Annotated in this window: 203 protein-coding genes, 4 tRNA genes and 1 pseudogene (2 of these 208 cut by a window edge); 120 read left to right on the top strand and 88 right to left on the bottom strand. The window is 69.9% G+C overall.

Translation table 11 applies throughout. The features are described from left to right. The 8 genes in view from AB0C03_RS05080 to amcA (AB0C03_RS05045) are tightly spaced (at most 51 nt apart) and all read right to left on the bottom strand, a layout consistent with a single transcriptional unit that may run on beyond the window. Positions 1-699 carry the 5' portion of a phosphotransferase gene (locus AB0C03_RS05080; RefSeq protein WP_357634397.1) on the bottom strand. Its footprint begins 45 nt before the window's first position, so only the first 699 of its 744 coding nucleotides appear in the window; its start codon is at positions 697-699; its stop codon lies beyond the left edge, outside the window. Further along, positions 696-1,511: a class I SAM-dependent methyltransferase gene (locus AB0C03_RS05075; RefSeq protein ID WP_357634394.1), complete on the bottom strand. Its 816-nt coding sequence runs from the start codon at positions 1,509-1,511 to the stop codon at positions 696-698. Before AB0C03_RS05075 ends, AB0C03_RS05080 begins: the two co-directional genes overlap by 4 nt. Positions 1,512-1,535: 24 nt before the next feature. Further along, a complete protein-coding gene (locus tag AB0C03_RS05070) occupies positions 1,536-2,057 on the bottom strand; it encodes a P-loop NTPase family protein (RefSeq protein WP_357634391.1) in 522 nt (173 codons plus the stop codon). 51 nt (positions 2,058-2,108) lie between these two features. Beyond that, a complete protein-coding gene (locus AB0C03_RS05065; protein ID WP_357634388.1) occupies positions 2,109-3,143 on the bottom strand; it encodes a CgeB family protein in 1,035 nt (344 codons plus the stop codon). Beyond that, on the bottom strand, positions 3,140-4,849 hold the full coding sequence (locus AB0C03_RS05060) for a carbamoyltransferase family protein (protein WP_357634385.1): 1,710 nt from the start codon (positions 4,847-4,849) through the stop codon (positions 3,140-3,142). Before AB0C03_RS05060 ends, AB0C03_RS05065 begins: the two co-directional genes overlap by 4 nt. Further along, positions 4,846-5,799: a thymidylate synthase gene (locus tag AB0C03_RS05055; protein ID WP_357634383.1), complete on the bottom strand. Its 954-nt coding sequence runs from the start codon at positions 5,797-5,799 to the stop codon at positions 4,846-4,848. Before AB0C03_RS05055 ends, AB0C03_RS05060 begins: the two co-directional genes overlap by 4 nt. Before the next feature lie 18 nt (positions 5,800-5,817). Beyond that, positions 5,818-6,789 carry an NAD-dependent epimerase/dehydratase family protein gene (locus tag AB0C03_RS05050; protein ID WP_357634380.1) on the bottom strand — a complete coding sequence of 324 codons (972 nt, stop codon included), beginning with the start codon at positions 6,787-6,789 and terminating at the stop codon, positions 5,818-5,820. Beyond that, a complete protein-coding gene (gene amcA, locus AB0C03_RS05045; protein WP_357634521.1) occupies positions 6,786-6,959 on the bottom strand; it encodes a multiple cyclophane-containing RiPP AmcA in 174 nt (57 codons plus the stop codon). Before amcA (AB0C03_RS05045) ends, AB0C03_RS05050 begins: the two co-directional genes overlap by 4 nt. Before the next feature lie 454 nt (positions 6,960-7,413). Between amcA (AB0C03_RS05045) and AB0C03_RS05040 the strand changes: the two genes are divergently transcribed. Further along, a complete protein-coding gene (locus AB0C03_RS05040; protein WP_357634377.1) occupies positions 7,414-8,745 on the top strand; it encodes a helix-turn-helix domain-containing protein in 1,332 nt (443 codons plus the stop codon). Here AB0C03_RS05040 and AB0C03_RS05035 read toward each other — a convergent pair. Both AB0C03_RS05035 and AB0C03_RS05030 read right to left on the bottom strand, forming a co-directional pair. Continuing rightward, the gene (locus AB0C03_RS05035; RefSeq protein ID WP_357634374.1) at positions 8,742-9,398 is read right to left on the bottom strand and encodes an HAD family hydrolase; all 657 of its coding nucleotides are present in this window, start codon (positions 9,396-9,398) and stop codon (positions 8,742-8,744) included. The genes AB0C03_RS05040 and AB0C03_RS05035 overlap by 4 nt on opposite strands. A gap of 142 nt (positions 9,399-9,540) precedes the next feature. Next, entirely contained in the window at positions 9,541-10,029 is a 489-nt protein-coding gene (locus AB0C03_RS05030; RefSeq protein ID WP_357634518.1) for an NUDIX domain-containing protein, read from the bottom strand. 478 nt (positions 10,030-10,507) lie between these two features. Between AB0C03_RS05030 and AB0C03_RS05025 the strand changes: the two genes are divergently transcribed. Further along, a complete protein-coding gene (locus AB0C03_RS05025) occupies positions 10,508-11,305 on the top strand; it encodes a DeoR family transcriptional regulator (protein WP_357634371.1) in 798 nt (265 codons plus the stop codon). Positions 11,306-11,441: 136 nt separating this feature from the next. Here the strand turns inward: AB0C03_RS05025 and AB0C03_RS05020 are convergent, their stop codons facing one another. Continuing rightward, the gene (locus AB0C03_RS05020; protein WP_357634369.1) at positions 11,442-11,954 is read right to left on the bottom strand and encodes an HAD domain-containing protein; all 513 of its coding nucleotides are present in this window, start codon (positions 11,952-11,954) and stop codon (positions 11,442-11,444) included. 487 nt (positions 11,955-12,441) lie between these two features. Here AB0C03_RS05020 and AB0C03_RS05015 point away from each other — a divergent pair, with 487 nt between their 5' ends. The 4 genes from AB0C03_RS05015 (at position 12,442) to AB0C03_RS05000 (ending at position 16,488) form a co-directional block, all read left to right on the top strand. Beyond that, the gene (locus AB0C03_RS05015) at positions 12,442-13,329 is read left to right on the top strand and encodes a replication-relaxation family protein (protein WP_357634366.1); all 888 of its coding nucleotides are present in this window, start codon (positions 12,442-12,444) and stop codon (positions 13,327-13,329) included. A gap of 381 nt (positions 13,330-13,710) precedes the next feature. Beyond that, positions 13,711-14,643, top strand: coding sequence for a DUF2637 domain-containing protein (locus AB0C03_RS05010; RefSeq protein WP_435823356.1), 933 nt, complete (start codon positions 13,711-13,713; stop codon positions 14,641-14,643). Then, a complete protein-coding gene (locus tag AB0C03_RS05005) occupies positions 14,618-15,019 on the top strand; it encodes a helix-turn-helix transcriptional regulator (protein ID WP_357634363.1) in 402 nt (133 codons plus the stop codon). Before AB0C03_RS05010 ends, AB0C03_RS05005 begins: the two co-directional genes overlap by 26 nt. After that, on the top strand, positions 15,016-16,488 hold the full coding sequence (locus AB0C03_RS05000) for a tyrosine-type recombinase/integrase (RefSeq protein WP_357634360.1): 1,473 nt from the start codon (positions 15,016-15,018) through the stop codon (positions 16,486-16,488). Before AB0C03_RS05005 ends, AB0C03_RS05000 begins: the two co-directional genes overlap by 4 nt. A gap of 343 nt (positions 16,489-16,831) precedes the next feature. On the opposite strand, the gene AB0C03_RS04995 is transcribed toward AB0C03_RS05000, so the two are convergent. The 8 genes from AB0C03_RS04995 to AB0C03_RS04960 form a co-directional block, all read right to left on the bottom strand. Continuing rightward, positions 16,832-17,626, bottom strand: coding sequence for an HNH endonuclease family protein (locus AB0C03_RS04995; protein ID WP_357634357.1), 795 nt, complete (start codon positions 17,624-17,626; stop codon positions 16,832-16,834). An 11-nt stretch (positions 17,627-17,637) separates the two neighbouring features. Further along, the gene (locus tag AB0C03_RS04990) at positions 17,638-19,209 is read right to left on the bottom strand and encodes an AAA family ATPase (protein WP_357634354.1); all 1,572 of its coding nucleotides are present in this window, start codon (positions 19,207-19,209) and stop codon (positions 17,638-17,640) included. Further along, the gene (locus tag AB0C03_RS04985) at positions 19,206-20,729 is read right to left on the bottom strand and encodes a restriction endonuclease subunit S (protein WP_357634351.1); all 1,524 of its coding nucleotides are present in this window, start codon (positions 20,727-20,729) and stop codon (positions 19,206-19,208) included. The genes AB0C03_RS04990 and AB0C03_RS04985 overlap by 4 nt, the downstream gene beginning before the upstream one ends. Then, positions 20,726-22,159 (bottom strand): HsdM family class I SAM-dependent methyltransferase, encoded by a 1,434-nt coding sequence (locus tag AB0C03_RS04980; RefSeq protein WP_357634348.1) that lies wholly within the window; start codon positions 22,157-22,159, stop codon positions 20,726-20,728. Before AB0C03_RS04980 ends, AB0C03_RS04985 begins: the two co-directional genes overlap by 4 nt. An 898-nt stretch (positions 22,160-23,057) precedes the next feature. Continuing rightward, entirely contained in the window at positions 23,058-24,275 is a 1,218-nt protein-coding gene (locus tag AB0C03_RS04975) for a tyrosine-type recombinase/integrase (protein ID WP_357634345.1), read from the bottom strand. Positions 24,276-24,278: 3 nt separating this feature from the next. Further along, positions 24,279-24,488, bottom strand: coding sequence for a helix-turn-helix transcriptional regulator (locus AB0C03_RS04970; RefSeq protein ID WP_357418159.1), 210 nt, complete (start codon positions 24,486-24,488; stop codon positions 24,279-24,281). After that, on the bottom strand, positions 24,488-25,714 hold the full coding sequence (locus tag AB0C03_RS04965) for a TRM11 family SAM-dependent methyltransferase (protein ID WP_435823355.1): 1,227 nt from the start codon (positions 25,712-25,714) through the stop codon (positions 24,488-24,490). Before AB0C03_RS04965 ends, AB0C03_RS04970 begins: the two co-directional genes overlap by 1 nt. Then, complete coding sequence (locus AB0C03_RS04960; protein ID WP_357634509.1) at positions 25,707-26,429, bottom strand: hypothetical protein; 723 nt, start codon at positions 26,427-26,429, stop codon at positions 25,707-25,709. Before AB0C03_RS04960 ends, AB0C03_RS04965 begins: the two co-directional genes overlap by 8 nt. A gap of 648 nt (positions 26,430-27,077) precedes the next feature. Between AB0C03_RS04960 and AB0C03_RS04955 the strand changes: the two genes are divergently transcribed. The 21 genes from AB0C03_RS04955 (at position 27,078) to AB0C03_RS04855 (ending at position 48,053) form a co-directional block, all read left to right on the top strand. Next, positions 27,078-27,899 (top strand): hypothetical protein, encoded by an 822-nt coding sequence (locus AB0C03_RS04955; RefSeq protein ID WP_357634342.1) that lies wholly within the window; start codon positions 27,078-27,080, stop codon positions 27,897-27,899. A gap of 285 nt (positions 27,900-28,184) precedes the next feature. Beyond that, positions 28,185-28,631: a pilin gene (locus AB0C03_RS04950; RefSeq protein ID WP_357634339.1), complete on the top strand. Its 447-nt coding sequence runs from the start codon at positions 28,185-28,187 to the stop codon at positions 28,629-28,631. Beyond that, a complete protein-coding gene (locus AB0C03_RS04945; protein WP_357634337.1) occupies positions 28,631-30,694 on the top strand; it encodes a hypothetical protein in 2,064 nt (687 codons plus the stop codon). Before AB0C03_RS04950 ends, AB0C03_RS04945 begins: the two co-directional genes overlap by 1 nt. Beyond that, positions 30,691-31,617: a PrgI family protein gene (locus AB0C03_RS04940; protein ID WP_357634335.1), complete on the top strand. Its 927-nt coding sequence runs from the start codon at positions 30,691-30,693 to the stop codon at positions 31,615-31,617. The genes AB0C03_RS04945 and AB0C03_RS04940 overlap by 4 nt, the downstream gene beginning before the upstream one ends. Then, a complete protein-coding gene (locus AB0C03_RS04935) occupies positions 31,614-33,407 on the top strand; it encodes a VirB4 family type IV secretion system protein (RefSeq protein WP_357634332.1) in 1,794 nt (597 codons plus the stop codon). The genes AB0C03_RS04940 and AB0C03_RS04935 overlap by 4 nt, the downstream gene beginning before the upstream one ends. Before the next feature lie 114 nt (positions 33,408-33,521). Next, entirely contained in the window at positions 33,522-34,793 is a 1,272-nt protein-coding gene (locus tag AB0C03_RS04930) for a hypothetical protein (RefSeq protein ID WP_357634328.1), read from the top strand. Then, positions 34,790-36,388, top strand: a complete 1,599-nt coding sequence (locus AB0C03_RS04925) for a type IV secretory system conjugative DNA transfer family protein (protein ID WP_357634325.1) — start codon at positions 34,790-34,792, stop codon at positions 36,386-36,388. Before AB0C03_RS04930 ends, AB0C03_RS04925 begins: the two co-directional genes overlap by 4 nt. Positions 36,389-36,450: 62 nt before the next feature. Continuing rightward, positions 36,451-37,269 carry a replication-relaxation family protein gene (locus AB0C03_RS04920; RefSeq protein ID WP_357634322.1) on the top strand — a complete coding sequence of 273 codons (819 nt, stop codon included), beginning with the start codon at positions 36,451-36,453 and terminating at the stop codon, positions 37,267-37,269. Next, positions 37,257-38,297, top strand: coding sequence for a M23 family metallopeptidase (locus tag AB0C03_RS04915; protein ID WP_357634319.1), 1,041 nt, complete (start codon positions 37,257-37,259; stop codon positions 38,295-38,297). Before AB0C03_RS04920 ends, AB0C03_RS04915 begins: the two co-directional genes overlap by 13 nt. Positions 38,298-38,727: 430 nt before the next feature. Beyond that, the gene (locus AB0C03_RS04910; protein WP_357634316.1) at positions 38,728-39,870 is read left to right on the top strand and encodes a MarR family transcriptional regulator; all 1,143 of its coding nucleotides are present in this window, start codon (positions 38,728-38,730) and stop codon (positions 39,868-39,870) included. Positions 39,871-39,952: 82 nt separating this feature from the next. Continuing rightward, positions 39,953-40,594, top strand: a complete 642-nt coding sequence (locus AB0C03_RS04905) for a hypothetical protein (protein WP_357634313.1) — start codon at positions 39,953-39,955, stop codon at positions 40,592-40,594. After that, positions 40,591-41,163, top strand: a complete 573-nt coding sequence (locus AB0C03_RS04900; RefSeq protein ID WP_357634310.1) for a hypothetical protein — start codon at positions 40,591-40,593, stop codon at positions 41,161-41,163. The genes AB0C03_RS04905 and AB0C03_RS04900 overlap by 4 nt, the downstream gene beginning before the upstream one ends. Before the next feature lie 174 nt (positions 41,164-41,337). Beyond that, positions 41,338-42,324, top strand: a complete 987-nt coding sequence (locus AB0C03_RS04895; protein WP_357634307.1) for a DUF932 domain-containing protein — start codon at positions 41,338-41,340, stop codon at positions 42,322-42,324. A gap of 100 nt (positions 42,325-42,424) precedes the next feature. Further along, positions 42,425-42,934: a hypothetical protein gene (locus AB0C03_RS04890; protein ID WP_357634304.1), complete on the top strand. Its 510-nt coding sequence runs from the start codon at positions 42,425-42,427 to the stop codon at positions 42,932-42,934. Between the two features lie 87 nt (positions 42,935-43,021). Further along, positions 43,022-43,492 carry a hypothetical protein gene (locus tag AB0C03_RS04885; protein ID WP_357634301.1) on the top strand — a complete coding sequence of 157 codons (471 nt, stop codon included), beginning with the start codon at positions 43,022-43,024 and terminating at the stop codon, positions 43,490-43,492. Further along, a complete protein-coding gene (locus AB0C03_RS04880; RefSeq protein ID WP_357634298.1) occupies positions 43,489-43,839 on the top strand; it encodes a hypothetical protein in 351 nt (116 codons plus the stop codon). Before AB0C03_RS04885 ends, AB0C03_RS04880 begins: the two co-directional genes overlap by 4 nt. A 12-nt stretch (positions 43,840-43,851) precedes the next feature. Continuing rightward, positions 43,852-44,286, top strand: coding sequence for a hypothetical protein (locus tag AB0C03_RS04875; protein ID WP_357634295.1), 435 nt, complete (start codon positions 43,852-43,854; stop codon positions 44,284-44,286). A gap of 137 nt (positions 44,287-44,423) precedes the next feature. Further along, on the top strand, positions 44,424-44,936 hold the full coding sequence (locus AB0C03_RS04870; protein ID WP_357634292.1) for a hypothetical protein: 513 nt from the start codon (positions 44,424-44,426) through the stop codon (positions 44,934-44,936). Beyond that, on the top strand, positions 44,933-45,325 hold the full coding sequence (locus tag AB0C03_RS04865; protein ID WP_357634289.1) for a hypothetical protein: 393 nt from the start codon (positions 44,933-44,935) through the stop codon (positions 45,323-45,325). The genes AB0C03_RS04870 and AB0C03_RS04865 overlap by 4 nt, the downstream gene beginning before the upstream one ends. A gap of 191 nt (positions 45,326-45,516) precedes the next feature. Further along, complete coding sequence (locus AB0C03_RS04860; RefSeq protein ID WP_357634286.1) at positions 45,517-46,188, top strand: hypothetical protein; 672 nt, start codon at positions 45,517-45,519, stop codon at positions 46,186-46,188. A gap of 155 nt (positions 46,189-46,343) precedes the next feature. Next, positions 46,344-48,053, top strand: a complete 1,710-nt coding sequence (locus AB0C03_RS04855) for an AIPR family protein (protein ID WP_357634284.1) — start codon at positions 46,344-46,346, stop codon at positions 48,051-48,053. 100 nt (positions 48,054-48,153) lie between these two features. Here the strand turns inward: AB0C03_RS04855 and AB0C03_RS04850 are convergent, their stop codons facing one another. The 3 genes from AB0C03_RS04850 to AB0C03_RS04840 form a co-directional block, all read right to left on the bottom strand. After that, a complete protein-coding gene (locus AB0C03_RS04850; RefSeq protein ID WP_357634281.1) occupies positions 48,154-48,318 on the bottom strand; it encodes a hypothetical protein in 165 nt (54 codons plus the stop codon). Between the two features lie 606 nt (positions 48,319-48,924). After that, positions 48,925-49,848: a DUF2637 domain-containing protein gene (locus AB0C03_RS04845; protein ID WP_357634278.1), complete on the bottom strand. Its 924-nt coding sequence runs from the start codon at positions 49,846-49,848 to the stop codon at positions 48,925-48,927. After that, a complete protein-coding gene (locus AB0C03_RS04840; RefSeq protein WP_357634275.1) occupies positions 49,845-52,631 on the bottom strand; it encodes an AfsR/SARP family transcriptional regulator in 2,787 nt (928 codons plus the stop codon). The genes AB0C03_RS04845 and AB0C03_RS04840 overlap by 4 nt, the downstream gene beginning before the upstream one ends. A 401-nt stretch (positions 52,632-53,032) precedes the next feature. On the opposite strand from AB0C03_RS04840, the gene AB0C03_RS04835 reads away from it, so the two are divergent. Next, entirely contained in the window at positions 53,033-53,191 is a 159-nt protein-coding gene (locus tag AB0C03_RS04835) for a hypothetical protein (protein WP_357634273.1), read from the top strand. Between the two features lie 177 nt (positions 53,192-53,368). Here AB0C03_RS04835 and AB0C03_RS04830 read toward each other — a convergent pair whose 3' ends face one another. Next, positions 53,369-53,926, bottom strand: coding sequence for a hypothetical protein (locus AB0C03_RS04830; protein WP_357634270.1), 558 nt, complete (start codon positions 53,924-53,926; stop codon positions 53,369-53,371). A gap of 792 nt (positions 53,927-54,718) precedes the next feature. On the opposite strand from AB0C03_RS04830, the gene AB0C03_RS04825 reads away from it, so the two are divergent. Together AB0C03_RS04825 and AB0C03_RS04820 are read left to right on the top strand one after the other, a co-directional pair. Next, positions 54,719-55,369 (top strand): hypothetical protein, encoded by a 651-nt coding sequence (locus AB0C03_RS04825; protein WP_357634267.1) that lies wholly within the window; start codon positions 54,719-54,721, stop codon positions 55,367-55,369. Between the two features lie 1,259 nt (positions 55,370-56,628). After that, positions 56,629-57,303 carry an HNH endonuclease family protein gene (locus tag AB0C03_RS04820; protein WP_357634506.1) on the top strand — a complete coding sequence of 225 codons (675 nt, stop codon included), beginning with the start codon at positions 56,629-56,631 and terminating at the stop codon, positions 57,301-57,303. Positions 57,304-58,215: 912 nt separating this feature from the next. Here the strand turns inward: AB0C03_RS04820 and AB0C03_RS04815 are convergent. From AB0C03_RS04815 to AB0C03_RS04800, 4 genes are all read right to left on the bottom strand, one after another. Next, on the bottom strand, positions 58,216-60,231 hold the full coding sequence (locus AB0C03_RS04815) for an AfsR/SARP family transcriptional regulator (RefSeq protein ID WP_357634264.1): 2,016 nt from the start codon (positions 60,229-60,231) through the stop codon (positions 58,216-58,218). A 22-nt stretch (positions 60,232-60,253) separates the two neighbouring features. After that, on the bottom strand, positions 60,254-62,152 hold the full coding sequence (locus tag AB0C03_RS04810; RefSeq protein ID WP_357634261.1) for an Hsp70 family protein: 1,899 nt from the start codon (positions 62,150-62,152) through the stop codon (positions 60,254-60,256). Between the two features lie 89 nt (positions 62,153-62,241). Then, complete coding sequence (locus tag AB0C03_RS04805; RefSeq protein ID WP_357634258.1) at positions 62,242-62,949, bottom strand: SDR family oxidoreductase; 708 nt, start codon at positions 62,947-62,949, stop codon at positions 62,242-62,244. Continuing rightward, positions 62,946-64,253, bottom strand: a complete 1,308-nt coding sequence (locus AB0C03_RS04800) for an NsdA family TPR-like regulatory protein (protein ID WP_357634503.1) — start codon at positions 64,251-64,253, stop codon at positions 62,946-62,948. The genes AB0C03_RS04805 and AB0C03_RS04800 overlap by 4 nt, the downstream gene beginning before the upstream one ends. 520 nt (positions 64,254-64,773) lie before the next feature. On the opposite strand from AB0C03_RS04800, the gene AB0C03_RS04795 reads away from it, so the two are divergent. The 12 genes from AB0C03_RS04795 to AB0C03_RS04740 all read left to right on the top strand — a co-directional run bounded on the left by AB0C03_RS04795 (position 64,774) and on the right by AB0C03_RS04740 (position 80,287). Then, positions 64,774-65,982, top strand: coding sequence for an FAD-binding oxidoreductase (locus tag AB0C03_RS04795; RefSeq protein ID WP_357634255.1), 1,209 nt, complete (start codon positions 64,774-64,776; stop codon positions 65,980-65,982). Then, positions 65,979-66,686 carry an N-acetyltransferase gene (locus AB0C03_RS04790; protein ID WP_357634252.1) on the top strand — a complete coding sequence of 236 codons (708 nt, stop codon included), beginning with the start codon at positions 65,979-65,981 and terminating at the stop codon, positions 66,684-66,686. Before AB0C03_RS04795 ends, AB0C03_RS04790 begins: the two co-directional genes overlap by 4 nt. Positions 66,687-67,184: 498 nt before the next feature. Further along, positions 67,185-68,630 (top strand): APC family permease, encoded by a 1,446-nt coding sequence (locus tag AB0C03_RS04785; RefSeq protein ID WP_357634501.1) that lies wholly within the window; start codon positions 67,185-67,187, stop codon positions 68,628-68,630. Between the two features lie 259 nt (positions 68,631-68,889). Continuing rightward, complete coding sequence (locus tag AB0C03_RS04780; protein WP_357634249.1) at positions 68,890-69,612, top strand: hypothetical protein; 723 nt, start codon at positions 68,890-68,892, stop codon at positions 69,610-69,612. Further along, a complete protein-coding gene (locus AB0C03_RS04775; protein WP_357634246.1) occupies positions 69,609-70,823 on the top strand; it encodes a histidine decarboxylase in 1,215 nt (404 codons plus the stop codon). Before AB0C03_RS04780 ends, AB0C03_RS04775 begins: the two co-directional genes overlap by 4 nt. Positions 70,824-70,833: 10 nt before the next feature. Beyond that, positions 70,834-71,604 carry a class I SAM-dependent methyltransferase gene (locus tag AB0C03_RS04770; protein WP_357634243.1) on the top strand — a complete coding sequence of 257 codons (771 nt, stop codon included), beginning with the start codon at positions 70,834-70,836 and terminating at the stop codon, positions 71,602-71,604. A gap of 523 nt (positions 71,605-72,127) precedes the next feature. Continuing rightward, positions 72,128-72,379 carry a DUF397 domain-containing protein gene (locus AB0C03_RS04765; protein WP_357634240.1) on the top strand — a complete coding sequence of 84 codons (252 nt, stop codon included), beginning with the start codon at positions 72,128-72,130 and terminating at the stop codon, positions 72,377-72,379. 27 nt (positions 72,380-72,406) lie between these two features. Continuing rightward, positions 72,407-72,985: a hypothetical protein gene (locus tag AB0C03_RS04760; protein ID WP_357634237.1), complete on the top strand. Its 579-nt coding sequence runs from the start codon at positions 72,407-72,409 to the stop codon at positions 72,983-72,985. A gap of 13 nt (positions 72,986-72,998) precedes the next feature. Further along, a complete protein-coding gene (locus AB0C03_RS04755; RefSeq protein ID WP_357634234.1) occupies positions 72,999-73,901 on the top strand; it encodes a JmjC domain-containing protein in 903 nt (300 codons plus the stop codon). Between the two features lie 220 nt (positions 73,902-74,121). Then, complete coding sequence (locus tag AB0C03_RS04750; protein WP_357634230.1) at positions 74,122-75,954, top strand: type I restriction-modification system subunit M; 1,833 nt, start codon at positions 74,122-74,124, stop codon at positions 75,952-75,954. Then, positions 75,951-77,153, top strand: coding sequence for a restriction endonuclease subunit S (locus AB0C03_RS04745; protein ID WP_357634227.1), 1,203 nt, complete (start codon positions 75,951-75,953; stop codon positions 77,151-77,153). The genes AB0C03_RS04750 and AB0C03_RS04745 overlap by 4 nt, the downstream gene beginning before the upstream one ends. Then, the gene (locus tag AB0C03_RS04740) at positions 77,153-80,287 is read left to right on the top strand and encodes a type I restriction endonuclease subunit R (RefSeq protein WP_357634224.1); all 3,135 of its coding nucleotides are present in this window, start codon (positions 77,153-77,155) and stop codon (positions 80,285-80,287) included. The genes AB0C03_RS04745 and AB0C03_RS04740 overlap by 1 nt, the downstream gene beginning before the upstream one ends. A gap of 74 nt (positions 80,288-80,361) precedes the next feature. Here AB0C03_RS04740 and AB0C03_RS04735 read toward each other — a convergent pair whose 3' ends face one another. Genes AB0C03_RS04735 through AB0C03_RS04715 form a run of 5 tightly spaced genes read right to left on the bottom strand, consistent with a single transcriptional unit; the run spans position 80,362 to position 84,029 of the window. Continuing rightward, positions 80,362-81,300, bottom strand: a complete 939-nt coding sequence (locus AB0C03_RS04735) for an S-4TM family putative pore-forming effector (protein ID WP_357634221.1) — start codon at positions 81,298-81,300, stop codon at positions 80,362-80,364. After that, positions 81,297-82,193 carry a CBASS oligonucleotide cyclase gene (locus AB0C03_RS04730; RefSeq protein ID WP_357634218.1) on the bottom strand — a complete coding sequence of 299 codons (897 nt, stop codon included), beginning with the start codon at positions 82,191-82,193 and terminating at the stop codon, positions 81,297-81,299. Before AB0C03_RS04730 ends, AB0C03_RS04735 begins: the two co-directional genes overlap by 4 nt. After that, positions 82,190-82,711, bottom strand: coding sequence for an HORMA domain containing protein (locus AB0C03_RS04725; RefSeq protein WP_357634215.1), 522 nt, complete (start codon positions 82,709-82,711; stop codon positions 82,190-82,192). Before AB0C03_RS04725 ends, AB0C03_RS04730 begins: the two co-directional genes overlap by 4 nt. After that, complete coding sequence (locus AB0C03_RS04720; protein ID WP_357634212.1) at positions 82,708-83,178, bottom strand: CBASS system Cap8 protein; 471 nt, start codon at positions 83,176-83,178, stop codon at positions 82,708-82,710. The genes AB0C03_RS04725 and AB0C03_RS04720 overlap by 4 nt, the downstream gene beginning before the upstream one ends. Next, complete coding sequence (locus AB0C03_RS04715; RefSeq protein ID WP_357634209.1) at positions 83,178-84,029, bottom strand: AAA family ATPase; 852 nt, start codon at positions 84,027-84,029, stop codon at positions 83,178-83,180. The genes AB0C03_RS04720 and AB0C03_RS04715 overlap by 1 nt, the downstream gene beginning before the upstream one ends. Before the next feature lie 315 nt (positions 84,030-84,344). Here AB0C03_RS04715 and AB0C03_RS04710 point away from each other — a divergent pair, with 315 nt between their 5' ends. Both AB0C03_RS04710 and AB0C03_RS04705 read left to right on the top strand, forming a co-directional pair. Then, positions 84,345-84,815 carry a helix-turn-helix transcriptional regulator gene (locus tag AB0C03_RS04710; RefSeq protein WP_328366509.1) on the top strand — a complete coding sequence of 157 codons (471 nt, stop codon included), beginning with the start codon at positions 84,345-84,347 and terminating at the stop codon, positions 84,813-84,815. A gap of 21 nt (positions 84,816-84,836) precedes the next feature. After that, entirely contained in the window at positions 84,837-85,409 is a 573-nt protein-coding gene (locus tag AB0C03_RS04705) for an ImmA/IrrE family metallo-endopeptidase (RefSeq protein ID WP_357634205.1), read from the top strand. A gap of 244 nt (positions 85,410-85,653) precedes the next feature. Here AB0C03_RS04705 and AB0C03_RS04700 read toward each other — a convergent pair whose 3' ends face one another. Next, a complete protein-coding gene (locus AB0C03_RS04700; protein ID WP_357634498.1) occupies positions 85,654-87,672 on the bottom strand; it encodes a sigma-70 family RNA polymerase sigma factor in 2,019 nt (672 codons plus the stop codon). Between the two features lie 1,025 nt (positions 87,673-88,697). Between AB0C03_RS04700 and AB0C03_RS04695 the strand changes: the two genes are divergently transcribed. Beyond that, positions 88,698-88,811, top strand: a tRNA-Ser gene (locus AB0C03_RS04695). Between the two features lie 104 nt (positions 88,812-88,915). On the opposite strand, the gene AB0C03_RS04690 is transcribed toward AB0C03_RS04695, so the two are convergent. Next, a complete protein-coding gene (locus AB0C03_RS04690; RefSeq protein ID WP_357634201.1) occupies positions 88,916-89,500 on the bottom strand; it encodes a transglutaminase-like domain-containing protein in 585 nt (194 codons plus the stop codon). Between the two features lie 191 nt (positions 89,501-89,691). Here AB0C03_RS04690 and AB0C03_RS04685 point away from each other — a divergent pair, with 191 nt between their 5' ends. Beyond that, positions 89,692-90,249, top strand: coding sequence for a hypothetical protein (locus tag AB0C03_RS04685; RefSeq protein ID WP_210857790.1), 558 nt, complete (start codon positions 89,692-89,694; stop codon positions 90,247-90,249). 41 nt (positions 90,250-90,290) lie between these two features. On the opposite strand, the gene AB0C03_RS04680 is transcribed toward AB0C03_RS04685, so the two are convergent. Together AB0C03_RS04680 and AB0C03_RS04675 are read right to left on the bottom strand one after the other, a co-directional pair. Next, entirely contained in the window at positions 90,291-91,826 is a 1,536-nt protein-coding gene (locus AB0C03_RS04680) for a sigma-70 family RNA polymerase sigma factor (RefSeq protein ID WP_357634198.1), read from the bottom strand. An 82-nt stretch (positions 91,827-91,908) separates the two neighbouring features. Then, the gene (locus AB0C03_RS04675; RefSeq protein WP_357593328.1) at positions 91,909-92,379 is read right to left on the bottom strand and encodes a TspO/MBR family protein; all 471 of its coding nucleotides are present in this window, start codon (positions 92,377-92,379) and stop codon (positions 91,909-91,911) included. A gap of 294 nt (positions 92,380-92,673) precedes the next feature. Between AB0C03_RS04675 and AB0C03_RS04670 the strand changes: the two genes are divergently transcribed. Both AB0C03_RS04670 and AB0C03_RS04665 read left to right on the top strand, forming a co-directional pair. Then, positions 92,674-95,157, top strand: coding sequence for a M14 family metallopeptidase (locus tag AB0C03_RS04670; RefSeq protein WP_357634195.1), 2,484 nt, complete (start codon positions 92,674-92,676; stop codon positions 95,155-95,157). 124 nt (positions 95,158-95,281) lie between these two features. Then, on the top strand, positions 95,282-96,496 hold the full coding sequence (locus AB0C03_RS04665; RefSeq protein WP_357634192.1) for an FUSC family protein: 1,215 nt from the start codon (positions 95,282-95,284) through the stop codon (positions 96,494-96,496). A gap of 16 nt (positions 96,497-96,512) precedes the next feature. Here the strand turns inward: AB0C03_RS04665 and AB0C03_RS04660 are convergent, their stop codons facing one another. Continuing rightward, a complete protein-coding gene (locus tag AB0C03_RS04660; protein WP_030331177.1) occupies positions 96,513-98,192 on the bottom strand; it encodes a Na+/H+ antiporter in 1,680 nt (559 codons plus the stop codon). A gap of 207 nt (positions 98,193-98,399) precedes the next feature. On the opposite strand from AB0C03_RS04660, the gene AB0C03_RS04655 reads away from it, so the two are divergent. From AB0C03_RS04655 to AB0C03_RS04645, 3 genes are all read left to right on the top strand, one after another. Beyond that, positions 98,400-98,708: a hypothetical protein gene (locus tag AB0C03_RS04655; protein WP_030331175.1), complete on the top strand. Its 309-nt coding sequence runs from the start codon at positions 98,400-98,402 to the stop codon at positions 98,706-98,708. Beyond that, positions 98,708-101,362 carry a DUF4132 domain-containing protein gene (locus AB0C03_RS04650; protein WP_357634189.1) on the top strand — a complete coding sequence of 885 codons (2,655 nt, stop codon included), beginning with the start codon at positions 98,708-98,710 and terminating at the stop codon, positions 101,360-101,362. The genes AB0C03_RS04655 and AB0C03_RS04650 overlap by 1 nt, the downstream gene beginning before the upstream one ends. A 155-nt stretch (positions 101,363-101,517) precedes the next feature. After that, positions 101,518-102,192, top strand: coding sequence for a YdcF family protein (locus AB0C03_RS04645; protein ID WP_030331171.1), 675 nt, complete (start codon positions 101,518-101,520; stop codon positions 102,190-102,192). A 6-nt stretch (positions 102,193-102,198) separates the two neighbouring features. Here the strand turns inward: AB0C03_RS04645 and AB0C03_RS04640 are convergent, their stop codons facing one another. Further along, positions 102,199-103,425, bottom strand: a complete 1,227-nt coding sequence (locus tag AB0C03_RS04640; RefSeq protein ID WP_030331169.1) for a helix-turn-helix domain-containing protein — start codon at positions 103,423-103,425, stop codon at positions 102,199-102,201. Between the two features lie 369 nt (positions 103,426-103,794). Between AB0C03_RS04640 and amcA (AB0C03_RS04635) the strand changes: the two genes are divergently transcribed. The 3 genes and pseudogenes from amcA (AB0C03_RS04635) to AB0C03_RS04625 form a co-directional block, all read left to right on the top strand. After that, entirely contained in the window at positions 103,795-103,959 is a 165-nt protein-coding gene (gene amcA / locus AB0C03_RS04635) for a multiple cyclophane-containing RiPP AmcA (RefSeq protein ID WP_167337295.1), read from the top strand. Then, positions 103,956-104,303 (top strand): hypothetical protein, encoded by a 348-nt coding sequence (locus AB0C03_RS04630; RefSeq protein WP_030331167.1) that lies wholly within the window; start codon positions 103,956-103,958, stop codon positions 104,301-104,303. The genes amcA (AB0C03_RS04635) and AB0C03_RS04630 overlap by 4 nt, the downstream gene beginning before the upstream one ends. Then, positions 104,300-104,493 (top strand): annotated as a pseudogene (locus tag AB0C03_RS04625) (cyclophane-forming radical SAM peptide maturase AmcB); the annotation flags it as partial. The gene AB0C03_RS04630 and the pseudogene AB0C03_RS04625, both read left to right, overlap by 4 nt. 75 nt (positions 104,494-104,568) lie before the next feature. Here AB0C03_RS04625 and AB0C03_RS04620 read toward each other — a convergent pair. From AB0C03_RS04620 to AB0C03_RS04605, 4 genes are all read right to left on the bottom strand, one after another. Then, complete coding sequence (locus tag AB0C03_RS04620; RefSeq protein ID WP_030331165.1) at positions 104,569-104,913, bottom strand: YnfA family protein; 345 nt, start codon at positions 104,911-104,913, stop codon at positions 104,569-104,571. A gap of 145 nt (positions 104,914-105,058) precedes the next feature. Continuing rightward, positions 105,059-105,391 (bottom strand): hypothetical protein, encoded by a 333-nt coding sequence (locus AB0C03_RS04615; protein ID WP_357634182.1) that lies wholly within the window; start codon positions 105,389-105,391, stop codon positions 105,059-105,061. 128 nt (positions 105,392-105,519) lie between these two features. Then, positions 105,520-108,642 carry a hypothetical protein gene (locus AB0C03_RS04610; protein ID WP_357634179.1) on the bottom strand — a complete coding sequence of 1,041 codons (3,123 nt, stop codon included), beginning with the start codon at positions 108,640-108,642 and terminating at the stop codon, positions 105,520-105,522. A gap of 65 nt (positions 108,643-108,707) precedes the next feature. Continuing rightward, positions 108,708-109,343 carry a TetR family transcriptional regulator gene (locus tag AB0C03_RS04605; protein ID WP_357634177.1) on the bottom strand — a complete coding sequence of 212 codons (636 nt, stop codon included), beginning with the start codon at positions 109,341-109,343 and terminating at the stop codon, positions 108,708-108,710. A 95-nt stretch (positions 109,344-109,438) separates the two neighbouring features. Between AB0C03_RS04605 and AB0C03_RS04600 the strand changes: the two genes are divergently transcribed. Further along, entirely contained in the window at positions 109,439-110,377 is a 939-nt protein-coding gene (locus tag AB0C03_RS04600; RefSeq protein WP_357634174.1) for an oxidoreductase, read from the top strand. A gap of 406 nt (positions 110,378-110,783) precedes the next feature. Continuing rightward, positions 110,784-113,768: a glycoside hydrolase family 3 protein gene (locus tag AB0C03_RS04595; protein WP_357634171.1), complete on the top strand. Its 2,985-nt coding sequence runs from the start codon at positions 110,784-110,786 to the stop codon at positions 113,766-113,768. Positions 113,769-113,820: 52 nt separating this feature from the next. Here AB0C03_RS04595 and AB0C03_RS04585 read toward each other — a convergent pair whose 3' ends face one another. Genes AB0C03_RS04585 through AB0C03_RS04570 form a run of 4 tightly spaced genes read right to left on the bottom strand, consistent with a single transcriptional unit; the run spans position 113,821 to position 117,309 of the window. Next, positions 113,821-115,896, bottom strand: coding sequence for a CotH kinase family protein (locus AB0C03_RS04585; protein ID WP_435823359.1), 2,076 nt, complete (start codon positions 115,894-115,896; stop codon positions 113,821-113,823). Beyond that, entirely contained in the window at positions 115,893-116,315 is a 423-nt protein-coding gene (locus AB0C03_RS04580; protein ID WP_357634168.1) for a VTC domain-containing protein, read from the bottom strand. The genes AB0C03_RS04585 and AB0C03_RS04580 overlap by 4 nt, the downstream gene beginning before the upstream one ends. Then, the gene (locus AB0C03_RS04575) at positions 116,312-116,716 is read right to left on the bottom strand and encodes a VTC domain-containing protein (RefSeq protein ID WP_357634165.1); all 405 of its coding nucleotides are present in this window, start codon (positions 116,714-116,716) and stop codon (positions 116,312-116,314) included. Before AB0C03_RS04575 ends, AB0C03_RS04580 begins: the two co-directional genes overlap by 4 nt. Continuing rightward, entirely contained in the window at positions 116,713-117,309 is a 597-nt protein-coding gene (locus AB0C03_RS04570) for a DUF4956 domain-containing protein (RefSeq protein WP_357634162.1), read from the bottom strand. The genes AB0C03_RS04575 and AB0C03_RS04570 overlap by 4 nt, the downstream gene beginning before the upstream one ends. Before the next feature lie 1,283 nt (positions 117,310-118,592). Between AB0C03_RS04570 and AB0C03_RS04565 the strand changes: the two genes are divergently transcribed. Then, complete coding sequence (locus tag AB0C03_RS04565; protein WP_357634159.1) at positions 118,593-121,289, top strand: RICIN domain-containing protein; 2,697 nt, start codon at positions 118,593-118,595, stop codon at positions 121,287-121,289. 105 nt (positions 121,290-121,394) lie between these two features. On the opposite strand, the gene AB0C03_RS04560 is transcribed toward AB0C03_RS04565, so the two are convergent. Continuing rightward, a complete protein-coding gene (locus AB0C03_RS04560; protein WP_210857979.1) occupies positions 121,395-121,697 on the bottom strand; it encodes an amphi-Trp domain-containing protein in 303 nt (100 codons plus the stop codon). Positions 121,698-121,850: 153 nt separating this feature from the next. On the opposite strand from AB0C03_RS04560, the gene AB0C03_RS04555 reads away from it, so the two are divergent. Further along, positions 121,851-122,147 (top strand): DUF6582 domain-containing protein, encoded by a 297-nt coding sequence (locus tag AB0C03_RS04555; RefSeq protein WP_210857980.1) that lies wholly within the window; start codon positions 121,851-121,853, stop codon positions 122,145-122,147. Between the two features lie 3 nt (positions 122,148-122,150). On the opposite strand, the gene AB0C03_RS04550 is transcribed toward AB0C03_RS04555, so the two are convergent. Next, a complete protein-coding gene (locus AB0C03_RS04550) occupies positions 122,151-122,576 on the bottom strand; it encodes a VOC family protein (protein WP_210857981.1) in 426 nt (141 codons plus the stop codon). Positions 122,577-122,727: 151 nt separating this feature from the next. On the opposite strand from AB0C03_RS04550, the gene AB0C03_RS04545 reads away from it, so the two are divergent. Next, positions 122,728-124,560: a glycoside hydrolase family 15 protein gene (locus AB0C03_RS04545; RefSeq protein ID WP_357634494.1), complete on the top strand. Its 1,833-nt coding sequence runs from the start codon at positions 122,728-122,730 to the stop codon at positions 124,558-124,560. Between the two features lie 10 nt (positions 124,561-124,570). Here the strand turns inward: AB0C03_RS04545 and AB0C03_RS04540 are convergent, their stop codons facing one another. Continuing rightward, the gene (locus tag AB0C03_RS04540; protein ID WP_494407749.1) at positions 124,571-125,410 is read right to left on the bottom strand and encodes a DUF72 domain-containing protein; all 840 of its coding nucleotides are present in this window, start codon (positions 125,408-125,410) and stop codon (positions 124,571-124,573) included. A gap of 94 nt (positions 125,411-125,504) precedes the next feature. Here AB0C03_RS04540 and AB0C03_RS04535 point away from each other — a divergent pair, with 94 nt between their 5' ends. Further along, positions 125,505-126,524 carry a glycosyltransferase gene (locus AB0C03_RS04535; protein ID WP_357634157.1) on the top strand — a complete coding sequence of 340 codons (1,020 nt, stop codon included), beginning with the start codon at positions 125,505-125,507 and terminating at the stop codon, positions 126,522-126,524. 61 nt (positions 126,525-126,585) lie between these two features. After that, positions 126,586-127,353, top strand: a complete 768-nt coding sequence (locus AB0C03_RS04530) for a Clp protease N-terminal domain-containing protein (protein WP_357634153.1) — start codon at positions 126,586-126,588, stop codon at positions 127,351-127,353. Between the two features lie 52 nt (positions 127,354-127,405). On the opposite strand, the gene AB0C03_RS04525 is transcribed toward AB0C03_RS04530, so the two are convergent. Together AB0C03_RS04525 and AB0C03_RS04520 are read right to left on the bottom strand one after the other, a co-directional pair. Beyond that, positions 127,406-127,924, bottom strand: a complete 519-nt coding sequence (locus AB0C03_RS04525) for a hypothetical protein (RefSeq protein ID WP_030331132.1) — start codon at positions 127,922-127,924, stop codon at positions 127,406-127,408. Positions 127,925-128,059: 135 nt separating this feature from the next. Continuing rightward, a complete protein-coding gene (locus AB0C03_RS04520) occupies positions 128,060-128,254 on the bottom strand; it encodes a hypothetical protein (RefSeq protein WP_030331130.1) in 195 nt (64 codons plus the stop codon). A 171-nt stretch (positions 128,255-128,425) separates the two neighbouring features. On the opposite strand from AB0C03_RS04520, the gene AB0C03_RS04515 reads away from it, so the two are divergent. Beyond that, positions 128,426-129,088 carry a GNAT family N-acetyltransferase gene (locus AB0C03_RS04515; RefSeq protein WP_210865181.1) on the top strand — a complete coding sequence of 221 codons (663 nt, stop codon included), beginning with the start codon at positions 128,426-128,428 and terminating at the stop codon, positions 129,086-129,088. A 391-nt stretch (positions 129,089-129,479) separates the two neighbouring features. Here the strand turns inward: AB0C03_RS04515 and AB0C03_RS04510 are convergent, their stop codons facing one another. Beyond that, complete coding sequence (locus tag AB0C03_RS04510) at positions 129,480-130,934, bottom strand: glycoside hydrolase family 3 protein (RefSeq protein WP_030331125.1); 1,455 nt, start codon at positions 130,932-130,934, stop codon at positions 129,480-129,482. Between the two features lie 169 nt (positions 130,935-131,103). On the opposite strand from AB0C03_RS04510, the gene AB0C03_RS04505 reads away from it, so the two are divergent. Beyond that, positions 131,104-132,279, top strand: a complete 1,176-nt coding sequence (locus AB0C03_RS04505; protein ID WP_030331123.1) for an ROK family transcriptional regulator — start codon at positions 131,104-131,106, stop codon at positions 132,277-132,279. A 126-nt stretch (positions 132,280-132,405) separates the two neighbouring features. On the opposite strand, the gene AB0C03_RS04500 is transcribed toward AB0C03_RS04505, so the two are convergent. Continuing rightward, entirely contained in the window at positions 132,406-133,416 is a 1,011-nt protein-coding gene (locus tag AB0C03_RS04500) for an ABC transporter permease subunit (protein WP_030331121.1), read from the bottom strand. Further along, a complete protein-coding gene (locus tag AB0C03_RS04495) occupies positions 133,413-134,411 on the bottom strand; it encodes an ABC transporter ATP-binding protein (RefSeq protein ID WP_210865183.1) in 999 nt (332 codons plus the stop codon). Before AB0C03_RS04495 ends, AB0C03_RS04500 begins: the two co-directional genes overlap by 4 nt. A gap of 131 nt (positions 134,412-134,542) precedes the next feature. On the opposite strand from AB0C03_RS04495, the gene AB0C03_RS04490 reads away from it, so the two are divergent. Together AB0C03_RS04490 and AB0C03_RS04485 are read left to right on the top strand one after the other, a co-directional pair. Continuing rightward, entirely contained in the window at positions 134,543-135,385 is an 843-nt protein-coding gene (locus AB0C03_RS04490; protein WP_030331116.1) for an ABC transporter ATP-binding protein, read from the top strand. A 23-nt stretch (positions 135,386-135,408) separates the two neighbouring features. Next, entirely contained in the window at positions 135,409-136,305 is an 897-nt protein-coding gene (locus AB0C03_RS04485; protein WP_357634145.1) for a ribokinase, read from the top strand. A 44-nt stretch (positions 136,306-136,349) separates the two neighbouring features. On the opposite strand, the gene ftrA is transcribed toward AB0C03_RS04485, so the two are convergent. Then, on the bottom strand, positions 136,350-137,378 hold the full coding sequence (gene ftrA / locus AB0C03_RS04480) for a transcriptional regulator FtrA (RefSeq protein WP_357634142.1): 1,029 nt from the start codon (positions 137,376-137,378) through the stop codon (positions 136,350-136,352). Positions 137,379-137,448: 70 nt separating this feature from the next. Here ftrA and AB0C03_RS04475 point away from each other — a divergent pair, with 70 nt between their 5' ends. Further along, on the top strand, positions 137,449-137,907 hold the full coding sequence (locus tag AB0C03_RS04475; protein WP_030331110.1) for a rhodanese-like domain-containing protein: 459 nt from the start codon (positions 137,449-137,451) through the stop codon (positions 137,905-137,907). Positions 137,908-137,931: 24 nt separating this feature from the next. Here AB0C03_RS04475 and AB0C03_RS04470 read toward each other — a convergent pair whose 3' ends face one another. From AB0C03_RS04470 to AB0C03_RS04460, 3 genes are all read right to left on the bottom strand, one after another. After that, positions 137,932-138,660, bottom strand: coding sequence for a hypothetical protein (locus AB0C03_RS04470; RefSeq protein ID WP_030331108.1), 729 nt, complete (start codon positions 138,658-138,660; stop codon positions 137,932-137,934). Between the two features lie 63 nt (positions 138,661-138,723). Further along, a complete protein-coding gene (locus AB0C03_RS04465) occupies positions 138,724-139,203 on the bottom strand; it encodes a DUF6232 family protein (protein ID WP_030331106.1) in 480 nt (159 codons plus the stop codon). A gap of 312 nt (positions 139,204-139,515) precedes the next feature. Further along, a complete protein-coding gene (locus AB0C03_RS04460; protein WP_051708379.1) occupies positions 139,516-139,995 on the bottom strand; it encodes a DUF6232 family protein in 480 nt (159 codons plus the stop codon). Between the two features lie 98 nt (positions 139,996-140,093). Here AB0C03_RS04460 and AB0C03_RS04455 point away from each other — a divergent pair, with 98 nt between their 5' ends. Further along, on the top strand, positions 140,094-140,867 hold the full coding sequence (locus AB0C03_RS04455; protein ID WP_210857847.1) for an enoyl-CoA hydratase/isomerase family protein: 774 nt from the start codon (positions 140,094-140,096) through the stop codon (positions 140,865-140,867). Positions 140,868-140,949: 82 nt separating this feature from the next. Beyond that, positions 140,950-142,572, top strand: coding sequence for an acetolactate synthase (locus tag AB0C03_RS04450; RefSeq protein ID WP_030331103.1), 1,623 nt, complete (start codon positions 140,950-140,952; stop codon positions 142,570-142,572). A 47-nt stretch (positions 142,573-142,619) separates the two neighbouring features. Here the strand turns inward: AB0C03_RS04450 and AB0C03_RS04445 are convergent, their stop codons facing one another. From AB0C03_RS04445 to AB0C03_RS04435, 3 genes are read right to left on the bottom strand one after another with little or no spacing between them, the layout of a single operon-like run. Then, on the bottom strand, positions 142,620-143,036 hold the full coding sequence (locus AB0C03_RS04445; protein WP_030331102.1) for a PLD nuclease N-terminal domain-containing protein: 417 nt from the start codon (positions 143,034-143,036) through the stop codon (positions 142,620-142,622). A 27-nt stretch (positions 143,037-143,063) separates the two neighbouring features. Beyond that, a complete protein-coding gene (locus AB0C03_RS04440; protein ID WP_030331101.1) occupies positions 143,064-143,369 on the bottom strand; it encodes a DUF202 domain-containing protein in 306 nt (101 codons plus the stop codon). Then, on the bottom strand, positions 143,366-143,758 hold the full coding sequence (locus AB0C03_RS04435) for a YidH family protein (RefSeq protein WP_030331099.1): 393 nt from the start codon (positions 143,756-143,758) through the stop codon (positions 143,366-143,368). Before AB0C03_RS04435 ends, AB0C03_RS04440 begins: the two co-directional genes overlap by 4 nt. Positions 143,759-143,800: 42 nt before the next feature. Between AB0C03_RS04435 and AB0C03_RS04430 the strand changes: the two genes are divergently transcribed. The 4 genes from AB0C03_RS04430 to AB0C03_RS04415 all read left to right on the top strand — a co-directional run bounded on the left by AB0C03_RS04430 (position 143,801) and on the right by AB0C03_RS04415 (position 146,950). Beyond that, positions 143,801-144,598 (top strand): GNAT family N-acetyltransferase, encoded by a 798-nt coding sequence (locus AB0C03_RS04430; protein ID WP_030331097.1) that lies wholly within the window; start codon positions 143,801-143,803, stop codon positions 144,596-144,598. Then, the gene (locus AB0C03_RS04425; protein WP_210857851.1) at positions 144,595-145,008 is read left to right on the top strand and encodes a hypothetical protein; all 414 of its coding nucleotides are present in this window, start codon (positions 144,595-144,597) and stop codon (positions 145,006-145,008) included. Before AB0C03_RS04430 ends, AB0C03_RS04425 begins: the two co-directional genes overlap by 4 nt. A gap of 187 nt (positions 145,009-145,195) precedes the next feature. Next, the gene (locus tag AB0C03_RS04420; protein ID WP_210865189.1) at positions 145,196-145,975 is read left to right on the top strand and encodes an electron transfer flavoprotein subunit beta/FixA family protein; all 780 of its coding nucleotides are present in this window, start codon (positions 145,196-145,198) and stop codon (positions 145,973-145,975) included. Positions 145,976-145,990: 15 nt separating this feature from the next. Then, positions 145,991-146,950, top strand: a complete 960-nt coding sequence (locus tag AB0C03_RS04415; RefSeq protein ID WP_030331091.1) for an electron transfer flavoprotein subunit alpha/FixB family protein — start codon at positions 145,991-145,993, stop codon at positions 146,948-146,950. Positions 146,951-147,045: 95 nt separating this feature from the next. Here the strand turns inward: AB0C03_RS04415 and AB0C03_RS04410 are convergent, their stop codons facing one another. Further along, positions 147,046-147,843 carry an anti-sigma factor gene (locus AB0C03_RS04410; RefSeq protein WP_357634132.1) on the bottom strand — a complete coding sequence of 266 codons (798 nt, stop codon included), beginning with the start codon at positions 147,841-147,843 and terminating at the stop codon, positions 147,046-147,048. Further along, positions 147,797-148,399, bottom strand: coding sequence for an RNA polymerase sigma factor (locus AB0C03_RS04405; RefSeq protein WP_210865191.1), 603 nt, complete (start codon positions 148,397-148,399; stop codon positions 147,797-147,799). Before AB0C03_RS04405 ends, AB0C03_RS04410 begins: the two co-directional genes overlap by 47 nt. Before the next feature lie 230 nt (positions 148,400-148,629). On the opposite strand from AB0C03_RS04405, the gene AB0C03_RS04400 reads away from it, so the two are divergent. From AB0C03_RS04400 to AB0C03_RS04370, 7 genes are all read left to right on the top strand, one after another. Then, positions 148,630-149,460: a DUF4397 domain-containing protein gene (locus AB0C03_RS04400; RefSeq protein WP_030331087.1), complete on the top strand. Its 831-nt coding sequence runs from the start codon at positions 148,630-148,632 to the stop codon at positions 149,458-149,460. Further along, positions 149,457-150,116, top strand: coding sequence for a class F sortase (locus AB0C03_RS04395; protein WP_030331086.1), 660 nt, complete (start codon positions 149,457-149,459; stop codon positions 150,114-150,116). The genes AB0C03_RS04400 and AB0C03_RS04395 overlap by 4 nt, the downstream gene beginning before the upstream one ends. Before the next feature lie 107 nt (positions 150,117-150,223). After that, positions 150,224-151,399, top strand: coding sequence for a cysteine desulfurase family protein (locus AB0C03_RS04390; protein ID WP_030331085.1), 1,176 nt, complete (start codon positions 150,224-150,226; stop codon positions 151,397-151,399). Between the two features lie 238 nt (positions 151,400-151,637). Beyond that, a complete protein-coding gene (gene mnmA, locus AB0C03_RS04385) occupies positions 151,638-152,711 on the top strand; it encodes a tRNA 2-thiouridine(34) synthase MnmA (RefSeq protein ID WP_036412479.1) in 1,074 nt (357 codons plus the stop codon). Between the two features lie 37 nt (positions 152,712-152,748). Further along, positions 152,749-153,753 (top strand): uroporphyrinogen decarboxylase/cobalamine-independent methonine synthase family protein, encoded by a 1,005-nt coding sequence (locus AB0C03_RS04380; protein WP_210865193.1) that lies wholly within the window; start codon positions 152,749-152,751, stop codon positions 153,751-153,753. A 36-nt stretch (positions 153,754-153,789) separates the two neighbouring features. Then, on the top strand, positions 153,790-154,155 hold the full coding sequence (locus AB0C03_RS04375; protein ID WP_357634124.1) for a VOC family protein: 366 nt from the start codon (positions 153,790-153,792) through the stop codon (positions 154,153-154,155). Positions 154,156-154,185: 30 nt separating this feature from the next. Further along, positions 154,186-155,196 (top strand): ADP-ribosylglycohydrolase family protein, encoded by a 1,011-nt coding sequence (locus AB0C03_RS04370; RefSeq protein ID WP_387223004.1) that lies wholly within the window; start codon positions 154,186-154,188, stop codon positions 155,194-155,196. A gap of 198 nt (positions 155,197-155,394) precedes the next feature. Here the strand turns inward: AB0C03_RS04370 and AB0C03_RS04365 are convergent, their stop codons facing one another. Beyond that, positions 155,395-155,931, bottom strand: coding sequence for a type II toxin-antitoxin system PemK/MazF family toxin (locus AB0C03_RS04365; RefSeq protein ID WP_030337170.1), 537 nt, complete (start codon positions 155,929-155,931; stop codon positions 155,395-155,397). 283 nt (positions 155,932-156,214) lie between these two features. Between AB0C03_RS04365 and ligA the strand changes: the two genes are divergently transcribed. The 7 genes from ligA (at position 156,215) to AB0C03_RS04330 (ending at position 168,555) form a co-directional block, all read left to right on the top strand. After that, positions 156,215-158,350 (top strand): NAD-dependent DNA ligase LigA, encoded by a 2,136-nt coding sequence (gene ligA, locus AB0C03_RS04360; RefSeq protein ID WP_030337172.1) that lies wholly within the window; start codon positions 156,215-156,217, stop codon positions 158,348-158,350. 157 nt (positions 158,351-158,507) lie between these two features. Beyond that, complete coding sequence (locus tag AB0C03_RS04355; protein WP_051708839.1) at positions 158,508-161,114, top strand: putative bifunctional diguanylate cyclase/phosphodiesterase; 2,607 nt, start codon at positions 158,508-158,510, stop codon at positions 161,112-161,114. A gap of 144 nt (positions 161,115-161,258) precedes the next feature. Then, complete coding sequence (gene gatC, locus AB0C03_RS04350; RefSeq protein WP_030337175.1) at positions 161,259-161,564, top strand: Asp-tRNA(Asn)/Glu-tRNA(Gln) amidotransferase subunit GatC; 306 nt, start codon at positions 161,259-161,261, stop codon at positions 161,562-161,564. A 94-nt stretch (positions 161,565-161,658) separates the two neighbouring features. Continuing rightward, positions 161,659-163,134, top strand: a complete 1,476-nt coding sequence (gatA, locus tag AB0C03_RS04345; protein WP_030337177.1) for an Asp-tRNA(Asn)/Glu-tRNA(Gln) amidotransferase subunit GatA — start codon at positions 161,659-161,661, stop codon at positions 163,132-163,134. Between the two features lie 231 nt (positions 163,135-163,365). After that, positions 163,366-164,502, top strand: coding sequence for an Ig domain-containing protein (locus AB0C03_RS04340; protein ID WP_030337179.1), 1,137 nt, complete (start codon positions 163,366-163,368; stop codon positions 164,500-164,502). A 73-nt stretch (positions 164,503-164,575) separates the two neighbouring features. Further along, on the top strand, positions 164,576-166,075 hold the full coding sequence (gene gatB, locus AB0C03_RS04335; protein WP_357634115.1) for an Asp-tRNA(Asn)/Glu-tRNA(Gln) amidotransferase subunit GatB: 1,500 nt from the start codon (positions 164,576-164,578) through the stop codon (positions 166,073-166,075). Between the two features lie 122 nt (positions 166,076-166,197). After that, positions 166,198-168,555, top strand: a complete 2,358-nt coding sequence (locus AB0C03_RS04330) for a thiamine pyrophosphate-binding protein (RefSeq protein ID WP_357634112.1) — start codon at positions 166,198-166,200, stop codon at positions 168,553-168,555. Positions 168,556-168,580: 25 nt separating this feature from the next. Here the strand turns inward: AB0C03_RS04330 and AB0C03_RS04325 are convergent, their stop codons facing one another. The 3 genes from AB0C03_RS04325 to AB0C03_RS04315 all read right to left on the bottom strand — a co-directional run bounded on the left by AB0C03_RS04325 (position 168,581) and on the right by AB0C03_RS04315 (position 173,326). Then, a complete protein-coding gene (locus AB0C03_RS04325; RefSeq protein ID WP_357634110.1) occupies positions 168,581-170,194 on the bottom strand; it encodes a metallophosphoesterase in 1,614 nt (537 codons plus the stop codon). A gap of 60 nt (positions 170,195-170,254) precedes the next feature. Then, positions 170,255-171,427 carry a PQQ-dependent sugar dehydrogenase gene (locus AB0C03_RS04320; protein WP_210865198.1) on the bottom strand — a complete coding sequence of 391 codons (1,173 nt, stop codon included), beginning with the start codon at positions 171,425-171,427 and terminating at the stop codon, positions 170,255-170,257. Between the two features lie 81 nt (positions 171,428-171,508). Then, entirely contained in the window at positions 171,509-173,326 is a 1,818-nt protein-coding gene (locus tag AB0C03_RS04315) for a SpoIIE family protein phosphatase (protein WP_051708835.1), read from the bottom strand. 183 nt (positions 173,327-173,509) lie between these two features. Here AB0C03_RS04315 and AB0C03_RS04310 point away from each other — a divergent pair, with 183 nt between their 5' ends. Then, complete coding sequence (locus AB0C03_RS04310) at positions 173,510-174,436, top strand: 2-hydroxyacid dehydrogenase (RefSeq protein WP_357634106.1); 927 nt, start codon at positions 173,510-173,512, stop codon at positions 174,434-174,436. Here the strand turns inward: AB0C03_RS04310 and AB0C03_RS04305 are convergent. Beyond that, a complete protein-coding gene (locus tag AB0C03_RS04305) occupies positions 174,430-174,822 on the bottom strand; it encodes a PH domain-containing protein (protein ID WP_030337191.1) in 393 nt (130 codons plus the stop codon). The two genes, AB0C03_RS04310 and AB0C03_RS04305, sit on opposite strands and share 7 nt — an antisense overlap. A 217-nt stretch (positions 174,823-175,039) precedes the next feature. On the opposite strand from AB0C03_RS04305, the gene AB0C03_RS04300 reads away from it, so the two are divergent. Further along, positions 175,040-177,415, top strand: coding sequence for an EAL domain-containing protein (locus AB0C03_RS04300; RefSeq protein ID WP_357634103.1), 2,376 nt, complete (start codon positions 175,040-175,042; stop codon positions 177,413-177,415). Positions 177,416-177,421: 6 nt separating this feature from the next. Here AB0C03_RS04300 and AB0C03_RS04295 read toward each other — a convergent pair whose 3' ends face one another. Beyond that, positions 177,422-178,441, bottom strand: coding sequence for a LacI family DNA-binding transcriptional regulator (locus tag AB0C03_RS04295; protein WP_030337195.1), 1,020 nt, complete (start codon positions 178,439-178,441; stop codon positions 177,422-177,424). 149 nt (positions 178,442-178,590) lie between these two features. On the opposite strand from AB0C03_RS04295, the gene AB0C03_RS04290 reads away from it, so the two are divergent. From AB0C03_RS04290 to AB0C03_RS04280, 3 genes are all read left to right on the top strand, one after another. Beyond that, the gene (locus AB0C03_RS04290) at positions 178,591-181,044 is read left to right on the top strand and encodes a glycoside hydrolase family 2 protein (RefSeq protein ID WP_358138024.1); all 2,454 of its coding nucleotides are present in this window, start codon (positions 178,591-178,593) and stop codon (positions 181,042-181,044) included. Positions 181,045-181,139: 95 nt separating this feature from the next. After that, positions 181,140-181,478 carry an ArsR/SmtB family transcription factor gene (locus tag AB0C03_RS04285; protein ID WP_030337198.1) on the top strand — a complete coding sequence of 113 codons (339 nt, stop codon included), beginning with the start codon at positions 181,140-181,142 and terminating at the stop codon, positions 181,476-181,478. After that, positions 181,475-183,226 carry a SulP family inorganic anion transporter gene (locus AB0C03_RS04280; protein ID WP_357634097.1) on the top strand — a complete coding sequence of 584 codons (1,752 nt, stop codon included), beginning with the start codon at positions 181,475-181,477 and terminating at the stop codon, positions 183,224-183,226. The genes AB0C03_RS04285 and AB0C03_RS04280 overlap by 4 nt, the downstream gene beginning before the upstream one ends. A gap of 84 nt (positions 183,227-183,310) precedes the next feature. Here the strand turns inward: AB0C03_RS04280 and AB0C03_RS04275 are convergent, their stop codons facing one another. Further along, entirely contained in the window at positions 183,311-184,150 is an 840-nt protein-coding gene (locus tag AB0C03_RS04275) for an NAD(P)H-binding protein (RefSeq protein ID WP_030337202.1), read from the bottom strand. Between the two features lie 72 nt (positions 184,151-184,222). On the opposite strand from AB0C03_RS04275, the gene AB0C03_RS04270 reads away from it, so the two are divergent. The 3 genes from AB0C03_RS04270 (at position 184,223) to AB0C03_RS04260 (ending at position 186,574) form a co-directional block, all read left to right on the top strand. Then, the gene (locus AB0C03_RS04270) at positions 184,223-185,161 is read left to right on the top strand and encodes an AraC family transcriptional regulator (RefSeq protein ID WP_030337204.1); all 939 of its coding nucleotides are present in this window, start codon (positions 184,223-184,225) and stop codon (positions 185,159-185,161) included. Between the two features lie 202 nt (positions 185,162-185,363). Continuing rightward, positions 185,364-185,900 carry a hypothetical protein gene (locus AB0C03_RS04265; RefSeq protein ID WP_030337206.1) on the top strand — a complete coding sequence of 179 codons (537 nt, stop codon included), beginning with the start codon at positions 185,364-185,366 and terminating at the stop codon, positions 185,898-185,900. Positions 185,901-186,031: 131 nt separating this feature from the next. Next, positions 186,032-186,574: a hypothetical protein gene (locus tag AB0C03_RS04260; RefSeq protein ID WP_210860092.1), complete on the top strand. Its 543-nt coding sequence runs from the start codon at positions 186,032-186,034 to the stop codon at positions 186,572-186,574. A 101-nt stretch (positions 186,575-186,675) separates the two neighbouring features. On the opposite strand, the gene AB0C03_RS04255 is transcribed toward AB0C03_RS04260, so the two are convergent. The 6 genes from AB0C03_RS04255 to AB0C03_RS04230 are packed head-to-tail and all read right to left on the bottom strand — an operon-like array spanning position 186,676 to position 191,675. Beyond that, positions 186,676-187,419: a copper homeostasis protein CutC gene (locus AB0C03_RS04255; RefSeq protein WP_357634092.1), complete on the bottom strand. Its 744-nt coding sequence runs from the start codon at positions 187,417-187,419 to the stop codon at positions 186,676-186,678. Continuing rightward, positions 187,416-188,435 carry an asparaginase gene (locus tag AB0C03_RS04250; RefSeq protein WP_357634088.1) on the bottom strand — a complete coding sequence of 340 codons (1,020 nt, stop codon included), beginning with the start codon at positions 188,433-188,435 and terminating at the stop codon, positions 187,416-187,418. The genes AB0C03_RS04255 and AB0C03_RS04250 overlap by 4 nt, the downstream gene beginning before the upstream one ends. Next, on the bottom strand, positions 188,432-189,301 hold the full coding sequence (locus AB0C03_RS04245; protein WP_051708836.1) for an amino acid ABC transporter permease: 870 nt from the start codon (positions 189,299-189,301) through the stop codon (positions 188,432-188,434). Before AB0C03_RS04245 ends, AB0C03_RS04250 begins: the two co-directional genes overlap by 4 nt. Continuing rightward, positions 189,298-189,942 (bottom strand): amino acid ABC transporter permease, encoded by a 645-nt coding sequence (locus AB0C03_RS04240; RefSeq protein WP_030337216.1) that lies wholly within the window; start codon positions 189,940-189,942, stop codon positions 189,298-189,300. The genes AB0C03_RS04245 and AB0C03_RS04240 overlap by 4 nt, the downstream gene beginning before the upstream one ends. Before the next feature lie 16 nt (positions 189,943-189,958). After that, on the bottom strand, positions 189,959-190,927 hold the full coding sequence (locus AB0C03_RS04235; protein WP_030337218.1) for a glutamate ABC transporter substrate-binding protein: 969 nt from the start codon (positions 190,925-190,927) through the stop codon (positions 189,959-189,961). A gap of 19 nt (positions 190,928-190,946) precedes the next feature. Continuing rightward, on the bottom strand, positions 190,947-191,675 hold the full coding sequence (locus tag AB0C03_RS04230; RefSeq protein WP_030337219.1) for an amino acid ABC transporter ATP-binding protein: 729 nt from the start codon (positions 191,673-191,675) through the stop codon (positions 190,947-190,949). A 163-nt stretch (positions 191,676-191,838) separates the two neighbouring features. On the opposite strand from AB0C03_RS04230, the gene AB0C03_RS04225 reads away from it, so the two are divergent. After that, positions 191,839-193,044 carry an ROK family transcriptional regulator gene (locus AB0C03_RS04225; protein ID WP_210858355.1) on the top strand — a complete coding sequence of 402 codons (1,206 nt, stop codon included), beginning with the start codon at positions 191,839-191,841 and terminating at the stop codon, positions 193,042-193,044. A gap of 125 nt (positions 193,045-193,169) precedes the next feature. Next, a complete protein-coding gene (locus AB0C03_RS04220) occupies positions 193,170-193,985 on the top strand; it encodes a DUF3152 domain-containing protein (RefSeq protein WP_156057945.1) in 816 nt (271 codons plus the stop codon). 134 nt (positions 193,986-194,119) lie between these two features. Here AB0C03_RS04220 and AB0C03_RS04215 read toward each other — a convergent pair whose 3' ends face one another. Beyond that, positions 194,120-194,953 (bottom strand): SCO4651 family lipoprotein, encoded by an 834-nt coding sequence (locus tag AB0C03_RS04215; protein ID WP_030337225.1) that lies wholly within the window; start codon positions 194,951-194,953, stop codon positions 194,120-194,122. A 286-nt stretch (positions 194,954-195,239) separates the two neighbouring features. Next, positions 195,240-197,087 (bottom strand): dihydroxy-acid dehydratase, encoded by a 1,848-nt coding sequence (ilvD, locus tag AB0C03_RS04210; RefSeq protein ID WP_030337227.1) that lies wholly within the window; start codon positions 197,085-197,087, stop codon positions 195,240-195,242. 129 nt (positions 197,088-197,216) lie between these two features. Here ilvD and AB0C03_RS04205 point away from each other — a divergent pair, with 129 nt between their 5' ends. From AB0C03_RS04205 to serA, 5 genes are all read left to right on the top strand, one after another. Continuing rightward, positions 197,217-199,571 carry a putative bifunctional diguanylate cyclase/phosphodiesterase gene (locus AB0C03_RS04205; protein ID WP_030337228.1) on the top strand — a complete coding sequence of 785 codons (2,355 nt, stop codon included), beginning with the start codon at positions 197,217-197,219 and terminating at the stop codon, positions 199,569-199,571. Positions 199,572-199,759: 188 nt separating this feature from the next. After that, positions 199,760-201,640: an acetolactate synthase large subunit gene (locus AB0C03_RS04200; RefSeq protein ID WP_030337230.1), complete on the top strand. Its 1,881-nt coding sequence runs from the start codon at positions 199,760-199,762 to the stop codon at positions 201,638-201,640. Positions 201,641-201,642: 2 nt separating this feature from the next. After that, positions 201,643-202,158, top strand: a complete 516-nt coding sequence (gene ilvN / locus AB0C03_RS04195; RefSeq protein WP_030337232.1) for an acetolactate synthase small subunit — start codon at positions 201,643-201,645, stop codon at positions 202,156-202,158. Positions 202,159-202,252: 94 nt separating this feature from the next. Further along, a complete protein-coding gene (gene ilvC / locus AB0C03_RS04190) occupies positions 202,253-203,266 on the top strand; it encodes a ketol-acid reductoisomerase (protein ID WP_030337234.1) in 1,014 nt (337 codons plus the stop codon). Positions 203,267-203,665: 399 nt separating this feature from the next. After that, positions 203,666-205,264, top strand: a complete 1,599-nt coding sequence (gene serA / locus AB0C03_RS04185) for a phosphoglycerate dehydrogenase (protein ID WP_030337236.1) — start codon at positions 203,666-203,668, stop codon at positions 205,262-205,264. Between the two features lie 76 nt (positions 205,265-205,340). Here the strand turns inward: serA and AB0C03_RS04180 are convergent, their stop codons facing one another. Beyond that, entirely contained in the window at positions 205,341-205,697 is a 357-nt protein-coding gene (locus tag AB0C03_RS04180; protein ID WP_030337238.1) for a hypothetical protein, read from the bottom strand. Between the two features lie 309 nt (positions 205,698-206,006). Then, positions 206,007-206,849: an FAD:protein FMN transferase gene (locus AB0C03_RS04175; protein WP_030337239.1), complete on the bottom strand. Its 843-nt coding sequence runs from the start codon at positions 206,847-206,849 to the stop codon at positions 206,007-206,009. A gap of 228 nt (positions 206,850-207,077) precedes the next feature. Here AB0C03_RS04175 and AB0C03_RS04170 point away from each other — a divergent pair, with 228 nt between their 5' ends. Together AB0C03_RS04170 and AB0C03_RS04165 are read left to right on the top strand one after the other, a co-directional pair. Continuing rightward, the gene (locus AB0C03_RS04170) at positions 207,078-208,109 is read left to right on the top strand and encodes a 3-isopropylmalate dehydrogenase (protein WP_030337240.1); all 1,032 of its coding nucleotides are present in this window, start codon (positions 207,078-207,080) and stop codon (positions 208,107-208,109) included. 163 nt (positions 208,110-208,272) lie between these two features. Further along, a complete protein-coding gene (locus tag AB0C03_RS04165) occupies positions 208,273-209,370 on the top strand; it encodes a branched-chain amino acid aminotransferase (RefSeq protein ID WP_030337242.1) in 1,098 nt (365 codons plus the stop codon). Positions 209,371-209,416: 46 nt separating this feature from the next. Here the strand turns inward: AB0C03_RS04165 and AB0C03_RS04160 are convergent, their stop codons facing one another. From AB0C03_RS04160 to AB0C03_RS04145, 4 genes are all read right to left on the bottom strand, one after another. Then, positions 209,417-210,211 (bottom strand): tyrosine-protein phosphatase, encoded by a 795-nt coding sequence (locus AB0C03_RS04160; protein ID WP_051708838.1) that lies wholly within the window; start codon positions 210,209-210,211, stop codon positions 209,417-209,419. Between the two features lie 55 nt (positions 210,212-210,266). Further along, positions 210,267-210,725 (bottom strand): hypothetical protein, encoded by a 459-nt coding sequence (locus AB0C03_RS04155; protein ID WP_030337245.1) that lies wholly within the window; start codon positions 210,723-210,725, stop codon positions 210,267-210,269. 84 nt (positions 210,726-210,809) lie between these two features. Continuing rightward, a complete protein-coding gene (gene ahpD, locus AB0C03_RS04150; RefSeq protein WP_030337247.1) occupies positions 210,810-211,340 on the bottom strand; it encodes an alkylhydroperoxidase, AhpD family in 531 nt (176 codons plus the stop codon). A gap of 2 nt (positions 211,341-211,342) precedes the next feature. Then, entirely contained in the window at positions 211,343-211,519 is a 177-nt protein-coding gene (locus tag AB0C03_RS04145) for a thioredoxin domain-containing protein (RefSeq protein WP_156057951.1), read from the bottom strand. A gap of 304 nt (positions 211,520-211,823) precedes the next feature. Between AB0C03_RS04145 and cimA the strand changes: the two genes are divergently transcribed. Then, positions 211,824-213,407, top strand: coding sequence for a citramalate synthase (cimA, locus tag AB0C03_RS04140; protein WP_030337249.1), 1,584 nt, complete (start codon positions 211,824-211,826; stop codon positions 213,405-213,407). A gap of 133 nt (positions 213,408-213,540) precedes the next feature. Here the strand turns inward: cimA and AB0C03_RS04135 are convergent, their stop codons facing one another. Beyond that, a complete protein-coding gene (locus AB0C03_RS04135) occupies positions 213,541-214,479 on the bottom strand; it encodes an endonuclease/exonuclease/phosphatase family protein (protein ID WP_030335360.1) in 939 nt (312 codons plus the stop codon). Positions 214,480-214,864: 385 nt separating this feature from the next. Between AB0C03_RS04135 and AB0C03_RS04130 the strand changes: the two genes are divergently transcribed. The 9 genes from AB0C03_RS04130 (at position 214,865) to AB0C03_RS04090 (ending at position 222,381) form a co-directional block, all read left to right on the top strand. Continuing rightward, positions 214,865-215,374 carry a hypothetical protein gene (locus tag AB0C03_RS04130; RefSeq protein WP_030335359.1) on the top strand — a complete coding sequence of 170 codons (510 nt, stop codon included), beginning with the start codon at positions 214,865-214,867 and terminating at the stop codon, positions 215,372-215,374. A 454-nt stretch (positions 215,375-215,828) separates the two neighbouring features. Further along, the gene (locus AB0C03_RS04125) at positions 215,829-216,878 is read left to right on the top strand and encodes an AAA family ATPase (RefSeq protein WP_030335357.1); all 1,050 of its coding nucleotides are present in this window, start codon (positions 215,829-215,831) and stop codon (positions 216,876-216,878) included. Further along, entirely contained in the window at positions 216,875-217,888 is a 1,014-nt protein-coding gene (locus AB0C03_RS04120; protein WP_357634074.1) for a DUF58 domain-containing protein, read from the top strand. Before AB0C03_RS04125 ends, AB0C03_RS04120 begins: the two co-directional genes overlap by 4 nt. Then, the gene (locus tag AB0C03_RS04115) at positions 217,885-218,844 is read left to right on the top strand and encodes a VWA domain-containing protein (protein WP_030335353.1); all 960 of its coding nucleotides are present in this window, start codon (positions 217,885-217,887) and stop codon (positions 218,842-218,844) included. Before AB0C03_RS04120 ends, AB0C03_RS04115 begins: the two co-directional genes overlap by 4 nt. Positions 218,845-218,882: 38 nt before the next feature. Continuing rightward, the gene (locus AB0C03_RS04110) at positions 218,883-219,737 is read left to right on the top strand and encodes a S1C family serine protease (protein WP_030335352.1); all 855 of its coding nucleotides are present in this window, start codon (positions 218,883-218,885) and stop codon (positions 219,735-219,737) included. Between the two features lie 99 nt (positions 219,738-219,836). Continuing rightward, positions 219,837-220,133 carry a hypothetical protein gene (locus tag AB0C03_RS04105; protein ID WP_030335350.1) on the top strand — a complete coding sequence of 99 codons (297 nt, stop codon included), beginning with the start codon at positions 219,837-219,839 and terminating at the stop codon, positions 220,131-220,133. A 34-nt stretch (positions 220,134-220,167) separates the two neighbouring features. After that, positions 220,168-220,593, top strand: a complete 426-nt coding sequence (gene arfB, locus AB0C03_RS04100; RefSeq protein WP_030335348.1) for an alternative ribosome rescue aminoacyl-tRNA hydrolase ArfB — start codon at positions 220,168-220,170, stop codon at positions 220,591-220,593. A 119-nt stretch (positions 220,594-220,712) separates the two neighbouring features. Then, a complete protein-coding gene (locus tag AB0C03_RS04095) occupies positions 220,713-221,711 on the top strand; it encodes an aldo/keto reductase (protein WP_030335346.1) in 999 nt (332 codons plus the stop codon). 73 nt (positions 221,712-221,784) lie between these two features. Continuing rightward, entirely contained in the window at positions 221,785-222,381 is a 597-nt protein-coding gene (locus AB0C03_RS04090) for a TetR/AcrR family transcriptional regulator (RefSeq protein ID WP_030335344.1), read from the top strand. 16 nt (positions 222,382-222,397) lie between these two features. On the opposite strand, the gene AB0C03_RS04085 is transcribed toward AB0C03_RS04090, so the two are convergent. Then, complete coding sequence (locus AB0C03_RS04085) at positions 222,398-223,264, bottom strand: 3-methyladenine DNA glycosylase (protein ID WP_210862652.1); 867 nt, start codon at positions 223,262-223,264, stop codon at positions 222,398-222,400. Positions 223,265-223,298: 34 nt separating this feature from the next. Beyond that, positions 223,299-224,783 (bottom strand): hypothetical protein, encoded by a 1,485-nt coding sequence (locus AB0C03_RS04080; RefSeq protein WP_435823354.1) that lies wholly within the window; start codon positions 224,781-224,783, stop codon positions 223,299-223,301. A 174-nt stretch (positions 224,784-224,957) separates the two neighbouring features. On the opposite strand from AB0C03_RS04080, the gene AB0C03_RS04075 reads away from it, so the two are divergent. From AB0C03_RS04075 to AB0C03_RS04060, 4 genes are all read left to right on the top strand, one after another. Then, a complete protein-coding gene (locus tag AB0C03_RS04075) occupies positions 224,958-225,761 on the top strand; it encodes a fumarylacetoacetate hydrolase family protein (protein WP_081883971.1) in 804 nt (267 codons plus the stop codon). Positions 225,762-225,869: 108 nt separating this feature from the next. Next, positions 225,870-225,941 (top strand) — tRNA-Gln (locus AB0C03_RS04070). A 134-nt stretch (positions 225,942-226,075) separates the two neighbouring features. Then, positions 226,076-226,148: transfer RNA gene (locus tag AB0C03_RS04065), tRNA-Glu, on the top strand. Positions 226,149-226,311: 163 nt separating this feature from the next. Then, a tRNA-Glu gene (locus AB0C03_RS04060) sits at positions 226,312-226,384 on the top strand. 211 nt (positions 226,385-226,595) lie between these two features. Here AB0C03_RS04060 and AB0C03_RS04055 read toward each other — a convergent pair. After that, positions 226,596-227,282 carry an IclR family transcriptional regulator gene (locus tag AB0C03_RS04055; protein ID WP_007456408.1) on the bottom strand — a complete coding sequence of 229 codons (687 nt, stop codon included), beginning with the start codon at positions 227,280-227,282 and terminating at the stop codon, positions 226,596-226,598. A 49-nt stretch (positions 227,283-227,331) separates the two neighbouring features. Between AB0C03_RS04055 and leuC the strand changes: the two genes are divergently transcribed. The 3 genes from leuC to AB0C03_RS04040 all read left to right on the top strand — a co-directional run. Further along, complete coding sequence (leuC, locus tag AB0C03_RS04050; protein ID WP_030335336.1) at positions 227,332-228,777, top strand: 3-isopropylmalate dehydratase large subunit; 1,446 nt, start codon at positions 227,332-227,334, stop codon at positions 228,775-228,777. Between the two features lie 14 nt (positions 228,778-228,791). Further along, positions 228,792-229,379 (top strand): 3-isopropylmalate dehydratase small subunit, encoded by a 588-nt coding sequence (gene leuD, locus AB0C03_RS04045; RefSeq protein WP_030335334.1) that lies wholly within the window; start codon positions 228,792-228,794, stop codon positions 229,377-229,379. 172 nt (positions 229,380-229,551) lie between these two features. Continuing rightward, positions 229,552-230,072 carry the 5' portion of an HU family DNA-binding protein gene (locus tag AB0C03_RS04040; RefSeq protein ID WP_030335333.1) on the top strand. Its footprint extends 148 nt past the window's final position, so 521 of the gene's 669 nt are visible here — the first part of the coding sequence; its start codon is at positions 229,552-229,554; the stop codon falls past the right edge of the window.

Genomic DNA, 230,072 nt, shown 5'->3' with positions numbered 1-230,072 from the left:
GGGCCAGGGATGCCGGTAGCCGTTGCGGCCGAGATATCGCAGAGTCAGCAGGTGGTGCAGCTCGGCGTACCGTTTCAAGTCGACCAAGCTGCAGATCTGGGGCGCGACAGCGACGAGGTAGGCGTGCAGACAGCGAGTGATCGATCGGTCGGCGAGGCGGCCGTAGGTCATGGATGCGGTGACCAGGAGGCCGGCCAGGTCGTAACCGAAGGGAGCGAGTGTCAGATCGTCGAAGTCGACGACGGCGACCTCGTTGCCGTTCGCAAGGTAGTTCCGAATGTTCGGGTCCTTGTAGAACGTCACTGGCTCCCCGGCTCTGTCGAGTGCGGCGTCGATGGCCGATCCGTGGATGCCCGCCGCGGCTGCGGCGTGGTGTAGCGCCGCCTGACGCGGGCTGGCGAAGTCGGGGATCACGAGTCTGGTCGAGGTGATGTGGGGTTGATCGAGACGGGCGGTCCGAAGTTCACCTCGGTGCGCGACAGCATGGAGCCGGCCGAGTGCTGCGGCGGCCTGCGGAAGATCATCCACTTTCGGTGTGTGCCCCGAGAGCCGCTCGAAGACCAGATGGCGGCGGCCCCGCGCGACCAGCGCAGGTAGGCGTACGCCGGAGCCCAAGCCGGCTAGCCAGGCGTGGTGGGTGGCAGCGGCGGTGCAGCGTTCCGTATCGTCGTACCGCTTGACGAAGGGGCCGCCACTCATGGCCGCACCGCCACGGCGTAGCTAACGGTGGATTGGGTCGTGTAGGGCGGTGGGGCCAGCCGCTGCTGAAGGGCAGATGCGAGGGCGGGGATCCCGCCGGTCAGGGCGATCCGGTATTTGGGTGTGGTGATGAGGTACCGGGCGAGGTGCGTGGCGTCCGCGAACTGGAGGACGTGTTCCTCGTGATGGACGTCGATGACGGTCAGGTTCTTGGCGACGACGGTGTGCAGGTTGCCGCTGTGGAAGCTCTCGTAGAGGCTCGGTCGGCTGGTGGCGTGTGGGTCGAGTCCGGCGGCGTGGACCAGATGGTCGAGTTCGCCGTAGCTGTCCAGCGACTTGGTGACCAGGACAGCTGTGCCGCCAGGGCATAGGCAGCGGGCGATCTCCGCTACGGCCAGACCCGGCGTTGGAGAGTGATAGAGGCAGAAGGCGGCAACCGCAGCGTCGGCCACGCTGCCCGGCAGTGGCAGGTGGTGGAAGTCAGCGCACACCACTGAGCCCAACGCGCCAGCGGCGCCGAGGCGGTCGCGGGTAGTGCGGAGAAGCGCGACCGAGGCGTCGACGGCAAAGAGCCGGCGGGGCCGGAGCCGGTCGGCCAGGCGCAGGGTTGTGGTGCCGCGCCCGCAACCGATGTCGAGCACGGCCGCCCCGCGTGGAACCCGGGCGGCGAGCATGTTGGCGATCGTGTCGGCGACGTCGCTTCCGCTGATCTTGGCGCGATGCAGCGCGTGGGTGCGGTCGGCGAGCCGGCCGTCGCCCCGGTAGAGGTCGCCCTTGACCAGGGCGGGGTCAAGGAACGGGTTGGCCGACATCTGTCGCCTCCCGTCCCGCTGCGGTCAGGTCACGGGCTGATGCTCGTCGCGGACGCGGTTGATCAGATGGGCGGCCTGGCGGCGGCTGGTGAGGGTGATCAAGCGGACGTGTGGTCCGTGCTCGCGGAGAAGGTCCTGGACTCGCGGGCGCATAGTGCGCCGGTAGCTGAGGACGTAGCGGACGAAGTTCCAGGTGATGCGGTCGTAGACGCCGTCCTTGTGGTGTTGTCCGCCGCGGTAGCGCCAGCGGCGTTGGGCGATGCCCCACAGGCAGGTCGAGGCGGGCAGGTCGAGAAAGATCACGGTGTCGGCGGCGGCAAGCCGGATGGGCAGAGTGCCGGCGTAGTTTCCTTCGATGAGCCAACGTTCGCCAGCGACGAGTTTCTCCTGCTGGGCGGCGAACTCGTCCTGCGGTAGCGGCTTCCAGTGCTCGTCGTAGTAGGTCGCGTCGAGGTGAGTCAGCGGCACGTCGAGGATCCGGGCCAACTGGCGCGCGACGGTGGACTTGCCGCTGCCGCCGCAGCCGATGATGGCGATCCTGTCCATGGTTCTCCAGGGTAGAGGTGCGGTGAGCTCGTTCGGTGGTGACACGGTGAGTCATGACCGCACCGGCTCCGGGTGGCGCAGCAGGTAGTCGAGCACTTCGAGTTGGGTTGAGAGCCGGAACGGGTCGAGGTGACGGAGGCATTCGGTGATGAGGCTGGCGTGCTCACCGGTGCCGGCGATCTCGGTGAGCCAACCGATGCGGTGTCGCACGTCTGCGGCGTCGCCAACGATCAGCGACGAGGGAACGAACGCATTGGCGCCTCGGACGTCGGCGGGCAGCAGCGGCACGCAGCCGGCGAGGATGGCCTCGAAGATTCGTTGGGTCATCTGCCCGGCGGCGGCGTATCGGGCGGGCAGCAGCAGGACGGTGGCGAGCGCGTCGGCGTAGATCGCGGAGACGCGGGGGAACGGGACTCGGCCGATGAAGTTCAGATTCGGCCAGCGCCTGGTGTCGGCCCACTTGCCGGCGATCAGGTGAGGGAGTTGCGCGGCGGTCGGCGCGAAGTAGGTGTCGAACGGGTGGTCGCGGTCGTACTGGTTGCCGATGTAGACCAGCGGGGTGCGACGGGGCAGGGCTACAAGCGTGGTGGGGTCGGCGGCGTCGATGGCCGTGTCGGCGACAGGAAAGAGCAGTGGTACCGCGCCCGGAGTCGGGTGCAGAGCGGGTTCGCAGACGGTGACGTTGCGGGTTCGGCGCAGGGGGTCCGCTGCGGGCAGCCGACGGTCCTTGTCCCACAGGATCGTTGGGGTGCCGAGCTGGTGGGTGTAGTGGTCGAGTAGATCGGCCTGCCGATGCAGGTCGCAGGTATGGCCGGGTCGCCCGCAGACGGTGGTGTTGCGGCCGGGAATGGGCCAGCGCCATTCGAGGAACAGTGCGTCGATATCGGGCAGGCCGACGTCCCAGCGGTAGTGGCCGGTGAGATCGTCGCCGGCCTCGCACAGGTCCCGGTTGGGTTGAAGGAAGACGATGTCACGGCCGGCTGCACGTAGCCCGTCGACCAAGGTCCGGCGGTGGCTGCGGCCTCCGTCCGGGGTGTCGGTGATGCCGGTTCCGAGGAATCCCCAAAAGCTGTAGCCAATCTTCACTTGGTCACCCACTGGTCTTCGATGAGCAGTGCGTCGAGGCCGGATTCGGTCAGGCACTCCAGGGCCATTTCTGGTGTGCCGCAGATCGGCTTGCCCTTGATGTTCAGTGAGGTGTTGATCAGCACGGGGTGGCCGGTGATCTCACCGAAGCGGGTGAGAACGTCGGCGAGGAAGGGGTGCTGCTCGCGCGTGACGGTCTGGACCCTGGCGGTGCCGTTGACGTGCACGATCGCGGGCAGCTTGTCGCGGGTCAGCTCGGTCACGGGAGCTGCGAGCGACATGTACGGCGACGGTTGGCGTAGCCGGAAGTAGTCGGTGGCCTTGTTGGCGAGTACGACAGGGGCGAAAGGTCGGAACGGTTCGCGGAACTTGACGGTGGCGTTGAGGCGCTCGACCACGCCGGCTTCCAGGGGAGAGGCGAGGATCGACCGGTGCCCCAGTGCCCGTGGGCCGGCCTCCAGCGCGCCGGTGAACAGGCCCACGATTGCCCCGTCGGCTAACTGCCGGGCCAGATGGTGGGCGGGTTCGGCGGGGCGGCTGGCGTGCAGTCCCGCTCGTGGTGCGGCCGGTAGTGCCAGGTCGGGATAGGCGGGGCCGAGGTAGCAGTGGTGGCGTATGCCGGTGGGTGGGCGGCCGGTCGCCTCGAGCCAGACGTGGGCGGCGGCGCCGATCGCGGTGCCCGCGTCGCCGGGGGCGGGTGGTACGTGTATCTCGTCAACGATGCCGGCTTGGGCGATGAGGCCGGCGGCTACGCAGTTCATCGCGACCCCACCGCCCAGGCAGAGCAGCCCGGAGCCGGTCAGCCGGCGGGCTCGCGCGGCGAGATGCAGCATTACTTGCTCGGTGCGTTCCTGCAGTGCAGCGGCCAGGTCGGCATGCACAGGTTCTACCGGTGCCGTCGGCGGGCGGGGCGGGCACGTTGCGGCGGTGAACGCGGGTGTGACCCGGCCGTAGCGGCTGGCGAGCACCCGCAGGGCGATCAGCGCTGGGTCGAGGGTGAACCCGTCGGTGGTGAGCCGGATCGCCCGGGATATCAGCTCTCGGAACCGGGCGGGGTCGCCGAGGGCGGCCAGCGCCATCACGGTGCCTTCCTCGTCACCGCGGCGCCAGCCGAGCTGTTCGGTGACGGCACCGTAGGCGTAACCGAGGGAGGCCGGGTCGTCGATCGCGTGTGCCAGGTCGAGGCGGAGTTGCGGGTTGCGCCAGCGGGCGTGCCAGGTGGTGGTGGTCTGCAACTCGCCGAGGCTGTCGACGATCAGGACCGCTGCGTCATCCACACCGGCGGCGGCGAAGGCGTACAGGGCATGCGCGCGATGGTGCGGCACTGGCTGGAGGTGTGCGCGTGGAAAACGCTCGGCCAGGTCTCGCATCCGGGCCTGGTAGCGGCGGTGGACCGTGGTGAAGCTGCGGGCCCGTGGTACGGCTCGGGCGCGGCTGACAGCCTGTCGCAGATGGGTCGGCAGTTGACCCAGCGCACGTAGGTAGCGGCGCCCGTCGAAGTTGTACGCGACCGTGGTCACGTTCGACGGCGACAGACCGGCCTTGCCGAGCAGCCAGGCGACACCCAATGCCGGGTATGCCTTGCTGTGCTTGACCCCGTCGAGCCGTTCCTCCTCGACGAAGCCGATCAGGTGGCCGTCAACCAGCAGCGCCGCCGCCGAGTCATGCGTATACGCGCACAGCCCAAGCACCACATCCGCGGTCATGCCAACTCCGGCGCTACGAGAGCCGGCCGGGTGAGGTGCTGGTACCAGGCGACGAGGGCAGCGCCGAGCGGCCCTGGGGCGTCGTGGGCGATCTTGCTAGCCAGGTCCCGCTCGCCGAGCTTCCATGTCCGGTAGCTGGTCAGCACCCGTCCGAACGTGTCCCACAGGGTGCCGTCGGGCAGGTCGCCGTCACCGGAGATGACCTGCGCGAGGACAACATCCAGGCTGGGCCAGTCCACGACGACCGGATCCATCTCGGTGACGGTCGGTTCGTGGCGGAGACATTCAGCGGCAGCCGGAGCATGGTCGGCGTAGAGGTGCAGTGAGTCGACGTGGTGGTGGTACTCGCCGACTTCGACACCAAGCCAGCCGGCCATCAGCTCCTGCAGTAGCGTCGTCGCGAAGATGTCGTATGGGAAGCCGAGCCAGAGGTCCTGGCTGCGCATGCTGGTGTGCATCTCGAGCCGGCCCTGCCGGATCAGGAACCGGTATCCGAGGGTGCACGGCACGTCCCGGTAGCCGCGGTGGTCGCGTGCCGGGTCGTAGATCTGGACGACGGCTTGTCGGGAGTCTCGGTCGGCCGTCAGTTTCCGGACGACCGCGTCGAGCTGGTCGAGGTCGCCGCCCCACCGGCGGATCCGTGGCCCGTACGCGCCCTGCAGGATCCCGTCGTCCGCGTAGCGCCGCAGGTTGTCGTTGAAGTCGAAGATCCACGGGTCATCCGAGCCAGAGAGGATCCACAGCGCCTCAGCGACGGCAAATGCCGGGTTGATGACGCGTACGGGTGGCACGGAGACCAGCCGGCGCCGAGGGTTGGTCAGGCACAGGTGCGCGCCGACGACCTCGGTGGTCATCATGTCGCGCGGGCAGGCGATACGGCCGTTGAGCAGCACCGCCTGACTGGCGGCGGCGAAGAGTTCGCTCGCAGAGTCCGCAGTCAAAACGATCATGAAAAGGGTTTCCTTCCGTCAGGAGGCGAACGCGGTGAGTCGGTCGCGGGAGAGGTTGACCAACCAGGCGGACTGCCGGGCCATGCCCTCGTGCAGGCCGACGGTGGGCCAGTAGCCCAGTAGCCGGCCGGCAAGGGTCAGGTCAGCGGCCGTCGAGGGAACGTCACCCGGCTGGACGTCGGCTACCTGGACCGGAATGTGCCGTCCAGTGACCGTGGACGCCTCCTGGATCGCGCCCCGCATGGAAACGCTCGCTCCGCCGCCGATGTTCACCACGGCGCACTGGGCATCTACCTGAGAGGCGGCGATCGTCGCGGCGACGACGTCGGTGATGTACGTGAACTCCCGCCGTTGGCTGCCGTCGCCGAAGAGGGTGACCGGCAGACCGGTATAGGCCGCGAACAGCAGTCGGCCGATGGCCATGTCAGGTCGCTGGCGCGGCCCGTACACGGTGAAGTAGCGCAGGGCCACGACGCTGAGCCGGTTGTCGGGGCGGCACGCGTAGGCCACGCAGAGCTGCTCGGCGGCGAGCTTGCTCACTCCGTACGGGGAGACCGGGCTGGTCCGGTCGTTCTCGCGGCTGGGTCGGTCTGCCGGCCCGTAGACGCTGGACGAGGAGGCGTAGACGAGCCTCCGAACGCCCGATCGCACACACGCGTCGAGCAGCCGTTGGGTGCCGAGGACGTTGGACTGGGCGTAGTCGTGAAACTCCGAACCCCAAGAGGGCCGGACGCCCGGCCGGGCAGCCAGGTGGAACACGACGTCGCAGCCGTCCATGGCGTCATCGAGGCAGTCGGTGGCCAGATCCCGGCAGAGTGGTGTGAACAGCGGATTGGCGGCTGCGGCTGCCAAATTCTCATCGGCGAGCGCATCCTGACCGAGCCGGCGGCGGTCCAGGCCGACCACCTGAATTCCTCTGGCCAGGAGCGCGTCGACGACATGCGAACCGATGAAGCCGGCGGCGCCGGTCACCAACACCCGCGCCGTCACCGGCGACCACCGCGCTGAGCCGATGGCGACAGCACGCGCTGCCACACGAAGGTCAGTAGAGGCGGGTCGCCCCGGAAGGTCGTCATCCGGTCCGTCGGTGGCACACCGGGCCGCGCCGCCGGACCGGGCGCACCCGTGGCGCCTGCGGAGGCGTGCCGCGAGATGTACACGGTCACGATGTCACCGTCCGACGGTCGGCCGATTCCCGCTGCTCGGCCCAGTCATGGCGGGCCCGCCGGTGTGACGGCGGGCCCGCCGAGGTGAGGCGGCGGCTGGGAGCACCCCGCCGGTCACCCGCCCGCGCAGCCTCGATGGCGGTACGCAGACGAGGAATCAACCTCACGACCGCACCTCCGGTCGCCACCACAACAAGCGGCTTCAGCTCTCCGGCCGCCTTGCCCGATCCGATCGATCTCTCCACCATGAATCCCCTGGCGTCGATGACAATGGGTTGGTGAGCTGGAGCTGCCCGGCAGCGTCCGTCGATGCTCGTCAACAGCGAACCGTCCGGCGGAGCCAAGCGGTACCGTCCACCACCCGTCCGCTCGCAACCAGGTAGTGACGGCCCGTAGCGGACATGGCTAACGTGGCCGTCGTCGACAGAGGACGTACGGAGGTGTCCGCATGACCGGACGGCGCTACCCCGCCAACCGGCGGCTAGCGTGGGAAAGGCTCCAGCGGGGCTGGTCCTACGAGGAGATCGCCGAGCGGATCCGTACGGAGATGAGTCACGCCGACGAGACCGATACCGGGCTGAACGCCAACACAGTGCGGCGGTGGGAAACCGGTGAGCGTTGGCCCGACCCGCGCTACCGCAAACATCTCGTGGCCATCCTCGACAAGCCAGCCGATCAGCTGGGACTGCTCACTCCGGACGAGCTGGCGATGCGTCCGCAGGCAGAGACACTGCACGAGTTCAGGAGGTTGTGGGACATGATCACTGGAGGCGACGAAACCGGCTGGGATCGGGCCAGCGTCCTGCGCGCGTTGTTCGGCGCCAGCATGCTTCCCCTGGTGGCGCCGCTGCTATCACTCGATCCGCAGGCTGCGTACGCCCAAGCCAAGGCCATAGATCCAAGGGCCTACGCCGAGATCGTGCGGTGCCAGCGGACGCTGTACTGGACCAGCCCCGCACGCCCGCTGTACGAGGCTGCGTATGCACACACACAGCTCGGCACCGGACTCGTCCGCGCGGCCACCGGCACCAGCCGGGCGACCCTCGCCAGCGCCCTCGCCGAGTCGGCGCTCCTCACCGCACGACTGGCATTCTTCGATCTCAACCAGCCTGCCGTCGCGCAACGCTGCTACGACGTAGCCCTCGCCGCCACCCGTGAGGCCGGAGACCACGCGCTGGCCGCCACCGTCCTCGGCCACATGGCTTTCATCCCGGCCTTCGGACATGATCCGACCGCTGCCCGATCACTTATCGACGCGGCGCTCCAGCACACCTGGCACGGCGTCAGCCCCGCCGTCCGCTCCTGGCTGCACTGCGTGGCCTCGGAAGTCGAAGCCCGCGCCGGGGCTGGGGCAGCAAGCCGCCATCAGATCGACCTTGCAGCGACCGCGATCACGACGCGACCCGAAATGCCCGAATGGTTCGACTACTACGACACAGACCGACTGCATTCCTTCGCTGGCTATGCAGTTCTCGCCGCTGGCGACCATGCCGAGGCCGCCCGCCACCTGGCCACGTCTCTCGCCGGCCTGACCGCGACGGGCGCCAAGCAGCGCAGCGTCGTCCTCGCCGACCTGGCCTCGGCGCACAGCAGCGACGGAGACCACGCCGCCGACTACCTCAACCAGGCCCTGGACGCCCTGCAGGCCGACTGGTACGGCACGGGGCTGGAGCGGGTCAGAGCCGTCCGGCAGGTACTCGGCGACAGCCGCGAGGGCAGCCAACTTGACGAACGCGTCGCCGCCCTCGCGGCCAGCCGGGCCGCTCTTCCGGGGAGCTAAGCCGCCGACTCGTTGTGCCTACGTACCAGCCCGGGCAACTCGGCCAGCGAGTCGAGGTGGAAGAGGCAGCGGTCGCTGATGGTCTTGTCGTCGAGGATGTATCCCCATGGGCCGCGTCGCACCAGGGCGGTCGCAAGCCCGGCCGCCTGCGCCGGCCGGATGTCGTTATCCAGCCTGTCTCCGACGTACAGCACCTGGTCGGCGGGGCAGCCAGCCTCCGTGACGACGCGGTCGAAGAACGCGGCCGACGGTTTCTCGACGTTCCAGCCGTCCGAGGTGCCGATCACGTCGACGGGCAGATCAAGGGCGCGCAGGATGGTCTCGGCTCGGGCGGTCTGGTTGCCGGCCAGGCCGACCTGCATGCCCAACTCTTGCAAAGCGGCCAGACATGGCCGGGCGTCCGGGTAGAGGTTCTCCTCGGCGAAGTGCTCCGGCTGCCCAGCGGCGGTCCGGCGCTGCCGTTCCTTGGCGAGGTCGAACCCCGGCCGGAACACCTGGAACGTCTCCCGGTAGTCCAGACCGCGAGCGATGACCGCGCCGAAGACGGCCGAAAAGGTGTGCCGTGGGACGCCGAGCCAATCGGCCCAGGTGCCGTACTCCCGGGACTCGTCGACAATCGTCTCACCCACGTCGAAGAACACGCTCGAGATCATTCTGGGATTGTGCCCCTCGGGCCCAGGCGGATCAACGTGTGCCGCAGGCGGGGCAGTCGCACGGGATCGGGGTACCTCATCGGTGGGAGGGGAACCACTTCGGCTGGGCATGCGTCCGTGGCCGACGATTCAATCCGGCTCGCTACCTGTTGGAAGGCGCGGCTCCGTCTTCGAGGTAGACACCGCCCTGCCCGATCGCGGCGACCGCTGCGGTGACCCGCCGAGCCAGTCGGGGGATCAACACCTCGCCCAGGCGCTCCGGCTCGACGAACTCGAAGCCGTCGAGCTCGTCCGGGCACAGCCGCATTGCCGCGATCTGGTCCGCCGTCAGCACCCCGCCGTCGAACACGAACATGAGCCCGCCGTCCCATGGCGGGCTCGCCAGCACCCAGTCGACGCACAGAAGCGCCCCTGCGGGTACCGACAGGCCCAGTTCTTCCCGGATCTCGCGTGTGCAGGCGTCCGCCGGGGACTCGTCCGGCTCCAGGGTTCCGCCGGGAATTTCCCACACGTCCTTGTAGGCCAGGTGGACCAGCAGTACCCGGCCGGCCCGGTCGCGGAGGAGCGCGCCGGCCGCCGCGCGGACCCGCGTCACGCTGGCGATGTAGGAGGGGTCCGGTTCGGTCTGCATCTCGGCCACCCGACCGACCCTACGGGCCTGCCCTTGGCGCTGAAGTCCGCTACAGAAGGATGACACATGACACGCTCCTAGCGTCATTACTTTCAGTAACCACCGTGTCGGTGCGTGGCGCGTCATCGCCGAATCGGGATGGGCTTGTCGCGCGCCTCTGAGAGATCAGTGCTGCAGTGCGGTGCCGATCATGGAGATCAACTAATGGTGGTCCGATTTGACTGTTACGCGTTTTCTGTCCTCAGCTCTTCGGCTGATTTGCTGAACAGTGATCTCCAAAATCGGCCCCGAAACCACGGTTTGGGTATGTGGGTGCTCGCACGTCCCGCCGATGTCTCGTCCAACGGCCCACCTCGAGCGCTGTCTCCGGTCACAGTGGTCCCATCTTTCGATCTCCGGGTTGGCGCGTCGACTACTCCCTGTTAGGGCTGCCGGGAACGGGATGTCGGACTGACGGCGCCCGGAGGATCATCGGGGGATGGGTGAACGGGGCGCCACGCGGCGGTTGTCTCCGCGGCGGTGGCGAATCCTGTCGTACCTGGCGCAGCATGGGTCCGCGTCGACGATGGACGTTGCGCTTGTCTGCGCGGCGTCGCGGCTGACGGCCCACCGAGACCTGGTGTGGCTGCACGAGTCGGGACTGGTGAACCGCGAGCGCTTGCCGGAAGACCGGACCCATACCTGGTGGTACGAGGTGACGGCCGAAGGGACGGAGGTGCTCCGGCGTGCGTTGACGGCGTCGGGGCGGCCGGTTCCGTTGCGGTTGGGTCAGCGGTCCTCCGGTCGGGCGGATGCTCTGCTGTTCCTGCCGTTAGTCGAGGTGTCGCGGCGCAACCCGGGGCTGCGCGAGCTGTTCCAGTGGCTGCCGACGACGGAGACTTCGTCGTGGTTGCGGCAGCACGACCTGGCGCGGCTGCGGGCCGACGGCTACGGCGTCTGGCTACAGGACGGGCGGTGCCTGCGGTTCCTGGTACACGTCGATCGTGGCCCGATCGGCGACGTTGTCGCCGAGCACGAGCGGCCGGCGTCGGGGCTGGGTGGATTGTTGGCCGGCTACCGGCGTGCGGACCGGCTGGTACCGGTCGGGGCGATTCTGGTGATCGCTCAGGATGCCGAGCGGGAGGAACGGTTGCGGGACGACCTGCTTTGTGGGCCGCTGCGGAACGTTGTCGCCACGACCACGCGGCAGCTGTTGTATCGCCACTGGCCGGACGAGCAGGTATGGCAGGTGCCGGGGAACATCGGCAGGTGTCGCCTCATCGAGGTCGTATCGTGACCGCACGACGTCACGACCCCCGGACACCGCCAACGCCAACGCCAACGCCAACGGCATGGTGCGGGATCTCACCAGCGGCGGTCCCGACTGGCAGACAGCCGTCAAGCGCGGCGCCCGCGACGGCTCGGAACTCGCTCTACCGCGCCTGCATGAGCCAGCTCTCGATGACTGTGAAGTCGTGCTCGGTCAGCCCGCGACGTGGGTCGACCCGATGCAGCAGGGCCGGGGCGTGGTGATGAGCCAATACCCACTGCTGATCGGCGTGAGAGATCTCGTCGTCGACCCAGACGAAGGGGCGTCCGTGCGCCCATTCGACCAGCCCACGGGTCTTCCAGTGCAGGACGCCAACCTCGTCAGAGTCGGGCCAGTCCACAACCGGCAGGGGCGGTAGCCCGAGCAGGGGCGCGAGCACGTCGTTCGCGTCGTTCATCCAGGTCGTCGCCCAAACCAGGTCACACGGTAGGGACTCCAGCCGGCGGCCGTGTTCCGGATCGACCCTGTCCAGCAGGGGATGGGCGTCGGCCGGTAGGACCGGTGCCTCGGTGTAGCCATGCGGCATGCCGGGCTGAGTCGCCGTGGGTGTTCCGAACGGGATGAGGGTGCCGTCGACGTCGAGGAACAGCAACGGATGCGGTGCAGGGGCGGACATGACCCAAAAGGCTAGCCCTCACCCCGCCACCAACCACCTCTGCGCGCTTACCCCAAGTCCAATCGTTTCGCTACCACTCCCGCCAGGCGTGCGCCGCTGGGGTGGCGACCACCGTCGGGCCGGCGCCGGGATGCATCTCACCGGCCCTTCTCGCTCCAACGGCGCTGTGGTGACCCGACCACGCCATCAGCACCACATTCCACACCCTCAACCAAGGAGTTTCCGTGCTCTCGCCGACACCTTCACCTACTGCCGTAGGCACTGGCAGTGACGAGTTCCGGCTTGATCCCCGTTTGGGGGTCGGGCTTGGCGTCAGCGTTGACGTCAGTCTTCAGCCGGACCCCCGAACCGACCCCCTCTTTCCTCTCACACCGCAGGCCAGCCCGGCTGTCAGCTCCGTCGGCTTGTCCTGCGACAGACCCCTGCCTGGTCTCGGGTCTCTCCCCCTGGGGCTGGCATCCCCTACCTGGAGAGGAGGTGGTAGCCCGTGGATGATCCCGTCCTTCGGGTCCAGTCCCAACTGACCGGCCGTGACCGGGTGCTGCTGGGCTGGATGTACGACCACGGCGTGTTGACGTCGTTCCAAATCGCGAACGCCTTATTCCCGTCGTTGGACTTCTGTCAACGGCGGCTGCGGACCCTGTACCGGTTGCGGTTGGTGGCCCGGTTCCGGCCACAGCGGGCCGACGGCGGCTCGTACCCGTACCACTACGTCATCGACCAGCTCGGCGCAGAGGTCGTCGCGGCCAGCCGGGACGAACGCCCACCGCGGCGCGACCACGCCCGGGTGGAGCGGCGGCGCTGGACGTCAACGCGCAGCCTCGCCCACCGCCTGGGGGTGAGCGGGTTCTTCACCGACCTGGCCGGGTACGCCCGCACCCGTCCGGGCACCGGTCTGGTGGAGTGGTTGCCGGAGGCGGTGTGCCAGCTCGCCGGTACGTTCACCAGCCGGCAGGATCCGGGGCTGGTGCGGGCGTATCAGCCGCGGGTGCGCCCGGACGGCTACGGCCGGTGGGTCGACAACGGTGTCGAGGTGCCGTTCTTCGTCGAGTACGACACCGGCGCAGAGCAGTTGTCGATTCTGGCCGGCAAGGTCAACGGCTATCAGGAGCTGTTCGGGACGCTCGGGCGGGCATGGCCGGTGCTGTTCTGGCTGCACTCGGCCGCCCGGGAGCGCAACCTGCGCCGCGTGCTGGCCGACGTGCCGCTGCCGTTGCCGGTGGCCACCGGTGCTCGCGACCACGCCGCGACGGCCGGCCTGGGCCCAGCGGAGGCGGTGTGGGCCGTGGCCGGCGGAGAAGGGCAGCGGCTGCGGCTGGCTGATCTGGCCGGTTACGTCGTTGACGTCTCTAGCCGGGCGGGTGAGGCCGCGTGATGGGCGACGACACGACGGCGGCGGACAGTACCTCCGCTGCGGATCGGACAGCAACGGCCGGCGTCTGTCACGGATCTGTCGTGACCAGCTCGGCCGGTGCTGACAGATCTGTGAGAGCACCGAACGTCCGCTCTCACAGCCGCGGGACCGCATCCCGGTCCAGCGGCTGCGGCGGGCGGTCCGCGGCCGACGTGCGGTCCCCGTCCCGATGGTTGTCCGACGCCGGGTCGGTCCGCCATCCGGTCCGGCCTCTTGTGACAGGCGGACGGCTCGTTGTTCCGGTCTGGGTCGAGGAGGTGATGGACCACGACGGCACCGGCCACTGACCCGAACGCGGGGCTGCGGGGTAGCCGCGTCGAGGGCGTCGTCCAGGTCGTCATCATGCTGGCCATTGGCGGCGCAGCCGGAGCGGCCAGCTTCACCCACGTGCACAACGTAGCCGCCGCGCACGGCCAACCCGGCTGGCTGGCTTGGGCCGACGCGATCGTCCTGGAGCTGATGTCCATCGCCTCCGGCCTGGAACTACGCCGCCGCAAACGCGCTCACACCTCCACCGTGTTCCCGGCGACCGTGCTGGCGTGTGCGGTCACCCTGTCCCTGGCAGCGCAGGTCGTCGAGGCCGAACCCTCGGTCATCGGGTGGATCACCGCCGCCGTACCCGCGCTCGGTTTCCTCGTCATGGTCAAGATCGCCCTCGGCCGCACCAGCACCGCCACGCCCGCCCCTGCCGTGGCGGTTGCGGACTGCCAACCGGATGAGGCCGGATGGACCCGTCCGGACAGCGGACCGGACGAGACCGTGCGGTCCGCCGTCACGGCGGGGGAGCGGTCCAGCAACCGGACCGTCCGCTCATCGGATGCTCGTCGTCACGGGGGCGGACGGGAACGGCGGCGGCGAGCGGACCGGGGACCGTCCCCGCAGCCGCCCCGCGCGGTGACCGAGCTGCTGCCAGCGGCGCGAAAAGTCCGAGACCGGCTCTCCGCAGACGGCCAGGCACTGACCCGCGCAGCACTCGCCGAAGCCCTCCGCGCAGACGGTCACACCGTGTCCAACACCCGAATATCCGAACTGCTCAAGACCCTCAAGGTCGAGTCGTCGGCACTACCCGGACTGATCGTGAGCCCGGTCATGCCGACCAACCCGACATCACCGCCTCTGTCACCGGAGCGACGCGTACCGGAGCGGCGCGATGGTGGCGGAGCAGCCACCCCTGCGCCGGTCGAGCCCGACAGGGCTACCCCGCTCCTACCGCACAGCTATTCATCTCACAACCAGGAGAAGCCTGATCATGAACAGCCCAACGAACCCCGCTGACCAGACAACCCGCACGACGACCGACAACACCACCGCGCCCAGCGTCGGGCGGGTGTGGACGATCGAGCGCATCCGTGCCCTCGGCGTGACTACCACCCTCGCCACCACCGCGTCCGTGCTCGGGATCAGCCGATCCCAGGCCTACCGGCTCGCCGCCACCAACCAGTTCCCCGTCCCGCTAATCCGGGCAGGCAGCCGCATCATCGTCCCGGTCGCCGCCCTTCTCTACCTCCTCCAACCCGAACCCAACGGGGCCAGCGGTGGGCGACTTGATGCCGACGCGAAGGTGAGCGTGGATGCGATGACCCCGCCGCCAGCGGATTCCACCCGGCACCGCTGGCGGCACCATACGAAGCATCCAGGAGACGATGAGTGAAGGGATCCACCTTCAAACGCTGCGGCTGCCGCGACAGCGTCACGGGCCGGCGACTGGGACGCTCCTGTCCCCAGCTACGCCGGCCCGGCGGCGGCTGGTCCCGCACCCACGGCCACTGGCACTGGCAAATCGAAGTGCCCGCCCGCGCCGACGGCACCCGCCGTCCACTCCGTCACGGCCCCTACGCCACCCAGGCCGACGCGGACGCCGTCCTGGACCGGATCCGGGCCGCGCTCGCCGTCCCCGATCCCACCGACGCGCACACCACCGTCAAGACCGGCGACCTGATCGAAACCGCCATCAAGACCGGCGCGCCGGTTCCCGCCCCGGACCAGGTTCGGCGGACGCTGCACCTGGACATCACCCCCACCGAACTCCCGACGATGCAGGCGTACCTGACCGACTGGCTCGCCGGACGCAAGAACATCAAGACCGGCACCCTGCGCTCCTACGAGGGGCACATCCGGCTGTACCTGATCCCGCACCTCGGCCACCTACGCATCGACCGGCTCCGCCCCGGCCACATCGACGCCATGTACGACGCCATCGCCGAACGCAACACCACCGTCGCCGCCCTGCGGGCCAGCCGCGACCCCGCCAAACGTGACCAGGTCAAGAACCGGCGGATCGTCGGCAACCGGACCCTGCACGTCATCCACGCGACCCTGCGCAAGGCCCTCAACGACGCGATACGCCGGCACCGCTACATCGACACTAACCCCGCCCTCATGGTCGAACTACCCACCGCCCGACCACCCAAGCCCACCATCTGGACCGACCAACGCATCCGCACCTGGCGCGACACCGGCAAGACCCCCAGCCCCGTCATGATCTGGACCCCCGAACACACCGGCAGATTCCTCGACCACACCCACGACGCCGGCGACCGGCTCTACGCCCTCTACCACCTCGTCACCTTTACCGGCCTCCGCCGCGGCGAAGCCTGCGGCCTGCACTGGGACGACCTCAACCTCGACGCAGCCACCCTCACCGTTCGCTGGCAACTCGTCCAACACGGCTGGGCCACCGCCATCGACACTCCGAAAACCACCGACAGCGAGGCCGCGGTCGCTCTCGACACTGAGACCGTCGCTGTGCTGCGCGCCCACCGCATTCGGCAACACCGCGAACGCCTCGCCGCCGGTGCTGCCTGGACCACCACCGGACTCGTGTTCACCACACCCACCGGTGGTCGACTCCACCCTGCCGACGTCACCGACCACTTCCACCACCTCGCCACGCAAGCCGGGCTACCACCCATCCGGCTCCACGACCTCCGCCACGGCACCGCCACCATGGGACTCGCCGCCGGCATCCAGATGAAAGTCATCTCCAACCGACTCCGACACTCCAGCCCCCACTTCACCGCCAAGTTCTACGGCGACGTTCTACCCGAGCTATCTCATGCCGCGGCAGAAGCAACCGCATCGGTCGTCCCGCGACGACGTGGCTCAACAAGGCCGGCATAGACCCGGAGGCTGCCATCCGTCGTTGCCAGCGCCCACCTCCTGGTCGACCCCGTGTTGGCGAGTGACCTAATGAAGGCAATCAGGACCCGTACGGCGGCATCCCTGGCGGCCGGCCCCGACAGGGAGAACGGCCGCAGTAGGCATCAGAAGACCAATTAGTTTGCAGCGCTGTCGTTGGGCAGGGGCTATTGCTTTCGCAGGCCTCGGCTCCTCTGTTGACGAAGCGGGTCCTGGAATCCGCGCTCCACGGCGAGGTAAGCGATCACCCCGGCTACGTTCAAGCGCGACCTGCGGATAAGGTGGCGGTATCGGCAGTAACGGCGGCTGGAGATCAGGTGCCGCTTCATTTGCTTTGCAAGAAGCCGAACAGACGAGGGTCATTGGCGCTGATAAGGCAAGCGCGTGCAACGGCCGACAACTCCTCGTCCTCTCCAAGCATTGCTCGGATCGTTCCGGCCAGTCGTTTAGCACGGTCGCGGGCAATCACCTTGCTCGAGTCTCGTTGGAAGGCCGTTAGTTCGTTCCGGTACTCGCAGATATAGCCCCAACACTCGGACCATCGCTGTTGCCGCTTCGTGCGAAGCGCCTCAAACGAATTGAGATTGTAACGCTCTATCGAGTATTTCACCCGATGCTGCTCCCATGAGTCTGTGACGTACGGGGCAACAATGGCATCACCGAAAACATTGAAGAACAGAAGGGCGGGATCTTCTTCGTCTGCAGGATCGAGGAGGTCGAACTGCTCGGCGCGTAAATCACTATCGCGGGTCGCGCGCTGGGTCAGTTCGCGGACAGGGAAGAACGTGCCCTTCTTCCGGTTTCCAGCCGTGCCACAGATTCGAAGGTTGCGCCAGTCGAAGGCCAGCCACCAGTATCCGTCGTCCGTTTCGCCGTTAATTCCGCGAGCGGACTTCTTCGGCCTGAAGTGCTCAACGTCCCAGTGGCTGAAGCAATCCTTGGCCTCTGAAAACCAGCACTTCTTATGGGACAGCTCAAGTAGCCAAGGCTTCAGTTGCCCCCAAAACGCGGCGTTGTCGTCGATGATCTTATGCCGCTCATCTGAGCTTGACGCCTCGTCCAGCTCAGCTAGAATATCCGCCGCCTTTTTGAGCCACTCCGGGTGGGGGGGAGCGGGCATCCTAATATATCTCAAGCCGACTCCCCATCCTCGGTCTCCTCCAGTTCGAGCTCACGAAGAATTTGGTCCGACAGAGCAGCTTGCTCGCCCATTTCCTCCTCAGTTAGCGTTACTGCATCCGATTGCCTTCGACGTGCCAATGCAGCCGCGAAGCTATTAAAGTAGGGGTTAGGATAGGTGTGCGCAATGCCAAGCTCGTTCAACTCACGGGACACTTGACTCAGGCGCGCTCTTCCTTGATCGGAAAGGTCCTCTCCCAGAAGCGAATATTGCTCGTCAAGAAGTGCGAGCACCTGCTTGCTAAGGGTTGATCGAAGGCCGTACATCTCCGAGCGGAGAACCCCCTCGATGCTCATGCTGACAGGATCGTATTCCGGCTCGGTCGCGACATGGCTCGTGCCTTGACGGTTGAAGCGACGCACCTGCTCGCGGACTAGACCACCGATCATAAGAGGATTATGAGTCGCGACAAGAAGCTGCCCCTTGTCTTGGCGAATAGTATCCTGCAACAGGCTTAGATACTCGTAGGTCCAGATTGGATTCAGATGCGTATCCGGCTCATCGAGCAGATACAACGACTCGTCGTTCCTCGTGAACAGCATCAGCCCTAGGACGGTTAGGAACTGCTGCTCACCTTCGCTCATCTGGACGAACTTAACTCGATGGCCATCGGTTCGACGAATTACGACCCGCACTTCATCGATTAGGTCACATAGAAACAGGCTCTCTAGGTGGCCGAATAGTTCTTTAACTTCGTCGCCTGAACGTTGGAGCCGGGCAAGGCTGTTCAAATCTCGTAGGAATAGATACTGACGCTCCGACTGCTCCGGCTGCTTCCGAATATCCCTTGCAACACGATCCTCGACCCGGATAGGGGCTAATGATTCGTTCCACAACTTTGCAAGGAAGGGCCGGAAGGCACCGCGCGCATACCAGAATCGCGGATCACCATCCTCAAGTTGGGCCCGATTGGGTTTGCCGCTAAACCACCAGGGGCGTTTGAGGACAAATAGCGCGGAGTCGAAGTCCGCAATCGCGAGGTACTTCTCGAGGACAACACGAGCGATGTCCGGCGGAGCCAGGAAGAAGGCGAGCAGGACTAGCTGACTATATTCCTTGCGGCAGAAGAACATACGCCTGAGCGGCAGGCCAACGCCCCCACTATCCATCACTGCTTCGTAATGGCGACGGGTCGGCTCGTCGAACTGCCTCTCCAAACGGTCGCTCCACCCAGAATAATAGGCGAACACGTAGCTGGGGAGGAGTTGCCCCGCCTGCTCGCGGAATCGCTTCTGAGTAAGCCGCTCGCCGTTGACGTTGATCGTTAGGGGTCGTGAGATCTTAGTTGGGTCGTTAGAAACCTCTATGGTTTGCCCTCGACACGTATACAGAATCGTGTAAGGAAAGGCTGACGCCTCTGCATTCTCTAGATCTCGGAAGATTTCTACAATCGCTTCGATGAGGTGTGACTTACCCGTGCCATTTCCACCAATAAGCGCAGTTGTCGATTGCTCCTCGTCAAAGTTGATTACAAAGTCTCGCAAGTTCCGGTAGCTAGGCAGGCTCAAGCTGAGGATTTTCACCGCCGCACCAACCTTCGTTCCGAGTCATCGTCGTCCGAGCGAAGTTCCACGATAAGGCCGGCAATGACTTCGTCACGAAGCTGATCGTAGAAGTCATCAATGCTGAGCCTCGACTCCTCCCATAGATCTATGGGTCTAAGGCCATTGTCGCTCTGGATCAGTTGGCTCAGATGGTCTCCGGAAATCTCTCCGCGACTTAGCAGCCGTCGATTTTCAACTTTCGGCCGGTTACGGCGTTCCCGAGCATCAACCACATCCCGCTGAGCCATCGAACGCACCCCCTCCTCGATCCCCTCGAGCAGCAATGAGTCCGCCTCATCGAACGCACTCCGTGATGACGGCAGCCCGGCAAAGGCCCGTCGTAAGGCAATATCGCGCACGCCGGGAAGGCCCTCGAGGATATCCATCCCAGCCTGCTGGAGGTGCCTGACGTGCTTCTTGGCCGCCATCAGCCCATTCACGACGGCCTCCTGCCTAGCGACGCTGGGCAGAGTAAAACGAAAATTGAGTAGGCTTTTCAGGTTGATGTTCGACTGACTCAGGCCATCGACTTTGACGCTGCGGCAATAGGCGCGCCCTAGGGGCGAGTTGAGCACAACGGAAAGGTACTCAGGAAGCACGTTTTCCGCGAGTTGGAGACGAATCAAATACCCGGCGAAGATCGCGCGACGGCCCCCACGATATACAGCCGTTTTTCCGACAAGCTCAGGACTATTTGTGCGATTGAAAAGCAGGTCGCCCTCATTGAGGCCGTACTTGTCGATTTCCGTATGGTCGGAACTGTAGGCCAAATCGGACCAGTCGATCTCGCCGTCCTGCAAGTTGCCCATTCTCAGGACCGGAACATGGCCCTCCCGAGAAGATTTCTTGCTAGTCCCGTAGTTCGCCCTTATTACGACGTCTTCTAGCCGTACCGTCGGTTCTCGTTCAGCAAGCTCACCTAGGGTCCGCTCAGCATGGTAGGCCCAAACCGCGTCTAGAGTATTCGGAACCTGTGCTACAGCGTCACGAATAGTTTCAATGCGGAGAAAGACGTCATCGAGGTAGTCGGCGATGGAGCGCTGCCGCGAGGCCGAGGCGAGTAGGAAAGGGGCGTCGCGAAGCTTCGCAGGACTAACCCTGGGCATGTTAGTTCCTTGACTAACAACATTCGCATAGTCTCGGAAAGTAGGATGTTGCATCCAGTAGTAGAGGTACTTACCTTCGAGGGCGTGGGGGACTCGAAGCGGAACAATCTCGGTAGAGCAATAACCGCTATCTGTCGCCTGGATGACCTTGTTCAGATATGGACGAAGCTTGCCATAAAGGATGTCGCCCGCCAAGAACCGCGTCTTTTCGCTTCTAGGCGCCCGTTCGGCTTTGGTCACGCGCTGCAAGAGTCGGCCGGTATCCCGCTCGATATCCTCCAGCTCCAGCAACCATGCCTCGCCAGGGATCTCCGAGGGTTCCGCCTTCGACCGGGTCGCGACGTACACGCATTCGCCGAGCTTGACGGGGTGCGGCGAAGGCAGATTGCTCACGCTGGTCCCCTTCGGACCATATCGCTGAGCTCTCTAAGCGCAGACATGCTACTTTCTAGGCTCTTTTCGAGGAGTAGTAGAGCCTCCTCGGGGTCCTCCTGCGACTCAACGGTGGGCTCTACCCCTATAGACAGTGCCAGGTTGTCCCCGCGCTCCCTGATCTCCGCACGCGAGAAAACCTGATATGAGTCGCTGAGGGACTCATATCTTGTGCGTCGGGCTCCAGGGGCAACGTTCGGGTCATGCCCATAGGCATGCTCGAACGCTCGCAGCATATCTTGGGTGAGACTCTCGGATTTGCTGCGCCCATTGCCCTGCCCTCTGAGGTCATACAACCAGAGGTCCTTGGTGCCTTGAACGCTGTGGCCATCGTTCTTAGTTATAAAAAGCACATGCGTCTTCACGGAAGCCGCGTAGAAGAGCCCTGGTGGCAGGCGGAGCATGGTGTGAAGGTCACACGCATCCATCATGTACCGGCGAACGTTGAGACCCACCGTCTCCTCGTATAAGACGTTGTCAGGTACTACGATCGCCGCCCGTCCACCGGGCGCAAGCGCTGAAATGATGTGTTGAACAAAGCAGAGTTGTTTATTGCTTGTGGGGAAGGGGAGGTCGTCGCGATCCGGAAGGCCACCTCCACGCTTGGTTCCGAAAGGAGGGTTGCTCAAGATGAGAGTTGCCGGCGGGAGGTCCTCACCTGCGCTTGACAGCGTGTCTCCGTATACCAATCCGACAGCATCATCATTCACGAGGCCATGCAAGAACAGGTTCATCAGGGCAAGTGAATACGTGTCGTCGACATGTTCGACTCCATGAAAAATGGCCGAAAGTTCTTTTTCTGAGACTTCGGACCATGTATCGCTGGTCGCTCGAATATAATTGCCGGCTGAAACGAGAAAGCCTGCAGTACCTGCAGCTGGGTCTTGAATTACGTCTCGCAGCGTTGGCTTCATCACCCGGACTATGCTGTCGATCAACAGTCTTGGCGTGAAATACTGTCCGGCACCCGACCGCTTCTCATTCGCATTCTTTTCGAGTAGGCCTTCGTAAAGGTCCCCTAGGCCTTCGCGAGAGATCTCGTACCAAGCGAAGCGGTCGATGCTCTGAACGAGGACTCTGAGGGTCTTGGCCTTCTTTATGGAGGTGCGACTCTGCGCAAAGATCCTGCTGACAACCGCGGAGTCTGATGTCGCAAGCGAGCGAAGCAATCCTCCATACCGCTCCAGGAGGACGTTCTCGGGGCATTCTGTGAGAGCGCTCCAGCTGCATCCTTGTGGAAGCTTGTGCTCGACCTTCAACTCGGCAGCAAGCTTCAGGAACAGGAGGTACGACAGCTCTACAAGATACTGGTGGAAAGTGACGCCGTCGTCCTTCAGCGCGTTACAGAGTGCCCACACCTTGTTGACGCTGTCTCTAGTCTCGGCTCGCAAGGTCGACGTCCTATCCTTCACCTGGCAGTTGCTCCCAGAGCCTACGCAAAGGCTGAGACTGTACGTAGCCTCAGGCGTCAGCCGCTGGGAGTGCGATCTGCCCGCCCTGGCTTGGTGCTTCTTGGTGGGGCGCTGGGGGTCTGCCACCTGGCGGCGGCACCCCTGTCGGCGGGCCGTGGCGACGGGCGTGGCATGGCGGCTACACCCGACGGATGATGGTAGACGAGGCACCGGAGACCGATCTGACCTAGCTGCCATCCGCCTGTTGATTGCGGCGATCAGCGCAGCTCTACGGCCACCTCGGTGCCGGCTGGGTGAGACGCTGGCTGGCCAGGTCGTCACGTGGCAGGACGACGTGGGGGCGTGCGCGAGGACGAGTTGCGGGGGCTGCTTGGGCGGAGCCCGTGGTTGACGGGGCGTTGGGCGTCGTCCGGGGGTGCCGGCTGCGGATACCTGGATCGGCGCGGACGTCCTTCGTCGCCCAGGCAGAGACTCGCCCGTCACCACCCCGCTAGACGCTGACCCGGCCTGCTTGACCAACTGTGGCGCTCATTGGTGCTCGACGGGTGCTCAGGCGCCATGGACGGACCCGTGGTCGGGTGGACTGGCTGGACGCCCGACCCGGCTGGTTCGGGCCACAACAGCGACCAGATGGACTCACTCGACCCCGCTTGGATCGGGTACCTCCCCCAAGATCAAGCTCTTAATCCGCGGGTTCGGGGTTCGAGTCCCTGGCGGCGCACCACATAAAGGCCCTGACCAGCAAAAAGCTGGCCAGGGCCTTTATGGTTGTCTATGTAGTTTCGAACCCTCCCCCGAAAACCCCTCACTAACGCCCGGGGCGATCAGGTTCGGCAGACCCGCGTGGCAGGCGTACTGGCCGCCACACATGGCCGGTCTATGCGGTCCGGGTCGGGCCAGGGTTGCGGGGTTCGGAATCGCCTGACTCCGACCTGCCCCCGAGCCGTTCGAGGATGGCAGAGCTGTCGGGGGCAAGGGCGGGCTTAACGATGTAGTGCTTCTTGGTGGTCTCCTTACTCCCGTGGCCGAGCTGTGCGGCGGCGCTTTCTGTGCTGGCCTCCTTGTCGATCAAGGTGGCAACGGTCTTGCGGAACGTGTGGGGAGTGACCCATTCAAGGCCGGTGTCAGCGCGGGCTGCGCGCCACTGGCGGCGAACGTTAGGTGGAGACAGCCAGGTGCCACGTCGGGAGGGGAAGATCGCGTCGTTGGGGTCGGCGGCGGCGGTGAGCTTGCGCCCCAAGAGCATCCCGACGGCGAATCGTGGCAGGACGACTGAGCGGTAGCCGGCATCGCTCTTTGTCCATTCCTGCCGGAAGAAGCCTTTGCCTTTGATGTAGATGATGGTGCCGCAGATCGTGAGGGTGGGATGTTCAGCGGCGAGGTCGGCGTCTTCCCACCGCACTGCCAGGATTTCGCCGATGCGGGCACCGGTGGCGAGCATGAGGTCAACGATGTCGGCCAGGTCGCTCGTGGGCCGAGGCCCCGACTTGCCCGGGGTGGGCTGCTGCCACTTCCGGATCGCCGAACGAACGTCGTCCAGTTGCTCCCGATCAAGCGCGACGACCTTCTTGCGGGGCTTTCGTAGTTGGCCGGTGTCGCGGATGGGGTTTGTCGTGAGCGCACCCCGGCGGACGGCCAGGGCGAACATCTGGCCGAGGACGACCTTGGCGCTCTTGGCGGCTGAGGGACGGTCCTCGGCTATCTTCCGCAGGAACTTGTCGAGGCGGCCTGCGCTGGCCTCTCGGATTCGTAGTTCACCCAAAGCCGGCACGATCGAGACGCGCACGCTGATCTCGTACCTGCTGATGCTTTGCGGCGATACCCGTTCCTCTGCGGCTATCTCCTCCAGCCACAGAGCGGCGAGCGTGCTGACGTGCGTCTCCCTGGTGATTTCGTCGTCGTTAGGGGCGACACGGTCGCGGACTTTGACTTTGAGCGCCCGTATGGCGGCGGGGGCGGTGGTGTCGGTGGCCTCGACGTCGCGGGTTTTGCCGTCGTGGTCGCGGTATCGGGCTCGGGCGCAGTACCGGTTGGGGCCGAGCTTCTCGGTACGGATCGTGCCCAAGGTGCCGATGGGTAGTGGGGGTCGGGCCATGGTTCAGCGCTCCGGGTCGGTGTGGTCGTCGAGCCAGCGTTCGACTTCGCTGCGCCGGTAGCGCAGGGTGTTGCCGACGCGGATGGCGCGTGGTCCCTTGCCTCGGCTGTGCCAGGCGTAGAGGGTGTTCTTCGGCTTGCCTAGCCAGGCGGCGACGTCATCGATGGTTAGGAGGGGGTCGGGCCGCCACTGGGCGGGAGTCGGGGCGGTCATCACTGATCCGCCGTGTCGGGCGATCCGGGCGGCGGGTATGGCCTGCCGGGATCGGTGGTTGCATTGGGCTGTATGACCCCGTGGGTGGGCTGTGAGTTGGGCGGGCACGGATCGGGTGTCCTTTCAACGTCCCGGCCCGCGTGGGACCGGGTGTCGGTGGCGCTGTCGTTGGGATTGCTGTTCGCTGGGCGCGCCGGGTGTGCACGTCGATCCATCCGGGACGGGGTGAAGGCATCAAGCCGATCAGCGTGCGCATGGACGCTGGCTGATCGGCTCTGGGTGAAGTCGTGCCGGGGTGGCCGCGGGGCGCGGAGGACCACGACGTCTTCGTGCTGGACGAGCCATTGCGGGTCGCCGGTGGCGATGGCGTCACGGGTGTTCTTCTGCTGGAAGAACGAGGCCCGGGGAATGATCACGCTGTCGCGGACGCCGCATATGAGGGCGATGCATTCCTCGACGAGTTCGAGGCCGGCGTTGATGCCGGCGGCGGCGACCATGCCGGGGATGTCGATGAGTTCGCCGTGGCGGCGGTAGGGGCGGGCGGTGACGACGACGTGTCCGCCGGGACGCAGGAGCTGGACGCAGCCGGCGAGGATCGCGGTGAACCCGTCAGCGAGTTCGCCGTGACTGCGGTAGGCGAGGTTGTCCGTGCCGCCGTACCTGTGGTGGATCTTGCGGACCTTGCCGCGCCTCGGGCCGGGGGTGCGGACGTGCCCGTGGGTGGACGGCCCGTACGGCGGTGAGGTGATCACCAAGGAGACTTGCCCGTGCAGGCTCGCCGGCAGCAGGGACGGCAGCGCGGTCGAGTCCCCGTGATAGATCTCGCCCCGGCCCGATGCCCCTGCCTGGAGGGTGTGGCGGATGTTGTCCGCCGCCTTGGCGACCCATTCAGCTTCGTACTCGACCCCGACACCGTGACGGCCGAGGCGCATGGCTTCGATGACGGTGGTACCGATGCCGGCCATGGGGTCGAGCACCACGTCACCGGGGTTGGTGTAGGTGCGGACGGCGTACCGGGGGATGGTCGGCAGCATCTTGCCGGGGTGCGTCAACGACTCCGGGGTGTACCGGCCGCGCCGAAGGTCGCGCGATGCGGTTTGACCGGTGAGCCAGACCGAGCCGAGGTAGCCCTCGGCGAGCAGGGCTGCCAGGTCAGACGCGCTGGGGTGCGGCGGTTCGGAGGCGTGGGGGCCGGCGGTGTGGAACGTCGGACGAGGCTCAGGCACGGGTGTTCTCCTCACCGGTGGCGGTGGTGCCGAACACGAGCAAGTCCCGGAACGCCGGAAGGTGACGGCCAGCGAGCAGGCGCCGGCCGTCGTCAGCCTCGTCGGGGTGTTCCGGGGCGGTGCGTGGCTCGTGCTCGGGCAGCGGGACGAGGACGGCGGGGATGTGCTGGTGGTAGAAGAGTCCGGCGGCGCGGGCGGCGGCGATGACTGTGGCTCGGTGGCTGAACTCGCCCGGCTGCGGCTGCGGGGTGGTGAGTCCGACGAGCAGGAACCCGCCGGGGCGCAGCAGAGGCCGCCAGGCGGTCATCGCTGTGGCCACGTCGTCTGGCGCGAGGCGCTTTGCCCCTCCCGGCAGCGTCGCCAGGATCAGGTCGACGCGCGCACCGGGCCAGCGCGCCACGCGGCGGTTCCGGCGTCCGGGCGCGGGCGGTAGGAGCCGCACGCGCAGACCGTGGCGACCGGTGACCAGCCGGGCCGGTACCCGACGCAGGTAGGCGGTCGCGGCGATGGCGGCGGGGTGCGCGTCGACATCGAGCACCACGTCACCAGCGTCGGTGTAGCGGCGGATGAGGTAGGCGAGGTGGTTCGGGGAGAGCCCGTGCCAGTCCGGCACTCCCGGACGGGGCGTGCGCGGGACGCGGGTGCGGGGAAGGAGCAGCCCGACTGGTACCGGCTGAGGCCGGTCACCGGGGGCGGTGGAGCTGGGCTTCGGCATGGGCGTGTGGGCCACGTCCGCCGACAAGCGCTGACACTAGGGGATTACAAATCCGGGCCTCGGATTGGAAGCCGCGCCCAGTGCCGATCCGGGTGCGTCGCTCGACGCCGCCCGGTTGAACAAGATCCTCAACGGGTTGAACACGCAGGTCACAGCCGTCGAGACACCGGGCTGTCGACATCACGCGAGCCACGCGGATTGCCGACGTATCGGTGACCGGTTGAACAAGATCCTCGCTGGTTTGAACAAGATCGTCATCTGCTTGAACACGAGGCGGCCGACCGCATCGGGACCTTGAACAAGATCGCGATGGGGCGTGAGCACGCCCGGCGAGAGTCGCTCGTGGCGTCCTGCTTCATCCCCGTGGGTGGTGCGTGTTCAAGGGTGCCGTTCCGACGTGGTTGCGCCCGGCATGAAGGGTCTTGAACAGCCTGGCGACGGGTTGAACACCCCGGCTCGGGGTGTCCGCCGGCTGACGTCGAGACGCATTGACGAGGGTCGGCGGCGGCTGGGTTGAACACGGGTCGAGGCACCTTGAACAAGATCAGGAGTGTTCATGATCTGTTCAAAGGCCCTGGTGGCGTGGTGGCACAGCGCTGACCGGCACTCCCGCCGGACGGCACACGGTCATCACGAGGGAGCACCACCATGGACCGTCGTACCCCCGCTACCGAGCCAGCCGTCTCCCGGCGCGGTGAGACGCTGCTCAACGACATCGAGTACCGATTCCGGCTGATGGGGCAGGGGTCGAGCCCGCTGTCGGTGGACGGCCGCAGCCTCGGCCACGGCCTGCCCCGCCGTCGCATCGCACTGCCCGAGCTGTCGGCGATCCTCATGCACCCGTCCTGCGGCTACGCCGCCCGGGACGCGGCGTGGCGGCTGCTGGCGCAGCGCGCCCGTACCGGAGACCCGGCGTGGCGTGCCGGCGCGGTCGGCGTCGCGCTGCCGGGCCTGCGGTTCAAGGCGTACCTGCTGGCCAAGCTTTTCACCGGCGACGTGCAGGCCGCCATCGTCGAGCACTTCCTCCGCGCCCTCGGCACGGTCGATGTAGCTAAGCCCGGCGTGGTCGGCAACCTGCTGACCGCCGCGTTCTCCAAGGCCCGCGCCGAGCTGCGCGAGCAGGAGCCGGCCTCGTCCGGGGCGCCGAACCACGCCCCGGGGGCGGTGTTGCCGCCGGCCCCATACGGCCATCCGGATCTCGTTCTCGCCCGCGCGGTCAACGCCGAGGTCATCACCGTCCAGGAGGCGGAGCTGATCGGCGCGACGTACCTGGAAGAGGTCAGTCTCACCGCCTACGCCGAGCGCACCGGCCAGCCCCGCTGGAACCTCTACAAGCGCCGGACGGCTGCCGTCGCCCGGCTGAAGGCCGCGATCGAGTCCGGGGAGCTGTCCGAGCCGTACGCCGACGTGATCAACGAGGCCACCGCGACCCTGGCCCTGGACGTGCCTTCCGTGCGGAAGCGTCTGTAAGCAGCCTGTCTGAGCTGCGGGTTTCCAATCCGAGGCTCGGATTTGTAATCCCCTAGTGCGGGACTCTTCCGCGCAGGTGACCTGTTCCGACCGGACCCGCTGACGGCGCTGACACCCCGCACGGTCCCCGGCCCATCGCCTTCCCGGTGAGGAGGACGGCCGCGCCGGTCGGCACCACAGGTCACCTCACCAAGCGCATCGTCCGGTCCCGCCTTCGTCGCCCACTCGCGCACCCATGCCCCGTTGCGGGCTGCTGAGGCGTGCGCACCGGAGGTGCCCAACCCCATGAACCACGTCCCCTTCCCGTGCCCCGAGGCGGCGGCCGGCCGCCGCCTCGGGGCCGGCAGGCGCGGACGGCCATTCGTCCGCCGCCTGCGTCGATACCGTCCTCGAACCGTCCGCGCCGCGCTGGTCCTCCTCAACACCGCCGCGGTGACCGCAGTCCTCGTCGCCGTGCCACAGATGGCGTACGCGGCCGAGCCCGCCCCGGTGGTGCTGGCCGTCGAGTCGATCCAGCAGGTCGCCAACAACATCCGTACCTGGCTGATCGGCATCCTCGTCGCCGTTGCCACGCTCTTCTTGACCGTCGGCGGGCTGCGCTACATGGCCGCGAATGGCGACCCCGGCGAGGTGGAGAAGGCCAAGCTCGCGCTGCGGTCCGCCGCGATCGGCTACGCCCTCGCGCTGCTCGCGCCGCTGTTCGTGACCATCGTCGGCGCCTGGGTGGCCTGATGACTGCCCTCGCGATCCGAATCCGCCGCCCGGTCCGACCGGTGGCGTTGCTGCTGCTCGGCCTGGTGATCCTCGCCGGCCTTGCCCTGACCTGGGCCGGGCCGGCGCACGCCGAGCCGAGCCCGGCACCCGGCCCGCGCGCTACCGCACCCGGTACGCCGCCAACGCCCGGCGTGCCTGACCCTGGCGTCCGCCCGCCGGGAGTGGACCCGCCTCCCTCCGCGCCGGCCACGCCGGCACCCACGCCCGGCCCGGCCCCGACTCCCGGCCAGCCATCCGTTGACGATGATCCGCCCTGGTACGACATCGGGGGCCAGATCCGCAAGGCCGTGGTCGACCTGGTCGTCTGGGCCGCCGAGCAGGCTCTTCAGCCGGTGATGGAAGCCCTCGGCGCGTCGTGGCTGTCCACCCCCGACCTCACCGACAACGAGCACGTCAAGGCAATCTGGACGACCAGTCTGATCACGGCCAATGGCGTCTTCGTGCTGTTCATCGTCGCCAACGGTTTCCTCATCACGACCAGGGAGACCCTGCAGAGCCAGCATGGGCTCAAGCAGGTGCTGCCCCGGATCGCGCTGGGCGCGGTGCTGGCTAACGGCAGTCTGCTCATCGGTCAGCAGGCCATCGTGCTTACCAACGCGCTCACCGTGGCCATCGCCGGGAACACGGTGGACGGCCCGGCCGCGGCCGCAGCCATTGGGCAGATCGCGGACAACGCCCTGCAGGGCAAGGGCTTCCTGATGGTGGTCCTGGCCGTCGCCGTGGTCGTGATGTGCCTGCTTGTGGAGTTCACTTTCATCCTGCGGCTGGCCGCGCTGGTCATCCTCGTCGGCGTGGCGCCAGCGGCATTGATCTGCCATGCCAGCCCGCTCACCGAAGGCATCGCCCATACCTGGTGGCGTGCCTTCGCCGCCTGCCTTGGCTTGCAGATCGGTCAGGCGATCGTCGTCATGGCCACGGTGAAGGTCTTCCTGACCCCCGCCGGGCCGACCGTGCTGGGCGTGCCCTCGACCGCAGACGGGCTCCTCGGCGTCCTGGTCTGCCTGACGATGCTCTGGCTGCTGATCAAACTGCCGGGCTGGATGCGGCAGTTCGTCCTCGGCCCGCTCGGACAGCGCAACGGCAGGGGACTGCTCGGCCAGCTCATGCACGCCTACCTGACCATCAAGACGCTCGGCGCGGCGGCCGGCATCCTGGGCGGCGCGAGCGCGGCCCGGACCGCCGGACGGACGGCACCTCGTCCGCCCGGTCCCCGTCCAGCGTCGGGCGGCCCCCGTCCGCCCCGTCCACCTCGTCCGCCCCGTCTCGGGCCGACTCCCGTCCCGCCGTCCCCGCCGGGACCGGCGGCCTTCAGCCACGCCCCGGTCACCCATACGCCGCTGTCCGCGCCGTCCGGGACGAACGCCGCCCCTACCTTCAGCCACCCGGCGGCCCCGTCCACTCCACCGCCAGCGCCGTCCGGTGGTGTCCCGGCCGCGCAGTTCTCTCACCCGTTCGCGCCTCAGCCGAGTCCACCGGCCCCGGCCGCACCGCCCGCCCGAGTCGCCTTCAGCGATGCCACGGCCACGACACCGAGAGCGACACCCAGTGGCGCGGCACCGGCGGTGGCGTTCTCCGCCGCACCAGCGCCACAGAGCGCGCCGCGCCGGCCACCTGCCCCGGTCACGCCGGTGTTCTCCACAGCTCCGGCCGCACCGGGAGCCGGCGGGTCACGACGAGCCTCGACCCCCGGGACACGGCCTACGGCGGCGCGGCGCGCCACCCCGAGTGGGCAACCCGCCGCCAACCCGAGCACCCCGTCCGCCGCCCGGCGAGCACCAGCCGCCAGCGCACCCCGGCCTCGTCCACCGGCCTCGTCCGTCCCGCCGTCCACGGACGGTCGGCGATCAGTGGCCCCGACCCCGCCGCCGCGCCCGTCCCCGTCCCCGGCGGCTGGTGCGACCCCGGCGGGTCCGACCGCCGTCCGTACCGGGCCGTCCCCGTCCCCGCCGTCCCCACCGCCGGCTCGATCGTCCGGTCCGGTGCCGCGCTCGTCATCGAAACCGAGGGGTGATCAGGGGTGAGCCGCCACAGCGACGAGGCTCCGATGCGGGCTCGGGTTCCCGCAGACATCGAGCGGCCGGACAGGCTCGCGTTCGGCATGTCGGGACGGCAGTTGGTGATCCTGGCCGTGACGGGTCTGCTGCTCTACGCGGTGTGGACGGCGGTGGCGACTCTCGTGCATCCGCTGGTGTTCCTCGCGGGTGCGATGCCGGTTGCCGCTGGGGCGTTCCTGCTCGCGGTCGGCCGCCGGGACGGCATCGGTCTCGACGCCTGGGTCCTCGCGGCGCTGCGGCACCGCCGCAGTCCGCGTCGGCTCGTGCCGGCCGACGGGCCGGTCATCCCGGCTCCGGCGTGGGTTGTCACCACCGCTGGTCCGGGTGAACGGCTACCGCTGCCCGCACCGCTGCGGCTGCCCGCGAGGGGCATTACCGGCGAGGGGCTGGTCGATCTCGGTTCGGACGGCACGACGGGCCTGGTCGCCGCCTCGACGGTGGCATTCGGGCTGCGGACACCTGGGGAGCAGAACGGCCTGGTGGCTGGGTTCGCGCGGTGGCTGCACAGCCTCGACGGCCCGGCGCAGATCGTGGTGCGGGCGCAACGGGTCGACCTGACCTACCTCGCCGACCGGTTCCTCGCCGCCGCCCCGGGGCTGGCGCACCCCGCGTTGGAGGAGGCAGCCCGCGCGCACGTGGCGTTCCTCGATGACCTGGCCGGGCAGCGCGAGCTGCTGCACCGGCAGGTCACCGTCGCCGTGCGCAGCCGACGCGGCCCGCACCACGCCGCGCACCACGCGGCCGAGGCGGTGCGTGCCCTCGCCGGCTGCGAGGTTCCCGCCCGGGTCCTCGATGGGCCGGATGCCACGGTGCGGCTCGCGGCCAGCCTCGACCCCACCGCCCCGGCCCTCACGCCCTACGCCACATCTGCCGGAGGTGACGACCTATGAGCCTGCTCTCTGCACTGCTGCCGACGCGGCGGCGTCCCGCGCCCGAGTCGACCACGATCCTGCCCGGTTCCCCGGACGCCGTAGAGGTCGACGGCCGACACGTCCGGGTCGGGGACGGCTACAGCGCAACCCTCGCCGTCGTCGGCTACCCGGCCGAGGTCGGCCCCGGGTGGGCCGAACCGATTCTGTCCTACCCGGGCCTTGTTGACGCCGCCTTCCACATCGAGCCGGTCCCGCCGGCGGTGGCCTCCGAGCGGCTGCGCAAGCAGCGCGGCCGGTTCGAGTCCTCCCGCCGCCACGACGCGGCCAAGGGCCGCCTCGACGATCCCGAACTCGACGCCGCCGCGGCCGACGCCGCCGAGCTGGCCACGCGTGTCGCCCGAGGCGAGGCCCGACTGTTCCGCCTCGGCTTGTACCTGACCGTCCACGGCACCAGCCCAGACGACCTCGCCGACCGGATAGCGGAGGTGCGGTCCCTGGCCGCCTCGCTGCTGCTCAACACCGCGCCCGTGACGTGGCGGCAGTTGCAGGGCTGGATCAGCGGCCTACCCCTGGCGTTCGACGCGCTCGGGTTGAAGCGGGTCTTCGACACTGACGCCCTCGCCGCGAGCTTTCCGTTCACCAGCCCCGACCTGCCGGACACCGCTGGGGACAGCGGCATGGGGGTGCTGTTCGGGCTCAACCTGCACTCGGCCGGGGTGGTCGTGTGGGACCGGTGGGCGCAGTCCAACTACAACGCCGTCATCCTCGCCCGCTCCGGGGAAGGGAAGTCCTACCTGGCCAAGCTCGACCTGCTGCGCAACCTGTGCCTCGGGGTGGAGGCGTTCGTCATCGACCCCGAAGACGAGTACCTCCGGCTGGCCGACGCGGTCGGCGGCACCGTCATCCGCCTCGGCGCGGCCGGCGTGAAGATCAACCCTCTCGACCTGCCGCCCGGTGACGGCGACGCGCTCAACGACCGGGCACGGTTCCTGCACACGCTCGTGACCGTGATGGGCAGCGGTGACACCGCCGTCAGCGCGCCCCTGCCCGGCGACGAAGCCCGGTCCCTCGATGTTGCCGTGCTCGCGGCGTACCGGGCCAAGGGAATCACCACCGACCCTCGCACCTGGAAGCGACCGGCGCCGCTACTGGCCGACGTGATGGCCGCCCTAGAAGACACTGACGACGCGGGCCGCCGAGTCGCCGCCCGCCTGCACCCCTACGTCGCCGGCAGCATGAAGGGCCTGTTCGACGGGCCGACCACCACCGCCGCGCAGGGGCACCTCGTGGTCTTCGCCATCAAGGACCTACCCGAGCAACTTCACCCGGTCGGCACGCTGCTCACCCTGGACACGATCTGGCTCACCGTACGCGGCGCGACCGCCTCCGGCGCTCGACCGGACGTGCTGCGGATGGTGCTGGTGGACGAGGCGTGGAAACTGCTCTCCGGCGGTCGCGGCGGCGTGTTCCTGGAGACCCTCGCCAAGTCCGCCCGCAAGCACGGCGTCGGTCTGACCGTCGTGACCCAGGACGCCGCCGACGTGCTCGCCACCAAGACCGGCCGCGCCGTCGTCTCCAACGCCGCCACGCAGATCCTTTTGCGGCAAGCGCCGCAGGCGATCGACGCCGTGGCGGACGCGTTCGGACTCACCGACGGCGAGCGGGCGTTCCTGCTGTCCTGCCAGCGCGGAGACGCGCTCCTCGCGGCGGGATCAGCCCGGGTGGCGTTCCACAGCCACGCCTCCGCGACCGAGCACGAGCTGATCGTCACCGGCCCGGTCACCGGCCCACCGGTCCGCCGCCGCTGACCCGGCCCGCGAACCTCTTCCTTCCGCCGATCGGAGTCCCCGATGGTTCCCACCCCTGTCCTGTCCTCACCATCGTCGCCGGAGCCTGCCGGATGTGTTCTTGGTCAGGGCGGCGTGCCCGACTCGGTTGTGGGCGAGGTGCTGTGCGGCTCCTGGGGCGACGACGCCACCGACGCCGTGTGGCACCTCGTCCGCGACCGGTGGCCGCTGCTCCTCGCCGCCGTGGCGGCACTCGTCGCCGTACGGGCCGGGTGGACCCTGTTGCGGCGGCGGATCTGGCGGCGGCACGCCGCCGGAGCGCGATGGCTGCAGATCACCCCGCCCGTGACCGCCACCCCGGCCGCGACGATCGGCCTGTGGCGGCTGCTCGCCACCGCGTTGCCCGCGCCGCGCCGCTGGGCGCTGCGCCCGGCACGGCTCGTCTGGGAAGTCGCCGCCGACCCGGACGGGATGCGCTGCGGACTGTGGCTGCCACCAGGGGTCAACCCGACCGCCGTCGTACGGCTGCTGCAACGCGGCTGGCCCGGCGCACGCGCTGAACAGACCACCCCACCGGCCGTCCGGACGACCGGGGCCGTGGCCGCTCTCGCGGTCTGGCCCACCCAGCCGGAATGGCTGCCCCTGGTTGAGGCCGCCACACCGGTCCCGCGCCGAGGCGTGGACGCGGGCGCCCCCGAGGAGGACCGGCTACGGGCCGTCTACGGTGGCCTTGCCTCGGCCGGACGCACCGGCGGCGCGCTCCTGCAAGTCCACCTCGGCCGGGCACCGGCCCACCGCCTGCGGCTGCTCCGCCGCGCGATGACCAACCCGCAGCGCGCACGCCGAGCCAGGGGAACGGCCCGCGCCGCGAATCTGCTCGCCGATGGGCTAAGAGCGCTGCTCATCGGTGTCCTGGACCTCTTCACCCCCGGCTCGTCAAGCACGAGGCGACGCCCCAGCCCGACCGACCCGTACACGGCCGAGCTGGCCCGGCAGGCGCGGGCGAAGTATGCCGACGCGCCGCATCTGCTCGTCGCCGTCTACGCCATCGCCGCCGGCCCGACCAAGCCGGCCGCCGTCGCCGCCGCCGCTGACGTCAGCTCCGGGTTCGGGCTGCTCTCGGCGCACTTCACCCGCCGCCGGCTCCGTTCCGGCGCGGTCGCGGCGGCTGACCGGTGGGTGCCCGAGGCCCGGATGAGCCTTGTTTCCGTCGCGGAAGCTGCCGCCTTCGCGGGATTGCCCGCCGAGCCGGCCGCCTACGGCCTGCCCGGCGCGGCGTCGCGGCGTCGGGCCGCCACCCGCGAGGTCTTCCGCGCCGCTCCGGCCCCGCGCCGCCGGCCGCTCGCCGATCCACCAGCCGAGTCGGAACAGCGCCACGATCCACCGACCGTTTGGAGCGCACCTTGAACAAGATCAAGACCAAGGCGGCCGGGTCGAACACCCGCGCCGAGGGTCGCAGGCTCAACCTGGTGCCGCTCGATCAGCGGCACGGCCTGGGCGGCAAGGTCATCGGCGTCGCCAACGCCGGGCAGCCAATGCGAGTCGGGATCTCGTTGGCCGATTGCCGGTACCACGTCCACGCGCTCGGGCCGACCGGCACGGGCAAGACGACCGTGCTGATGCGCATGATCCTGGACGACGTCGAAGCGGGTCGCGGCGTCGCCGCTTTTGACCCGGCCAAGGGCGACCTCATCCGCGACCTGCTGGCCCGGCTGCCCAAATCGTGTGGGGACCGGCTGGTCCTCATCGACCCGGACGAGCGGGCCGCGCCACCGGCGATCAACCTGCTCGACCCGAGTGTGCACGGCGGCAGCCCGCACGACGTGGCCGCGAATCTCACGGCGGTGATGGCGAAGGTGTGGTCGCGATGGTGGGGCCACCGCACCGCCGACATCTGCTACCACGGCCTGCTCACCCTCGCCCACCTCGACGGCGCCACCCTCGCCCAGCTACCGCGGCTGCTGTCGGACTCCGCATGGAGGGCCGCCCGGGTCAACGCCGTCACCAGCAGGTTGAACGCGTGGGAGGGCAACACCCTGGGCGAGTTCTGGGAAGGGTTCAACGAGTTGCCCGCCGCGCAGCGCTCCGGCCTCGTGGCCCCGCTGCTGTCCCGGCTACGCCTCGTGCTGGCGCACCCGATGGCGAACAGCCTGTTCGGGGTGCCGGCCACCACGTTCTCCTTCGCTGACATCCTCGACGGCGGCATCATGCTCGCGCGGCTACCCAAGGGCGTCATCGGCGAGGACGGCACCCGCCTGGTCGGCTCGCTGCTCCTCGCGGGGCTGTGGCAGGCCACCACCGCCCGCGCCCGCATCCCCGAGGACGAGCGTCCCGACGCGATGATCGTGTTGGACGAGTGCCATAACTTCCTGCACCTGCCGATCGGGATCGATGACGCGCTTGCCGAGGCCCGCGGCTTGCACACCTCGTTCGTCCTCGCCCATCAGTACCTCGGCCAACTGTCCGGGGACATGGTCGAGGCGATCGACGCCAACGCCCGGAACAAGGTGTACTTCGCCCTGGCCCCTAGCGATGCCATCGATCAGGCCCGGCACCTGCGCCCGTATCTCGATGACGGTGACCTGATTCGCCTCGGTGGCTACGAAGTTGTCCTGCGGCCCGTCGCCAACGGGCGGGTCGTGCCACCGGTTACCGCCGACACCGAGCCTCCACCACCGGCCGTGCCAGGACGAGCCGGCGAGCTGCGCCATGCAGCCCGTGATCGCACCGGCCTCGCGATGAAGGAACGTCACCGGTTGCTTGGCGAGACCGCAACCGCCGTCCCCAAGGCCGAACCTTCGGCACCCGCCGAAGACACGGCGGTGGAACTGGTGGGTCGCAACACCTTCGCTATTCAGGGCGAGGGTTCTAACGAGACCTCTAACGAGCGATCCAACGAGGAACCCAACGACCACGAACAGCCGGGTGAACACGCCCCCTTGAACACGTCATACGCGCACCTGGACGGCGGTGAGGAGGACCCGTGGACCGGAACCGACTGATAAGAGATATCCCTCCTACCCGCACATCTGCCACCGGCAGTCTTCGCCTCACGGCGTCCGTCGTGGCCGCCGAACTCGGCCGACTCACCCCCCGAGACTGGCACCTCCTGGACCTGCTCGACCAGCACCGGACCTTCACCACCGACCAGCTCGTCGACCTGGCCTTCGGCTCGGTCGGTCGTGCCCGCAACCGGCTCAACACCTTGCACAGCAGGGACATCCTCGACCGGTTCCGCCACTACCAGCGGCCCGGGTCGCAATCCTGGCGGTGGACCCTCGGGCCGGTCGGCGCGGCCATCATCGCGGCCGGACGAGACGAGGCGCTGCCCCGCCCGGCCGCCGTGCGCGACGCTACCGCCCGTCTGGCCATGTCCCCGACACTGGCGCACCTGGTGACCGTGAACGGGTTCTTCGTCGCGCTCACGGCTCATGCCCGCGAGCACCCTGGCGCACGGTTGGTGCGGTGGTGGAACGAGGCACGCTGTCGTGAGGCGTGCGGCAACCTGGTATGCCCGGACGGGCACGGTGTGTGGTCTGACAACGGGCGGGCGGTGCCGTTCTGGGTCGAGGCTGACCTCGGTACCGAAACGCTGGGCCGGGTGGTGGGCAAGCTGACCGGCTATGCCGCCCTACCGCCCCGGCGGGCGTACCCGGTGCTGTTCTGGCTACCTACCGCCGCCCGTGAGGCCAACCTGCACGCCCATTTGCGCCGGGTCGGGGTGCCGGACGGGGTGACCGTCGCCACCGCCGCCGCCGACCATGCCGCCGCGTCTGGCGGTCCGGCGGGGCCGGTCTGGCGCATCGTCGGGCATCCCGACCGGGTGAGCTTGGCCGGGCTGCCCGCACCGGGCGGGGACGGTGGCGCGCCGTGGGACGAGTAGCGGTCGGGGTCGCCGGGTTGCTGCTGTTGCTCACGGCCGCTACCGCCGGGGTCGTCTCGTCGGTGTTCGGCGGGGGCGGTGGCGGGGGTAGTTGCGTCGGCGCGGTCACCGCGCCGGGTGCCACCCCGGCGGGGTTGTCGGCTGAGCAGGCCCGTAACGCCGGGGTGATCGTGGCCGTGGGTGAGCGGTTGCGGGTACCGGTGCGCGGGTGGGTGGTCGCGGTTGCCACCGCGCTCCAAGAATCCTCGTTGATCAACCACGGTGACCTCGGCCCGGACAACGATCATGACTCGTTGGGGCTGTTCCAACAGCGGCCGTCGCAAGGATGGGGCACTCCGGAACAGATCATGAACCCCGAATACGCGGCCGGGAAGTTCTACGAGCGTCTCCTCACCGTCCCCGGGTGGGAACGGCTACCGCTCACCGAGGCCGCACAGAAGGTGCAACGGTCGGCGTACCCGGACGCCTACGCCAAACACGAGAAGCGGGCAACCGAGATCGTCGCGGCGTATACCGGCGGAACGCTGCCCGTCTGTGACGGTGCGCCGATCAGTGCCTCCGGGTGGACCCGTCCGGTGGCGGGCACGGCCGGTTCCGGCTTCCGTACCGGCGACCGGCCCGGCCATGACGGGGTCGACATCATGGCGGCGAAAGGCACCGTCATCCGTGCCGCGTCCGGGGGCGTGGTGGTGCGTGTGGGGTGCAACGTCGGGGGCGACTGGTGGGAGCCCACCGGCGGGCCGATGCCGTGCGACAGCGACGGCTACCCCGGGCTCGGTGGGTGCGGCTGGTATACGGAGGTCCGGCACGCGGGCGACATCGTTTCGCGGTACTGCCACATGGTGCGACAGCCGATGGTGCGCATAGGGCAAACGGTGATCGCGGGGCAGCCAATCGGCCACGTCGGCAGCTCCGGAAACTCGTCCGCCCCCCATTTGCACTACGAGATTCACGAAGGCTATACCGCCACCGAGAACAATGCCGTTGACCCGGTTCCTTTCATGCGACAAAAAGGCGTGGCCCTATAAATTCATGAAGTGATTTTCCGCACAATCCAAGATGGTCCCCACGGGCTGCGGTGAGCGCCGCGCGTCCGGTCCGCCGGGCGCGCGGCGTAGTCGTATCAATCCGGAAACCACGACCCCGCAAGACGGGTTGAGCGGTCCCCGCACCGCCGACCCTATGCAGCACCAGGGAGCCGTGCCGAACGTGTCACAGCGTCGGACACGGGGCCGTCAAATGGCGTTTCGGACGGCGGTAGCGGTTCCTGAATCGAGACCGGAAGCGACGCGGTGCGGCCCCTGTAAAGAGTCTTGCGCAACGGGGTTGACAATCGTCGCGTGCAGAGGGTCCATGGACGTGGGCAACAAAAACCGCCCCGGCGAACCGCAAAGAATGCGCACCACGCGCACACGGAATCGCTATTGCCGACCCCTATTGCACGGAGGTTTATTCGCCATGTCCACCAACGCCAACGCCGCGCCGACCACCGCCGCCACCGTCGCCCGGACCCTCGCCAACCACCCCGACGGCATCACCGTCCGCGACCTCGCGGCGGAGGCCGGTGTGGGTCAGTCCACCGCCTCCAAGGCCCTCGCCGCGATGGAGGCCGATGGCACCGCCACCCGCACCCCCGGCCCGACCAACGGCAACCGCAAGAGCGCCGACATCTGGCACCCCGCCATCACCGACGCGACCGACGCGACCGACGAGCCGACTCCGGCCGACGACGTGACCGATGAGGCGACCCCGGGCGACGACGCCACCGACGCGATCCCTGACGCCACCGACGAGGCGACCCCCGCTGACGACGCGAACGGGGACGGCGCGGCGGACGAGTCCGCCCTACCGGAGGCCCCCGTGTCCGGTGCGCCGGTGTCGGGGGTGCCGGTGTCGGGGGTGCCGGTGTCGGGGGTGCCGGTCGCCCCGCGTCAGCCTGACCTGAAGGTGTTGATCATGGCCGGCGTGTTGGGCGGGCACCCAGACGGCATCACCGCCGACAACGCGATCAACGAGAGCGGTCTGTCGGTCGTCATGGGCGACACGATCCTCGCCGCGATGGAGGTTGCCGGGGCCGCGCGTCGCCTGCCGGTTGACGACGACGGTAACGAGTTGTGGGTCATCGGGGACGGCGACCTCGCCACGGTGGACCCGGCGAACGCCCCGACGCACACCACGTGCCCGACGTGCGGGCACACCCGCAAGATCCGCCGCCCCTCGGCCCGGCGCACCACCGGCACCGGCCGCACGACCGGCGAGATCAACAGCGACGGGTCGGTGAAGCTGGCTAAGAACGAGTTGCGGCACCGGGTCGAGGCGTTCATGCGCGACCTCGGCACCGGCCACGACGTGACCCCCGGCACCGTCGCCCGTGAGATCGGCGGACGGAGCCCCGGTGCGGTCCGCAACGCCATGGAAAAGCTCGCCGGGGCCGGTGTGCTGATCCTGACCCGCGAGGCCCCGGAAACGTACGCCCTCGCGGACAACCCGCCCGCCCCGACCGCCGAGGTTCGCGCGTTCCTGGCTGCGCCGGAGACCGACGACACCACCGCCGACGAGGCCGGCACCGACGAGGCCGCCGCCGCGCCGGTAGCGGCCTGACCGACCGCCCCGCCGGGGCCGGGCACCACGCCCGGCCCCGGCACCCGCACGCCCACCCACAAGCGCACGGAAGGAACGGACCATGACCACCCCCCACGGCCACCCCGACCACGACCACGGCCCGACGTTCGCGCCGGGGTCGCTGCGCTGCCCCGAATGCGGGGAACCGGCCCGGCCAGTACCGCCGCGTGACTGGCCCCTCAACGGATTCACCCCGCGTCCGGCCGCGTCCCACCACGACGGCACCCCGCTATGCCCGGTGCCCGGCCCGAACGGCTCACAACCGGCGGACCCGATCGGCATTTCGCCACGCCTGACCATGTGGCAGGCCGTACGGCAATCGTGGCTCGTTCATCCTGATTGGACCGTTGCCGATCACCTCGATTGGCTCGATGGTGAGGGCTACGACACCGGCACCCTGACCGGCGACCCGGCCGAGGTTGTCGGCCGGTGGCTGGCCGATCACCGCCGTACCGCCCCGGTGGCCTCGTCCACCGATGACCCCCGCGTCTATGTGGTCGCCGGGGGCGACATGGTGGCCGTGTTCGACTCGGCGGAAGCGGCTGGCATCATGGCCGTGACGATGACCGGCGCGAACCTCGAACCGGTGACCCGGTGCCTGACCGAGGCGCAATGGGAACGGGCGCACGCCGTGTTGCGGTCACAGCTACCGCACATCACCGTGACCGACGCCCGGCCCACCCGTGCGGCCGGTGCCTCGTGACCGGCCCATCGGCTACCGGTCCGGCCGCCGACCGGCCCGACATCCCGCCCTCGCTGGCCGCGCGTCCCCACGACGCGCGGCGCGGCCTACCCATCCCGCCGGTCAACATCCACCCCGACCCGACCGGCGACGGGTCGCACGTGGACTTCACCACGATCAACACCACCACCTCGACCCGCCTCGCCATCGAGCGCCGGTGCTCGCTGTGCGGTGAGCCGATGGGGTACTGGGTGGCGTTCCTCGGTGGGCCTCGGGCCGCTGAGTTGATGCGCTACGCGGACCCGCCGGGGCATCCCGAGTGCATGAGCGCCGCACTGTCGTTGTGTCCCCATCTGTCGCTCGGGCGGCACCGCCGCGCCCGTGCCGACCGTCCCGGGGCGGGCATCATCCCGCCGGGGTCGTACGGCGACAAACCCGACCGGTACCTGTTGGGCATCACCCGTGACTACCGGACCCGGTTCATTCCCGAACACGGGTTCAGCGTGTACCTACCGGCCCCGTTCAAAACGGTTCACGTGTACCTGTACGGCCCGGACGGGCAGCTGCACCCGGCCACCAACAGCCGGTAGGCCCCGTCCTGCGGGGGTCGTCAGATTCGCCGCAGAAACCTCGATCGACTCCAACCGATCGTCTTGATGCGCCGGCGGAGGTAGGAAACATTGTTGTTGACGGCGCGGCCCGGGGACGCAACCCCCGGCCGCACCGCCGACCGAACCAACCACAACCCGGAAGGAGTGCCCCCGGTGGCACACGAACTCGAAACTTTCGCGAACGGCCAAACGGCGTTTGCCTCCGCGCGGTTGACCGCCTGGCACCAGCTCGGCACCGTGGCCGACGAGTGCATGACCGCCGAGGAAGTCATGAGCAAGGCGTGGCTCGGCGGGTGGGAGGTCCGCAAGATCGCCATCCAGGGCATCGAGGTCACCGAGCGCGGGGTGACGAAGGTCGACTGCCCCGACAAGTACATGACCGTCCGGACCAACCCCGCCACCGGCGAGACCGAGTACCTCGGGGTCGTCGGTGAGGACTACAGCGTGGTGCAGAACGAGCAGGTGGCCGAGACCCTCAACCTCCTGGTCGACGCCTCCGGCGCGCACTTCGAGACCGCCGGCTCGATGCGCAAGGGACGCTCGGTGTTCGTCACCATGAAGCTGCCCACCGCGATGCAGATCGCCGGGGTGGACGACATGGATCTCTACCTCGCGGCCACCACCTCCCACGACGGCACCGCCGCCCTACGCCTCGATGCGACCCCCGTGCGGATCGTTTGCAAGAACACGCAGAACCTGGCCTTCGCCCGGTCGGTCAGCTCGTACACGTTCCGGCACACCTCGAACGTCACCAGCAAGATCGCCGAGGCCCGGCAGGCCCTCGGCCTGATGTGGAAGGCGTTCGGCGACTTCGAGACCGAAGCCGAAAAAATGATCAACGAGTCGTTGACCATGGGTGAGTTCGAGAAGGTTGTCGCGCAGGTGTGGCCCGTCGCCGACGACACCTCGGACACCGCGAAGAACAACGCGAAGCAACGCACGGCCGCCTTGCGGTACTTGATCCGGGACGCGGACACGCAGAAGGCGATCAAGGGCACACGGTGGGCCGGCTTCCAGGCCATCACCGAGTACGTGGACCACTTCGCCCCCGCCAAGACCGACCTCGCCCGCGCCACGCGGGCGCTGACCGGTGCCGGTGCGGACCTCAAGGCCCGCGCGTTCGAGCTGCTGGCGGTCTGACGTGGCCCGGCACGGGGGCCGGGCCACCACGCCCGGCCCCGGTACCGGCGCGCACGCCGCCACCGGTACCGCATCCGTCCCTACGCCTGCCGTCGAGCCCATGCTCGCGCCGGAGCCCACCGCCGCCTCCATGATCGGGCTGGCCAACGAGGTGTCCCGCCACTTCGCGGCGGCCGAGGTCGCCCGCGCGATGGCCGAACACTCGACCAGCGAGGCCGAACACGCCCACCTGATCGCCCGCGCCGAGCAGTGGGAAGCCCTCGTCAACGAGCAGTGGAACGCACTCTGCTCCGCGATCTGGGCGACCGCACCCGGCGGGGCGACGGTCGAGCGGTTCCGACCGGTCCGGCCGCTGACCAACGGCCACGTCGAGCTGCACACCTACAGCACGGAAGGCAGCCGACTCGTCGTGCTGCTCACCGGCGAGCAGGCCCTCGCCGTCGGCGCGCACCTGACCGCGTACGGGGCGCTCAGCCTCGACCGCAGCGGCCAGAAACTCGACCCCGGCCTACCCCACGTCAAGGCCGCACCGCCGTTCGATGCGGACGGGACCGCCGGTGCACCGGCCACCCCGGACGGTGCCGCCGGGCCATCGCCCGTCCATCCCTGACCGCCCGTGACGTGCCGCGCGGCCACGGTCGCACCCCGGGCCGCGTGGCACGCCCCGGCGTCCCCTCGACATCATCGCGGAGCACCCATGAGACCCGAAAACCTGTTCAGCGTCGCCGCCGAATTCGCGGAGGCGACCGGCAAAGCCGAACGCTTCCGCGCCCTCGCGGCCAGCGCCACCGGCGACGAGCGCACCGTCCTCACGAACACGGCTGCACGCTACGAGGCGGTTGCCATGCGCCGGCGTGAGTTCCTCCGCGCCTCGCTGCGCGAGGCCATGCGCGGAACCGTCATCGCCGAGCCGGACACCGAGCAGCCCGCCGCGCTCTGGCGGCGGCGCCACGTCGAGGTCCGCGCCCTCACCGGCGACGGCTCCCGCGTCCGCGTGCGCTGCACCCCGACGCAAGCCGTCGCCCTCGGCACCGCCCTCATCGGCCTCGCGGCCCTGACCGATCAACTCGGCGGGGGCATCCTGGGCGAGACCATCGCCACCTTCCCACCCACCTCCCACTCCACCGCGGAGCCCGAGGCGAGTGGCGAGAACGGGGAGCTGGCATGACGACCTCGATCGACCCCGCCGAGAACATCGACGGCATGGGCGACGGCCAGCGCACCCTCGACGGTCAGCAGCTCGCGGAGGCGCTTGCCAAGCTCGGCACGGTCGACCCCGTCTGCGTCGAGGTGCTGACCCGGCTCAACCTGCGGGTCTACCCCGGCGAGCCCGGCGACCGCACCGCCTACGTCGTCCTCGACGTGCACGGCGTCTCCATCGGCGTCAAACGCCGCGCCGACGACCTCTACCTGCACGCCGACACCACCGAGACCGACGACCGGCTCATCGCCTTCGAGATCAACGGCTACGGCGAGACCGACCACACCACCAACCCCTCCCACCCCGGCCTCTGAAACGGAGCACCGATGTACCGCTCCTTGGAATACGGCGACACCGCCCGCGTCATCACCCCCGCCGACGCCACCGAACGCCGCCTCGGCACCGTCACTGACGTCACCTACTCCACGCCGCACACCACTCACGCACGCCGCTACACGCTGCGCTTCCCCGGCGGTATCGAGCGCAGCTTCCCGGCCGATCACGTCGTCAGGTGCACCCGCGCCGACGACCAGGCCGCCCTGGAGGCCGCCTTCACCAACGCGTGTGTGGCCCTGCGCGACGCCTGCCGCATCGCCCACGACTACGACCCCGACCTCAGCGTCGGAACCGTGAGCCTGATCCGGCGACTGGTCGACCTCAGCCGGCTACGTCTCGGGCTGACCCTCAACCCGTCCGGCACCGCTGGCGTCGCCGAGACCGGCTCGCCGAACACCCGCAACCAGGGCGCGGGTGATCGGTGATGCCGCACCGTCCGCAGACCGACCGGTCCGGGGAGCCAATTGGGCGAGCTGCGCTCGGCTCCACCACGGCGCCGCTGCTGGAGTCGCCATACTGCCGACGCTGCCGACGAGGCGTCAGCATCCATATCAACGACGGCGTGGTGACGTACCAGCACGCCAACAAGCGCGGCGACAATGGCGACCACGATCCCGAGCCGGTACCTGTCACCGAGATCCCGGACCCGATCATCGAGTGCGACTTCTGCTCCGCGTCTGACGCGGCTTGGATCTACCGATGCGCCAACCAATTCAGCGAGCACCGACGCGTCACCGCGCGAGTCATGAGCGTCAGCGACTACCGGTCTCGGCACGCAGCGGCCCGGGTGCGCCGCACCGACACCGAGCACGCTGTCACTCAGGCGTGGGGTGAACGGTGGCCGGCATGCCACGGCTGCGCCGACCTCATCGAGGCCCGCGACCTCTACGGGCTGATCCGCCGCGTGGTCGACGCGCTGCCCGCCAAGCTCACCCGAGGCAAACACCTCGTACGCGTTCGCGGGGAGCTGCACGCGACCTACTCCGAGGTATTCGACACCCTCGCGCCCGGACGAGGCCGCATCATTCCCGGCCATCCTCTCGGCATCTGGCCGGGCACGGAGACGACCTCATGACCGACACCTCACGACACCATCGGCCGACGTTCACCCACGCGAAGGCTCAACGCCGCCTCGGCGCGGTGTGCGCGGCTGACGACGGACCGCTGACCCGCATCACCGACGACCCGCACCTCGTCACCTGCCCGGACTGCGAAGGACTGGTCGAGTTCGACGCGCTACCCGACGACGCCACCGCAGGCGATCCGCGCCTCATCGAGGTACTACGCGAGGTCACACGCGGCAACTGTCGCAAGATCGACGGGGTCATAGTGGACATGACCACCGCAGCGGCAATCCTGACCGTCTACGACGCGCTCAAGCCCGCCACACGGGTGAAACTGGCCGCGCTGCGCATCGACCGGATGGCGCAGGTGGCGTGGCGGCTGCTACGCCCGCACGTCTAGACCGGGCGGGACGGTGGCCGGCGGGCACACCCGAGGGTGTGCGCAACCCCGCCGGCCACCTCGCCTGTCCCGGGCCGACCAGGCGGACCACAACAGCCGCCTTCACCCGGGCGGGCGTGCCGCCGATCCTACGGCGAGAGACACATCCGCCTCCGCTTGCGGCACCGCAAAGAGACACCTCCAAGGGGAGGATGGACACCGTGGCACGACGCGTGATCAGCGGACGGACCGCCCTCGACCGGGCCGAGGTCGCCGCGTTCACCGGTGCGGCCTACTCCACGGTCAACCACTGGCACCGCCACCGCGCCCGATTCGACTTCCCGCAAGGCTTCCAACACGACGGCCGCGATTGGTTCTGGCTCGACGACATCGAGGTATTCCACGTCACGCACCAGGCCGCGAAACGCGCCGAGCTGACGAAGGTCGACCGCCGCGGCGACTCCGAAGACCTCATCGGCTCGGGCGCAGCGGCGAGGGTCCTCGGCTACGCGTCGTACCGCAACCTGCCCGACACCCTGTACGACCACCCCGACCGAGTCGAGGCGCTGCCGGACGGGCGGCTGCGCCGTCTATGGTTCCGGCGCACCGTGTGGGCCGTGGCCGACGCCCGTACGGGCCGACAGTCCACCGGCCGCACCCCCGGCACGACCGGTGCCCGCAAACCACACCCATACGCCGACGACCCTCGATTCCCGGCCGCTGTCGCGCTGCTCGCCGAGGCCGACCGCACCGGGCTTGACCAGCGTGGACTCGGCGTGACGCTTGCGCGGAAGCTCGGCATCACCCAGCGCACCGCACAACGACTGCTTGCCGCTGCCTGTGAGGTGAGCCGGCACCCTTCTCAAGTAGACGGCCTGGCTTGATTTGTGGGAATAGCAGCCAGAGGCTCAGAGGGCTGATCGGTGGCTGTTGTGGGATTGGTGAGCGGACGTACCCGACCGGTCAATGCCAGGGCTGTGAATGCGCGGACCGAACCTGTACGCTCTCGGAGGCTTGAGCAGAAGATGATGGGAGCGTCGTGGATCCACTTATTAGGGGCCTCTTCAAGGAATTCCGGGAGACCCAGGAACTCCTCGGCATGGCTGAGTCGGACGCTTTTGAGCTATTTGTTGCTACCTTACTGCTCCGTGATGACGTATTGGATCAAGTGGACATGACGGATCTCTTGTTGGATCCGGCCACCATCGGCATCGACTTGGCGATCCTCGAGGTCAACGGTGAACTCGTAACCCAGCGTAGCGAAGTGCCGGGTGTATGTGAAAACAAGAGAAGCCTCGAAGTTGTGCTCACGTTGATGCAGGTCAAGGCGTCGACGAGTATCAGCAGCTCGGAGATTTTGAACTTTGGGGATGCGGCAAAGAAGGTTCTTTCAAATACGGTTCCTTCGCAGCATCCGAAGCTTGCGGCTGTCTCCGACGCGCTGTTCGGAATCTTTGATGGCTATGCGTCAAAACTGAAGGAGCGGCCTCGCGTAAACTTGGCGTTCGTCAGCACGGCCAACGATGCTTCGCTCGCTGATGGAAACGTGCTCGACAGGGCCGCGACAGTCCAGCGGGAAGTGCAGGCTCTCAGTTACGTTGGCGAGTTGGCGTTTGAACTTTACGGGGCGACCCGCATTTATGAGGCGTCGAGGAAAAAGACTCAGGCTAACGAGACGGACATCGTGCTCGAAAAAGCCGTCAACTTGCCCGGGATGCCTGGCATTAATCAGGCTATCCTCGGCGTTGTTTCCGTTCGAGAGCTTCTCAAACTTATTCAGACTGAAGACGGGACTCTGAATGAGAGGGTGTTCTACGACAACGTGCGAGGCTTCAAGGGTGAGGAAAACGACGTAAATCAGCAGATAATCGAAACTCTGGGATCACCGCAGCGTGCATTGCTGCCCGTCTTGAACAACGGTGTCACGGTGGTTGCTCGGTCGTATGCGCCCAAACCCGGCGACGCCGTGTCTTTGACAGGTTATCAGGTTGTCAACGGATGTCAGACGAGCCATTGTATTTACTTGGCGCAGGAGTCACTTGGTGATGCTGCGGACTCTGTTTACGTGCCCATTCGGCTCGTAGTCACGGATGATGAAGACGTGGCGACACGCATCATTCGCGCAACAAACTCGCAGACCGCTGTCAATGACAGCGACTTGGTCGCCCTTACCAAATTTCAGAAGCGCCTTGAGGATTTTTACTTGCAAGACCAGCTCGGGGCTGGTTTGACTTACGAGCGACGAGCTGGGCAGTTCTACTACCGTGACGTCACGCGTACGCGCATCGTTACTATTAGTGAGCAGATGCGAGCCGTCGCGGCTACGTTTCTTGACCTGCCGCATCTTGCTGCTCGATACCCCCAGCACCTTTACGCAGAGGTCGGGGACTCGATCTTTGACGACGATCACCGCCTTGCCCCGTACGTTGCCTCGGCCTTTGCCGCATATCGACTAGAAACGGCTTTTCGTACAAGTCTAGAGGCTGAATACAAGCCTATCCGCTACCACATACTGATGGCCTATAAATATGAGTTGTTTGAAGGGCGATCTGCTCGGCTGAATGAGCGAGCTATTGATCAACGAAGTCAACAGATGGTTGATTTGCTGCGTCAGGCCGACTACGTGTCGGCCTTCAGGGCAACCGCGCAAAGGATCGTTGAGGTGGCAGGTGGACAACTGCCGACGGCGGACCGACTGAAGCGCCCACCCTTCACACAGGAATTGATTAGCCGTCTTATCCGGGGTTAGGGGCAAGGCGAGGGCGAGCCCGGCAGCCCAAGCGCCGACAGGTGCCGTCGGCCGTCGCGTCCGCGAGGGTGGAACCGACGGCACCCGTCTGCGGGCTGTCTCAGTCCTCGTCGTCGTCCGTAGCGGCCCGAGGTGCCGGAACCTCGATCAGGTAGCGCAGTGCGCCGTTGATGTCGGTGTCTCGGCTGTCTGCGGTGCGCTTCAGCACGTCGTACACGTCGTCAGCGACCTCGATCGTGCGGAGGCCGGGCGTTTTGTCGGTCATGGGTGGTCCCTTCTGGCAGCGTTCGGCGTGGTGCCCGTTCGGGCAGCCGTGCCTATCCACGCTGACCTCGACGGTGCGATCAAGACCGCCGCTGGTCCCAGGCCGGGGTTACGACTCACGGCTCTGTTCGAGGGTGGAGCGTCGCCGTTCGCGTTTGGTGTGTGTCATTGAGGGGCGTCGCCTCGAATGGCAGCGTCGGCGGCGTCGGCGGCGCGAAGCAGGGCGGCGGCGAGGCCGCGAGCGTGCTCTGGGTTGAGGCTTAAGTTGTAGGCCGTCCTCGGCCGAAACGCTGAACTCGACGTAGGGGCGTTCCAGGTCGGCGGGATCGGTGCCGATCCAGCTCGGGGCCTTGTCCCAAAACGCGACGCGCACGTGTGCCTCAACCAGGAGGCACGCCTGGTCGTAGACGTGCACGGTGTTCGCCGCGCCTCGGTGTAGGAGTGCCCGGGGCGACAAAGGATCGGCGTCGTCGTGGCGGCACTCCGTACACCAGGGCGGGCAGTGCTGCGGGTGCGGTGGGCGGGCGGCGCTGGCCGCTCGGGCAAGCTCGCTCACGTGCGGCCTCCTCGCGCGTCTGATCGTGTGCGGTGAGCTGACGATGGCACGTTAGACCGATGCGGTGGGGCGAGAGCCGTCGACCGAACGCGCCTCCTGGCGCAGCGTGGCGAGAAGTTCCGACACGGCGCTGTTGCGGATCGAATGACCGTTCTGGCGTATGCGACGTGCGAGGGCATCTCGGCTGACGGTCTGGCCCTCGCGGATCAGCTCGTCACGGGCCGCGCGGGCGACGGGCAGCAGCGGCACGAGATCCGGGGCAAGGTCCACATCGGCATCGTCCGTGTCGTCGGACGAGTCGTCATCGTGAGACTCCGCGTCGAGGTCATGACCAGTCTCATTGGCATCTGATTCGTGGTCGTCCTCCGGGCGTTCGCCGGTGTCAGGAGCCTCATCGAGACGCGACCTGTCGACATCCACATCGACATCGACGTCGACAGGAGGGCGCTCGGGCAGCGGTCTCCGATCGGGTGGCGGGAATTCGCTGGTGCCGGGCGAGGGCTCGACAGGCGCCGCTGCGGCGCGCTCGGCCGGTGACGGTGCCGCTGGTGCCTCGGCTAGCACGGCGTGCGGTTGACGTTCGGCTTCGCGGCGGCGGGCGGCGAGTTCCACGAGCGATACCGACGCGACGATGATCAGCCCGTCCACAGAGAGCGGTAGGAGGTAGGGCACGGTGCCGGTCTCGCCGTATCGGGCGACGACTCCGACCATGTGGTGATAGCTGATCCACGCGGCGATGGCGGCGATAGCCGAGGCGGCGACGACCCGGATGACGCCGAGTGAACGCCGGTGCACGGGTACCCGGGTGACCAACTCGACGGTGATCAGCAATGCCAACGGTGGCCACGCCGCGATGGCCTGCGAGATCGGGTTCGCTTGCGCGTGCAGGATGTTCGCGGTGACCGAGGCGGCCACGCCAAGTGCCAACGTCGCCCGCACGGCCCATTGCATCCGCTGGAGCTGGCTGTCGTTCATGGCCTTCCTCCGCTGGCCGGGGCAACGGGTCGGAACTGCCGTTCGGCGACGCGGCGCGTGGCCTGGGACGGTTCGGCGTCGCCGAGGTCCGCGAGACGTTCCTCCAATCGGCACAGAGTGCGCCGCACGGCGTCGGGCCGCTGTTGCCGGCCGTGGATGCGCATGATCCGCTGGTACAGCTCCTCGTTCACCGGGTCCAGGTCGGCGGCGCGTTCGAGGGCGGCGATGGCCTGGTCGGGGTGGTCGGGTTCGAGGATCTCGGCGATGCGGGCGTAGATGGTGAGGATCTGGTGGCGGTAGCTGGTGGCGTAGTCGGTGGCCCAGGTGTGGTCGTGGCCTTCGGCGAAGTCACCCCCGTACAGCTCGGTCGCCCGGCGCAGCGCGGCCAGCATCGTCGCCTCGTCGTCGGTGGTGGTGGCCCGTTCGATGGCGGTGAGCATCTGCCAGAGGTCCACGGTGACGGTCTCGGGGTCGAGCTGGTACCGGCTGGTGGCGGGGTCGTAGACGATGAACATGGGCTCCTCGTGGCCGGTGGCGGAGCGCAGCACCCGCCGGGCGGAGGTGATGTCCGTTCGGACGCGTTTGACGGCGGCGGCCGGGTCGATGTCGGGGTGCAGGTCGGCGGCGAGCTGATCGAGGGTTCGGCCGGCGGGGTGGGCGGCGAGGACGGCGAGCGCGGTATAGGAGCCGCTACGCATACCGGTGGCGATCGGACCGGCGTCGGTGGCGACGGTGACCGGACCGAGCACGCGGAGTCGGACCAGGGCCGCCGCGTCCTCGGGCTGGACTGGTACCGGCTCGTTTGTCTCGACGGTCACCGCGGCCGGCGAGATTTCGGCGGGCGGGTCGTCGACGTCAGCGCCGGCCTCGGGACGGGCTATCGCGTCGGTGAGCATGGAGAGGATGGCGGCGAGGTCGTCCGCGCCGAGGGTGGACAGCCGGGTCACTGGGTGCGGTTCGTCGCCGGTGGCGGTGCCCTCGGCGGTGATCTCGACGGTAGGGATGCCGTCGTGCGGGCCGAGGATGACGGGATGCAGGTCCAGGGCGGCGCGGTGGGTGGCGACGGCCTGGAGGCGGGCGGCGTGCCGAGGGCTGGAGTCGATGAGCAGCACGTATGGCGGCTGCGTCTCGGCGTGGTCGGTGCGGGCGTTGAGGTCGCTGATGGCCTCGGCGTCGAAGGTGTCCAGAAGCCGGCGTCGGCCGATCATCTCCTCCTCGGCGTGGGTGACCGCCGCAGCGATGTCGGCGAGCACGACGAGGCGTTCTCCGTCATAGGCGGTGCTGTCGGGGTCCAGCCCTATCAGCGGGGCACCTGGGGGTAGAAGTCGGGCGAGGAGGTCTGCCGTGGTGACGACTACCGGGCGGGCGGTGGCGCTGTCGGTGACGCCGGTGGTCAGGACAGCGGCGAGGACGGCGCGCGCTGCCGGGATGGCGTCGGCTCCCTCCAGGGCGAGGCCGGGACCGGGCAGGTGGAACAAGCTCACCTCGTTGCCCTCCAGGTCGACGCCGACCAGGGCCGGCACGGCGGGGCTGGCCTGGCGGTGGTCAACGACGGCGGTGCTGAGGTCGCGGCTGCCGATGGTCTCGACGTGAGTGAGCCACGGCGGTGTCAGGGTGGGTTGTGGCCCAGGGCTAATGGGTGCCGGGAAGATCAGCCGGGCGTGGCGGCGTCGGTGGAGACGGAGCAGGGCTGCTACTGCGGCGATGGCGGCGGCCAGGCCGAGGCTGATCCAGCCGCGCGTCGGGAGTGCGATCCCAGCCTCGTCGCCTGGTTGATCGGGGGGCGGTTCGGAGGCGGACGCCGCCCCGTCGGCAGGGACGCTCGGCGTGGCCGGCGCGGGGGTGGGCGGCCTCGGCGTACTCGTTGTCTTGTTGTCGGGGGCCGGTATGGCGCTGGCTGGTGGTGCCGGCGGCGGCGCGGTGGGCGCGGTGTCGGTTGTCCCGGGTGCCGCGACGTCAGGGCTGCCCGGGGTGGGAGCGCTGGGATCAGGTAGGGCAGGTGCTGGTGTGGTCTCACGGGTGGGGAGCGCGAGTGTCCACCCGACGTGGATCTCGTCGGGGTCGGTGAGGGCGTAGCCGTTGGCCTGCTTGTGCCCCCGGTTGAGTGCGTAGATCTCTTGCCAGCGTTTTGGGTCACCGAGATGCTTCGCGGCGAGATCCCACAAGGTATCTGCGGCGACAACTCGGCACGTCCCATCCGGGGTGGAACGAGCCACGTCGACGCCGGCATCCTGGCGAAGGGTGGGCCGCGGAGCGTATCGGACGGAGACGGCAGGGGCCGGCAGCGTTTCCAGGGTCTCCCTGCGTGGTACTCGTGATGTGGGTGCCGGCGGGGGATCCAGGGTGTCGAGGCTGAGTCGCGCCTCGGCTACCGCCGATGGGGCGTCTGGTGGCGGCTCGGCGTCCATCGCGGTGGTGTTGTCGGCGGCAGTAGGCAACGTGGCCACTGTGGTGATGGCAGTGCTGCCCAGCAGAACCGCCGTGAGCGTTTGCAGCGGCCGGGGTAAGTGCAGCACGACGTGCCACCGCAGCCGATCGGCGAGGTATTGGTGGGTGTGCTCCGCGATAGCAACGGCAAGGAGCAGCCACAGCAGCCAGGCCCCGATGTGCCCCAGCGCGGTGAGGAAGTCACCGGTCAAGGGCTGGCTCAGCCACGCGCGCAGTTGGGCAGCCGACACCGTGCCGGGGTTGATCCGGCCGGCCTGGTAGAGCAGCACCGGCGGTGTTAGCGCGAGCACGAAGGTACCGGCGCGTACGAGCACGGCGGAGGTTCGTCTCGCCATGGCGTGTCTCCTCCCGAGGTGCGCAAAGGGCGGTGAGACAGACCGTAGGAGCTGGATGCGCTGCTGATACCGATGCCGGTGCTAACAGCACCTCACACGGCCTTACACGGCCTTACACCCGCAGGTCACAGCGTTGCCGATCCTCTGGGTCTTCGACCTGGGGGAGTGAGGTGACGATGCAGATTCGTTGCTGCTCACCACCAACAACACGTTTAGGGCGGGTGCGGTGGGTCGGGTGAAGCTCTTGTCGTCCGGATGAGCCCGAGAGGACGTCGACGAGTCGTCGGACGAGGGCGCTCGTTGTTTGGCGGTCGTTGACCTGCGCCCGACGGGCCTACTTACGCAACTCTCGGTCCTACCGATCCCAGTCGGGCCGCCACCGCGGTGACATCATCGAGTTGGTGCGGCTAAACCTAGCCCGGATCCGCGCGCTGGCGTCGGCCGGCCAACCGAACGTCTACTGGCTCAGGCGTGACAGCGTCGGCGGCGCGCTCGGCACCTCGACGATCTCGGCCGTCGCTGTAGCCGCAGGCGGCACCTGCGCCGCCCGGCTCGGATGACCGAGGGCCTGCAGGCCGGGCTCCGGGCGGATTCGCTCATCGCGCTGGCCTGCCTGGTCGTCGCACTGCTGCTGTTGGGCCGGTCGCCCAGCGCACTCCTGAGTGCGTGCAGCAGCGTGTTGAGCGAGGTGAGCGATGACTGCCAATCCGCCTTCTCCTAGTGCCGGTCACGGTCCCCTACCGATACCAGGCCAAAACAGTCATGTTGATAGGTGTCAGATAGCCAGCGTTGGCAACTTCGATGAGGACAATGCTGCCCGGCGCGTCCGCCGCTCCTGGAGTCTGAATGCAGAAGGTAAGGCCGGAAAAAAGTCTCTGGCTATGCTCGTTGAAAGCTGATGTTTGAATTGCTTTTCTGCAAGTCTCCCTCGTTCGGGGCGACGCAGCGTCGACATAGCCTCCGATCACGTTTTGGGACAAGCTAAATCGTCTATCGATGCATCGGTAGGTGATGTCGGCGTCGGCGATGGGCAGCACGCGGGGCTCATCAAGGTCGATCGGAAGGGTGCCGCATGTGGCAAGGGTCAGCTCCTGCTGGGGATAGGCTGCTGATGGCTCCGTTGGGGTAGGGCTGGCGGACATGATCTTTGGGGCGGGGCCAGGCAGGCTGCTACTGGGACTTGTTGAAGCGGAGGCGATCGCGTCAATTGGCCCGGGAGTCGTGGCCGGGGCGCTTGGGGCGCGTGGAAATAGCCAGGCGACGAGGGCGATGATCATCGCCAACACAGTGGACACAGCACCAATCGTTTCCACCGTGCCTTTCCGAACTCCACTAACTAAAGGTGGCCTTCCCGGCTCGGGGAGTGAGGGTTTCCGATCCACAGCCGACAGTCCTCATCTTCGGGCATGGTCAAAGCATGTCCACAGTAATGTGAGGCCGCACGAGCGAAGCCTCGAGGCGATGAGCATCGTCTCTGGCGCAACTCACTGGCTGGGGCGCGAGCCTGCGATGGTTCACTTTTACCGCGCGGCTTCTGCGCCGCGCTGGTCAGGCTTGCTGGTTGTCATGTCGAAAGGTTGGTCTGACAGCCCGCGCGATCCGAGGAACGTGAGAAGGGTTGGGCGGGCTCGTCAGGTCCCGACTTGCCCAAGCACGACGAAGAAGTCGCTGGCCAGTGGCTGGCTCAGCCATACGCGCATCCTGGTCCGCCGACACCGTGGCGTGATGGTCCAGCCGGTTTGGCGGAGCAACACCGGCGGTGCCAGCGCGAGCCCTGCGACCCATAAACAGCTCGGCTATGCAAGGCGTCTGTTGCCTAGATCGCCATCGCTAAGTCGATGCAAGCTGCGGAGTGACAAATTCCAACTACTCAACGTGAGGCGGAGCTACGTTATTGGTCCGAGTTCTGCCAAGATGAACCCATCACAGCTACCATCCGCATCCAGCTATGTCCGATAGGTGCCATCGCGCAGAAGGTGTGCCTTGATCCTTCCTGATGACTGCCCTACCGTGGGGAATCGGGCGGTGACGATGCGCCTACATCGCCACCGCCCTTCGTCCTCACTCATGCCTAAGGGAGGTCACCTATGAGGACAGGTGCAAGGTTACTGCTGTCGGCACTACTGGTGCTATCGGGCGTCTTGGTGGTTCCCACCGCCGCCGCTGCGAACAAGTCAGAACCGGCGGCTCCGATGCCCGCCACGTCGAAGGTTGACGAGGAGGCGGGCAACGCCAAGAAGAACGTCCGGGTAGTTACCCCGAAGAAAAAGGGCGAGATCGCTCGCTTCTCAGCCAGCAACTCCCGCCTCCTGCAGGATCCACCGCTCGGTGGCTGTGACTACAGCGATGTAACCGGCACGATCAATGCCACTTACCTCGATGGAGTCTTGGCAACCACTGAGTCGGACTGGAGCGCCAAGGTGCTGTGCTACACCACCGCGCCGGGTCAGTCGATGGCCGGCATCAGTGTGGACTCCACCTGGTGGCACAACGGAGTGAACATCGCCAACGGCAACACGTTCACGTGCACCAACTGCAACCTGGCGAACTCCACCGGCGCTGACATCTGCGCTGGCGTCACCTGTGCGGGAAGCTACTTCGCGGGCTCCCTGGTAACTCTCACACTGCCGGCTGGCTGGCAGTGGACAGGGGTACCGTCCGATTGCCTGGCGCTATCACCGCAGGCCATCACCTGCTCGGCAGTCAGCGGTGTCGTCACGATACCTGCATCGAACTGATCCACCTACGCATACCGTTTCCGCCAGTCGAGCCGACGCTGCTCGACTGGCGGAAGCAGGTAGCCTAGAGCGGGAGATCTGCATCAACGCAGGGGGCGGACACGTGGACAGACGCGAAATCCTCGCCGGGTTGATTCGGCAACACTTCGATGCGATGGGAAGTCTGGCCAGTGATGACCTGCTGAACCGTCTTGGAGCGAGCGGAATTGAAGGCTTCGCTCTCGGACTAGTGGCCGCGTCCGCTCTACCGCCAGGGGAACTTAGCCAAGCGCGGGCTGGTTTAGAACCTTTGCTCGAAGATCTTGATTGGCTGGAGCGGCATCGCGTAACCGCAGCCCGGCCCGAGATTGCCCCGGTGACCCCGGTTAGTCGTGCACTGGAAGGCCATGAGCAGTCTCGTCCTCCTCGCTCCAGCGCTACTGAGATGCCGATGTTGCTGCATGTTCAATCATTAGCTGGTCAACGACTCGTCATTGACAATCTGCCTGCCGTGCTTATCAGCTTGGAGGTCTGGTCCTCGTCCATGAGGTTGCGGCTGGCCTACCCGAGTCCGCACCTTTCGGCAGCAGACATATTGCGTAGGCACCGCCCTTGGCGGGCCTGGGACGACACAGGGACGCAGTACCGTGAGCGAGGCAGCGAGTCGTCTGACGCTCAGGGGTTTCTCGTCGAATCCCGAGTGTTCGACGCTCCGCCACCTGCCGAGGCCACGCTCCTGTCTGTCGCAGCCGAACACGCAGCAGGGAACAACCAGTTCACCATTCCACTCCGCCGGATTGCGTAGCTGAACATCATCCCCCGGAATCCTCGTAGCCGCACCGTGGAAGGCGACCGGCACCCCCCGCTCCACTTTGAGGATCTTCAGCAGCAGCGATGGCACGTTCGTTGGACACGCCGTGCCCGTCGTCGCGCATCGCGTCAGCCAACCTGTCCCGCGACAGCGAGCATCCCGTGGCCGCCAGTGCCGCGTAAGCGGCGCGCGCGTCTGGGAGCAGGTGCGCCACGGCGCGCCCGTCCACTGGCGCGGAATCGGAGGCTGGGCCGCTCCGTGCCGAGCTGAGCCCGGCTGCTCGGCCCGCCCCGCTGGGCGAGGACGGACCGTGGAAGTTGGTCCGCCCGTCCGGCGCCTTGCCGTTCCTCTGGGCCTTGGGGTGACTATGCGGATTCGTTGCCGCTTCCTCCTCTCTTCACAAACACGCTCTTCGATGGACATGATCGCTGTAGACGATTGCCGTCTACCCGATGTCGAGGAGGCCGCTATGCGGATACGACTCTCTGCCCGCTTCCCCCGCGCTGTGCATACCGTCGCGGTTGCCACCACCGCCGCAGTCGTCGCGAGCGCTGGCCTCTTGGGCGTCAGCGCGCAGCCGGTGTCCGCCACGCCCCCGGGCATCCCATCGAAGGCGACGGCGCAGTCGCAGCTCAACGCGTTGACCGTGGCCACAGAAGGCTCGACCAGCGGCTACTCCCGGGACCTGTTCCCGCACTGGATCACGATCAGTGGAAGCTGCAACACCCGGGAGCAGGTCCTCAAGCGCGACGGCACCTCCGTCGTCGTCGACGGCGCCTGCGCGGCCACCTCAGGCCGTTGGTACAGCCCCTACGATGGCGCCACCTGGACGGCTGCCTCCGACGTCGACATCGACCACGTCGTGCCGCTGGCCGAGGCGTGGCGCTCTGGGGCCAACTCCTGGACGACCAGCCGTCGGCAGAGCTTTGCCAACGACCTCACCCGCCCGCAGCTGATCGCGGTGACGGACAACGTCAACCAGTCCAAGGGCGACCAGGACCCCTCCACCTGGCAGCCGCCCCTGTCGTCCTACCGGTGCACCTACAGCAAAATGTGGATCACGGTGAAGTACAACTGGGGCCTGAGACTGCAGTCGTCGGAAAAGTCCGCGCTACAGGCCACGCTCAACACCTGCAGTTCCTGACTTGACCCCGGTCAGCGGCGCTATCCGTGGGGAGCCGCCACTGGCCGGGCACCTTCGCAGGCTCGTCACCGCTGGAGCGACTGGTTGCCAAGCCTGGGCGGGGTTCATGCGATCAGGTGTGGGGTCCGGTTGAAGGCTGCGAACGACCGGCCGGCTGGCCAGCGTTCGAAGAGTGGTTTGACCTATCCACCTCGACGTTGGTCAGGCCTATCTCGCGGGTCCAGTGGATCTTCAAGTTTGCGTCGGTGGCGGGTTCGGCCCCGCGCTGGGGTAGCTGTCCCGGCACCACAAATACCTGGTTTCGGTTGGTTGAGCCGGTGCGGATCTTGATCGCCCACGCCGTAACCGGTGATCAGGTGGCACGGTTTGTTTGATAACAGCAGGAACGATCGCGGGAACTTCGGGAGTTAGACAGTGAGCAGCGGGGAAGCCGGTTGGCGTCCGTACCCGGGCGCCTACCGTGCTCCCGAAAATCTTCCCCCGGTCGAGCCTGGTCGTATCGTCGGTCTAGTTGCCAGCTGCGATTTCCGAGGGGCGTACCCCGAGGATGCGAGTACCCGGAGCTTCGCGATCAGCGAGATCGCGGTGCTGGAGGACGGTCGGCGCGTGCTCCTGCATGCGGAACGTGGGTTCACTCTCATTGCTAGATCAACCGGCGTCCCGGGTGGTGTCGTTCCGCTCGTCGAGACTCGGGAAAGCATCACCCAATACGTTCTGAACGCCGTGCTCCCTGACGACGCAGAAGAGTCCGCAGAGGATCATCCTTGGTCATGGTTAGCCGGGCTAGCTCGGGCTCGCGGTCTGGGCGCGACCGCGGAAGACCTACGAGGTCTTAGCTATGAGGTGGTCTTCACCGACAGGATGAATCAATGGCTTGCGCCTGCCTGAGCGGCCCTGATCGGACGATCCGGGTTACTGCCGGCTGGCACCGGTCGTGCTACTTGGGCTGTGCGACAGGCTATCGGGGAAGTCGTCGTCGAGCCCATTGTGCGACAGGAGACGCAGGTAGCGGTCGTGCAGTTCGGTGGCCGCCTCGTGGTCACCGCGGGTGGTGAGGGCGCTGTGGGCGCGGGCGTGGAGGTCTGCGTTGTATGGGTCGATGCGGAGGCCCGCCTGCAGCAGGGCAAGGCGGCGCGGCGGATCCGGTTCGGCGTCGGCGAGGGCGGCGCAGGCGTCGATGACATGCCGGCGGGTCGCTTCGCGAATGGGGTCGAGCCATGGCCAGATGCGTCCGGCGGCGAGGTCAGCGGGGTAGGCGTCAACGACGGCTTGCCAGGCAGCGGTGGTGTTGGTGACGGCGCTGGCGGCGTGGTGAATGGCGGCTTGCAGCTGCCACAGGTCGACGTTCAGGTGTGCCGGGTTGAGGCGATAGCGGTCGTCGGTGTATTCGATGACGTGCATCCCGCTGGCATCCCGGACGACAGTGCGGAGTTCGCTGAGGGTGGTGTAGAGCCGTCCGGTGAGGGACCGGCGGGGGACACCCGGCCAAATAGCATCGGCTAGCTGTGAGGTGTTAGCGCCGGTGGGGTGGTTGGTGGCGAGGAGGACGAGGATCTGGAGAGCGGCGCTGCGGCGGATGGTGAGGGGTTCGCCATCGACGAGAAGGGTGGGCTCGCCCAAGACACGTAGGCGAAGCCGCCGCGAGGAAGCATCGGGCCGGCTGCGGGGCTCGCCTCTGGTCGCTTGCCGCGGTAGCTGAGCCTTCGGTGGCACCACGTGCGGCAGGGGAGGAGGGCCCGGGATCGGTGGGGCGGGCGGTGCCGGGTCGGGGCGGACGATGACGGCGAGCAGGTCAGTCGCCACCACCTGGTCGAGGACACACAGTCGAGGTCCAGGCTTTTCGGGGCGCAAGGGGTCGTGCAGATGGCCTGTCGGGGCGGCCTGCCAGGTTGGGCCAGCTGGCCATCCTCCCAGCACAACGACTCGGCCACCGGCCGTGGCCGCCATATCAGCGAGGTGTCTCACGTCGTAGCCGTCGCACTCCTTCGTCAGGAGGAGGACGATCCTCGGTGAGGGGGCGGACTCGACGAGCCGCGTTGTGTCGTGGATGGTCTCCACGGTAGTGAGCTGTGGTAGACGCCGGTCGAGCGCCTGCGCGTCGCCGCCCAGGAGACTGGTCAGCGTTGCCCTGGTGGTGATCAGCGTTGGGGTGCGGAGGTGATGCCCGGCCAGCAGGGCGGAAATCAGCAGTCCTCGGCCGATCGATAATGTGCCTGGTCCGCTGACGCCCAAACCGCTAACCGGGAGGGCACCGACAAGAGCGGCGAAGCTGCCCGACGGCTCCGGTGCAACCGACGGGGCAGTAGCGTCTGCGAAGGCTGCTTGCACAGCCGCGACGGTCGGGGGCAGTCCTGCTGCATCGAGTTCCTCGCGGCGGTGTGGGCCGGGCGGGAGGGGTCGGTAGTCGCGGCGGCGGCGCAGCCAGACGAGGGCTGCGGCAGCAGCGACCTGCCCGGCGACCTCATTAGGAAGCCACCCGCCGGCCAGGAGAATCCCATCATCGCTGGCCGCCGTGTCCTCATGAATGGGGCTGCCCCCGTCGGAATCCTCGGGCATCCCTGCTGCAAGCGGAGGCGATGGTTGCGGCGAGGCGATGGTGACCGTGTTGGTGGCGACGCTGAACACTGCGGCTCCCGCCATGCCGCTTGCCGTCGCCTGCAGCGGCGTCGGCAGCGGAAGCCGGCGCAACCATCCCACGGTCGTCCGCAGGCGGGTTAAGACCCGTACGGCGACGGTGTAGGCGAGCAGCAGCCACAGCAGCCATGCACCGATCGTCAACGCGGCGGTGAGTGTCTGCTCGGTCAAGGGCTGCTGCACCCACGCCCGTACCTGCTCGGTGCTCGGCCACCCGTGTATGGGTGGGCCGATCAGAAGTAGCAGCACCACGGGCGGGCCGGCCAAGAGCGCGAGGACGACCAGCAGCGACATCAGCTGGCGCGGCCACCGCACCTCACCCACCCCCACCCGAGGGCCCGGCACCCGCTGATCGCTGGGCAGCGACAGGGCTCGTGGTGGCGGGGCGGACGATGCGGGTCCACAGCCGGGCCGCCCACCACATCGCTACGGCCACGGCGTAGCTGACGCCGAGAATGCCGGCGGCCTGCCTGCTGACGATCGCGGCGCTGATGACCGCGACGGGGGCGCTGAGGATGAGGCGGAACATCAGCGGCGCCACCAGCGCCATGACCAACCCGACGCCGAGGAGCAGCCCACCGACGCGCCCGGCGATGTCGATGAGCAACAGCCGGTCGGGCCACCTGTCGGCCGTCAGCGAGTACTGGATCAACCCCATGCCGAGCGCTGCGGCGACGATCGATCCGGTCGGTGCGGCCAGCAGCGCCGACCAGCCCCCGTGCGGGGCACGCCATTGCCGGGCGGCGACCACCGCCATCGCCACGGCCATCACCACGATCGGCGTGATCGGCCACAACGCCCATTTCAGGAAGGGGCCCACGGGTTCGCCGAAGTACTGGCTGGTGACGACCGCGTAGAGGCCGGCGATCGCCGCGCCGAGGCTGACTGCGGCGAGGATGCCGATACTGACCTTCCCGCCCTCGGTGCGGGTACTCGGGGAGGGGCTGCGCGCGGCGATCAGGGAACCGAGGACGGTCCCGGCGGCGAGGCAGGCCAGTAGGGCGAACACGGCGGCCATCGTGAACTCGCCCCAGTTCAAACTCACCGAGCGGTAGACGTTCATCAGATTGAACTGTTCGGCGGTCAGGAGGACCTGCCAGATCAGCGCCAGCGACGCGAAGCCCGGCACCGCGATCGCCACGGCCCGTCGCACCGGCGGTATCGGCACCTCCACTGCGACCGCCATCCCCGGGTTTGAGGCACCAGCGTCCGCGGCACCCCGGGCGGCCACGAGCTGAGGCTCGGGAACAACCGTGGTGGTGATGCCTGTGTGCTCGGCGACGACCGTGTCCAACTGTGGTAGGTGGGCGCTGCCGCCGACGCAATAGATCCCCGCCAGGTCGCTGGAGGAGAGTTCGGCGGCGGCGATGGTCTGCCCGACGAGTTGCGCCACGCGTCGATTTACTGGCAGAGCGGCTTCGATGAGCATGGTGCTGTTCGCGATGACCGGTGCTTGCCCGGCGAGCGGTACCGTGACGGCAGGGTGCGCGCCCAACGTCTCCTTCGCAGCGCGGATGCTCTGCGTCGTCGCCCAATCGTCCATGCTGTCGCCGGGGGTGTCCCGGCCGCCTGTCAGAGCGGCAGTCAAGGCCAGGTCGACGGCGGTGCCGCCGGCGGCAGGGTCAGCGAGGGTCGAGAGGACCTCGAACCCCGCCGGGCCGCGGCGAAGCACCGTCACCTCCACGCCCGCGCCGACGTCACAGACGACGATGAACACCCCAACCGGCAGTTGCAGACCGGTCGCCAGCAGGTGCTCGGCAACGGCTACCGGGGCCTCGACGAGACGCGGCTGCGCAAGACCGGCCCGATGCGCGGCCTGCCTCATCCAGGTACGCCGACGCGGTCCCCAACCTGCCGGTACTACCAGCCGCACATCCCGCACCGGCCCGCCGGCAACTCGCTCGGCTTCGGCCGCGACCGTGCGCAGCGGCGCCGCCGCTAGCGCGAGTGCCTCCACCGGCGTCTTGTCGACCGTGGCGTCGTCATCGACGGCGCGGCGAGGGCTCGGAATGAATCTGCTCGGCTGCTCTACGGCTGCCTGCCACGCCCGCTGCCCTGTCCGTACCTCCCCGTCGGGGCCCACGTATACAGCGCTCGGCAGATACGGCAACCCGTCAAACGAGAGCGCAGACGCGCCGCCATCAGCCCAGGCAAGAACAGCCACGGTGCTGGCGTCACCACAATCGATCGACAGCCGCGCTTCCCCCGCCTGCATGCACACAGTCAAACATGAAGATCTCGTTCACGTCATCTGTTGATCACGCAGAGGTAGCTCGGTGCCGCCCAGCCTGTCCGGTGATGCCGCTACCAGGCGAGTGGTCGTCGCTGGAAGTAGAGTCCCCCGGTCGGGCCGTCCGACGGCAGTGTGGCAAGCCATACGAAGGTGTCCGCAGCTTCGCCGGGCGTGGAGTTCGCCTTCCCGTAGGCCAGGCGGGTGTCGACCTTTCCCGGAGACGCCGCGTTCACCAAGATGCCGTCGTCCTTGAGCTCAGCTGCGAGAATGCAGGTCAGTGCGTTCACCCCAGCCTTGGACACTCGGTAGGAGACGCTTCCGGTTCCCATCTCGCCGAAGGTGCCTATGTGGCTGGTGACGTTGACGATCCGGCCGTACCCGTTCTTTCTCATCTCAGGGATGGCTGCGGTACAGCAGCGCCAGGTCCCCATGATGTTGGTGTCCAGGGTGGCTCGCACCTTCTCGATGTCGGCGCTGGCCGCTGCCTGGCCTCGGTCGATGGCGATGCCGGCGTTGTTGACGAGGATGTCTAGCCGGCCGTACTGGTAGCCCACGTCTGCCATGGCACGAGCGACGCTTGCCGGATCGGCGATATCTAGTTGCTGGCCGGATGCGGAGAGTTCATCCGCGAGAAGCTCATCGGCGGCCCGATGTGCGGCTTCCTCGGTGCGGGCGGTGACGACCACGTGGGCGCCGGTCTCGGCTAAGCCGCGGGCGATGGCTTTGCCTAGTCCGCGATTGGAGCCGGTGACAACTGCGACCCTATTGGCCTCGCTCATGTCAGCAGACTACGCACGCGCTCATCCAACGCCCCTGCGGCGGGGTGTCGATGCGCCACGAGGCGACCATGGATGTCCAGCAAGCGGCGATGGTTGCGCACGGATCGGGTGGCGACGACATCTGGAGCAGCCTGGGCAACGAGGCTGCACGCCTGCTCGACATCTCCGAGATTCAGTACGGAATCAGCGCGCCAGATCAGATAGGTTGCGCGGTCACGGCTGCGCTCGGCCGGTTGGAGTGCGAGGGTCTGCTGAAGCCAGTAGTCACTGGCATGGTGGCGCTGCAGGAGTAGGTAGCAGGCCGCAACCTGGGCGGCGTACTCCGCATGATCAAAATAGCTGGCCCAGGCTGGGCTTGCTTCATCATCAGCGCGTGACATTTCTGTGTCGGCCTCTGCGAGTCGGCGCTCGCACGCTACCGATTCACCAAGCACTGCGTGTGTACGAGCCAAACGGGTAGTGAGCATCGCTCGCACGCGGGCGGGCGCGTCCTTCGCCCCAGCTCGCGCAGCATCGGCCAAACGGAGGGCCTCGGTGGGGCGTTCCGTGTCGACCCGCTGAAGGCTCATGCACTTCAGGATGTTCGCGCCTGCCGCTCGGTCGGCTGCGGAGTGGGCAGCGTGGAGGGCCGCAAACCAGTAGCGCTCGGCCGCCGCGTGGAATCCTGCATCGAAACTAGCCCAACCAGCGATCCGCCCCAACTCGGCGGCGACAACCAGCAGGCGATTGCCGGCAACCTCCGAGTAACTGCTGTGGCGCAGGAGATCCGTTACCAGCCGAAGCTCAGCGTCAACCAGTGACCGCACGCTCCCGCCGCCGAGGCTGGCATCCATGCGGCGCAGGGCCGGCAGTCGCTGTTCAAAGCAATCTAGGAGGTCTGTGTCGACGCGGCCTCCCTCAAGCGCTGCGTTGATCTTCGGAGGCTCGGTTGCGAGCCACCGTTCGGCTATCGCAGCGGCTAACCCGGCCTGCATAATCAGAAACCCTCGGCGATCTAGCACTGCTGGTCCTGCAGTGTCGTCAAGCAAGGCGACTGCTCCGTTGACGGTCCAGGGTGCTGACGTGCTGATCGCGGGACCGGTAGGGAGCCAGTGGGGCCACCCGAGCGCCCTAACTGTTTGCCTATCGACGCCGAGTTCGTCGGCCAATGCGACCTGTGAATCCTCATCCGGCACCACGCCCCATCGCTCCCAGCGCCAAGCCTTCTCGCGCCGGGCTGCAGTGTTTAGACGGCGCGCGATGACATCGACGAGATCTTGTTGCGTCCAGCTTCGCTGTTCTCGAACGTAGCTCAACGGATGCACCAAGAGCTGACTCCGTGGCGATGGTGTCCGCGTCATCCTGCCTCCCGATCGTCGCCGTCACTCTAGTCCGATCCGGTCAAAGAAACGTGCTCTCAGCTGCGGAAACTGCTCGGATTCGTCATGAGACAACAGCGAGACAACAAGCTAGGCGTCGATTTGCTCTGGTCGTTCGGCTTTCCTGAACGGGCCAATCCGCTTCGGTGTCGACCGGTCGCTGTCGGTGATTGGACCGCGCAGAAGTCAGGTCGCCCGGCTCGGCGGTGAGCAGGGGAGGTCCGCCCTAGAGGCGACTGGGGAGCCTCCTGCATGGAGGAGTCAAGTTGGGGCCGAGAGAGGGGTGGCTTAAAGATGCACCGGAGAAAGTGGTTTGTTCCGGCCGACGATAGGTCGTTCGATCCCGTAGGCAGCAACGTGACGCGGCATAGGGCTATCGAGGCACGGGTAAAGACGTGTGCGGAAGATCCGAAGCCCAGGCGGGTGGTGCTTAGCGTTGGCCGCGCACCCAGGACCAGCCGGCGCGATGGCTGACCTGGGGCTCTCGCTGGCGGTCGCCCTCGCCTCGCATGGCCGAGCCGCCGACCACTTCTGGTCGTCCATGGAGGACCGCAGTGTGCGGCTACTCCCGCACCAGTTCGCGGCGGTGTTCTTCTCGACGCTTGGGCAGTTAGTCGCGGGTCGGGGTGATCCGGCCGGTCGGCGCGCGGCGTTGGCGGTGTTGGGTCGGATGTACCGGCGTTTCGATCTTCAGCCCTATCACGGTACGGCCGTCGCGGCGGCGTTGGTCGATACGGTGCGCCGGTTCGCGGGCGAGGGTTGGGAGCCCGAGCTGGCGGGGCGGTGGGAGCTGGGGTGTCGTCGGGCGCTTCGGCTCGCAGAGCGGGCGGCGGGGGCGTTGGGTGATGGGCCGCATGTGACGTTCGGCGAGGTGGAGGCGTGCGAGGCGGCCTCTGATGGTGTCGCGGTGTTGACTGTCCGGCCGATGCGGAGGCTTCGGTATTTGCCTGGTCAGGCAATGCCGGTGTGTACGCCTCGGTTGCCGGGGCTGTGGCGGTGGTATTCGCCGGCGAGCGTTCCGCGCCCGGATGGGCGGGTGGAGTTCCACGTTCGTGCCGTACCGGAGGGTGTGGTGTCGCCTGTTCTGGTCGAGCGGGTCGCGCCGGGGGAGCTGTTGTGGCTGGGGCCGGCTTCCGATGTCGGGTTGTCGCTGGAGGCCGCCGGTGACGCCGATCTGCTGTTGGCGGCCGGGGGTACTGGTCTCGCGCCGCTGCGGGCGTTGGTCGAGCAAGTTGCCGCATCGCCCAACGGTCGCCGGGTGACGTTGGTGGTGGGCGTGCGGACGCTTCTGGACCTTTACGACGCGGTCGCGTTGGACAAGCTTGAACAGGCGCATGCTGACTGGCTCACGGTCGTGTTGGCGTTCTCGAACGACCGTGATGTGGAGCCCGCCGCGCAGGGCGATCTGCTCAGCGTGGCCCTGTATCACCATCAGCCGGGGCAGGCGTTCTACGTCTGCGGCTCACCGCGTTTGATCGAGGCAGCGCGGAACCGGCTGCCAGCCGCAGGGGTCGCCGCGGACAGCCTGCATCTCGCTGCGACGTTCCATCGCGCGCTCGATTCGGCGCTGTGGGTGTCTCGCCAACGCTCAGCGCACGCTGCCCACCTGGCGACCGTGCTAGAGGCGATCGGCGACGGTAGCTCGCTCGGCCAATTCCGGGGGGAGGCGTCATGAGCTTGATGGAGACGGCGGTCCGTCGCGCGACCGGCGAGGACGTTGACGCTCTGTCCTCGGTTATGGCTGACGCGCTGATGGCCCAGCCCATGGGCGTTTGGCTGGTTCCCGATGTCGCCGACCGCGCAGTGGTTCTGCGTCGCTGGGCACGGCTTGTGCTGTTGCAAGGGCTGGAGCGCGGTCGAGTCGATACGACCGACGATCGCGCGACGGTGGCGGTGTGGCACGCGCGGTTGGAGCCACCCCCGCCGGCTGCCGCATGGGTGTATGACCTGCACAGGCTCCTCGGCCCGCACGCGGCCCGGTTCGCCCTGCTGCACGCCTGTGTCGACGGGCTGCGTCCCCACCGTCCGCATCACCAGCTCGCTCACGTCGCGGCCCGTCCCGGGTACGAGGATGCCGTGCGGGCTTTGCTGGCCGCCCATCACCAGACCCTGGACCTTGCGGGGCTGCCGTCGTGTGCGGAGTACAGCGGCGACCAGCCCGGAGACGGACTGCTCGCGCGAGTCGGTTATCAGCCGCGCTCGCCGGTCTTGCTCGCGCCAGGAGGTCCGGCTCTGTGGCGGATGTGGCGCCCTCAACCTTGCGACGAGCAGCCCTGCGGATCGGCTGGCGGTGGGCTGCCGCGACGAGTCCGCCTGGACCGCACCGCGACTCCTTTCCTTGGCCGCGTCATCCCGGCGGCACCGTCGCGTTCTCCCTGACCACCCAGTAACGCACCGAATTCATCACCTGCTGGCGGCGACGTCTCGGCCAGCGGGCCACGTCATCACACCCTCATACCGAAGGAAGGCACTCCTCATGCTGACCGGAGCCGCTCAGCCCACCACCGCACTGCGACCGTGCAGTCCCGCCTTGGGGCGCTGGTTGAGGTTGCCAGCACGGATCGCGACTGGCGGCACCGGTAGCGATCTCACGCTCGCAGGCGACGTGACGTCGTCGGAGTACGCGTGGGGGTATGCGATCCGGCGCGAGTGGCCCGACGGGGCTCACGACCTGTTCGGGTTTACGCCGGATGCCGACACCGCGATTCGCCGGCTTCACCGCGACCGGAGCTTCTGGCGCGGCGGCTCGGTACGGCCGACGGCGGTCTACCTCGTGCCCGCCAACGCCGCTGATGTGGACGCGCATCCGGTGGATGGCTGCCGTAGGTCGGGGTGCCCGGACTCGCCGCAGCGGGGGCAGCGGTGAATTCGGCGCAGGTGCAGGTGGGGCTCGCGCGGCGGACGCTGACGCCGTTTGGGTTGTGGGTGTTTGGGGCGGCGGCGTCGGCGCCGATGGTGGTGCTCACCGGAGGCATCGTCGAGACGTACAAGACGACGCAGGTGACGGCTCTTCCTCTGACTTTCGTGGTCGTGGCGGGCACGGTCGCGCTGTTGGCGGTGGGGTACGCGGCGATGGCCCGCCAGCTCGGGCATCCGGCGGCCTACTACGCGATCCTCGCGCACGGGTTGGGCCGGAGTTGGGGTGTCGCTGCCGGCATGGTCGCGCTGGTGGCCTACAACGCCATCCAGATCAGCCTGTATGGGCCGTTCGGGGCGACGATGGCTGCGCACCTGGGCGGCGCGTGGTGGGTGTGGGCGGGCCTCGCCCTGGTCGTCGTCGGGGTGCTCGGTGTGCGGGCGATCATGTTGTCGACCCGGGTCTTGGCCGTGGTGCTGGCCGTGTCGTTGCTGATCGTCGCGGCGTTCGTCCTCGCCGGGGTGGGACAGCCTGCGGACGGTGAGGTGTCGTGGGCAGGCTTTCAGGCCTCGGGTCTGGCGGTCAGCGGCATCGGCGGTGCGGTCGCCTTCGGCGTAGCCGCAGTGATGGGCTTCGACGCGCCGGGGTCGCTCGTTGAGGAGGCCGTCGACCGCAGGTCGGTTGGCCGGGCCACCGTCGGCGGGGTCCTCGTTCTCGGCGGGGTGTATGTCGTTGCCGCGTTCGCTATGGGGGTGGCGGTCGGCCCTGACGTCGTTGCGGAGGTGGCCGCTGATCCGGCGTCCGGGTTGCCGTTCTCGGTCCTGGCGCGCCTGGGCAGCTGGTGGGCGGCCCTCGCGAGCGTAGTGCTGATCTTCGCGATCGTCACGTCGATGCTGGCGTTCCATGCGGTGCTCGCCCGGTACGTGTTCGCCATGGCCCGGGAGAAGGTGCTGCCGGCGGGTCTTGCCCGGACCAGTAGCGCGACCCGGGTCAGTGCGCCGCGTGGTGGGTCGTTGATGCAGACGGCCGTCGCGGCGGTGGTGGTGGGCGTGTTCGCGGTCAGCGGCGCTGACCCGGTGGCGGTGATGTTCACGTGGTTGTCGGCGTTGGGGGCGATGGGCCTGCTGTGTCTGCTGCTGGCCGCGTCGGTGGCCGCGATGACGGCACCGGCCAGCGTGCGCGGCCCGCAGGCCGGCGCGTGGGAGTGGCGGCTCGCGCCCGCCCTGGGCGTGCTCGGCGGGTCAGTGGTGCTCGCCCTGATGGTCGGCAACGCCGGGTCTCTCCTCGGTGCCGCGCCCGGATCGCTGAAACCGTTCCTGCTGCCCGTGATCCTCCTTGCCGTCGCTGTAGGGGGCGGAGTGTGGGCCGGGCATCTGCGGCAAGCCCGCCCGGAGGTCTACGCCGGCATCGGCCGTGGCACACCAAAGAAACATGCCGTTCCCGACGCCATGAACCTCTCGATCTGAGGAGGCGATGATGAGGACTCACGCGGCTACGTCACCTGGCGGGAAGTACGGCGTCGATCCCCTGGACCCACGCTGGCGAGCGGGCTACCCGCCGGCAGCACCACCTGCCAGTCACCCTGAGCCTGCGGTCGGGGTGCCGCCGCCCGGCTACGGCGCGGCACCTGTCCCCACCGGCTACCAGCGGCCACCCGACTCCGCCGTTCCCTCGAACCCACCCCCGGGCCCGTCCAGCTATGACCAACGCTCCGCCGACGGCGACGTGCCGGCTGACCTGCGGTGGGCGGACCTGCGCCGACAGGTCGTCTACCGGTCCAAGCGGCTGAACACCGGCCACCTTATTGAAGCCGATCAGGCATTCGGGGGGCGCAGCGCGGTCGGCCCTCACGCGCTGATGCTGTTCTTCGCCTCCGACGCCCCCAACGAGCCGCACGGCTACCGGCTGCACACCGCCCACCGCACGTGGCCGCAGTCGCCAGACTCCGATGTCTTGCCGCAACTGCTCGCGGATATGACCGAGGTCGCGGGAGACAACATTGCCTCGATCGGACGCGAGTGGAGTCCCCTCGGTCCAGAGGGTTCCATGGTCAACGGCGGGGACATGACCCTGCCTCCAGGTGCGTGGTACGTCGGCGTGGGTGTCAGCACCCTCGACTCCGACCAGGGCCGCTGGTACCAAGTCGCCCGGACACTGCGCGAAGCCGCCGCCGCCGGCCGCTACATGTCGGCGTTCAACCTCAAAGGTCAGTGCTACGTCCTGTTGACCGACGGCACCGCCCTGTACATCGACCGCAACCCGCAGGCCCGCCTCGGCGACGACGGCGTGCGCTGCAACAAAACCCTCGACCCCAATCGAATCACGTTCCACAACCCGTACGAACATCTCACCAAGCAGGGCGACGACGAGACCCGCGACATCTGGCGGCAGCTCACCGCGCTGCACCACACCCTCACCGCGCACCTGCTCACGGGGCGGCGGGCGTGACCGGTCATCAGAGCCTCAGCCTCGCCGACGCCGCGGACCTCAGCCGCGCGCCGATTGACGTCACGGCCGTGCTCGACCACCTGATCCAGGAGGCCGATGCCGCCGCCGCGACGAGCATCGGATTTCCCGGCGCCGTGGACCTCGACTACGCCGAGGTCATGACCCGCCTCGGCAACCGGCTGTGGAACAACATCGGCGACCCCGCGGACCACGGCGGAGTCGCCCACACCCGAGTGCTGGAACGGGCCGTCATCGCCTGGGTCGCCGACACCCTCGCCATGCCGCGAGACGACCGGTGGGGCTACGTCACCACCGGCGGCACCGAAGGCAACCTGTCCGCCCTGCACACCGCCCACCACCGCCACCCCACCGCCCGCATCTACTACTCGACCGCCGCCCACTACTCCATACCCAAGATCGTCCGGATGCTCGGGGCGCGGGGCGTACTCGTCAACGCCGACACGGGCGGGGAGATGGACTACGCACACCTCGCCGCCCAGGTCGGCCGCCGGCGACGCTGGCCCGCGATCGTGGTGGCCACCGCTGGCACGACCCTGACCGAAGCCGTCGACGACACCACCTCCATCCGCGCCGTCCTCGATGGGCACCAGGTCAAAGGACACCTGCACGTCGACGCGGCCCTGTCCGGCATCCCCCTCGCACTCGACGGCCGGCTAAGCCTTGATGACGACAGCGGCATCAGCAGTATCGCCATCAGCGGACACAAATTCCTGGGTGTGCCAACGCCCTGCGGAGTTGTCCTCATCCGCGACAGCGCCCGCCATACGGCCAGCCGCGTCGCCTACACCGCCACCCTCGACACCACCATCACCGGCTCCCGCTGCGGCCTGGCCGCCGCCCTGCTCTGGCACACCATCGCCACCCACGGCCACGAAGGGCACCGCTGGCGAGCCACCCAAGCCCGCCGCCTCGCGGCTTACACCGTCGATCAACTGAACGCCGCCGGCTGGCCCGCCTGGCGGCACCCGCACGCCTTCACCGTCGTCCTGCCCACCCCGCCCGAACAGGTGCGCAAGAAGTGGCTCCTCGCCACCGACGGAGCCACCAGCCATCTCATCTGCATGCCCGGCGTCACCCACGGCCAGGTCGACGCCTTCGTCGCCGACCTCACCGCTGCCGCGCCACCGAGGCCGATCCCGCGCCCCCGGCAGCGACCGCACCACCAGACCAAAACACACGAATCGTGTTAGGAGCACCGCAATGACGACCACCCACAGCGGCCAACTGCGCCCTGCCCCGCTGCGTGAACTGCTCGACCCGATCATCCGGCAGCAGCTGAACCGGCTCGACATTCAACCCGGCCAGCGCGTCCTGGAAATCGGCGCGGGCGGCGGTGAGGTCACCGCCGACCTGGCCCGCCTCGTCGGCCCTCGCGGCAGGGTCACGGCGGTCGACAAGGACACCACCTACCTCAACCCAACAGGTGTCATCGACGTTTATCAGCGGGACCTGAACGGTGACGACCTTCCGGGCGAGCCCGACAGCTTCGATGTCGTCGTGGCCCGGTGGCTGCACGGCGAGCTGCCGCACCCCGCAGAGGCGCTGGAGCAGATGATCGCCAGGCTGCGTCCCGGTGGCTGGCTTGTCCTGGCCGACGTCACCGACACCCCGCCACGAGTCTTCTGGGCAACCGACGGCGACGTGTGGCTGATCCACGCCGTCATGCGACGCGTCTACCGCACCATCGCCGGACTCGACGGTGCCGGCACCTGGACGGCCGACACCCCCGCCCTGCTCGTCGTCAAGGGCATGCCGCAGGTCTGCGCCCACGCGTCCACCGAGACCTGGACCGGAGGCGGTCCCGGATGCCGGCTGCTCGCCAACGTGGTCGACGACCTCCGTCCCGTCCTGACCACACCCGAAGTCACCGATGCCGACCTCGACCGGTTCGTCACGCTCATGGCCGACCCAAATGTGCTCCTGGGCTCCTACGAGGGCAGGGCTGTCCACGCCCGCAAGGCAACCCCATGACATGCGTCGTACGGGGCGCGAGCGAGGCGCTGTCGCCGACTGAGCCGGCAGCACGCACAACGGCATGCACCGCAATTTCCTACTTCAAGCCCGGGGCCCGCTCGGGAGGCCGACACCCTCCACCAGCCCTCACCCGGCAGTCGCCGTGCGGCGACTGCCCGATCGGCCGCAGTTGGGCGCGGTGGGCGGTCCCCGGTCGGCGGCAGGGGCACCCCCGTCCCCCTGCCGCCAACCGCCCCCGGCCCGCGCTAGAACGGGCCACGCACGAGCCTCCCGACGATGAGGTGGCTCAGGCCGTCAAGCGGTTACTACGGGCTGCTTTCGACCCCGCACGGGGCCCAACCGGGAGTCGGAAGCGGTCGCTATGTGGGGGCGCCACCTGGTCGTCGAGGGGATCGAAGGGTGCCGCCAGCCCACCCATGGACCCCCGGGCGGGCCGCTGCTGTTAGGGGCGCGGCCCGTCCGGGTGCACAACGGCGCGGAGACCGACTCTCCGCACACCATCGAGGATCGGAGGATCCTGATGAAGAACGACCCTAGCGCAATCGACCTGTACGGCCTGCCGGTCGAGGGGGTGCAGCTGAGCAACTTCTGCGGCGGCAACCTCGGCAGCGAGACCCAGCAGTGCGTCGAGGTCGGCGCGATCCCGGGCGTCGAGGGCGCGTACATCCTCGGCGACAGCAAGAACCCGGACGCCGGACAGCTCCGCTTCACCGAGGGCGAGCTGGACAACTTCGCCCTCGGCTACATCGCGAAGCGTGGCTTGACCGTCTGACCTCTCGGCCTACGGCACCATCACAGAATGAAGCGGGCCGCCCCCGCCCCGTCGGGGGCGGCCCGCCTGCCAGCGGAGGCGCAGATGATCAACTGGAGCGGGCACTGGCACGGGTTCGGGCCCTGGGTTGGCGCGCGGGACGAGTTCAACAAGGAGTACCTGCGACGGCCGGGCGCGAACCTCACGGACGCTCACATCCGGGAACACCTATCCCGCGAGATGGCGCCCGGTGCATTCCGTCAATGGCTTCTGACCCAAGGCGGAGCCAACGACCACACCAGAACGTTCCTCGCAAACGACATGACCCCGGTGCAGCTCGGCCACTCGCTGCTGAAGCTGACAAAGGTGTCCGCCGATCGGACGTGGACCGATGTCGACGACGCCTTGAGCTGGCTCGCCAAGACCTGGATCGACAACCCGCCCGGCGGCGACGTCCTGCCGCTGGAGAAGACGATCGGGTACCAGCGAGAAGCGCTCTTGCTCGGCAGCGACGTCTGCACCGGCTACTACACCCCCGGCTTCAGCTACGTCGACTTCACGATCATCTGCTGCCCGAACCGCTTCTTCCCGAACATTCCCTGCCCCTTGCCACCCTCGAAGCCATGAGAAGGGAGGGAGTATGTCGCTCAAGCTGCTGCTCCCCGAGGCCGGCGTCAAGGATCTGATGACCACATGGCCGGACGAGGTCCGCGTCTACGACGGCGTGCCCGCTGAGTTGTACCGTGTGGTCAGCACCGAGGATCTGTACGACTGGATCGACACCGGGTGCGTGCCAGCCGCCGAGGTCGCAGTCGTGAAGTCGCCGAGCCCGTCCATCAATCCGCTGTCGTTCAGCGCCAACGGCCGAACGGTACCCGGTCGGCTGCGCTACCTGCTCAACAACGGCTACACCATCCGCTTCGGCCACATGGAACGCATCACCCCGAGAATCCATCGACTGGCGAAAGCCGTGCAGCAGGAGACGGGCTACAGCACCTTCGTTCACGCGTTCGTGACTCCGGCGGGTGAGCAAGGTCTGCGGCACCACTGGGACCAGCAGATGACGCTTGCCATCCAACTGGCCGGCGAGAAGCGATGGAACCTGTGGAAGCCGCTCTTCCGGTCCCCGATGCGCGACTACCACGACTCGTCGCTGACCTGGCAGGAGAAGTGGCGCGAGGACTGGACGACGGCCGGTCCGGACGTCACCATCGACCTCAAGGCCGGCCAGATACTGGTCCTACCCCGAGGCTGGGTGCACGACCCACACAACGTCGACGATGCCGAGGACAGCGTGCACCTGACCATCGCCATCGGCGAGCGCACCCCGTACTGGGCAGCCGAAGAGATGATCAAGGATGCGATCCACGACGAATCTCTGCGGCGCATCATCGCGCCCGCCGAGATGACCGGACCCGGACTGCATGACGTCGTCGAGGACACACGCAGCAAGCTGATCGCGTACCTGCAGACCCTGGACACGGAGGCGTTCACCAGCCACCTGCGGCACCTGGGCTACACCACGCTGGAGTACAACCACTGATCGACGCCGCACCGACACGACCAGGCCCTCGGAGAACCATCTTCGGGCCTGGTCGTGTCCGTTGAATGAGCAAGCGAAGGCCGTGAGGTCCATGACCGAGTGCTGTGCTGGCCTGATCACCGTCACGAATTCGCCGAGCCGGTCTCGCGCCACTACCGGCCGCAGGTACGCCGGTGTGGTGATGAACGACTAGGTTGTACGACGCGACGGCTGCTGCACAGTGTGCGCCGCGACCTGTTGGACGGCACGCATGGGCATACGCTGGTCGCCCGACGTTTGTGGCCGAATGATCGTTGTAAGGAGCCTTGTGAGCGCTCTGGGCAGTTTCATCTGGTCGATTGCCGACCACCTTCGGGGCCCCTACCGCCCCAACCAGTACGGCAACGTGATCCTCCCGCTCACAATCCTGCGACGCCTCGACTGCATCCTTGAGCCCGACCGGGAGACGGTGCGCGCGCTGGCGGCGAAGTACGACAACCCCAACCGGCTCAAGATCGAGGTCAAGAAGGCGACCGGCAGACCGTTCTACAACACCTCGAACTACTCCTTCGCCAACCTCCTGGCAGACGCGGACGGGCTGGCGGACAACCTGGCCGACTACATCGACCGGTTCTCGCCCGATGTCGACGTGTTCCAGTACTTCGACTTCAAGAAGGAGATCCTCGCCCTGGAGAAGGCGGGGCTCCTGCGCGAGGTCATCACGTCCTTCAAGGCCGTCGACCTGCATCCGGACGTCGTCGACAACGCCGACATGGGCGATGCGTTCGAGTACATCATCCGTAAGTTCAACGAGGCCGCGAACGAGACCTCCGGCGACCACTACACACCGCGGGACGCGATCCGGCTCCTGGTCGACCTTCTCTTCGCCGAGAAGGACGCCGACCTGACCGAGGCCGATATCATCCGCGCGTTGTACGACCCAACCGCGGGCACCGGCGGCATGCTCGCCCTGGCCGAGGAGCACCTGCTCGCACAGAACCCCAGCGCGAAACTGCGCCTGTACGGCCAGGAATACAACCCGCAGTCGTACGCGATCTGCAAGTCCGACCTGCTGGCCAAGGGCCACGACGCGACCAACATCGCCTTCGGCAACACCCTCACCGACGATGCGTTCAAGGGCCGCCAGTTCGACTTCTGCATGTCCAACCCGCCCTACGGCGTCGACTGGAAGCAGTACGCCAAGGCGGTCACGAAAGAGCGCGACGAAGCAGGCCCCTACGGCCGGTTCGCCCCAGGCCTCCCGGCGACCTCTGACGGGCAGATGCTCTTCCTGCTCCACCTGGTTCACAAGATGCGGGCGCCGGAGGACGGCGGCGGCCGGGCCGGGATCGTGATGAACGGCTCGCCGCTCTTCAACGGCGCCGCCGAATCCGGCCCCTCCAACATCCGGAAATGGCTGCTGGAGAACGACCTGGTCGATGCCATCGTCGCGCTGCCGACCAACATGTTCTTCAACACCGGCATCGCCACCTACATTTGGATCCTCGACAACACCAAGCACCCCGACCGCAAGAGCCTGGTCCAGCTCATCGACGGCACCTCGTTCTGGACCAAGATGCGCAAGAACCTCGGCTCCAAGGGCCGCGAGATCAGCGAGGTTGATCGTGCCAAGGTGGTGCAGTTGTACGCCTACTTCACCGACGCCGATCCGGACTACTCCAAGGTGCTTCGCACCGACGAGTTCGGCTACTGGACCATCACCGTCGAACGCCCCCTCCTCGACGAGTCCGGCAACCCCGTCGTCGACCGCAACGGCAAACCCAAACCGGACACTAAGAAGCGCGACACCGAGAACGTCCCATTCACCTACGGCGGCTCGAGCGCCGGTGCGGCTGGCAAGGCCGAGGTCATTCAGGCCTATTTCGACGCCGAGGTGAAGCCGCACGTGCCTGATGCCTGGATCGACTGGGCCAAGACCAAGACCGGCTACGAGATCCCCTTCACCCGCCACTTCTACAAGTACGTCCCACCCCGCCCCCTCGCCGAGATCGACGCAGACCTGGAGAAGCAGGTCGCCAAGATCCTCGACCTGCTGCGAGAGGTCGAAGGATGACCGACTCGGTCCGCCTCAAGTGGCTGCTCACCGAATCTGACGTGCGGGCGGGGGCGGAATCCGAGGCACTGCCGCTGCTGTCGGTCTCGATCAGTTGGGGCGTCCGACGTCGGGCGGCGTCGGACACGACCACGCGGGCGGCTTCCGAGGATCTATCCAACTACAAGGTCTGCCGCGCGGGCGACCTTGTCATCAACCGAATGCGGGCGTTCCAGGGCGCGCTCGGCATCGCGCCGGAGGACGGGGTCGTCAGCCCGGACTACGCGGTGCTGCGAGTTGACCCGAGGGTCGACAAGCGGTGGCTGAACTACTTCCTAACCAGCGGATTCACTGTCGCGACGATGGCGAGCCTGGTTCGGGGCATCGGCGGAACCGACGCCGGGAACGTTCGAACTCCCCGGCTGAACATCAGCGACCTGCAGTCGATGACCGCACCCCTCGTGTCGGCAGACGAGCAGTGCGCCATCGCCGACTACCTCGACCGCGAGACCGCCCGCGTCGACACGCTCATCGAGGAGCAGCAGCGCCTGATCGAAATGCTCCGCGAGCGGCGCGAGGCAACCATCCGGTCAGCGCTACTATGCGGTCTCGATAACGCAGAGACCGTGCCATCTGGGGTGGACCTGCTGGGTGCCGTGCCGAAACACTGGCGAATGGTTCCTACCCGGTATCTTTGCACAATCACAACAGGTTCCGAAGACTCTGGAAACGCCACTGATGGCGGCGAATACCCGTTCTACGTACGTGGTCGTGAGGTCCTGCGGATCGACCACTACTCGTTCGACGGGGAAGCGGTCATGACGCCTGGCGACGGTCAGGGCGGCACCGGCAAGGTATTTCACTACTTCGATGGAAAGTTCGAAGCACACCAGCGGGTCTACGTATTCACAAACTTCACGAACGTCACAGGCTGGTACTTCTACTACTTCCTCTCGACATTCCTTCGTCCCGTCGCACTCGCGGGTAGTAACACGGTCACCATGGAGTCTCTACGGCGTCCGCTGCTCGCTGACTTCAAGGTCGCGGTGCCGTCGATCGACGAACAGCAGCGGATCACGGCGCACCTCGATGATCAGACTGCGAGGATCGATTCGCTCATCGCCGAAGCTCAGCGCTTCATCGACCTCGCGTGGGAGCGGCGGTCCGCGCTGATCAGTGCGGCCGTAGCAGGCAAGATCGACGTACGCGAGGCCGCCTGATGCCCGATCACAACGAGGTCGTCTTCGAGTCCGAGATCTGCGCGCACCTGGAGTCCCAAGGGTGGCTGTACTCGGCAAGTGACACTGGCTACGATCGGGAGCGGGCGCTCTTTCCCGAGGACCTGTTCGCTTGGCTCGAGGACACCCAGCAGGCGGCGTACGCAAAGGCGTTGAAGGCTGCGGGGTCGCAGGCGAAGTTCCTCGACGTGCTGACCACGGCGCTCGACAAGCCTCTTGAGCATGGTGGCGGGACGCTGAATATCCTGCGTAACGGGGTGCAGTACATCGGTGGTGGCCGGTTGAAGATGGCGCAGTTCCGCCCCGAGACCAGCCTGAACCGGACCACCAACGAGCAGTACGCGGCGATGCGGGTGCGGGTGATGCGGCAGGTGCATTTCTCTACCGCTGACCGGCGCAGTCTCGACCTGGTCTTCTTCGTCAACGGGCTCCCGGTGGCCAGCGTCGAGTTGAAGACCGACTTCACGCAGTCTCTCGATGAGGCGATCAACCAGTACCGCAAGAACCGGCATCCGTTGACAAACGGGCGGCCGGAGCCGCTGTTGTCGTTCGGGCATCGGGCGCTGGTTCATTTTGCGGTGTCCAACGATCTGGCCGCGATGACCACCAAGTTGGAGGGCGAGACGACGCACTTCCTGCCGTTCAATATGGGTCACGACAGTGGTGCGGGGAATCCGCCGGGTGAGGGTAGCCGGTCGGCGACGGCGTACCTGTGGGAGCGGGTCTGGGAGAAGGACGCCTGGCTCACCATCATCGGCCGGCTGATGATCGTGGAGACCAGGGAGGAGTGGGATGTCGCGACCGGAACGTCGGTGCGGCGTACGAGCATGCTTTTCCCGCGGTTCCATCAGTGGGAGGCCGTGACGGACATCGTGGCCGCCGTGCGCGAGGAGGGGGTGGGGCATCGCTACCTGATCGAGCACTCGGCAGGGTCGGGGAAGACGAACACCATCGCTTGGACCGCGCACCGGCTGGCGCGGCTACACGTGAACGACGAGAAGGTCTTCGACTCGGTGATCGTGGTCGTGGACCGCACCGTGCTCGACGGGCAGCTCCAGGAGGCGATCCGGCAGATCGATGGGTCGGGGAAGATTGTGGCCACGATCAGCCCGGAGGACGTCCGCAAGGCGGGGGCGAAGTCGAAGTCCGGGCTGCTGGCGACCGCTCTGAAGAACGGGGAGCTGATCATCGCGGTGACGGTGCAGACCTTCCCGTTCGCCCTCGACGAGATCCGGGCCGACTCGTCGCTGAAGGGCCGGCGGTTCGCGGTGATCGCCGACGAGGCGCACTCGTCGCAGTCCGGGCAGATCTCTTCCAAGCTGAAGGCTGTGCTGACCGCGGAGGAGGTCAAGGAGATCGAGGAGGGTGGTGAGGTCGACGTCGAGGCGATCCTGGCCTCGGAGATGACCGAGCGGGCCGAGTCGGAGAACATCTCCTACTTCGCGTTCACGGCGACGCCAAAGAACAAGACGCTGGAGCTCTTCGGCCGCAAGGGTCCTGACGGGAAGCCGGTCGAGTTTCACCTCTACTCGATGCGGCAGGCGATCGAGGAGGGCTACATCCTCGACGTGCTCAGGGGCTACCAGTCCTACGACACCGCGCTGAAGATCGCCGGCAAGGCTGAAACCGGCGACGGCGACGAGGTGGAGGAGGCCGCGGCACGTAAGGGGCTGATGCGATGGGTGAAGCTGCACCCGACCAACATCAGCCAGAAGGTACAGATCATCGTTGAGCACTTCCATACCAACGTCGCCCACCTCTTGGAGGGCAAGGCGAAGGCAATGGTCGTGACTGACTCGCGCAAGGCCGCGGTGAAGTACAAGAAGGCGATCGACGCTTACATCGCCAAGCGGGCCGCCAAGGACGCCTCGTACAGCTACCGCACCCTGGTCGCCTTCTCCGCCTCGGTGAGGATGGCCGAGGATGAGGAGTGGGCGTCGGACTGGGGCCCGCAGCCGAGCAAGGACGACGAGTTCACCGAGGCCAAACTGAACCCCGGCGCCGGCCCGGACCTCGCCGCCGCCTTCAAGGGCGCGACGTACAAGATCATGTTGGTCGCCAACAAGTTCCAGACAGGGTTCGACCAGCCGTTGCTCTCGGCGATGTACGTCGACAAGAAGCTATCCGGGGTCACCGCCGTGCAGACGCTCTCCCGGCTCAACCGCACTCACCGCACGGCAGGCGGGGAGCAGAAGCGCAAGACGTTCGTCATCGACTTCGTGAACAAGCCTGAAGACATCCGCACTGCGTTCGAGCCGTACTTCACCAACGCCACCCTGGAAACCGAGACCGATCCGTACATTGTCGTCCACCTGGCCAACAAGCTCGCCCAGGCCGGGATCTACACGCCAGAGCAGGTACGCGAGGTCGCCGCACTGTGGGTCGCCCGCAAAGGCAACAACGCGCTCTCATCCGCGATCAGCCCGGCCAAGAACGACTTCGCCCGCCGCTACGCGGCCGCGATCGAGGCCGACGACAAGGTCACCCTCAACACCCTCGACCTGTTCCGCAAGGACGTCTCCACCTGCGTCCGGCTCTACGACTTCATGAGCCAGATCGTCAACTACGGCGACCCGTACATGGAGAGTCTGTCGATCTTCCTGCGGCTCCTGGAGAAGGTCATCGCGGACTCCTCCTGGGCTGCGGAGGTCGACCTCTCCGACGTGGTCCTGGTCGGGGTCAAGCACACCAAGGCGACTGCGGTCAACATCTCGCTGACCGGTGACGGCCAGCTCAAGGGCATCGGTGCCGCAGGCACCGGCACCCGAAAGGAGCCGAAGTATGTCGCCCTACAGGTCGTCATCGATAAGATGAACGACCTCTTCGGGGCCGAGTCGTTCTCCGCATCTCAGGTCCGTGAGTTCGTGCAGGGACTGGTGCAACGGCTGCTCGCCTACCCGGACCTGGTCAGCCAGGCCAAGGTGAACTCGAAGAAGCAGTTCATGGAATCGCAGGACTTCCAAGCGGCGGTCAGCGAGGCGGTCGTCGACAACCAGGACGCCCACAACACCATGGCCGACTACTTCTTCAGCGACGGCCCTGGCATTAACGCTGTCATCATGGCGCTCGCGGACGCCTTCTACGAGGCAGCAATCGATCAGCGGACCGACGCGTGAGTGGGCCTGGAATAGGACCGCGCGGTACAGGCTCGCAGAAATGCTCCTGGCTGTTGTCATCGAGAGTGGACCGGTCAGTCGGGCGCCTGCCCTGCTTGGCTTCCGGCTAGTAGCGCTGCGGTTCCGGCTTTGGTGTTGGCTTCCGATCTAGCTCTGCGTAGTTTGTAGAACAGGTTCGGCACGCGGGGTCCGTCGCGGCGGAGTAGAAAGGCGGCGTCTTGGATCTCTCGGCAGTTGCTGATGGCGAGTGTGTCGGGTTGGGCGGTGTATGCCTGCCAGAGGTCGTCAATCTTGTGTTCAGCTTGTTGGCGCGCGTTGGCGTGTTGCCAGTGCTGTCGGGCGAGTTCGATGGTGTCGAGGAAGGCTGGGGCGCTGGGTAGGAAGATCTTGATCAGGTAGTCGGCAAGGCTCAGATCGCGTAAGAGGGCGATGACCAGTCCGATGATGAACCAGATCACGCCGGTGGTCAGGATGGTGGCGCTATAGGCGCGATGTTCTTGGCGGCTCCACACCATGCTTTGGCGCTGGCAGAGCAGTACGTCGGCGGGCCAGGGTGTGGAGCCGAGGTCGACGCTGTACCAGTTGCGGTATTTAGTGTCGTCGGTGATATGGCGGGCAGAGGCGGCCACATCTTCGGGTGCAGGTTTGCGGCCGGCGAGGGCGGTGTTCCACGACAAATGGAAGAGATTGGTGTCGTAGAGTTCCTGGACTCGGGCGGCGTGTTGGGTGGCTCGCTGTTCCATCCCGGTTAGCAGGGTGCGGCCAAGGACGAGCCATCCGGCGCTGATGGCGGCGACCAGATCGGTGGTGGCCGGGATGAACAAGGAGATGAATGGGCCGACCGCGGCGAGAGCGAACGTGCCGAGGGCGCGGGCGCGCCGCCAGCGGTGGGCAACTTGGTAGTCGCGGCTGTAGGCGAGGAGCCGGTTGAGGTGCTGTGGCTCGTCTTGGCGCTGAGTGATTCGGGCCGGGGCTCCTTCCGGCACGGGTCGAGGCGCAGAGGTGATGGTCATGAGAGCGGGAACAGCGGGCCGAACAGGGCGCGCCATGCGGTCAGGGCTTCGCTGGTGCGTCCGGTCCGGTCGAGGTTGATCGCGGTAGTGCAAGCGGCCTCGGCCGCGCGGAGCGCCTTGCGGCCGGTGTCCATCTTCGCTGGGTCGTTGTCCACGACGTCGGAGACATCGGGTCCGATGTGGGCCGGGTCAGGCCAGCCCTCATCGATTCGGCTGGCCGCGCTGGCGAAGAACTGTCGTAGCTCGCGGGCGTGGCTGCCGGTCCACGGACCGGTGATCAGCTCCAGGGCCATCACCTCGATGAGGAAGGACGGCTCGACCGGGTGCCCGGCGACCTGGTTCCACTTCTTGATCATTTTGACGAGTGGTTTCCATTGCTCCGCGAAGTCCTTGTTGGCGTCCCGTGCCGCGTCGTAGTGCAGTTCGGGGTTGGTGTGTACCCACTCGCCGGTGACGTCGTCGGGGATCAAGTAATGGTCGTTGTTGGTGAAGGCGGGTACGACATCGAAGGACACGACCTCGTCGGCATCGCTGACGTCGTCGACGATGCGGATCCCGAAATCCACCCGGACAGCGCGTCGGTCGCAACAGACGCGGGCCGCGCCGTAGTAGGGGACCAGGGCGGCCCGTACGACTTCGAGGATGTCGCGGGGGTGCCGGTCTAGGTACTCGGTGTTGCCCAGCACGATCATGATGTCGACGTCGCGCAGCGGCTTCGTCTTCGTGTGCCGGCGGTAGGCGCCGGTGAGGAAGTCCCTGATGATTTCGAGGGTGGCGTCGGCGTCGAGTTGCTCCCGGATTCGCTTCTGCCGGGCGCTCGCGGACGCGTCCTCGGTGGCGGTGGTTTCCAGGTTGGAGCGGAACTTGAAGAACGCCTCGTTGACGCTGATCATCCGTTGCTCCTGGTGTAGTAGTGCAGCCCAGCGCCGAGGCCGCCGCCGCCGATGGCAGTGCCGACGGAGTGCCGGGTAAATTCGGCAGTCGAGCGAAACGTGGTGGTGGACCAGCCGTCCACCGACGGGTAGCCGGGGGCGGTGTCGGCAATCAACTGGTAGTTACAGCGCGACGGGTACGAGCCGTTCTTGAGCACCGTGTAGGAGACGGTGTCCGGGTCCAGCCACAACTCGCCGTCACCGTCGCCGTAGTAGCGGTAGTCGATGGTGAAGTCGAAACGCCCCACCAGATCGCCTCCAGCGCGCCTGCCCGGGTCGTAGATCTCCAGCACCAGGCCCTTGAGGTGCCCGGAGTTGAGCCACGCGGCGATGCCCGCCTCCAGCAGCGCCCACTCGCCCGTGATCTTGCTGGTGCTCAGGCCGCTCTCCCGGATGATCTGCTTCATCCCGCGCAGCATGTTCGTCGCGACGTGCGTGCTCGCGTGAGCGTAGGTGTTGACGCGGACGGCGGTGGTCACGATCGCTCCAGTTCCGCGTAGTCGATCGCGACACGACCGCTGGTGCCCTGCTGCGCCACCGCACTGGCCGTGGTGATGCCCTGGGTGACATCCCGGACCTCGAAATGCGGATAGGGCCGCAACGCGGTACGGACCTCGCTGAGGTCGTCCACTCCGCACGGCAGCGAGATCCGCCAGCCGGACTCGGCCAACGGCCAGGTCGCCAGAGCCGCCGGGTCCTCGCCCTCGACTGCCTCTGCGCCATGCAGCGTGTAGATCCGCACCCGGTCTCCCACGACCGGCATCACCACGATCGGCGCCTCGCCGGTGTACTCCTCGGCGATCAGCATGGCCACCGTGCTCGTGACCGCCGCCAAGTCAGCGCGAGCGCTGGCACCTGGTGGGGTGAGCAGGTCGATGATGGTGTTCCAGGTCGCGGCCGACGTGCGGACGGGTACGGACGGCACCTGCCGTGATGCGACGCTCATCAGTGGCCGCCTTCCTCGCGCAGCACCGCGAGTAGATCCTGACCGGTGACCCGGTCGGGGTCACCCTGCGCCTCCTGCCGGTACGCGCAGGCGGCAGCGACGGCTTTGCGCAGCCGGCGCCCATCGAGGCCGTCGGACTCCTCGGCCCCCGCGTCCAGCAGCGTAGGTTCCAGCAGCCGACGCGCTCCAGGGAACGCGGCGGCGACCGCCGCAGCGGCGTGCTCGAGGATCTGCCGGCGCGCGGCGCGATCCGGCAGCGGCACCTCGACGATCCAGTCCGCCCGCGAGGCTAACGCCGGATCGAGCGCGTCACTGAAGTTGGTCGTCGCCACGATCAGCATCTGCGGGTGGCGACGGGCGAGCCGATCGAGCCCGACAAGCGCGGCGTCCACCGCCCGATGCACGTCAACAGGGTTAGCCTCCATCGACAGCGCCGCCCGGTCGGTAAACAGCGTCTCCACCTCATCGAGCAACACCACCATCGGACCCGCAGCGGCGTGCTCGTTCAGCAGGGTCCCGAACAACTGCTCCACCGCACGCTGGCTGCGCCCCAACGACGAACTGGTCAGGCTGTGCGGATCGACCTCCACGAACAACCATCCGGCAGCGTCAGGGACGGTGCGGGCCACCCGGTCCGCCAGACCCCGCGCGACGGTGGTCTTGCCGACGCCGGGCTTGCCCGTGAGCAGAACGACCCCGTGCAACGGCAGCGCGTCGAACGGCACCGCCGCGCGCAGATGCGCTTCGGCGACCGCCGTGCGCAGCAACCGTTGCTTCATCCCGTCCGGCAACACGATCGCCGACCACGCGGCGGCGAACTCATCGTTCGGCAACAGCCGCGCATCGGCCACCCCCGGTGCCGCTCCATCCGGCAGCCGCCGGACTACAGACCCGCGAAGACTGCTTGTCATATTCCCCCCAAAATCCGCAACGAGCGCCAGCTGACGCCCCTCCCGCGTCGGCTCGCGCGTGAATCAAGCCCGACACGTAGACGTGTCGAGCTACTCTTGACGTTGAGGACTGTACGGCATGTACCGATAAAGGTACAAGCGAGGGGGCGTGGGCGGGCGCTGTGCGTCGTGTGTCAGCCCTCGGGTATGCGCCAATTGGCGGAAGAGATACTTTTGATCTCGACAGTCAGTTCGGTCTCGGCGATGGAGGTGCAGGTGAGCGATCCGATCGACATCGATCTGTTGGGACGGCTTGTGCGCGCCGAGCGCCTCAAACGTGGACGGCTCAGCCTCCGCGCAGCGGCCGAACAGGCCGAAGTGCCGTTCAATACGCTGGCGCGAGTCGAGAAGGGGGACCTTCCCGATCTGGCGAACTTCCGGCGCATCGTGCATTGGCTCGGCCTGCCGCCCGAGCGGTTCTTTCAGCCGCCCCGGATCAGGACCGAGAACACCCCGGAGGTCATCGCCCACCACCTCGCCCGTGACCCGAACCTGACCGACGCGGCTGCCGAGAAGATCGCCGGGCTTGTCCGCGAGCTGTACACCAGCCTTGCCAGCACGCAACGGCCGATACGGGTACACCTTCGCGCCTCAGCAACGTTCAAGCCAGAAGCCTCGCGCAAGCTCTCCAGCCTGCTTGAACAGATGCAGCAGAAGCTGGAATCCATGCCGCAGCCAGAACACTAAGCGGACGAGGCGGACATTCCGATGCGACGAGGCTTCAAGACAGAGGCCGAACGACTGGCCGACCGCACCCGAACCGAACTCGGGCTCCAACCGGATGCCCACATGCCGATCCGTGACCTCGCCGCGCACCTCGACATCAAGATCCATCCGGCCGACCACCTCGTCGACCGCGCAGATCTTGAGGAACTGGACGAGTTGCAACACGGCGCGTTCTCGGCGGCGACGTTCCACCTGCCCGGCGGCCGGACTGTCATCGTCTGCAACCCGCTCAGCGAGATCGGGCGAACCAACAGCGACATTGCGCACGAGATCGCCCACGTGCTCCTCAACCATGAGATCCGAGAGATCCAGCAACTCGCCGGTCACACCTTCTTCACCTGCAACCCCGAACAGGAAGAAGAGGCGAACTGGCTCGCTGGCTGCCTACTTCTGCCCAGGCCGCTGCTGCTCCGAGAGGCGTACGCCGCGTCAACCCCCGACGTGATTGCGGCAAAGCACCACGTAAGTGTGCCAATGGCCAGATATCGCTTGAATGCGAGCGGTGTGCTCCTGCAAGTCCAACGCTCCCGCTCCAACCGAAGCGCGCGGCAGTAGAGATCTTGGACCCGGGTCAGCGCCGCCGCGACAGCGGCGGCCACGACGGCCGGCGCAGGTTGGTGCTCAGGGGGATGGTGAACAGCGTGAAGCTCGATGGCCAAGTGCGCGTCACCCGGACCGCGTCGAACCCGCCCCAGCGCGTCACCGTATTGCATTCCGAACGCAGCCTGCCGTTCGAGCGTGTTCGCTGCAAGCCGTTCGATCTGGGAATAGCACTGTGTATGAGTTACGGCGAGGCCCCCTATTCGCGATCCAGTAGTCGAACGAGCGTACTTCGTGCCTTCGCCAAGGAAGCACGGACTGCCTCTGGCGAAAGTTTCAACTCCTGTGCTATTTCAGCCGTCGTGTAACCATCTAGAGTCCACGCCATTACTTGGCGTTGTCTTGTAGGAAGTTCGGCGAGCAGGCGCAGGACGTCTTGACGCTGTTCCCACTCCGCCACGTCAACGTCTGTTGGTACTAACGGGCTGTTGCTCACCTCGCGCGCCGGTGGCTCGCTGGTTGTGATGCGGCGTGCATACTTTCGAGAGGCGACGCGTCGGACCCAGGTCCGTGGATCCGTAATGTTGGGCCAACTTCGGAGAGCGTCGATCATGGTTTCCTGCACTATATCGGCGGCATCAGTGAACCCTGCGCCTTGCCAGACGAGGAATGTAACTAGAGCTGGAACCGAGTCTCTGTAGAACTGACTGAATTCGTCATGACGCTCGGTTGAGGAGGCCGCCAGGCTTCCCCGGGCGTCCGATGGGGAGGTGATATCGTGCGGACGGCTGGTTGGCTTGTTGATTTTCGCTCTATCGCCTCGTTGGCCTGTGGCGGGAGCGTCTGTCCGGCTCGCCTTGCGTGCTACGTCGGCAGCGTGAAAGGCTCCCGCACTCTCAAATTGTGCTCCCGCCTGCTCGAATGCACGAAGCGCTTCGTCACGTCTGCCCAGAATACGATACGTGTTGCCGAGGTCGTTGAGCACTACGCCCTCACTGTGTCGGTCTCCGATCATGGTGAAGAGTTGAAGCGCTCGTTCGTGGTAGGAGACGGCGTCCTGCATTCGACCTAGCCCGCGGTAGGTCGTTCCAAGGTCGTTGAGCACTGCGCCTTCACTGTGTCGGTCTCCGATCATGGTGAAGAGTTCGAGTGCGCGTTGGTGGTATGAGATGGCGTCTTGTAGTTGGCCTGCCTCGCGTAGGACGCTGCCGAGGTTGGACAGTGCTCGGGCTTCGCCGTGTCGGTCGCCGGTCATGGTGAAGAGTTCGAGTGCGCGTTGGTGGTATGAGATGGCGTCTTGTAGTTGGCCTGCCTCGCGTAGGACGCTGCCGAGGTTGGACAGCGCTCGTGCCTGATCATGCGGATCGCCGGTCGCGGTGAAGAGTTCGAGTGCGCGTTGGTGGTATGAGATGGCGTCTTGTAGTTGGCCTGCCTCGCGTAGGACGCTGCCGAGGTTGGACAGTGCTCGGGCTTCGCCGTGTCGGTCTGCGGTCGCGGTGAAGAGTTCGAGTGCGCGTTGGTGGTATGAGATGGCGTCTTGTAGTTGGCCTGCCTCGCGTAGGACGCTGCCGAGGTTGGACAGTGCTCGGGCTTCGCCGTGTCGGTCTGCGGTCGCGGTGAAGAGTTCGAGTGCGCGTTGGTGGTATGAGATGGCGTCTTGTAGTTGGCCTGCCTCGCGTAGGACGCTGCCGAGGTTGGACAGCGCAATGGCTCGGTTGGGGTCATCGTCAGTGGCTGCCGCTACGGCCTGCCGGCCTACGTTGATGGCTGCATCAAGGTCCGCCAGGGCACCTGATCGGGCAAAGCGTGCACGTAATGCATCGGCCAGGCTGGCGAGTGCGGCAGCGCGAGTGGGATCGCCAGCGGTTGCCGTGACGGCCTGCCGGCCTACATTGATGGCGGCGTCAAGGTCTGCCAGGGCACCTGATCGGGCAAAGCGTGCACGTAATGCGTTGGCCAGGTTGACGAGCGTCGTGCCGCGGATTGGATCATCCTGTGGCGACGTCTCAGCGGCTGCCTGTAGTTCTCGCGTCGCCCGATCAAGATCGCCTGGATAATTTGTGAAGGTGAATCTAACCCACAGTAAGGCAGCGAGATCGGCCCGCAGGCGTCCTAGCAAAGCGGGGTCGTCAGACGATCTCGCACATGCTTGCTCCAGGTACTCCATTGCCTGATCGAGGTTGCCGAGATCTTGGTTGTCCTCGAACCGCGCCCGACTTTCTTCGCTAAGCCTGAGGAGATCTTCGATGGAAGGATCGCTGTCGTGATGGCTATTCATCTTCGTCACCCATCCGCATGCGAGCCTTGATCCACTCCAACGCAAGCCCCTCATCGAGGAACTCGATTGTCTCTAGTCGGGTCTTCCAGCGCAGTACCACTCGTTCACTGCCTGTGGGTGGCGTGCCGGGTGCGTCGTCAACCTGAGCCTCGTCGTGTCGGAGCTGTCGCAGTGACGGGGCTAGCTTCGATGTATCCGCCGGCAGGGGATCCTGGGCATCGCGTACGGCCACCCAGTACGCCCTGAACTCCTCAAGATCGCCAGCTAAGAAGGTAACAATGGCCGTCATCACAGGCCAAGAGGGGCATCTCGTGCATTTTAATGCTTGCGCGACCGTCGTATGGCTGTAGTTGATCCCCTTTCCGATCTCGTGAGTGCTTGGCTCGCCGGCCCGACGATGAAGCCGACGCAGTGCGGCGGCCAGTTCGTCCAGCGGGCCACCTGGCATCTGATGGAACTCCCCGGAATCGCGGCGGGTCGGCAAGTTTTGTAAACTTAGAAGGTAACGTATGCCATCCGGACGCTCGGGAGCGGTACCTGTAAGTCCCTCTAGCGCCGCCGACCAGCCGACCCAGATGCTCAAGGCCGGAGCAGCGAGAACCTAAGAAGGGATGCCGGCGGTGGGCGGGATTGAACGTGGTATTTCTGGCCTTTCGGCCTTCGGCGGCGCGGTGGCCCTCGTTGGCGGAGCCGCTCTGGTCGTCTGGCTCATTGGGCTGTTGATCGTTCTGCGGGGAAGCGAACCGGCGCAACGTTCAGAGATCATCCGGGCCTACGCCCTTTGTCACCCGCTTGTATACCTCCGGCGGAGCGCCTCGCCCGGAGGTCAGTGCCGGGCAACCGGGGCCGCGAATGCGGGTGCGGCGGATGGCGCTCCTGACGCGGATGTAGGGGTGGCGCGGAGTTATGATCTTGAAGGCGGCAACGAGGAGCTTGCTTAGGCGCGAGGGGATCGGGATATCGCCCCCCGTTTACCCCCCGAAAACCTCCTCTAAGTGTTGACTACTACCCACAAGTGATGATCGGCGGCTAGGTGAGTTCGTGCAGGCCAACGGTGTTTCTTGACGATCAATGACAAGTTCGAGGGAAACCTTGTCGACAACCGCGGGTTCGGGGTTCGAGTCCCTGGCGGCGCACCAACGATCAAGGCCCCGACCTGGTGGTTCACGCCGGGCCGGGGCCTTTTCGTGTACGGCCGCGGCGGATGGCGGCTCGGCGGGTGCCCGGCATCCGCTGTCCCAGCTCAGGGCGTAGCGGGCAACCCGGCGCGGCACAGTTCAAGAGCGTCTCGAGCACCGCGCAGGGCTGCGATCACATTGGGCGAGGGGCGCACGTGCACTTCAGGAAGATCGAGGCCGGTCGAGCCGTCGGTGATCGGGTAGGCCAGTTGCTCACGCCCGAGCCGGAACTGGGCGTCGATGCCGGTGCGGTTGCCGCGCGGGTCCTGGCGATGCCAGCGGCCCGCAAGGTGTACGGCAACGAGGCCGTGCAGGAAGGGCTTTCCCCCGTCGGTCAGCTGTTGGTAGCACAACCCGGCCGGAACGCCGGCGGCCCGGGCCACGGCCACCAGCAGGTGCGACTTGGCATAGCAGAGGCCGACGCCGGCGCTGAGCACCTCGCCGGCGGTGACGGTGATCCGCGGATCCTGGGCGTCCACGGAGTGCCGGATCCGGTCACGAACCCATGCGAAGGCGGCCCGCGTGAAGTCGACGTCGTCCGGGTGCGCGGCGCGAAGTTGACCAGCTAACGCCCGCACTGCCGGATGGTCCACCTCGACGACCGTGTCACCGCCCAGGTACTCCATCGGTTCGCCCGCGACCAGTTGCACAGCTGTCCTTTCCCCGCCGCTTGTCGGATCGAGGCTGCTCCATCGCGCCATGACCCGTCGCGTACGGTAACGGTCCCATCTCACCGCAGCCATGCTCGGCCTGTCACCCTCATTCCCGGCCACAGCTGCGGCAACGCGCCGGCAGGGTCTAGGTTCTTCGCGGCTGGCATCGACGACGGTGAGGGGTAAGCGTGAGCGACGTGAGGCTCAACCAGGGAGGCTTCCAGGGCGGGTTCGACCTGCTCGTCACTCCCGACGTGCGGTTCACGCGGTTGTTGCGACGGGATCTGCGGCGGATGAGCTGGTTGTTCGTCATCTCGGGTCTGCTGTTGTCGATCACGAGCCTCGGTACGTTCACGGCCGACGGCGGGTGGCTTCTAGCCGGGCTGTTCGGCGTCCCGTTCGGGGCGGTCTGGTGCATCGCGGGGCTGATCAACGGCTCCGCGTACCTGCGACGTCACGCCGAGTTGAGCGCGCCGGTGCGGTACGTGTTCACCGCGGAGGCCATCGAGTGGCACACCGCTCATGCGGCGTTGCGGTTGCCGTGGACGGCGATCAGGCACGCCGTTCGGATGCGGGAGGCGTACCGCCTGGACTGCGCGGACCAGCAGCCTCGTTACCTGTGCCGGACGACGCTGGCCCCGGCCGAGGATGCGCGGGTGGCCGCGTACCTCGATGAACGGTTGGCGGCGCGGCTGGCCGCCGAGGCGTCAGTGCGGCCGATGCCACCTGTCGGGGGTGGGGCGTAGGCGGGCCGGCCCGGCGACGACCGTCGCCGGGCCGGAGAGCCTCAGTAGTCGATGTTGATGGCGGCGATCTGGCGGGAGCCGTTGTAGACGATGGCGGGGCCGGCGAAGCGGGAGCTGGCGTAGGTCAGTGCCGTCTTGTGGCCGGGACTGTTGAACCACGCCTCGATGATCTGCTCGGGCGGGGAGTTGCCCGAGGACGCGAACAGGACCTCGTGCCCGCAGTGCTCGAAGGTGCCCGCGTCCAGGTTCCGCTTCACGCAGTCCTCCGCGAGGTTCTGCTCGTTGGTGCGCATCTTGACCTCGGTCAGCCCGAGCGCGCGGCGTCGTTCGTTGAGCAGCACCAGCAGGCGTTGTTCGGTGGCGGACACGCCGGCCGGCAGAGCGGCGGCCGACTTCTTGGCCGGCCTGTTCGGCGTCGGTGACGGGGTTCGCGTCGGCGTCGCCGACCTGCTGGGGGTGGGGCTCGGGCGTGCGGCGCTCGGGGAGGGTTCGGGCGCCGTGGGGGAGGGCGACTCGACAGCGGGTTCGGTCGGCTCGGGGGCGGGGTCGGTGACCTGCGCCGAGGGTTCGGCGGCTGTGACGCTCGCCGGCTGCTTCGTCGGCCGGTCGGCATAGGTGGTGATGATGAGCCCGCCTCCTCCGACCATGGCGACGGCCGCGACGGCGCCGACCAGGGTCTTGGGCAGCGACAGTGCCGTGAGGCGGGCCTTGGGCACCAGTCCGGCCTTCGCGTACGCGCCTGTCGAGGCGGCGCCCTGCGAGGTGGCGACGAGCTGGGCCTGGTGGGAGACGTCCGACGCGAGGCGGGCCGGGACCGGCGTGAGCGCGAGGCCGGCGAGCAGCCGCTCGGCGGGAACCAGATCGGAGGTGGTGTTCGGGCAGTACGTGCAGTCGCGGATGTGCCGTGCCAGCCGCTTGCGCCACACCGGAGCCGGCTGGCCGTCCCAGTCGGCGGCCGTGTCGATGAGGCCGGCGCAGCCGGGCCGGGCGGTGAGGGCCCGTACGACGAGCCGCGCGGTGTCCAGCTGCGCCTTCATCCGGCCCACCCGGACGGTCACGAGATGCGCGTCGAGGCGCAGGGCGTCGACCAGGTCGGCGCGGGAGAGGTGACCGGCCTCGACCAGCCACCAGAGGGACAGCAAATGGCGGTGGTCGTCATCCAGCCACCGTGTGGCCAGCACGACCTCCCGGCGCTCATCGGACAGGCGGAGCCGGGTCAGTGTCAGGTCCTCGAAGTCGGAGCCCGGGACGACCAGGTTGTCGATGTCCTCCGGCGCCGTGGGTGTGGTGTGCCGGTACTGCTTGTGCGCCCGTACCTCGTTCATGGTGACGGCCACCAGCCAGGACCGGAACAGCCGCGGATCGCGTACGCCTGCCAGCCCGCGTACGACGCTCAGCATCGTGTTCTGGACCACGTCGTCGACGTCCGCGGAACGGCTCATCGCCCGGCCCACGATGTTGTACACCAGTGGCAGGTAGTGCGAGACCAGCTCATCCATCGCGGTGTGGTCGCCGCGGCGGGCCGCGTCCACTACCGCCGACAGGTCGGTCCTGTTCGGGTACGCGTGATGGGTCACGCTCACAACCTCGCCTTCACGGGACATTCTCGTACACCGTGGAGATGGGTTGGGACCCGCCCAGGTCACACAAACTGAGCTGTCACCTGTCGCTGTTGAGGCGGACGATGGCCCCGTTGAGCACGGTGGCGAAGAGCGTCCACGCGACGTACGGGGCGAGTGCGGCACCTGCGGCGGTGTCGGCGTGCGCGGCGCGGCGCATGAGCGCGACGTTGGAGGCGTTGAGCGCGGCGATCTCGGCCAGCGCGACGGTGGGCCTGCGGGCCTTGAAGAACAGCGCGCTCCATCCGAAGTTGAGCGCCAGGTTGAGCGCGTAGGCGCGGGTGAACGCGGCGCGCTCGGCTCCGCTGGTGCGGTCCAGGGCGCGGGCGCCCGCCACCGCGATCAGCGCGTACAGCGGCGTCCAGACCAGCGGGAACGCCACGGGCGGTGGCTGCCAGCTCGGCTTGCGCAGTCGCCGGTACCAGCCGTTGGAGGTGTCGTTCACCGCCGTACCTGCGGCGGCCGTGACGGTGACCGCCGCCGCGGTCTTGACCAGGGTTGGAAGTCGCATGCCGTTCAGCTACCCCGCCGGTGCCGGATCAACCACAGCCGGTCGAGGGGGACTCGGCGAGGCGCCGGGTCCTGTGTCGTGGTGTGCCTCAAGTAATGCTCAAATTACGTTGATCCGAGCCGATGCCGTCGAAGATCCGCATACGCTCAGCCAACTCGCGCACGGCCTCCCGGACCTCCTCGCTACGCCAACCGTCACCGTGCCCCGACCCAGGGTGCGCGAGCGTCAACCATCCCTCCTTTGTGGATGGTCGCGAGCACATCATTCACCTGTCGTAAGGAGAAGGAGGGGACAATGCGACGCAGACAACGGCGCATCGCGTTCGTGGCGCTGCCCGCACTGTTGGCGGGCGTCCTCGTGTCGACCGGGCCGGCGGGCGCGGAACCCGCGCAGTCGGCCGCCACGGCCGGCTCCGCACGATCCCAGCTGGAGAACCGGGACCAGGTCCGCCGCGTACACGTCAAGCTGGCTGGGGCGGACATGCTGGACAAGGTCGTCGCCGCCGGCTTCGACCTCGAACACGGTCTCAAGCGGGTGCCGACCGGCATCGAGGGCGAGGCGGTGCTCACCGCCGAGCAGATCACCGAACTGACGGCGATGGGCGTCGAGGTCCTCGCCGATGACGCGGGCTTCGTCTGGGCTGACGAGGCCGACGGCGGCCTCCAGGGCAACGCCGCCGCCCGCGCGGCGCAGTCGGCGAGCCACGACGCGACGGTGCGGATCGCCCGCGCCGACTGGTTCACCACCAAGGGCCAGGGCTTCCTGTACGTCGAGGCGCGCACCACCGAGGGACAGCAGGCGGACCCGGTCGTCGGGATGCAGCTGGAGAACGACTCGGGCCGGGGCACGTCGTTCGGCTTCGCCCGGACGATGAGCCGCTTCGTGGACTCCGGGCAGTACATGTTCCACCGGAACCTGTTCAAGCTCGACGCGCGGCCGACCCAGATCCGGGTCACGAGCTCGACCGGTGGCGTCACCACCGGCAAGGTCTCCGACTGGTTGGAGAACGCTCCGCCGCCGCTGACGGCGAACCCGACCTACAAGTCGGACTTCGTGGACGGGTACAAGCACCCGCAGCAGCTGTACAGCCGGGCGAAGGAGATCGCCCGCCAGTACCCGGACATCGCCGAGATCGTCTACCTCCCGAACCAGACCAACGGCTACCAGCGCAAGGCGCAGGCCACGATCGGCGGTACGGGGCAGTCGGCAGTCGTGGTCAGCTCGGCGGCGTGGGGCCACGAGGGCGGCAACGACGTCACAGTCGAGTTCGTGGACCGGCCGGAGGCGGACCTGCCGCTCGCCGTTGAGGTCACCGGCAAGGCGGTCCGTGTGCTGCTTGCCACCGACGCCTCCGGCGCTCCGGCGAGCACCGCCACCCAGGTGGCGGACGCGCTGCGGACCGGGTCCCAGGGCCTCATCGACCGGGCGCACCCGTACCGCACCAACACGGGCACCGGTGTCGTCGCGGCGACGGCCGGCCCGGTCGCGTTGACCGACTTCCTCGACCAGAAGCGCGTCGGCGCGCCCGAGGGTGAGGTGGCCCGCGGCCCGGTCACGATTCCCGTCCTGCGGATCGGCAAGCACCGTGACGGCAAGAAGCCCGGCGTCCTGATCCAGGCGCAGGACCACGCCCGCGAGTGGGTGCCGGCGACGACCAGCCTGGAGTCAGCCGAGCGTCTGGTGCACAACTACCGGTCCGACCGCGAGACGAAGGAGATCGTCGACAACACCGACGTCTTCTTCATCCTCTCCAACAACCCCGACGGGGCGAACTACAGCTTCTACAACTTCGCCTCGCAGCGGAAGAACCTGACGAACCACTGCCCGGACGCGACGGCCGACCCGGGGCAGCGGAACTCCTGGGGCGTCGACCTGAACCGCAACTACCGGGTCGGGTCGGGTCACGACGGGTACGCGGGAGGCTCGACCAACTGCGTCAGCGGCACCTACCAGGGCCCGGAGGAGCTGTCCGAGCCCGAGTCGAAGAACATCATCTGGCTCGTCGAGAAGTACAGGAACATCAAGTTCATGATGTCGGTGCACTCCAACGGCGGCCAGTTGTTCTGGCAGCCCGGCGCGTACATCGCGGACGGGCGGATCACCACGCCGCGCCCGCCGCTGGGTGACGAGGCGTTCTACTGGCAGTCGGCGGCCCGGATCCTGTCGCAGGTCAAGGCGCACCGGGAGACCGTCGTCACGCCGGAGAACGTCGGTGGCTCGTCCGACGTCCTCTACTCCTCCGCCGGCAACGTGCGCGAGGACCTGTACCACACCTACGGGATCTACGCCTTCGGCTGGGAGGTCGGCGGCTCCGTCTACAACCCGGCCACCGGCGACTGGCAGGGCGGTTCGTTCCAGCCGGAGTGGGCGGGCAACCCCGAGCTGGTCAGCGGCCACGCCGAGACGATGGAGTACGCCAACGGGATCATGGAGATGTTCCGGGTGGCGGCGGACTGGGGACGGGACAGGAAGAACCCGACATCGCAGCTCGTTCCGGGCGCCGGGACCTACCGCGGGCCGGTGGACGTACGCTTCGAGACGAGCGAGCCGGCCACCATCTACTACACGACCGACGGCAGCCGGCCCACGCTCCAGTCGCCCCGCTACGCGGCCACCGAGTTCCGGGAGCCGGGGCAGGTGTTCCACGTGACCGAGACGACGACGTTCCGCTGGTTCTCGGTGGACAGCGCCGGCAACATCGAGAAGAACTACGACCCGACGAAGAACGACAGGCGCAACAACTACCGGACGGCGACGATCAAGATCGCCAAGAGGTAGTCCGCGTACCGTGATCGTTGCCCCGCCGGTCGATGTCACCCGCACCGGCGGGGCAACGGTCAGCAGGGCCCGCGCGGGCGTCGGCAGCGCGGATAGGTCCTCGTTCGGTGGGTAAGCGGCGCGCATGCCCGCGAGCGAGGATTCGGCCGCCGACCTGGATTCGGCACCACACGGGCGTTCTCGCGTCGACCGGATGTTCGGCAGCCTGCGGGAGCGGGCGCGGGAGGCGTGGCGCGTACGTTCCTGGCGGTTCCGACTCTACGGTCTGCTCGCCGTGCAGGCCGCCATCGCGGCGGGGCTCGCCTGGTTCGTCGTGTACCAGTTCCTCGGCAATCCGTCCCCGGTCTTCGCGCCCACCACGGCGGTCGGCATCACGGCCGCCGCGATGGGCTCCCGCCTGCGGCGCACCATCGAACTGCTGGTCGGGGTGGTGCTCGGGCTCGCCGTGGGTGACCTGCTCATGCCGCTCTTCGGCATCGGCCCGTGGCAGACCGGTGGGGTGGTCCTGCTGGCGATCATCGTGGCCATCCTGCTCAAGGGCGGTGGTTCGCTGCTCACCCAGGCCGGCGGTACGGCCGTGCTCATCGCCACCCTCGAACCACCGGTCCGTGACCTTTCCATTCCCCGGTTCGTGGACGCCGCGGTCGGAGGGCTGATCGGGTTGGTGGTCAGTCTGCTGCTGGTACCCATCCATCCGCGGCGGACACTGCACCGACTGGCCGAGCCCGTGGTCGGTCCCGCGGTGGCCGCCATGCACCACCTGGCGGCGGCGCTGCGCCTGCGGGATCTCGGACAGGCCGAGCAGGGCCTGCGCGAGCTGCGGAACATCGGCCCGCAGGTCATCGCGTTACGGGAAGGGCTGCAAGCCGCCCAGGAGGTGGTACGACTCGCGCCGCTGCGCTGGCATGAACGCGACTCGTTCGCCCTCCACGCGGAGGCGATCCGACATCTGGAACGCAGCGTGCACAGTTGCCGATCTCTGGCGAGGCAGCTCACGACGGCACTCAAGGACCACGAGCCGCTGCCGGAGGAGGTCCCGGACGCCATCGACCTGCTGGCCGACGGCGCGCTGGACCTGCGCGCGGCGATCGTCGCGCGGGAGGAGCCACGGGAGCCGCGCGAGCGGATCCTGGAGGCTGTCGAACTAATCGGACGGGCACAGGGCGGGTCCGTCCGCGACCCCACCCGCCTGCACCGTCACCGTCTGGGCTACTCCGGGATGATCGCCGTGGGCGAGTTCCGGACCATCGCCCATGACCTGCTCATCGCCAGCGGCCTGGACCCGGAGAAGGGCGCGGCACTGGTGCGGCAGGCGATAGGCCGGGGCCAGCACGACTGATCGCACTGTCGGCCGGTCAGCTGGACGTCCGCCTGGGCAGCAGCAACTCCTCGTGATCGAGTTCCCGTTCCAGGACGCGCAGTTCCTCGTCGGGCAGCCGACCGCTGTCGCGCCAGCGCACGAGTTCCTCCCGCTGGGCGTCGATGGCCGTCCGGCGGACCTGGAGCGCCGTCTCGTACTGCGGTGAGGTCGGTAGCTCCGACGACCCGCTCTGTTCGAGCAGGTCGAGTCGCCCGCGGTAGCGCGCCAGTCGGGCCAGCAACTGGGTACGGGTGGTGTTGACGGCCATCGCGCTGTCCGGATCGGCGGCGGCGACCTCGTCCAGGCGGGCCAGGGCGGCCTCGACCGCCGCCGAGCGGGCCTCGTTGCGTACCCGGGCCTGGTCGGTCTCGTTGGCGCGCAGGCCGAGCCTCCGCACGAGCGGCGCGAACGTCAGGCCCTGCCCGACGAGCGTCACGAGGACGACCACGAAGGTGCAGAACAGGAGCAGGTCCCGGTCGGGAAAAGGCGCCCCGCTGTTGGTGGTCAACGGCAGGGTGAAGATCGCGGCCAGGCTGATCACCCCACGGGTGCCCGACCAGCTCAGCGCCGTCACCTCGCGCAGGGACAACCGTTCGGCGTTGCGGTCGGCGCGGGCGACCTGCCGGGCACTACCGGGCTCGTCCGGGTCGTCCTGCTCGGATACGCCGCCCAACCGACTGTGCAGCGACCGGGGGAGGGACTGGGTCAGCACCAGCCAGGCGGGGCGCAGCAGCAGCACCACGCCGACCGACACCGCGACGGCGATGACGATGGTGGACGTCTCGTACTGGCGCAGGCCCTTGACGACCTCGGGGAGCTGCTGGCCGATCAGCAGGAAGACGAAGCCTTCGAGGAGGAAGTCGACAAGCCGCCACACGGCGCTCGTCTGCAACCGGGCGGCGCCGGAGCCGAGCTGGGGCGTCTGGTGGCCGACGATCAGCCCGGCGATCACCACGGCGAGCACGCCGGAGACGCGCAGCTCCTCACCCACCAGGTAGGCCACGAACGGTGTCGCGAGCGAGATGGCGTTCGACAGCAACGGATCGGTGGTGAGCGGTCGGGCCAGACGTACCAGCCAGGCGATGGCCGCCCCCACCGCCACCCCGCCGACCGCCGCCAGCACGAACTGGCCGACGGCGGCCGGGAACGAGAATTCGCCGCCCACCGCGGCGGCCACCGCGACGCTGAGCATCGTCAGGGCGGTGGCGTCGTTCAGGAGCCCCTCACCCTGGATGATCGTGACCATCTTCGGTGGCAGGTTGACCCGGCGGCCCACCGCGAGCGCGGCCACCGGGTCGGGTGGCGCGACGGCGGCGCCGACCGCGATTCCGGCGGCAAGTGTCGCGCCGGCGACGAACAGATGGAAACCGATGCCGACGAGAACGCCGGTGAGAAGCACCAGCAGCACGGACAGGCTGACCACGATGCGCAGGTTGCGGCGGATGTCCAGCAGCGAGGAGTCCAGTGCGGCGCTGTAGAGCAGCGGCGGCAGCACGACCATGAGCACGAGGTCAGGATCCAGCCCGACGTTGGGGCCCGGGAGCAACGCGTACGCGATGCCGATGAGCGGCAGCAGCGCCGCCGCCGGCAGTCCGGTGCGGGCCGCCACCCACCGCACGGCGACGATCACCGCGACGGCGGCGAGCACGAACAGCAACATCGAGTGGGTGCTCACGTGGTGACGTCCCCCTGGAGCGGCGCGAGCGAGATTGTTCGGGGTGCCGGGCGGTCAGCGCAGCACGCAGCGGTGACGAGCCTACCCGCTTGATCAGCCGAACTTCCTGGTCGACCGGGCGGGGTCCCTCCCGCGCGGCGCTGCGCCGCGTTGCCCCACCCACCTTCGCCGGACGCCGTGTCGGACGGCTGCGTTACCTTCTCCGCCATGCCGATGATCACGATCGCCGATGAAGTGACCGGAGCCCTGAGCGGACCCGAGTGGAGCGTGGAGGTCTTCGAGGAGTCGCTACGCCTCGACGAGTTGATCCGGCGGCGGACATTCCTGGAGATCGCCGAGTCCGGTGCTGACGTCGACGCGGAGGCGCGGACGCAGGTGGCACTCGACGCGTTCCGTCGCAACGGGTTCGTCGTGCTTGTCGACGACCGGCAGGTGACAGCCCTGGACGAGAAGGTCCGCCTGCACGCGGGGTCGCGGATCACCTTCCTCAAGCTCGTCCCGCTGGTGGGTGGCTGATGGACACGCGCGACGCGGAGTTGGCACTGCGTGACGTGGTCGACACCGTCAGGGGATGGTGTGAGCGGAGCGACAACACCCTCAACGAGCATGGACGGCGGGATTTCGTCAGCCGGATGACCACGGTGCTCGGCTGGGTGTCGGCCGGCACGCTGCCCGCGCTGCTCGCCGCGCTCACCGATCCGCACGGGCCCTACCAGCTCGCTGCGCCGCAGGTCGAGCTGCTGCCGGAGGCCATCCGGCAGGGTGAACTGCTTGCCGCCGCGGTGGCGGACCTGGGCGGCCACGACGCGGACCATGATCGCCGTCGCGCCGCGGCGATGACAGTGGTCGAAACCCTGCCGATGTTGGCGTACCAGGCCGAGACCCCGTGGGACCGCGCCCGCCGCGATATCTGGGCCCGGGCGGCGCAACTGCTGGCCGCACAACCGGCACCGGTCCGGCAGACGGTGTTCGACGCCCTGACCGTACCGGGGGAAGACAGCGACGGGCGGGGCAAGCTGATCAAGGCCGTGCGCTCCGGCGGCGGGCTCGACGGCGCCGTCTGGCTCGACCGGCTGGGCGGTCAGGCATGGTTGGGCTTCGGTTACTGGAGCACGCAGCTCAAGCAGTTCACCTGGGAGTCCATCCAGGCGGAGGCGTCGGCCGGGCGGGTGAACCCGGCGGCCCTGGCGACCTGGCGCCGGACCCGGATCGAGCGTTCGCTGCGCGACATGAGCGACGAGGCCGACCGGATGTGGCCGATCCTCAACGTCGGCGAGCCGTGGGCCGACCGCGCGGTCGCGGACGTCGAGGCGATGCCGGGGGACCGCCGGGCCGCGTGGCGGGCGCTGCTGGCCCACTGTTCGGTCGAGGCGGACAGGGCGAAGCCGTCGGCGGGCTGGCGCAAGCAGGCTCGGTCGCTGCTCGACGCGGTGGGCGGCGACGAGTTCACCGCCCGGCTCGACGATTGGCTCCCGCTCGTGGGGCAGGCGCGTACCTTGCCGTTGCGCATGACCAAGTGCTGTCCCGGCCACCTCGCGGACGTCCCGCCCCGGATGATCGACCGCTACAACGTCGGGCTGCTGTGGGGCCTGATCTGGTTGCGGACGATGCTGCCGTCGTCGGAGGAGACCCTGCGCAGCCTCGGCCAGATCGCGGAACGGGCCGCCCGCAAGATTCCCGGCCACGGTCCGGCCAGCCCGAAACTGGCGAACGTCGCGGTCGCGGCGCTCATCGACAGCGATCATCCCGCTGCCCTCGCGCAACTGGCCCGGCTCGCGTCGCGGCTGACCTACAAGAGCACCCTGCGCATCGTGGAGAAGGGGCTGACCCAGCATGCCGAAGCGCTCGGCGTCAGCCGCGAGGACGTCGAGGAGATGGGCCTGCCCGGTTTCGGCCTACCCCTCGCGGACAAACTGGGTGACTGCTCGTACGAGCTGGAGGTGCGCGGCGTCGACGCCGTCCTGGTGTGGCGCAACCCGGACGGCAAGGTGGTCAAGGCCCCACCGGCGCAGGTGCGTAAGGAGTACGGCGACGAGCTGAAGGAGCTGAAGGCGACAGTCACGGACGTCGCGGCGACGCTGATCGCCACCCGTGACCGCCTGGAAGGGCTGCTGCGGCGGGACCGGGCGTGGACCGTCGAGCAGTGGCGGGAGCGTTTCCTGGACCACCCGCTGGCCCGGAGCCTGGCCCGGCGTCTCATCTGGACCGTCGACGGCGTGGCCTGCTGCTGGGGTGGTGACGCCCTGCGGACCGTGGACGACAGGATTGTCGAGCCCGCCGGCGACGCCACGGTGCGGCTGTGGCACCCGGTCGACGACCCCGCCGCGGTCCAGGCTTGGCGGGACTTCCTGGGTCGGCACACGATCACCCAGCCGTTCAAGCAGGCGCACCGTGAGCAGTACCTGCTCACCGACGCGGAGCGCGCCACCGGCACGTACTCCAACCGGTTCGCCGCCCACATCGTGCGCCAGCACCGTCTCAACGCGCTGTTGTCCCGGCGTGGCTGGTCGTACGTCCAGCACCGCAACGACGGCGCCAGCTACGACCTGCCCTGGTTGGCGCTGCCCGACTGGGGTCTGCGGGCCCAGCTGAACGTCGCCGGCATCGAGGATCGGGGCGACGACGCGGTGTTCGACACGATGGGAACCGACCAGCTGTGGTTCGTCCGGGGTGAGCGCACGCCGGTGCCGCTGGAGGAGGTTCCGGCGGTCGTGCTGAGCGAGGTGATGCGCGACGTCGACCTGTTCGTGGCCGCGGCCGGCGTGGGCAACGACCCGAACTGGTACGACGGTGGCCCCCAGGGCCGGTACCGCGACTACTGGTCGCAGAGCAGTTTCGGCGACCTCACCCCGACCGCCCAGACCCGCCGGGAGGTACTGGCCGGGCTGATTCCCCGGCTGGCGATCGCCGACCGGTGCACGGTCACCGACCGGTTCCTCGAAGTGCGCGGTGACCTGCACACATACCGCATCCACTGCGGCTCGGGCAACATCCTGATCGCCCCGGACGACAGGTACCTGTGCATCGTTCCTGCCTCGGCGAAGGCGAAGGAGCCGGAGATGTTCCTGCCCTTCGAGGGCGACAGCCGGCTCGGCGAGATCATCAGCAAGGCGTTGCTGTTGGCGGCCGACAAAAAGATCAAGGACCCGGTGATCCTGCACCAACTCTGAGGCACCAACGGGAGCGGCCGTGCTGTCGCCAGGACCCGGCGACAGTTGTTGTTTCGCCACTGGCCGAACGAGTTCAGCGGCCTGGTGCCGGAGTCGGCGGGGTCGTGCTACCCCGCTGCCCCTACGCTGGCGACACGAGGGAATGGTAGGTACTGATGAACCAGCACGCAGCGGCACGTGCCAGGGCGATCCCTGACACGATCCGGGCAGACGTGGAGACGCTGTGGAGCTACCACGACATGCGCCACGAGTTGCGCCCGTGCGACGTGGGAATCGGGTTGGGCAGTCATGACCTCGGTGTGGCCGTCATCGCGACGCGCTTGTTTCACGAGGGGCTGTTCCCCAGGATCGTGTTCACCGGCGCGAACGCTCCGACGACCGTCGAGCGGTTCCCGAGCGGTGAGGCGGTGCACTACCGCGAGTACGCCGTCGAGCGGGGCGTTCCCGTGGAAGCGATTCTCGTGGAGCCGCGTGCGACGAACACCGCCCAGAACCTGGAGTACTCGCGTCAGATCCTGACCGAACACCGGATCCCGGTGAGGTCGGTGCTGATCATGTCGCGGCCCTACCAGCAGCGTCGGGCCTACGCCACCTGCAGGTTGATGTGGCCGGAGGTTGATGTGGTGTGCGCGTCGAACCCGCTCGAACTGGACGACTATGTAATCAGCATCGGTGACCCGCGGCGCGTGGTGGACATGCTGGTGGGCGACACGCAGCGGATCGAGGTGTACGCCGAGCGCGGGTTCGCGATCCCGCAGGAGATGCCGGACGAGGTGCGGACGGCGTTCGAACGCCTGGTGGCGGCCGGCTACACGAGCCGGCTGATATGAGCCCAGCTACCAGCGCGGCTCTCCTGACCGGACGCCCATCCGGTCGCTGAGTTCGACGGCCAGTCGGGGCGGCCGAGGGCGGGTGAGGATGTCCCGGACGAGGTCGCGGGAGAGCTGGTGGTAGCGCACCTGGTCAGCACCGATGACCTCTGCGTTCAGGAGCGCGGCGAGCGCGTCGTCGATGCGGTTCCATCGGGCAAAGGCTCGGGCGGTTTCGATGGCGTGGCGAACCTGTCGCTCGACGGGCACGGTGCTGGTGTCGAGTGGGGCGCCGATGGCGATGGCGCGCTGCACGTCGCCGAGTTCCATGGCCACGGTCGTCTTGTGGATCGTCACGTTGGTCGGCCCGAACGCGGTCCACACGTGGTTGCCATCGGCACCGAGCCGCTGTGCGGCGGCATCGGCCTCGGCGATGTGGGTGTCGGCGGATGCTCGGTCGTCGTCTCGAGCGGCGGCCAGCGCGCAGACGAGATGCAGGCTGCCGTAGACCGACAACAACTGCGGAGTCGCCTTGGCGAGCCGTGGTTCCAGAAACTGCGCTGCGGTGGCGGCGAGGCGGCGGGCTTGGGCGTATTCACCGATGGAGGCCAGGGAGTGCGCAGCAGAGCGGCTGAGTGAGCCGATGACGACGTGGTCGTGGCTGGCGTTGGCGGCGGCCAGCCCTCGGCTGGCTGCGGTCCACGCGAGGTCACCTTCGCCGAGCTTGGTGAGGAACAACGCGGCGAGCTGGTGGGCGTAGGCGGTCATCGCGTGCGCTCGCTGGCCGTTGTCTCCGTCGTACACCTCGGTGGCGGTGAGGCAGTCGTGGATGAGGTAGGGCAGCCGGCGGGCGAGGGTGCCGTACCGGGAGTGCTGGTAGGCGGTCCAGATCTCGGCGACGTCGTCCTCGATCTCGCGCAGTGCGGGAGCTTCGACGTCCCCCGTGCTGGCCAGCGTCGGCGCGAGGTGCCGATAGTCGTGGAGCGCGGCCCGCAAGGCCGGGATGGTCTCGCGTCCTGAGTCGTCCGACCACTCGAACAGGCTCGGTGCGCCGATCAGGTCGCCGAGGGACACGTCGAGGGCTTTGGCGATCGCGCGTATGACCGATAGCCGGTCGAGGTCTGCCCGGTTCGTCTCGACCTTGCGTAACCATTCCTGGGTCTTGCCGACCAGACCGGCCAGCACCTCCTGGGAGAGCCCTCGTCGACGCCGGTAGAAGGCGACGCGCTGGCCGATGGTCATGTCTTCCGTCATCCCTCGCACACCATCACCCTGCCCGCTGAAGGCCGCCGGACCCGGTACGGATTTTCCCGGTCCTCCACACGGGCCGCCCCTACGTTCAGTTCACCTCGGATCACCGGCGTGTGTCGATGCCGGTGTCGGGATGGCTGACAGGGAGCTGCAGATGGAGGGATCGATGGGCGGCGCAGCACACCACGGCTTGGGCCGCTGGCTCGGTCCGTCCGGGAGCGAACTGTCTCGGTGTTCTCCCCGCCTGCGTACCGCCATGAGGGCTGCGTGGGTGGGTGATCGGCGGCCTGCTCCCAGCCGCCGTGATGCGGCGGCGGGCTCGCCATTCCCCCGGCGAGCCCGCCGCTCATCGTTCCTGGCGGGGGTGGCGGCATGACGGTGTACGTCTCGCGCAACGCGATGGCCGGTCAGTCCCGACGCACCGAGCCCAGGTGGACGTCCTCACAGGGGCGGGGGTGGCCCGCTGATCCGCCGCTGCTCACCTTCGTGTGGCGTCGGTTGTTCGAGCAGCAGGCCCGCGAGGGCGGTCGCCGATGACCGGGCAGCAGCGCCGTCTCGCGGCGAACCGGCTCGCGCCAGCCGAGGTGGAACATCTGCCGATGCGCCCGCTGTGGCTGTGCCGCCGGTGCGGGCAGCCGTGGCCCTGCGGTGCGGCGAAGCTCGCGCTCCTCGCGGAGTACCGGGAAGAGCCGATGAATCTGTTCCTCTACCTGGCCGGCTGCCTGCACGACGCGATCGACGACCTGCACCGGCTCAGCCCGAGCGTCACGGGAAGCGCCGCCGACATCTTCGACCGGTTCCTCGGCTGGCCCGCTCGCCGCACCCACGCCTACCGCGTCAACACAACCACGGCCGTCAGCATCGAAGAGGCCTCCTCGTGAACGGCATTGCCCTCATCAACTTCATCGGCCATCCGGCGATCGTCGGCAGCTTCCACACCCTGGTCGTGCAGCCGACCGCATCTGCAACCTCGGCTGCATCTACCGCTACCTGTCTGACCGGAGTATCCCCAGCCTGAGCGGCGCGGTCGCGCAGGCTTGTGCCGAGTCGATCGCACAGCAAGACAGCGGTCTCGTTCTACCGCGCACGCACGAGCCGGCTCTCCATGACTGTGAACTTGCGCTCGATCAGCCCGCCTTTGGGCGATCAGGAGCCGCCTGCCGAACGCGGCGCGTACATGATCAAGGCGACGCCGACGAGGCAGATGCCGGCGCCGATGACGTCCCACCGGTCGGGCCGGAACCTGTCGACGATGACGCCCCAGGCGAGGGATCCGGCGACGAACACGCCGCCGTAGGCGGCGAGGATGCGCCCGAAGTTGGGGTCCGGTTGGAAGGTGGCGACGAATCCGTACGCGCCGAGGGCGATGACCCCGGCGGCGATCCACCACAGGCCGCGGTGTTCGCGCCAGCCCTGCCAGATCAGCCACGCCCCGCCGATCTCGAACAGGGCGGCGACGGTGAACAGCAGGATCGAGCGGACGACGGTCATCGGTGGACCGTACCGAGGTGGCGCGGTCCACGATCATGCCGGTGGGCTGGTCGGGCGTCGGCAGTCGCTCCCGCCGAGCCGCCCGCGGCGGATCGGCCAAGGTGCTCCCCGGCTGCGGTGGCGACCTGGCTGCTGGGCGATGCGCTCACGCCGTCATCCGGGCGGCGGCGCGCAGCGCGAGCGCGTCGAGGACGTCGACGTGCGCGGCCGGCACCTGCACGTCGAGGCGTAGCGCGCCGGCGTCGGCGGCGATGGTGAACGAGAAGAACGAGCAGCAGGAGCTTTCCCGGGCGGTCAGGTCCCGGGTGGTCGCCTCGGCGGCCGGGTCGAGACGCCACCGCAGTGCGGTGGGGGACAGCCGTTCCTGCTGGAGCAGAGCGGTGGCGAACAGGTCGTCGAATTCGGCCAGCCGCAGTGGCTGTTGCGCGCTCGGCAAGGTGCACGACTCGGGCACCCAGGTCTGAGGGTCAGTGCTCATATCAACGACGGTAGGCCCTGTTTCGTCGATCGCCGCCGATTCGGGGGCGCTCAGACGGTTGGGCGCTGGGTTCACGCCTTGGGTGGTGTGACACGTTGCCGGCGCCCGGAGGCGCCGGCAACGGTGGGTCAGCTGGCGTGGGACAGCCGCGTGGTGATGCGCAGGCCCACGAGGGTGTCGTTCAGCCACGGCACCCGCTCGTGGTGCAGCCCGGCGGTCATCTGGTCCGCCCAGACCTCGTACCGCTGCATCAGCGCGTTGGCACGGGACCGCGCGCTGGTGATCAGACAGTCGCCGAGGGGGTCACCGGGCAGGTTGGACGAGTCGACAGCGGGCTCGCAGGGCACCTTGAGGCTGACCTGGTCGCGCAGCGGACGGCTGGGGTCGAGCGGGCACGGCGTGGGCCCGCAGAGGGTGTAGTTCCCGCTCGCCCGGGCATAGGCATTGCCGATCTTGGCGTCCGTCGGCATGTTCACCGGAAGCTGGTACTGCCCGAACAGGTTCGCCGACAACACGTCGTCGGAGTCAAGGGCGTTGGGCAGACCCAACCTGGTGTACGCCTGCAGCAGCCGCGCGGCGGTGTTCACCTTCTTCAGGGCGGTGGGGATCGACCCGCTGACCTGCGTGCTCTGGTCCCGGACCCGGTCGTACATCAGCTTCTGCCGGGCCTGGAGGAAACCGCGCAGGGTCGGTGTCAGCGTGGTGTCCAGCGCCGTGTTGGTGGTGGCCGTCGCGGCGCTCGCGAAGGCGTACCGGCCGGTTGGCCACTTCTGGGTCAGGGCCTGGTCGGGCGTGGTCTCGCTGTCGCAGTTGAACAGCTCGCAGTCGACCTGGTAGACCTGCTCGTCCGGCCAGGTGTAGTCGGCGGTCCGGGAGTTCTGCCAGGCCGCGTTGGAGTTCAGTCGGAACCGGCTGTGGATCTGCAACCGCAGCTTGCCGTAGTGGCGGATCACTCCGGTGCCGTAGCCCGTCGTCCGCGTGTAGACCCAGCTCGGCGTGTAGCAGTGGCCGACCTCGGGCAACTCCCGCACCCCGGCCGGCGGCTCGTCGAGGCGTGGCGTGTACGCGTACTGGAGTGCCCGCACCACGTTCGACATCAGGTCGTAGCGGACGTTACCGGGTCGGTCGATCTGCCTGCTGCCGCCACACGAGGGCACCGTCGCCTCGTCGGGCTTGGCCGGGGCAGGGGCGAGCGGCTTGTCGGTGTCCCAGAACAGGTCGTAGTTCTTGAGCGTCTTCACCTGTACGCCGTTGGCGTCCGGCTCGTAGCGGGCCTGGACCTCGTTGGTCCGGAGAGCGGCGAGCGCTGTCGACAGCTCGTTGGTGGCGCCGACGTACTCGTCGACCAACCCGGTGATCAGGCTGTTGGCGTTGCCGTTGGCCGGCCGACCGAAGCTGGCCGCGAGGTCGGCGATGCGGGTGCCCTCCGCCTCGATCTGCGCCGCGCGTCCGGTGCTGACCTGGGCGGCGTACGTCGGGTTCTGCAGCATCAACATGGCGTACGCCTGCGCGCCGAGGTTCCACACGGTCGGGTTGCCGACCGGTGTGGACGGTTCGACCATCGACGGGTCCCGCCCGCTGGCGACCCGGGCCAGGTAGTTGATCGACCGGGCCTCGCCGAAGCTGTTCAGCACGGTGGTCGGGTCGATCGCCGGGTTGTCGGCGTCGGTGGCGGGCACCACGAAGGCGGCGCCGCTGGCCAGCTGCGTCGCGGTCAGGTGGAATTCGTTCTCTGGGCCGAGGAACTCGTTGTACGTCGGGATGGGTTGCCCGAAGTTCTCCCGGTAGCCGAGGTACTTGTTGATGTCGGCGCGGGCGTCGTGCAGGGTGGCGTCGCCGATCGCGGCCAGGACGGTGGCGGCGATGTCCTCCAGGCGCAGGCCGAGCTGGGCGACCTGCTGCTGGACGAGGGTGATCTGCGCAGTGTTGCCGGCGATCGCCGCGTTCAGCTTGTCGAACTGGGCCATCATGTTCGCGTACACCGTGTTGATCTGGGCCTCGACCCGCGCGAAGCTGGCCCGCATCTCGTCGCCGAGGGCCCGCACCTCGTCGCGCAACGCTTTGACCTGGGCGAGGATCTGCGAGTCAAGCGACGGGGCGCTGCTGCCGAAGAGCCCGACGACCGACATCACCGCACCGAAGATGTTGCCGGTCATCGCCAGCGTCGCGGTGCTGAAGATCGATCCCGCCAGGCCGCGGCCGGTGATCGCCGCCGCGTACTTGGAGATCGCGCTGATCGTGGTGAGCACCGCCTCGCCGATCACCTTGGACTTCTTGCCGGCGTCGGGGTCGGCGAACCCGATGAGGGTGGAGACCATGCCCACCCCGGCCTTGATGTCGGAGATCGTCTGTTGCCGGTCCTTGTCCCGGTCCTCGGCGGCCTTCTTCGCCGCCGCGGTGCACGCGGCGCTGGGCGGCCCTTCGGGCGGACACTTCTGGTTGTTCTCGCCGATTTCGAGACGGATCTCCAGGCTGAGGCCGAGCAGCTGCGCGTGCAGGGCGGCCAACTGCTGCTTGGCCGCCGCGACGAACGCCGCAGGGTCGCCCTGCAACGCCAGGATCGCGGCGAGGTCCACGTGGGACAGCCCGGGGTCCTGGCTGAGTTCCTGGTAACCGCTGGTGATGTCGACCCCGAACGGTTCGCCCAGGACGGCGTTCCAGGCGGTGGCGACAGGTGCGCTGGCTGCCGCCGCCTGCCGGATCGCGGACCAGACCGTGGCGAGAGCGTCGTCGCGGCCGCGCAGCCACTGGGCGGTCCGCAGCGCGCCGGATGCGAGTTCCTCACGGGTGTCCCACGCCTCGACCGTCTTCCCGATGACGGCCCCGATCAGGCCGGTGATCTCCGGTGAGGTCCGGGTGTCGCCGCCGGGCGCACCGAGCAGGATGTCGACGGACTTGAGCAGCAGGTCCTGCTCGGGCAGGAGCAGGTAGAACGCGGTCAGCGAGCTGTCGAGCAGCTGCTTGCGGGTGGTGAGCTGGGTCTGTGCCTGTTCGGCGGTGGCGTTCGGGTGCAGCCGGTGCCACTGGACGAATTCGGCCGACAGCACTGCCGCCGTGATCCGGTCGGCACCCTGGAGGTGGGTCTCGGCGACCTGGCCGAAGGCCCGATCGGTGAGGGCGGTCTGCGGGACGGGGACGGGGACGGGATCGGCCGACGCGGGTTCGCCGAAGAGCGCGCTCGCCGCGGTGACCGCGATCATCGCCAGCACGGCGGTCCCGCGCCGGGCGCGCGGGCAACGTTTGGGTGTCATGCCGCGAACGTATTGAGCGGCCTGAAAGGGTGCTGAAACCGCGCTGATTCGCTCGGGGGCGCCGCTCAGCCGGCGTCGGGTGGCGTGGTCGGCGCGTCGAGGGCCGGAGACACCACGGCGAACGCCCGGTCGGTCAGCTCGGTCAGGCGCTGCTCGTCGTCTCCCGGCTGCCACTGCTGGAGCACCGTGTCGAGGGCCAGCAGGGCCATCCCGGCCGCCATCCGTGGGTAGGGGTCGGTGTGCGGGTCGAGGCCGCACCGGCTGGCCAGTTCGGTGGCCAGCTCGGCACGCCACTGGATCTGGCTCTCCAGCCAGCGGGCGTGCAGGGCCGGGGTGTCCAGGATGAGGCGGACGACGACGCGGGCCCGCTCGGAGTGTTCCGGGTGGTCGTTGCACGCGGCCAGCGGCACCCAGAGGGCGTGGCGCAGCGCGACCGACGGTGCTTCGGCGGGTGGCCGGGCGGCGAGTTCGGTGATGACGTCCGCGCTCATGTCGGCCAGGAACCGGACGACAACGTCCTCCTTGGACGCGAAGTAGCGGAAGAAGGTACGCCTCGACATGCCGGCCGCCGCCACGATGTCGTCGACGGTCACCACGTCGAAGCCCTTGGTGGCGAGCAGCATCAGCGCGGCGTCGCGCAGTTCGTCGGCAACGAGCTGGCGTTTGCGTTCGGCCAGGCTGCTGTCCGCGCGGGATCTCATTCGCCGATGCTACGCCATAGGGTGCTACCTCCTGCCAACGTTGACACCAGACGTATTCCTTGACACTCAGTGCCACCAGTTGCACAGTGGGTCGCATGACTGTCACTGGCTGGTCCACCGAACAGATCCCCGACCTGAGCGGTCGCACCTTCGTCGTCACCGGTGCCACGGCGGGCCTCGGCCTGGCCACCACCCGGGCGCTCGCCAGCCGTGGCGCAGCCGTCGTCATGGCCGTCCGCGACCAGGCGAAGGGTCACCAGGTGGCGGCCGACATCGCCGCGGCCCAGCCCGGCGTCGACCTGGAAGTCCGGCGGATCGACCTCGCCGACCTCGACTCGGTGCGCATGTTCGCCGACGGGATGCACGCCGACCATCGCCGAGTGGACGTGCTGATCAACAACGCCGGGGTGATGGCACTGCCGCGCACTCTCAGCCCGCAGGGGCATGAAATGCAGTTCGCCACCAACCACCTCGGGCACTTCGCCCTCACCGGTTTGCTGCTCGACCTCCTGCTGGCCGGTCGGGACCCGCGGGTGGTCACCGTCACCTCGGTCAACCATCGGCAGGCGAAGGTGCGGTTCGCCGACCCGACCGGCGAGCGGGGCTACTCCCCGATGGGCTTCTACAACACGTCCAAGCTGGCCAACGCCATCTTCGGCTACGAACTGCACCGGCGGCTCAGCGCCGCGGCCAGCCCCCTGCGCAGCTTCCTCGCCCACCCCGGCTACACCGCGACGAACCTGCAGAGCAGCGGCAGCACGCCGATCTGGCGGCTGCTGCTGGGCCGGATCGGCAACCCGCTCCTCGCCCAGCCGGTCGACAGTGGCGTCTGGCCGCAGCTGTTCGCCGCCACCGACCCCGCGGCGCAGCCGGGACAGCTCGTCGCACCCGGCGGCCCCGCCGAGCTGCGCGGCCACCCCGCACCCGGGAAACTCTCCGCCACGGTGACCGACCCGGAGCACGGCCGCCGACTGTGGGAACTGTCCGAACAGGCCACCGGCGTACGGTTCGAGTCGCTGCGGCCAGCGAGCTGATCGCAGGACCGTCCGGCAGCCGTCACATCCCAGCGTGCCGGATCGCCCAGGTGGCGAACGCCCGCCTCACTGCCGCTGGCTGTTTCACCCGCAAGCTTCGTACCCATGGGGTGAAGCATGATTCATCGATGCTCCTAGGAGTGGGTCCGTCCGCCTGTGCCGCTATGGCATCGTCACCCGATCTTGGGGACGACCTCGACGAGGTTACGGTGCCGGGCACGGTTGCCCATTGATAGGCGCACATCTATAGTTGCGCGGATCACCACAATCATGGCCGTCGTGACGCGGCCGGGTCGTCGAAGCGCTTCGACGATTCGTCGTTCAGGCCCGTCAGCCGGGTGTCGAGCCTGGTCACACGGCCTCGGCGCCCGCATGGGCGTCTGTCGTACGACATGAGGAGAACCGCATGCGGAACTGGCGCCTTCGGCGCGGAATCACCGCGCTCGCGCTTGCCCTGCTAGCCCTACCGGCCGTTCCCGGCACCGCGCTCGCCGAGCCCACCTACCCGTTCCAAGATCCCGATCTGCCCGTGAGCGCCCGGGTCGACGACCTGCTCGGCCGTCTCACCCAGGACGAGAAGATCTCCTGGTTGCACCAGTACCAGCCGGCCGTTCCCCGGCTGGGCATCGGCCTGTTCAAGACCGGCACCGAGGCGCTGCACGGGGTGGCCTGGTCGACCGACATCGACAATGGCGGCGCGGTGGTCAAGGCTCGCGGCACCGCCTTCCCCCAACCGGTGGGCATGGCGAGCACCTGGAACACCGACCTGATCCGGCAGGTCGGGTCGGCCGTCGGCGACGAGGCGCGCGGTTACCACGCGCAGAACCCCCGGGTCTGGGGGCTCAACCTCTGGGCGCCGGTGGTCAACCTGCTGCGCGACCCCCGCTGGGGCCGCAACGAGGAGGGCTACTCCGAGGACCCGCTGCTCACCGGCGCGATCTCCACCGCGTATGGCTTGGGAATGACCGGCGGTGACCCGAACCACCTGAAGAGCGCACCGACCCTCAAGCACTACCTGGCCTACAACAACGAGGTCCGGCGGGACGTGACCTCCTCGAACGTGCCACCTCGGGTGCTCAACGAGTACGACCGCGCCGCCTTCAAACCAGCCATCGCCGCCGACGCGGCGACCGGGATGATGGCCGCCTACAACCTGGTCAACGGACGTCCCGCGACAGTCGATCCGGACCTGGACACCGTGGTCCGCGGTTGGACCGACCAGACCCTGATGAACGTCACGGACGCCTGGGCGCCGAACAACCTGGTCAACTCGCAGAAGTACTACAGCACCCAGGCCGAGGCGAACGCGGCGATCATCAAGGCCGGGCTCAGCAGCTTCATCACCGACGACACCAACGCCCAGCCGACAGTCACCGCGATCAAGCAGGCCCTCGCCGCCGGCCTGCTCACCGAGGCGGACATCGACGCCCGGATCCGGGACATCCTGACCATCCGGTTCCGACTGGGTGAGTTCGACCCGGGCGGCGGCCGGTACGGCGGCATCACAGCGGATGTCATCAACAGCCCCCACCACCAGCGATTGGCCCGGCAGGCCGCCGGCGAGGCGATGGTGCTGCTGAAGAACGAGCGGCAGGCACTACCGCTGGACCCGGCCCGGACCCGCAAGGTGGCGGTGCTCGGCCCGCTGGGCGACACCCTCTACTCCGACTGGTACGGCGGCGACCTGCCGTACCAGGTGACGGCGCTGGACGGCATCCGCGAACGGTTGGGCGGCTCGGCCAGTGTGAGCGGGCTCGACGGCGCGGACCGGATCGCCCTGAAGGATGTGCGGACCGGCAAGTACGTCTCGGCCACCGGCACCACCGACGCCAACCCGGTTCTCGGGACCGGCGCGACCCCGGCGCTCGTCGCCCAGTTCGACGTGGTCGACTGGGGGCAGGACGTGGTGACGCTGCGCAACGCCGCCAACGGCCGCTACCTCGGTTACAACTGGGGGCCGTTCGTCACCCGCGACGAGCAGCCGAACGGTTGGTACGTCCAGCAGCAGTTCAAGCTGGAGCCGCAGCCGGACGGAACGGTGGTGCTGCGCTACGTCGGCTACGAGACCAAGGAGAGCTGGTTCGGCGCCGACACGTACGTGACGATCGGCGACGACGGCGCCCTCAAGCTCGGCGCATCGACCCCGGCCGCCGCTACCCACTTCAGTCGCGAGCTGATCAGCAGTGGGATCCACCGGGCGGTGGCGGCGGCCAAGGCGGCCGACACCGCTGTGCTGGTGGTCGGCAGCAACCCGTTCATCAACGGGCGGGAGGCACACGACCGGACCTCCACGGCGCTGAGCGCCGGCCAGGAGGCGCTGGTCAAGGCCGTGGTCAGGGCCAACCCGCGGACCGTGCTGGTGCTCCAGACCAGCTACCCGGTCACCATCCGGTGGGAGCAGGAGCACGTACCGGCCATCGTCTGGACCACCCACGCGGGCGCGGAGACCGGTCACGCCGTCGCCGACGTCCTGTTCGGCGACCGCAACCCGTCCGGCCGGCTCACCCAGACCTGGTACCGCTCGGACTCGCAACTGCCGCCGGACCTGCTGGAGTACGACATCATCTCGTCCCGGCAGACCTACCTGTACAGCACCGCGAAGCCGCTCTACCCGTTCGGCCACGGGCTGTCGTACACCAGGTTCCGGTACGGCCAGCTACGTGCCGGCGCCCAGTCGGTGGCTGCCGACGGGACCATCACGGCCAGCGTCGACGTGACGAACGTCGGCAGCCGGGCCGGGACCGAGGTGGTTCAGCTCTACACCCACCAGCGCACCTCGCGGGACATCACCCCGATCCGTCAGCTCAAGGCGTTCGAGCAGGTGAGGCTCGCGCCCGGGCAGACCCGTACGGTGACCCTGCGCCTGCCCGCCACGGACCTGGCGCACTGGGACGTCACCCGCAGCCGGTGGGTGGTCGAGTCGTCAGTGCACGACCTGATGGTCGGAGCGTCCGCCGAGGACATCCGGGCCCGCGCCGCGGTCCGGGTCCGCGGTGAGACCATTCCGGCCCGGGACCTGTCCCGGCCCACCAGGGCGGAGAACTTCGACCGGTACGCGGGGGTCCGGCTGGTCGACGAGACGAAACCCAGCGGTACGGCGGTCGGTGCCACCGGGGCCGGTCAGTGGATCTCCTTCGACGGTTCCGCGTTACGGGCCGGCGCGCAGACCTTCAGCGCGAAGGTCGCCAAGGCCGGTGCGGGTGCCGGCACCATCCAGATCCGGTTGGGGTCGCCCACCGGCCGGCTACTCGGCACGGCCACCGTGCCCAGCACCGGCGACGACTACCGGTACGTCAGCACCAGCACCGAGTTGGCCCGTGCCGTCGGCACCCGCGACGTGTACCTGGTGTTCGACTCCCCGCTGCGGCTGGCGGAGTTCTCCATCAGCTGACCGGCGTTCGGGGCCGGGTCGATCGTCGGCCCGGCCCCGAACGGGTGGTCGGTCAGCTCGCCGTGCAGGTCAGCGTCGGCGTGGCTGGTGCGCCGGTGGACGATCCGAGGAACCCGAAGGTGGTGCTCGCGCCAGCGCCGAGCGCGCCGTTGTAGGCGACGTTGCGGGCGGTGACCGCGGAGCCCTGGCTCGTGACTGTCGCGTTCCAGGCCTGGGTGATGCTCTGACCGCTGGCGAAGGTCCACGTCACGGTCCAGTTGCTGATCGCCGAGGCGCCTGCGGTGACCCGTACCTCGCCCTGGAAGCCGCCGGTCCACTGGCTGGTCACCGCGTACGCAGCGGTGCAGCCAGCCGCCGGCGGTGGGGTGGTGGGTGGTGGCGTGGTCGGCGGCGGAGTGGTGGGTGGCGGCGTGGGGACCGACCCACCCCAGCCGGCGGTGGAATCCAGCCAGGCGGCCCGTCGCAGCATCCAGTCCCGCATGACCTGGACCTGCCCCTGCCAGGTGGGCGAGGTCGGTGTGCGGAAGAAGCTGACCGTCGGTGACGTCAGGTTGGGCCAACGTTGGAAGTTGCGCTGGGCCGCGTTGGTCAGCGGGGCCGCGAGAGCGTCTATCCGGGTCTGGAGCGCGGCGTCGGAGAGCAAGCCCCGTCGCAGCGTCTGCCAACGCGATCGGGCCTGGTTGACGAACGCGGGGTCGCGTAGCAACTGGGCGAACCAGTCGTTGGCCGACGGCTGCCGGGTCTGCTGGTGCTGCCAGCCCGACACCTGGTCGTTGGCGAAGAAGCCGCCGACGCCGAAGCTGAGGTCGAAGTCCCACAGCGGCCCGGCGAAGATCTTGCTGTCCCGGTCCTTGTAGAAGTGCGAGCTGCGGACGTACGCGTCCATCTCCCGGCTCAACTCGTTGATGATCATGAGGTCGATGAACGAGTCGACGTCGATGTACCTGCGGTAACCGGTGGTCGGGTCGGCGAAGTTCGACGAGTGCAGCACATCGTGGAACTCCTGGATGTGACCGCGCAGCCAGTCCCGTTGCTGCGGTTGCAGCGGCGACGGGTCGGCCACCTCAAGGTAGTTCCAGCAGGTGGCGGCCGGCCCGGTGCACGGCAACGTCGGCTCTTCGGCGGCCATCCACTCGAACTTCCAGATGTACCCGCCCTGGATCTTCGGCAGGGTGATGTCGTTGGAGTCCAACTGCTTGAGGTCGAGCCGGTCCTTGGAGTTCTTGATCGTCTCCATGAACATGTAGACGCCCAGGTAGTCGCTGGCACCCACCGGGCCGGCGTCGGTGTTGAGATAGAACTCGACGAACCTGTAGCGCGGCGCCGGCAACCCCATCTCGCGTCCGAGGTCGTAGACGAGCGCCTCGCGGATCAACGCCTTGTCGGGGAACGGGCCGCGCAACACCCAGTCGGAGTCGGCGGGCATGCCCAGCACCGGGTGGTCGGCGTCGTCGTCCTCGTTGTCCCAGAACTCGACGCGGAACGGCGTCTTCTCGAACGTCGCCGACGAGTTGCCGCGCAGTCGGAAGCCGGCCCTGGTGCTGAGCGTCGGGGCGGCAGCCAGCGACGTGGTGCCGCCGCCCGTCGGTTCGAAGATCATGGTGGTGGAGTCGAAGTACTCACGGTCCGGCCGGCCCGCACCGTACGAGTCGATAAGGACCACCGGCAGGTCGTGGGCGGTGGTGACGTTCTGCGCGGCGTACATGGCGGTGCCGGGCGCACCCGTTGGCGCCTGGCCGACGAACGCCTGTGCCCGCAGTTGGGTGGTGCGGGTGAAGCGCAGCGCCGAGCCCGAATAGAGCGCCGACTGGGCGGTGGGTGGCTGACCGTTGGTGGTGTAGCGGATCTGGGCACCGCTGATCGTGCTGCCCAGCGTCACCGCCACCTCCCCCTGGAAGGTGCCGCTGGGCACGGAGAAGGTGATGTCGCCGGTCAGGTCGTCTGCCGCCGCCGCATCGGCGGTCTGGGCGCCGGCGAGGAGCTCGGAGACGGGCTGGGCGGCGGGGACGGATTCGGCGCCGGCCTGTGGCGACGACACCACGAGGAGGCCTGCGACGAACACGGTGGCGGCGGCGATCCCGGCGGCCCGAAAGGCCGCCACTGGAAGACCGGTGTTGCGGGTGGTCATGCGCACGATGCCTCCTGTTCTGATCGGTGGGGAACGGTCAACTCGGGCAGCGCCGAGGACGGGACGGTGCGGAAGTGGCGGCGTAGCGTCCGTCGCCACGGCACGTCTGGGAGGTCCAGGCGGAGGGCCGCGAGACCGGTGGCGTACTTCGAGATCCGGACCGGTCTGGTCCCGCGCTGCCACAGCGCCCGGTCGGCAAGCGACGGGGCCGAGCTGGTCTTGGTCTCGACCACAGCGATGCCGGGCAGCCGGAGCGCGCGGTCACCGTCCTGCCAGGTGAGCCCGGTGTCGATGGTGACCCGGCTCGCGGTGGCCGGCAGCAGCAGGGTGGCGCGACGGTAGGTGGTGACCAGCACCGGATCGAAGAGACGGGCCGCGAGGTCGGTCAGGATCGCCTCCTGATCGAGGACGTCGTTCACGAACCCGCGACCGGACCGGGGACGGTGCTGCGGTCCTCGGCGCGATACGGCAGTCGGTGCTTGGTGACCCGTCCGCGCGCTCCGCTGATCTTCACCTCCAGCCAGCACTGAGCCGAGTCGAGGTAGGTCCGGGTCCGTACCTTGAAGCGCCTGCGCCGTCGGTACGCGGCGCAGTGGTAGCTGGCCAGACAGGGAGTGTCGAAGTACACCGACTCGTAGCGGAAGGTGCGCTCACCCTCGATGTCCAACACCCGGGCGTACGGGGTGAGGTGGTCCAGCAGGTGCGGCAGCTCGTCCACGGTGATCACGTACTTGCGGTCCACCCTGCACTGCAGCGCCGCTCGGTCGATCACCTCGGCGAGTGTGACCGGCGCCAACCTCGCCAGCGGTGGTGTGGTCATTGGAGCGCTCCGACCCGTACCCGCTTGCTGGTGCCGGCCGCCGGGCTGCGCCGGGCGACCGAGTATCGGACGTCCACCACTGTGGTCTCGTTGACCAGGTCGAGTCGCTGGACGATGGCATTGTGCACCCGGGCATTGAGCAGCTGCTCCAGCTGGGCGACGAGAGCGACGTGATCGGTGACGGCGGAGTCGAGCACCATGATCTGGTGCCGGTAGTGCCGGAGCAGCCGCCGGTGGTCCCCGACGAACATGACCGCGACGATGAGGGCCATCAGACCTCCGCTGAGCCAGACCGAGGTGGTGCTGAGCGCGCCGAGAATGCCCAGTGCGAGAGCGGAGAAGTAGTACGCGACCTCGTGCTGGTCGAGTTCCGTCGAACGAAGTCGAATGATGGAGAGCACCCCGAACAGCCCCAGCCCGAGCCCGGCACCGACGTCGCTGGCGCTCAGTGCGCTCGCCACCGCGAGGACGCCGACGTTGACGCCCAGGTAGGCGACGACCAGGTCGCGCCGACGGTGCCGCGGGAAGTAGAGCCCGAAGACGAGCAGCGCCACCGCGCAGATGTCGATCGCGAACAGGACGAGCTGCGACATCGCTGGGGTTCCTCCTGATCTGCCGCAGGAACGGACCGGCGTCCGCCATTGCTGCGTGGCGACCTGCGGAAGGCGGCCGGACCTCCGGGTTACTTTTCGGTAAACTTTCGGTATTTCGTTGGTGACTGTAAGCAGAACATCCATGTAAGTCAATGCGTGGTTCGTGTGGCCACCGGGGCGCTGGGTCGCCTGGCTAGGGTGCAGTGCGGCTGACGTGGGCAGAGTGGGGGCACCGTCTCGGGTTCCGGGGTCGCCGAAACTTTCGGAGTTTTTCGGGATCGTGGGTGGACCCGTGGGCGGCAATTGCCTCACCGGGTCGCCTGTGCCGAACCTGGCGCTGTCGGCAGCCGTGCCGGCGACCCGGCTCGGTGCAACGGGCATGAATGGAACCGGCGGCGGGTCGGAGCGGGCCGGTTGACTTGGCCGCCTCGATTGATCGGGCCGGGGAGTGGGCTGATCGTCGCCCGGCCCGGCCCGGCCCGGCCCGGCCCGGCCCGGCCCGGCCCGGCCCGGCCCGGCCCGGCCCGGCCCGGCCCGGCCCGGCCCAGCCGGCGGCCGTTGGCTCTCTTCCGTGGCCGCCGGTGTGGGCGGGGTGCGGTACCGCAGTGCCTATGGAGCTGATGCCGCAAACGAATCAGGTGAGGGAACCCGTGGGGGTGGTGTCGCGACCAAACCCGCGCGAGGGGACCGTGCGGAGGCGGTGTCGTGGGGGACCGCGCGGAGGCAGTCCTCGGCCCAGACGGCGAGGCTACCCGTCGAGCTGTCGTGGGTGATCGTGCGGAGGCGGCGTCGTGGGTGATCGTGCGGAGGCGGCGTCGTGGGTGATCGCGCGGCGGTGATGTCGTAAACGATTCAGCTCCGAAGGCGCGTCGTGCCACCTGCGCCACCTGGCCGGCGGGCCTGGACCACCCTGAACGGTCGTGGCCGGTCAGCGGGCCGCGCGCGTGCGGCCGCGTCCCGAGTCGGCGTAGTTGGTGGCACCGACATTCGGCGAGGGGCAGCTCGTCGGCGCTGATTCGTCGGACGACGCACCCGGGGGTGCCCGAGCGCCCTGGCCGATCTGCCCGGTCCGGGCGCATTTAGGCATAGACGCCCCCCAATTGACGGTTGCATTGGTCAGACGTGTGACCTACGCTCCCACTAAGAATTTCGGGGCGGTTAACAAAGAGTGCGGTCGGGGCGACGAAAGTCCCCGCCGGCCTTGGTGGCGTCCCTGTTCCGTACTCGTCGCTCGATACCCGCATTGGGCACCCACACGTCGACGACCAGTGAGAGGAACAGACGTGAAGTCAGCCATATCCACCGCGCGAACGTCATTGTTGGCGGTGGCGGCGCTTGTCGCCGCCACGCTGCCGGCCGTGCTGGCACACCAACTGCCGGCCTCGGCCGCAGTCCAGGCGACCTACTATGTGGCCCCGGACGGCAACGACGCCAACCCAGGCACGTTGCAGTCCCCGTTCAAGACGATTCAACGGGCCCGGGACGTCGTCCGCCCGATAAGCGCGAACATGACCGGCGACATCAACGTCTATCTCCGTGGCGGCACCTATCCGGTGAGCAGCACGATCGAATTCGGGGCGAGCGACTCCGGCACCAACGGATTCCGGGTCAGCTACGGGGCCTACTCCAACGAGAAGCCGATCCTTGACGGTGGCGTCCAGGTGACCGGGTGGACCCAGCACAGCGGCAACATCTGGAAGGCGCCCCTCGACCGCGCCAACAAGCTGCGGGCGCTGTACGTCAACGACAAGCGCGCGGTCATTGCGACCAAGACGGTCAGCTCGGGCGGGTGCTTCGGGACGTACAACATCACGGCCGGCCAGGCCGCGTGGGCCTGGGAGTCGGGGTCGCAGTGCGACGGCGCCAGGTACAACCAGAACGACTTCCCCGCCATCGCGCGCAACCAGGACGACATCGAGATCGAGACGGGCACGACCTGGACCACGGCCATCGTCGGCGTCCGGCAGGTGACCACCGACGGCGCGAACCGGGTCGCCCTCTTCCAGCAACCAGGTGCGGCCATCGCCCAGGGCGCGTTCAACGGCAACGCCCAGGTCGGCGGCACCCACAAGCTCATGAACGCGTACGAGTTCCTGGACGCGCCCGGCGAGTTCTACTTCGACAAGGGCACCAAGACGGTCTACTACTACAAGGCCAGTGCCGAGAACATGTCGACAGCGACGGTCTACGCGCCGAACAACGTCACCACGGTGCTCCGCGTCGCCGGCACCTCGACGACCAGCCATGCCCGCAACATCACGTTCTCCGGGCTGACGGTGCGGCACTCGGACTGGAATCTGTTCAACGTCGCCGGATCGTCCTTCAAGCAGGCGCAGCAGGGCAACCTCGGCGCGCAGGTGTACGCGAAGGGCAACTTCCACGTCTACTACTACCGCAACGTGGATGTCACCCCCGCCATCGTCCAGATCCAGAACGCCGACGGCCTCCTGCTGCAACGCAACCGGATCGAGCACACCGGCGCCGACGGGATCAGCATGGTCAACGACGTGCAGGGCACTCAGTTGATCGGGAACGCCACCAACGACATCGCCGGGTCGGCCATCAATGTCGGCCATCCCCAGCACGTCTACATCGGAGACGGCACGTCGACCAACCGGGAGAAGTACTCCGCGTCGGTCGAGGGGCTGCCGAAGAACATCGACATCAAGAACAACTACCTGTACGACAGCGCGGTGCTGTTCAACGGGCACAGCCCGATCTCGGCGTACTTCGCCGACACCCTCACCATCCAGCGCAACCGGATCGAGAAAGCCCCGTGGTCCGGCATCACGCTCGGCTGGGGCTGGTGGAACTTCGACGGATCGTCGGGCTCGATCGTGCCGAACCGACCGACCACGACGGCGCGCAACAACACCATCAGCTACAACCACATCATCGACACGGTGCAGCGACTCAGCGACACAGCGCCCATTTACACGCTCGGTAGTCAGCCCGGAACGACCATCACCAACAACTACCTCCAGGGTGTTCCGTCCGGCCACAAGTACGGCCTGCACCCGGATGAGGGATCGGCGTTCATCACCTTCCGGGACAATGTCCTGAGCATCGACAAGAACGTCACCTGGATGATCAACTCAGACGACTTCGGGCGGAAGCACGACCTGAGCATCACGCAGATCTACGGGCCGATCAACAAGGTCTCGAACAAGAACCTGCCGAACAGCACGATCGGCGACATCATCGTCTCCTCGGATTATGTCTGGCCGGCCACGGCGTACGGAATCGCCGCGAATTCCGGTCTGGAGGACGCGTACCGGGACATCATTCCGGCGAGCAATTTCTCCGCGCCGAACTACGTGCTGCCGGCCAGCACCTTCGTCACCAGTGCCACCGCGTCGATCCCGATTCGCAGCACCGGCGACGCCGCCAAGTCGGTCTGGCTGGCTCCGTACGGCACCACCACCTTCACCGCCGGCGCGACGATGACCAGGGCGTCCGGCACCGCGACGTCCATCGCCGTGCCGAGCACCCAGGGCGAGTACCGGCTCTACGTCGTCGACGCCCAGGGCAACCGGTCGGCCGAGTCGACGTCGATCGTCCGGCAGCAGCAGGGCGGTGGCAGCGGTACGGGCAACGGGCAGCTCGTGGGTGGCCAGTCCGGCCGCTGTGTCGAGGTGCCCAACTCCTCGACCACCAACGGCACCCAGACCCAGCTCTGGGACTGCTCCACCGCCAGCAACCAGCGGTGGACCCAGACCGCCAGCAAGCAGTTGACCGTGTACGGCAACAAGTGCCTGGACGCCTCCGGGGCCGGCACGGCCAACGGCACCGCGGTCATCATCTGGGACTGCCACGGCGGCGCGAACCAGCAGTGGAACGTCAACGCCAACGGCACCATCACGAACGCCCAGTCCGGGCTCTGCCTCGACGCCAATGGCGCTGCCACCGCCAACGGCACCAAGATCATCCTCTGGTCCTGCAACGGCGGCACGAACCAGCAGTGGACGCTGCGTAGCTGACCGACCAGACCCCGGGGGCCAGGCCGACACGGGCCTGGCCCCCGGCTGCTCGTGACAGCCCGAGTTGTCACAGGTCCGGCGCCTGGCTCGGCGCCGCCGACGTCGCTAGCTGGCGGGCTCCGGCGTGGTCTCGGCCGGCTCGGCGGCCTCGGCGTCCTTGGCGGGCTCCTGCTCGTCGGCCACCGTGACGCGCGCCGGCTCGGTCCAGGAGAACTCGATCTCGACGGACACCTCCGTCTCGCTCTCCCGTTCGATCTCCAGCTCGCAGCGCACCGTGTCCGCGACGGTCACCGCGCCGGCCGCGCCGTAGAAGAGCCGCCCGTCAGACTCCAGCTGGTTCGCCAGCTGGCGCAGCCAGGCGGCCAGGTCGGAGCGGGACACCGTACGGGAATCCTCGTAAATATCCATGCCGGCAATGCTCGCACTCCACAAAGGACAACCAGTGAAGGGCTTCGGCTCCACCCGGTGGTGCTGGCATGGTATGGATCTTGTCGGTGGCGATCGTCCGGATAATGCCGGCTCCGGAGGTGCTACCGGGCCGCGTGCGGGTAATGCTGGGCGATGACATCAACCTGGAAGCCCCACGAGAAGCACGGCACCCTGTCGGACAAGGACAAGCGCGAGCTGCCGGAGAGCGTCTTCGCGTTCCCCGGGAAACGCAAGGAGCCGATGACCGACGCGGGTCACGTCCGCAACGCCATCGCCCGGTTCGACCAGGTGCAGGGCGTCACCGACGCCGACCGCGACCTGGCCTTCCAGAACATCCTCGCCGCGGCCAAGCACTACGGCGTCGACGTCGCCGAGACGAACTGGCGTCAGCTGGGCAAACTACCGCACACCCCGAATCCCGCCCACTAACCGTCATTTCGCCTTCAATGCGGCGAGGACGTCGAGGTAGTGCGGGTTCTGCATGACACCCAGCACGTTGCCGAACGGGTCGACCACCGACGCGGTGATGAACCCGCCGTCCCCGTGCGCGGTGATCGGTTGGTACTCGGTGGCGCCCATCGCCAACAGCCGCTCGACGGTCGCATCGAGGTCGTCGACGTGCCAGTGCATCACCACGCCGCCGGGCCCGCTCGCCGCGCCGGCCGGCCCGAACCTGCGGTCGATGATGCCCAGCTCGGCCTGGTAGTCCCCGATGCGGAACTCGGTGTAGGCCGGGCGTCCGTCGGGGCCCGGGCGCATGAAGTACGCCTCGACGCCGAGGAGGTCCGCGTACCACCGTGTGGCCGCTGCCACGTCGTCCGCCCAGATGTTGAGTGTGGCAAATCCGCGCAGGCTCATGGGTTGTCCTCTCGTCGATGGCGGTGGTGCCGGGACGGGGTGATGTCGACGGTACGCGTCGTCCCGGGCCGGAACCGACACCGACGGGCGGCATCTTTCGTCAGCTCACGGGTAGTCCCCGCCATTGCCCGTACGAGTGGCGGGGGACAGCGTGGAGAGCTACCCGGCAGTCGAGAACCACGGTCTGATCGGTGATCTGCAGACCGCTGCACTGATCAGCACGGACGGCACTGTCGACTGGTTCTGCGCGCCCCGCTTCGACTCGCCGAGCGTCTTCGGCGCGCTGCTGGACCGCCGCAACGGAGGCCACTTCCAGCTCTCGCCCGACGGTGTCGACTACACGAGCAAACAGCTCTACCTGCCCGGCACACCAATCCTGATCACCCGCTTCCACACCGCCGACGGTGTCGGTGAGCTGCTGGACTTCATGCCCGTGACGGGAGCGCAGGCCACCGATGAGCACCGGTTGATCCGGCTGGTCCGGATGGTGCGGGGGACCATGCGGTTCCGCGTCCAGTGCCGCCCACGGTTCAACTACGGGCGCGATCCGTTCGAGCTGGAGGTGCACCCCGAGGGTGACCTCTTCCGGAGCCCGACGCTGACCTTCAGCCTCGCCGCGTTCAAGGACGTGGAGCGGGCGTTCCACGTGGGGGACTTCCACCGCGACGCCGACGGCGTGTCCGCGCGGTTCACGCTGCACGCGGGCGACATCGGCGGGGTTGCCCTGGAGACGGTCGGCGCCCCGCGCGCGCCCCGCGCACTCAGCACCGAGCAGGCGTGCGACCTGCTCGCCGAGACCCGTGACCACTGGCGACGGTGGGTGGGTGGTTCCCGCTACAAGGGCCGCTGGCGGGAGGTGGTCGAGCGGTCGGCGATGACCCTCAAGCTGATGACGTACGCGCCGACCGGCGCCCTGGTCGCCGCGCCCACCGCGGGGCTCCCCGAGCAGATCGGCGGGCAGCGGAACTGGGACTACCGCTACACCTGGATCCGGGACGCGTCCTTCTCCGTGCACGCGTTGCTGCGCCTGGGCTTCACCGACGAGGCCCAGAAGTATCTGCTCTGGCTCAACGCGCGCATCCGTGAGGCACGCGACGGCGCCATGCCCCTGCAGATCATGTACCGCATCGACGGCTCACCGGACCTCCCCGAGGAGGTGCTGGGCCACCTGGAGGGATACCGCGGCTCGGCGCCGGTGCGGATCGGCAACGGCGCGGCGGACCAACTCCAACTCGACATCTACGGCGAGGCGCTCGTCTCGTTGGAGCTGGCCGACCGCAACGGCCTGATCGCGCCGTACGACGGGTGGCGCAAGACGGCCGGGTTGATGGACTGGCTCTGTGAGCACTGGAACCAACCCGAGGACGGCATCTGGGAGACCCGGTCCGGTCGGCAGGACTTCACGTACGGCCGGGTGTTGTCCTGGGTCGCGCTGGACCGGGCCATCCGCATCGCGCGACGCCGGGGCCGCCCCGGCGACATCGCCCGCTGGTCCGCCGAGCGTGACGCCATCTACGAGCAGGTCATGACCCGTGGTTTCCACAGTGGGCGACGCGCGTTCGTGCAGCACTACGGTTCGGACATCCTGGACGCCTCGTTGCTGGCGATGCCGGGGCTGAACTTCATCTCGCCCACCGATCCGATGTGGGAGTCGACGCTGCGCGCCATGGACACCGGTCTGGTCTCCGACAGCCTGGTCTACCGCTACGACCCGAGCGCGTCGCCGGACGGTCTCGCCGGCACCGAGGGCACGTTCAACATGTGCACCTTCTGGTACGTGCAGGCGCTCGCGCTGGCCGGCCGAGTCGACGACGCCCGGTTGACGTTCGAGAAGATGCTCACCTACAGCAACCCGCTGGGCCTCTACTCCGAGGAGATCGCGCCGACCGGCGAGCAGATCGGCAACTTCCCGCAGGCGTTCAGCCATCTGTCGCTGATCAGCACGGCGACCCACCTCGACGAACTGCTCGACCAGCAGGGCTGAGCGGTCCCGGTCAGAACAGGGTCAGCGGCTCGACCGGGATCGGCTCGGGCAACGCGGCGAGTCCCGGTACGCGCGCCCGTACCTCGTCGTGGAACCGGCGGGCGAGCGCCGGTGCGTCGGCGTTGTCCGGGGTGTGGATGAACACCGTCGGGGAGCGCCCCTCGTGCAGCCAGGTGACTGTCACGTCGATCCAGCGCTGCCATCCCTCGACGGTGCGCGTCGGGTCGTCGCGACCGAGGTAGCGCACGATCGGCCGGTCGGTGAGCGCGAGCGATCGCAGCGGCACGCGCGGTTTCTTGGTCCAGGCGTCCCGTTCCGCGTCGCTGGTTGGTGGGCTGGCGAAGAAGGCGGTGGTGTCGAAGGGGATCCATTCGGCGTTGGCGGCGGCGAGGGTCGCCCCGAGCAGTCGGGCCGGGTGGGCGTCGGTGAAGAACGCGGGATGGCGGACCTCCACCGCGTACCGGTGGGACTGCGGAAGCTGCTGCAGGAAACGGCCCAGGGTCGGGACGTCGCCGGGCGCGAACGAGCCGGGTAGCTGGATCCAGAGGGCGTGGGCGCGCGGGCCGAGCGGTTCGATCGCGTCCAGGAAGGCGCGCAGCGGTTCGCCGACGTCGGTGAGCCGCCGTTCGTGTGTGATGACCTTGGGGAGCTTCAGGACGAAGCGGAAGTCGGAGCTCGTCTGGGCGGCCCACGAGGCGACGGTGTCCCGGGTCGGGGTCGCGTAGAACGTGGTGTTGCCCTCCACCGCGTCGCACCAGCTGGCGTAGTGCCGCAGGCGCTCCGTGGGCGGCAGCCGGTGGCCCGGCCACGACCGGTGACTCCACATCGCGCACCCCACGTGCAGACGCATGACCCGCCCTTCCCGCCGGTGACCGCGTTCGACCGGAGCCCACGGTATATGGGCCGGCGACGGGGCCCCGGTGTGGCGGGTAGGGTCCGACGCCATGCGCGTGCTGTTCGCCAGTCTTGCGTCAGTCGGTCACACGTATCCGTTGATCCCGCTGGCGATCGCCGCCCGGGACGCCGGGCACGAGGTCCACTTCGCCGCCGGTACGGAGGTGCACGCGCCACTGGCCGCGCACGGCCTGCGGCCGTTCCGTCCCGGCGACGCCTTCTACGAGGTGTACGCCGAGGACCTCGCACCGGAGTTGGCGCGCCTGCGGCCGGACCTGGTGGTGCACGAGTGGGGGTTGCCGGGAGCGGCGGTGGCGGCCCACCGGGCTGGCATCCCGGGTCTGTGGCACGGGTTCGGCCGGATGTTTCCCGAGGGCATCGGTCTGGAGCTGCCCACCAGGAACGCCGAGGTCGTCGGTCGACCGCACCTGGACATCTGGCCGCCGTCGCTGCAGGACAAGGACTTCCTTGCCACCGAACGCCGGATCGAGCTGCGACCGGTCGCCTTCTCGACGCCGGCTCCGCTGCCCGAGCGGGTGAGCCGTCGGACCCCCCGCCCGTTGATCTATCTGACCCTCGGTACCGCGTTCGGCACGCCGGAGCTGCTGCGCACCGCCATCGCCGGTCTGGCGGCGCTGGACGCGCAGGTGGTGGTCGCGGCCGGCCGGGTGCCGGTGGAACAGCTGGGCGAGATTCCCGACCAGGTCAGCGTCCACCGGTGGGTGTCGCAGGCGGAGCTGCTGCCGCTGGTCGACGTGGTGGTGCACCACGGGGGCAGTGGCACCACGCTCGGCGCGCTCGCGGCGGGCGTACCCCAGCTGTTGTTGCCGCAGGGCGCGGACCAGTTCGCCAACGCGGAGGTGCTCGCCGCCGCCGGGCTGGGTCTTCGGCTCCTCCCCGGGGAGGTGGACGCTGCTGCGGTCGCCGAGCAGGTCCACCGGCTGCTGCCGCGGCGCGGCACCGTCGGGCAGCGCGACGCGGCCCGCGCGGTCGCCGAGGAGATCGCCGCCATGCCGTCCCCGGCGTCCGTCGCCCGACGCCTACCGGAGTACGCCCGGACGGGTGCGTGACCGGAGACAGGATCGTCAACCCAGCGTTGACGCAGGGGGGTCGTCAACCTATAGTTGACGCATGACGGAACCCAGCGAGATGAGCAACGCGCTGAAGCTCGACGACCTCATTCAGTCGATCAAGAAGCTGCACACCGACGCGCTCGACCAGCTCACCGACGCGGTGCTCGTCGCCGACCACCTCGGTGAGGTCGCCGACCACCTGATCGGGCACTTCGTCGACCAGGCCCGGCGCTCGGGCGCCTCCTGGACCGACATCGGCCGCAGCATGGGGGTCACCAAGCAGGCCGCCCAGAAGCGCTTCGTGCCGAAGGCGACCGACGCGGCCGCGCTCGACCCCAACGCCGGCTTCGGCCGGTTCACCCCGCGCGCCCGCAACGTCGTGATGGCCTCCCAGGAGGAGGCCCGCGCCAGCGGCAACGCCGAGATCGGCCCCGAGCACCTGGTGCTGGGCCTGCTCGCCGAGCCGGACGCGCTGGCCGCCAGGGTGATGGCCGGTCGCGGGGTCACTCCCGAGGCGGTGCGCGAGGCGGTCGCAGCCGTCCTCCCGCCGCGGTCCGAGCAGGTCCCGGACCTCATCCCGTACGACGCACGCGGCAAGAAGGCGTTGGAGCTGACCTTCCGGGAGGCGCTGCGTCTCGGGCACAACTACATCGGCACCGAGCACCTCCTGCTCGCCCTGCTCGAACAGGAGGACGGCGCTGGTGTGCTCACCGACCTCGGCCTGGAGAAGGCAGCGGTCGAGACCGACCTGGTCGCCGCCCTCGCCGCGGCGGTCAACGCCACCAGGGCGGTCAACGACGCCGAACCAGGTGACGACGCCCGATAGCCCGACGCCGCCATCGGTCAGCGGGCCGGGAAGGCCCGCTGACGCGGGTCGGTCAGGAGACGTCGGGGAAGCCGTACCGCAGGGCGTGCTCCGGATCGGTCGGGTCGATCTGGCGTACGCCCGCGTCGGCGAGGCGCTTGTTGACCTCGTCGAGCTGCTCGCGCACCAGCCGCGCCTCCTCCTCGGTGACCCGACCCCGGTGCGGCTTTCCGGCGTGCTCCAGCGTGCCGTAGTCGATCTTCTCGGCGCTCTTGCGGGCCTTGGGAGGGCGGACCCGCTCGGCCGTCTTCAGCAACTGCGCCATCGGCACGTCGGTGGCCATCGCGTCGAACTCGCTGGCCGTCAGCACCACCCGGCGAGGCTCGCCGCCACCGTGCCGGTCGTGGATCTCGACCACCGCCACGTCCAGCGCGGCGTCGTCGATGTTCTCCACCTCGCCCGGGGTGGCGTCCAACTGCACGGGCCCGGCGACCAGGTCCGGGTGCTCCAGCACGACAACGCGGACCACCTCGTCGTCCTGCTGCAGAACCGTGCCGGTGAAGTCGGAGACGTGGATCGTCTTCTTGCCCATGCGCGGAGCTTCTCCTGTCGTAGGCCGGGATGAGGGACCACAAGAAATTACCCGACAGGTGTGCGAAAGCCGCCGCTGGACCTCCTCCGGTGTGTCGCCCCCCGTACTCCCCGGCGGTCGCCGTGACGGCCGGCGTCAGTGGGTGTTCAGGCGGTGCCGACTGGAGCTGCCGGCGGGCAGCTTGTTCAGCCCGGCCCACGACAGGTCGCCGCTGCCGATCGTCCGGGGGTTCCGGTAGCGCGGCTGGGGCGGATTGCCGCCGACGGCCTCCGCCGCCCGCCAGAGTCGCTCGGGGTCCTGCTCGTACTGGTCGTTCGGCTGAATCGGCATGCGTTCACCGTCCCAAAGAAAGGTGTCCAGGTATGGAAATACATATGACGGTCGATTTGTGCTCCTGGTTCCCGTACCCCTTGCCCACTCGGCTCTGACGTATCCTGCGCCCGGCCCCGCCGTCCGGGCGTACGGTGATCCACGACGGGTCGGGTGACCGGGGAGGTGCGCATGCTCGACCGGCGACTTCACCTGCACCTGGCCAGCTGGCTCGGCCAGTGGCCGGCCGGGCCGGGGTTGCACGTGGTCGCCTCGCAGCGGCGGGCCAAACCGGCCTGGGATGGCCGACTGCGCCCCGCGCTCGCCGTGGACACCGGGCGCAGCGCCGTGCTCTCCGTGGCGCCGGACCGCGTGGCGGCGATCCGCGCGCTGGCCCGCCGTACGCCGAACCGCCTGCTCGCCGCGCTGCCGGAGGCCGTCGGCCGGCCCGAGTTCTGCGTACACGACGGCCCCTTCCGGTGGAGCGTGGCCCCCGCGCCGCTGCCCGATGTGGGGGAGTGGACCGAGCCGACAGCTGCCGGGCTGCCGCCCTGGCTGCGGCTCTTCGATCGGCCGGTGCTCGTGGTCCGTGCCCCGGACGGCGCCTACCTGGCCGGTGCCGGGATCAAACGACACGACGCGTACGGGCACGAGTTGGCAGTTGGCACCGTGCCGGCCGCCCAGGGGCGCGGCCTCGCCCGTCGACTGGTGGCCCAGGCGGCACGGCGGGTGCTCGACGAGGGTGCGGTGCCCACCTACCTGCACGAGCGGGACAATCACGCCTCGGCCCGGGTCGCCGAAGCGGCCGGGTTCCCGGACCGGGGCTGGCGCGCGTACGGGGTCTATCCGCGCTGACCCGCGCCCCCCAGCCCAAGCGGCCCGCGATCTTGCGTTTTCTGTTGCGACATAGCGGGCATTGGCCCGCATCTCGACGACCGAAACTGCAAGATCGGCGCGGATGGGTCCGTGGCTGAGTCGGCATTGGGCGCGGACCGTGGATCCCGGGCCGGATCCACGGTCCGCAACCTCCCCCCAGGCCCCGGTTCCGGTGTAACGGCCTCGCCCGGGGGCGAGCCGCTACGTGTCGATCACGCTACGTATCGAGAAGGCTCGGGGCAAGGTTGAAGCTGTCGGTTCGGAGTGTCGAGAAGTGGACTTGACCTGCTTCTTCGCCCGATCGAGCGGGTCGGCGGGTCAGTGACGGAGCGTGCGAATGAGGTCGAGCACCGATCGGGGAACGGATGGCTCAGCCGGCCAGGCCGAGCGCCTCGGCGGCAGCGCGACCGTTGGCGTGGCTCGCTCCGTAGGTGGTGACGAAGGCGCGGACGCCCGCTGGCCGCCACTGCGCCGGCCAGCCCATCTCCACCACTGTCACCGGGTGCTGCGCGGCCAGGTCGGCGATCAGCTCCGGGCCGCCGGGCAGCCGGTGCAGGTGTCGCCCGACCAGCACGATGGGACGGTCGCCGGCCAACCCGCGCAGCGTGGCCGGGTCGGTCTCGGTGGCGATCACCCGGATTTCCGGCACCCCGTCCAGGTGCGGACCGAGGCCCCACGGCACCCGGCCCTCGGCGATCGTCGACTCGGTGTGCAGTTGCACCACCAGTGCCTGGTCCAGGCCGGTGAGCAGGCCGTCCACCCGGATCGCCCGGCGCGCCGCCGCGTACCCCAGGTCGGCGTCCTCGGTGCCCGGCGACCCGCTGGCGGCCCGGGTCCAGGCGGCGAGATCGGCGGCGCGACCGGCGGCCTCCTCGACCCGGGCCATCGCGAGCCGGCCGTCGGCGAGCGCGTCGACGATCTCGGCGGCCACCCGTTCGACCAGCTCGGCGTCGACCCGCGCGCCGATGCAGAGCAGGTCGGCGCCCGCGCTCAGGGCCCGGACCGCGGCCGGCCCGACGCCGCCGGCGGCCACCGCGGCCCCCTTCATCTCCAGCGCGTCGGTGATGACGGTGCCGGTGAAGCCGTACTCGGTGCGCAGCAGGTCGACCAGGACGGCGCGGCTGAAGGTGGCCGGGTCGGCGCCGGTGAGTGCCGGCACCCGGATGTGCGCGGTCATCACGGCGCGAGCGCCGGCGGCGACGACGGCCGCGAACGGCGGTAGGTCCCGCTGGCGGAGCAGGCTCAGCGCGGCGTCCACGGTGGGCAGCTCGTGGTGGGAGTCCTTGACGGTGGCGCCGTGCCCGGGGAAGTGTTTGGCGCAGGCGGCCACGCCGGCGGCCTGCAACCCGGTCACGGCGGCGGCCGAGTGGGCGGCCACCCGCACCGGATCCGCGCCGAAGGACCGGGTGCCGATCACCGGGTTGTCGTCGGCGGTGTTGACGTCGACTGTGGGGGCGAGGTTGACGGTGATGCCGAGCGCGGCCAGTTCGGCGCCGATCGCCTGGTAGACCCGCCGGGTGAGTGCCACGTCGCCGATCGCACCGAGGGCGGCGTTGCCGGGGTACGGGCTGCCGGTGGCGTGCGCCAGCCGGGTCACGTCGCCGCCTTCCTCGTCGATGGCGATCAGCGCGTCCGGCCGACCGGCGCGCAGCGCGGCGGTGCTCGCCGCCACCTGGGCGGGGTCGTGCACGTTGGTGCCGAACAGGGTGTGCCCGGCCAGGCCGTCGGCCAGCAGGTCGACCGCCCAGTCCGGCGGGACCGGTCCCGGGTACGCGGCGAGGAGCGTGCCCAGCGCCAGCCGGCGCAGTCCTGGATCCAACCCCACGTGATCTTCCCCCTTCGGTGTCCCGCGGGTACGAAACGTCGTACCGGTGGTGGTCCTGGCCCTACCGACTTGGCCGAGCGTCCCACCGCCGGGTGGCCGTTACGCTACGGCTACCCGTTCGCAGGTTGGTTTACAGTTAGCAAAGTTTACTAAAACTAGAGGACGTGTCATGAGTGCGACCCGGCTGCCCGGCACCCCCCGCCTGTTGCGGGCGCTCAACGACCGTGCCGCACTGGAGCTGCTCCTTGAGCGCGGCCCGCTGACCCGGGCTCGACTCGGCGAGCTGACCGGGCTGTCGAAGGTCACCGCCTCGCAACTGGTCGAGCGGCTGGAGGAGCGCGGCCTCGTGGCGCGGGTCGGCGAGCAGGCCGGCGGGCGCGGGCCGAACGCCCAGCTCTACGCCGTCCGCCCGGGCAGCGCGCACGTGGTCGGCGTGGACGTCGGGCCGGACCGGGTGGTGGCCGCGTGCGCCGACATCACCGGTGCCGTCATCGGCCGGGTGGAACAGTCGACCCGGGACACCGACGACCCGGTGGGCGTGGTGCACAACGCCGTCGTGCAGGCGGCGAGCAGCGCCCAGGCGCAGCTGAGCAGCGTACGACGCATCGTGCTCGGCACGCCGGGCCTGGTCGACCCCGGCACCGGCGACATCACCTTCGCCTTCAACCTGCCCCGCTGGCACAGCGGCCTGCTCGCCGCGCTGCGGGACGACCTGCACACGCCGGTGGTCTTCGAGAACGACGTCAACCTGGCCGCGGTGGCCGAGGCGCAGTCCGGCGCGGCCCAGGGGCTGGCGGACTTCGTGCTGGTCTGGGTGGGTGCCGGCGTCGGCCTGGCGATCATGCTGGGCGGGCGGTTGCACCACGGCAGCAGCGGTGCGGCCGGCGAGATCGGCTACCTGCCGGTGCCCGGCGCACCCATCCCGCGCGATGTCTCCCGGCGCGCCAAGCCGGCCTTCCAGCAGCTGGTCGGCGCGGACTCGGTGCGCGCGGTGGCCGCCGAGCACGGCTACCCGGACGCCGACGCCGCCGAGGCGGTCCGCGCGGCCGTCGCGGCCGGCGCCGACGGCGGCCCGATGCTCGACGAACTGGCCCGCCGGCTCGCGCTCGGCGTGGCCAGCACCTGCGTGGTGCTGGACCCACCGCTCGTCGTGCTCGCCGGCGAGGTGGGCCAGGCCGGTGGGGCGGCCCTCGCCGACCGGGTGCAGCAGGAGGTCGCCGCGATCACCCTGGTCCAGCCGCGGGTGGTGCCGACCGGGCTGACCGAGGAGCCGATCCTGCACGGCGCGCTGCGCACCGCCCTGGACGCGGTGCGCGACGAGGTGTTCGGCTCCACCGTCGGCTGAGCGCGCTGCGGCGGTCATGTGAAGGAATATTTCACCGCGCCTCGGTGAGTCGCAAGCCCTTGCCGCGTACCGGGCTGTCCCGGTGCGCCGGGCCGCCCATCGCGGGACGGGCGGCCCGGCGCGGCGTCAGATCAGGTCGCGGCGACGGAACACGGCGAACGCCAGCACGGTCAGCCCGCCGGTCAACGCGACCAGCACCAGCAGCGCCGGGCCCCAGGTCAGGGTGTAGAGGCCCGAGCAGTAGCCGGTGCCCGCGGTGGCGGCACAGAGCTGCGGGTCGAAGAACCGTGACTCGCCGCTGAGCCACGCCCCGATGTAGCTGGAGAGCATCAGTCGGTCCGGCCGTCGGGCGTCGATGATCTGCAGCACCAGACGGCCGCCCAACTCCCACACCACCGCGTACGCCGCCACCGCCCCCAGCGCCGCCGACGTGTGCCGACCCAGCGTGGCGATCGCGAAGCCGAGCGCGGAGGCCAGCAACACCAGCACCATGCCCCGGCCGTGCACCGCGCCGAGCGAACCCCAGAAGTCACCGTCCAACCGGCCCGGCAACCCGGCGCTCTGCCCGATCACCCAGAAGGTGGCGAGGTAGACCACCGACGCCAACAGGGACAGGGCCAGCACCGAACCCAGCAGGGTGCCCAACTTGGCCGCGAGCACCGTCAACCGGCGCGGTCGCCAGAGCAGGAGATTCACCACGCCGCCCGAGTTCAGATCCGCGCCGATGTAGGAGGCGCCGACCAGGAAGCCGAACAGCACCAGGAACGCGATCAGGAAATAGAGCAGCGACTCGGCCTGCTCGGCGAAGCTGAACACCCCCGGCAGGAAGTCGGCGGCGATCGGCAGCCGTTCCTGCCGGACCGGATCGAGATCCGCGCAGTCGGCGAAGTACTCGCTCGTGTCGGTCGGCGACCTTTCCTGCAGGCGGGCCAGGCACTCCTGGTGCGTGGTCTCCATGCTCCGACGCGCGTCGACGGCCTGCTGCCGCGCCGAGTTCAGTTCACTGGCGGTCGGCTTGTGCGAGCCAGCCAGCGTGGTCGCCGCCGTGACGGCGAACGCGAAGACCAACAGGACGACCATGAGCTGCACGAAGCGGCGCGCGGACAGCCGCTCCAACTCGGCACGAACCAGGTTCACGCGTCCACTCCCCGATCGAGATCGATAACAGCGCCGTCGCGCGGCGGCGACGAGTCGTCGACCTGCCGCGGCACCGACGAAGGCCCGTACGCGCCCGTCAGCTCCAGGAAGACGCTCTCCAGGTCCGGCCGCAGCGGCGTCAGCTCGCCCACCCACAGCCCCTGCTCGCCGAGCACCCGGCTGACCACCGTCGGGTCACCCACCCCGCTCACCACCAGCGCCTCGCCGTCGACGACCGCCGTCAGGCCGGCCGCGTGCAGCAGCTCGACGGCCCGCTCCGGCTCGGCCACCCGCACCAGGAACTCATGCCGGTCGTGACCCGCCAGCACCTCGTCCACCCGGCCGGCCGCCACCCGACGTCCCCGCGAAATGATCGTGACGTGGTCGCAGATCAGCTGGATCTCGCCCAGGATGTGACTGGACACCAGCACCGTCACACCGTTGGCCGCCAGCGATCGCATCAGGTCCCGCATCTCCCGGATGCCCGCCGGGTCCAGCCCGTTCGCCGGCTCGTCCAGGATGAGCAACCGCGGGTCCTTCAACAGCGCGGACGCCACCGCCAGGCGCTGCTTCATGCCCAGCGAGTAGCTCTTCACCCGATCATCGCCCCGGTCGTGCAGACCCACCAGATCCAGCACCTGGTCCACCCGCGAGACCGGCACCCCGCCGGCCCGGGCCAACAGCCGCAGGGTGCGGTGACCGGTGAAGTTGCCGAAGAACTGCGGGCTCTCCACGATGGCCCCGACCTGGCCCGCCACCCGGGGCAGCAGCTCCGGCGACGGTTCACCCAACACGGTCATCCGCCCGCTGTCGGCGCGTACCAGCCCGAGCAGGGCGCGCAGGGTGGTGGTCTTGCCCGAGCCGTTGGGGCCCAGGAACCCGTGCACCTGGCCCGCCTCCACCAGCAGGTCGAAGCCGTCCACCGCCACCCGTCGGCCGTTGCGCAGGCTGTGGAAGGTCTTGCGCAGACCCTCGATCTCGATGACCGCGCTCATCCGCGTGGCTCCGTACGTCGACGGGGCATGGGCCGTCCTTCAGACTTGGTGATCAACGACACGGTGCCTCACCCTATGGCCGAGGCGCCGCCCATGGGGGGCGCCTGGGCGCTGCGTGGTTGGATGGTGTGGTGACTGGTGACCTGATCCCCGGCGCTGCCGGTGCCGCGCCTGCCGCCGCTCTCGTGGACCCGGATCTGGTGGTCAGCCTCGACGGCGTCGGCGTACGCCGCTCTGGCACCGCCCTCCTGCAGGACCTGACCTGGCGTGTCGAGCTGGACGAGCGGTGGGTGGTGCTCGGCTCCAACGGCGCGGGCAAGACCACACTGCTCAACCTCGCCGCCGGCCGGCTGCACCCCACCACGGGTGTCGCGCACGTGCTCGGCGAGCGGATCGGCCGCACCGACGTCAACGAGCTGCGTACCCGGATCGGGCTCACCACCGCCGCGGTCGCCGAGCGACTGCCCGCCGACGAGCGGGTCAGCGACGTGGTGGTGACCGCCGCCTGGTCGGTGGTCGGCCGCTGGCGGGAGAACTACGACCGCGGCGACGAGGCGCGGGCGCGGTCACTGCTGAGTCAACTCGGCGTCGGCGGCCTCGCCGAGCGCCGCTACGGCACCCTCTCCGAGGGTGAGCGCAAGCGGGTGCAGATCGCCCGGGCCCTGATGACCGACCCGGAGCTGCTGCTGCTCGACGAGCCCGCCGCCGGGCTGGACCTGGGCGGTCGGGAAGACCTGGTCGCGCGGCTGGCCGAGCTGGCGTACGACCCGGACGCCCCGGCGATGGTGCTGGTCACTCACCATGTCGAGGAGATCCCGCCCGGGTTCACCCACGCGCTGCTGCTGCGTGAGGGTGGGGTGGTCGCCCAGGGCCTGCTCGCCGACACGCTGACCGGTGACAACCTGTCCAAGACCTTCGGGCTGCCGCTGGTGGTCGAGCGGTCCGGCGACCGCTTCACGGCCCGCGCCGCCTGAGCGCCGGACCGGCGGAGACGATCGTGCCGCAGACCCGGGTCGCCGTGGTGGGCAGCGCCAACATGGACCTGGTCGCGATGGCACCCGCGCTGCCGCGACCGGGCGAGACCATGCTCGGCACCGACTTCGTGATGGTGCCCGGCGGCAAGGGTGCCAACCAGGCGGTGGCCGCGGTCCGGGCCGGCGCCTCCTGTGCCTTCCTCGGCGCGATCGGCTCGGACGCCTTCGGCGTCACCCTCAAGGCCCGCATCACCGCGGCCGGCGTGGACACCAGTCAGCTGCGCGTGGTCTACGGCGCCTCCGGAGTGGCGCTGGTGATGGTCAACGCCCAGGGGGAGAACGCCATCGTGGTCACCCCGGGCGCCAACGACGCCCTGCTCGGTCTCACCGAGGAGGAGCTGACCACGGTGCGCGCGGCGGACGTCCTCGTCGCCCAACTGGAGATCCCGGTGCAGACCGTGACCGCCGCCGCGGTGGCCGCCCGCGACGCCGGCACCACTGTCATCCTGAACGCCGCACCCGCACGGGACCTCCCGCCCGAGCTGCTCGCCGCGGTGGACCTGCTGGTCGTCAACGAGGGCGAGGCGCAGGCGCTCGCCGGTCGTGGCCGGGAGGAGCCCCGGGCGCTGCTCGACCTGACCCCTCGGGCCGTGCTCACTCTCGGCGGTGCGGGCGCCTGGTACGTCGACCGGGACGGCACCGAGGTGCACGTGCCGGCGGTACCGGTGGACGTGGTCGACTCCACCGCCGCCGGTGACGCGTTCACCGCCGCGCTGGCCGTCGGCTGGGGCGAGGGGCGGGACGTGGTCGACGCGGTGCGCTGGGCATCGGCGGCCGGTGCCGCGTGCGTCCGCAAGCTCGGCGCGTCGGTGGCGCTACCGCAACGTGCCGAGATCGACGAGCTGTACGCGTCGGTCTGACCGCGTCGCCCGCCCCGCCGCCTCGGCCTGACCGCGTCGGCGCGTCAGGCCCGCTGGCCAGCGCCGGTGCGGAAGGCCCGACGGTACGCCGTCGGTGAGGTCAGCATGGACCGACCGAAGTGGTGGCGGTAGGTGACCGGGGTGTCGAAGCCGACCGCCCGGGCGACCTGCTCGACAGCGAGGTCCGTCTCCTCCAGCATTGCCAGGCTGGCGCGGATCCGCTGGTCGATCAGCCAGCGGATCGGGCTGGTCCCGGTGGCTCGGGCGAAGTGCCGCAGGTAGGTGCGGGACGACATGTGCGCTTGCGCGGCGAGCTGGGCCACGGTCAGTGGTTCGCCGAGGTGGGCCAGCGCCCAGTCGATGCTGCCGGCGATCCGGTCGTCGTCCGGGTCGGTGGGCACCGGAGCCTCGACGAACTGGGCCTGCCCACCGTCGCGGTGCGGCGGGATGACCAGCCGTCGGGCGACCGCATTGGCGATCGCCGCACCGTGGTCGCCCCGGATCACGTGCAGGCACAGGTCCAGCCCGGCCGCGCTGCCGGCACTGGTGAGCAGGTCGCCGTCGTCGAGGTAGAGCACGTCCGGGTCCACCTCGACCCGTGGGTAACGCCGCGCCAGCAGCTCCGCGTACCGCCAGTGGGTGGTGGCCCGCCGGCCGTCCAGCAGCCCGGCACCCGCCAGCGCGAACGCGCCGGAGCAGATCGACATGATGCGGGCGCCACGACGGTGGGCCTGACGCAGCGCGGTCACCAGCTCGGGGGAGGGGTCGGCGGTCACGTCCGCCACGCCGGGCACGATCACCGTCCGGGCCGCCGCCAGCTCGGCCAGGCCGTACGGCGTGTGCAGGCTCGCGCCGCCGACCACCGGCAGCGGTCCCGGTTGCTCGGCGCAGAGCACCAGGTCGTACCAGTCGACGTCGAACTCGGGCCGGGCCAGCCCGAACACCTCGGTGACGATGCCGGTCTCGAACACCGACATCCCCGGGTACGCGAGCACGGCGACCCGGTGCGCGGCTGCCGGGCGTCGGGGAGTCGGCAGTGGGCGGGAGCCGGTGGTGGTGGCCGGGATCGGCATGGCGGGATGTTAGCGCAGGACGTCGTCCGCGCCACTCGTCGCGGACACCCGTACTGGCGAGGATCGGTGCATGACCTTCACCTTCGCCGTTGCGCCGGCCGAACCGGCCACCGCCGCCGCCCACTTCCGCGCCCGACTCAGCGTCGAGACCGACGTCAGCGACGTGCACGCCGACCTGTCGGCGGGTACGCCTGCCCTGGTGGTGGTCGACTCCCGGGGCGCGGCCGCCTGGACCCAGGGGCACCTGCCGGGCGCGGTGCACCTGCCCACCGCCGAGATCGCGGCCCGGGCGGCGGAGCTGATCCCGCCCGGCTCGGCGGTGGTCACCTACTGCTGGGGTCCGGGCTGCAACGGGGCGACCCGGGCGGCGCTGGAGTTCGCGGTGCTCGGCTACCCGGTCAAGGAGATGCTCGGCGGGTTCGAGTACTGGGTGCGGGAGGGGCTGCCGGTGGTGACGGAGACCGGGCTGACCCGGCGCCCGGTCGACGACCTGACCGCCCCCACCGCGACGATCACCTGCGACTGCTGACCCCCGGCGCGGGCGGTCGAGGGCTCAGCCGGCGGGCTCGTCGGCAAGCTTCTCGCCGCGTCGGCGCAGCATGCCCAGCCCGGGGATGCCGGCCACGGCGAGCTTCAGGTCGCGGGTCACGTCGAGCAGGTCGTGCAGGTCGGGCCCGACCCGGTCCAGGGTGGCCAGTATCGGCAGGATGTCGGCCGTCAGGTGCTCCTTGAGCTTGGGCAGCTCGTCGATCAGGTGGATCGCCGCGGTGATCTCCTCGTGACTGAGCTGCTCGACGAAGCGCTCGGTCATCGGTGCGGCCCGGCGCAGCGCCGGCTCGTACGCCGTCATCAGCTCGGCCGCCGTGGCGGCGGCCTCCGCCGCGGTGCCCACGGTGACGGCGGCCCGGCCGGCCACCCCGTCTGCCTTGGCGATCACGGTGGCGGCGGTCCGGGAGACCCGGTCGGCGTCGGCGACCACGTCGGCGGCGGCGGTGGCCACGGTGGTGGCGGTGTCGATGGCGGTGGTCGCGGCGGCGCTGATGACGGCCACCTCACGGACCGCCGCCTCGGCGTCGGTGAGCACCTGGTCGGTCCGGTCCAGGGTCGTCTCGATGCGGTCGACCACGCCGTTGATCCGGGCCAGCAGAGCTTCCACCCCGTCCAGCACCGCGAACGCGCGGGTGGGCACGGCGGCGAACGAGGCGGCCGAGCCGAGCGCCTGGTCGAGAGCGGAGCGGGTCAGGCCGACCACGGCGGACGGGGTGGGGAGGGGAATCGCCATGGGATCAAGTGTGCGTCGGCCGCACCACAACCGCCCGACGAGATTGCCGGCGGCGGGTGGTCGTCAGTGGTCGCCCTGCTGTTCGACGGCACGCTGCACGGCCCGGTAGATCTGCCCGAACCGTAGCGCGTCCGGGGTGCGCACCAGCAGGTCCTCCCGGCCGTGGTGCTGCACCCACAGCTCGTGCACGTGGCTGCCGCGCTCGTAGGAGCGGTCCAGCCAGCCCAACGGGATCTCCAGGAACGGCAGCAACGCCAGCGCCCCCACCGCGCAGGCGGCGAGGATGATCAGCGCGAGCTGCCAGTTGCCCCGGTCCTGTGCCGACCAGGCCAGTGACAGCACGCAGACCACGGCGACCAGCGGCGGCAGCGAGAGCAGCAGGACCAGGACACCGCGACCCAGCACCCGGCCGCGTACGGCCAGGGTTTTCTGCCCCCGGGCGTGCCAGACGAACGTCACGTCGGACAGGGCGATCACGTGACCGCCGGCCCGGATCGACTCGGAGGTCACCTGCACCGCGTCGTCCCGGTAATAGAGGGTCATCACTAAGCCTAACCACCGACGGGCAACCCTCGCCTCGTCTGTCCCATCCTGAGCGCGCCGGGAACGCGGGGTGGTGCGGTCGTCCTTTGGAGCTGAATCGCCTACGACATCAGGGCGGTGTCCCGCCGGTCGAGAACCCCGGTCGAAGCGGCGTCCCCCGCCTGATTCGTTTGCGACATCAACTCCAAAGGCTCCCGCAGCGGCACCTCTCCCGCGCTGACCCCGCCGGGTCGGGGATGGATCGACCACGCGCCCGCTGACGGTCGAAGGCAGGCCCGTGCTTGATCAGGCGGCTTCGGCGATCAGGCGCGCCTAGCGGCGGACGCCGGGGCGGGCCGGTTGGCTGTGCTCGACCGCGCGCTGCACCGCCCGGTAGATCTGCCCGAAGCGCAGCGCGTCACCGGTGCGCAGCAGCCGCACCGGTTGACCGCGCCAGCGGGCCCAGATCTCCAGTTGCCGGCTGCCCCGGGCGTACGAGCGGTCCAGGTGTTCGAAGAGGAAGTCGGCGACCGGCCCCACCGCCAACCCGACCAGCACCGATGCGCCGACGATCGCGATCGTCACTGTGGGTGAGCGGTGCAACCAGACGGCCACGCCGATGCCGAGCACCGCCGCGACCAGTGGGCCGGCGAGCGCGGCACCGATGGCACCCCGCCCCACCAGCACGCGCCAGGAACGGGTGCCACGGCGATGCCAGATCATGGTGATGTCGGCCAGCGCGTAACTGCGACCGTCGACGCGGACGCCGGTGGAGGTGACCTGCACCGATCTGTCGTCGTAGTACGTGACCATCGTTGAACTCCCGCCCACGGGGCTGACACCACACTACTTACCCAAACGACCCGGGTCGTAAGGTTGGCACGCGACTTCGACGAGGAAGTGAGGGCAGCGTGGGCGAGTTCGTTCGGCTGGAGACCACTGACGGCATCGGCACGATCCGGCTGGAGCGGCCGCCGATGAACGCGCTCAACACGCAGGTGCAGGAGGAGTTGCGCGCCGCCGCCACGGCCGCCACCGCCGACCCCGAGGTCCGCGCCGTCATCGTGTACGGCGGGGAGAAGGTCTTCGCCGCCGGCGCGGACATCAAGCAGATGGCCGAGATGTCCTACGTGGACATGGCCGAGCGGGCCGCGAACCTGTCCAGCGCCCTCGGCGCGATCGCCCGGATCCCCAAGCCGGTGGTCGCCGCGATCACCGGGTACGCCCTCGGTGGCGGTTGTGAGCTGGCATTGGCCTGTGACTGGCGGGTCGTCGCCGAGGACGCCAAGCTCGGCCAGCCGGAGATCAAGCTGGGCATCATCCCGGGGGCGGGCGGCACCCAGCGGCTGGCCCGTCTGGTCGGCCCGGCCCGCGCCAAGGACCTGATCATGTCGGGGCGGATGGTGGACGCGCAGGAGGCACTGCGGATCGGCCTGGCCGACCGGGTCGTCCCGGCCGCCGAGGTGTACGACACGGCCGTCGCGTTGATCACCCCGTACCTGACCGGGCCGGTGCAGGCGCTGCGCGCCGCGAAGCTGGCTGTCGACGGCGGCCTGGACATGGACCTGAACTCGGGCCTGGCCTGGGAGAGTCAGCTGTTCGCGGCGCTGTTCGCCACCGACGACCGGCGGGAGGGCATGGCGGCCTTCGTCGAGAAGCGCAAGCCGGACTTCACCGGCCGCTGACGATTAGCCGAGAACGGTTCACATTGCTCCTACCGGCCAGTAGCGTGGGGCCTCGGTCACCAGGGACGAAGGGGAGCGGCGAATGACGGAGCGGATCGAGGGTCACGGCGGCGAGTTGGCGCTCGCGGCACTACGCGCGCACGGCGTACGGGAGATGTTCACGCTGTCCGGTGGGCACGTCTTCCCGCTCTACGACGCCGCGTACAAGACCGACTTCCCGATCTACGACGTCCGGCACGAGCAGTCAGCGGTCTTCGCCGCCGAGGCGGTGGCCAAGCTCCAGCGCCGCCCCGGTCTCGCCGTGCTCACCGCCGGGCCCGGTGTCACCAACGGCATCTCCGGCATGACCAGCGCCTTCTTCAACGCCTCACCGGTGCTGGTGCTCGGCGGCCGGGCACCCGCGTTCCGCTGGGGCTCCGGCAGCCTCCAGGAGATGGACCACCTGCCGCTGGTCGCGCCGGTCACCAAGCACGCCGAGACGGTGTTCAGCACCGACGACATCCCGCGCGCGGTGGGCGCGGCGCTGCACGCCGCGCTCACCCCGCACCGCGGCCCGGCCTTCCTCGACTTTCCGCTGGAGACGGTCTTCTCGGTCGCCGACGTCGAACTGCCCAGCGTGACGGGCGTCGACCCGATCGCGCCGGACCCGGAGGAGGTCGGCCGCGCCGCGCTGCTCATCGCCGGGGCGCAGCGGCCGGTCATCATCGCCGGCTCCGACGTGTACGCGGGGGACGCCGTCGCCGCCCTGCGTGAGGCCGCCGAGGCGTTGCAGGTGCCGGTGTTCACCAACGGCATGGGTCGCGGTTCGCTGCCGCCCGAGCACCCGCTCGCCTTCGCCAAGGCGCGCCGGGCCGCGCTCTCCGGCGCCGACGTGGTCGTGGTGGTGGGCACTCCACTGGACTTCCGGCTCAGCTTCGGTGACTTCGGTGACGCCAAGGTGGTGCACATCGTCGACGCCCCCAGCCAGCGGGCGACGCACGTGCAGCCGGCCGTTGCCCCCGCCGGCGACCTGCGCCTGATCCTCTCCGCGCTGGCCGACCACAGCGGCGACCGGGCCGACCACACCGACTGGATCGCCGACCTGCGCGTCGCCGAGGACGCGGCGAAGGCCCGCGACGCCGCCGAGATGGCCGCCGAGACCGACCCGATCCGCCCCGCCCGGATCTACGGCGAGCTGCGTCGGGTGCTGGCCCCGGACGCGATCACCATCGGCGACGGCGGCGACTTCGTGTCGTACGCGGGCCGGTACCTGGAGCCGGCCCAGCCCGGCACCTGGCTGGACCCGGGCCCGTACGGCTGCCTGGGCACCGGCATGGGTTACGCGATGGGGGCCCGGGTCAGTCACCCGGACCGGCAGATCTGCGTGCTGATGGGCGACGGCGCGGCCGGCTTCTCGCTGATGGACGTCGAGTCGTTGGTCCGCCAGAAGCTGCCGGTGGTGATCGTCGTCGGCAACAACGGCATCTGGGGGCTGGAGAAGCACCCGATGCGGGCCATGTACGGCTACGACGTGGCCGCCGACCTCCAGCCGGAGCTGCGCTACGACACGGTGGTCAGCGCGCTCGGCGGAGCGGGGGAGACGGTCGCCAAGGCGGCCGACCTGGGCCCGGCGCTCCAGCGCGCGTTCGACTCCGGAGTGCCGTACCTGGTGAACGTGCTCACCGACCCGACCGACGCGTACCCCCGGTCGTCGAACCTGGCCTGAGTCGGACCCGCCGCCGCCGTCGCTCGCGCGCCGGCGGCGGCGGGCGTTCACACCTCCGGTCGGTCACCCTCACGCGGCGGCTCACCGTCGCGGCGGCGCAGGTCGTCCTCGCGCCGCCGCAGGTCTTCCTCCCAGCGGCGGAAGAGCTCCTGGTCCTGCTGCTGGGCGCGTTCCTCGACGGAGCGCAGAAACTCCGGGTCGTCGTCGGGGGCCACCGGCCGGGGGCGCTGCCGCTGGGCGCCGCCGGTGCCGCCCGGCCAGCCCGCGCGGGCACCGGGGCTGGGCGTGCGGCCGGCGATGAACCAGGCGATCGAGCCGACCAGCGGGAAGAACAAGATGATCAGCACCCACGCGATCCGGGGCAGGGCCCGGATCTGGCTCTCCTCGGCGGAGAGACAGCTGATCAGCGCGCAGACCGCGAGGACGATCTGCACCAGGAAGAGAAGTACGCCAAGCCGGGCCATGCACCCATCATGGCTCACCGGATCCCGTCACCACAGTCCGCGCAGCACCAGCAGCACTCCCAGTAACGCGAGCACCACTGTGCCCGCCGTGACCAGGGGAAGTGTCCGGCCGCCGGTGCGGGTCGGACCGGTGCCGGTGCCGCGGCGCCAGCAGAGCACCAGCAGAGCACCCCACACCAGCACGGTCCCGCCAGCGAGCACCGCGCCGGTCGGGTCGCCGGTCGACGCCAGCCGGACGGCGAGCGCGGTCACCACCGTCACAGTGAGCAGGGTCCGCCGCCAGGCCAGCCGGGTCCGCTCCGGTTGCAGCCCCGGGTCGCGTCCGGTGCTCACCGACCGCCGACCGCCCGCATCAGGACGGCGACCACCAGCAGTAACGCGCCGCCGCCGACGGCGAGGGCCAGGATGGCGGGGAACCGGGACGCGGGCAGTTCCTCACCGAGCCGGATGGCCCGTTCGGTACGCGCCCAGTGGTCCACCGCGCGGATCGCGACCGCCGCGCCGAGCAGCAGCAACGCCACCGCGATCACCTCGCGCAGGTGGCTCATCGGCAGGGTGGGCAGGAACTGGGCGGCGGCCAACCCGCCACCGACCAGCGCCAACCCGGTGCGCAGCCAGGCGAGGAAGGTCCGTTCGTTGGCCAGTGAGAAGCGGTAGTCGGGCGTCTCGCCGACCGAGCCCAGCTCGGCCGGGTCGAACCAGCGCCTGATCACCTCCCACACAGTGGGAGAATATCCGCTTCCCAACCGGCTTAGCCTGGGTCGGTGACCGATCTCGACGTACAGACCCTGCGCGACGCCTACGACAACCAGCTCCGCCCGGAGATCCCCGACCCGGTTCCGGCCGGGGTGACGGTGGAGCGGGACGGGCCGTTGGTCCGGATCATCGGGCTCGACGCCGGTGGCTTCCTCACCTACCGCGACCTGGGCGGGTTGACCGGCGACGCGTTGGACGAGCTGATCTCCCGGCAGGTGCGGCTGTTCCGTGAGCGCGGCCAGTCGGTCGAGTGGAAACTCAACGAACACGACGAACCGGCGGACCTGCCCGACCGCCTGCGCGCCGCCGGCTTCGTGCCGGAGGACCGGGAGACCGTCGTGGTCGGTCCGGTCGCGCCGCTGGCCGCCGCGCTTCCTGTCGTTCCCGAGGGGGTACGCCTGCGTGAGGTGACCGACCGGGAGGACCTGGAGCGGATCGCCGCCATGGAAGAGGAGGTCTGGCAGGCGGACCGCTCACACCTGGTGTGGGGGCTGGCCAAGGAGATCGACGCCGACCCGAACTCGATCACCGTGGTGGTGGCCGAGGCGGACGAGACGGTGGTGAGCGCCGGTTGGGTGCGGTTCCCGACGAACACCGGTTTCGCCACGCTGTGGGGTGGCTCGACACTGCCGCAGTGGCGGCGCAAGGGCATCTACCGGGCGCTGGTCAACTACCGGGCGCGGCTCGCCGAGCAGCGGGGCCGGACGCTCATGCAGGTCGACTGTTCCGAGGACAGCCGGCCGATCCTCCAGCGGCTCGGCCTCGTCCCGGTCACCACCACCACCCCGTACGTCTACACTCCGTGATCATGGAGCAGCGGTTGACGGACGAGGAGCGGCTGACCCTCAAGACCGGTGCCTTCGGCGCCGTCTTCCTGGTCTCCAACGCCGATCCCGGTGTCGTGGGGGTGATCCGGGAGAGCATCGCCGCGTCCGGCGCGCTGGCCGACGCCAGTGGGACTGTCAAGGAGGCGCTGACCAGCGGCCCGTTGCCGCGACTTCCCCGGGACTCGCAGCTGGAGATCGAGTCGGTGGTGCTGCCGGCGCTGGGGCGGGCGGTGCGGATTCTGCGCGACAAGTCACCGCAGGACGTGGACGCGTACCGGGCGCTGGTGTTGGCCGCGGCGGACCGGGTGGCCCGGGCGCACGACGGGGTGGCGCCTACCGAGGCGGCGGCCATCGACCAGATCCGGGCCGCGTTGACCGAGCCAGCCTGATCGCCGGCCGGTCGGTGAGCTGTGTCACCCTGAGTGCTGCGGGGGCGCAACCTACTGGCAGGTAACATTGCGCCGTGGGCAACTGCACAGCCGCCCTCGGTTGACCTGGCGTCGACCGACGCGCGACGCTGCGCCCCAGACCGGGCGAGCGAATCGCAACACCACACAGGAGGGTCGTCGAAGCGCGATGAACATCGTCGTACTCGTCAAGCAGGTGCCTGATTCGGGCGCGGACCGCAACCTGCGCAATGACGACAACACCGTCGACCGCGGTTCGGCGAACAACGTGATCAACGAGATGGACGAGTACGCCATCGAGGAGGCGCTGAAGATCAAGGAGGCGCACGGCGGCGAGGTCACCATCCTGACCATGGGTCCGGACCGGGCGACCGAGTCGATCCGCAAGGCGCTCTCCATGGGCCCGGACAAGGCCGTGCACGTGCTGGACGACGCCCTGCACGGCTCGTGCGCCGTCGCCACCTCGAAGGTGCTCGCCGCCGCGCTCGGTCAGCTCGGCGCCGACCTGGTCATCTGCGGTGCCGAGTCCACCGACGGTCGGGTCCAGGTCATGCCGCACATGATCGCCGAGCGGCTGGGTGTCGCGGCGCTCACCGGTGCCCGCAAGCTCACCGTCGACGGCGCGACGCTGACCGTCGAGCGGCAGACCGAGGAGGGCTACGAGGTGGTCACCGCCTCCACCCCGGCCGTGGTCTCCGTCTGGGACACCATCAACGAGCCGCGCTACCCGTCCTTCAAGGGCATCATGGCCGCCAAGAAGAAGCCGGTGCAGACGCTCTCGCTGGCCGACCTCGGGGTCGCTGCCGACGAGGTGGGCTTCGACGGCGCCACCAGCGCCGTCGTCGAGCACACCAAGCGCCCCCCGCGCTCCGGCGGCGCGAAGATCACTGATGAGGGCGAGGGCGGCGTCAAGCTGGTCGAGTTCCTCGCCACCGAGAAGTTCGTGTGAGAGGGGGGTTCTGACATGTCTGAGGTTCTCGTCGTCGTCGAAGCCACCAAGGAATTCGGCGTCAAGAAGGTCACCCTGGAAATGCTCACCCTCGCGCGTGAGCTGGGCACCCCGAGCGCCGTGGTGCTCGGCGGCGCCGGCGCCGCCGAGGCGCTGAGCGGCAAGCTGGGCGAGTACGGCGCGGAGAAGATCTACGCCGCCGAGGGTGACGAGATCGACGGCTACCTGGTGGCCCCCAAGGCGACGGTGCTGGCCGAGCTGGTCAAGCGGGTGCAACCGGCCGCCGTTCTGCTGGCCTCCGCCCAGGAGGGCAAGGAGATCGCCGCCCGGCTCGCCGTCAAGCTCGACAACGGCATCCTGACCGACGTGGTCGGCCTGGACGCCGACGGCACCGCGACGCAGATCGCCTTCGCCGGCTCCACCATCGTCAAGTCCAAGGTCACCAAGGGCCTGCCGCTGGTCACCGTCCGGCCCAACTCGGTCACCCCCGCCCCGGCGGCGGCCACTCCGGCGATCGAGCAGCTCAGCGTGTCGGTCACCGACACCGACAAGCTGGCCACCGTCGTCGAGCGGGTCGCCGAGCAGAAGGGCTCCCGCCCCGAGCTGACCGAGGCCGGCGTGGTCGTCTCCGGCGGCCGGGGCGTCGGCAACGCCGACAACTTCAAGCTGGTCGAGGAGCTTGCCGACCTGCTCGGTGGCGCGGTCGGCGCGTCCCGGGCGGCCGTCGACTCCGGCTTCTACCCGCACCAGTTCCAGGTGGGCCAGACCGGCAAGACGGTCTCCCCGCAGCTCTACATCGCCCTCGGCATCTCCGGCGCCATCCAGCACCGGGCCGGCATGCAGACCTCGAAGACCATCGTCGCCGTCAACAAGGACGGCGAGGCACCGATCTTCGAGCTGGCCGACTTCGGTGTGGTGGGCGACCTGTTCAAGATCGTCCCGCAGGCCGCGGAGGAGATCCGCAAGCGCAAGTAACTCAGCGACAACAGCAGTGGCCGCCCGTGCGAACGGGCGGCCACTGCCGTGTGGGGAGCTGATCGGCGGGCCGGGGAGCTGAGCCGGCCCACCGATCAGCCCGTCAGGGTGCCCCTCAACAGGCTGTCGCCGGAGTGGCGGGTGTTGTTGTCGTACTGCTCGGCGGAGACGTCGACCACCGAGTAGCTCTTGAGGTCGACATTCGGCGGCAGGGGAAGCAACGCATCCGAGCCGCCCCCCAGGGTGCCGACCGAGAACATCTCCATCGTCGTCGGATTGATGAGCCAAACCTCGTAGTACCCCGGGACGCTCGGGAGATTCGCCACATGCAGATGTAGTTGGCCGTCCTGGAGAACCCGCGCGTCACCAGTGGCCGCCGGGGGCGTCGCCCCGTACGCCGCCAGCGGCGCGCGCGCCACCACCGCCTGCGGCGGGGTCGGAGCCGGGTCGTCCGGGCGCAGCACGGAGGCCGTGCCCACCACACCCACCGCCGCGGCGGCGACAGCGGTCACCGCTACCGACGCCCAACGGGACCAGCCGCGGCCCCGGCGGGGCCGGTCGGTCGGAGCCAGGCGGGTGACGGTGGCGGTGCTCGGCTCGGCCGTCGTGCCGTTCGGCTGCTCGGGCAGCACGTGCTGGCGCCGGGAGTCGGTGAGCGACGGCAGTGTCTCCGCCGCTCTGACCTCCGCAACGATGCCCTGCCAGATGTGCTCCGGTGGGTCGGGCAGGTCGCCGAGACCCTGCGTCTCCGCGCCGAGGCCGGCAACCTGCTGAAGCGTCTCCATCTCCCGCCGGCAGTGCGCGCAGCTGCCGAGGTGGGTGCTCTCGCCGTTGTCCGCCTCGCTCTCACCGAGCGCCAGAAAGACCAGCCGGTCGTGGTCCAGGTGCTGCACCGTCCACCTCCCATCTGCGTTTCAAGCTCGCCATACCGCGTCGGATGTGACTCTTCACGGTGCCCAACGGCACACCTGTCATCGCCGCTATCTGCTGGTGTGTCAGGTCGTCGTAGAACGCCAACTCCAGCATGCGTCGTTGGTCGTCCGGAAGTTGGGCCAGCTCATCGGCGATGACCAGCCGGTCCACCACCCGGTCCGGGTCCGGGCCGGTCTGCGCCGGCTCGGGCAGCTGCCGGACCGTCTCCACGACCCGCGTCTCCCGGGCCGAGGCCCGCATCCGGTCGATCACCTTGCGCCGGCCGATGCCGAGCAGCCAGCCGATCAGCGACCCCTTGGCGGGATCGAAGGTGTCCCTTCCCAGCCAGGCGGCGACGAAAGTCGCCTGGGTCACGTCCTCGGCGTCGGCGCGGTTGGCCAGCATGGTGGTGGCCAGGTGCAGCACGGCACGGCCATAACGGTCGTAGGCCTCGCGCAGCGCCGCCTCGTCGCCAGCACGGAACCGGAGGGCTGTGTCGTCCACCGGGGGGTCTGGATTCTCGGGTGGCGCCGTCATCAGGCGGCTCGCCTTCGATGGGGCATACCCGACTGTAGCCGCCACAGCCCCCGCCCCACTTTCCCGGTCGATGTCATCTCACCTGCTCTTCGTCCCCCGACCCGGAAACGGATGCGGGTGACGCCGGAAAAGAAAAGTTCGTCCGGGGCGCATCCGTCCGTCGCGGAGCCGGCGTAACCCGTTCTGCAAGCCAGGCCTGACGAATCAGCAGTAATCACCAGGAGGCAGACATGCAGCTCTCGTACTTCCGTCGGGTCGCCGCCGGCGGCGCCGTCGCCGCGCTGGCCTTCGCCGGCGTCGGCGCGTTCACCGCCACCCCCGCGTACGCCGCCACGTCGAAGGTCTCCGTCGTGCACGGCATCCCGGACACCCCCGTCGACGTCTACGTCAACGGCGAGAAGACGCTCGACAACTTCAAGCCCGGCGACGTCGCCGGCCCGCTGAACCTGGAGGAGGGCGACTACGACATCGCGCTCACCAAGCCGGGCGAGCCGATCGGCAGCGCGATCCTCAAGGTCGACAACGCCGCGGTGCCGGGCGGGGCGAACATCAGCATCGCCGCGCACCTCGACGCCGCCGGCCAGCCGAAGATCACCCCGTTCGTGAACGACGTCTCGAAGGTCGACGCCGGCAAGGCCCGGCTGATCGTCCGGCACACCGCCGCCGCCCCGGCGGTCGACGTCCGCGCCGGTGGCACCCCGGTCTTCGAGGACCTCACCAACCCGAACGAGGCCAAGGGCGACGTCGACGCGGGCAACGTGAAGGCGGACGTGGTGCTGGCCGGCACCGACACCGTGGCCATCGGCCCGGCCGACCTCAACCTCAAGGAGGGCACCGCCACGATCGTCTACGCGATCGGCTCCGCCGAGGGCAAGACCCTCGACGTGGTGGCGCAGACCATCACCGGTCTGCACTCCTCCCCGGGCGGCGTGCCCAGCGGTGACGGCGGCCAGGCCGGCACCGGCGTGAACACCTGGTGGTACGCGCTGACCGGTGCCGGCGTACTCCTGCTGCTCGGTGGTGGGGTGCGGATGGCCACCGCGCGGACCGGCCGCAAGTGACGGTGCGCAACCGCGGCGCGCTGGCGGCCCTGGCCGCCGGCGTTGCCGCGCTCACCGTCGCCACCCTGGTGGCGTGCGGCTCCCAGCCGGCCGAGGACGTGGGCGCCGACGAGGCGGCCCAGCTCGCCACCGCCACCCCGTCGGCCGCCGGGACCGAGGGCCCTTCGGTCCCGGTGACCACCGGGGAGCTGCCGGCCGGGGCGGAGACCGTCAAGCCGGTCCGGCTGGCCATCCCGGCGATCGACGTCAAGGCCACGATCAACGCGGTGGGCATCAACAAGCGGACCAACGAGTTCGAGGTGCCGCCGAGCGTCGACGAGATCGGCTGGTACCGGTACGGTCCCGGCCTGGAGGCGGACGCCGGCTCGATCGTCATCGCCGGTCACGTGGACAGCGCCCAGCAGGGCAAGGGCGCGTTCTTCCGGCTGCGGGAGCTCGACCAGGGCGACACCCTGACCGCGACCGGCAGCGACGGCAAGGCCCGTGAGTACCGGGTCGTGGCCCGGGAGGAGTACGACAAGACCAAGATTCCGTTGGACCGCTACTTCGCCCGGGACGGCAAGCCGCGGCTGACCCTGATCACCTGCGGTGGGCCGTTCGACGCCAAGGCCCGCAAGTACCGCGACAACATCGTCGTCACCGCGGTGCCCGCCTGAGCGGGTACGCAGGCGACCGGCCGGGGTGGGGATCCCCACCCCGGCCGTTGCGCGGGAGGCCCCTCCGGCCTCCGCGTCCCGACCACACGGCCGTAGGCTGAACGGTGATGGCATACCTGGATCACGCGGCGACGACTCCGATGCTCGACGAGGCACTGGAGGCGTACGTCGCCACCGCCCGCGAGGTCGGCAACGCGTCCTCCCTGCACGCGGCGGGTCGCCGTGCCCGCCGCCGGGTCGAGGAGTCCCGCGAGCGGGTCGCCGCCGTTCTCGGTGCCCGGCCGTCCGAAGTGATCTTCACGGGTGGCGGGACGGAGAGCGACAACCTGGCGGTCAAGGGCATCTTCTGGGCCCGCCGGGACGCCTCCCCGGACCGTCGCCGAGTGGTCTCCAGCGCCGTCGAGCACCACGCCGTGCTGGACGCGGTCGACTGGATGGTCGAGCACGAGGGCGCCGAGGTCGGCCTGCTGCCGGTGGACGACGCCGGGCGACTGCACCCGGAGACCCTGCGCGCCGAGCTGGCCGCGTACGCCGACCGCGTCGCCGTGGTCACCGCCATGTGGGCGAACAACGAGGTGGGCACGGTTCAGCCGGTGACCGAGCTGGCCGCCGTGGCCGCCGAGTACGGTGTGCCGTTCCACACCGACGCCATCCAGGCGGTCGGTCAGGTGCCCGTCGACTTCGCCGCCAGCGGGGTCGCCGCGCTGACCGTCACCGGCCACAAGCTGGGCGGCCCGACCGGCGTGGGTGCTCTCCTGCTCGCCCGGGACGTACCGGCGACGCCGCTGCTGCACGGTGGCGGTCAGGAGCGCGACATCCGTTCCGGCACGCTGGACACGGCCGGCATCGTCGCCTTCGCCGTCGCCGTGGAGGCGGCGGTGAAGGGCCAGCAGGAGTACGCGGCCCGGGTCGCCGCGCTCCGCGACGACCTGATCGAACGGGTCCGCCGGGCGGTGCCCGAGGTGATCTACAACGGCGATCCGGCCGACCGGCTGCCCGGCAACGCGCACTTCTCCTTCCCCGGCTGCGAGGGCGACGCCCTGCTGCTGCTGCTCGACGCGCAGGGCATCGCCTGCTCGACGGGCTCGGCCTGCTCCGCCGGGGTGGCCCAGCCCTCGCACGTGCTGCTCGCGATGGGCGCCGACGACGACCGCGCCCGCTCCTCGCTGCGCTTCACCCTGGGCCACACGAGCACCCAGGCCGACATCGACGCCCTCATCGCGGCCCTCCCGGCGGCGGTCGACCGAGCCCGCCGAGCCGCCGCCCTCCGCACCCCCCGCTAACCCCCCGGCCTCGCCCCCCCCGGGCCCTCGCCCTCCCCGCCCCGCCCCTTCGCCCGCGCGATCTTGCACTTTCGGTTGTCGGTTCGCGTCTGATGTGGCATATGTCGCAGCAGAAAGTGCAAGATCGGCGCGGGCGAAGGGGCGGGGGTGACTGCGCGGGCTGGTGGGTGGGGTTTTCGGGGGTGGTGGATAGGGTTGTCGTGGGGGAACGGGTGGGGACAGGAAAGGGAGTGCGTCGGTGAGGGTTCTGGCGGCGATGTCGGGTGGGGTTGACTCGGCCGTGGCGGCGGCGCGGGCGGTGGCGGCCGGGCACGACGTGACCGGCGTGCACCTGGCGCTGGCCCGCAACCCACAGACCTATCGGACCGGGGCGCGCGGCTGCTGCACCCTGGAGGATTCCCGGGACGCCCGACGGGCGGCCGACGTGATCGGTATCCCGTTCTACGTGTGGGACATGGCCGACCGCTTCCACGAGGACGTGGTCGACGACTTCGTCGCCGAGTACGCCGCCGGTCGTACCCCGAACCCCTGCCTGCGCTGCAACGAGAAGATCAAGTTCGCGGCGGTGCTGGACCGGGCGGTGGCCCTGGGCTTCGACGCGGTGGTGACCGGGCACCACGCCCGCCTCGGTGCGGACGGGCTGCTGCGGCGCAGCGTCGACCTGGCCAAGGACCAGTCGTACGTGCTCGCCGTGCTCACCCGCGAGCAGCTCGACCGGTCGATCTTCCCGCTCGGTGACTCGACCAAGGCGCAGGTCCGCGCGGAGGCCGCCGAGCGTGGCCTGGCGGTGGCCGACAAGCCGGACTCGCACGACATCTGCTTCATCGCCGACGGGGACACCCGCGGCTTCCTGGCCGGTCGCCTCGGTGAGGCGCCCGGCGACGTGGTGGACGCCACCACCGGCGCCGTCGTCGGCAGCCACAGCGGCGCGTACGCGTACACGGTGGGGCAGCGTCGCGGGCTGCACCTGGACCGGCCCGCCCCGGACGGCCGACCGCGCTACGTGCTCTCCATCACCCCGAAGACCAACACGGTGACGGTCGGGCCGGCCGAGGCGCTGGAGGTGTCCGACGTGCACGCCGTCCGTCCGGTCTGGACCGGCGGCGCGCGTCCGGACGCGCCGGTCGAGTGCGAGGTGCAGTTGCGCGCGCACGGCGACGTGGTGCCGGCGACCGTCGCCCTCGACGGTGACCGGCTGCACGCCGAGCTGCGCCGACCGGTACGCGGCGTCGCCGCCGGTCAGGCCGTGGTGGCGTACCGGCCGGACCCGGCCGGCGACGTGGTCCTCGGCTCCGCGACCATCACCGGCTGACCGCACGGCCTGGGCGTTCGCGGGATAGCCTTCGCCCGTGACAGATCAGGCGTGGCAATGGCCGGCCGGCGCGGCAACCGGAATTGGTTCGCTGCCCGGCACCGACATCGGCGAGGCTCAGCGGGTGGTCCTCGGTGAGCTTCCCGAGCTGCCCCACCTGCCCGAGTTGCCGGCCCGTGGCCCCGGAGCGGACATGATCGGCCGATCCGCCGGGCTGCTCGTCGAGCTGCCCGTCGAGGTGTACGCGGGGCGGTGGCGGGTCGCCCCACGCCCGGGCCGCGACCTGCGCCGGGCCCGTGACCTGATGGAACGCGACCTGGACCAGCTCGCCGAGCAGGCCGAGGGGTACGCCGGGCCGCTCAAGGTGCAGGCCGCCGGCCCGCTCACGCTGGCCGCCTCCCTGGAGCTGCCGATCGGTGGCCGGCTGTTGCGCGATCCCGGCGCGGTCCGCGACCTCACCGGCTCCCTCGCCGAGGGGCTGCGCGCGCACGTCGCGGCGGTCGCCCGCCGGCTGCCCCAGGCGTCGGTGCTGCTGCAACTGGACGAACCGTCACTGCCGACCGTGCTGGCCGGCCGGGTGCCGACCGAGAGTGGGTTGGGCGCGTACCGGGCGGTCGAGTCGGTGGACGCCGCCGCCCTGCTGCGCACCGTCGTCGAGGCGGTCGGCGTGCCGACGCTGGTGCACAGCTGCGCCCCGGACGTGCCGTTGGAGCTGATCCGCTCGACCGGTGCCGTCGCTGTCGCCCTCGACCTGGACCTGGTCACCGACCTCGACCCGCTGGGCGAGGCACTCGACGCAGGCCTCGGGTTGTTGGCCGGGGCCGCGCCGACCCGGCCGCCGTCGGGCGGTGGCGCGCCGACCTCCGCCCAGATCGCCGACCGGGTACGCCAACTCTGGGACCGCCTCGGTTTTCCCCGTCGGCAACTCGCCGAGCAGGTGGTGGTCACCCCGGCCTGTGGCCTCGCCGGCGCGACCCCGCAGTACGCCCGGGCCGTGCTCGCCGCGTGCCGGGACGCCGGCCGGCGCCTCGCCGAAGCCTGAGGTTTCCTGTCGTACCGGCTGGGCAGGATGACGGTCATGATTGGACAGCTGCGTTCAGTGGTGCTCGACTGCCCGGATCCGCGGGCGTTGGCGACGTTCTACTCCGAGCTGCTCGGCATCCCCTTCGCCGAGGGTGACGCCGAAGACGACTGGGTGGTGCTGGGCGGTCCGCCCGGTCACCAGCCACGTCTCGCCTTCCAACAGGCGCTCAACCTGCGGTCGCCGGCCTGGCCGGACCCGGAGCGCCCACAACAGTTCCACCTCGACGTGACGGTGGACGACATCGAGGCCGCCGAGAAGGCGGCGCTGGCGCTCGGGGCCCGACGGCTGCCGGGTGAGGGCGAGGGGTTCCGGGTCTACGCCGACCCGGTCGGCCACCCGTTCTGCCTCTGCTGGGACTGAGCCCGCGGTGGGTTGCGGCGGCCGGGCATGATGGCCGCCGTGATCCACACCTCCGCGCTGCGCGCCTCCGGCTCCCTGTTTGGCCTCGCCTACGGTGACGCGTTGGGCAAGCCGACCGAGTTCCTGACCGTCGCCGAGATCCAGCGCCGGTACGGCCCGGCCGGCCCGCGTGAGCTGTCCGGCGAGCCGGCGCTGGTCACCGACGACACCCAGATGGCGCTGGCGGTGGGTTGGGCGCTGCACGAGACGCCGTCGTTCACGCCGGAGGCGGTGCAGCCACTGCTGCGGCGGCGCTTCCTGACCTGGGCGGTCAGCCCGGACAACAACCGTGCCCCGGGCATGACCTGCCTGCGCGCCTGCGCCGAGCTGAGCCGTGGGACGCGCTGGCAGGAGGCGACAGTGGTCGGTTCGAAGGGTTGCGGGGCCAACATGCGGGTCACCCCGGTCGGGTTGCTCGACACGGACCTCGACACGCTCGCCGGGTTGGCCCAGTTGCAGGCGGGGCTGACCCACGGCCACCCGACCGGGCTGGCCGCCAGCGAACTCACCGCGTACGCGGTCTTCGCGCTGCGTACCGGCGTCCCGCTGGCCGAGCTTCCCGGGGTGCTCACCGAGCGGGCGCTGTCGCAGCGCCTGGTCTACCGGGAGCGGTGGCTGGGAGACCTCTGGCAGCGCGCCGGTTCCGACACTCCTGAGGAGTTCATCGCCCAGGGCTGGGACGACTGCCTGGCAGTGCTGCGCCGACTGACCACCGCCCTGGCCGAGCCGGACGACGGCGCCGACCCGTGTCGGGCCACCGGCGAGGGCTGGGTGGCCGAGGAGGCGCTGGCAACCGCGCTGCTCTGCGCCGTACGGCACGCCGACGATCCGGTTTCGGCGCTGGCCCGGGGGGCGACCACCGCCGGCGACTCCGACTCGATCGCCGCCCTCGCCGGCGCCTTCCTGGGCGCGGCCGTCGGCATGAGCGCCTGGCCGCGCGAGTGGGCCGACCGCATCGAGTACGCGGACCAGCTCGCCACCCTGGGCGCAGCCTGGGACTGACCCCACTCGGCCTCGGCCTGGTCTGGGCCTCGGCCTGGCTTGGTCTGGGCCTCGGTCTGGTCTGCCTGGCGTGGTTCATCGGCTTGATCGACTCGGGGTTCTGAAAACCGGGGCATCCGAGGCCTCGGGACACCGCGACTTTCAGGAACCCGAGTCGATCATGGCCGGCGGCCGCGCCGCAGGGGCGGTCGAGAGGCGTCAGGTGGTGGGCAGGTGGCGCAGGCTGCGCACCTTCCGCCACAGGTCGGCGTCGCAGCGGCCGGCGTGGTCGGCGAAGGCGGCCGCGTTGAGTCGGATCGGCTCGGTGAGGCTGAGGTAGCTGTCGTGCTCCGCGCCGGGGTCCCAGTCCCGGGTGGGAATCCGGACGTGGTCGTCCCGGTCGCTCTTGTCCTGGCTGGTGATCTTCAGGACGTCGGCGCCCTTGGAGTCCGCGCGCAGCACCAGGCACGGGCGTACCTTCGACCCGCTGCCGTCGGCGTACGGGACGTCGGCCCACCAGATCTCACCGGGCGCGGGGGTGTCGTCGTGCCGGTCGGCGTCGCGGCGGCGGGACGGGGTGGACGGGCGCTCGCCGCCCCGGGGGCGTGGCGGGCTGGGACGACGCCCGCCGGTGCTGGCCCGACCCGGCCGGGCGCCCGGACGTCGGTTGGTCACCCGGTGCCGCCAACTGTTCCACGCCCAGCCGGCGGCCACCGCCAGCAGGATCGCCACCGCCCAGAGCAGTGCCTCGGGCATCCGTACCTCCGCCTCCCGGCGACCCGCCGGTCGCACCGTCCGGCGATCCTTGCACGTCGTGGCCCGTGCCGCCCGCCAACCACACCGCGGCTGCCCGATCACCCCGCGCCTCACCTGATCATCTGGTGGTGGGTGGTCGGGCGGTTCGTCGACACCCACCGGGCATCCCGGCTGAGGGCGACGTCGCTCCCGGCGCGGGCGGGCGACGGATTGTCCCACCGGCCCGATACCGTGCCGGAGTAGCGTGATCAGGGAGGTCGCAGGCGTGTCCGAAGGTGGCGGTGTGTCCGAGGAGCAGATCGGTCAGCAGGTCAGCGCGGCGCAGGAGGCAGCGGCCGGGGCCGAGCCGACGCCGCAGGCCCGGGAACGGCATGCCGCCCTCAGCCAGGAGCTGACCGAGCACCAGTACCGCTACTACGTCCTGGACGCGCCGACCATCCCCGACGCCGACTTCGACAGGCAGTTGCGCGAGCTGGAGGCGCTGGAGGCCCAGTTCCCGGCGCTGCGGACGCCCGACTCGCCGACCCAACGGGTGGGCGGCACGTTCTCCACCGACTTCACCCCGGTCACCCACGCCGAACGGATGCTGTCGCTCGACAACGCCTTCGCCGACGAGGAGTTGGCGGCCTGGGCCGAGCGGGTCGAACGGGACGCGGGCGGCCCGGTGCCCTACCTGTGCGAGCTGAAGGTCGACGGGTTGGCGATCAACCTGACCTACGAGAAGGGTCGACTGGTCCGGGCCGCCACCCGCGGCGACGGGCGCACCGGTGAGGACGTCACCGCCAACGTGCGCAGCATCCGGGACGTGCCCAGCCAGCTCACCCCGTCCGCCGAATTCCCGGACGTTCCCGAGCTGGTGGAGGTCCGGGGCGAGATCTACTTCCCGATCGCCGCGTTCGCCGATCTCAACGCGGGTCTGGTGGAACAGGGCAAGGCACCCTTCGCCAACCCGCGCAACGCCGCCGCCGGCAGCCTCCGGCAGAAGGATCCACGGATCACCGCCACCCGGCCACTGCGCCTGGTGGTGCACGGCATCGGCGCCCGCCGGGGCTTCCAGCCCACGGCGCAGTCCGAGTCGTACGCCGCGCTCAAGTCCTGGGGGTTGCCCACCAGCGACCGGTGGCGGGTCGTCCCCGACCTGGCCGGTGTCGCCGAGTTCATCGCCTACTACGCCGAGCACCGGCACGATGTCGAGCACGAGATCGACGGGGTGGTGGTCAAGGTCGACCCGGTCTCCATCCAGGGCCGGCTCGGCTCGACCAGTCGCGCGCCACGGTGGGCGATCGCCTTCAAGTACCCGCCGGAGGAGGTCACCACCAAGCTGCTCGACATCGACGTGAACGTGGGGCGCACCGGCCGGGTCACTCCGTTCGCCGTGCTCGAGCCGGTGCGCGTGGCCGGTTCCACAGTCGCGCTCGCCACCCTGCACAACGCCCGTGAGGTGGAGCGCAAGGGTGTGCTGATCGGCGACACGGTGGTGCTGCGCAAGGCCGGCGACGTGATTCCCGAGGTGCTCGGCCCGGTGGTCGACCTGCGGCCCGTCGACGCCCGGCCGTTCGTCATGCCGACCAGTTGCCCCGCCTGCGGCACCCCGCTCGCGCCGTCGAAGGAGGGCGACGTCGACATCCGCTGCCCCAACACCCGCAGCTGCCCGGCGCAGTTGCGGGAGCGGGTGTTCCACCTCGCCGGCCGGGGCGCGTTCGACATCGAGGTGCTCGGCTACAAGGGTGCGGCGGCCCTCCTCGACGCGGAGATCATCAGCGACGAGGGCGACCTGTTCCAGCTCGACGCCGAGCAGCTGTCCCGGTCGCCGTTCTTCGTCAACAAGGACGGCAGCCTGGGCAGCAACGCCACCAAGCTGTTGGACAATCTCGCGGTCGCCCGGGAACGGGACCTCTGGCGGGTGCTGGTGGCGCTCTCCATCCGGCACGTCGGCCCGACGGCGGCCCAGGCGCTCGCCCGGCACTTCCGTTCCATGGACGCCATCGACGCGGCCTCGGAGGAGGAGTTGTCCTCCGTCGACGGGGTCGGTCCGACCATCGCGGCCAGCATCCGGGAGTGGTTCGCGGTGGACTGGCACCGCGAGGTGGTCCGCAAGTGGGCCGAGGCCGGCGTACGGATGGCCGAGGAGGCGGTCGACGAGGGTCCGCGCCCGCTGGAAGGGCTGACGGTGGTGGTGACCGGCACCCTCGCCGGGTTCTCGCGCGATCAGGCCGCCGAGGCCGTGCAGAGCCGGGGCGGCAAGGTCAGCGGGTCCGTCTCCAAGAAGACGAGCTTCGTGGTGGTGGGGGACAACCCCGGCTCGAAGGCCGACAAGGCCGCCAGCCTCAAGGTGCCGGTGCTCGACGAGGACGGGTTCCGGCTCCTGCTGGACGCGGGCCCGGACGCCGCGCGGGACGTCGCTCAGCTGGGCGGTTGACCCCGCCGACGGCTGGCGACGGCGACTGGCCGCGTATACCAACTTAATTACGACTACGACCGATTCGTGACTGTCATACCGGGAAACTGGGGGCCGAGGGCGTTTCATTGGGTCACGGCGTGCGCACCGGCACGCCAATGGTCGGTCGGGAGGTGTGGTGGAGGTCGCCGACCCACGCAACTCGCTTCCTGCGGGACGGGTCGCACCGTTCGCCGCCTTCGTCGCCAGCATCCTGGCGGTCGCCGCGCTGACCGCCGCCGTTCCACTCGCGACGCTCCCCGACGACCTGCCCCGGCTGCCGGTGGCGTTCTGGACGATGGCCGCGCTCGCCGTGGTCTGCGACGCGCGCCCGTTCGTGCCACCGGGGCGCCGGCAGACGTCGGCGGTGTTCCCGTCCACCTGCTTCACCTTCGCGATCCTGCTCGGCTGGGGTCTCGGCCCGGCGGTGGTGGTGCAGGCGGTGGGGGTGGTCGTCTCGGGTTGGCGGATGCGGCACGCCGCGTGGCGTACGGCGTTCAACGTCGGCCAGTACGCCTGCGCCCTCGCCGCCGCGTACGGGGTGATCCAACTCGGGTCGGGCACGATCTTTTCCGGGGGGCGGTTGCACTGGACCGACGTGGCCGTTGTCGGCGGCGCCGCGCTGGTCTGGTTCGTCGTCAACTACGGGTTGGTCAGCTGGGCGGTGCGGCTGCGTTTCGGCGATCGCTGGTGGCCCACCGTCCGTCAGGGCCTCGGCTTCGAGCTGCTCTCCACCGGCTCGCTGCTGCTGCTCGCCCCGGTGCTGGTCGCCGCGGCGCGGGTCAGTGCCGCGCTGATTCCGCTGGTGCTGGTGCCGCTCTTCGCCGTCTACCGGATGGCGCGGCTGACCAACGAGCAGCAGCACCTCGCCGCCGCCGACCCGCTGACCGGGCTGCCCAACCGCAAGGCCCTGCTCGCCGAGGTGGCGGAGCAGGTGCACGTGCACGCCGAGCGGACCGCCCGCGGTGAACCCGACGGGCAGTTGGCGCTGCTGCTGCTCGACCTGGACCGCTTCAAGAACGTCAACGACGCCCTCGGGCACGCCGTGGGTGACCGGCTGCTGGTCGAGGTCAGCGCCCGGCTCACCGACGTGCAGCCCCGGCCGCAGATGATCGCCCGGCTCGGCGGTGACGAGTTCGCCATCGTGATGACCGGGCTGAGCGACGTCGGTCAGGCGCGGGAGTTGGCCGACCGGGTCGTCCAGGCGCTGGCCGAGCCGGTGCCGCTCGACGGACTGCCGTTGGACGTGGGCGGGTCGATCGGGATCGCCCTCTTCCCCGAGCACGGCGAGGACTTCGCCACCCTGATGCGCCACGCCGACGTGGCGATGTACGACGCCAAACACCGCAACGACACGGTGGCCGTGTACGCCCCGGAGTCCGACCACAACTCCGCCGAGCGGCTCGGCCTCCTCGCCGACCTGCGCCGCGTGCTGGAGGTCAGCCCGTCGGCCGAGACGCCGGTCGACACCGAGCCGCCGGTCGCCGAGCCGGCTGTCGACGCCGAGCCGCCGGTCGACCCCGAGCCGGCTGTCGACGTACCAGTTGTCGCGACGGCGGAGGTGCGCGGCGGTGACGGGGCGGCGCTGCCCAGCGCGGCGGCGACCCGGCCCGCGTCAGCCGCGGACCCGGCGGTCGTCACGGCAACGCGGCACGGTGGTCGGTGGTGGGTACGCCGTCGACGCGCCGACGCCGAGCCGCTGCACTCCGACGAGCTGATCAACCAGATCGCCACCGGTGCCGACCCGATCCGGGGCCGCAACGCCCGGGCCACCGTCGACGGCACCCGTTCGGGCTCGGTCCGGGAGCGGCGCGCCGGGGGTGGGAACGGCCGTCGGTCCCCGAACGGGAGCGCGGTGGGCAGGGGACGTGGCGGGGCGCGCCGGGACGCCGGGCCGGGTACGCCCGGTCAGCCGCTCGAACCGACCGGGTGGGCGCACGCCGACGACGAACCGGCCGACGACGCCGGGGAAATCACCATGTACTACCAGCCGCAGATCGCCATCGCGACAGGTGAGGTGGTCGGGGTCGAGGCCCTGCTGCGGTGGCGACACCCCCGACGGGGCATGGTCGACCCGGAGGAACTCATCCGGGTCGCCGAGCAGAGCGCCGTGATGCGACTGCTGACCCGTCGGGTCGTCGACGACGTGGTGGAGCAGCTCGCCAAGTGGTCGGCGGCCGGCATCGGCCTGCGTGCGGCGCTGAACGTGAGCGTGCGCGACCTGCACACCGGCGAGATCGCCGATCAGATCGCCGACCGGCTGGCCCGCTACGGGGTGCCGGCCGAGCGGTTGCAGGTCGAGATCACCGAGGGCGCGTTGATGGCCGACCCGCGCCGGGTGCTGGCCACCATCTCCCAGCTGCACCGGATCGGGGTGGCCATCTCGCTGGACGACTTCGGCACCGGCTACTCCTCGCTGCAGCATCTGCGCCGCCTGCCGCTGTCCGAGGTGAAGGTGGACCGGTCGTTCGTCCTCGGCATGGCCGACGACGCCGACGACGCGGCGATCGTCCGGTCGATGATCGAGCTGGCCGGCGCGCTGGGGTTGCGGGTGGTCGCCGAGGGTGTCGAGGACGAGCGGACCTGGCGGATGCTGCACACCGCCGGCTGCGACGCCGCCCAGGGCTGGTTCTACGCCCGGCCGATGCCGGCCGAGGAGTTGGTCATCTGGCTGGCCCGGTACCGGCCGGTCCGCCCGACCGGCGGGCACCCGCAGCCCGACGTCGCCCGCCGCCCCACCCGCTGACCCGGCACGAGGTCGGGGGAGGGGGAGTCGGGGACGCGGCACCGGAGCGGAACAATAGACTCGCTGCGGTCACCGCGTGTCACGCTCCACCTGTCGCGCGGCCGGCACACCGCCCGACCAGCAGGAATTCAGAAGGGGGCACGGATGGCCGCCATCTCCCGCGAGGAGGTCGCGCACCTGGCGCGCCTGTCGCGGCTCGCCGTCACCGAGGAGGAGCTGGACATGTTCGCCGGCCAGCTCGACGTGATCCTCCAGGCGGTCGCCCAGGTCGGCGAGGTCGCCGCCGCGGACATCCCGCCGACCTCGCACTCGGTGCCGCTGACCAACATCTTCCGCGAGGACGTCGTCACGCCGTGTCTGACCCCGGAGGAAGCGCTGTCGGGCGCGCCCGACGCCGAGGACCAGCGGTTCCGCGTACCGCGGATCCTGAGCGAGGACGTGGCCTCATGAGCGAGCGGCAGCGAGCGAATAGTCGGTGCAGCGCCGTGGTGCCTCATGGCGTCGCGGAGCGGAGCGGAGTGACGGCATGAGCGAGATGACCGGCATGAGCGACTTCACCAGAATGACCGCGACGGAGATCGCGAGCCTGGTCGCCGGGGGCGAGACCTCCGCTGTCGAGGTGACCCAGGCGCACCTGGACCGGATCGCCGCGGTCGACGACCGGGTGCACGCCTTCCTGCACGTGGACACCGAGGGTGCGCTCGCCGCGGCCCGCGCGGTGGACGAGCGTCGGGCCGCCGGCGAGGTGTTGGGCCCGCTCGCGGGTGTGCCGGTCGCGGTCAAGGACGTGCTCGCCACCCGGGGCGTGCCGACCACCGTGGGGTCGAAGATCCTGGAGGGCTGGCGCCCGCCGTACGACGCGACGATCGTGCAGCGGCTGCGCGAGGCCGGCACGGTGATGCTCGGCAAGACCAACATGGACGAGTTCGCGATGGGTTCCTCCACCGAGTACTCGGCGTACGGCCCGACGCACAACCCGTGGGACCTGAGCCGGATCCCGGGTGGCTCGGGTGGTGGTAGCGCCGCCGCGCTGGCCGCGTACGAGGCGCCGCTGGCGATCGGCTCGGACACCGGCGGCTCGATCCGTCAGCCCGGCGCGGTCACCGGCACGGTGGGTGCCAAGCCCACCTACGGCGGCACCTCCCGCTACGGGTTGGTGGCCTTCTCGTCGTCGCTGGACACCCCCGGCCCGTGTGCCCGCAACGTGCTCGACGCGGCCCTGCTGCACCAGGTGATCGGTGGGCACGACCCGATGGACTCGACGTCGATCCCGCAGCCCGTGCCGGACGTGGTGGCGGCGGCGAGGCTCGGCGCGACCGGTGACCTGACCGGTGTGCGGCTCGGCATCGTGAGCGAGTTCGTCGGCGAGGGCGCCGAGCCGGGTGTGATGGCGGCGTTCCGCGAGTCGGTGGACGCGCTGACCAAGATGGGCGCCGATGTCGTCGAGGTGTCCTGCCCGACGTTCGCGTACGCGCTGCCGGCGTACTACCTGATCGCCCCGAGCGAGTGCTCCTCCAACCTGGCCCGGTTCGACGGTGTCCGGTTCGGCCTGCGGGTCGGCGACGACGGCAACCGGTCGCTGGAGGAGGTCATGTCGCTGACCCGGGAGGCCGGCTTCGGCCCGGAGGTCAAGCGCCGCATCATGATCGGCACGTACGCGCTGTCGTCGGGTTACTACGACGCGTACTACGGGCAGGCGCAGAAGGTCCGGACGCTGATCACCCGGGACTTCAACGCCGCGTTCGAGCGGGTCGACGCGCTGATCTCGCCGACCACCCCGTCGGTGGCGTTCCCGATGGGCGCGCGGACCGCCGACCCGTACCAGATGTACCTGGCCGACCTGTACACCATCCCGACGAACCTGTACGGCGGGCCGGGCATCTCGGTGCCGTGCGGGCTCTCCGAGGGGCTGCCGGTCGGTTTGCAGGTGATGGCCCCGACGATGGCCGACGACCGGATGTACCGGGTCGCCGCCGCGTTGGAGTCCGCCGTCGGCACGTTCACCCCGCCGGCCCTCTGACCCGCCGGTACGGGGGCGGGTCGCCCGCCGTCGTACCGGAAGTCGTCACGCGCCCGGTGCGGTCACCACGACCGCGCCGGGCGCGGCTGTCGTCGCGGCGACACGACGATCTCCGATCAGGGGATGGACCGCGTTCAGTGGCACTGGTCGAATAAGCTCCGAGTCTGTTGGATCGACGAACTCTGGTCCGCTGGCGGCCGCGAGCGGCTCCGATCAAGACCTGGATGTGCGATGGGGACGCTTCGCCCGGTCATGGCCCTGACGATGGTTGTCGCGATGCTGCTGGGTGCCGCGCAACCAGCCACCGCCGCCGACACCGTCACCATCACCTCGGGCAAGCCCCGGTCGGTCATGTACCTCGGGCAGGTGTACGCGATCCACACCGTGGAGGCGACCGGCGGCACCGGGCCGTACGCGCTGTCGGTGGTGTCGGGCAGCCTGCCGCCGGGGATGTTGGTGGTGGGCACGGCGCTGGGGGGCGCGCCGACCACGCCGGGCACCTTCCCGTTCCGGCTGCGGATGACCGACAAGAACGGTCTCTTCGGCGAGCAGGCGGCGACGATCGAGGTACGCCAACAGAAGGTCGTCATCACCTCGGGCAAGCCCCGGTCACCCATGTACATCGGGCAGGTGTACGCGATCCACACCGTGGAGGCGACCGGCGGCACCGGGCCGTACGCGCTGTCGGTGGTGTCGGGCAGCCTGCCGCCGGGCATGCTGGTGGTGGGCACGTCGCTCGGGGGCGCGCCGACCACGCCGGGCACCTACCCGTTCACGCTGCGGATGACCGACAAGAACAAGCTCTTCGACGAGCAGGCCGCCACCATCGTGGTCGCCACGGCCGCTGCCACCTTCACCTCCGGCGACCCGCCCGCCGGCACCGTGGGGCGGTCCTACTCCTTCCGGTTCACCGCCGACGGTGATTCGGACATCGCGTTCGCCCTGGCCGCTGGGGCCCTGCCGGGCGGTCTCACCCTCGACAAGTTGGGTCGGCTGAGCGGCGTTCCCGGCAGCGCCGGCACGTTCACCTTCACGGTCCAGGCGACGGGTCGCAGCACCAGTGCCACGAGGGACGTGTCACTGGTCGTCGCCCCGGCGTCCCCGGGCACCCCCACGGCGACCCCGACCGGCCCGACGGCCACCCCGACCCCGACGGCATCGACCGATCCGGCCGCCTCGCCATCGGAGAGCGACCCGGCGACGTCCCAGCCGTCGCCCGCGCCGTCGAGGTCGAAGGGTGGCTGGTTGCCGCTCACCGGAGCGGGCTCGCCCCTCGTGCTGCTGCTGATGGGCGTCCTGGCGTTCTCCGTCGGTGGCATTCTGCTCGTGCTGGCCTACCAGCGTCGGCGCTTCACCACACCCGAGTGACGCCCGGCAGCGGGGTGGCCGGACCAGCCGATTAGGCTGGAACGGTTCTGTCCGGATCGCTCCTGGAGCTCAGATGACGACGACACTGCCCGCGTACGACGAGGTCGTTGCGCGCTTCGAACCGGTGATCGGCCTGGAGACCCATGTCGAGCTGGGCACGAACACCAAGATGTTCTGTGGGTGCCCGACCGACTTCGGTGGCGAGCCCAACACCCGGGTCTGCCCGGTTTGCCTGGGGCTGCCCGGCTCGCTGCCGGTGGCCAACAAGGCGGCCATCGAGGCGATCATCCGGATCGGTCTCGCGTTGAACTGCTCGATCGCCGAGTGGTGCCGGTTCGCCCGGAAGAACTACTTCTACCCGGACATGCCGAAGAACTTCCAGATCAGCCAGTACGACGAGCCGATCTGTGTCGACGGTTACCTGGACGTCGAGGTGGGCGGCGAGACGGTGCGGATCGAGATCGAGCGGGTGCACCTCGAGGAGGACACCGGCAAGACGCTGCACGTCGGCGGTGCCACCGGCCGCATCCACGGCGCGACGGAGTCGCTTGTCGACTACAACCGGGCCGGCATCCCGCTCGTCGAGATCGTCACCAAGCCGATCACCGGCACCGGTGCGCTCGCCCCCGAGGTGGCCAAGGCGTACGTCGCCGAGCTGCGCGACGTGATCCGCACCCTCGGCGTCTCCGACGTGCGGATGGAGGAGGGTTCGCTGCGCTGTGACGTGAACACCTCGCTGAACCTGCCGGGCGCGGAGTGGGGCACCCGTACCGAGACGAAGAACGTCAACTCGCTGCGGTCGGTGGAGCGGGCGGTCCGCTCGGAGATGCTGCGGCAGGCGTCGGTGCTGGACGTGGGCGGCCGGATCACCCAGGAGACGCGCCACTTCCACGAGGACACCGGTGACACCACCCCGGGTCGCTCGAAGGAGACGGCGACCGACTACCGGTACTTCCCGGAGCCGGATCTGGTGCCGATCGCACCGGACCCGGCCTGGGTGGCCGAGCTGAAGGCCGCCCTGCCGGAGCTGCCCCGGGTGCACCGGCGTCGGCTCCAGGAGCAGTGGGGTCTGTCGGACCTGGACATGCAGTCGGTGTTGAACGCCGGCGCCGTCGAGCTGATCGAGGCCACCGTGGCCGCCGGCACCACCCCGGCGGCGGCCCGCAAGTGGTGGCTGGGTGAGCTGTCGCGTCGGGCCAACGAGAGCGGCGTGGAGCTGGCCGAGATCGGTGCCACCCCCGCCCAGGTCGCCGAGCTGCAGGGGCTGGTCGACGCCGGCAAGCTCAACGACAAGATGGCCCGCACGGTGTTGGAGGGTGTGGTCGACGGTGAGGGCTCGCCCACCGAGATCATGACCAGCCGTGGCCTGGAAGTCGTCTCGGACACCGGCGCGCTCACCGCCGCCGTGGACGAGGCGATCGCCGCTAACCCCGCCATCGCCGACAAGATCCGCAGTGGCAAGGTCGCGGCGGTCGGCGCGCTGGTCGGCGCGGTCATGAAGACCACCCGCGGGCAGGCCGACGCGAAGACCCTGCGGGAGCTGATCCTGGAGCGCCTCGGCGTCCAGGGCTGAGACTCACCCGGAGAAGGCCGCCGCCGCGATCCGGCGGCGGCCTTCCGCCACACCCTGTCGACCACGCGGCCACCCCGCACCCCTCGCGAGGGCGTCAACGGCGACGCCTGGATGGAGCCACCGTGACCCAGCACGACCTCGATGTCCTCGACGAGATCCAGCGGCGGGTGCTCTGGCTCGCCACCCGGATCGTGGACGCCGCCAACCATGACCGGGCCACCGGCGACGGTGTGAAGGTCGGCGGCCACCAGGCGTCCAGCGCCTCCCTGGTCACGGCGATGACCGCGCTGTGGTTCGCGCACCTGGACGCCGAGGACCGGGTCGCGGTGAAGCCGCACGCCTCCCCGGTGTTCCACGCCATCCAGTACCTGCTCGGCAACCTGGACCGCTCCTACCTGCCCCGACTGCGGGCCCGGGGCGGCCTCCAGTCGTACCCGTCGCGCACCAAGGACCCGGACGACGTGGACTTCTCCACCGGTTCCGTCGGCCTGGGCGCGGCGGCGCCGCTGTTCGCCGCCGCGACCCGCCGCTACGTCGACGCGCACTTCGGCGCCCGGCCGCACTCCCGGTTCGTGGCGTTGATCGGCGACGCCGAGTTGGACGAGGGCAACATCTGGGAGGCGGTCGCCGACCCGGCCACCACCGGGCTGGGCAACGTCATGTGGCTCGTCGACTTCAACCGGCAGTCGCTGGACCGGGTCGTCCCCGGCATCCGGATCAACCAGTGGCGGGGCCAGTTCGAGGCGGCCGGCTGGCACGTGGTCGAGGTCAAGTACGGCCGCCGGCTCGCCGAGGCGTACGCCCGCCCGGGTGGGGAGGCGTTGCGGGACTGGATCGACGCGATGCCCAACGAGCAGTACCAGTCGCTGTTCGGGCTGACCGGGCCGGCGCTGCGCAAGCAGTTCCTGGACGGCGCCCCGGCCGGGATCGCCGACCTGATCGAGAGCGTCAGCGACGAGGACCTCGGCCCGCTCGTCACCGACCTGGGCGGGCACGACCTGCAGGCGATGCTGGACGCGTACGCCCAGTGCGACGCGGTCACCGACCGGCCCAGCGTCGTCTTCGCGTACACGGTGAAGGGTTGGGGGTTGCCCATCGCCGGCAACCCGCGCAACCATTCCGCGCTGCTCAGCACCGAGCAGGTCGACGCGTTGCGCGCGGCGCAGGGGCTGACCTCCGAGACGGAGTGGGACCGCCTCGACCCGGCCTCACCGGCCGGGATCCGGGCCGGCGCCCGCCGGGAGGCGCTGTCCCGCGCGCCCCGCGAGCGCGCGCTGGGGGTCACCGTCCCGGAGAGCACGGGAGTACGCGCAACCAAGCCGATCTCCACCCAGGAGGTCTTCGGTCGGGTGCTGGTGGACCTGGCCCGGGACCGGGAGGTGGGTCGCTACCTGGTGACCACCGCACCGGACGTGGCCACCTCCACCAACCTGGCCGGGTTCATCAACAAGACCGGGGTGTTCGCCCCCACCGAGCAGCGCTCCTGGACCGAGGACCGGATGCTGCGCTGGACGGAGAGCCCCGCCGGGCAGCACATCGAGCTGGGCATCTCGGAGATGAACCTGTTCCTGCTGCTCGGCCAGCTCGGGCTCTCCTGGGACCTGTCCGGGCAGCCGCTGCTGCCGGTGGGCACCGTCTACGACCCGTTCGTGCTGCGCGGCCTGGACGCGTTCCTCTACGGCACCTACTCCGGATCCCGGTTCGTGGTGGCCGGCACCCCGTCCGGCATCACCCTCGCCCCCGAGGGCGGTGCCCACCAGTCCACCATCACCGCGTCGGTCGGCCTGGAACTGCCCGGTGTGACCTTCGTCGAGCCGGCGTACGCGGCCACCCTCGACTGGCTGCTCTGCGACGCGCTCGGGCAGATCGCCGGTGGGTCGGCCCCGGCCGCGACCGCCGCGCCCGCCGAGGACGGCGCGTACTACTTCCGGTTGAGCACCCGACCGCTGGACCAGGCGCCGTTCGAGGCGGCCCGGGCGCGGCTCGGCGACGCGGTGCTGCGCCGGCAGGTCGTCGCCGGGGCGTACCGGCTGGTCGACGCGCACCAGGCGTACCCGCACCTGGTCGACGCCCCGGTGGTGCAACTGGCCGCCTCCGGCGCGGTGCTGCCCGAGGTGCTGGCCGCCGCCGCGGAGCTGGCCGACGAGGGCATCGCCGCGCACGTGGTGGACGTGACCTCGCTGGACCGGCTCTACCGGGCCTGGCAGCGCACCCTGCGACAGGGCGTACGGACGGCCACGGTGCCCAGCGTGCCGGGCGCGCTGCGCTCCGCGTTCGCCGATCGGGTGCCGGTGGTGACGGTGCACGACGCCGCGTCGCACGCGATGGCCTGGCTCGGCTCGGCCGTCGGCGCACCGGCGGTGCCGCTCGGCGTGGACGAGTTCGGCCAGTCCGGCAGCGTCGCCGACCTGTACGAGCTGCACGACCTGCTGCCCGGCAGCATCGTCAACGCCGCGCTGGCCGCGATCGCCCTGCGCTGACCCGTCCGCGCCGGCCGGCGTGGGCTCAGCCGGTCGGGGTGGGCGTGGGTGTGGGTGCCTGTGTGGCGGGCACACCCCCGCTCGGGGTGGGCGTGGGCGTGGCGGAGACACCGGCGTTCGGGTTCTCCACCAGGCGTCGTTCCAGGTTGACCTGGGCCTGGCCGGTGCCGCCGACGGTGATCGTGTCGTACGCCTGGAGCATCTTCTGCTGGTCGAAGTAGAGCACGCTCATCGACAGCGGGGTGGGCTTCTCGCCCTCCAGGCCGCGCAGCCCGGCACCGCCGGTGGAGCCCTCCACCATCAGCGTGGTGGGCTGCTGCCCGGGTGTTTCCGGCAGTTTGGACACCTGCCGGGCGTGGGTGTGCCCGGCCAGCACCAGCGGGCAGGTGCCGGCGAGCGGCCCGGCCGACGCCGGGTCGTGCACGAGAGCGATGTTGACCGGTCGCGGTGAGTTGCGGATCGTCGCGGCGAGCTGGTTACCGGCCCCGATCACCTGGTCGGCCACCTGCTGGGTCAGTCCGCTGCCGGCCGGGGAGGTGTTCTTGTCCGGGGTGAAACGCGGGTCGCCGATGCCGGCGATGGTCAGCCCGGCGACGGTCGTGGTGGTGTTGTTGAGGACTATCGCGTTCGGCTGGCGGGCCACCGCGGCGGCGGTCTTGCCGGAGTCGTGGTTGCCCCGGATGAAGACGTACGGCTTCTTCAGCACGCCGATCGAGCCGACGAAGGAGGCCTCCGGTTCGCTGCCCCAGTCGGTGATGTCCCCGGTGTCGATCACCACGTCGATGCCGAACTGCTCCACGACCGTCCGGATCAGCTGCCAGCCGGTCGGGTTGAGGTGCATGTCGGAGACGTGCAGCACCCGCGTGGTGCCGGGGGTCGGCTCCAACAGCGGCAGCGCGGAGACGGTGGTGTAGAGCTGGCTGACGTTGCCGACGAGACGCTGCAACTGCTCCGCGTACTTCGTGTAGTCGTTGGCGATCCGGCGGGCGTCACCGACGATGGCCGGCGCGTTCACCAGCAGCCCCTCGTAGCGTGGCTCCTCGATGGCCTGCGGCCGGAGGGTCGCCGCCGCCGTGCCGAGGCTGCTGGCGGTGACCAGCAGCGCCAGCCCACCCGCCCAGGCGGTGCGCGGGACGTTGCGGAAGATCAGCCCGGCCAGGATCAACGTGACCAGCACCGACGCGCCGAGGGTACGCAGGCCGAGGCGCATCACCCCGGAGCGGACGTCCTCCACGGCGCTCTGGCTGGCCCGGCTGATGCTGGCCGGGTCGTCGATCAGCGCCTCGGTGCGCCCCTGGTCGAGCGCGCCGAGCCGAACGGTGAGGTGGGTCGGCCCGCTGTGGCTGTCGAGCAGCAGCGCGCCCAGCGGCGGGATGTCGACGGTGGTGCCGCCGTCGCGGGCGGGGGAGATGCTGAGGTTGGCCCGGAACGGGCCGATGTCGGTGCTCACCTGACCACCGGCCAGCACCCCGAGAACCGCCCCGGCCAGGGCCACGGCGAGGACGGCGACGACCAGCCCGAGGCGGCGCAGCGGGCCGGCGGCACCGGCCCACCAACCCGGGCGCGTCCGATCGTCGCCGGTCACCGGGTCGTCCCGGTCATCGGCGTCGTCGTGCCGCTCGTCGCGTTGCCCGTCCATGCTGAAAGTCTGGCCTGCCCGTCGGAAGATCTTGGTAAACCTGAACGGATGGTGACGGAATCAGCTGCGCCCGCCGTCGCCGCCCGCGAAGACCACCCGCAGCAGCCGGTCGTCGTCGCCCGCCGGGTCGCCCCGCCCGTCGTGGTTGGAGGTGCTCACCCAGAGTGACCCGTCCGGTGCCGCTGCCACCGCGCGCAGCCGGCCGTAGCGGTTGGTGAGCAGCTCACTGGGCTGACCGAGCAGCGTCCCGGTGTCGGTCAGCTCCATCACCCAGAGGCGCTTGCCGCGCAGGCAGCCGGTGACCAGCAACTGCTCGGTGGCGGCCAGCCCGGAGCAGGACGCGTCCGAGGTCGGCCACTGCGCGATCGGGTCGGTGAACCGCTTGTCGCCGGCCTTACCCTCGACCTCGGGCCAGCCGTAGTTGCCGCCCTTGGTGATCTGGTTGACCTCGTCCCAGGTGTTCTGGCCGAACTCGACGGCGTACATCCGCTTCGCGGCGTCCCAGGTGAAACCCTGCACGTTGCGGTGCCCCATCGACCAGACCGGGGAGTTGGGGTACGGGTTGCCGGCGGCGGGCTTGCCGTCCGCTGTGACCCGGAGGATCTTGCCGCCGAGGCTCTTCACGTCCTGCGAGAGCGGGCGCTGACCGGCGTCACCCGTGCTGACGTAGAGCTGCTTGTCCGGGCCGAAGCCCAGCCCACCGCCGTTGTGCACGTTGGCCTTGGGAATGCCGGTGAGGATCGGGGTGGGCTGCCCGCCGAGTTGCAGCCGGGCGACCCGGTTGTCCCGTTCGGCGGTGTAGTAGACGAACACCGTCCGGTCCCGGGCGTAGTCGGGGGAGACGGCGATGCCGAGCAGGCCACCCTCGCCCGCCGCCGCCACGTCGGGGATGGTCTGCACCGGTCGGACCCGCAGCCCGTCCGGTCCGGACTCGGGCCCGACCTGGAGGATCCGGCCGTTGTCCCGTTCGGTGACCAGCGCGCCGCCGTCCGGGAGGAAGGCGATGGCCCACGGCACCCGCAGGCCCTTGGCGAGCACTGTCGCCACCGCCTGCTGACCGCTGCCGCCGGGGTTCGCCGACGCGGACGGGGTCGGCAGGTTGGGCGGTTCGCCGGCCGGGTCGGGCTCCGGCTCACCGAAGCTGCAACCGGCGGCGAACAGCAACGCCGCGCAGGACGCCGCGAGGGCCACCCGGAGGCGGCGGATGCGAGGGTACGGGGGACGGGCGCTCACCCGGCCCAGGGTAGCCCGCCGCGCGGCCCGACCGGGCCCGTCGAGATCCAACGGGTACCGATGGTCTCCGGTGGACCGGCCTCAGCGGGCCCGTACGGCCAGCAGCGCGGTGTCGTCCTCGCGGTGCCGGATCGAGGCGAGCAGCAGGTCGCAGAGGTCGCCGAGGGGCAGCGTGTGAGTGCCGGCCAGGCGGCTCATCAGCTCGGCCAACCCGTCGTCGATGGACCGGTCCCGCCGTTCGATCAGCCCGTCGGTGTAGAGCAGCAGGGTGTCACCGGTGGCCAGGCTGGTCGAGTGGCTGCTCCGCCGCGTCGGGCGGGCCAGGCCGAGCAGCGGCTCCGGCGTCGCGGCCAGGACCTCGACCGCCCCGCCGACGCGGACCACCAGGGCCGGCGGATGCCCGGCGTTGGACCAGGTCACCTCGTGCGCACCGGCGCGCTGCGGACAGATCCGCACCAGCGTCGCGGTGGCGGCGATCGGCAGCCGAAGGCCACGGATGGCGCCGTCCAGGTCGCTCATCAGGGACCCGACCGCGTCCGGCCGGCCGAAGGCGTTGCCCCGCACCAGGTTGCGCAGCTGGCCCATGGTCGCCGCGGCCTCGATGTCGTGCCCGGCCACGTCCCCGATCGCCGCGATCACGTCGCCGTCGGGCTGCACGAAGGCGTCGTACCAGTCGCCGCCGACCTCCACCCGGTCGGCCGCCGGCTGGTATCGGGCCGCCAGCTCCAGCTCCGCCACCACCGGCAGCCGGGGCAGCATGCTGTGTTGCAGCACCTCGGCGACGTGCCGCTGCTCGCCGTACATCGAGCTGTTACCGACGGCCTGGCCGGCCCGGCGGCCGATGTCCACCGCGGTCAGCAGGTCCCGGTCGTCGAACTGCTGACGGTGCCCGTCGTTCACGAGGGTGATCGCCCCCAGCACCGTGCCGCCGACGCCCCGCACCGGCACGCTCAGGTAGGAGGCGATGCCCAACCGGCCGGCGATGGAGACCATTTCCGGGTGGATGGTGCCCCGCTCCACGTCGGTCAGGGACGCCACGCTGCCGAGCCGAGGCTGGCCGGTGCGCAGCACCGCCCGGACTATCGAATCGGGGCCCAGCCCGGTGCGCAGCAGCTCACCGAAGCGGTCGACGTCCGCGGCGCGGGCCGGGTCCCGGTGCACCGAGACCACCTCACGGGGCAGGCCGGTCGGCCCGATCAGGGTGAGCAGGCACCAGTCGGCGAGCAGCGGCACCATGGTGGCGGCGAGCCGGCGCAGGGCGACGCCCACGTCCAGGGTGCCGGCCAACGTCTCGCTCACCCCGGCCAGCAACTCCAGCCGTTCGTGCGCCTGCACGACCCGCCGCCGCGCCTCCTGCGCGCCGTCGAGTGCGATCCGCAGGCGCAGCTCCGACGAGCAGGCGGCGGCCAGGTCGGCCAGGGTCCGCAGTTGGGCGGCGGTCCAGGCGCGCGGTTTGCTGTCGATGGCGCAGAGCGAGCCGAGCACCCGGCCGGATAGGTCGGTCAGCGGCATCCCGGCGTAGGCGACCACGCCGAGGTCGTCGATGGCCAGGTTGTTCCGGACGCGCGGGTAGAGCCGGGCGTCCGGCAGCACCATCGGCACCTCGATGTCCACCACGTGCTGACAGAACGAGTGACTCAGCGGAGTCTGCCGGCGCTGCGACCAGGGCTCGGGCAGACCGACCGCGCCGGGGAAGAACTGCCGGTCGGCGGAGACCAGCGAGACCAGCGCCACCGGCACGTCCAACAGGTCGCTGACCAACCGGGCGAACCGGTCGAACGCTTCGTCCGGAGCGGCGTCCAGCCCGGTGTCGGCGAGCGCGCGCAACCGCGCTGGGTCGCCGAGCGCCGAGGGGGGCGCGATCGGTCGCCGGGGGGAGGCGGGGGAGCCGTCGGTCATCGTGCACCTGTCTGCCGGGCGGAGGAGGACGGCCCTCCGACCCTTCCTTATACCTCGCGAAGGCCCGGCTCGAACCTCGCTGTGCTGAGTCTCGCCCGCCGTGGCCCCGTGCGCCACCCCCCGGACGCCGGTTCACCGCCGTGCCCGCACCGTCCGCGCCGCCGGGGACTATCGTCGGCGGACGTGAAGGTATGGATTCCGCACCAGGCCGGCCTGAACCTCCTGGGCGCGCTGCCCCCGGACGTGACGGTGGAGGTCTTCGAGCACACCGACCGGATGCCGTCCGAGGCGGCCGGCGTTCGCTTCTGGGTGCCGCCGTTCCTGGGTGGCTCGGACGGGACGACGGTGCTGGGTGAGCTGCCCGATCTGGCGGTGGTGCAACTGCTCTCCGCCGGGGCGGACGCCTGGGCCGGCCGGACCCCGCCGACTGTCACGCTCTGCGACGCCCGGGGCGTGCACGACCCCGCCACCGCCGAGTGGGTCGTCACCGCGATCCTCGCCCAGCTGCGGGCGTTTCCGGCGTTCGTCCGCGCCCAGGCCGAGCGGCGTTGGGCGTACGCGGAGCACACCCCTACCGACGAGCTGACCGGCAAGCGGGTGCTCATCGTCGGCGCCGGCTCGATCGGCACCGCGGTGCGCGACCGGCTCGCCCCCTTCGACGTGAGCTTCACCCTGGTCGCCAGGACGGCCCGCCCGGAGCAGGGGGTGCACGCCGTCGAGGAGCTGCTCCGGCTGCTGCCCGACGCGGACGTGGTGGTGGTGCTGGTGCCGCTCACCGACCAGACCCGTGGCCTGATCGACAAGACGTTCCTGGCCGCGATGCCGGACGGGTCGCTGTTGGTCAACGCCGCCCGCGGGCCGGTGGCGCACACCGATGCGCTCGTCGCCGAGCTGGGCACCGGTCGGATCTCGGCGGCGCTGGACGTCACCGACCCGGAACCGCTGCCCGCCGACTCCCCGCTCTGGACCATGCCGAACGTGCTGCTCACCCCGCACGTGGGCGGGTCGGTGCGGGGGTTGCTACCGCGTGCCTACCGGCTGGTGGGCGATCAGGTGCGCCGCTTCGCCGCCGGGCAACCGCTGATCAACACAGTGGTCGACGGCTACTGACCCGGCGCGTCCGCCGGGGCACCCGGCAGTGGCTGGCCGGTTGCCGCGACCAGCCGGGGCAGGTCCGCCCCACGGACGGCCGGCAGGGTGACCTGCTGGCCGTCGTCGAGCCGGGCCACCGCGCGCCCCCGCTGGTCGGTGGCCAGCTCCAGGACCTGCTCCCAGCCGATCCGGCGTTGCCCGACCAACGCCCGCAGGCGCAGCTCCCGCGCGTCGGCGTCGGTGCCGGCCCGCCAGGCCCAGACCGCGACGGCGAGCGGGACGAGCAGCACCGGCAGCAGGTAGGCCCGGGCGTTGGCCAGCGGCAGGGCGCCGACGAAGGCGATGATCGCGGCCACCAGGATGGCTTGGTTGTACCGGAAACGGACCGTGTCGGGCTTACTCACCCTCCGATGATCCCACTTCCTGCCGTTTCGGCTCGCGGCGGGCGGTGCCACCGGCCGGGAGTACGCCGTACAGTGACACCGGTCGTTGTTTTCCCTGAGTAACCGGCAAGTAACCACTTCGGCTGTCCATCGTTGTCAATCGTGGGTAGCGGACTCGCAACGTCCGGTGCCCCGCACCGCCGCACCGCCCCCGTGCCCCCTCACGAAGGCGTCCGCCGTGCTCCTCGCGTACCCGTTCCGCGTTCTCGTCCCCCGTCGTGCGGCACCCGAGGCCGCCACGTCCGTGGCGGTGGCGCTGCTCCTCCTCGCCGGTGCCGTCGGCCTGGTCCCGACCTCGGTGGTGATCGCGTTGGGCGCCGGCGCCGGCGCCACACTCGCCGGGCTGCGACTGTCCCGGCTGGCCAGCCGGCGTGGCACCGACCCGCCACCGCGGGCGGCGGGCGTGCTGCTCGACGCGGCGGTGGTGGCGGCCGGTCTCACCGCCGTCGTGCTGCCCCTGGCGGACATCGGGCACACCCGCGCCGTGCTGATCGGGTCGCTGGTCGTGGGGGCCCTCTCGGCGAGCGGTCTGTACCGGCTCCCCGGGCGCTCGCGGCCGACGGCCGCGGTCCGGTTGCGCGGGCTGGTCGAGTCGAGCGGCCCGGCCGTCGGTCTGGCCCTCGCCGGCTGGCTGCTGCTGCCGTGGGACGGTCTGTCGGTCCCGGTTCGGCTGGGTTGCGCGTTGACGCTCGGCGGGTTGGGGATGGCCGCGTTGAACGTGTTCGCGGGGCCGTGGCGGCGCTCGGGTGCGGCGATCTGTCGAGGCGGCGTCCTGCTCACCCTCTGCGGGTTGGTGCTGCTGGCCGTGTCGCCGTCCGCACCGGCCGGGCGGGTGGCCCTGCTGGCCGTACCCCCGTTGGTGTTCGGGATGTTGCTGGTCGCGGTCGGTGCCGCCGGTGCGACGGACGACGCGCAGCCGGCGGAGCCGGTCGCCGCGGCCTGGCCTCGGTCGGTGCTCCCGGCGGCGGTGCTGCTGCTGGCGACGGGTCTGCACCTGGCCGCCGGCCGCGCGCCGGACCGGACCAGCGTGCTGTTGGCCCTGGCGGCGGTGCCGCCCCTGGTGCTGCGCGAGCTGCTGCGCGCCGGTGACGCGGCCACGTCCGTTCGGCGGGCCGCCCATCGCCGGCCGGCCGGTCGGTCGCTGCGGCACCGCCGCTCGGGTCCGGCACGCGGGCCGGGCACGCCGGAGCCGCCGCCGGAACGCGGCCCCGACGCCCCGGCGGTCGCGGCCCCCGGAACCGGCGCGGACTCGATCTGGTCGCCTGAGCACAGCCCCGCGTGGTCGGGGCTCGACCGGCGACAGTTCGCGGCCGCGAGCAGCACCCCCGGTGACCGGGCCGCCCTGCTGGACGCCCTGGCCGCGATCGGCGACGTGCCGGTGCCGGCCGGCGCGCTGCTCCTGGTCGACCTGCACGGCACCGAGGGGATCGGCCCGACCGCCCGGGAGGACGTGCTCGCCGAGGCGGTGCACCGGGCTCGCGCGGTCATCGCCCCCGGCGATCTGGTCACCGGGTGCGCGGGTACCGGCTTCGCGGTGGTCACCGCCGCCGGCCCGGTGCTGGCGTACGCGCTGGGCACCCGACTGTTGAGCGCACTCAGTCCGCCCTACCAGCTGGCCGGCGCGATGCTGCGGGTGCAGACGAGCATCGGGCTTGCCGAGGTGAGCGGGGTGGGGCCGGCGGACGTGCTCCGGCAGGCCGAACTGGCCCGGCGACGGGCCGTGCAACTGGGCCGGGACCGGGTGGAGTGGTACGACGCGTTCCTTGAGGAACAACTGGTCCGCCGGCTCGACCTGGAGCGCGAGCTGCCCGGTGCGGTGGCGCGCGGCGAACTGGATCTCGTCTACCAGCCGGTGGTCGACCTGGCCGACGGGCAGCCGGTGGGCGCGGAGGCGCTGCTGCGGTGGCGCAGCCCGGTGCTCGGCACGGTGCTGCCGGCCGAGCTGCTGCCGGTCGCCGAGGACCTTGACCTGGTCGGCGAGTTGGAGTGGTGGGTGCTGGATCGGGCCTGCCGGCGGTTGTCCGACTGGTCGGTGGGCGCCCGGGAGCTGTGGATGGCGGTCAACGTGACGACCCGGGAGCTGACCACTCCCGACTTCGTGCAGCGGCTCGCGGCCGTGCTGGCCGCGCACGGGGTGCCGCCGGAGCGGCTGGTGGTGGAGGTGAGCGAGCCGAGGGTGGCCGGTGACCTGTCGACAGTGGTGGCCCGGTTGGCCGGGCTCCGGTCGCTGGGCGTGCGCACCGCGTTGGACGATTTCCGGGCCGAGCACGCCTCCCTGGCGCAGCTTCGCCGACTGCCGATCGACCTGCTCAAGGTGGGCCCGGAGCTGGTGGGCGCACGGCCGGACGGGCAACCACCGCTGATCGACGTGGTGGTCAACGTGGGCGAGCGGCTGGGCGTCGAGATCGTCGCCGAGGAGTTGGAGTCGTCGACCCAGGTCGAGGGGGCACGCCGGGGCGGTTGCCGGTACGGGCAGGGGTTCGCGCTGGCCCGCCCGGCGACGGCGGAACGGGTCGAGGCGTACTTCGAGGAGTTTCCGTCAGCATCGCGCTGAACCGGTTCATCTGGCTCGGGGTGGTGCGGTGCTGCCACGCGGAGTGAGGTGGGGCGTCTCGTCCTGCACCCGGCCGGCCGGCTGCCCGGCGACGACGGCGAGCAGCTGCCGGGCGGCGTGGGCCCCGTACGCCGGGATGTCCCGGCCCAGCGCGGTCAGCGGCGGGTGCACCAGGCGGCACAGCGGTGAGTCGTCCCAGGCCACGATGGACAGGTCGCCGGGCACGGTCAGGCCCATCTCCTGGGCGACGGAGAGCCCGGCGACGGCCATCACGTCGTTGTCGTAGATGACCGCAGTGGGCCGGTGGGCGGAGCTGAGCAGCCGGCGGGTGGCCCGCCCGCCCTCCTCGCCGGTGTAGTCGGACCACACGGTGACCGCGTCGTCCAGGTTGAGCCGCTGGCGGACCGCCGCGAAGGCGTCGGTGCGGATCTCGGTGTGCCGCAGGTCGGGCAGGCCGGCGACCCGGGCGATCCGACGGTGCCCGAGCGCGACCAGGTACTCCACCGTCTCGGTCAGCGCGGCGGCGTCGTCGGACCAGACACTCGCCAGCTCGCCGGTGCCGCCGGGGCCGCCGATCACCACCGCCGGCAGGTGCAGCTGTTCGAGTGCGGGGATGCGACGGTCGTCGGTGCGCAGGTCGCAGACGAGCACCCCGTCCACCCGTCGTTCGCCCCACCAACGGCGGTAGACCGCGATCTCGGCGTCGTGGTCGGCCACCACCTGCAGGGTCAGCGCGTACGAGCGGGCGGAGAGTTCGGCTTCGACGCCGCTGATCAGCGCCATGAAGAACGGCTCGACGCCGAGTGTCCGGGCCGGTCGGCACAGGGCCAGGCCGATCGCGCCGGCGGTGGCGGCCGAGAGGGCGCGGGCCGCGCTGCTCCGGCTGAACCCGATCTCCGTGGCGATGGCCAGGATGCGCTGCCGGGTGGCCTCGGAGACGCCGGGCTGCCCGTTCAGCGCGTACGACACGGCACCCTTGGACACCCCGGCGCGTTGGGCGACGTCGGCAATGGTCGGCCGCTTCACCGGCGTGCTCCTTTGCTGCTGCGAGAGTGCTGCCGCGACGTGCTGCCGCGGGCGTCAACGGCCGTTGACACGTGCGGGGCCGAAACGTACGGTTGCCTAGCTTATCCGGTTCAGTAAACGTCTTTCGATGCGGAAGGTGCGGTGAGGTCTTGCGCCGACAGGCACTCTACGACGGTTGGACAGTGCGAGCGGCCCCCGGAGCACAGGTGCCCGAGGAGGTCGCAGACCGGTCCGTGCCGGCGACCGTGCCGGGCTGCGTGCACACCGACCTGCTCGCCGCCGGGCTGATCGAAGACCCCTACCTCGACGACAACGAGCGGACGCTGGCCTGGATCGGGCGCACCGACTGGGTCTACCGGTCCACGATCGTCCACCGGGCGGGCGACGACGACCGCGTCGACCTGGTCTGCGCCGGCCTGGACACCGTCGCCACGCTCACCCTCAACGGCGTCGAGGTCGGCCGCACCGCGAACATGCACCGCGGCTACCGGTTCGACGTCCGACCGCTGCTGCGCGACGGTGACAACGACCTGGTCGTCACGTTCGACTCCGCGTACCGCTATGCCGAGGCACACCAGGAACGGCTCGGCGAACGCCCGAACGCCTACCCGGAGCCGTTCCACTTCATCCGCAAGATGGCCTGCAACTTCGGCTGGGACTGGGGGCCGACACTGGTCACCGCCGGCATCTGGCAGGAGATCAGCCTGCACGCCTGGTCGACCGCCCGGCTGGCCACCGTCCGTCCCCTCGTCACCATGGACGGTCGCGACGGCCGCGTCGAGGTGCACGTCGAGGTCGAGCGGGTCGCGGACGTCCCGCTGACCGTCCGCGCCGCCGTGGCCGGCGCACACGCGGAGGTGGTCGTCCCGGCCGGGCAGCGCACGGCCGTGCTGACCCTCACCGTTCGCGAGCCCGCGCTGTGGTGGCCCCGGGGGTACGGCGAGCAGGCGCTTCACCCGATCGATGTGACACTGCACGCGCCGGACGGCGACCTGCTGGACAGTTGGTCGCACCGGATCGGCTTCCGCTCGGTCCGCCTGGACACCACACCCGACGAGCACGGCACCCCGTTCTCGTTGTCGGTGAACGACGTCCCGGTCTTCGTGCGCGGGGTCAACTGGATCCCGGACGATGCGTTCCCCACCCGGATCACCCGGGCCCGGCTCGCCGAGCGGTTCGACCAGGCGGTCGCCGCCAACGTCAACCTGCTGCGGGTCTGGGGCGGCGGCCGGTACGAGTCCGCCGACTTCTACGACCTCGCCGACGAGCGCGGCCTCCTCGTCCAGCAGGACTTCCTGTTCGCCTGCGCCGCGTACCCGGAGGAGGAACCGTTCGGCAGCGAGGTGGCCGCCGAGGCCGCCGAGCAGGTGACCCGGCTCGCGCCGTACCCGTCGCTGGTGCTCTGGACCGGCAACAACGAGAACATCTGGGGCTGGCACGACTGGGACTGGCAGCAGGACCTCGCCGGGCGCACCTGGGGGCGTGGCTACTACCTCGACGTGCTGCCCCGGATCGTCGGCGAGCTGGACCCGACCCGCCCGTACTGGCCGGGCAGCCCCTGGTCGGGCACCGAGGCGATCCACCCCAACGACCCGGCGCACGGCACCACCCACATCTGGGACGTGTGGAACACCGACGACTACACCAGGTACCGGGAGTACGTGCCGCGTTTCGTCGCCGAGTTCGGCTACCAGGCCCCACCGGCGTACGCCACGCTGCGCCGGGCGCTGAGCGACGAACCCCTGGCGCACGACTCACCGGGCATGGCGCACCACCAGAAGGCAGCCGACGGTGACGCCAAACTCCAGCGGGGCCTCGACGCGCACCTGCCCGCCCCGGCGGACTTCGACGACTGGCACTACCTGACGCAGCTCAACCAGGCCCGAGCCATCCAGCTCGGCGTGGAGCACTTCCGCTCCCACCGGGACGTCTGCGCCGGCACCATCGTCTGGCAGCTCAACGACTGCTGGCCGGTCACCTCCTGGTCGGCCGTCGACGGCGACGGCCGTCGCAAACCCCTGTGGTACGCGCTGCGACACGCGTACGCCGACCGGCTCCTCACCGTGCAGCCCCGGGACGGCGGCCTGGCAGTGGTCGCCGTCAACGAAACCGCCGAGGCCTGGACGGCATCCGCCGCGGTCACCCGGTGCACGCTCACCGGGGAGCCGAGGGCGAAGACCTCGGTCGACCTCGACGTCCCGGCGTACTCCTCGGTGGCGCTGGCGCTGCCGGCGGAGCTGGCGCGGCCGGACGAGGGCCGTCGGGAGTTGCTGGTCGCGGAGGCCGGTGGCACCGCGGAGCGCGCGCTGTGGTTCTTCGCCGAGGACCGGGACGTGGACTGGCCGGCGGCGGCCTGGGACGCGACGGTCGAGCCGATCGGCGGCGGGCAGCGGGTCCGGGTGACCGCTCGCACGGTGCTGCGCGACCTGACCCTCTTCCCGGACCGGCTGGACAGCACCGCCAGCGTGGACAAGGCCCTGGTCACCCTGCTGCCGGGCGAGTCGGCCACCTTCACCGTGCGCGCCGGGGCCCTGCTGGACGACCGGGCGCTGACCACCCGACCAGTGCTGCGCTGCGTCAACGACATCGGACGGACTGCCTGACGCCGACGACGCGGAGGGACGCTCGTCACCGCACACCGAACGATTGAAGACTTCTTCAAGTGCTAAAGTCTTCGCATCGATCGGGAGAGGTGCTCATGTCGGTCCCGCTGTACCAGGCGAAGGCGGAACTCTTCCGCACCCTCGGGCACCCGGTGCGCATCCGGGTCCTCGAACTGCTCCAGGACGGCCCGAAGCCGGTCCGTGACCTGCTCGCCGTGATCGAGGTCGAGGCCTCCAACCTCTCCCAACAACTCGCCGTCCTTCGCCGCGCCGGGATGGTCACCTCACACCGAGACGGTCCCCTCGTCGTGTACGCGCTCAGCACCCCGGACGTGGCCGACCTGCTGGCCGCCGGTCGCCGGATCCTCGGCGCGGTCCTCACCGACCGGGACGGTCTCCTCGGGGAGCTGCGCGCCACCGGCGCGGACCGGTGAGCCGCGTCATCCCGGTGGCCCGAGCGCGGCTCCTCGGGCTGCTACCCGGCCGGGCCGACTGGGCGGCGGTCCACCGCTCACCGCGCCGGGACCTGCTGGCCGGCCTCACCGTGGCGGTGGTGGCACTGCCGCTGGCCCTGGCGTTCGGCGTCACCTCCGGGCTGGGCGCCCAGGCCGGGTTGATCACCGCCGTGGTCGCCGGCGCGGTGGCCGCCGTCTTCGGCGGCTCCAACCTCCAGGTCTCCGGGCCGACCGGGGCGATGACAGTGGTGCTGGTGCCGGTGGTGCAGCAGTTCGGAGCCACCGGCGTGCTGATGGTCGGGGCGATGGCCGGCCTGGTGCTGATCGCGCTCGCCGTGGCCCGTCTGGGCCGCTACGTCCGCTACCTGCCCACCCCCGTGCTGGAGGGTTTCACCGCCGGTATCGCCGTGGTCATCGCGCTGCAACAGGTTCCTGCCGCACTCGGCGTCAGCGACGCGCACGGGGAGAAGGTCTGGGCCGTCGCCTTCGACGCGGTCGCCCGGTTCGTCGTCCATCCGCGGCCGGCCGCGCTCGCGGTGGCCCTCGCCGTCGCGGCGCTGATGCTGCTCGGAGCGCGGTGGCGACCCGGCCTGCCGTTCTCCCTGCTCGGCGTGGGGGCCGCCACCGTCCTCGCCGAGGTCCTCCCGGTCGACCTGGCCCGGATCGGCGCGCTGCCGCAGGGCCTCCCAGCGCCTTCGCTCGGCTTCCTCGACCTCGCCGCGCTCGGTGTGCTGCTGCCCAGCGCCCTCGCCGTCGCCGCGCTCGCCGCCCTGGAGAGCCTGCTCTCCGCCACCGTCGCTGACGGCATGACCGTCGGTGAGCGGCATGACCCGGACCGTGAACTGTTCGGTCAGGGGCTGGCCAACCTCGCCGCCCCCGTCTTCGGCGGCATCCCGGCCACCGCCGCCATCGCCCGGACAGCGGTCAACGTCCGCGCCGGGGCGGCCTCGAAGTTGGCGGCCCTCACCCACGCCGTCGCCCTCGCGGCGATCGTGCTGGCCGCCGCGCCGCTGGTCGGCCGGATCCCGCTCGCCGCCCTGGCCGGGGTGCTGCTCGCCACCACCGTCCGCATGGTGGAGGCCGGCTCGCTGTGGGCGCTGGCCCGGGCCACCCGGGGCGACGCGGTCGTGCTGGTGCTCACCTTCGCCGTCACCGTGATCTGGGACCTCGTGACCGCCGTCGCGGTCGGCGTCGGCGTCGCCGTGGTGCTCGCCCTGCGCGCGGTGGCCGGCAGCGCCCGGCTGGAACAGGTGCCCCTCGACCCGGGGGAACACAGCGCCGAGGAGCACGCGCTGCTCAGCGAACACATCGTGGCGTACCGGTTGGACGGGCCGCTCTTCTTCGCCGCCGCCCACACCTTCCTCCTGGAACTCTCCGAGGTCAGCGACGTCCGTGTCGTCATCCTGCGGATGTCCCGGGTGACCACCATGGACGCCACCGGTGCGCACGTCCTCGGCGACGCGATCCGGCGGCTACGCGGACGCGGGATCACCGTCCTGCTCTCCGGCATCACCCCCGCCCACGACCAGGTCCTCGCCACCCTCGGAGTCGCTGACGAATTGCGCCGCGAAGGGCTGGTCTTCACGGACACCCCTGCCGCGATCCGGTACGCCCGCGCGGTCGCGCTTTCTGCGGTGGGCCAGCCGAGGGTCGTAGCCGGTGGTGACAGCGCCGCCGTCAACGGCGAAGTCCGACGTCGAACCAGCGGTATCCCGGAAAGCCAATGATTACCGACATGTCCGAGACGCGGCGGTGACGGCGTTCGTGTTGGCCAGCGAGCGGACGATGTTCCAGGTGACCCAACTGGTGTCCTACCCTCTGTCCCAGATGCCGGTGGCGGCGGTGGCGGTGGCGTAGTCGGCGAAGTCGCGGGGCGGCCGGCCCAGGGCGCGCTGAACCCCGTCGTCCAGATGGGCGTTGCGCCCGTCCAGCACGGTCGTGAACAGGTACAGCAGCAGCTCCACGACCCCGGAAGGCGTGCCCTCCGCGGTGAGCGCCTCGGCATAGTCGTCGGGAGACACCTGAACGAATTCGATCCGCCGGCCCGTCGCTGTGGAAATCCCGGCGATCGCCTCGGCGAAGGTGAGCAGCCGGGGGCCGGTCAGCTCGTAGATCTGCCCCGCGTGCCCGTCCTCGGTCAGGGCGGCCACAGCCACCTCGGCGATGTCGTCGGCGTCCACGAACGGCTCGGGCACGTTCCCGACCGGGAGGACGATCTCGCCGCCCAGCACCGGCTCCAGCAGATAGTCCTCGCTGAAATTCTGGCTGAACCAACTGGATCGCAGGATCGTCCACTCGACCCCGGCGGACTGGATGAGCCTTTCGCTGGCTTGTGCTTCCTTTTCACCCCGGCCGGACAGCAGCACCAGCCGGGAGACCCCGGACGCCACCGCCAGTTCAGTGAACGCGCCGACCGTCTCGGGTGCGCCCGGCACCGCCAGGTCCGGGTAGTAGGACACAAACACCGTTCCGACGCCCTGCAGCACCGGCGTCCAGGTCGCCTGGTCAGCCCAGTCGAAGGGCTGCGCAGCGGAGCGGGAACCCGCCCGAACGGGCACTGCGCTCTCCTGGAGCCGCTTCACGATGCGGCGGCCAGTCTTGCCGGTCCCGCCGAGTACCAGGATCGTGTTCCGCTCTTGTTCGTTTGTCATAGCGATAATTGAAACGCAGCGGTGTGAGACTGTGGATAGCCAAGGCGCGCGATTCTGTGTGTAATCGTCTACATGGACGCAGTCGTCAGTCTCCTCGACGGACCCAGAGCCCGGGGAGCGTTCCTCCTCCGCTCGGTCCTGACCCCGCCCTGGTCGATACGGATCGAAGACCAGGCGCCGCTCACCCTGGTGGCCATGGTCCAGGGGGACGCCTGGGTCGTTCCCGACGAGGGTGCGTCCGTACAGCTCAGTCCAGGCGACCTGGCGATCATTCGTGGCCCCGACCCGTACGCCGTCGCCGACGAGCCGGCCACGGCGCCGCAGGTCGTCATTCACCCAGGCCAGATCTGCACCACCCCCGACGGGCAGGAACTGCCCGGGATGATGGAGCTGGGCGTACGCACCTGGGGCAACAACCCGGACGGCCCGACAACGCTGCTCACCGGCACCTACACGATGCGGGGCGAGGTCAGTCAGCGGCTCCTGAGCGCACTGCCGCCGCTACTGGTCGTCCCGGGCGACTCCTGGGACTCCCCGTTGGTACCGCTACTGGCCACCGAGATCGTCAAGGACGATCCCGGCCAGGAAGCGGTCCTCGACCGGCTGCTCGACCTGCTGCTCATCGCCGCGCTACGTGAATGGTTCGCGCGACCGGCGGCCAATGCCCCCGGCTGGTACAAAGCGCACAGCGATCCCATCGTTGGCCGGGCCCTGCAAATGCTCCACAACAAGCCGGCCCAACCCTGGACCGTCGCGTCGCTGGCAGCCGAGACCGGGGTCTCCCGGGCGGCGCTGGCCCGCCGATTCACCGCGCTCGTCGGCGAATCGCCCATGTCCTACCTCACCGAGTGGCGGCTGGCCCTGGCAGCCGACCTGCTCCGCGAGCCCGGCGCCACCGTCGGCGCCGTCGCCCGCCACGTCGGCTACGGCAGCTCCTTCGCCCTGAGCACGGCCTTCAAACGCATCCGCGGCGTCAGCCCACGGGAACACCGCCGGGCTGCCCGGACGTAGCGGGGCATCGGCACCGAGGCGGCGGCGCCCGACGACACGGCCGCGAGCTACACGGATAGAGGGCCGAGCGTGAGCGACTGCAACCCCGCCCTGTCATCGAGCACACCGGTCAGGACAGGATTACCGCGTCGTGGCCCGGCGGTGACAGCGCCGCTGTCAACGGCGAAGTCCGACGTCGAACCAGCGGTATCGCGGGGAGCCAATGATCACTGAACATGTCCGGGACGCGGCGGCGACGGCGTTCGTCTTCGCCTTTTTCGCCACCAGCTGGTTCGGTTGGGCGCAGGAGGCGCCCCCGAAGCGGTGGCGGCGGGTGCTCATCGCCGGGTCGGTTCTTTCCCTGCTCACGGCGGCCGCCGGTGCTCTGTTCGCCTGGCGTCACTGGTCGGACGGTACGGCATTCGACGCCGACACCAGCCCAACCTTCGGCATCGTCGTCGGCATCGAGTTCGGCGTCGCTGCGGTCGGTGCCGGGCTGCTCGCCCTGCTGCGGCGTAATGAGCTGGTCGCCCCATGGATCGCCCTCGTCGTGGGCGTGCACCTCTTCCCGGTTGCGGCGTTGATCGACTACCCGTTGATTCATCTGGTCGCCGCGCTCGTCACCGTGGTGGCGGTCGCGGCGGTGCCGGTGGCCCGGGCTCGCGCCGTGGCGGTGAGCGCGGTCGTCGGCCTCGGCACCGGTGGGGTGCTCCTGGTCGCCGCGGTGTCCTCGCTGCTCATCGCCCTGTTGGGCTACTGAGGCAGGTCGCCGTCCGCTCTGTGCCTGGCGCACTTTCCGGTCGGACGATGAACTGTCCCGCGAGGACATTGCTGTCGCCTTCCGGATAACAGGGCCCCTGTCGGCCGGGCGGGGCCGGTTCAATGGCGGGCATGCAGGGGATCAGCGGCACCGCGGCGGCGAAGGCACTCATCCTGGCGGCTGTCCCCGTCGGTGCCGTCGGCTTCTTCGTCACCGACAGGTGGGCGATCGGCGCGATCGTCGTGAACCTCGTTCTGCTCGGCGCTGGCGGTGGTCTCTGGTGGAAGGACCGCTGGACGCGGCTGTGGTCACGCCTGTTCCCGATCGGCTACTTCCGCGGGCCCGAGGCCGAGGAGGATCCGGACGATGGCGGCACCGGCGACGACTTCGGGGACCCGGGGTCGACGGTCTTCGCGTCGCGTCGGGTTCGTCGGCATCAGCTGACGTTGTCGACGACGAGCCGGGTTCGCCGCTCCGTGCTGCGGCGTTCCCTCACCAGCGAGCAGGCCGGTCGTGCCAAGGACCTGACGATGGTGGCGAACACCCTGAGCCAGATCCAGGGCGGGCTCCAGTCGGCACAGCGAAAGGCCAGGCGGGAGCAGCTGTGGTGGCTGGTCGCAGGGCTGGCGGCGTCCATTCCGGTCGGCGTCGCCATCAACCTCGCCACCGGGTGACCGGTGTAGCCCGAATGACCGGCTCCACCACGGCGCGAGCGGTGGTCACGGAGGGACTTGAACGTCCCCCGGGACCACCGCTCGTCAGTAGCAGTAGGCGGTCAGGCGCGGGCTGCGGCGAGCACCTGGCCGACCAGCGCGCCGGAGGTGCCCGAGCGCTCGTACTCGGGCCGGTTCAGGCTGCCACCCATCAGTGGCGCCGGGTTGCGGTGCACGGCCGGGCTGTCCGAGCTGACCAGGGCCGCGAAGTGGTACTCGTCGGCGCCGGTCGCCTCGACGATCCGGGCGATGTTGCGTGGGGTGATGCCACCGCCCGGCATGACGATGATCCGGCCGGCGGCCCGGCGCACCAGGTCGGCGATGAGCGGGGCACCCTCCAGCACGCTGACTTCCTGGCCGGAAGTGAGCACCCGGTGGACGCCCAGCTCGATCAGCTGCTCCAGCGCCGCGTGCGGGTCGCGGGTCATGTCGAACGCCCGGTGGAAGGTGATGCTGGCGTCACCGGCGGCGGCGATCAGCCGGCGGGTGGTCGGCACGTCGACGTCACCCTCGGCGGTCAGCGCGCCGATCACGATGCCGTGCGCGCCGGCCGCCACCGCGGCCCGGACGTCCCGCTCCATCGCCTCGATCTCGAACGGCGAGTAGATGAAGTCGCCGGCCCGGGGGCGGACGATCACGTGTACCCGGATCCGGTTGACGGCGCGCAGTGTCGTCTCGATGGTGCCCAGGCTGGGGGTCAGCCCGCCGTCGAAGAGCGCGGAGCACAGCTCCACCCGGTCGGCGCCGGCCTCCTCAGCGGCGACCGCCCCCTCGACGCTGTCGATGCAGATCTCGAATGTGCTCATGATTCTTCCTTTTCCGTGCGTGGCGGTGCCGCTTCGGTCCGAGACGGTGCGGTGGTCCAGTCGATGACGGCCGTGACGGCGCCGACCGGTGCGCCGCCGCCGAGCACCGGCACCTGGCGCAGCGCGTCGGCCCCGCCCACCGGTACGCCAACGGCGTCGAGGGCGGCGAGGGCGATCGCGGTGGTGGCGCGGGGTGATCCGTCGACCACCTTCACCGCGACGGCGTGACCGTCCGGTGCGGCCACCCCGAGCACACCCTCGGCTCCGCCCTTGGCGAGGACGCCGGGCAGCGCCCGCATCAGGTCGGTGTTGGGGTGGCCGTGCCAGCCGCCGACGTACTCCGGGTGTTGGCGCATGGCCTGCGCGACCAGTGCCTCGTCACTGCCGGTGGGCGCGGTGACCAGGGCCTGGAAGGTGCGGGCCAGGCCGGTCAGCGGCAGCCCGAACAGCGGTGCGCCGCAGCCGTCGACAGCGTGGTGCGCGATCGGCGTGCCAGCGAGCCGGGCGACGGCGGCGGCGGTCTCCCGCTGGATCGGGTGGTCCGGGTCGAGGTAGTCGTGGGTGCTCCAGGACCGTGCGACGGCGGCGACGAGCATCGCGGCGTGCTTGCCGGAGCAGTTCATCCGGATCCGCTCGCGCTGCCCGCCGACGCGGATCAGCCGGTCCCGGGTTGGTTCGTCCTCCGGCCAGTCCTGCGGGCAGCCGAGCGCGTCCTCGGTCAGGCCGGCCCCGGCCAGCATCGCCCGGACCACCTCGACGTGCCGGTCGTCGCCGGTGTGGCTGCCGGCGGCGAGCGCCAGCGCCGGGCCGGTCAGCTCGTCGCCCGCCGCGACCCGGCAGGCCAGCGCCTGCACCGGCTTGAGGGTGGAGCGGGGGAGGACCGGCTCGTCGGGTACGCCGGCGGCGAGGGCGACTGTCCCGTCCGGGGCGAGCACGACGACGCTGCCGTAGTGCCGGCTCTCGACGAAGCCGTTGCGCACGACCCGGGCCAGTTCGGCGTAGCGGAAGATGGTCACCGGGGAGTGTTCCCTTCGAGAAGTGGCGGGGGCAGCTCAGCGGTCCGCCGTCCGCGTCGGCCGCCGAAGCGGCCGTTGCGGGCCTGGAGTACGCGGGCGAACTTCGACAGCGAGGCGTTGACCACGAGGTAGATCAGCGCCACCACCAGGAACGTCTGGATCAGCAAATGGGTGTACGAGGCGAGCACCTGCCCGCTGTAGAGCAGCTCGGTGTAGCTGACCACGAAGCCGAGCGAGGTGTCCTTGAGCAGCCCGACCAGCTGGCTGACCAGGGACGGGGCGAGCTGGAGCAACGCCTGTGGCAGGACGACCAGCGCCATCACCTGCCCGCGGCGTAGCCCGACCGCGAGGCCGGCCTCGGTCTGTCCCCGGTCCAGCGCCAGGATGCCGGACCGGAAGATCTCGGCGAACGCCGCCGAGTTGGATACCACCAGCGGCACCACGAGCTTCCAGAACAGCGGGAAGTTCAGGCCGTACTGCGGCAGCGCGAACAGCGTCACGTAGATCAGCAGCAGGGTGGGTACGGTCCGGAAGATCTCCACGTACGCCCCGGCCAGCCAGCGCAGCGGTCGGTGCGTCGACAGCCGGCCGAGCGCCAGGATCAGCCCGAGCGCGGCACTGAGCACCGCGGTCGCGGCGGCGGCGCGCAGCGTCGCCCACAGGCCGTTGAGCAGGTACCGCCAGATCGGCCAGGTGGTGAACGGCTCCCACCGGTCGGCGGCCAGTTCGCCGTGGCTGGCGAACTGGTAGACGGCCGCGGCCAGGGCACCGGCCAGCCCGACGGCGCCCAGCACGGTGGCGATCCGGATCCGCCGTTGGGCGCGGGGGCCGGGTTCGTCGAAGAGGATCTGTTGGGTCTTGTTCATCGGACGATCGCCAGCCTTCGTTCGAGCAGGCCGGTGACCTGACCGATGATCAGCGCCAGCAGCATGTAGGCGAGGCCGGCGCCGGTGAAGACGGCGATCGGTTGGGCCTCGACCAGGTTCACGTTGTTGGCCGCCTGGGTCAGCTCGACCACGCCGACGGCGGCGGCCAGCGAGGTGTTCATGAGCAGCGCGATGCAGATGTTGCCGATCGGCTGGATCACCGCCCGGAGTCCCTGCGGCAGGATGACGTGCCGCAGGGACTGGCCGAAGGTGAGCCCGATGGCACGGGCCGCCTCGGCCTGGCCCACACCGACGGTGTTGATCCCGGCGCGGATCGCCTCGGCCAGGTACGCCCCCTCGTACACCGCGATGACGATCGCGGCGGAGGTGAACAGCGGGAACGTGATGCCGATGGTCGGCAGCGCGAACACGAAGAGCACCAGCAGCGCCAGCAGCGGCAGGTTCTGGAACACCTCGACGTACGCGGTGCCGATGGCGCGCAGCAGCGGCACGGGGGCGATCCGCAGGGTGGCCACGACGATGCCCAGCAGCATCGCGCCGACGGTGGTCACGACGGTCAGTTCGACCGTCGTGACCAAGCCGTGGCCCAGCTGGCTCAGGTGGGCGGTGAGGGCTTCCATCGGTACGAGAGACTGCTCAGGAGCCGTCGACGGAACCGAGGGCCGGCGGGGTGGGTGCCCCGCCCTCGACCACCGAGCCGAGGGTGCCCTCCCAGACCTTCGCCCACGTGCCGTCGGCCTGGATCTTCTTCAGCCAGTTGTTGACGAACTCCTTGAACTGCGTGTCCTCCCGGTTGAGGCCGATGCCGTACGCCTCGGTGGTGAAGGGCTCGCCCACCACCTTCATCCCCGGGTTGGCCTTGGCACCCGATGCGAGCAGCGTGAAGTCCTGCACGTACGCGTCGCCGCGCTTCTGCAGCAGGGCCTGCAGCGCCTGCGGGTCGGTGCCGAAGGCGATCTGCTTCGAGCCGGGCGCGGCCGACGGCAGCGCGGTGACGGCGGGGGTGTTCGCCCCGACGATCACGGTCTTGCCGGCGAGGTCCTTGACGCTCTTGATGGAGGTGTCGTCCTTGCGAACCCCGACGGCGAGGCCGGAGGTGAGGTACGGCCCGGCGAAGGCGACCTGGGTGGCCCGTTGCGGGGTGATCGTGTACGTCTGGAAGACGGCGTCGACCGACTTGGCCTGAAGCATGGCCTCGCGGGTCTGGGTGCCGATGGTCGTCGTCTTCACCTCGGGCTTGCCGATGATGTACTTCGCCAGCAGCTTCGCCATGTCGGCGTCGAAGCCCTCGATGGTGCCGCTGACCGGGTTCTGCTGGGCGAGCAGCGGCGCGTCCAGGGAACCGCCGATGTTCAGGTAGCCGCGCTTGCGGATCGCGTCCATGGTCGAGCCGGCCGGGATGTCCGCGTCGCTGGCGACCGGAGCGGCGTCGTACACCGACTGGGCGACCACGCCGTCGCCACCGAGGCCGGCGTCGCCGGGCAGCTTCGGGGCGCTGCTGTCGCCGTCACCGCCGCAGCCGGTGGCGACGAGGGCCACCGCCACGGCGGTCGCGGTGAGGGCGAGCGAGCGCCGCCGGGTGAAGCTCTTCTTGAGGATTGACATGACACCCTCCCGTTGGGGGCTAGTGCTGGAGGATCTTGGAAAGGAAGTCGCGGGCCCGCTCGGTGCGCGGAGCTGCGAAGAATTCGTCGGGGGCGCCGGATTCGACGATGCGGCCGTCGTCCATGAAGACGACCCGGTCGGCGGCGCGACGGGCGAAGCCCATCTCGTGGGTGACCACGATCATGGTCATCCCCTCCTTGGCGAGGGAGACCATCACGTCGAGCACCTCGTTGACCATCTCCGGGTCCAGGGCCGAGGTCGGCTCGTCGAAGAGCAGCACCTTCGGTTGCATGGCCAGCGCCCGGGCGATCGCGGCCCGCTGCTGCTGCCCACCGGAGAGTTGGGCCGGGTGGTGGTTCGCCTTGTCGGCGATCCCGACGCGTTCCAGCAGGGCCATGGCCTGCTGCCGCGCCTCGGGACGGGCGATCCTGCGGACCCGGGTGGGGCCGAGGGTGACGTTGTCCAGCACCGTCTTGTGCCCGAAGAGGTTGAAGGACTGGAAGACCATGCCGACGTCGGCGCGCAACCGGGCCAGCGCCCGACCCTCGGCCGGCAGCGGTTCACCGTCGATCTCGATGCTGCCCTGCCCGGCCGTCTCCAGCCGGTTGAGGCAGCGGCACAGGGTCGACTTGCCGGAGCCGGACGGCCCCACCACGACGACCACCTCGCCGGCGGCCACCGTGAGGTCGATGTCCTTGAGCACGTGCAGCGGGCCGAACCACTTGTGCAGGCCGCGTACCGACACCATCGGTCGGTCCGCACCCGTCGTCCCCGGTGCCACCAGACGGCCCCACTTTCTTCGACTACCGAATCAAGTCGGCTTCATATCGAACCAACAGCGCCATCTAAAGGTAGCCAGGAAACTAAGTCAACCAGTTGCTTGAACAAACTGTGGATGCTAAGAACCTGACGTGACGATTGACGACGCGCCACGCGAAGCCCTCCGGGGCGGCCCTCGGGAGCTGCTGCGCTGGGTGGCCACCGGAGCGGCAGTCAGTCGTGCCGACCTGTCCCGGCTCTCCGGGCTGTCTCCGTCGACGGTCTCCCAGCGGGTCGAGGCATTGATCAACCAGGGGTTGCTGGAGGAGACCGGCGCCGGGCGGTCCCGAGGCGGACGCCGGCCGCGCCAGCTCGCCGTGCCCACCGGCGGCGCCGTGGTCGGCGCCATCGACCTCGGCGCGCACCACGCGCGCGTCGGCACGCTGGACCTCTCCGGGCGGGTGGTCCAGGCACGCACCCTGCCGGTCCGCATCGAGGAGGGCCCGGAGCAGGTGCTCGGTTCGCTGCTGGCCGAGGTCGCGGCGCTGGCCGCCACGCCCGGTGACCCGACGTCCGCCGGTCCCGTGTCGTCAGCCTCGACGGCGGACGGCGACCCGGGCGCGCTGCGAGGTCTCGGCATCGGCATTCCCGGCCCGGTGCAGCACGCCACCGGCCGGATCGTCAGCCCGTCCCGGATGCCCGGCTGGAACGGCTTCGACGTCGCCGCGTTCTGCGCCGGCCGGGTCGACGTGCCGATCATCGTGGACAACGACGCCAATCTGATGGCGCTCGGCGCGCACCGCACCGCACACTCCGAACTGGACCATGCCGTCTACATCAAGGCCGGCACCGGGATCGGCTCCGGTGTCATCTCCAGTGGACGGCTGCACCGGGGCGCGCAGGGGTCGGCCGGCGACATCAGCCACTGCCGGGTGGTGGCCGATCCCGCGCCGCTGTGCAGCTGCGGCAACGCCGGTTGCCTGGAGGCCGTGGCCAGCGGCGCGGCCCTGGTCACCGCGCTACGCGAGCAGGGCGTGACGGTCTCCGACCTGACCGGTGTGATCCGCCTGATCGACGACGGCGACCGGCACGCGACAGCGCTCGCCCGGCAGGCCGGCCGGGCCATCGGCGAGATCCTGGCCGTCGTGGTCAACTTCTTCAACCCGCAGGTGGTCGCCATCGGCGGCCGACTCGCCGACTGCGAACCGCTGCTGGCCAGCATGCGGGCCACCCTCTACGAGCGGTGCCTGCCGTTGGCCACCCAGACCCTGCTCATCGAGCGGGTCGCCACCAGCCAGGACGTCGGCATCACCGGTGCCGCCCACCTGGTGATCGACCACGTCGTGGCGGCCAACTGACCTCGCTCGTCCGCCACCGCACCGCGGGCTGTCGACGCCGATCGTCCTGACGTTTTCCTTACTCCTGGTCACCTAGCCTTCCAGCGTTCCTCACCTGACCGTGATCGACTCTGGAGGTTCTCACCGTGCGGATCAGCGGACGGATGCTCGTACCGATCTCGTTGGCGATGGTGCTGGCGACCGCCGCGTGTGGCCTGTCGGCGCGGGCTTCCGGGCAGGCCGAAGTCCCACGTTCCGGCCCGGCTGCCGGCAGCGCGGAGCAGAGTCCCGTCTCCAGCCCGACCCCGGAGATCCCAACCGACGAGGAGATTCCCACCAGAGCCGCCGGCACCTTCACCAGGGCCGCCGGCACCGGTCGCGTGATCGGCAGCGGCAAGAAGCGGGTGCGCTACAGCGTCTCGGTGGAGAAGGGCATCGCCTGGGGTGACATCCCCGCCTGGAAACCGGACCGGTTCGCCGAGAGCATCGAGCAGGTGTTGGCGGCACCGAACGGGTGGGCCACCTCGGCGCAGCACCCGGTCACCAACAAAGCCGTGAACCTGAGCCGGGCGTCGTGGTCCTTCCAGCGGGTCGGCACCTCGAAGGCCGACGTCGACGTGCGGCTCGCGACACCCCGGACGGTGGACCGACTCTGCGGCGCCAGCGGCGTCGACACCGAGGGGGTCTACTCCTGCAAGTACGGCAAGACGATCATGATCAATCTGCGGCGCTGGCTCCAGGGTTCGCCGGGGTACCCGGTCACCATCGAGGAGTACCACGCGGGCGTGATCAATCACGAGTTCGGCCACTTCCTGGGCTTCGCCCACATGAAGTGCGGCGCTCTGGGCGAGCCGGGCCCGGTCATGATGACCCAGACCATCGACCTGGGCGGGTGCCTGCCCAACGTCAGTCCGTTCGTCGGCGACGGCCGGTTCGTCAGCGGACCGTGGGCGCCGTCCTGACCTGGTGATTCCTGACTGACCCCAGCCATGATCGACACGGGATCCTTGAACACGCGGTATCCGCGTCCACGCGTTACCCCGATATCACTGATCCCGTGTCGGTCATGCCAGTCAGGCAGTGCTCCAAGATCCGATCAGGTCGTGGTCAGGTCCTGCAGACCCTTGAGCATCTCGGCGAAGTCGGCGGTCTCCGCTGGCGGCGGCGACTCGATGGTCACCGCCTTGTCGTAGTCGGTGTAGTCGATCACCATGTCGCCCATCGCGCCCATCGCCAGGCCGGCCCGGCGCGGCCGGTACTGCTCGTCGACCCACAGGTCGATCTTCAGTTCCTTGACGCCCTGCGCGGCCAGCGCCTGCTCGGTGACGTCCCGACGCGCGGCGTCGATCTGGGCGAGGTAGGTCGCCACCGGAGTGGTGACGGTGTAGTGCACAGTTGGCACCCCGCTCACCGTCTCCTGCCCCACGACCGTCGTGCCCTCGATGGCGAGCAGCGTCTTGACCTGCTTGACCGGGTCGGCGTTCTCGAACTGCTTGGTGAAGCCCGTGCCCGTCAGCTCGCCCAGACCCGACAGGTCCATCTTCATCCAGCGCTTCCCACCCGTACGCGCGCGGCCCTCCTCCGGAATCTCGGTGAAGACCACGGCACCGATCATCCGGACGGTGGTCGTGGTTCCCTTCGCGTCGGTCATTGTCATGTCGGCCTTGAGCGGGTCACCCAGGTCCAGGACACCCCGCATCGAGATCTTCTCGCCGCCCATCGTGCCCGTCATCGTCACGGTCACCGAGTCGGTCTTGTTGGTGGTGTCGACGGCCTTCTGCAGGGACCCCTTGAGATCACTGGCCAGCAGTTGCAGGACGGTTGGCTGCTTCGGCGCTTCGGACTCGCCGGACGTCACGCCGCAGGCGGAGATCGCGAACGCGCTGAGCGCCGAGACCGCCACCAGCGTGGGCTTCTTCCAAACTGACACGTAGCGACCTTCCCCCGTAGGAATCTGGGGTGATCCCCAGTAGACCGTCGACACGCTAGCCCACCCCGTCTATTCGAGGCACCGCCTTTGTCGACCGACCACCGTCGCCGCGGTGGTGGACGAGGCCGACCTGCCGTCGCTGTGGCTGGACCGGCAGTGGCGACTGCCGGAGGCGGTTGGCCGCACCGACGCGTGCACCGCCACGACGACGGCGTACGCCTCCTCGACGATGTTCCCGACCCGCGCGACGCCCCGATGGACTGAGGGTTGTCGGGCTGGCGGTCGGTTACTCCGGGACGCGACGGTAGGCGCCGTCGCTGGCCGAGGTGGCCATCGAGGCGTACGCGCGCAGCGCCGCCGACACCGGGCGCTGCCGGTCGGTCGGCGTGTACGGCCTGTCGCGCTTCTCCTCGGCCACCCGGCGTGCCTCCAACTCGTCCTCCGGCACGTTGAGGGAGATCGACCGGCTCGGGATGTCGATGACGATCTCGTCGCCGTCGCGGACCAGGGCGATCATCCCGCCGGAGGCCGCCTCGGGGGAGACGTGCCCGATGGAGAGCCCGGAGGTGCCACCGGAGAAACGGCCGTCGGTGAGCAGCGCGCAGGAGCGACCCAGGCCGCGTCCCTTGAGGAACGAGGTGGGGTAGAGCATCTCCTGCATGCCGGGGCCACCCTTGGGCCCCTCGTACCGGATCACCACCACGTCCCCGGCGACCACCTGCTTGGCGAGGATCGCTGTCACCGCGTCGTCCTGCGACTCGTAGACCTTCGCCGGGCCCCGGAAGGTCAGGCAGTCGTCCGGCACGCCGGCCGTCTTCACCACGCTGCCCTCGGGCGCCAGGTTGCCGTGCAGGATGGCCAGCCCGCCGTCGGCGGAGTACGCGTGCTCGCGGTCCCGGATGCAGCCGCCGGCCGCGTCGGTGTCCAGCGACGACCAGCGGTTGGTGGTGGAGAACGGCTCGACGGTACGCACCCCGCCGGGGGCGGCGTGGAACAGCTCGACAGCGGTCGGGGTGGGGGAGCCGCCGCGCACGTCCCAGTCGGTCAGCCACTGCGCCAGCGAGGGGGAGTGCACGGCGTGCACGTCCCGGTTGAGCTGCCCGGCCCGGTCGAGTTCGCCGAGGATCGCCGGGATGCCGCCGGCCCGGTGCACGTCCTCCATGTGGTACTGCGGGGAGTTGGGCGCGACCTTGGCCAGGCACGGCACCCGTCGGGAGATCGCGTCGATGTCGGCGACGCCGAAGTCCAGCTCCGCCTCGCGGGCGGCGGCGAGCAGGTGCAGCACCGTGTTGGTGGAGCCGCCCATCGCCACGTCCAGGGCGACCGCGTTCTCGAAGGCGGCCTTGGAGGCGACAGTGCGCGGCAGCACCGACTCGTCGTCGCCGTCGTACCACCGCTTGGCGATCTCCACGACGGTCCGGCCGGCCTCGACGAAGAGTGACCGGCGGGCGGCGTGGGTGGCCAGCGTGGAACCGTTCCCGGGCAGCGCGAGCCCGATCGCCTCGGTGAGGCAGTTCATCGAGTTGGCGGTGAACATGCCGGAGCAGGAGCCGCAGGTCGGGCAGGCGGAACGTTCGATCTCGCCGAGCTGCTCGTCGGTGACCGCCTCGTTCGAGGAGGCGATCATCGCGTCGATCAGGTCGATCTTGCTGTGCACGACGCCCTCGATCGCCATCGTCTTGCCGGCCTCCATCGGGCCACCGGAGACGAAGACGGTGGGGATGTTGAGCCGCAACGCGGCCAGCAGCATCCCGGGGGTGATCTTGTCGCAGTTGGAGATGCAGACCAGGGCGTCCGCGCAGTGCGCGTTGACCATGTACTCGACCGCGTCGGCGATCAGCTCGCGGCTGGGCAGCGAGTAGAGCATGCCGCCGTGGCCCATCGCGATGCCGTCGTCGACAGCGATGGTGTTGAACTCCCGGCCCACCCCGCCGGCCTCGGCGACCGCGTCGGCGACCAGGCCCCCCATGTCCTTGAGGTGTACGTGACCAGGCACGAACTGGGTGAAACTGTTGGCGATGGCGACGATCGGCTTGCCGAAATCGTCGTCGGTCATCCCGGTGGCCCGCCAGAGGGCCCGGGCGCCGGCCATCGTCCGACCGTGTGTGGAAGTCCTCGACCGCAGCTCAGGCATGCATACCAGCATGACACCGCCGGCGCGCGGCCCCACCCGGGTATCTGCCGTGTCCCAACAGATGCACACTCAGCCCCCCACGACGTGCGCCCATCCGGCACTCTTGGAGGCGTGCATTTTCCACCGGGCATGGCCGCTGTCGCGGCGCTCAGCGGGCTCGTCGCCGCGGTGGCCGTCGTGCTGCTGACCGTCGTCGCCCGGCGGCGGACGGGGCCGCGTCGACCGGCGCACGTGCTGCTCGCGGCAGCCGCCGGCGGTGCCCTGATCAGCCTCCTGGCCGGGGTGGTCGCCGCGCTCAGCGCGAACGACCACTGGGCCCACGAGCAGGGGCAGCGCACGGGTTGGGCGACGCTGGTGGCGATCGGCACGGCGGTGAGCGGGCTGGCCTTCGCCGCCGGTCTGCTCCGACTGCCCGGGGTGGCCGCCACCGCGGCGGGAACGGCCCGGCTCGCCCTGGACGGGTTGGTCATTGCGGCGGCGCTGTGGTTCGTCGGTTGGGTGCTCTTCTCCGAGCCCACCCGGTTGCTCGGTGCCGCCACCCCGATGGCCTGCCCGGCGATCCTGGTGGCCACGGTGAGCGCGGCGCTCGGCGCCGGCCTCGCCGTGATCGTCGTCTTCCGGGCCGCCGCCCCACGGCGACGGCTCGCCGCGCTGTGCGCCGGCATCACCGCGGTGAGCTGCGGCGGGCTGGGGCTCAGCGCCGGGCTCTGCCAGGCCGGGCCGACCATGGCGCTGACCGGCGCGTCGCTGCTCGCCGCCGGCCTGCTGACCGTCGCGCTCGCCCTGTACCGGGCGGACCGGCCGGGGCAGGTCGACCTGGACCTGGTCGGTCGCGACGGCGAGTACGCCATCGCCCCGATGCTGGCGATGGCCGCCTCGGCGATGTACCACCTCGCCCAGGACGGCCGGTTCACCGCGGCCGGCATCGTGGCCGGCAGCGTCGAGGGTTTCGCCCTGGTGGCGCGGCAGTACCTCACCCTTCGCGACGTCCGGGGGTACGCGGGCCGCCTGGCCGAGCGGGAGGCGCACTTCCGGGAGTTGGCGCACACCGATCCGCTGACGTCGTTGGCCAACCGGCGCGGGCTGCTGCGGGCGCTGCACCACAACGCCGCGGACCGCAACCCGTGCGTGCTGCTCGGCCTCGACCTGGACGGCTTCAAGAACGTCAACGACATGCGGGGCCACGACGTGGGCGACGCCGTGCTGGCCGAGGTGGGCCGGCGGCTGCGCGGCAACCTGCGCCCCGGTGACGTGGCCGCCCGGCTGGGTGGCGACGAGTTCGCCGTGCTCATGCAGGGCCGGTCGGTCGAGGCGGACCGGGTCGCCGAGCGGCTCCTCGGGGTGCTCAACCGGCCGTACGACCAGCCGGAGGGGCCGGTCTTCCTGTCGGTGAGCATCGGGGTGGCCGACTGGGCCGACGAGCCGGACGTGGAGTTGCTGCTGCGGCACGCCGACCTGGCGTTGCGCTACGCCAAGCAGCGGGGCAAGAACCGGATCGAGCGGTACGACGCCGCGTACGACAAGCTGCTGCGCCGGCGGACGACGGTGGAGCACGAGCTGCGCGGGGCCATCGAGCGCGACGAGCTGCGGTTGGCCTTCCAGCCGGTGGCGTCGCTGCCGTCGGTGCGGCCGGTCGGCGCCGAGGCGTTGCTCCGCTGGCACCACAGTGAGCTGGGCAACGTCCGTCCGGACGAGTTCATCCCGCTCGCCGAGGAGTGCGGCATGATCGCTCCGCTCGGCGCCTGGGTGCTGCACCAGGCCTGCTACCAGCTCTCCCGGTGGCTGGCGGACGGGCACGACGTCTGGGTGTCGGTCAACGTCTCTCCCCGCGAGCTGCACGCCCCGGAGTACGTGGTCCAGGTCGCCGAGGCGTTGCGCGCCCACCACGTGCCGCCGCAGCGGCTGGTGCTGGAGGTCACCGAGCACGCGGTCGCCACCGACCTGGACGAGCTGATCCGGCGGCTGACCGCGCTGCGGTTGACCGGTGTCCGGATCGCGCTGGACGACTTCGGGGCCGGCTACTCGTCGCTGGGGCAGCTACGGCGGCTGCCGATCGACATCCTCAAGATCGACCACAGTCTGGTCGCCGAGCACGAACCGGTCCGCCCGGTCGACCAGGACGGCCCGGCCTTCGCCCCGATGGTCGACATCGTCATGCGACTGGGCCATCAGCTGGGGCTGGAGGTGATCGCCGAGGGGGTGACCACCCCGACCGAGCTGGCCGCCGTGGTGGCCGCCGGCTGTCGGTTCGGCCAGGGCGCGCTCTTCGGTTGGGGGGTGCCGGCCGAGCACCTGGAGGCGATGCTGGAGGCGGCCACGTCCCCGGGTGCGCGTCCCACCGCGGTGCCGGCGCCACGTCCCGCTCCGGGCGGGTCCGGGCAGCTCAACCCGTCTGCCGATGGCGCGTCGCCGGGCGACGCGCCGACCTCCGTTAACCAACATGTGGGATCAGTTGACTCATCGCGTGAGATGCGTCAGGCTTAGCCGCATGTCGTCGTACCGGTCGCTGCGAGTACTTACCTGAGCGCACTCTCCCTCACCGAGAGTGCGCTGGCCCCGTGCATCTGCACGAGGGCCGTTTTTATTGCCATCGGAACCTGGCGAAGCGGGCCGCGCCCGCGTCGCATCGCTTGACTAGCCACCAGCCACTCCAGCCGAAGGCCAGAACCGCCATGACGAGACCCACGCCCGAGACCCTCGCCCACACCGCCCGCCGGGCCCGCGCGGCCGCCGACCCGACCCTCGACGTCGACCAGGCCGGCACGCGCACGGCCACCCCGGCCACCCCGGCGGTACGGCCCGCCGCCGCGACCCAGGTTTCCGGGGCCGGCTCGCTCGTGCGGTCCCTTGAGGCGCTCGACGTCGACGTCGTCTTCGGCATTCCGGGCGGCGCGATCCTGCCGGCGTACGACCCGCTCTACGACTCGACGGTCCGGCACATCCTGGTGCGGCACGAGCAGGGCGCGGGGCACGCGGCGACCGGTTACGCGCAGGCCACCGGCAAGGTCGGCGTCTGCATCGCCACCTCCGGCCCGGGTGCGACGAACCTGGTCACCCCGATCGCCGACGCGTACATGGACTCGGTGGCGATGGTCGCGATCACCGGTCAGGTGGCCCGCCCGTCGATCGGCACCGACGCCTTCCAGGAGGCGGACATCCAGGGCATCACCCTGCCGATCACCAAGCACAACTTCCTCGTGCAGAACGCCGAGGAGATCCCCCGGGTGCTGGCCGAGGCGTTCCACCTGGCCAGCAGCGGGCGACCCGGCCCGGTCCTGGTCGACATCCCCAAGGACGTGCTCCAGGCGCCGACCACCTTCTCCTGGCCGCCCACGCTGGACCTGCCCGGCTACCGGCCGACCCTGCACCCGCACGGCAAGCAGATCCGGGAGGCGGCGCGGCTGATGGCTGGCGCCCGACGGCCGGTGCTCTATGTCGGCGGCGGCGTGCTCAAGGCCGGTGCCACCGACGGGCTGCGTCGGCTGGCCGAGCTGACCGGCATCCCGGTCGTCACCACGTTGATGGCGCTCGGGGCGTTCCCCGACTCGCATCAGCAGCACCTGGGGATGCCCGGCATGCACGGCACCGTCGCCGCGGTCTACGGCCTGCAGAAGGCGGATCTGATCGTCGCGCTGGGCGCGCGTTTCGACGATCGCGTCACCGGCAAGCTGGACTCGTTCGCCCCGGACGCGGCTGTGGTCCACGCGGACATCGACCCGGCGGAGATCGGCAAGAACCGGCACGTGGACGTGCCGATCGTCGGCGACGCCAAGCACGTCATCGACGAGTTGATCGTCGCGGTCAGCGCCGAGCGGTCGGGGGGGCGTACCGCCGACCTCGGTGACTGGTGGACGCAGCTGAACGACCTGCGCGACCGTTACCCGCTGGGCTACGACGAGCCGTCCGACGGCACGCTGTCCCCGCAGTACGTGATCAAGCGACTGGGCGAGATCGTCGGCCCGGACGCGATCTTCGTGGCCGGGGTGGGTCAGCACCAGATGTGGGCGTCGCAGTTCATCTCGTACGAGAAGCCGCACACCTGGTTGAACTCCGGCGGTCTCGGCACGATGGGTTATGCGGTGCCGGCGGCGATGGGCGCCAAGGTCGGCAAGCCGGACACGGTGGTCTGGGCGGTGGACGGTGACGGCTGCTTCCAGATGACCAACCAGGAGTTGGCCACCTGCGCGCTGGAGGGCATCCCGGTCAAGATCGCCGTGATCAACAACGGCAATCTGGGGATGGTCCGGCAGTGGCAGACGCTCTTCTACAACGAGCGTTACTCCAACACCGAGCTCGGCACCCACAAGCACCGCATCCCCGACTTCGTCAAGCTCGCCGAGGCGCTGGGCTGCGTCGGGCTGCGCTGCGAGAACGCCGCTGACGTGGACAAGACCATCGCCGCCGCCATGGAGATCAACGACGCGCCCGTGGTGATCGACTTTGTGGTCGGCAAGGACGCGATGGTCTGGCCGATGGTCGCCGCCGGCACCAGCAATGACGAGATCATGTTCGCCCGCGGCGTCCGCCCGGTCTTCGACGAGGATGACATCTGATCATGACTATGCATACGCTTTCGGTGCTGGTGGAGAACAAGCCCGGCGTGCTCGCCCGGGTCTCCGGCCTGTTCTCCCGGCGGGGGTTCAACATCGACAGTCTCGCCGTCGGCGAGACCGAGAACCCGGACGTCTCCCGGATCACCATCGTGGTCAACGCGGAGTCGTCCCCGCTGGAGCAGGTCACCAAGCAGCTGAACAAGCTGGTCAACGTGCTCAAGATCGTTGAGCTGGATCCGCAGGTCTCGGTTGCCCGGGAGTTGCTGCTGGTAAAGGTTCGCGCCGACCGGGCCGCGCGCTCGCAGGTGCTGGAGACCGTCAACCTGTTCCGGGCCCGGGTGGTCGACGTCGCACCGGACACGCTGACCATCGAGGCCACCGGCACCCCGGACAAGCTCGACGCGCTCCTGCGCGACCTCGAGTCCTTCGGCATCAAGGAAATGGTCCAGTCCGGGCTGGTGGCCATCGGGCGCGGCTCGCGTTCGATCACCGCCGGTCCCGCGCTGCGGGCCGCCTGACCCGCCGCCGGTCGGCCCCGGCGGGCCGCCCCGGAAATTCATCCGCACAGACCACGACGGGCCGCCCCGGCCGTCGTACGAAAGGGAAGTTCTCATGAGCGTTGAGGTGTACTACGACGACGATGCCGACCTCGGCCTGATCCAGGCCAAGAAGGTCGCGGTCATCGGTTACGGCAGCCAGGGCCACGCCCACGCGCTCTCGCTGCGTGACTCCGGCGTCGACGTGGTGATCGGTCTGCCGGAGGGCTCGAAGAGCCGTCCCAAGGCTGAGGAGCAGGGCCTGCGGGTCGTCACGCCGGCTCAGGCCGCCGCCGAGGCCGACGTGATCATGGTGCTCGCACCGGACACCGCCCAGCGCGGGATCTACGCGGAGTCGATCGCCCCGCACCTCACCCCCGGCAAGGCGATCTTCTTCGGCCACGGCTTCAACATCCGGTACGGCCTGATCAAGCCGCCGGCCGAGGTGGACGTGGCGATGGTCGCGCCCAAGGGCCCCGGCCACCTGGTCCGCCGCCAGTACAGCGACGGCAAGGGCGTGCCCTGTCTCGTCGCCGTCGAGCAGGACGCCAGCGGCAACGCGCTCGCGCTCGCCCTCGCGTACGCCAAGGGGATCGGCGGCACCCGGGCCGGCGCGATCAAGACCACCTTCACCGAGGAGACCGAGACCGACCTCTTCGGCGAGCAGGCGGTGCTCTGCGGCGGTGCCTCGGCGCTGGTGCAGACCGGCTTCGAGGTGCTCACCGAGGCCGGCTACGCCCCGGAGGTCGCCTACTTCGAGTGCCTGCACGAGCTGAAGCTGATCGTCGACCTCATGTACGAGGGCGGCATCGCGAAGATGCGCTACAGCATCTCCGACACCGCCGAGTACGGCGACCTGTCGCGTGGCTCGCGCATCATCGACTCCCGGGTCAAGGACGAGATGCGCAAGATCCTGGGTGAGATCCAGTCCGGCGAGTTCGCCCGCGAGTGGGTCGCCGAGGACGAGGCCGGCCGGCCCAACTTCACCAAGTGGCAGGCCGAGGGTGCGGCGCACCCGATCGAGGAGACCGGCAAGAAGCTGCGCGGCATGATGAGCTGGGTCGACCGCCCGATCACCGAGACCGCCTGACCGTCCGGCCCGGCCGGACGACGATCCACCGGCAGCCCCTGGGCTGGCGCTCTCCCCAGCGCCGCCCCGGGGCTGCTCGGCATGCTGCCGCCCGTCGATGCGTCGGGCGGCGGTGTTCGTGGGCCACCGCTCGCCCACGGTGACCGGGTGACCGACACCACCGGGGTCCGACGCGGCCTGGGCGACCGTGTCGACGCGGTGAACGGCCGATGTCCGTCGCCCGACCGGGCGTGTGAGGGCACTCACCCCGAAGACCGGAACACGCCGACCAGCGAGGCCCCTACGATCGCCTGTAGGTGCAGCAGCCGGCACCTGACGGCCACGGCACGGATCAGCGCAGGGCGCAGTGCGGCGCCCGGCCGCCCGGGCCGATCGCAAACACGACCTCTACGAGGACCGATGAATCCTGTCGTACTGATCGCCGAAGAACTCGCCCCCGCCGCCATCGAGGTGCTCGCCCACGACTTCGACGTCCGTCACGTCGACGGCACCGACCGTCCGGCCCTGCTCTCGGCGCTCTCCGAGGCCGACGCCGTCATCGTGCGCAGCGCGACCCAGATCGACGCCGAGGCCATCGCCGCGGCGCCGCGCCTCAAGGTGGTCGCCCGCGCGGGCGTCGGTCTGGACAACGTCGAGGTGCCGGCCGCCACCGCCCGGGGCGTCATGGTCGTCAACGCGCCCACCTCGAACATCGTCTCCGCCGCCGAGCAGGCCGTCGCGCTGCTGCTCGCCGTGGCGCGTAACACCGCGAGCGCCAGCGCCGCGCTCAAGGCGGGGGAGTGGAAGCGGTCCAAGTACACGGGCGTCGAGGTGCAGGGCAAGACCGTCGGCGTGGTCGGGCTCGGCCGCATCGGCGTGCTCTTCGCCCAGCGCATCGCCGCGTTCGGCACCCGGCTGATCGCGTACGACCCGTACATCCAGCCGGCCCGCGCGGCGCAGCTCGGCGTCCGCCTGGTGGGGCTGGAGGAGCTGCTGCGGGAGAGCGACTTCATCTCCATCCACCTGCCGAAGACGCCGGAGACGGTGGGCCTGATCGGTGAGAAGGAGCTGGCGATCGTCAAGCCCGGCGTCCGCATCGTCAACGCCGCCCGTGGTGGGCTGGTCGACGAGCAGGCGCTCGCGGACGCGATCGCCGAGGGTCGGGTCGCCGGCGCCGGTGTCGACGTGTACAGCAAGGAGCCGTGCACCTCGTCGCCGCTGTTCGCCTTCGACAACGTGGTGGCCACCCCGCACCTGGGCGCCTCCACCCACGAGGCGCAGGACAAGGCCGGTCTCGCGGTGGCCAAGAGCGTGAAGCTGGCGTTGCAGGGCGAGTTCGTCCCGGACGCGGTCAACGTGCAGGCCGGCGGGGTGGTCGCCGAGGACGTTCGGCCGCTGCTGCCGCTGGCGGAGAAGCTCGGCCGGGCGTTCACCGCTGTCGCCGGCGGGGTCGCCGCCAGCGTCACTGTCGAGGTTCGCGGTGAGATCGTCAGCCACGAGGTGTCGGTGCTCAAGCTCGCCGCCACGAAGGGCCTGTTCAGCTCCGTGGTCGAGGAGCAGGTCACCTACGTCAACGCCCCGCACCTGGCCGCCGAGCGTGGCGTCGAGGTCACCCTGGCCACCCTGGCCGAGACGGCCGATCAGCCGACCCTGGTCACGGTGCGCGGCGCGCTGCCGGACGGCCGGACGGTGAGTGTCTCCGGCACCGTCACCCAGTCCGGCGCTCGCGACGTGCTGAAGCTGACCGAGGTGGACGGCTTCGACGTGGAGATCGGCGCGGAGGGCATCCTGCTCTTCCTGCGCTACGCCGACCGGCCCGGTGTGGTCGGCACCGTCGGTACCCTGCTCGGCGAGTCGGGCATCAACATCGCGGCCATGCAGGTGGCGCGTCGGGAGGCGGGCGGCGAGACGCTGATGACGCTCACCGTCGACCAGGCGCTCGGCGCCGACCTGCTCACCTCGGCCGCCGAGTCGATCGGTGCCACCGCGGCCAGCGCCGCCGACCTGCGCGACGAGTAACAGCCGACAAGCACTGTGGGGGGCCTGGCGATTCGCCGGGCCCCTCGTCATTTCCCGTCTACTGCCGCTGGTCGGGTCAGCCGGGCAGTCGTGCCGGGGGCGGGTAGACCGAGCCGTCCTGCGGGTCGAAGAGCATCAGCCCGTGTTCGCCGGCCAACCGCTCGATGTCCAGGAGCACCTGGTCCGCGCAGGTCGGGTGCAGGTTCAACTCGACGTGGTCGTGGGCCGCGTGCAGCGGCGCCACCGCCCAGGGGCTGTCCGGGCCGGGGTGACGGTCCGGATAGGACGCCGTGATCGCCCGGTAGAAGCTGACCACCCGTGGGTCGGGGTAGCGGTCCACGTGCCGTCCCTGTCGGCAACCGTCGACCGCTGTCCGCACGTCCTCGGGCGTCGCCCCGTCCTCCAGGGCCCACACGCTCAGATCGAAACTCACGGCGGACAGCGTGCCATCCGCCGTTCACCATGTCGAAATTGCCTCGCCGCCGGTCAACCACCGATTGTCGCAGTCTCCGGTGCCGACGGTCCGGTGTGGAGACTCTTGCGTCGAGTTGCGTCGATTCGCTAGCGTACGCACTGCGGTCACTGGCCGAGTTCGAGGCGCCGGCCCGTCTTCGGGTGGCGCGGTCGACGTCCGGCCCGACCGGTCCGCACCCCTCGGTTGTGCGAGCCACGCGCACTCGTCGCTGACCGGCCCCCATGGTCGTTGCCGAGACCGTGGGGGCCGATCGCGTGCCCGACCAGCTCAGCGACGGTGGGCGAAGAGCGCGCGATAGTCGGAGTTTCCCCGGAACCAGGCCAGGCCGGTGGGGCCGGCGGCGTAGAGCGCCGTGGCGTAGGCGTCGGCGACCGCCAGGTCGGGGCCCACGACGGTGGCGGCGGCGAGGTTCTCGGCCGGCTCGCCGGTGTGCGGGTCCACCACGTGCCCCTGCCGTCCGGTCACGCCGGAGGTGCCGATGGCGCCAGCGGTCATCTCCAGCACCAGCGGCGCGCGCTCGGGTGCGGTCGGGTGGTGCACGGCGACCCGCCAGGGCCCTCCGTGCGGCGCGCGGCCCCGGACGACGAGGTCGGCGCCGGCGAGGACGGCGTAGTCGTGGATGCCGGCGGCGCGCAGCCGCTCCGCGGCGCGTTCCACCGCCCAACCGCCGAGCAGGCCGCCCGGGTCGAAGCCGCCGGGCACCGCCCAGGCGTCGAACCACCCGTCGGTGGCGGCGCGCATCGCGGCGCAGCGGTCCACCAGGTCGGCCAGCGGCGGGTACGACTCGGGGCTGATCTCGCCCCGACGCAGCCGGGACACCAGGCTCTCCGGTCGGTTGGGGCCGTAGGTGAGGTCGATGGCGCGCAGTTCGGCGACGCTGTCCCGCAGCGCCTCGCCCACGCCCCGGCGGCCGAGCCACTCGGGCGCGTTGAGCAGCAGGGTGTACTCGGCGGTCGCGGTGCGGACGGTGTGCTGCACCGCGATCCGGCCCTCGGTGGCGCCGGCCGGGTCGATCCGGTGCCGGCGGCTGCCGAGTCGGAGGTCCGGCCGGCGGTGGCGGAACGCGGACGGGTCCGGCCAGCGGGTCCGTGGCTGTTCGTCGATGCGCATCGCATCTGCCCCCTCGCACGTGGTGCCGCATCATCGCGACCCCGTTGGTCAGCGGGCCCCCGCGACCCACTGAGCACTACCGTACGCAGCGGAGATGATCGCTCCATGAGTCTCAGCTGAGAGGGTGCTGTGCATTCCCGCGTCCCAAATCATGGACGCTGCGTACCGGGAGGCGGGACGGCGACGTACCGTTGCGCAGACGGAACCGTTGAGCAGAGGAGTGCGGTCGTGGCGCGGATCGCGGTGGTGGCCGGGGACGGCATCGGGCCTGAGGTGGTCGCGCAGGCCCGCAAGGTTCTCGACGCGGTGCTGCCCGACGTGCAGGCCACCGAGTACGACCTCGGTGCCGCCCGCTGGCACCGTACCGGTGAGGTGCTGCCCGACTCGGTGCTGGCCGAGTTGGCCGGGCACGACGCGATCCTGCTCGGCGCGGTCGGTGACCCGACGGTCCCGCCGGGGGTGCTGGAGCGGGGGCTGCTGCTCAAGCTCCGTTTCGCCTTCGACCAGTACGTCAACCTGCGCCCGTCCCGGCTCTGGCCCGGGGTCACCGGTCCGCTGGGCAACGTGAAGCCGGGCGAGGTCGACCTCGTGGTGGTGCGCGAGGGCACCGAGGGGCTCTACGCCGGTGCCGGTGGCTCCCTGCACCGGGACACTCCGGCCGAAATCGCCACCGAGGAGAGCCTGAACACCCGCCACGGCGTGGAACGGGTGATCCGCGACGCGTTCGCCCGCGCCGGCCGCCGGGAGCGGCGCAAGGTCACCCTCGTGCACAAGACCAACGTGCTCACCCACGCCGGGTCGCTCTGGGCGCGCACGTTCGACGCCGTCGCCGCCGAGCACCCGGATGTCGCCACCGAATACCAGCACGTCGACGCGGCGGCCATGTTCCTCGTCACCCAGCCGCAGCGCTACGACGTGGTGGTCACCGACAACCTCTTCGGCGACATCCTCACCGACATCGCCGCGGCCGTCACCGGCGGCATCGGGCTGGCTGCCAGCGGCTGCATCAACCCCGAGGGGGCGTACCCCTCGATGTTCGAGCCGGTGCACGGCTCGGCGCCGGACATCGCCGGTCAGGGCATCGCCGACCCGGTCGCCGCCGTGCTCTCCGCCGCGTTGCTGCTGGATCAGCTCGGGCACGCCGAGTCCGCCGCCCGGGTCAACGCGGCGGTCGCCGCCGAGCTGGCCAACCGGGTTCCGGGCGTACCGCTGCGTACCGAAGAGGTCGGCGACCGGCTCGCCGCCCACGCCGTAGCCTGACCGTCCCGGCCCGCCCGGCGACCGGCCCGGCGCCGGTCCGCCCGGTGCCGTCCGTCCGGCCCGACCGGCGCTACCCGCTGAACGACCGTTCGGGGTAGGTTTCTGGCACAACCATCTCGGTGTGCGGTCCCGCATGCCGTTGTTCCGCAGGGAGGTCAGCGCGATGAGCGGTGGTGACAAGCTCGACTTCGAGATCCGTCCGAATGCCGCGCCGGTATCCGCCGCCGATCGGGCCGCCCTCCTGGTCAACCCCGGGTTCGGCCGGGTCTTCACCGACCACATGGTCACCGTCCGCTACGCCGACGGCAAGGGCTGGTACGACGCCCGGGTGGAGGCGCGGGGCCCGATCCCGATGGACCCGGCCAGCGCGGTGCTGCACTACGCGCAGGAGATCTTCGAAGGGCTCAAGGCGTACCGCACGGCCGACGGTGGTGTGACGATGTTCCGGCCGGACGCCAACGCCGCCCGTTTCGCCACCTCCGCGCAGCGGATGGCGATGCCGGTGCTGCCGCCGGAGGTGTTCGTCGACTCGTTGCACAAGCTGATCGAGATCGACCGTGAGTGGATCCCCACCGGCGAGGACGGCAGCCTCTACCTGCGGCCGTTCATGTTCGCCAGCGAGGTCTTCCTCGGCGTCCGCCCGGCCAACGAGTACCTCTACATGGTGATCGCCTCACCGGTCGGTGCGTACTTCAGCGGTGGCGTGAAGCCGGTCACCGTCTGGGTCTCTCCGGACTACACCCGGGCCGCGCCCGGTGGCACCGGCGCGGCCAAGTGCGGCGGCAACTATGCCGCGTCGTTGGCGGCGCAGGCGGAGGCCATCGAGGCCGGCTGCGACCAGGTCGTCTTCCTGGACGCGGTGGAGCGCCGGTTCGTCGACGAACTGGGCGGCATGAACGTCTTCTTCGTCTACGACGACGGCACTGTGGTCACCCCACCGTTGACCGGCACGATCCTGCCGGGCATCACCCGCGACGCCGTCCTCGCGCTGGCCGGCGCGGCCGGGCACCGGGTCGAGGAGCGGCCGGTCAGCTTCGCCGACTGGCAGGCCGACGCCGCCAGCGGTCGCCTACGGGAGGTGTTCGCCTGCGGCACCGCCGCGGTCATCACCCCGATCGGTGGGGTCCGCTTCCCGGACGGTGAGTTCCTGATCGGTGGTGGCGAGCCCGGCCAGGTCACCATGGCCCTGCGCCAGCAGCTGGTCGACATCCAGCGGGGCACGGCGGCCGACCCGTACGGCTGGGTGCAGCGGGTCTTCTGACCTCCGTCGCTGTGGCCGGCCCGCCCACCCGGACGGGCCGGCGCAGTCAGCCGTGCCCGACGCCGCCCGGCGCGTCGTCGTCGGCCCAGGCCTGGGCGGGTTCGTCGAGCAGGTGGTCGCGCAGCGCGGCGAGCTGCTCGTCGGTCACCCCGGCGTGGCGCAGGTACGCCTCGACCGAGCCGTGCCCCTCGCGCAGCTCGTTGAGGAAGATCTGCATGGCCTCGGCGGGTGAGCTCAGGAACGGTGCCGGCACGTCAACACCGTCCGGGGTGACGGAGGCCAGCCAGGCGCTGTAGCGGGCCGACGCCGCGCTGCTCAACGCGTAGTCCGCGCTGATGTCCGCGTCGTCGACGCCGAGCACGGCCAGGGTCAACGCGCAGACGATCCCGGTGCGGTCCTTGCCGGCGACGCAGTGCACCACCACCGGGGCGTTGGCGGAGTCGGCGATCAACCCGACCGCCTCGGCCAGCCCGGCGGTGCCGGTCTGGGCCAGGTCGGCGTACCGGTCCGCGAGGTAGCGCGCCAGGCTCGCGCCCTCCTCGTGCGGCGTACCCGCCCAGTCGGCGTGCTCCGGGTGGATGTGCCGGTAGGTCAGACCCTGGTACGCCGGCACCCGACCGTCCCGCTCCACCTCGGTGGGGCGGCGCAGATCGATGACGGTGCGGATCCCGATCGCGGCGAACGCGTCCTGGTCCTGCTCGGTGAGGCGGTGCAGCGAGTCGGAGCGGTAGAGCCGGCCCCGGCGCACGGTCCGGTCGTCGTGGCCGACGTAGCCACCGACGTCGCGGAAGTTGAAGGTGGCGGGGAGCGAGAGCTGGGGGTCGTCCTCGGTGGTGTCCACTGTCACACGGTAACGGCCGGTGGGACATCGCCCCACCGGCCGTCGGGTCGGACAGTCACCGGGCCGTGCCGGGCGGCAGCGCGCCGTACGTCTCGTCGTAGTAGCCACCCAGCTGGTCCCGGTAGCTCGGGTCGCTGTGGCTGCTCTCGTCGTACTCCGGGGCGGCCTTGATCTGGTCCCGGGTCCGGTCGACGGAGACGGTGCGCTGGTCGTGGTCGACCTGGTTGACGGTGCCGGCCGGAAGCATCACCTTCTTGCCGAAGATCCACGGCCCGGTGTCCACTACCAGGTAGCTGCCGCCCACCTCGTGACTGGCGCTGTCGATTTTGCCGATTCCACCGTCGGTGGCCTCGACCTTGTAGCCGACCAGGTCGACGTCGGCCACGCCGGCCTGGTCGCGGTAGCGCCAGGGGTCGAACGTGCCGGCCGGCGCGCCGCCGGGCACCGTGCCCTGGTCACCCCCGCGTAGCGGGTCCGGCCCGGCGTGGGTGGCGTGCGGATCGATCCTGTCCATGCCGTTCACTCCTGACTGTCACCGAGCAACTCATGTCTCCGTCGGAGCTACCCGGCCGTCGGGGGCCGGAAACGGCGTACCAGCTCAGGCCAGCGCGGCTTGGGCGTCCAGGGTGACCGCAGCGGCGTGCACCACGGCGGCGATCCGCAGGGCCTCGTGCACCTGTTCCGGGGTGAAGCCCTTGTCGCGCAGCGTCTTCTCGTGCGAGCGCACGCACACGTCGCAGTCGTTGATGGTCGACACGGCGAGGCACCAGAGCTTGAAGTCGCCCTTGTCCACCCCCGGCCGCGCGACGATCTGCATCCGCAGTCGGGCCGGCATCGAGGTGTACCGCTCGTCGTCGAGGAGGTGCTTGGCCCGGTAGTAGATGTTGGTCATCGCCATGATCGCCGCGGCGCCCTTGGCGGCCTCGACCCCCTCCGGCCCGAGGTGTCCGAGCGCCTCGGCCGCGATCTCCCGCAGCACCACCGGGTTGCGGGCGGCCACCGCAGAGGCCAGCGCGGTGCCCCAGGTCTGCGTCGGGGTCAACGTCGACGCGCCGAGGGTGGAGCCCAGGTTGAGCCTGATGTCCGTGGCGTACGCCGGCAGGGCCGCGGTGAGCGCGTCCAGGCCCATGGTCACACCCCGGCGATCTCCGTCGGGCTGATGGAGGTCTCGTCCATCGGCCCGACGAAGACCAGACGCCACTTGCCCTCGTGGGACGCGTGGTTGATCGTCTTGGACGCGTTGGTGGCGCCCAGCGATACGCAGGCGGTGAGTCCGTGCTCAGGTAAGCGGTCACTGACGGTGAGCACGGGTCCTCCTTGCAACTGGCACGTGGCCAGTTCCAGATGCTTCCGCACCGCTGTTCCTGCCGGTGGGCGCCCTGGTGGCGTGTGAAGCCGATCACGGGCGATGGCTCGAGCTGAACGAACGCTCAGTAATCGTCTCGCCATGTGGATTGTTCCTCCCAAAACCATGGGCGGGGTGGCAGAGTAGCCATCGTGACACGCACCGTCCTGATTATTGCGACCTAGCGCGCCGGCTCTCCCCTCTGCCGAGCGCGCAGACCTCCCGCATCCGCGGGAGGTCTTTTTGTTGCTCCGAGAAAGGATCCTGATGACGTTCCAGGTCTTCGACACCACGTTGCGCGACGGCGCCCAGCGCGAGGGGCTCACCTACTCGGTGGTCGACAAGCTGGCCGTGGCCCGGCTGCTCGACGAGTTCGGCGTCGGCTTCATCGAGGGCGGCTGGCCGGGCGCGGTACCCAAGGACACCGAGTTCTTCCGGCGCGCCCGCACCGAACTGGATCTGCGGCACGCCGTGCTCGTCGCGTTCGGCGCCACCCGCAAGGCCGGCGTCTCCGTCGCCGACGACCCCCAGGTGCGCGCCCTGCTGGACGCGCAGACGACGGCGGTGGCCCTGGTCGCCAAGGCCGACACCCGGCACGTCGAGCGCGCGCTGCGGACCACCGGCGCGGAGAACCTGGCGATGATCCACGACACCGTCGACCACCTCGTCCGCGAGGGCCGACGGGTCTTCGTCGACGGCGAACACTTCTTCGACGGCTACCGGCACGACCCCGCGTACGGTGCGGCGGTGGTGCAGACCGCGCTCGCCGCCGGCGCCGAGCGGATGGTGCTCTGCGACACCAACGGCGGCATGCTGCCGTCCCAGGTGACCGCCGTGATCCGCGACCTGACCGACCGGCTGGGAATCGACCCCGCGCTGTTCGGCATACACGCCCAGAACGACACCGCCTGCGCCGTGGCCAACACGATCGCCGCCGTGGAGGCGGGCGTCCGCCACGTGCAGGGCACCGCCAACGGGTACGGCGAACGCCCGGGCAACGCCGACATCTTCGCGGTCGTCGCGAACCTCGAACTCAAGCTGGGCATGCCCGTCCTACCGGAGGGCTGCCTGGCACAGATGGTGCGGGTCTCGCACGCCATCGCCGAGATCGCCAACATCGCCCCCGACACCCACCAGGCGTACGCCGGGGCCGCCGCCTTCGCCCACAAGGCGGGGCTGCACGCGAGCGCGATCAAGGTCGACCCGTTGCTCTACAACCACGTGGACCCGTCGGTGGTGGGCAACGACATGCGGATCCTGGTCACCGAGATGGCCGGTCGGGCCAGCGTCGAGCTGAAGAGCCGCGAGCTGGGCCTGGACCTGGGCAGCAGCCCGGACGCCCTGACCCGGGTCACCAAGCGGGTCAAGGAGTTGGAAGCGGGTGGTTGGTCCTTCGAGGCGGCCGACGCGTCCTTCGAGTTGCTGGTCCGCTCCGAGCTGCCCGAGGGAAGCCCGGCCCGACCGTTCACCCTGGAGTCGTACCGGGTGTTGGTCGAGCACCGCGAGGATGGCGGGGTGGTCTCCGAGGCCACCGTCAAGATCCGGGTTCGCGGTGAGCGGGTGATCGCCACCGCCGAGGGCAACGGCCCGGTCAACGCCCTCGACGAGGCGCTGCGGGTGGGGCTGACCCGGCACTACCCGCAGCTGCGCGACTTCGAGTTGGCCGACTACAAGGTGCGCATCCTGGAGGGCAGCCACGGCACGGGCGCGGTGACCCGGGTGCTGCTGGAGACCTCCGACAGCAGCGGCCGGGACTGGACCACTGTAGGCGTCCACCCGAACGTCGTCGAGGCCAGCTGGCACGCCCTGGTCGACGCCCTGACCTACGGCCTCGCCCCCACCCCCGTCTAACCCCACCCCCACCCCACCCCCACCCCCACCCCCACCCGCGATCTTGCACTTTGTGTCGTCGATACAGGGCTTTTGCTCGTTATGACGGGACAGAAAGCGCAAGATCGCGGGCGGGCGGGCGGGCGGGCGGGGGTTAGGGGGTGGGGAGGGTGAGGGTGGCTTGGACGGGGCGGTGGTCGCTGCCGGGTAGGGCGAGCACCCGCACCGAGCGGACCGCTATCCGGTGGTCGACCAGGATGTGGTCGATGGCGACGGGTGGGATGAGGTCGCCGTCGTACGGGCCCCAGGTGCCGGTCAGGCCCTGTCCGGTGGCGTCGGCGGCGTCGACGTAACCGGTGCGCAGCAGGGCCCGCAGTGGGCTGTGGTCGAGGGTGGCGTTGAAATCCCCGGCGAGGATCCGCAGGCCGCCGTCCGGAGTGGCCGGTGGTTGGGCGGTCAGGTCGGCCCGCCAGGCGCCCACCTGGTCCAGGGCGTACGGCGCCGACGGGTGGGCGGACTCGACGCGGACCGGGGGCCCACCGGGGACGGACACCGTCGCGTACGCCTGGCTGAAGCCCCAACCTTCGAGGTTGCGCCGGACGCCGACGTCGCTGATCGGCCACCGCGAGTAGAGCCCCGACCCGGCGGTGCCGATCTCCGGGTTGAGCTGCCGGTGCGGCAGCAGCGTGTCGAGGCCGAGCTGGTCCAGGGCGGCCTGCGCGTCCGGGGTGAACTCCTGCACGGTGAGCACGTCGACCTGGTGTCGCCGGACCAGCTCCACGAGCGTCCGCGCGTCACCGGTGCCGGCGAGCAGGTTGGCGGTGAGCAGCCGCACGGTCGGCCCGGCCGCCGCCGGCTGCGGGCTGGCCAGCGCCCGCGGTGCGACGGTGCCGAGCAGCGCCACCGCCGCCACTGCCGCGAGCGCCGCCGGCCACCAGCGCCGTAGGGCGAGCGCGAGGGCCAGGACCAGCACGCTGACGCCCGCGACGTACGGGGTGAAGGCGAGCGCCTGCACCAACGGCCCCCGGTCCACGCCGAGCAGCCGGGCGGCCGCCCAGAGCGCTGTGGGTGCGACGGCAAGCCACCAGAGCACCGTGCGAAGCCGGGTGAACCGGTGCGCGGGTGCAGCCTCGACGGTCACGCTGATGATCGTAGCCGAGCGTCAGAAACCATTTCATGAATGATGACGCTCTCACATTTCACAATTATCTGACGGCTGGTTGACACCTCGGAAAAGCGAGATCAACTATTGACTGTCTGCTTTTTCCGGTGCTACGTTCCATCTGGCTCAAACGACGCAACTCTGAGTAGTATCCGCAGCTCAGATGGGATGTAGATTGCCGAGAAATCAATCTACCAGGGTGCCAGTGAGTTGGCTTTCCCTCGCCCAGCAGTCGTCGTACTCCTATTTATGGGCAGTCATCCGTCCCGGCCCGCGGGTCGGCCGAATTCGCACGGTCACACAAGGGGGACCTGTCATGAGTACATCCTTCCGACGTAAGTTGGCGGCGGTCACGTTCGCCGTCCTGGGCCTCAGCCTGGCCGGCGGGGGCATCGCCATCGCCCAGCCGTCGGCGAAGGCGCCGCAGGAGGCCGTCCAGCCGGCGGCGCGCGGCAGCAACGCCCAACCGCCGGTCACCGCCGAGTCGGCCCGCAAGGCCAAGGCCGCGCTGAAGGCGGGTGCGGCCAGCACGCTGGTGGCCACCAACGTCTTCACCGTCGTCAACTCCAACGGCACCAAGGCGCGCGGCACCGGCACCGTCATCAAGTACGGCCCCGGCCAGTACGAGGTGCAGTTCGGCTACACCGTCACGGCCGGTGCCTTCCTGGCCACCATCTCGCGGTCCGACGCCTGCTGCATTCCGCCGGCTGGCGAGATCTCGGTGGCTCCGCGGCTGAGCACGCCCAACGCGGTCTTCGTGCAGACCCGCAACTCGGCCGGGACCCCGGCTGACCTGGGCTTCACCCTGCTCACCCACACACCCTGACCGAACCGGCACCCGGCCCCCGTCGCCTGTGGCGTCGGGGGCCGGACCCTGTCCGCTCAGCGGATTCGCCGGATGCGCCTCGGCCAGCCGGTCCGGGCATTGATCGACTCGGGTTTCCTGAAGTCGGCGTGTCCGCCGATCCGGGATATCCCGATTTCCGGGAACGCGAGTGGATCACGCAGGCGTCCTTCACCGGCTCGCCGGTCGGACTCTCCGTGGCCGGGCGCTGGAGGCTCTGCGTCCTTTGGCCTCGCTCGCGCCGATCGGCGCTCCCTGGCCGGTCGCCTGCCGACTTCGGTGCCTCCGCCGCCGATCGGGCCGGTTGAGGCCGTCCTCGACGGGCTCGCGATGGTCGTCACCCTTCCGCGCGGCTCATCCCGATTCCGGCCACTGCGGGCCGGTCCGGCCCGCACAATCCGACGTTTGCCGGCCGTGTGCCCGGGAAGCAAGCACCGTGACGGACATCTCGGACACCCTGGCCAGCATGCCCAGCCCGGTCGATCCGGAGCCGACCGGCATCGAGCTGGAACAGACCCTCTTCGAGGTCAAACGCGTGATCGTGGGGCAGGATCGCCTCGTCGAACGCCTGCTCACCGCCCTGGTCGCCAACGGACACTGCCTCCTGGAGGGGGTGCCCGGCGTGGCCAAGACACTGGCCGCGCAGACCCTCGCGACAGTGGTCGGCGGCACCTTCTCCCGGATCCAGTTCACCCCGGACCTGGTGCCCTCCGACATCGTGGGCACCCGGATCTACCGGGCGTCCAAGGAAACCTTCGACATCGAGCTGGGCCCGATCATGGCCAACCTGGTGCTGGCCGACGAGATCAACCGGGCCCCCGCCAAGGTCCAGTCGGCGCTGCTGGAGGCGATGGCCGAACGGCAGGTCTCGATCGGCGGGCGCAGCTGGCCGGTCCCGGAGCCGTTCCTGGTGCTGGCCACCCAGAACCCGATCGAGTCCGAGGGGGTCTACCAGCTCCCCGAGGCGCAGCGCGACCGGTTCCTGATGAAGGTGGTGGTCGACTACCCCAGCGACGCCGACGAGCTGGCCATCCTCTACCGGATGAGCACCGACCGGCCGAGCCCGCGCCAGGTGCTCGACGCGCAACGGCTGCGGGACCTGCAGGCCCACGCCGAGCGGGTCTTCGTCCACCACGCGTTGGCCGAGTACGTGGTGCGGCTGATCCTCGCCACCCGCGACCCGGGCCGGTTCGGGCTGCCGGAGATCGCCCCGCTGCTGGCGTACGGGGCCAGTCCGCGAGCCACCCTGGGCCTCGTCGCGGCCGCCCGTGCGCAGGCCCTGCTGCGGGGGCGGGAGTACGTGCTGCCCGAGGACATCCGTGAGCTGGCCGTCGACGTCCTCGCCCACCGGCTGGTGCTCTCCTTCGACGCGGTGGCCGACGGGGTGTCGGCCGAAAGCGTGGTGCGACGGCTCGTCGAGGCGGTGCCACCGCCCCGGCTGGCCAGCGGGCACCCGCAGCAGGCGCCGGACCTGGCGGCGGCATGAGACGCGCCGTCGCCGCGCCCGCCGACCCCGGCCTGGCCGAGCTGGCCCCCGACCAGCGCCTGCGCCGGCTGGAACTGACCGTCACGCGTCGGCTGAACGGCCTGCTGCACGGTCAGTACCGCGGGCTGCTGCCCGGTCCGGGCAGTGAGCCCGCCGGCAGTCGCGAGTACCGGCCGGGCGAGGACGAGGTCCGCCGGATGGACTGGGCGGTGACGGCCCGCACGGCTGTGCCGCACGTCCGGCAGGTCGACGCCGACCGGGAACTGACCACCTGGCTGCTCGTCGACGGCAGCGCCAGCATGGAGTTCGGCACCGCCGAGCTGGACAAACGGGAACTGGCGGTGGCCGCCGTCGCGGCGGTCGGCTTCCTGACCGCGGGTGTCGGCAACCGCCTTGGCGCCCAGGTGCTGCGCGCCGACGGGGTACGCCGGTTTCCGGCCCGCAGTGGTCGTACCCATCTGCTCGCGCTGCTCCGCTCGTTGCTCGCCGCCCCCCGCGTCACCGCGCCCCCCGACCGGCCGGGGCGTGCCCCCACGGCCCGACCGCCCGACCTGGCGGACGGCCTCGACGCGCTGCACCGGATCGCCAACCGGCGCGGGCTGGTGGTGGTGGTCTCCGACTTCCTCGACGGTCTGCCCGACGATCCCGGCGAGGCGGCGCCCTGGGAGCGGACCATGCGCCGGCTGGCCGTCCGGCACCAGGTGCTGGCGATCGAGGTGACCGACCCGCGGGAGCTGGAACTGCCGGACGTCGGCCTGATCACGCTCGTCGACCCGGAGACCGGCCGGCACCGCGAGGTGTCCACGTCGGACCGCCGGCTGCGCGAGCGGTACGCCGAAGCCGCCGCCGCCCAGCGCGAACAGGTCCGTCAGGCGGTGCGTCGCAGCGGTGCCACCCACCTGCCGCTGCGCACCGACGGGGACTGGAGCGCCGACATCGTCCGGCACGTGCACGCCCAGCGTCGGCTGGCCGCCGCGCCGTCCGGCCAGCCGCGGGGAGGTGCCGCGTGATCTGGCAGTCGCCGCTGCGACTCTGGCTGCTGCTCGGCGTGCTCGCCCTGGTCGTCGCGTACCTGGTGATGCAGCGCCGACGCAGCCGGTACGCGGTCCGCTTCACCAACCTGCGGCTGCTGGACCGGGTGGCGCCGCAGCGGCCCGCGTGGCGTCGGCACGTACCGGCCGGGCTCTTCCTGGCCATGCTGGCGCTGCTCGTGGTCGGCTTCGCCCGCCCGACCGCCGAGGTCCGGGTGCCCCGGGAACGGGCCACGGTGATGGTGGCGGTGGACGTCTCGACGTCGATGCTCGCCACCGACGTCGAGCCGGACCGGCTGGCCGCGGCGAAGGAGGCCGCCCGGCGCTTCGTCAAGGGCCTGCCCGACGAGTTCAACGTGGGGCTCGTCGCGTTCGCCGGGAGCGCCGCCGTGCTGGTGCCACCGGGCACCGACCGGGACGCCCTCGAAGAGGGGATCGACCGGCTCGCCGAGGGGATCACCGGCGTGCAGGGCACCGCGATCGGCGAGGCCATCAACACTTCCCTCGGCGCGGTCAAGAGCCTGGACAACGAAGCCGCGAAGGAGCCGCCACCGGCCCGGATCATCCTGCTCTCCGACGGCGCCAACACCTCCGGGATGGACCCGATGGAGGCGGCGGCGGAGGCGGTGACGGCGGAGGTGCCGGTGCACTCGATCTCGTTCGGCACACCGTCCGGGTTCGTCGACCGGGGTGGCCGACCCATCCAGGTGCCGGTGGACGGGCAGACCCTCAAGGCGGTCGCCGAGGAGACCGGCGGGATGTTCCACGAGGCCAGCACCTCCGACGAGCTGCGCGCCGTCTACGACGACATCGGCAGTTCGGTCGGCTACCGCACCGAGCGGCAGGACGTCTCGGCCCGGTTCATCGGCCTCGGACTGGTGTTCGCGATGGGTGCCGCCGCCGGCTCGATGCGCTGGTTCTCCCGGCTGCCCTGACCGCTGCGCACAACCGACGTCGTCAGTGAGGAGTACGCATGGCAGTGCAGACCGGACTGGGCGAACCGCGTGGTCCCTGGTTCATCTCGCCGGAACTCGACCCGGACGGGCGCGGGTGGTGGGACGCGCCCGAGCGCGACCCGGGCGGACGGCGGCCCGGGCGGCTGCTCGCCGTGCTGGGCGTGGTGGCGGTCTCGGCCGTCTCCGGTGCTCTCGCCGGTGGCGTGGTGGCGAGCCGGGACGGGGCTGGTGGGCCGGCGGCCGCGTCCGCCGCCCCGGTGCCGGCCGAGCTGGTCACGGCGGCCGAGCGGACCGTGCCGGGGGTGGTGTCGGTGCTGGCCGGCGGCGCGAGCAGCGGGTCCGCGACCGGCTCCGGCTTCGCCGTGGACGACCAGCAGCACCTGATCACCAACGACCACATCCTGGCCAAGGGTGGTGGCGGTCCGGTGACAGTGGAGCTGCCCGACGGGCGTCGGTTCGCCGCCGAGGTGGTCGGGCGGGAGCCGCGCAGTGACCTGGCGGTGCTGAAGGTGCCGGCGTCGGCCGGTCTCACCCCGTTGCCCCTGGCCAAGCCGGGCGCGACCCGGGTCGGTGAGCCGGTGCTCGCGGTGGGTTCGCCGCTCGGGCTGGCGGGGACGGTCACCGCTGGCATCGTCAGCGCCCTGGACCGCGAGGTACGCCTCGGCAACAACCGGCACAGCGCGGTGCAGACCGATGCGTCCATCAACCCGGGCAACTCCGGTGGGCCACTGGTCAACGCCCGTGGTGAGGTGGTCGGGGTGAACACCGCCATCGCCACCATCGACGGGAACGGCTCGATCGGCATCGGTTTCGCCATCCCGATCGACCAGGTGCAGCAGACCGCGGACACGATCATCGGCAAGGGTGGCTGAGCTGCCCGAACGCCCCTGCCGGGGGCTGCCACTGTCAGATATCCGGCCCGACGGCATCGGACCATGGAAATATTACGGTCGGTATGGATACTGGCGGAGGTGGAGCGTCCTCTTCTCACGGTCCTCCTGCTGGTGGGGCTGGTCATCGGATGTGCAGTGGGGTCGGCGTACGCCCGGGCACGACGCGGGTGGAACGACTACCAGACCGTCAAGAAATCGGTGCCGGGCGCCCGCAGGGGCGCCTGGGCGCTGATCCGTGGGGTCGCCGTGAAGGCGGCGGTGATCGGGCTGCTGCTCTTCGGCGCGGTGGCGTACGCGGCGGTCGGTTCCGACGAGGAGACCGCCGGGACGGCGCCCAGCCAGTCCCCGACCCAGAGCGAGCCTCCGCACCGATAGCCCCCGGCAGGCCGTGGCGGGTTAGCCTCGGGGCGTGGACGACGGACTGCGGGTGACCGACCGGTGGGTCGTCCCCGCCGCAGAGCTGCGGGAGCGGTTCTCCCGCTCGTCTGGGCCGGGCGGGCAGGGCGTGAACACCGCTGACTCCCGCGTCGAGCTCAGCTACGACCTGGCCAACTCGCCCACCGTGCCCGACTGGCTGCGGTCGCGGGCGCTGGCCCGGCTGGCCAACCGCCTCGTCGACGGGGTGCTGACGATCGCCGCCAGCGAGCACCGGGCCCAGCTGGCCAACCGGGAGGCGGCCCGGGCACGGATGACCGCCCTGCTGCGGGAGGCCGCCGCACCCCCACCACCGGCGCGTCGAGCGACCCGCCCGTCCCGTGGGGCGAAGGAGCGCCGGCTGGCCGAGAAGAAGCGCCAGTCCCAGCGCAAGCGTGACCGCCGAACAGACGGCGAGTAGCAAACCATCAGAAAAGTCCTCCGTCGTCGGGGTTCCTGCGAATCTCTGGTGACAGAATCTGAAATCTGTCATCCGAAAGGTGTACGCTCAACGCGTCACCCAGGTGAGAGGAACACCCCATGAACACCCGCACCCTCGGCACCACCGGCCCCACCGTCTCCGCGCTCGGGCTCGGACTGATGGGCATGTCGGACCTCTACGGCGCCACCGACGAGGCCGAGAGCATCGCCACCATCCACGCCGCACTGGACGCCGGCATCACCCTGCTGGACACCGGCGACTTCTACGGCATGGGGCACAACGAGCTGCTGCTGCGCGACGCGTTGCGCGGCCGCAACCGCGACAACGCCCTGATCAGCGTGAAGTTCGGCGCTCTGCGCGACATCGAGGGCGGTTGGAACGGCGTCGACGTCCGCCCCGCCGCGATCAAGAACTTCCTGGCGTACACCCTGCGCCGTCTCGGCACCGACCACGTGGACATCTACCGCCCAGCCCGGCTTTCCCCGGACGTCCCGGTGGAGGACGTGGTCGGCACCCTCGCCGAGCTGGTCAAGGCCGGCCACATCCGCCACATCGGTCTGTCCGAGGTGAGCGCGGAAACCCTGCGCCGGGCGCACGCCGTGCACCCGATCACCGACCTGCAGATCGAATACTCGCTGATCTCCCGCAACCCGGAGACCGACATCCTGCCGACGGCCCGCGAGCTCGGCGTCGGGATCACCGCCTACGGGGTGCTGTCCCGCGGGCTCATCAGCGGCCACTGGACGGCCCAGCGGGAGACCGCCGGCACCGACTTCCGCAGCCACCTGCCCCGGTTCTCCGGCGACAACCTCGGCCGCAACCTGGCCCTGGTGGAGGCGCTGCGCGCCATCGCCGAGACCCGGGGCGTCACCGTGGCGCAGATCGCCATCGCCTGGGTGCTCGCCCGGGGCGAGAACATCGTGCCCCTGATCGGCGCCCGCCGCCGCGACCGCCTCACCGAGGCACTGGGAGCCGCGGCGATCACGCTCACCGGGGCGGACCTGGCCGCCATCGAGGCCGCCGTCCCGGCCGACGCGGTCGCCGGCGCCCGCTACGACGAGGCGCAGATGGCCCACCTGGACAGCGAGCGGGCGTGACCACCCGGTCGTGGCGCGTCCGCCGACCGGGGGTCGCGCCACGGCCGGTCGCGCCGTCAGGAAGGCTTGAGCGATGAGCGACGCCACCGCCCTGACGGCCGACCGCATCCTCGACACCGCCGAGGAGGTGCTGCGCCGCTACGGGCCGGCCAAGGCCACTGTGCTGGACGTCGCCCGCGCGCTGGGCGTGAGCCACGGCAGCGTCTACCGGCACTTCGCCAGCAAGGCGGCGCTGCGCGACGCGGTCGCCGAACGGTGGCTGGCCCGGGTGTCCACCCCGCTGATCGAGGTGGCCACCGGGCCCGGCCCGGCCCCACGACGGCTGCGCCGCTGGCTGGCGGAGCTGAGCGGCACCAAACGCCGGATGGCGCGGGAGGACCCCGAGCTGTTCGACAACTTCCACCAGCTCGCCACCCTCTCCGAGGGCGCGGTCGCCACCCACCTGGAGGTCCTCGCCGGTCAACTCAGCCTGATCGTCGCGGACGGGGTCACCGCCGGTGAATTCGCCGTGCCCGACCCGGCGGTGGCCGGCCGGGCCCTGTTGCAGGCCACCGCCCGGTTCCACCACCCAGCCCACCGGGCCGACTGGAACGATCCCGGCCTCGACGACGACATGGAAGCCGTCGTGGCGCTGCTCATCGACGGCCTGCGTACCCGCCCGGCAACCTGAGCGGGCCGACGCCGGGTCAGGCCGGGACGGCGGTGAGCAGCCGGTCGCGTAGCACCGCGGCCCGCTCGGCGAACGCGCGCTGCGCCGCCGCGTACTCCGCCCGACCGTCCGCGGTCTCCACCCGCACCGGCGGGTAGCCGAGCGCCGCCAGGTCGTACGGGCTGGCCCGCATGTCCAGCGTGCGGATGTCCCGAGCCAGGTCGAACGCGTCGGCCACCAACTCCGAGGGCACCAACGGCGACAACTTGTACGCCCACTTGTACAGATCCATGTTGGCGTGCAGGCAGCCCGGCTGCTCGTGCGCGTGCTGCGTCTCCCGGGTCGGGGAGAGCACATTCAACGGGCGGGCCGGCGGTGTGAAGAACCGGAACGCGTCGAAGTGGCTGCACCGCACCCCGCGCTCCTCGACGACCGCGGCGGTGCGCTCCGCGCTCAACCGCAGCGGCCAGGCGTTGTGCCGTAACTCCTCCCGGGTCTGCCGGTAGACCATCGCCCACTCGTGCATCCCGAAGCAGCCGAAGTGCGGCGCCCGCCCACGCGTCGCCGTCAACAGGGAACGGATCCAGGTGATCGACTCGCCGCGCCGCGCGCGTACCCCGTCGGTGTCGAGGGTGACCCCGGCGGTGCTGGCGCGGTAGTCGCGGCCGAACTCCGCCGGGTCGGCGTCGCGCAACTCGACCCCGGGCCCCGGATGCCAGCGCCGCAGCTGGGCCGGGCGGTGCGAGTAGTAGGTGAACAGGAAGTCGGCCACCGGATGCCGCTCACCGCGTCGTCGCCGGGCCAGGTGCGGGGTCAGCCAGACGTCCACCCGCTGCTCGTGGGCCCGCCGGCGGGCCTGCCACTGCGCCGCGTCGAGCACGGTGCGGGCGAGGGCGGCGGTCACGCACCCAGGGTACGACCGCCGCCCGGAACACCGGTCAGGGCATGTGCACCCGGACCCCGGCGGAGAACACCCCGCTGCGCAGCTCCAGCTGCTCCGGCGGGTCCCGCCCGTCGACGGTGAAGACCAGCGGCAGCACCATCCGGGTACCCGCCGCCATCGGGTTGGCGAAGACGTCCCGACCCAGGTTCGCCATCCGGGTGGCCGACTCGTCGGTGCTCACCCAGCGCCCGCCCGGCAGGTACGCCCGTTGCAGCTCGCTGTGCCACAGCTGGTGGTCGGCGGTGACGTTGCGCACACCCACTGTCGCCTCGCAGCGTCGGCCGTCCACCGGCGCGGGAGGGCCACCGTCGGCCTTCCCAGCGGTGCCGGGAGCGCCGCAGGTCATCCGGTACACGGTGAACTCGAACGCCGACTCGCGCAGCGGCACACCCAGCGACCCGGTGACCCCGGTGCCCATCCACGCGCCGCTGGTCGGCTGCTTCTGGGTGTCGATCGCTGCGACCTGCCGGGTCGCCGTCCAACCCGCGGTGCCGACGACGCCGGCCAGCACCACGACCGCAGCGCCCACCAACATCCAGACCGGCGGGGTACCCCGACGCCGCACCGGACTCGGGGCTGCCGGTCGCGGGTAGATCGTCCCGCGACCATCCCCGGCTCCACCGCCGGTGGCGAGCGCGGCAGCCGTCACCCGCCGCCCGCGCCGCCGCCGTCGCCACACCCAGAACACCGCGGCGCTGATCAGCAGCAGAACCGCCAGGCCGGCGAGGAGTACCGGGTAGCGGCGCCAGGCCGGTGCCTCGGTCACCTCGGCCGCCGGTGCCGCCGCGGCCTGCCAGGTGGCAGTGGCGCAGTCGTACGGTCGGCTGCCGTCACTGGTGAACGCGCAGGTCGGCGCGGTCAGCGGCTGACCCGGTGCGGTCGCCGCGAGCGCGGTGCCCAACGTGGTGGTGCTGTGCGCGGGCAGCCGCAGCCGCCACGTCACCTCGGTGGCCGACCCGTTGGCCGGGGTGGACCGGCCGCCGCCGCTGATCGCAGTCGTCGTCGAGCCGGGCGGCAACTCCTGACGCACAGTGGTGTCCAGCGTCGAGCCGCTCACGTTGCGCACCTGGATCCGGTACCTCGGTGCCGGGCTGCTCTCCGTCGCGACCGCCACCGTGACCGGTTGCGGGGGCGCGGACGCCGGCGCCCGGGTGGGTGGTGCCATCGCCGGTGGCGCCGAGGGCGGCGTGGGTTCGGTCACCCGGGCGGCCATCGCCACCGGCGGCCGAGTGACCGCTGGGCCGACCGTCGCCGGTGGTGGTGGCGGGACGTCCGTGGGACGTGGCGCGCCAGCCGGTGGTCCTGGCGTGGCCGCCGGCGGTCGTGGCGCGCTGGCCGTCGGTTGTGGCGTGGCCGCCGGTGGTCGTGGCGCGGCCGCCGCCTCCGGAGCCGCCGCCGGCAGGGCCGGCACGGCGGCGAGGATGCCGAGGCAGTGCACGAACACTGCGAGGGCTCTGTGGTGTCGTGTCGATGCAGGCATACGAACGAACCTCCGGAGCCGACGGTAGGGGCGCGTCGCTTCCGTGCGGGTACGAATTCGGGAAGCCCGCCCCGGTCACCTCCTGCTCCGATAGGCTGCCGCGCGCTGACGGGTTGCGCACACCCGAGCGCCGGTCGTGGCCGGTTGGGGTGCCGACGGGGCTAGATTGGCGGGGTGCGTATCGCTCGTTTCGCCCATGCCAAGGGAATGTCGTTCGGTGCCGTCGAAGGCGAACCGGGGGCCGGGCCGCAGGGCCTGACCATCGCCGAGATCGAGGGCCACCCGTTCGGCAAACTCTCCTTCAGTGGGGCCCGGTGGGCCCTTTCCGACGTTCGGCTGCTGTCGCCGATCCTGCCCAGCAAGGTCGTGTGCGTCGGTCGTAACTACGCCGACCACGCCGCCGAGCTCGGCAACGACGTGCCCAAGGAGCCACTGCTCTTCCTCAAGCCGTCCACCTCGGTGATCGGCCCCCGGGACGCCATCCGACTGCCGATCTTCTCCAAGCAGGTCGAGCACGAGGCGGAGCTCGCGGTCGTGATCGGGGCCCCCGGGGCGCGCCGCGCCGACCGGGCCGCCGCCGAACGCGCCATCTTCGGCTACACCTGTGCCAACGACGTCACCGCCCGGGACCTTCAGCGCTCCGACGGGCAGTGGACCCGGGCCAAGGGCTTCGACTCGTTCTGCCCGATCGGCCCGTGGATCACCACCGGGCTGGACGTCTCCGATCTGGAGATCCGGTGTGAGGTGGGTCGCAACCCGGAGGAGATGGAGGTACGCCAGCTCGGCCGGACGAAGGACATGGTCTTCGACGTTCCCGGCCTGGTGTCGTACATCTCGCACGTGATGACTCTGCTGCCCGGCGACGTGGTTCTCACCGGCACTCCGGCCGGGGTTAGCCCGCTTGTCGAGGGGGATACGGTCACCGTGCGGATCGAGGGCATCGGCGAGCTCACCAACCCGGTGGTTCCCGTCGCCTGATCCGTCTGATGCCCCTGTTTCCGCAGCTCACGGGTGGTTCGGGGGGATCGGATTTGGCCTGTCGGCACCGGGAGGGTAAAGTTCACTCCCGGCGCCGCAAGGGGCCAATGGGGTATGGGGTAATTGGCAGCCCGACTGATTCTGGTTCAGTTAGTCTAGGTTCGAGTCCTGGTACCCCAGCGCTGCTGGAATTCGCGGGAATTTCCAGACGCTGGATTCTGACGGAGTTCGACTCCGCCCCTTCGGGGGCGGAGGGTGGTCTTCGGTAGAGTGCAGCTCCTCCACCGCCGAGGTGGGGGAGCGAAAGTTGTTCTGGCCCCGTCGTCTAGCGGCCCAGGACGCCGCCCTCTCAAGGCGGTAGCGCCGGTTCGAATCCGGTCGGGGCTACATCGTGCACAGCCCGTCTCACCTGGTGAGGCGGGCTGTTTCGTTGTCCGGGGGCGGCTGTTTCGCCGACCCGGGCAGGCCCGGACCCCGCGCTCGAACCCTCGGACGGTGCCGCTAGACTACAGTCGCACCGCCCGCGAGGGTGGTGAACGGAAGAAGTTCTGGCCCCGTCGTCTAGTGGCCCAGGACGCCGCCCTCTCAAGGCGGTAGCGCCGGTTCGAATCCGGTCGGGGCTACAACCAAAGGCTCATCTCGCTCCGCGAGATGAGCCTTTCCCGTACCCCTCCGGCCTTCCAGCCCCGCTCTCGGTGATCAAGAGGTTTGCGTCAGCGCTCTCGGCGTGTCGTGACGCAAACCTCTTGATCACCGGAGGAGGCGGGGGCCTCCGGTGGAGGCAGCAACATTGGGGGTGTTGCGCGGGGTGCGGGTGGGGGGCTCGGGGTGGGGTTAGAGGCCGGATAGGCGTTGGCCGGCTCTCACCACGGCCATGGCGTGGCGTTCGCCGGGGCGGCGGCCGAGGCGTTCGATCGGGCCGGAGATGCTCACCGAGGCGATCACTCTCCCGGTGCGGTCGCGGATCGGGGCCGAGACGCTCGCCACACCCGCCTCCCGCTCGGCGACGCTCTGCGCCCAGCCGCGACGGCGTACCTCGGCGAGGGTGCGGCCGGTGAACTTGCTGCGCGGCAGCAGCGGCATCACCGCCTCCGGCGGCTCCCAGGCGAGCAGGATCTGGGCCGCTGAGCCGGCCGTCATCGGCAGCACCGAGCCGACCGGGACAGTGTCCCGTAGGCCGCTGGCGCGCTCGGCCGCCGCCACGCAGATCCGCTCGTCGGCGCGGCGCAGGTAGAGCTGCGCGCTCTCACCGGTGGCGTCGCGCAGCGCGGCCAGCAACGGCTCGGCGGCGGTCAGCAGAACGTCCGGTGCGGCGTTGGCCAGCTCGCCCAGCCGAGGGCCGGGCCGCCATCTGCCCTGGGTGTCGCGCACCAGCATCCGGTGGATCTCCAAGGCCTGGGCCAGCCGATGTGCGGTGGCTCGGGGCAGCTTGGTGCGTTCAACGAGTTCGGCCAGGCTGGCGCCGTCCACGCAGGCGGCCAGGATGACCACCGCCTTGTCGAGAACGCCGACACCGCTCATACTGTGTCCCACAAGCCGAAACTTACCTCCCAGAATTTAGGATGTCCAGATGGTGGGAGTCACTCCTGAGCCGAGGACCCTGGCCGAGAAGGTCTGGGACGCGCACGTCGTACGGTCCGCCGCCGGTGAGCCGGACCTGCTCTTCATCGACCTGCACCTGCTGCACGAGGTGACCAGCCCGCAGGCGTTCGACGGGCTGCGGCTCGCCGGGCGCCGGGTGCGTCGTACCGACCTGACCCTCGCGACCGAGGACCACAACACCCCGACCGGGTACGCCGACCCGGCCTTCCGCCTCCGCCGTGGTGACCTGCTCACCATCGCGGACCCGACGTCGCGTACGCAGATCGAGACGTTGCGCCGCAACTGCGCCGAGTTCGGGGTGCGGCTGCACCCGCTCGGCGACGACAACCAGGGCATCGTGCACGTGATCGGCCCGCAGCTCGGTCTCACCCAGCCGGGTCTGACGATCGTCTGTGGCGACTCACACACCGCCACCCACGGCGCCTTCGGCGCGCTCGCCTTCGGCATCGGCACCAGCGAGGTGGAGCACGTCCTGGCCACCCAGACGCTGCCGCAGAGCCGGCCGAAGACGATGGCCGTGAACGTCACCGGTCGCCTCGCGCCCGGCGTGACCGCCAAGGACCTGGTGCTCGCGCTGATCACGCAGGTGGGCACGGGTGGGGGTCGCGGGCACATCGTCGAGTACCGCGGCGAGGCGATCCGTGCCCTCTCCATGGAGGGGCGGATGACCATCGCCAACATGTCCATCGAGTGGGGCGCCAAGGCCGGCATGATCGCGCCCGACGAGACCACCTTCGCGTACCTCAAGGGTCGCCCGAACGCGCCGCAGGGCGCGGACTGGGACGCGGCGGTGGCGTGGTGGCGGACGCTGCCCACCGACGAGGGGGCGCGCTTCGACGCCGAGGTGACCCTGGACGCCAGCCAGATCACCCCGTTCGTCACCTGGGGCACCAACCCCGGGCAGGGCGCGCCGCTGAGCGCCCCGGTGCCGGACCCGGAGGAGTTCACCACCGACTCGGAGCGCGCCGCCGCCCGCCGCGCTCTGGAGTACATGGACCTGCGCCCCGGCACCCCGCTGCGGGAACTGCCCATCGACGTGGTCTTCGTGGGGTCCTGCACCAACGGTCGCCTGGAGGACCTGCGGGCCGCCGCCGACGTGCTGCGGGGTCACCGGGTCGCCGACGGCGTCCGGATGCTCGTGGTGCCGGGCTCCGCCGCCGTGCGCGAGGCAGCCGAGGCCGAGGGGCTGGACAAGGTCTTCGCCGACGCCGGAGCCGAGTGGCGGTTCGCCGGCTGCTCCATGTGTCTCGGCATGAACCCCGACACGCTGAAGCCGGGCGAGCGTTCCGCCTCCACCTCGAACCGCAACTTCGAGGGCCGTCAGGGCCGGGGTGGGCGTACCCACCTGGTCTCCCCGCCGGTGGCCGCCGCCACCGCCGTGGTCGGCCGGCTGGCCGCCCCCGCCGACCTGTAGAAGGGACCGACGAGATGGACAAGTTCACCACCCACACCGGCACCGCCGTGCCGCTGCGCCGGTCCAACGTGGACACCGATCAGATCATCCCCGCCGTGTACCTCAAGCGGGTGACCCGGACCGGATTCGCCGACGGGCTGTTCAGTGCCTGGCGGGAAGATCCGACATTCGTGCTCAACGATGAAAACTATTCCGGGGCGTCGATCCTCATCGCCGGCCCGGAGTTCGGCACCGGGTCCTCCCGGGAGCACGCCGTCTGGGCGCTACGGGACTGGGGCTTCCGCGCCGTGGTGGCCCCGCGCTTCGGTGACATCTTCCGCGGCAACGCCCTCAAGGAAGGTCTGTTGCCGGTCGAGTTGGAATTGAAAGCCGTCGAAGAGTTGTGGGACCTGGTCGAGGAGGATCCGAGCACCCCGGTGACCGTCGACCTGACCGCCCGCCAGCTCCGGGCGGGGGATGCGAGCTGGTCGTTCCCGCTGGACGACTTCAGCCGTTGGCGCCTGCTGGAAGGCCTCGACGACATTGGACTCACCCTCCGGCACGCCGCCGACATCGACTCCTACGAGGCGCGCCGACTGCCGTTCCTGCCCTCCGTGGCATAGCCGTTAGGTCGCTCGCACAGCGGATTTCACCCCCATCGGTCCAACCGGTGGGGGTGAATCCGTTACGACACAAGGGCTTTTTTCTACCGAATGTTTGTGTCCCGGCAGCACAGGGCATACCGTGCGCGCAGAATGGCTCGCGACGAGTCAGTTGCACAATCGGGAGGAAGTCGTGAACAAGGCCGAGCTCATCGAGGCGCTCGCCGTTCGCCTGGGGGACCGGAAGATGGCGACGGCCGCGCTCGACGCGGTCCTCACCGAGGTCCAGGCGGCGGTCACCAAGGGCGAGAAGGTGGCGATCACCGGATTCGGAGCATTTGAAAAGCGTGTGCGTGGCGCACGAACAGCGCGCAACCCGCGTACCGGCGAGGCGGTGAAGGTCAAGAAGACATCAGTCCCGACCTTCCGCCCCGGCGCCGGGTTCAAGGAGATGGTGGCCAGCGGCAAGGTGCCGAAGGCCACGGTGGCGACGAAGAAGGCCGCCACCAGCACCACCACGGCCAAGGCGGCCGGCGCGAAGGCGACCGGCGCGAAGGCCACGGGCACCAAGGCCACCACGGCCAAGGCGGCCAGCAAGAAGACCGCCCCGGCCAAGGCCAGCAAGACCGCCACGGCGACCAAGACGGCCGCCAGCAAGAAGACCGCCCCGGCCAAGGCGAGCAAGAGCACCACGGCGACCAAGACGGCCGCCAG

Source organism: Micromonospora parva, assembly GCF_040649675.1.
GTDB classification, from domain to species: domain Bacteria; phylum Actinomycetota; class Actinomycetes; order Mycobacteriales; family Micromonosporaceae; genus Micromonospora; species Micromonospora parva.
Note: the sequence above shows the minus strand (reverse complement) of the source record. Positions and strands in the feature narration are given on the sequence as shown.

Bases quoted from the DNA above. Each gene is read 5' to 3' on its own strand.
- AB0C03_RS05075 (WP_357634394.1), bottom strand. From the start codon at position 1,511: ATGTCGGCCAACCCGTTCCTTGACCCCGCCCTGGTCAAGGGCGACCTC.
- AB0C03_RS05070 (WP_357634391.1), bottom strand. From the start codon at position 2,057: ATGGACAGGATCGCCATCATCGGCTGCGGCGGCAGCGGCAAGTCCACC.
- AB0C03_RS05060 (WP_357634385.1), bottom strand. From the start codon at position 4,849: ATGACCGCGGATGTGGTGCTTGGGCTGTGCGCGTATACGCATGACTCG.
- AB0C03_RS05055 (WP_357634383.1), bottom strand. From the start codon at position 5,799: ATGATCGTTTTGACTGCGGACTCTGCGAGCGAACTCTTCGCCGCCGCC.
- AB0C03_RS05040 (WP_357634377.1), top strand. From the start codon at position 7,414: ATGACCGGACGGCGCTACCCCGCCAACCGGCGGCTAGCGTGGGAAAGG.
- AB0C03_RS05035 (WP_357634374.1), bottom strand. From the start codon at position 9,398: ATGATCTCGAGCGTGTTCTTCGACGTGGGTGAGACGATTGTCGACGAG.
- AB0C03_RS05030 (WP_357634518.1), bottom strand. From the start codon at position 10,029: ATGCAGACCGAACCGGACCCCTCCTACATCGCCAGCGTGACGCGGGTC.
- AB0C03_RS05025 (WP_357634371.1), top strand. From the start codon at position 10,508: ATGGGTGAACGGGGCGCCACGCGGCGGTTGTCTCCGCGGCGGTGGCGA.
- AB0C03_RS05020 (WP_357634369.1), bottom strand. From the start codon at position 11,954: ATGTCCGCCCCTGCACCGCATCCGTTGCTGTTCCTCGACGTCGACGGC.
- AB0C03_RS05010 (WP_435823356.1), top strand. From the start codon at position 13,711: ATGCTGGCCATTGGCGGCGCAGCCGGAGCGGCCAGCTTCACCCACGTG.
- AB0C03_RS05005 (WP_357634363.1), top strand. From the start codon at position 14,618: ATGAACAGCCCAACGAACCCCGCTGACCAGACAACCCGCACGACGACC.
- AB0C03_RS04995 (WP_357634357.1), bottom strand. From the start codon at position 17,626: ATGCCCGCTCCCCCCCACCCGGAGTGGCTCAAAAAGGCGGCGGATATT.
- AB0C03_RS04975 (WP_357634345.1), bottom strand. From the start codon at position 24,275: ATGGCCCGACCCCCACTACCCATCGGCACCTTGGGCACGATCCGTACC.
- AB0C03_RS04970 (WP_357418159.1), bottom strand. From the start codon at position 24,488: ATGACCGCCCCGACTCCCGCCCAGTGGCGGCCCGACCCCCTCCTAACC.
- AB0C03_RS04960 (WP_357634509.1), bottom strand. From the start codon at position 26,429: ATGCCGAAGCCCAGCTCCACCGCCCCCGGTGACCGGCCTCAGCCGGTA.
- AB0C03_RS04955 (WP_357634342.1), top strand. From the start codon at position 27,078: ATGGACCGTCGTACCCCCGCTACCGAGCCAGCCGTCTCCCGGCGCGGT.
- AB0C03_RS04950 (WP_357634339.1), top strand. From the start codon at position 28,185: ATGAACCACGTCCCCTTCCCGTGCCCCGAGGCGGCGGCCGGCCGCCGC.
- AB0C03_RS04945 (WP_357634337.1), top strand. From the start codon at position 28,631: ATGACTGCCCTCGCGATCCGAATCCGCCGCCCGGTCCGACCGGTGGCG.
- AB0C03_RS04935 (WP_357634332.1), top strand. From the start codon at position 31,614: ATGAGCCTGCTCTCTGCACTGCTGCCGACGCGGCGGCGTCCCGCGCCC.
- AB0C03_RS04910 (WP_357634316.1), top strand. From the start codon at position 38,728: ATGTCCACCAACGCCAACGCCGCGCCGACCACCGCCGCCACCGTCGCC.
- AB0C03_RS04905 (WP_357634313.1), top strand. From the start codon at position 39,953: ATGACCACCCCCCACGGCCACCCCGACCACGACCACGGCCCGACGTTC.
- AB0C03_RS04890 (WP_357634304.1), top strand. From the start codon at position 42,425: ATGCTCGCGCCGGAGCCCACCGCCGCCTCCATGATCGGGCTGGCCAAC.
- AB0C03_RS04885 (WP_357634301.1), top strand. From the start codon at position 43,022: ATGAGACCCGAAAACCTGTTCAGCGTCGCCGCCGAATTCGCGGAGGCG.
- AB0C03_RS04880 (WP_357634298.1), top strand. From the start codon at position 43,489: ATGACGACCTCGATCGACCCCGCCGAGAACATCGACGGCATGGGCGAC.
- AB0C03_RS04875 (WP_357634295.1), top strand. From the start codon at position 43,852: ATGTACCGCTCCTTGGAATACGGCGACACCGCCCGCGTCATCACCCCC.
- AB0C03_RS04865 (WP_357634289.1), top strand. From the start codon at position 44,933: ATGACCGACACCTCACGACACCATCGGCCGACGTTCACCCACGCGAAG.
- AB0C03_RS04860 (WP_357634286.1), top strand. From the start codon at position 45,517: ATGGACACCGTGGCACGACGCGTGATCAGCGGACGGACCGCCCTCGAC.
- AB0C03_RS04850 (WP_357634281.1), bottom strand. From the start codon at position 48,318: ATGACCGACAAAACGCCCGGCCTCCGCACGATCGAGGTCGCTGACGAC.
- AB0C03_RS04845 (WP_357634278.1), bottom strand. From the start codon at position 49,848: ATGAACGACAGCCAGCTCCAGCGGATGCAATGGGCCGTGCGGGCGACG.
- AB0C03_RS04840 (WP_357634275.1), bottom strand. From the start codon at position 52,631: ATGGCGAGACGAACCTCCGCCGTGCTCGTACGCGCCGGTACCTTCGTG.
- AB0C03_RS04825 (WP_357634267.1), top strand. From the start codon at position 54,719: ATGAGGACAGGTGCAAGGTTACTGCTGTCGGCACTACTGGTGCTATCG.
- AB0C03_RS04820 (WP_357634506.1), top strand. From the start codon at position 56,629: ATGCGGATACGACTCTCTGCCCGCTTCCCCCGCGCTGTGCATACCGTC.
- AB0C03_RS04815 (WP_357634264.1), bottom strand. From the start codon at position 60,231: ATGTCGCTGCTGGTCGTCCTCGCGCTCTTGGCCGGCCCGCCCGTGGTG.
- AB0C03_RS04810 (WP_357634261.1), bottom strand. From the start codon at position 62,152: ATGCAGGCGGGGGAAGCGCGGCTGTCGATCGATTGTGGTGACGCCAGC.
- AB0C03_RS04805 (WP_357634258.1), bottom strand. From the start codon at position 62,949: ATGAGCGAGGCCAATAGGGTCGCAGTTGTCACCGGCTCCAATCGCGGA.
- AB0C03_RS04795 (WP_357634255.1), top strand. From the start codon at position 64,774: ATGGCTGACCTGGGGCTCTCGCTGGCGGTCGCCCTCGCCTCGCATGGC.
- AB0C03_RS04790 (WP_357634252.1), top strand. From the start codon at position 65,979: ATGAGCTTGATGGAGACGGCGGTCCGTCGCGCGACCGGCGAGGACGTT.
- AB0C03_RS04770 (WP_357634243.1), top strand. From the start codon at position 70,834: ATGACGACCACCCACAGCGGCCAACTGCGCCCTGCCCCGCTGCGTGAA.
- AB0C03_RS04765 (WP_357634240.1), top strand. From the start codon at position 72,128: ATGAAGAACGACCCTAGCGCAATCGACCTGTACGGCCTGCCGGTCGAG.
- AB0C03_RS04760 (WP_357634237.1), top strand. From the start codon at position 72,407: ATGAAGCGGGCCGCCCCCGCCCCGTCGGGGGCGGCCCGCCTGCCAGCG.
- AB0C03_RS04755 (WP_357634234.1), top strand. From the start codon at position 72,999: ATGTCGCTCAAGCTGCTGCTCCCCGAGGCCGGCGTCAAGGATCTGATG.
- AB0C03_RS04745 (WP_357634227.1), top strand. From the start codon at position 75,951: ATGACCGACTCGGTCCGCCTCAAGTGGCTGCTCACCGAATCTGACGTG.
- AB0C03_RS04740 (WP_357634224.1), top strand. From the start codon at position 77,153: ATGCCCGATCACAACGAGGTCGTCTTCGAGTCCGAGATCTGCGCGCAC.
- AB0C03_RS04735 (WP_357634221.1), bottom strand. From the start codon at position 81,300: ATGACCATCACCTCTGCGCCTCGACCCGTGCCGGAAGGAGCCCCGGCC.
- AB0C03_RS04730 (WP_357634218.1), bottom strand. From the start codon at position 82,193: ATGATCAGCGTCAACGAGGCGTTCTTCAAGTTCCGCTCCAACCTGGAA.
- AB0C03_RS04720 (WP_357634212.1), bottom strand. From the start codon at position 83,178: ATGAGCGTCGCATCACGGCAGGTGCCGTCCGTACCCGTCCGCACGTCG.
- AB0C03_RS04705 (WP_357634205.1), top strand. From the start codon at position 84,837: ATGCGACGAGGCTTCAAGACAGAGGCCGAACGACTGGCCGACCGCACC.
- AB0C03_RS04700 (WP_357634498.1), bottom strand. From the start codon at position 87,672: ATGAATAGCCATCACGACAGCGATCCTTCCATCGAAGATCTCCTCAGG.
- AB0C03_RS04675 (WP_357593328.1), bottom strand. From the start codon at position 92,379: ATGCGACTTCCAACCCTGGTCAAGACCGCGGCGGCGGTCACCGTCACG.
- AB0C03_RS04670 (WP_357634195.1), top strand. From the start codon at position 92,674: ATGCGACGCAGACAACGGCGCATCGCGTTCGTGGCGCTGCCCGCACTG.
- AB0C03_RS04665 (WP_357634192.1), top strand. From the start codon at position 95,282: ATGCCCGCGAGCGAGGATTCGGCCGCCGACCTGGATTCGGCACCACAC.
- AB0C03_RS04655 (WP_030331175.1), top strand. From the start codon at position 98,400: ATGCCGATGATCACGATCGCCGATGAAGTGACCGGAGCCCTGAGCGGA.
- AB0C03_RS04650 (WP_357634189.1), top strand. From the start codon at position 98,708: ATGGACACGCGCGACGCGGAGTTGGCACTGCGTGACGTGGTCGACACC.
- AB0C03_RS04645 (WP_030331171.1), top strand. From the start codon at position 101,518: ATGAACCAGCACGCAGCGGCACGTGCCAGGGCGATCCCTGACACGATC.
- AB0C03_RS04640 (WP_030331169.1), bottom strand. From the start codon at position 103,425: ATGACGGAAGACATGACCATCGGCCAGCGCGTCGCCTTCTACCGGCGT.
- amcA (WP_167337295.1), top strand. From the start codon at position 103,795: ATGACGGTGTACGTCTCGCGCAACGCGATGGCCGGTCAGTCCCGACGC.
- AB0C03_RS04630 (WP_030331167.1), top strand. From the start codon at position 103,956: ATGACCGGGCAGCAGCGCCGTCTCGCGGCGAACCGGCTCGCGCCAGCC.
- AB0C03_RS04620 (WP_030331165.1), bottom strand. From the start codon at position 104,913: ATGACCGTCGTCCGCTCGATCCTGCTGTTCACCGTCGCCGCCCTGTTC.
- AB0C03_RS04615 (WP_357634182.1), bottom strand. From the start codon at position 105,391: ATGAGCACTGACCCTCAGACCTGGGTGCCCGAGTCGTGCACCTTGCCG.
- AB0C03_RS04610 (WP_357634179.1), bottom strand. From the start codon at position 108,642: ATGACACCCAAACGTTGCCCGCGCGCCCGGCGCGGGACCGCCGTGCTG.
- AB0C03_RS04605 (WP_357634177.1), bottom strand. From the start codon at position 109,343: ATGAGATCCCGCGCGGACAGCAGCCTGGCCGAACGCAAACGCCAGCTC.
- AB0C03_RS04600 (WP_357634174.1), top strand. From the start codon at position 109,439: ATGACTGTCACTGGCTGGTCCACCGAACAGATCCCCGACCTGAGCGGT.
- AB0C03_RS04595 (WP_357634171.1), top strand. From the start codon at position 110,784: ATGCGGAACTGGCGCCTTCGGCGCGGAATCACCGCGCTCGCGCTTGCC.
- AB0C03_RS04585 (WP_435823359.1), bottom strand. From the start codon at position 115,896: ATGACCACCCGCAACACCGGTCTTCCAGTGGCGGCCTTTCGGGCCGCC.
- AB0C03_RS04575 (WP_357634165.1), bottom strand. From the start codon at position 116,716: ATGACCACACCACCGCTGGCGAGGTTGGCGCCGGTCACACTCGCCGAG.
- AB0C03_RS04570 (WP_357634162.1), bottom strand. From the start codon at position 117,309: ATGTCGCAGCTCGTCCTGTTCGCGATCGACATCTGCGCGGTGGCGCTG.
- AB0C03_RS04560 (WP_210857979.1), bottom strand. From the start codon at position 121,697: ATGGATATTTACGAGGATTCCCGTACGGTGTCCCGCTCCGACCTGGCC.
- AB0C03_RS04555 (WP_210857980.1), top strand. From the start codon at position 121,851: ATGACATCAACCTGGAAGCCCCACGAGAAGCACGGCACCCTGTCGGAC.
- AB0C03_RS04550 (WP_210857981.1), bottom strand. From the start codon at position 122,576: ATGAGCCTGCGCGGATTTGCCACACTCAACATCTGGGCGGACGACGTG.
- AB0C03_RS04540 (WP_494407749.1), bottom strand. From the start codon at position 125,410: ATGCGTCTGCACGTGGGGTGCGCGATGTGGAGTCACCGGTCGTGGCCG.
- AB0C03_RS04535 (WP_357634157.1), top strand. From the start codon at position 125,505: ATGCGCGTGCTGTTCGCCAGTCTTGCGTCAGTCGGTCACACGTATCCG.
- AB0C03_RS04530 (WP_357634153.1), top strand. From the start codon at position 126,586: ATGACGGAACCCAGCGAGATGAGCAACGCGCTGAAGCTCGACGACCTC.
- AB0C03_RS04525 (WP_030331132.1), bottom strand. From the start codon at position 127,924: ATGGGCAAGAAGACGATCCACGTCTCCGACTTCACCGGCACGGTTCTG.
- AB0C03_RS04520 (WP_030331130.1), bottom strand. From the start codon at position 128,254: ATGCCGATTCAGCCGAACGACCAGTACGAGCAGGACCCCGAGCGACTC.
- AB0C03_RS04515 (WP_210865181.1), top strand. From the start codon at position 128,426: ATGCTCGACCGGCGACTTCACCTGCACCTGGCCAGCTGGCTCGGCCAG.
- AB0C03_RS04505 (WP_030331123.1), top strand. From the start codon at position 131,104: ATGAGTGCGACCCGGCTGCCCGGCACCCCCCGCCTGTTGCGGGCGCTC.
- AB0C03_RS04495 (WP_210865183.1), bottom strand. From the start codon at position 134,411: ATGAGCGCGGTCATCGAGATCGAGGGTCTGCGCAAGACCTTCCACAGC.
- ftrA (WP_357634142.1), bottom strand. From the start codon at position 137,378: ATGCCGATCCCGGCCACCACCACCGGCTCCCGCCCACTGCCGACTCCC.
- AB0C03_RS04475 (WP_030331110.1), top strand. From the start codon at position 137,449: ATGACCTTCACCTTCGCCGTTGCGCCGGCCGAACCGGCCACCGCCGCC.
- AB0C03_RS04470 (WP_030331108.1), bottom strand. From the start codon at position 138,660: ATGGCGATTCCCCTCCCCACCCCGTCCGCCGTGGTCGGCCTGACCCGC.
- AB0C03_RS04465 (WP_030331106.1), bottom strand. From the start codon at position 139,203: ATGACCCTCTATTACCGGGACGACGCGGTGCAGGTGACCTCCGAGTCG.
- AB0C03_RS04460 (WP_051708379.1), bottom strand. From the start codon at position 139,995: ATGGTCACGTACTACGACGACAGATCGGTGCAGGTCACCTCCACCGGC.
- AB0C03_RS04450 (WP_030331103.1), top strand. From the start codon at position 140,950: ATGACGGAGCGGATCGAGGGTCACGGCGGCGAGTTGGCGCTCGCGGCA.
- AB0C03_RS04445 (WP_030331102.1), bottom strand. From the start codon at position 143,036: ATGGCCCGGCTTGGCGTACTTCTCTTCCTGGTGCAGATCGTCCTCGCG.
- AB0C03_RS04420 (WP_210865189.1), top strand. From the start codon at position 145,196: ATGAACATCGTCGTACTCGTCAAGCAGGTGCCTGATTCGGGCGCGGAC.
- AB0C03_RS04415 (WP_030331091.1), top strand. From the start codon at position 145,991: ATGTCTGAGGTTCTCGTCGTCGTCGAAGCCACCAAGGAATTCGGCGTC.
- AB0C03_RS04405 (WP_210865191.1), bottom strand. From the start codon at position 148,399: ATGACGGCGCCACCCGAGAATCCAGACCCCCCGGTGGACGACACAGCC.
- AB0C03_RS04400 (WP_030331087.1), top strand. From the start codon at position 148,630: ATGCAGCTCTCGTACTTCCGTCGGGTCGCCGCCGGCGGCGCCGTCGCC.
- AB0C03_RS04390 (WP_030331085.1), top strand. From the start codon at position 150,224: ATGGCATACCTGGATCACGCGGCGACGACTCCGATGCTCGACGAGGCA.
- AB0C03_RS04375 (WP_357634124.1), top strand. From the start codon at position 153,790: ATGATTGGACAGCTGCGTTCAGTGGTGCTCGACTGCCCGGATCCGCGG.
- AB0C03_RS04370 (WP_387223004.1), top strand. From the start codon at position 154,186: ATGGCCGCCGTGATCCACACCTCCGCGCTGCGCGCCTCCGGCTCCCTG.
- AB0C03_RS04365 (WP_030337170.1), bottom strand. From the start codon at position 155,931: ATGCCCGAGGCACTGCTCTGGGCGGTGGCGATCCTGCTGGCGGTGGCC.
- gatC (WP_030337175.1), top strand. From the start codon at position 161,259: ATGGCCGCCATCTCCCGCGAGGAGGTCGCGCACCTGGCGCGCCTGTCG.
- gatA (WP_030337177.1), top strand. From the start codon at position 161,659: ATGAGCGACTTCACCAGAATGACCGCGACGGAGATCGCGAGCCTGGTC.
- AB0C03_RS04340 (WP_030337179.1), top strand. From the start codon at position 163,366: ATGGGGACGCTTCGCCCGGTCATGGCCCTGACGATGGTTGTCGCGATG.
- gatB (WP_357634115.1), top strand. From the start codon at position 164,576: ATGACGACGACACTGCCCGCGTACGACGAGGTCGTTGCGCGCTTCGAA.
- AB0C03_RS04325 (WP_357634110.1), bottom strand. From the start codon at position 170,194: ATGGACGGGCAACGCGACGAGCGGCACGACGACGCCGATGACCGGGAC.
- AB0C03_RS04315 (WP_051708835.1), bottom strand. From the start codon at position 173,326: ATGACCGACGGCTCCCCCGCCTCCCCCCGGCGACCGATCGCGCCCCCC.
- AB0C03_RS04285 (WP_030337198.1), top strand. From the start codon at position 181,140: ATGTCGGTCCCGCTGTACCAGGCGAAGGCGGAACTCTTCCGCACCCTC.
- AB0C03_RS04275 (WP_030337202.1), bottom strand. From the start codon at position 184,150: ATGACAAACGAACAAGAGCGGAACACGATCCTGGTACTCGGCGGGACC.
- AB0C03_RS04270 (WP_030337204.1), top strand. From the start codon at position 184,223: ATGGACGCAGTCGTCAGTCTCCTCGACGGACCCAGAGCCCGGGGAGCG.
- AB0C03_RS04265 (WP_030337206.1), top strand. From the start codon at position 185,364: ATGATCACTGAACATGTCCGGGACGCGGCGGCGACGGCGTTCGTCTTC.
- AB0C03_RS04260 (WP_210860092.1), top strand. From the start codon at position 186,032: ATGCAGGGGATCAGCGGCACCGCGGCGGCGAAGGCACTCATCCTGGCG.
- AB0C03_RS04255 (WP_357634092.1), bottom strand. From the start codon at position 187,419: ATGAGCACATTCGAGATCTGCATCGACAGCGTCGAGGGGGCGGTCGCC.
- AB0C03_RS04245 (WP_051708836.1), bottom strand. From the start codon at position 189,301: ATGAACAAGACCCAACAGATCCTCTTCGACGAACCCGGCCCCCGCGCC.
- AB0C03_RS04240 (WP_030337216.1), bottom strand. From the start codon at position 189,942: ATGGAAGCCCTCACCGCCCACCTGAGCCAGCTGGGCCACGGCTTGGTC.
- AB0C03_RS04235 (WP_030337218.1), bottom strand. From the start codon at position 190,927: ATGTCAATCCTCAAGAAGAGCTTCACCCGGCGGCGCTCGCTCGCCCTC.
- AB0C03_RS04230 (WP_030337219.1), bottom strand. From the start codon at position 191,675: ATGGTGTCGGTACGCGGCCTGCACAAGTGGTTCGGCCCGCTGCACGTG.
- ilvD (WP_030337227.1), bottom strand. From the start codon at position 197,087: ATGCCTGAGCTGCGGTCGAGGACTTCCACACACGGTCGGACGATGGCC.
- AB0C03_RS04205 (WP_030337228.1), top strand. From the start codon at position 197,217: ATGGCCGCTGTCGCGGCGCTCAGCGGGCTCGTCGCCGCGGTGGCCGTC.
- AB0C03_RS04200 (WP_030337230.1), top strand. From the start codon at position 199,760: ATGACGAGACCCACGCCCGAGACCCTCGCCCACACCGCCCGCCGGGCC.
- ilvN (WP_030337232.1), top strand. From the start codon at position 201,643: ATGACTATGCATACGCTTTCGGTGCTGGTGGAGAACAAGCCCGGCGTG.
- ilvC (WP_030337234.1), top strand. From the start codon at position 202,253: ATGAGCGTTGAGGTGTACTACGACGACGATGCCGACCTCGGCCTGATC.
- serA (WP_030337236.1), top strand. From the start codon at position 203,666: ATGAATCCTGTCGTACTGATCGCCGAAGAACTCGCCCCCGCCGCCATC.
- AB0C03_RS04175 (WP_030337239.1), bottom strand. From the start codon at position 206,849: ATGCGCATCGACGAACAGCCACGGACCCGCTGGCCGGACCCGTCCGCG.
- AB0C03_RS04165 (WP_030337242.1), top strand. From the start codon at position 208,273: ATGAGCGGTGGTGACAAGCTCGACTTCGAGATCCGTCCGAATGCCGCG.
- AB0C03_RS04155 (WP_030337245.1), bottom strand. From the start codon at position 210,725: ATGGACAGGATCGATCCGCACGCCACCCACGCCGGGCCGGACCCGCTA.
- ahpD (WP_030337247.1), bottom strand. From the start codon at position 211,340: ATGGGCCTGGACGCGCTCACCGCGGCCCTGCCGGCGTACGCCACGGAC.
- cimA (WP_030337249.1), top strand. From the start codon at position 211,824: ATGACGTTCCAGGTCTTCGACACCACGTTGCGCGACGGCGCCCAGCGC.
- AB0C03_RS04130 (WP_030335359.1), top strand. From the start codon at position 214,865: ATGAGTACATCCTTCCGACGTAAGTTGGCGGCGGTCACGTTCGCCGTC.
- AB0C03_RS04120 (WP_357634074.1), top strand. From the start codon at position 216,875: ATGAGACGCGCCGTCGCCGCGCCCGCCGACCCCGGCCTGGCCGAGCTG.
- AB0C03_RS04110 (WP_030335352.1), top strand. From the start codon at position 218,883: ATGGCAGTGCAGACCGGACTGGGCGAACCGCGTGGTCCCTGGTTCATC.
- AB0C03_RS04095 (WP_030335346.1), top strand. From the start codon at position 220,713: ATGAACACCCGCACCCTCGGCACCACCGGCCCCACCGTCTCCGCGCTC.
- AB0C03_RS04090 (WP_030335344.1), top strand. From the start codon at position 221,785: ATGAGCGACGCCACCGCCCTGACGGCCGACCGCATCCTCGACACCGCC.
- AB0C03_RS04080 (WP_435823354.1), bottom strand. From the start codon at position 224,783: ATGCCTGCATCGACACGACACCACAGAGCCCTCGCAGTGTTCGTGCAC.
- AB0C03_RS04055 (WP_007456408.1), bottom strand. From the start codon at position 227,282: ATGAGCGGTGTCGGCGTTCTCGACAAGGCGGTGGTCATCCTGGCCGCC.
- leuC (WP_030335336.1), top strand. From the start codon at position 227,332: ATGGTGGGAGTCACTCCTGAGCCGAGGACCCTGGCCGAGAAGGTCTGG.
- leuD (WP_030335334.1), top strand. From the start codon at position 228,792: ATGGACAAGTTCACCACCCACACCGGCACCGCCGTGCCGCTGCGCCGG.